Source organism: Cellvibrio sp. (assembly GCF_046347455.1).
Classification (GTDB): Bacteria; Pseudomonadota; Gammaproteobacteria; order Pseudomonadales; family Cellvibrionaceae; genus Cellvibrio.
The window spans coordinates 1-230,686 of the sequence record NZ_JAXMGC010000001.1 but is presented as its reverse complement, the minus strand read 5'-3'; the positions used below and the strand labels follow the sequence as shown (position 1 = coordinate 230,686).

At 45.1% G+C, this 230,686-nt stretch carries 199 protein-coding genes, 3 tRNA genes, 3 pseudogenes and 1 riboswitch (1 of these 206 cut by a window edge); of the genes and pseudogenes, 77 read left to right on the top strand and 128 right to left on the bottom strand.

Annotated features, from left to right (window positions below; translation table 11 throughout):
- From moaB to U1F02_RS00995, 7 genes are all read right to left on the bottom strand, one after another.
- Window positions 1-9 carry the start of a molybdenum cofactor biosynthesis protein B gene (gene moaB / locus U1F02_RS01025; RefSeq protein WP_409988490.1) on the bottom strand. Its footprint begins 537 nt before the window's first position, so 9 of the gene's 546 nt are visible here — the first part of the coding sequence; its start codon is at window positions 7-9; its stop codon lies beyond the left edge, outside the window.
- A 19-nt stretch (window positions 10-28) separates the two neighbouring features.
- Window positions 29-1,042 (bottom strand): GTP 3',8-cyclase MoaA, encoded by a 1,014-nt coding sequence (moaA, locus tag U1F02_RS01020; RefSeq protein WP_409988489.1) that lies wholly within the window; start codon window positions 1,040-1,042, stop codon window positions 29-31.
- Window positions 1,031-1,166: riboswitch (molybdenum cofactor riboswitch) on the bottom strand. (Overlaps the previous gene by 12 nt.)
- Window positions 1,167-1,243: 77 nt before the next feature.
- Entirely contained in the window at window positions 1,244-1,888 is a 645-nt protein-coding gene (locus tag U1F02_RS01015; RefSeq protein WP_409988488.1) for a hemerythrin domain-containing protein, read from the bottom strand.
- Window positions 1,889-1,932: 44 nt separating this feature from the next.
- On the bottom strand, window positions 1,933-2,310 hold the full coding sequence (locus U1F02_RS01010) for a putative zinc-binding protein (RefSeq protein WP_409988487.1): 378 nt from the start codon (window positions 2,308-2,310) through the stop codon (window positions 1,933-1,935).
- A 95-nt stretch (window positions 2,311-2,405) separates the two neighbouring features.
- Window positions 2,406-3,665: an MFS transporter gene (locus U1F02_RS01005; RefSeq protein WP_409988486.1), complete on the bottom strand. Its 1,260-nt coding sequence runs from the start codon at window positions 3,663-3,665 to the stop codon at window positions 2,406-2,408.
- A gap of 231 nt (window positions 3,666-3,896) precedes the next feature.
- Complete coding sequence (locus U1F02_RS01000; protein WP_409988485.1) at window positions 3,897-4,790, bottom strand: U32 family peptidase; 894 nt, start codon at window positions 4,788-4,790, stop codon at window positions 3,897-3,899.
- 33 nt (window positions 4,791-4,823) lie between these two features.
- The gene (locus U1F02_RS00995; protein ID WP_409988484.1) at window positions 4,824-5,819 is read right to left on the bottom strand and encodes a peptidase U32 family protein; all 996 of its coding nucleotides are present in this window, start codon (window positions 5,817-5,819) and stop codon (window positions 4,824-4,826) included.
- 135 nt (window positions 5,820-5,954) lie between these two features.
- On the opposite strand from U1F02_RS00995, the gene U1F02_RS00990 reads away from it, so the two are divergent.
- Window positions 5,955-6,545, top strand: a complete 591-nt coding sequence (locus U1F02_RS00990; protein WP_409988483.1) for an SCP2 domain-containing protein — start codon at window positions 5,955-5,957, stop codon at window positions 6,543-6,545.
- An 87-nt stretch (window positions 6,546-6,632) separates the two neighbouring features.
- Here U1F02_RS00990 and nrdD read toward each other — a convergent pair whose 3' ends face one another.
- The 3 genes from nrdD to U1F02_RS00975 all read right to left on the bottom strand — a co-directional run bounded on the left by nrdD (window position 6,633) and on the right by U1F02_RS00975 (window position 10,465).
- Window positions 6,633-8,459, bottom strand: coding sequence for an anaerobic ribonucleoside-triphosphate reductase (gene nrdD / locus U1F02_RS00985; RefSeq protein WP_409988482.1), 1,827 nt, complete (start codon window positions 8,457-8,459; stop codon window positions 6,633-6,635).
- The gene (gene nrdG, locus U1F02_RS00980; protein ID WP_409988481.1) at window positions 8,446-8,940 is read right to left on the bottom strand and encodes an anaerobic ribonucleoside-triphosphate reductase activating protein; all 495 of its coding nucleotides are present in this window, start codon (window positions 8,938-8,940) and stop codon (window positions 8,446-8,448) included. The genes nrdD and nrdG overlap by 14 nt, the downstream gene beginning before the upstream one ends.
- A 277-nt stretch (window positions 8,941-9,217) precedes the next feature.
- On the bottom strand, window positions 9,218-10,465 hold the full coding sequence (locus U1F02_RS00975; protein WP_409988480.1) for an alginate export family protein: 1,248 nt from the start codon (window positions 10,463-10,465) through the stop codon (window positions 9,218-9,220).
- A gap of 813 nt (window positions 10,466-11,278) precedes the next feature.
- On the opposite strand from U1F02_RS00975, the gene U1F02_RS00970 reads away from it, so the two are divergent.
- Window positions 11,279-12,832 carry a cellulase N-terminal Ig-like domain-containing protein gene (locus U1F02_RS00970; protein WP_409988479.1) on the top strand — a complete coding sequence of 518 codons (1,554 nt, stop codon included), beginning with the start codon at window positions 11,279-11,281 and terminating at the stop codon, window positions 12,830-12,832.
- A gap of 255 nt (window positions 12,833-13,087) precedes the next feature.
- Here the strand turns inward: U1F02_RS00970 and U1F02_RS00965 are convergent, their stop codons facing one another.
- The 5 genes from U1F02_RS00965 to U1F02_RS00945 all read right to left on the bottom strand — a co-directional run bounded on the left by U1F02_RS00965 (window position 13,088) and on the right by U1F02_RS00945 (window position 17,997).
- Window positions 13,088-13,330, bottom strand: coding sequence for a hypothetical protein (locus tag U1F02_RS00965; RefSeq protein WP_409988478.1), 243 nt, complete (start codon window positions 13,328-13,330; stop codon window positions 13,088-13,090).
- A 27-nt stretch (window positions 13,331-13,357) separates the two neighbouring features.
- Window positions 13,358-14,272 carry an abortive infection family protein gene (locus tag U1F02_RS00960; RefSeq protein ID WP_409988477.1) on the bottom strand — a complete coding sequence of 305 codons (915 nt, stop codon included), beginning with the start codon at window positions 14,270-14,272 and terminating at the stop codon, window positions 13,358-13,360.
- Between the two features lie 19 nt (window positions 14,273-14,291).
- Window positions 14,292-15,293, bottom strand: coding sequence for a DNA-binding protein (locus U1F02_RS00955; protein ID WP_409988476.1), 1,002 nt, complete (start codon window positions 15,291-15,293; stop codon window positions 14,292-14,294).
- 75 nt (window positions 15,294-15,368) lie between these two features.
- Window positions 15,369-16,388: a DNA-binding protein gene (locus U1F02_RS00950; RefSeq protein ID WP_409988475.1), complete on the bottom strand. Its 1,020-nt coding sequence runs from the start codon at window positions 16,386-16,388 to the stop codon at window positions 15,369-15,371.
- 169 nt (window positions 16,389-16,557) lie between these two features.
- Window positions 16,558-17,997, bottom strand: a complete 1,440-nt coding sequence (locus U1F02_RS00945) for an SMODS domain-containing nucleotidyltransferase (RefSeq protein ID WP_409988474.1) — start codon at window positions 17,995-17,997, stop codon at window positions 16,558-16,560.
- A 73-nt stretch (window positions 17,998-18,070) separates the two neighbouring features.
- On the opposite strand from U1F02_RS00945, the gene U1F02_RS00940 reads away from it, so the two are divergent.
- The gene (locus U1F02_RS00940) at window positions 18,071-19,006 is read left to right on the top strand and encodes an S-4TM family putative pore-forming effector (protein WP_409988473.1); all 936 of its coding nucleotides are present in this window, start codon (window positions 18,071-18,073) and stop codon (window positions 19,004-19,006) included.
- Between the two features lie 14 nt (window positions 19,007-19,020).
- Here U1F02_RS00940 and U1F02_RS00935 read toward each other — a convergent pair whose 3' ends face one another.
- The 3 genes from U1F02_RS00935 to U1F02_RS00925 all read right to left on the bottom strand — a co-directional run bounded on the left by U1F02_RS00935 (window position 19,021) and on the right by U1F02_RS00925 (window position 21,160).
- Window positions 19,021-19,839, bottom strand: coding sequence for a hypothetical protein (locus U1F02_RS00935; protein WP_409988472.1), 819 nt, complete (start codon window positions 19,837-19,839; stop codon window positions 19,021-19,023).
- Between the two features lie 12 nt (window positions 19,840-19,851).
- On the bottom strand, window positions 19,852-20,745 hold the full coding sequence (locus U1F02_RS00930; protein ID WP_409988471.1) for a DUF488 family protein: 894 nt from the start codon (window positions 20,743-20,745) through the stop codon (window positions 19,852-19,854).
- Window positions 20,746-20,905: 160 nt separating this feature from the next.
- Entirely contained in the window at window positions 20,906-21,160 is a 255-nt protein-coding gene (locus U1F02_RS00925; RefSeq protein WP_409988470.1) for a helix-turn-helix domain-containing protein, read from the bottom strand.
- 49 nt (window positions 21,161-21,209) lie between these two features.
- Between U1F02_RS00925 and U1F02_RS00920 the strand changes: the two genes are divergently transcribed.
- The 4 genes from U1F02_RS00920 to U1F02_RS00905 are packed head-to-tail and all read left to right on the top strand — an operon-like array spanning window position 21,210 to window position 24,098.
- The gene (locus tag U1F02_RS00920) at window positions 21,210-21,749 is read left to right on the top strand and encodes a hypothetical protein (RefSeq protein WP_409988469.1); all 540 of its coding nucleotides are present in this window, start codon (window positions 21,210-21,212) and stop codon (window positions 21,747-21,749) included.
- A 2-nt stretch (window positions 21,750-21,751) separates the two neighbouring features.
- Entirely contained in the window at window positions 21,752-23,161 is a 1,410-nt protein-coding gene (locus tag U1F02_RS00915; protein ID WP_409988468.1) for a DEAD/DEAH box helicase, read from the top strand.
- Between the two features lie 10 nt (window positions 23,162-23,171).
- Entirely contained in the window at window positions 23,172-23,597 is a 426-nt protein-coding gene (locus U1F02_RS00910) for a DUF6957 family protein (protein ID WP_409988467.1), read from the top strand.
- An 18-nt stretch (window positions 23,598-23,615) separates the two neighbouring features.
- Window positions 23,616-24,098 (top strand): hypothetical protein, encoded by a 483-nt coding sequence (locus U1F02_RS00905; protein WP_409988466.1) that lies wholly within the window; start codon window positions 23,616-23,618, stop codon window positions 24,096-24,098.
- Window positions 24,099-25,405: 1,307 nt separating this feature from the next.
- Here U1F02_RS00905 and U1F02_RS00900 read toward each other — a convergent pair.
- A complete protein-coding gene (locus U1F02_RS00900) occupies window positions 25,406-30,628 on the bottom strand; it encodes an RHS repeat-associated core domain-containing protein (protein WP_409988465.1) in 5,223 nt (1,740 codons plus the stop codon).
- Window positions 30,629-30,697: 69 nt separating this feature from the next.
- Window positions 30,698-33,895: an IPT/TIG domain-containing protein gene (locus tag U1F02_RS00895; RefSeq protein WP_409988464.1), complete on the bottom strand. Its 3,198-nt coding sequence runs from the start codon at window positions 33,893-33,895 to the stop codon at window positions 30,698-30,700.
- Between the two features lie 204 nt (window positions 33,896-34,099).
- Here U1F02_RS00895 and U1F02_RS00890 point away from each other — a divergent pair, with 204 nt between their 5' ends.
- The 4 genes from U1F02_RS00890 to U1F02_RS00875 all read left to right on the top strand — a co-directional run bounded on the left by U1F02_RS00890 (window position 34,100) and on the right by U1F02_RS00875 (window position 41,335).
- Window positions 34,100-35,191, top strand: a complete 1,092-nt coding sequence (locus U1F02_RS00890) for a cytochrome-c peroxidase (protein WP_409988463.1) — start codon at window positions 34,100-34,102, stop codon at window positions 35,189-35,191.
- A gap of 1,137 nt (window positions 35,192-36,328) precedes the next feature.
- Window positions 36,329-37,582, top strand: a complete 1,254-nt coding sequence (locus U1F02_RS00885) for a site-specific integrase (RefSeq protein WP_409988462.1) — start codon at window positions 36,329-36,331, stop codon at window positions 37,580-37,582.
- 55 nt (window positions 37,583-37,637) lie between these two features.
- The gene (locus U1F02_RS00880; RefSeq protein ID WP_409988461.1) at window positions 37,638-40,616 is read left to right on the top strand and encodes a Tn3 family transposase; all 2,979 of its coding nucleotides are present in this window, start codon (window positions 37,638-37,640) and stop codon (window positions 40,614-40,616) included.
- An 83-nt stretch (window positions 40,617-40,699) separates the two neighbouring features.
- Window positions 40,700-41,335, top strand: coding sequence for a hypothetical protein (locus U1F02_RS00875; RefSeq protein WP_409988460.1), 636 nt, complete (start codon window positions 40,700-40,702; stop codon window positions 41,333-41,335).
- A 92-nt stretch (window positions 41,336-41,427) separates the two neighbouring features.
- Here the strand turns inward: U1F02_RS00875 and U1F02_RS00870 are convergent, their stop codons facing one another.
- From U1F02_RS00870 to U1F02_RS00860, 3 genes are all read right to left on the bottom strand, one after another.
- Window positions 41,428-42,963 carry an FG-GAP repeat domain-containing protein gene (locus U1F02_RS00870; RefSeq protein ID WP_409988459.1) on the bottom strand — a complete coding sequence of 512 codons (1,536 nt, stop codon included), beginning with the start codon at window positions 42,961-42,963 and terminating at the stop codon, window positions 41,428-41,430.
- A gap of 24 nt (window positions 42,964-42,987) precedes the next feature.
- Window positions 42,988-44,490, bottom strand: a complete 1,503-nt coding sequence (locus U1F02_RS00865; RefSeq protein ID WP_409988458.1) for a tryptophan halogenase family protein — start codon at window positions 44,488-44,490, stop codon at window positions 42,988-42,990.
- A gap of 212 nt (window positions 44,491-44,702) precedes the next feature.
- Window positions 44,703-45,872: an HPP family protein gene (locus U1F02_RS00860; RefSeq protein ID WP_409988457.1), complete on the bottom strand. Its 1,170-nt coding sequence runs from the start codon at window positions 45,870-45,872 to the stop codon at window positions 44,703-44,705.
- A 193-nt stretch (window positions 45,873-46,065) separates the two neighbouring features.
- On the opposite strand from U1F02_RS00860, the gene U1F02_RS00855 reads away from it, so the two are divergent.
- Both U1F02_RS00855 and U1F02_RS00850 read left to right on the top strand, forming a co-directional pair.
- Window positions 46,066-46,482, top strand: coding sequence for a hypothetical protein (locus U1F02_RS00855; RefSeq protein WP_409988456.1), 417 nt, complete (start codon window positions 46,066-46,068; stop codon window positions 46,480-46,482).
- 18 nt (window positions 46,483-46,500) lie between these two features.
- Entirely contained in the window at window positions 46,501-47,673 is a 1,173-nt protein-coding gene (locus tag U1F02_RS00850) for an NnrS family protein (protein WP_409988455.1), read from the top strand.
- 8 nt (window positions 47,674-47,681) lie between these two features.
- Here U1F02_RS00850 and U1F02_RS00845 read toward each other — a convergent pair whose 3' ends face one another.
- From U1F02_RS00845 to ytfE, 3 genes are all read right to left on the bottom strand, one after another.
- Window positions 47,682-48,422, bottom strand: a complete 741-nt coding sequence (locus U1F02_RS00845; protein WP_409988454.1) for an MBL fold metallo-hydrolase — start codon at window positions 48,420-48,422, stop codon at window positions 47,682-47,684.
- Window positions 48,422-49,003 (bottom strand): hypothetical protein, encoded by a 582-nt coding sequence (locus U1F02_RS00840; RefSeq protein WP_409988453.1) that lies wholly within the window; start codon window positions 49,001-49,003, stop codon window positions 48,422-48,424. The genes U1F02_RS00845 and U1F02_RS00840 overlap by 1 nt, the downstream gene beginning before the upstream one ends.
- Before the next feature lie 149 nt (window positions 49,004-49,152).
- Window positions 49,153-49,899 carry an iron-sulfur cluster repair protein YtfE gene (gene ytfE / locus U1F02_RS00835; RefSeq protein WP_409988452.1) on the bottom strand — a complete coding sequence of 249 codons (747 nt, stop codon included), beginning with the start codon at window positions 49,897-49,899 and terminating at the stop codon, window positions 49,153-49,155.
- Between the two features lie 195 nt (window positions 49,900-50,094).
- Here ytfE and mobA point away from each other — a divergent pair, with 195 nt between their 5' ends.
- Window positions 50,095-50,703 carry a molybdenum cofactor guanylyltransferase MobA gene (gene mobA / locus U1F02_RS00830; protein ID WP_409988451.1) on the top strand — a complete coding sequence of 203 codons (609 nt, stop codon included), beginning with the start codon at window positions 50,095-50,097 and terminating at the stop codon, window positions 50,701-50,703.
- Between the two features lie 45 nt (window positions 50,704-50,748).
- Here mobA and U1F02_RS00825 read toward each other — a convergent pair whose 3' ends face one another.
- From U1F02_RS00825 to U1F02_RS00800, 6 genes are all read right to left on the bottom strand, one after another.
- Window positions 50,749-51,516 (bottom strand): peptidylprolyl isomerase, encoded by a 768-nt coding sequence (locus U1F02_RS00825; protein WP_409988450.1) that lies wholly within the window; start codon window positions 51,514-51,516, stop codon window positions 50,749-50,751.
- 116 nt (window positions 51,517-51,632) lie between these two features.
- Entirely contained in the window at window positions 51,633-52,322 is a 690-nt protein-coding gene (narI, locus tag U1F02_RS00820; RefSeq protein WP_409988449.1) for a respiratory nitrate reductase subunit gamma, read from the bottom strand.
- Window positions 52,319-53,059, bottom strand: a complete 741-nt coding sequence (gene narJ, locus U1F02_RS00815; RefSeq protein ID WP_409988448.1) for a nitrate reductase molybdenum cofactor assembly chaperone — start codon at window positions 53,057-53,059, stop codon at window positions 52,319-52,321. The genes narI and narJ overlap by 4 nt, the downstream gene beginning before the upstream one ends.
- A gap of 3 nt (window positions 53,060-53,062) precedes the next feature.
- Window positions 53,063-54,598 (bottom strand): nitrate reductase subunit beta, encoded by a 1,536-nt coding sequence (gene narH, locus U1F02_RS00810; RefSeq protein WP_409988447.1) that lies wholly within the window; start codon window positions 54,596-54,598, stop codon window positions 53,063-53,065.
- 173 nt (window positions 54,599-54,771) lie between these two features.
- The gene (locus U1F02_RS00805; RefSeq protein WP_409988446.1) at window positions 54,772-58,494 is read right to left on the bottom strand and encodes a nitrate reductase subunit alpha; all 3,723 of its coding nucleotides are present in this window, start codon (window positions 58,492-58,494) and stop codon (window positions 54,772-54,774) included.
- Between the two features lie 370 nt (window positions 58,495-58,864).
- Window positions 58,865-59,353: an HPP family protein gene (locus tag U1F02_RS00800; RefSeq protein ID WP_409988445.1), complete on the bottom strand. Its 489-nt coding sequence runs from the start codon at window positions 59,351-59,353 to the stop codon at window positions 58,865-58,867.
- Window positions 59,354-59,483: 130 nt separating this feature from the next.
- Here U1F02_RS00800 and U1F02_RS00795 point away from each other — a divergent pair, with 130 nt between their 5' ends.
- Window positions 59,484-61,367 (top strand): histidine kinase, encoded by a 1,884-nt coding sequence (locus U1F02_RS00795; RefSeq protein ID WP_409988444.1) that lies wholly within the window; start codon window positions 59,484-59,486, stop codon window positions 61,365-61,367.
- Window positions 61,367-61,663, top strand: a pseudogene (locus tag U1F02_RS00790) (hypothetical protein); the annotation flags it as partial. The gene U1F02_RS00795 and the pseudogene U1F02_RS00790, both read left to right, overlap by 1 nt.
- 53 nt (window positions 61,664-61,716) lie before the next feature.
- On the opposite strand, the gene U1F02_RS00785 reads toward U1F02_RS00790, so the two are convergent.
- From U1F02_RS00785 to glgC, 4 genes are read right to left on the bottom strand one after another with little or no spacing between them, the layout of a single operon-like run.
- Window positions 61,717-62,082, bottom strand: coding sequence for a hypothetical protein (locus U1F02_RS00785; RefSeq protein ID WP_409989062.1), 366 nt, complete (start codon window positions 62,080-62,082; stop codon window positions 61,717-61,719).
- Between the two features lie 30 nt (window positions 62,083-62,112).
- Window positions 62,113-63,645 (bottom strand): 4-alpha-glucanotransferase, encoded by a 1,533-nt coding sequence (malQ, locus tag U1F02_RS00780; RefSeq protein WP_409988443.1) that lies wholly within the window; start codon window positions 63,643-63,645, stop codon window positions 62,113-62,115.
- Between the two features lie 35 nt (window positions 63,646-63,680).
- The gene (locus U1F02_RS00775) at window positions 63,681-65,408 is read right to left on the bottom strand and encodes a glycoside hydrolase (RefSeq protein ID WP_409988442.1); all 1,728 of its coding nucleotides are present in this window, start codon (window positions 65,406-65,408) and stop codon (window positions 63,681-63,683) included.
- The gene (gene glgC / locus U1F02_RS00770) at window positions 65,398-66,669 is read right to left on the bottom strand and encodes a glucose-1-phosphate adenylyltransferase (RefSeq protein ID WP_409988441.1); all 1,272 of its coding nucleotides are present in this window, start codon (window positions 66,667-66,669) and stop codon (window positions 65,398-65,400) included. Before glgC ends, U1F02_RS00775 begins: the two co-directional genes overlap by 11 nt.
- 424 nt (window positions 66,670-67,093) lie before the next feature.
- On the opposite strand from glgC, the gene glgB reads away from it, so the two are divergent.
- The gene (gene glgB, locus U1F02_RS00765) at window positions 67,094-69,322 is read left to right on the top strand and encodes a 1,4-alpha-glucan branching protein GlgB (protein ID WP_409988440.1); all 2,229 of its coding nucleotides are present in this window, start codon (window positions 67,094-67,096) and stop codon (window positions 69,320-69,322) included.
- Window positions 69,323-69,350: 28 nt separating this feature from the next.
- Entirely contained in the window at window positions 69,351-70,799 is a 1,449-nt protein-coding gene (glgA, locus tag U1F02_RS00760; RefSeq protein WP_409988439.1) for a glycogen synthase GlgA, read from the top strand.
- Between the two features lie 74 nt (window positions 70,800-70,873).
- Here the strand turns inward: glgA and U1F02_RS00755 are convergent, their stop codons facing one another.
- From U1F02_RS00755 to U1F02_RS00715, 9 genes are all read right to left on the bottom strand, one after another.
- On the bottom strand, window positions 70,874-71,134 hold the full coding sequence (locus U1F02_RS00755; protein ID WP_409988438.1) for a hypothetical protein: 261 nt from the start codon (window positions 71,132-71,134) through the stop codon (window positions 70,874-70,876).
- 98 nt (window positions 71,135-71,232) lie between these two features.
- Window positions 71,233-72,483: an MFS transporter gene (locus tag U1F02_RS00750; RefSeq protein WP_409988437.1), complete on the bottom strand. Its 1,251-nt coding sequence runs from the start codon at window positions 72,481-72,483 to the stop codon at window positions 71,233-71,235.
- Window positions 72,484-72,507: 24 nt separating this feature from the next.
- Entirely contained in the window at window positions 72,508-73,068 is a 561-nt protein-coding gene (locus U1F02_RS00745; protein ID WP_409988436.1) for a TetR/AcrR family transcriptional regulator, read from the bottom strand.
- A 138-nt stretch (window positions 73,069-73,206) separates the two neighbouring features.
- Window positions 73,207-74,385 (bottom strand): acetyl-CoA C-acyltransferase FadA, encoded by a 1,179-nt coding sequence (gene fadA / locus U1F02_RS00740; RefSeq protein WP_409988435.1) that lies wholly within the window; start codon window positions 74,383-74,385, stop codon window positions 73,207-73,209.
- Window positions 74,385-76,562: a fatty acid oxidation complex subunit alpha FadB gene (fadB, locus tag U1F02_RS00735; protein ID WP_409988434.1), complete on the bottom strand. Its 2,178-nt coding sequence runs from the start codon at window positions 76,560-76,562 to the stop codon at window positions 74,385-74,387. Before fadB ends, fadA begins: the two co-directional genes overlap by 1 nt.
- A 108-nt stretch (window positions 76,563-76,670) precedes the next feature.
- Entirely contained in the window at window positions 76,671-77,255 is a 585-nt protein-coding gene (locus U1F02_RS00730) for a helix-turn-helix domain-containing protein (RefSeq protein WP_409988433.1), read from the bottom strand.
- Complete coding sequence (locus tag U1F02_RS00725; protein WP_409988432.1) at window positions 77,248-77,610, bottom strand: MmcQ/YjbR family DNA-binding protein; 363 nt, start codon at window positions 77,608-77,610, stop codon at window positions 77,248-77,250. Before U1F02_RS00725 ends, U1F02_RS00730 begins: the two co-directional genes overlap by 8 nt.
- Window positions 77,611-77,704: 94 nt before the next feature.
- Window positions 77,705-78,367, bottom strand: a complete 663-nt coding sequence (locus U1F02_RS00720) for a UPF0149 family protein (protein ID WP_409988431.1) — start codon at window positions 78,365-78,367, stop codon at window positions 77,705-77,707.
- A 30-nt stretch (window positions 78,368-78,397) separates the two neighbouring features.
- Window positions 78,398-80,095 (bottom strand): NAD-dependent malic enzyme, encoded by a 1,698-nt coding sequence (locus U1F02_RS00715; RefSeq protein ID WP_409989052.1) that lies wholly within the window; start codon window positions 80,093-80,095, stop codon window positions 78,398-78,400.
- Between the two features lie 141 nt (window positions 80,096-80,236).
- Here U1F02_RS00715 and U1F02_RS00710 point away from each other — a divergent pair, with 141 nt between their 5' ends.
- Genes U1F02_RS00710 through U1F02_RS00695 form a run of 4 tightly spaced genes read left to right on the top strand, consistent with a single transcriptional unit; the run spans window position 80,237 to window position 81,947 of the window.
- On the top strand, window positions 80,237-80,584 hold the full coding sequence (locus U1F02_RS00710) for a HopJ type III effector protein (RefSeq protein WP_409988430.1): 348 nt from the start codon (window positions 80,237-80,239) through the stop codon (window positions 80,582-80,584).
- Between the two features lie 34 nt (window positions 80,585-80,618).
- Entirely contained in the window at window positions 80,619-80,918 is a 300-nt protein-coding gene (locus tag U1F02_RS00705) for a hypothetical protein (protein ID WP_409988429.1), read from the top strand.
- Between the two features lie 9 nt (window positions 80,919-80,927).
- Window positions 80,928-81,347: a secondary thiamine-phosphate synthase enzyme YjbQ gene (locus U1F02_RS00700; RefSeq protein ID WP_409988428.1), complete on the top strand. Its 420-nt coding sequence runs from the start codon at window positions 80,928-80,930 to the stop codon at window positions 81,345-81,347.
- Window positions 81,348-81,392: 45 nt separating this feature from the next.
- A complete protein-coding gene (locus tag U1F02_RS00695; RefSeq protein WP_409988427.1) occupies window positions 81,393-81,947 on the top strand; it encodes a TIGR00645 family protein in 555 nt (184 codons plus the stop codon).
- Between the two features lie 65 nt (window positions 81,948-82,012).
- Here U1F02_RS00695 and ffh read toward each other — a convergent pair whose 3' ends face one another.
- Complete coding sequence (gene ffh, locus U1F02_RS00690; protein WP_409988426.1) at window positions 82,013-83,392, bottom strand: signal recognition particle protein; 1,380 nt, start codon at window positions 83,390-83,392, stop codon at window positions 82,013-82,015.
- 225 nt (window positions 83,393-83,617) lie between these two features.
- On the opposite strand from ffh, the gene U1F02_RS00685 reads away from it, so the two are divergent.
- Window positions 83,618-84,418 carry an inner membrane protein YpjD gene (locus tag U1F02_RS00685; RefSeq protein WP_409988425.1) on the top strand — a complete coding sequence of 267 codons (801 nt, stop codon included), beginning with the start codon at window positions 83,618-83,620 and terminating at the stop codon, window positions 84,416-84,418.
- 5 nt (window positions 84,419-84,423) lie between these two features.
- Here the strand turns inward: U1F02_RS00685 and U1F02_RS00680 are convergent, their stop codons facing one another.
- The 12 genes from U1F02_RS00680 to U1F02_RS00625 all read right to left on the bottom strand — a co-directional run bounded on the left by U1F02_RS00680 (window position 84,424) and on the right by U1F02_RS00625 (window position 95,660).
- Window positions 84,424-85,002, bottom strand: a complete 579-nt coding sequence (locus tag U1F02_RS00680) for a hypothetical protein (protein ID WP_409988424.1) — start codon at window positions 85,000-85,002, stop codon at window positions 84,424-84,426.
- 6 nt (window positions 85,003-85,008) lie between these two features.
- Window positions 85,009-86,406: a cysteine--tRNA ligase gene (cysS, locus tag U1F02_RS00675; protein ID WP_409989051.1), complete on the bottom strand. Its 1,398-nt coding sequence runs from the start codon at window positions 86,404-86,406 to the stop codon at window positions 85,009-85,011.
- Between the two features lie 30 nt (window positions 86,407-86,436).
- Window positions 86,437-88,161 carry a glutamine--tRNA ligase/YqeY domain fusion protein gene (locus U1F02_RS00670; protein ID WP_409988423.1) on the bottom strand — a complete coding sequence of 575 codons (1,725 nt, stop codon included), beginning with the start codon at window positions 88,159-88,161 and terminating at the stop codon, window positions 86,437-86,439.
- Window positions 88,162-88,251: 90 nt separating this feature from the next.
- Entirely contained in the window at window positions 88,252-89,298 is a 1,047-nt protein-coding gene (gene mltG / locus U1F02_RS00665) for an endolytic transglycosylase MltG (protein ID WP_409988422.1), read from the bottom strand.
- Between the two features lie 26 nt (window positions 89,299-89,324).
- Entirely contained in the window at window positions 89,325-90,182 is an 858-nt protein-coding gene (gene pabC / locus U1F02_RS00660; protein WP_409988421.1) for an aminodeoxychorismate lyase, read from the bottom strand.
- A 96-nt stretch (window positions 90,183-90,278) separates the two neighbouring features.
- Window positions 90,279-91,517 (bottom strand): beta-ketoacyl-ACP synthase II, encoded by a 1,239-nt coding sequence (gene fabF / locus U1F02_RS00655; RefSeq protein ID WP_409988420.1) that lies wholly within the window; start codon window positions 91,515-91,517, stop codon window positions 90,279-90,281.
- A 159-nt stretch (window positions 91,518-91,676) separates the two neighbouring features.
- Complete coding sequence (acpP, locus tag U1F02_RS00650; protein WP_007640684.1) at window positions 91,677-91,913, bottom strand: acyl carrier protein; 237 nt, start codon at window positions 91,911-91,913, stop codon at window positions 91,677-91,679.
- Window positions 91,914-92,115: 202 nt separating this feature from the next.
- Window positions 92,116-92,859, bottom strand: a complete 744-nt coding sequence (gene fabG, locus U1F02_RS00645) for a 3-oxoacyl-ACP reductase FabG (RefSeq protein ID WP_409988419.1) — start codon at window positions 92,857-92,859, stop codon at window positions 92,116-92,118.
- 26 nt (window positions 92,860-92,885) lie between these two features.
- Window positions 92,886-93,824: an ACP S-malonyltransferase gene (gene fabD, locus U1F02_RS00640; protein WP_409988418.1), complete on the bottom strand. Its 939-nt coding sequence runs from the start codon at window positions 93,822-93,824 to the stop codon at window positions 92,886-92,888.
- A gap of 10 nt (window positions 93,825-93,834) precedes the next feature.
- Window positions 93,835-94,854 (bottom strand): phosphate acyltransferase PlsX, encoded by a 1,020-nt coding sequence (gene plsX / locus U1F02_RS00635; protein ID WP_409988417.1) that lies wholly within the window; start codon window positions 94,852-94,854, stop codon window positions 93,835-93,837.
- Between the two features lie 23 nt (window positions 94,855-94,877).
- Window positions 94,878-95,060 carry a 50S ribosomal protein L32 gene (rpmF, locus tag U1F02_RS00630; RefSeq protein WP_409988416.1) on the bottom strand — a complete coding sequence of 61 codons (183 nt, stop codon included), beginning with the start codon at window positions 95,058-95,060 and terminating at the stop codon, window positions 94,878-94,880.
- Between the two features lie 63 nt (window positions 95,061-95,123).
- Entirely contained in the window at window positions 95,124-95,660 is a 537-nt protein-coding gene (locus U1F02_RS00625; RefSeq protein WP_409988415.1) for a YceD family protein, read from the bottom strand.
- Window positions 95,661-95,784: 124 nt separating this feature from the next.
- On the opposite strand from U1F02_RS00625, the gene U1F02_RS00620 reads away from it, so the two are divergent.
- Window positions 95,785-96,402 (top strand): Maf family protein, encoded by a 618-nt coding sequence (locus U1F02_RS00620; RefSeq protein ID WP_409988414.1) that lies wholly within the window; start codon window positions 95,785-95,787, stop codon window positions 96,400-96,402.
- On the opposite strand, the gene U1F02_RS00615 is transcribed toward U1F02_RS00620, so the two are convergent.
- Together U1F02_RS00615 and rluC are read right to left on the bottom strand one after the other, a co-directional pair.
- A complete protein-coding gene (locus U1F02_RS00615) occupies window positions 96,373-97,023 on the bottom strand; it encodes an HAD-IA family hydrolase (RefSeq protein WP_409988413.1) in 651 nt (216 codons plus the stop codon). The two genes, U1F02_RS00620 and U1F02_RS00615, sit on opposite strands and share 30 nt — an antisense overlap.
- 18 nt (window positions 97,024-97,041) lie before the next feature.
- Complete coding sequence (gene rluC / locus U1F02_RS00610; RefSeq protein WP_409988412.1) at window positions 97,042-98,049, bottom strand: 23S rRNA pseudouridine(955/2504/2580) synthase RluC; 1,008 nt, start codon at window positions 98,047-98,049, stop codon at window positions 97,042-97,044.
- A gap of 859 nt (window positions 98,050-98,908) precedes the next feature.
- On the opposite strand from rluC, the gene rne reads away from it, so the two are divergent.
- The 6 genes from rne to U1F02_RS00580 all read left to right on the top strand — a co-directional run bounded on the left by rne (window position 98,909) and on the right by U1F02_RS00580 (window position 103,480).
- Window positions 98,909-101,734: a ribonuclease E gene (rne, locus tag U1F02_RS00605; protein WP_409988411.1), complete on the top strand. Its 2,826-nt coding sequence runs from the start codon at window positions 98,909-98,911 to the stop codon at window positions 101,732-101,734.
- A 153-nt stretch (window positions 101,735-101,887) separates the two neighbouring features.
- Window positions 101,888-101,978: transfer RNA gene (locus U1F02_RS00600), tRNA-Ser, on the top strand.
- An 89-nt stretch (window positions 101,979-102,067) separates the two neighbouring features.
- Window positions 102,068-102,460: a sulfurtransferase complex subunit TusD gene (gene tusD / locus U1F02_RS00595; RefSeq protein ID WP_409988410.1), complete on the top strand. Its 393-nt coding sequence runs from the start codon at window positions 102,068-102,070 to the stop codon at window positions 102,458-102,460.
- A gap of 13 nt (window positions 102,461-102,473) precedes the next feature.
- Complete coding sequence (gene tusC / locus U1F02_RS00590; RefSeq protein ID WP_409988409.1) at window positions 102,474-102,836, top strand: sulfurtransferase complex subunit TusC; 363 nt, start codon at window positions 102,474-102,476, stop codon at window positions 102,834-102,836.
- Window position 102,837: 1 nt separating this feature from the next.
- Window positions 102,838-103,146, top strand: a complete 309-nt coding sequence (tusB, locus tag U1F02_RS00585) for a sulfurtransferase complex subunit TusB (RefSeq protein WP_409988408.1) — start codon at window positions 102,838-102,840, stop codon at window positions 103,144-103,146.
- A gap of 1 nt (window position 103,147) precedes the next feature.
- Window positions 103,148-103,480, top strand: coding sequence for a TusE/DsrC/DsvC family sulfur relay protein (locus U1F02_RS00580; protein WP_409988407.1), 333 nt, complete (start codon window positions 103,148-103,150; stop codon window positions 103,478-103,480).
- Between the two features lie 14 nt (window positions 103,481-103,494).
- Here U1F02_RS00580 and yajC read toward each other — a convergent pair whose 3' ends face one another.
- From yajC to U1F02_RS00535, 9 genes are all read right to left on the bottom strand, one after another.
- Entirely contained in the window at window positions 103,495-103,839 is a 345-nt protein-coding gene (gene yajC / locus U1F02_RS00575) for a preprotein translocase subunit YajC (protein WP_409988406.1), read from the bottom strand.
- Between the two features lie 89 nt (window positions 103,840-103,928).
- A complete protein-coding gene (locus tag U1F02_RS00570) occupies window positions 103,929-104,372 on the bottom strand; it encodes a helix-turn-helix domain-containing protein (protein ID WP_409988405.1) in 444 nt (147 codons plus the stop codon).
- A 190-nt stretch (window positions 104,373-104,562) separates the two neighbouring features.
- On the bottom strand, window positions 104,563-105,036 hold the full coding sequence (gene bcp / locus U1F02_RS00565) for a thioredoxin-dependent thiol peroxidase (protein ID WP_409988404.1): 474 nt from the start codon (window positions 105,034-105,036) through the stop codon (window positions 104,563-104,565).
- A 22-nt stretch (window positions 105,037-105,058) separates the two neighbouring features.
- On the bottom strand, window positions 105,059-105,757 hold the full coding sequence (locus U1F02_RS00560; RefSeq protein WP_409988403.1) for a GGDEF domain-containing protein: 699 nt from the start codon (window positions 105,755-105,757) through the stop codon (window positions 105,059-105,061).
- 40 nt (window positions 105,758-105,797) lie between these two features.
- Window positions 105,798-106,838 carry an agmatine deiminase family protein gene (locus tag U1F02_RS00555; RefSeq protein WP_409988402.1) on the bottom strand — a complete coding sequence of 347 codons (1,041 nt, stop codon included), beginning with the start codon at window positions 106,836-106,838 and terminating at the stop codon, window positions 105,798-105,800.
- An 87-nt stretch (window positions 106,839-106,925) separates the two neighbouring features.
- Window positions 106,926-107,453: a hypothetical protein gene (locus U1F02_RS00550; protein WP_409988401.1), complete on the bottom strand. Its 528-nt coding sequence runs from the start codon at window positions 107,451-107,453 to the stop codon at window positions 106,926-106,928.
- Between the two features lie 8 nt (window positions 107,454-107,461).
- Complete coding sequence (locus tag U1F02_RS00545) at window positions 107,462-109,207, bottom strand: hypothetical protein (protein ID WP_409988400.1); 1,746 nt, start codon at window positions 109,205-109,207, stop codon at window positions 107,462-107,464.
- 70 nt (window positions 109,208-109,277) lie between these two features.
- Entirely contained in the window at window positions 109,278-110,090 is an 813-nt protein-coding gene (locus tag U1F02_RS00540; RefSeq protein ID WP_409988399.1) for a methyltransferase domain-containing protein, read from the bottom strand.
- A 72-nt stretch (window positions 110,091-110,162) separates the two neighbouring features.
- A complete protein-coding gene (locus U1F02_RS00535) occupies window positions 110,163-110,489 on the bottom strand; it encodes a nucleotide pyrophosphohydrolase (RefSeq protein ID WP_409988398.1) in 327 nt (108 codons plus the stop codon).
- 31 nt (window positions 110,490-110,520) lie between these two features.
- Here U1F02_RS00535 and U1F02_RS00530 point away from each other — a divergent pair, with 31 nt between their 5' ends.
- The 6 genes from U1F02_RS00530 (at window position 110,521) to U1F02_RS00505 (ending at window position 120,238) form a co-directional block, all read left to right on the top strand.
- Complete coding sequence (locus U1F02_RS00530) at window positions 110,521-110,826, top strand: GIY-YIG nuclease family protein (RefSeq protein WP_409988397.1); 306 nt, start codon at window positions 110,521-110,523, stop codon at window positions 110,824-110,826.
- The gene (locus tag U1F02_RS00525) at window positions 110,819-111,439 is read left to right on the top strand and encodes a tRNA-uridine aminocarboxypropyltransferase (protein WP_409988396.1); all 621 of its coding nucleotides are present in this window, start codon (window positions 110,819-110,821) and stop codon (window positions 111,437-111,439) included. The genes U1F02_RS00530 and U1F02_RS00525 overlap by 8 nt, the downstream gene beginning before the upstream one ends.
- A gap of 10 nt (window positions 111,440-111,449) precedes the next feature.
- Entirely contained in the window at window positions 111,450-114,362 is a 2,913-nt protein-coding gene (locus tag U1F02_RS00520) for an insulinase family protein (RefSeq protein WP_409988395.1), read from the top strand.
- A gap of 171 nt (window positions 114,363-114,533) precedes the next feature.
- Window positions 114,534-115,400: a PP2C family protein-serine/threonine phosphatase gene (locus tag U1F02_RS00515; RefSeq protein WP_409988394.1), complete on the top strand. Its 867-nt coding sequence runs from the start codon at window positions 114,534-114,536 to the stop codon at window positions 115,398-115,400.
- 100 nt (window positions 115,401-115,500) lie between these two features.
- The gene (locus U1F02_RS00510; RefSeq protein WP_409988393.1) at window positions 115,501-117,804 is read left to right on the top strand and encodes a bifunctional serine/threonine-protein kinase/formylglycine-generating enzyme family protein; all 2,304 of its coding nucleotides are present in this window, start codon (window positions 115,501-115,503) and stop codon (window positions 117,802-117,804) included.
- Window positions 117,805-118,150: 346 nt separating this feature from the next.
- On the top strand, window positions 118,151-120,238 hold the full coding sequence (locus tag U1F02_RS00505) for a hypothetical protein (protein ID WP_409988392.1): 2,088 nt from the start codon (window positions 118,151-118,153) through the stop codon (window positions 120,236-120,238).
- A 58-nt stretch (window positions 120,239-120,296) separates the two neighbouring features.
- Here the strand turns inward: U1F02_RS00505 and U1F02_RS00500 are convergent, their stop codons facing one another.
- The 5 genes from U1F02_RS00500 to U1F02_RS00480 form a co-directional block, all read right to left on the bottom strand.
- Window positions 120,297-121,622: an RsmB/NOP family class I SAM-dependent RNA methyltransferase gene (locus tag U1F02_RS00500; protein WP_409988391.1), complete on the bottom strand. Its 1,326-nt coding sequence runs from the start codon at window positions 121,620-121,622 to the stop codon at window positions 120,297-120,299.
- 63 nt (window positions 121,623-121,685) lie between these two features.
- Window positions 121,686-122,372, bottom strand: a complete 687-nt coding sequence (locus tag U1F02_RS00495; RefSeq protein ID WP_409988390.1) for an HTTM domain-containing protein — start codon at window positions 122,370-122,372, stop codon at window positions 121,686-121,688.
- Window positions 122,366-122,830, bottom strand: a complete 465-nt coding sequence (locus U1F02_RS00490) for a hypothetical protein (protein ID WP_409988389.1) — start codon at window positions 122,828-122,830, stop codon at window positions 122,366-122,368. Before U1F02_RS00490 ends, U1F02_RS00495 begins: the two co-directional genes overlap by 7 nt.
- A 71-nt stretch (window positions 122,831-122,901) precedes the next feature.
- Window positions 122,902-124,911 carry an excinuclease ABC subunit UvrB gene (gene uvrB, locus U1F02_RS00485; RefSeq protein ID WP_409988388.1) on the bottom strand — a complete coding sequence of 670 codons (2,010 nt, stop codon included), beginning with the start codon at window positions 124,909-124,911 and terminating at the stop codon, window positions 122,902-122,904.
- Between the two features lie 79 nt (window positions 124,912-124,990).
- Complete coding sequence (locus tag U1F02_RS00480) at window positions 124,991-125,926, bottom strand: LysR family transcriptional regulator (protein ID WP_409988387.1); 936 nt, start codon at window positions 125,924-125,926, stop codon at window positions 124,991-124,993.
- A gap of 147 nt (window positions 125,927-126,073) precedes the next feature.
- Here U1F02_RS00480 and U1F02_RS00475 point away from each other — a divergent pair, with 147 nt between their 5' ends.
- Together U1F02_RS00475 and U1F02_RS00470 are read left to right on the top strand one after the other, a co-directional pair.
- The gene (locus U1F02_RS00475; protein ID WP_409988386.1) at window positions 126,074-126,676 is read left to right on the top strand and encodes an FMN-dependent NADH-azoreductase; all 603 of its coding nucleotides are present in this window, start codon (window positions 126,074-126,076) and stop codon (window positions 126,674-126,676) included.
- A gap of 56 nt (window positions 126,677-126,732) precedes the next feature.
- Window positions 126,733-127,587, top strand: coding sequence for a pirin family protein (locus U1F02_RS00470; protein WP_409988385.1), 855 nt, complete (start codon window positions 126,733-126,735; stop codon window positions 127,585-127,587).
- A 51-nt stretch (window positions 127,588-127,638) separates the two neighbouring features.
- Here the strand turns inward: U1F02_RS00470 and U1F02_RS00465 are convergent, their stop codons facing one another.
- Window positions 127,639-128,160 carry a hypothetical protein gene (locus U1F02_RS00465; RefSeq protein ID WP_409988384.1) on the bottom strand — a complete coding sequence of 174 codons (522 nt, stop codon included), beginning with the start codon at window positions 128,158-128,160 and terminating at the stop codon, window positions 127,639-127,641.
- 23 nt (window positions 128,161-128,183) lie between these two features.
- The gene (locus U1F02_RS00460) at window positions 128,184-128,576 is read right to left on the bottom strand and encodes a hypothetical protein (protein WP_409988383.1); all 393 of its coding nucleotides are present in this window, start codon (window positions 128,574-128,576) and stop codon (window positions 128,184-128,186) included.
- A 206-nt stretch (window positions 128,577-128,782) separates the two neighbouring features.
- On the opposite strand from U1F02_RS00460, the gene U1F02_RS00455 reads away from it, so the two are divergent.
- The gene (locus U1F02_RS00455) at window positions 128,783-130,612 is read left to right on the top strand and encodes an ABC transporter ATP-binding protein (RefSeq protein WP_409988382.1); all 1,830 of its coding nucleotides are present in this window, start codon (window positions 128,783-128,785) and stop codon (window positions 130,610-130,612) included.
- 246 nt (window positions 130,613-130,858) lie between these two features.
- On the opposite strand, the gene U1F02_RS00450 is transcribed toward U1F02_RS00455, so the two are convergent.
- Window positions 130,859-132,328 carry an inorganic phosphate transporter gene (locus U1F02_RS00450; protein WP_409988381.1) on the bottom strand — a complete coding sequence of 490 codons (1,470 nt, stop codon included), beginning with the start codon at window positions 132,326-132,328 and terminating at the stop codon, window positions 130,859-130,861.
- Between the two features lie 84 nt (window positions 132,329-132,412).
- On the bottom strand, window positions 132,413-132,958 hold the full coding sequence (locus U1F02_RS00445; RefSeq protein ID WP_409988380.1) for a DUF2058 domain-containing protein: 546 nt from the start codon (window positions 132,956-132,958) through the stop codon (window positions 132,413-132,415).
- A gap of 23 nt (window positions 132,959-132,981) precedes the next feature.
- Between U1F02_RS00445 and earP the strand changes: the two genes are divergently transcribed.
- The 7 genes from earP (at window position 132,982) to U1F02_RS00410 (ending at window position 140,428) form a co-directional block, all read left to right on the top strand.
- Window positions 132,982-134,172, top strand: coding sequence for an elongation factor P maturation arginine rhamnosyltransferase EarP (gene earP / locus U1F02_RS00440; protein ID WP_409988379.1), 1,191 nt, complete (start codon window positions 132,982-132,984; stop codon window positions 134,170-134,172).
- A gap of 67 nt (window positions 134,173-134,239) precedes the next feature.
- Window positions 134,240-134,806, top strand: coding sequence for an elongation factor P (gene efp / locus U1F02_RS00435; RefSeq protein ID WP_409988378.1), 567 nt, complete (start codon window positions 134,240-134,242; stop codon window positions 134,804-134,806).
- 211 nt (window positions 134,807-135,017) lie between these two features.
- A complete protein-coding gene (locus tag U1F02_RS00430) occupies window positions 135,018-136,238 on the top strand; it encodes an acyltransferase family protein (RefSeq protein WP_409988377.1) in 1,221 nt (406 codons plus the stop codon).
- A 151-nt stretch (window positions 136,239-136,389) separates the two neighbouring features.
- Complete coding sequence (locus tag U1F02_RS00425; RefSeq protein WP_409988376.1) at window positions 136,390-136,662, top strand: hypothetical protein; 273 nt, start codon at window positions 136,390-136,392, stop codon at window positions 136,660-136,662.
- Window positions 136,663-136,683: 21 nt separating this feature from the next.
- Complete coding sequence (locus U1F02_RS00420; RefSeq protein ID WP_409988375.1) at window positions 136,684-138,558, top strand: serine hydrolase domain-containing protein; 1,875 nt, start codon at window positions 136,684-136,686, stop codon at window positions 138,556-138,558.
- Window positions 138,559-138,626: 68 nt separating this feature from the next.
- Entirely contained in the window at window positions 138,627-139,718 is a 1,092-nt protein-coding gene (locus U1F02_RS00415) for a sensor histidine kinase (protein WP_409988374.1), read from the top strand.
- Window positions 139,715-140,428, top strand: coding sequence for a LytR/AlgR family response regulator transcription factor (locus tag U1F02_RS00410; protein WP_409988373.1), 714 nt, complete (start codon window positions 139,715-139,717; stop codon window positions 140,426-140,428). Before U1F02_RS00415 ends, U1F02_RS00410 begins: the two co-directional genes overlap by 4 nt.
- On the opposite strand, the gene U1F02_RS00405 is transcribed toward U1F02_RS00410, so the two are convergent.
- The 3 genes from U1F02_RS00405 to rlmKL all read right to left on the bottom strand — a co-directional run bounded on the left by U1F02_RS00405 (window position 140,425) and on the right by rlmKL (window position 144,428).
- Window positions 140,425-141,021, bottom strand: a complete 597-nt coding sequence (locus tag U1F02_RS00405) for a sulfite oxidase heme-binding subunit YedZ (RefSeq protein WP_409988372.1) — start codon at window positions 141,019-141,021, stop codon at window positions 140,425-140,427. The two genes, U1F02_RS00410 and U1F02_RS00405, sit on opposite strands and share 4 nt — an antisense overlap.
- A 15-nt stretch (window positions 141,022-141,036) precedes the next feature.
- The gene (gene msrP, locus U1F02_RS00400) at window positions 141,037-142,047 is read right to left on the bottom strand and encodes a protein-methionine-sulfoxide reductase catalytic subunit MsrP (protein WP_409988371.1); all 1,011 of its coding nucleotides are present in this window, start codon (window positions 142,045-142,047) and stop codon (window positions 141,037-141,039) included.
- 125 nt (window positions 142,048-142,172) lie between these two features.
- Window positions 142,173-144,428, bottom strand: coding sequence for a bifunctional 23S rRNA (guanine(2069)-N(7))-methyltransferase RlmK/23S rRNA (guanine(2445)-N(2))-methyltransferase RlmL (rlmKL, locus tag U1F02_RS00395; RefSeq protein ID WP_409988370.1), 2,256 nt, complete (start codon window positions 144,426-144,428; stop codon window positions 142,173-142,175).
- Between the two features lie 289 nt (window positions 144,429-144,717).
- Between rlmKL and rmf the strand changes: the two genes are divergently transcribed.
- Complete coding sequence (gene rmf / locus U1F02_RS00390) at window positions 144,718-144,951, top strand: ribosome modulation factor (RefSeq protein ID WP_409988369.1); 234 nt, start codon at window positions 144,718-144,720, stop codon at window positions 144,949-144,951.
- A gap of 118 nt (window positions 144,952-145,069) precedes the next feature.
- Here the strand turns inward: rmf and U1F02_RS00385 are convergent, their stop codons facing one another.
- The 4 genes from U1F02_RS00385 to U1F02_RS00370 form a co-directional block, all read right to left on the bottom strand.
- Window positions 145,070-146,092, bottom strand: a complete 1,023-nt coding sequence (locus tag U1F02_RS00385) for a quinone-dependent dihydroorotate dehydrogenase (protein WP_409988368.1) — start codon at window positions 146,090-146,092, stop codon at window positions 145,070-145,072.
- Between the two features lie 87 nt (window positions 146,093-146,179).
- Entirely contained in the window at window positions 146,180-146,386 is a 207-nt protein-coding gene (locus U1F02_RS00380; protein WP_409989050.1) for a DUF2835 domain-containing protein, read from the bottom strand.
- A 29-nt stretch (window positions 146,387-146,415) separates the two neighbouring features.
- Window positions 146,416-148,431, bottom strand: coding sequence for a methyl-accepting chemotaxis protein (locus U1F02_RS00375; RefSeq protein WP_409988367.1), 2,016 nt, complete (start codon window positions 148,429-148,431; stop codon window positions 146,416-146,418).
- Between the two features lie 33 nt (window positions 148,432-148,464).
- Window positions 148,465-153,336 (bottom strand): NAD-glutamate dehydrogenase, encoded by a 4,872-nt coding sequence (locus U1F02_RS00370; protein ID WP_409988366.1) that lies wholly within the window; start codon window positions 153,334-153,336, stop codon window positions 148,465-148,467.
- Window positions 153,337-153,587: 251 nt separating this feature from the next.
- On the opposite strand from U1F02_RS00370, the gene U1F02_RS00365 reads away from it, so the two are divergent.
- Genes U1F02_RS00365 through U1F02_RS00340 form a run of 6 tightly spaced genes read left to right on the top strand, consistent with a single transcriptional unit; the run spans window position 153,588 to window position 160,824 of the window.
- Window positions 153,588-154,547: an AAA family ATPase gene (locus tag U1F02_RS00365; RefSeq protein ID WP_409988365.1), complete on the top strand. Its 960-nt coding sequence runs from the start codon at window positions 153,588-153,590 to the stop codon at window positions 154,545-154,547.
- 29 nt (window positions 154,548-154,576) lie between these two features.
- Window positions 154,577-155,536, top strand: a complete 960-nt coding sequence (locus U1F02_RS00360) for a DUF58 domain-containing protein (RefSeq protein ID WP_409988364.1) — start codon at window positions 154,577-154,579, stop codon at window positions 155,534-155,536.
- A 6-nt stretch (window positions 155,537-155,542) separates the two neighbouring features.
- Window positions 155,543-156,112 (top strand): DUF4381 domain-containing protein, encoded by a 570-nt coding sequence (locus tag U1F02_RS00355; protein WP_409988363.1) that lies wholly within the window; start codon window positions 155,543-155,545, stop codon window positions 156,110-156,112.
- Window positions 156,105-157,124 carry a vWA domain-containing protein gene (locus U1F02_RS00350; protein WP_409988362.1) on the top strand — a complete coding sequence of 340 codons (1,020 nt, stop codon included), beginning with the start codon at window positions 156,105-156,107 and terminating at the stop codon, window positions 157,122-157,124. The genes U1F02_RS00355 and U1F02_RS00350 overlap by 8 nt, the downstream gene beginning before the upstream one ends.
- Window positions 157,121-159,091, top strand: coding sequence for a vWA domain-containing protein (locus U1F02_RS00345; protein ID WP_409988361.1), 1,971 nt, complete (start codon window positions 157,121-157,123; stop codon window positions 159,089-159,091). The genes U1F02_RS00350 and U1F02_RS00345 overlap by 4 nt, the downstream gene beginning before the upstream one ends.
- 2 nt (window positions 159,092-159,093) lie before the next feature.
- The gene (locus U1F02_RS00340) at window positions 159,094-160,824 is read left to right on the top strand and encodes a BatD family protein (protein WP_409988360.1); all 1,731 of its coding nucleotides are present in this window, start codon (window positions 159,094-159,096) and stop codon (window positions 160,822-160,824) included.
- A 30-nt stretch (window positions 160,825-160,854) separates the two neighbouring features.
- On the opposite strand, the gene U1F02_RS00335 is transcribed toward U1F02_RS00340, so the two are convergent.
- Window positions 160,855-161,295 carry a hypothetical protein gene (locus U1F02_RS00335; protein WP_409988359.1) on the bottom strand — a complete coding sequence of 147 codons (441 nt, stop codon included), beginning with the start codon at window positions 161,293-161,295 and terminating at the stop codon, window positions 160,855-160,857.
- Between the two features lie 178 nt (window positions 161,296-161,473).
- Here U1F02_RS00335 and U1F02_RS00330 point away from each other — a divergent pair, with 178 nt between their 5' ends.
- Complete coding sequence (locus U1F02_RS00330; RefSeq protein WP_409988358.1) at window positions 161,474-161,947, top strand: DUF6882 domain-containing protein; 474 nt, start codon at window positions 161,474-161,476, stop codon at window positions 161,945-161,947.
- A 5-nt stretch (window positions 161,948-161,952) separates the two neighbouring features.
- Here U1F02_RS00330 and U1F02_RS00325 read toward each other — a convergent pair whose 3' ends face one another.
- The 3 genes from U1F02_RS00325 to U1F02_RS00315 form a co-directional block, all read right to left on the bottom strand.
- Window positions 161,953-162,759, bottom strand: coding sequence for a nitrate- and nitrite sensing domain-containing protein (locus tag U1F02_RS00325; RefSeq protein WP_409988357.1), 807 nt, complete (start codon window positions 162,757-162,759; stop codon window positions 161,953-161,955).
- Between the two features lie 3 nt (window positions 162,760-162,762).
- Complete coding sequence (locus U1F02_RS00320; protein WP_409988356.1) at window positions 162,763-163,785, bottom strand: methyl-accepting chemotaxis protein; 1,023 nt, start codon at window positions 163,783-163,785, stop codon at window positions 162,763-162,765.
- A gap of 372 nt (window positions 163,786-164,157) precedes the next feature.
- Window positions 164,158-164,853, bottom strand: coding sequence for a TIGR01621 family pseudouridine synthase (locus tag U1F02_RS00315; RefSeq protein ID WP_409988355.1), 696 nt, complete (start codon window positions 164,851-164,853; stop codon window positions 164,158-164,160).
- 287 nt (window positions 164,854-165,140) lie between these two features.
- Between U1F02_RS00315 and U1F02_RS00310 the strand changes: the two genes are divergently transcribed.
- A complete protein-coding gene (locus U1F02_RS00310) occupies window positions 165,141-165,785 on the top strand; it encodes an acyltransferase (RefSeq protein ID WP_409988354.1) in 645 nt (214 codons plus the stop codon).
- Window positions 165,786-165,787: 2 nt separating this feature from the next.
- On the opposite strand, the gene U1F02_RS00305 is transcribed toward U1F02_RS00310, so the two are convergent.
- The 3 genes from U1F02_RS00305 to U1F02_RS00295 are packed head-to-tail and all read right to left on the bottom strand — an operon-like array spanning window position 165,788 to window position 168,594.
- Entirely contained in the window at window positions 165,788-167,791 is a 2,004-nt protein-coding gene (locus tag U1F02_RS00305; RefSeq protein WP_409988353.1) for an AsmA family protein, read from the bottom strand.
- A 44-nt stretch (window positions 167,792-167,835) separates the two neighbouring features.
- Entirely contained in the window at window positions 167,836-168,081 is a 246-nt protein-coding gene (locus U1F02_RS00300) for a hypothetical protein (protein WP_409988352.1), read from the bottom strand.
- A gap of 12 nt (window positions 168,082-168,093) precedes the next feature.
- Window positions 168,094-168,594: a pyridoxamine 5'-phosphate oxidase family protein gene (locus tag U1F02_RS00295; RefSeq protein WP_409988351.1), complete on the bottom strand. Its 501-nt coding sequence runs from the start codon at window positions 168,592-168,594 to the stop codon at window positions 168,094-168,096.
- 315 nt (window positions 168,595-168,909) lie between these two features.
- Here U1F02_RS00295 and U1F02_RS00290 point away from each other — a divergent pair, with 315 nt between their 5' ends.
- Window positions 168,910-169,479 carry a TMEM165/GDT1 family protein gene (locus tag U1F02_RS00290; RefSeq protein ID WP_409988350.1) on the top strand — a complete coding sequence of 190 codons (570 nt, stop codon included), beginning with the start codon at window positions 168,910-168,912 and terminating at the stop codon, window positions 169,477-169,479.
- A gap of 171 nt (window positions 169,480-169,650) precedes the next feature.
- On the top strand, window positions 169,651-171,015 hold the full coding sequence (gene rhlE / locus U1F02_RS00285; protein WP_409988349.1) for an ATP-dependent RNA helicase RhlE: 1,365 nt from the start codon (window positions 169,651-169,653) through the stop codon (window positions 171,013-171,015).
- A gap of 72 nt (window positions 171,016-171,087) precedes the next feature.
- Here the strand turns inward: rhlE and U1F02_RS00280 are convergent, their stop codons facing one another.
- The 4 genes from U1F02_RS00280 to fliS (U1F02_RS00265) form a co-directional block, all read right to left on the bottom strand.
- On the bottom strand, window positions 171,088-172,533 hold the full coding sequence (locus tag U1F02_RS00280; protein ID WP_409988348.1) for a sigma-54-dependent transcriptional regulator: 1,446 nt from the start codon (window positions 172,531-172,533) through the stop codon (window positions 171,088-171,090).
- A gap of 231 nt (window positions 172,534-172,764) precedes the next feature.
- Window positions 172,765-173,169 carry a flagellar export chaperone FliS gene (gene fliS, locus U1F02_RS00275; protein ID WP_409988347.1) on the bottom strand — a complete coding sequence of 135 codons (405 nt, stop codon included), beginning with the start codon at window positions 173,167-173,169 and terminating at the stop codon, window positions 172,765-172,767.
- A 58-nt stretch (window positions 173,170-173,227) separates the two neighbouring features.
- Window positions 173,228-173,503 carry a hypothetical protein gene (locus U1F02_RS00270; protein WP_409988346.1) on the bottom strand — a complete coding sequence of 92 codons (276 nt, stop codon included), beginning with the start codon at window positions 173,501-173,503 and terminating at the stop codon, window positions 173,228-173,230.
- A 1-nt stretch (window position 173,504) separates the two neighbouring features.
- Window positions 173,505-173,894: a flagellar export chaperone FliS gene (fliS, locus tag U1F02_RS00265; RefSeq protein WP_409988345.1), complete on the bottom strand. Its 390-nt coding sequence runs from the start codon at window positions 173,892-173,894 to the stop codon at window positions 173,505-173,507.
- 155 nt (window positions 173,895-174,049) lie between these two features.
- On the opposite strand from fliS (U1F02_RS00265), the gene U1F02_RS00260 reads away from it, so the two are divergent.
- The gene (locus tag U1F02_RS00260) at window positions 174,050-174,382 is read left to right on the top strand and encodes a DUF2845 domain-containing protein (RefSeq protein ID WP_409988344.1); all 333 of its coding nucleotides are present in this window, start codon (window positions 174,050-174,052) and stop codon (window positions 174,380-174,382) included.
- Between the two features lie 43 nt (window positions 174,383-174,425).
- Here U1F02_RS00260 and U1F02_RS00255 read toward each other — a convergent pair whose 3' ends face one another.
- The 5 genes from U1F02_RS00255 to U1F02_RS00235 all read right to left on the bottom strand — a co-directional run bounded on the left by U1F02_RS00255 (window position 174,426) and on the right by U1F02_RS00235 (window position 178,674).
- Complete coding sequence (locus U1F02_RS00255) at window positions 174,426-175,559, bottom strand: cyclic nucleotide-binding domain-containing protein (protein WP_409988343.1); 1,134 nt, start codon at window positions 175,557-175,559, stop codon at window positions 174,426-174,428.
- Window positions 175,560-175,608: 49 nt separating this feature from the next.
- Window positions 175,609-176,580 carry a 1-aminocyclopropane-1-carboxylate deaminase/D-cysteine desulfhydrase gene (locus tag U1F02_RS00250; protein ID WP_409988342.1) on the bottom strand — a complete coding sequence of 324 codons (972 nt, stop codon included), beginning with the start codon at window positions 176,578-176,580 and terminating at the stop codon, window positions 175,609-175,611.
- A 16-nt stretch (window positions 176,581-176,596) separates the two neighbouring features.
- The gene (locus U1F02_RS00245; RefSeq protein WP_409988341.1) at window positions 176,597-177,958 is read right to left on the bottom strand and encodes a hypothetical protein; all 1,362 of its coding nucleotides are present in this window, start codon (window positions 177,956-177,958) and stop codon (window positions 176,597-176,599) included.
- A 535-nt stretch (window positions 177,959-178,493) separates the two neighbouring features.
- Window positions 178,494-178,570, bottom strand: a tRNA-Asp gene (locus U1F02_RS00240).
- Window positions 178,571-178,598: 28 nt separating this feature from the next.
- Window positions 178,599-178,674 (bottom strand) — tRNA-Val (locus tag U1F02_RS00235).
- Window positions 178,675-178,972: 298 nt separating this feature from the next.
- Here U1F02_RS00235 and U1F02_RS00230 point away from each other — a divergent pair.
- Together U1F02_RS00230 and trmA are read left to right on the top strand one after the other, a co-directional pair.
- Entirely contained in the window at window positions 178,973-180,445 is a 1,473-nt protein-coding gene (locus U1F02_RS00230) for a two-component system sensor histidine kinase NtrB (RefSeq protein WP_409988340.1), read from the top strand.
- A 19-nt stretch (window positions 180,446-180,464) separates the two neighbouring features.
- Window positions 180,465-181,556 carry a tRNA (uridine(54)-C5)-methyltransferase TrmA gene (trmA, locus tag U1F02_RS00225; RefSeq protein ID WP_409988339.1) on the top strand — a complete coding sequence of 364 codons (1,092 nt, stop codon included), beginning with the start codon at window positions 180,465-180,467 and terminating at the stop codon, window positions 181,554-181,556.
- Here trmA and U1F02_RS00220 read toward each other — a convergent pair.
- Entirely contained in the window at window positions 181,553-182,062 is a 510-nt protein-coding gene (locus U1F02_RS00220; RefSeq protein WP_409988338.1) for a GNAT family N-acetyltransferase, read from the bottom strand. The genes trmA and U1F02_RS00220 overlap by 4 nt on opposite strands.
- Entirely contained in the window at window positions 182,059-183,597 is a 1,539-nt protein-coding gene (rmuC, locus tag U1F02_RS00215) for a DNA recombination protein RmuC (RefSeq protein WP_409988337.1), read from the bottom strand. The genes U1F02_RS00220 and rmuC overlap by 4 nt, the downstream gene beginning before the upstream one ends.
- A gap of 109 nt (window positions 183,598-183,706) precedes the next feature.
- On the opposite strand from rmuC, the gene murI reads away from it, so the two are divergent.
- The 6 genes from murI (at window position 183,707) to U1F02_RS00185 (ending at window position 193,184) form a co-directional block, all read left to right on the top strand.
- Entirely contained in the window at window positions 183,707-184,525 is an 819-nt protein-coding gene (murI, locus tag U1F02_RS00210) for a glutamate racemase (protein ID WP_409988336.1), read from the top strand.
- A gap of 33 nt (window positions 184,526-184,558) precedes the next feature.
- On the top strand, window positions 184,559-185,761 hold the full coding sequence (locus tag U1F02_RS00205; RefSeq protein ID WP_409988335.1) for a class I SAM-dependent methyltransferase: 1,203 nt from the start codon (window positions 184,559-184,561) through the stop codon (window positions 185,759-185,761).
- A gap of 105 nt (window positions 185,762-185,866) precedes the next feature.
- Window positions 185,867-186,550: a Bax inhibitor-1/YccA family protein gene (locus U1F02_RS00200; RefSeq protein WP_409988334.1), complete on the top strand. Its 684-nt coding sequence runs from the start codon at window positions 185,867-185,869 to the stop codon at window positions 186,548-186,550.
- Window positions 186,551-186,633: 83 nt separating this feature from the next.
- Window positions 186,634-189,342: a PD-(D/E)XK nuclease family protein gene (locus U1F02_RS00195; RefSeq protein ID WP_409988333.1), complete on the top strand. Its 2,709-nt coding sequence runs from the start codon at window positions 186,634-186,636 to the stop codon at window positions 189,340-189,342.
- The gene (locus U1F02_RS00190; protein ID WP_409988332.1) at window positions 189,339-192,869 is read left to right on the top strand and encodes a UvrD-helicase domain-containing protein; all 3,531 of its coding nucleotides are present in this window, start codon (window positions 189,339-189,341) and stop codon (window positions 192,867-192,869) included. The genes U1F02_RS00195 and U1F02_RS00190 overlap by 4 nt, the downstream gene beginning before the upstream one ends.
- 3 nt (window positions 192,870-192,872) lie before the next feature.
- Complete coding sequence (locus U1F02_RS00185; RefSeq protein ID WP_409989049.1) at window positions 192,873-193,184, top strand: DUF2007 domain-containing protein; 312 nt, start codon at window positions 192,873-192,875, stop codon at window positions 193,182-193,184.
- Between the two features lie 45 nt (window positions 193,185-193,229).
- Here U1F02_RS00185 and U1F02_RS00180 read toward each other — a convergent pair whose 3' ends face one another.
- From U1F02_RS00180 to U1F02_RS00160, 5 genes are all read right to left on the bottom strand, one after another.
- Entirely contained in the window at window positions 193,230-193,853 is a 624-nt protein-coding gene (locus U1F02_RS00180) for a YdiY family protein (protein WP_409989048.1), read from the bottom strand.
- Window positions 193,850-194,014: a hypothetical protein gene (locus U1F02_RS00175; protein ID WP_409988331.1), complete on the bottom strand. Its 165-nt coding sequence runs from the start codon at window positions 194,012-194,014 to the stop codon at window positions 193,850-193,852. Before U1F02_RS00175 ends, U1F02_RS00180 begins: the two co-directional genes overlap by 4 nt.
- Before the next feature lie 145 nt (window positions 194,015-194,159).
- On the bottom strand, window positions 194,160-194,936 hold the full coding sequence (locus U1F02_RS00170; RefSeq protein ID WP_409988330.1) for a ferredoxin--NADP reductase: 777 nt from the start codon (window positions 194,934-194,936) through the stop codon (window positions 194,160-194,162).
- Window positions 194,937-195,000: 64 nt separating this feature from the next.
- Complete coding sequence (locus U1F02_RS00165; RefSeq protein ID WP_409988329.1) at window positions 195,001-195,936, bottom strand: electron transfer flavoprotein subunit alpha/FixB family protein; 936 nt, start codon at window positions 195,934-195,936, stop codon at window positions 195,001-195,003.
- A complete protein-coding gene (locus U1F02_RS00160; RefSeq protein ID WP_409988328.1) occupies window positions 195,937-196,686 on the bottom strand; it encodes an electron transfer flavoprotein subunit beta/FixA family protein in 750 nt (249 codons plus the stop codon).
- A gap of 243 nt (window positions 196,687-196,929) precedes the next feature.
- On the opposite strand from U1F02_RS00160, the gene U1F02_RS00155 reads away from it, so the two are divergent.
- The gene (locus tag U1F02_RS00155) at window positions 196,930-197,877 is read left to right on the top strand and encodes a LysR family transcriptional regulator (protein WP_409988327.1); all 948 of its coding nucleotides are present in this window, start codon (window positions 196,930-196,932) and stop codon (window positions 197,875-197,877) included.
- Window positions 197,878-197,916: 39 nt separating this feature from the next.
- Here the strand turns inward: U1F02_RS00155 and U1F02_RS00150 are convergent, their stop codons facing one another.
- The 5 genes from U1F02_RS00150 to U1F02_RS00130 all read right to left on the bottom strand — a co-directional run bounded on the left by U1F02_RS00150 (window position 197,917) and on the right by U1F02_RS00130 (window position 200,280).
- Window positions 197,917-198,420, bottom strand: a complete 504-nt coding sequence (locus U1F02_RS00150; RefSeq protein ID WP_409988326.1) for a DUF3106 domain-containing protein — start codon at window positions 198,418-198,420, stop codon at window positions 197,917-197,919.
- Window positions 198,417-198,761: a hypothetical protein gene (locus U1F02_RS00145; RefSeq protein ID WP_409988325.1), complete on the bottom strand. Its 345-nt coding sequence runs from the start codon at window positions 198,759-198,761 to the stop codon at window positions 198,417-198,419. Before U1F02_RS00145 ends, U1F02_RS00150 begins: the two co-directional genes overlap by 4 nt.
- A complete protein-coding gene (locus tag U1F02_RS00140) occupies window positions 198,754-199,104 on the bottom strand; it encodes a hypothetical protein (RefSeq protein ID WP_409988324.1) in 351 nt (116 codons plus the stop codon). Before U1F02_RS00140 ends, U1F02_RS00145 begins: the two co-directional genes overlap by 8 nt.
- A 10-nt stretch (window positions 199,105-199,114) precedes the next feature.
- A complete protein-coding gene (locus U1F02_RS00135; protein ID WP_409988323.1) occupies window positions 199,115-199,696 on the bottom strand; it encodes an RNA polymerase sigma factor in 582 nt (193 codons plus the stop codon).
- Window positions 199,697-199,785: 89 nt separating this feature from the next.
- Window positions 199,786-200,280, bottom strand: a complete 495-nt coding sequence (locus U1F02_RS00130; RefSeq protein WP_409988322.1) for a hypothetical protein — start codon at window positions 200,278-200,280, stop codon at window positions 199,786-199,788.
- Window positions 200,281-200,634: 354 nt separating this feature from the next.
- Here U1F02_RS00130 and U1F02_RS00125 point away from each other — a divergent pair, with 354 nt between their 5' ends.
- From U1F02_RS00125 to xthA, 4 genes are all read left to right on the top strand, one after another.
- Complete coding sequence (locus tag U1F02_RS00125; protein WP_409988321.1) at window positions 200,635-201,708, top strand: 3-deoxy-7-phosphoheptulonate synthase; 1,074 nt, start codon at window positions 200,635-200,637, stop codon at window positions 201,706-201,708.
- A 322-nt stretch (window positions 201,709-202,030) separates the two neighbouring features.
- The gene (locus U1F02_RS00120; RefSeq protein WP_409988320.1) at window positions 202,031-202,441 is read left to right on the top strand and encodes a hypothetical protein; all 411 of its coding nucleotides are present in this window, start codon (window positions 202,031-202,033) and stop codon (window positions 202,439-202,441) included.
- Window positions 202,442-202,800: 359 nt separating this feature from the next.
- Entirely contained in the window at window positions 202,801-204,906 is a 2,106-nt protein-coding gene (locus U1F02_RS00115) for a carboxy terminal-processing peptidase (RefSeq protein WP_409988319.1), read from the top strand.
- 65 nt (window positions 204,907-204,971) lie between these two features.
- A complete protein-coding gene (gene xthA, locus U1F02_RS00110) occupies window positions 204,972-205,790 on the top strand; it encodes an exodeoxyribonuclease III (protein WP_409988318.1) in 819 nt (272 codons plus the stop codon).
- A gap of 73 nt (window positions 205,791-205,863) precedes the next feature.
- On the opposite strand, the gene U1F02_RS00105 is transcribed toward xthA, so the two are convergent.
- On the bottom strand, window positions 205,864-209,337 hold the full coding sequence (locus tag U1F02_RS00105; RefSeq protein ID WP_409988317.1) for a ThuA domain-containing protein: 3,474 nt from the start codon (window positions 209,335-209,337) through the stop codon (window positions 205,864-205,866).
- 329 nt (window positions 209,338-209,666) lie between these two features.
- Window positions 209,667-209,870 (bottom strand): DUF2788 domain-containing protein, encoded by a 204-nt coding sequence (locus U1F02_RS00100; protein WP_409988316.1) that lies wholly within the window; start codon window positions 209,868-209,870, stop codon window positions 209,667-209,669.
- 217 nt (window positions 209,871-210,087) lie between these two features.
- Here U1F02_RS00100 and U1F02_RS00095 point away from each other — a divergent pair, with 217 nt between their 5' ends.
- Both U1F02_RS00095 and U1F02_RS00090 read left to right on the top strand, forming a co-directional pair.
- A complete protein-coding gene (locus U1F02_RS00095; protein WP_409988315.1) occupies window positions 210,088-210,345 on the top strand; it encodes a hypothetical protein in 258 nt (85 codons plus the stop codon).
- A 175-nt stretch (window positions 210,346-210,520) separates the two neighbouring features.
- Entirely contained in the window at window positions 210,521-212,158 is a 1,638-nt protein-coding gene (locus tag U1F02_RS00090; RefSeq protein WP_409988314.1) for a 4Fe-4S dicluster domain-containing protein, read from the top strand.
- A gap of 649 nt (window positions 212,159-212,807) precedes the next feature.
- Here the strand turns inward: U1F02_RS00090 and U1F02_RS00085 are convergent.
- The 12 genes and pseudogenes from U1F02_RS00085 to U1F02_RS00030 form a co-directional block, all read right to left on the bottom strand.
- Entirely contained in the window at window positions 212,808-214,196 is a 1,389-nt protein-coding gene (locus tag U1F02_RS00085; RefSeq protein ID WP_409988313.1) for an efflux transporter outer membrane subunit, read from the bottom strand.
- A gap of 5 nt (window positions 214,197-214,201) precedes the next feature.
- On the bottom strand, window positions 214,202-215,650 hold the full coding sequence (locus U1F02_RS00080) for an ABC transporter permease (RefSeq protein WP_409988312.1): 1,449 nt from the start codon (window positions 215,648-215,650) through the stop codon (window positions 214,202-214,204).
- A gap of 15 nt (window positions 215,651-215,665) precedes the next feature.
- A pseudogene (locus U1F02_RS00075) lies at window positions 215,666-215,743 on the bottom strand (hypothetical protein); the annotation flags it as partial.
- The gene (locus U1F02_RS00070; protein ID WP_409988311.1) at window positions 215,725-216,135 is read right to left on the bottom strand and encodes an ABC transporter ATP-binding protein; all 411 of its coding nucleotides are present in this window, start codon (window positions 216,133-216,135) and stop codon (window positions 215,725-215,727) included. The gene U1F02_RS00070 and the pseudogene U1F02_RS00075, both read right to left, overlap by 19 nt.
- A 69-nt stretch (window positions 216,136-216,204) precedes the next feature.
- A complete protein-coding gene (locus U1F02_RS00065; RefSeq protein ID WP_409988310.1) occupies window positions 216,205-217,725 on the bottom strand; it encodes an efflux RND transporter periplasmic adaptor subunit in 1,521 nt (506 codons plus the stop codon).
- Window positions 217,726-217,934: 209 nt separating this feature from the next.
- A complete protein-coding gene (locus U1F02_RS00060; RefSeq protein WP_409988309.1) occupies window positions 217,935-218,465 on the bottom strand; it encodes a cytochrome b/b6 domain-containing protein in 531 nt (176 codons plus the stop codon).
- A complete protein-coding gene (locus U1F02_RS00055) occupies window positions 218,462-219,142 on the bottom strand; it encodes a Fe2+-dependent dioxygenase (RefSeq protein WP_409988308.1) in 681 nt (226 codons plus the stop codon). Before U1F02_RS00055 ends, U1F02_RS00060 begins: the two co-directional genes overlap by 4 nt.
- 83 nt (window positions 219,143-219,225) lie before the next feature.
- Window positions 219,226-219,701: pseudogene (locus U1F02_RS00050) on the bottom strand (alpha-hydroxy acid oxidase).
- 85 nt (window positions 219,702-219,786) lie between these two features.
- Entirely contained in the window at window positions 219,787-220,275 is a 489-nt protein-coding gene (locus U1F02_RS00045) for an alpha-hydroxy-acid oxidizing protein (RefSeq protein ID WP_409988307.1), read from the bottom strand.
- A gap of 58 nt (window positions 220,276-220,333) precedes the next feature.
- Window positions 220,334-222,673 carry a TonB-dependent receptor gene (locus U1F02_RS00040; RefSeq protein ID WP_409988306.1) on the bottom strand — a complete coding sequence of 780 codons (2,340 nt, stop codon included), beginning with the start codon at window positions 222,671-222,673 and terminating at the stop codon, window positions 220,334-220,336.
- 53 nt (window positions 222,674-222,726) lie between these two features.
- Window positions 222,727-223,038 carry a PepSY domain-containing protein gene (locus U1F02_RS00035; RefSeq protein ID WP_409988305.1) on the bottom strand — a complete coding sequence of 104 codons (312 nt, stop codon included), beginning with the start codon at window positions 223,036-223,038 and terminating at the stop codon, window positions 222,727-222,729.
- Between the two features lie 308 nt (window positions 223,039-223,346).
- The gene (locus tag U1F02_RS00030) at window positions 223,347-223,811 is read right to left on the bottom strand and encodes a bacterioferritin (RefSeq protein ID WP_409988304.1); all 465 of its coding nucleotides are present in this window, start codon (window positions 223,809-223,811) and stop codon (window positions 223,347-223,349) included.
- A 218-nt stretch (window positions 223,812-224,029) separates the two neighbouring features.
- On the opposite strand from U1F02_RS00030, the gene U1F02_RS00025 reads away from it, so the two are divergent.
- From U1F02_RS00025 to U1F02_RS00015, 3 genes are read left to right on the top strand one after another with little or no spacing between them, the layout of a single operon-like run.
- Window positions 224,030-224,650 carry an energy transducer TonB gene (locus tag U1F02_RS00025; RefSeq protein ID WP_409988303.1) on the top strand — a complete coding sequence of 207 codons (621 nt, stop codon included), beginning with the start codon at window positions 224,030-224,032 and terminating at the stop codon, window positions 224,648-224,650.
- 23 nt (window positions 224,651-224,673) lie between these two features.
- The gene (locus tag U1F02_RS00020; RefSeq protein ID WP_409988302.1) at window positions 224,674-225,402 is read left to right on the top strand and encodes a MotA/TolQ/ExbB proton channel family protein; all 729 of its coding nucleotides are present in this window, start codon (window positions 224,674-224,676) and stop codon (window positions 225,400-225,402) included.
- A gap of 14 nt (window positions 225,403-225,416) precedes the next feature.
- Window positions 225,417-225,827 carry an ExbD/TolR family protein gene (locus U1F02_RS00015; RefSeq protein WP_409988301.1) on the top strand — a complete coding sequence of 137 codons (411 nt, stop codon included), beginning with the start codon at window positions 225,417-225,419 and terminating at the stop codon, window positions 225,825-225,827.
- 128 nt (window positions 225,828-225,955) lie between these two features.
- Here the strand turns inward: U1F02_RS00015 and nfuA are convergent, their stop codons facing one another.
- A complete protein-coding gene (gene nfuA, locus U1F02_RS00010) occupies window positions 225,956-226,543 on the bottom strand; it encodes a Fe-S biogenesis protein NfuA (protein WP_409988300.1) in 588 nt (195 codons plus the stop codon).
- 286 nt (window positions 226,544-226,829) lie between these two features.
- Between nfuA and metH the strand changes: the two genes are divergently transcribed.
- Window positions 226,830-230,552 carry a methionine synthase gene (metH, locus tag U1F02_RS00005; protein ID WP_409988299.1) on the top strand — a complete coding sequence of 1,241 codons (3,723 nt, stop codon included), beginning with the start codon at window positions 226,830-226,832 and terminating at the stop codon, window positions 230,550-230,552.
- Window positions 230,553-230,686: the final 134 nt, after the last annotated feature.

The following is a 230,686-nucleotide window of genomic DNA, read 5'->3' as shown; positions in this document are numbered from 1 at the left end:
GTGCGCCATAAAAACTCCTAACTATGTGTTATCCGCCTATCATCGCCAAGTGGCGAGTAGACCCCGTCATTTGTTCTGCCAAATTGTGCCCTGCTGTTTTTTGAATAATGGATGCCTGCAAAAATTCAATCGCAGCTTGTGGGTTCTCGCTTTGCAAATGCGTTCTAAGGTTTTGATGTTGATCTGCAAACAAACATAGAAATAACTGTCCTTTACTTGAAACGCGCAAGCGATTGCAATCATCACAAAAATGCTTGGCGTAGGGCATAATTAGCCCGATCGACCCGCTGTAATCCGAATGAACAAATTCTTTTGCGGGGCCTGCCTGTGCACTGCGCAAACGCTGCGTCCAACCGTTTGCTAATAAATTTTGTTGTATAGAATTTCCGCTCACATGTTGCTCGGCAAAAAATTTCTGGTTATCGCCGGTACGCATGAGCTCAATAAAACGCAACGTAATTTTTCGTGTTTTAATAAAGGTCAAAAAGTCGTTTAGCTCGCTGGCGTTTTGGTTGCGCAGCAATACAGTATTAATTTTTAAGCTTTTAAAATCGAGCGATTGGGCAATATCCAGCCCGCGCAAAATGCTGCTTAGCCGCTTACTGCCGGTAATTAACTGGAACATGCTCGGGTTCAAGCTATCGAGGCTTAGGTTAAGACTATCGAGCCCCGCAGCCCGCCACTGTTTAACATCTTTTTCCAAACGAAAGCCGTTGGTGGTGAGACCTACGGTGTTAATTCCGGGAGTGGATTTACACAAGGAAATAATGTCGCACAGATCGCGGCGCATGCTCGGCTCGCCGCCCGTGATGCGAATTTTTTGCGTGCCGAGCGCAGCAAAGGCAGCAACCAATGTTTTGATTTCTGCAAGCGAAATCTCACCCTCGCCAGAATTGCATTCACTGCCATCAGGCAAGCAATAGGTGCAGCGAAAATTACAGGCTTCGGTAATGGAAAGTCGCAAATAGGTAAAACGACGATCAAACGAATCTGCCAATGACATCGGCAGTTTTATAGCGGCGTCCTGATTATCCAACTTCATACAACACCTTTCCAATGGGAGGGAGGCTTATTCATTTCTAAATAAACCCAGTGGCGAAATGCCACGGCGTTAAATCCTTATCCAATGTGGACTTAGGTCTTTAAGCTCGGCGTAGTTGAATAATAGCGGTTAGCGGTGGAATAAGTTATTGCCATTAAGGGAAGCAGGCGCTACCTCCAAGGAGGTAGCTTGCACCAAGCCCTATGACTCCAACAAAAAATGGTTCTCGATTGCAATGTGTATGTTGAGTTGAAGATAAAATTCCAACAGCCTTTCGTAGAGCCCATGCCACGCGGCAGAGGCATCATTTGGCGCCTTAAAGTTGTTGGTTTTTTCGCGCAAACTGTTTAAAAAATTTAGATGCCGATCGTGACTGTGATGCGCAATAGCGAGCTGCGAAAACATGGTAAAACTTTCCGCTGCTGCCAATGCAGGAAATAAAAATAATTCCTCTTGATCCATATGACCGATTAAGTCGTCAAAAAAAGCAATAAGCAACGCGGTGAGCCCTTGCGGGCAAGCGGGATGTTGTGCGAAGCGTTTTTCAATGTAGCGGGCATCGTTAATTAGCCCCGGCATTTGTGCTCGGTGAGGCTCGTGGAAGCGTTTAACAATGGCATCCACCAGCTTGCCGACACTTGCTGTTCTGTAGCTTTTACACGCCGAATCCGACAAAGCTTGCCGTAGCTGATCCAAACAATCTGACCGCGACACATCAGAAAAATTTAACGCAGTTGCAAGGCTTGAGGTTTGACCGACCACCACATTAAAGTGTGTAAGCACCGCGCTAGTTTCGGGGTAGGCATTTACAACATCCGCAAGTGGAGCACTAACCAACATCATCATGATATCGTCCTCACCTTTTTATGTATTGCATCACCCTCAATATGTTAAAAGCCCCCATCCGTTGCAATGAGTTGTCGCGCCGCAACCAGAACTTTTTTCATCTCGGAAAAGTGACAGGATTCTCCATTTTTCTTTTTAATGCCGAACTCCGTTAGTTCCATATGCCAACAAGGTTTAACTGCGTGTTTCATTAAGGTTTTTTTTACGCAGGCAATCTTGCAACCATCAATCGCTAAAACTGGACGACCAGACTGCGCAAGCTTGACGAGAGCTTTAACATCTCCGCCCACGCCAGCAATACACGACATTTGCGCGTAGCCCTCGCGATCTAACACCACCGCAAGATCATTTGCTAACTGCGCAACGTTGGAACAGCCGGAGCAGGAATAAACCAAGGGTAAGTCTGCCTTGTTCGGATTCATAGAAGCGCCCTTACATATTTAGTGAAGCACAATAGCCACGAGTATAGAAATTAAAAAGCGGTGGCCATTGATTAGTATCAAATAAACCTGTGTGATCATTTGCTTTGTGTGCTAACACGCTTCATTTCTTGCTCAGCATGCAGCGGTCTTACTTCGGTAAAGTACATCCACATCAGCGATGTCCATACCACACCAAACATCAGCATAAACGCAGAGGAGCGCACGCCAGTTAAATCAACCAATGCACCAAACATAATCGGCATTAAAAATCCACCGAGCCCACCAGCCAAACCTACAACGCCAGAAATCACGCCAATATTTTTTGGATAATCATCGGCAATGTATTTAAAGACCGAAGCCTTTCCAACCGCAAATGCAACACCCATAGTGAACATAATGATGGTAAAACTCACTGGCCCTAACCCGAGGTGGAAATTTGCGGGACCGCGAATGGTGTTAATGGTTAAATCTGTTGGCGGATAAGATAAGAAAAACAAACAGGCGAGCGAAATCCACAAAACCCACCAGGTTACTGTGTGCGCACCAAATCTATCCGAAAAGTAGCCGCCGAGCGCGCGTAAAATACCACCGGGCAAACTAAAGCAAGCAGCCAATAACGCCGCTAGTTTTAAATCGAACCCATATTCAGCGATGTAATATTTTGTCATCCACAACGCAAGCGCTACGTAACCGCCAAACACAATGGAATAATATTGGCTATAGCGCCACACGCGCGGATCTTTCAATACACTCAGCTGTTCTTTCACGCTAACGCTGGAAGAGACCAAATGGCTTTTATCAGAAAAGGTGAAAAACCAAAATAAAATCGCCGTTACCAACATCAAGCCTGCGTATGCCTGTGGCACCGCAGTCCATCCATAGGCCACCACAATTAAAGGCGCAACTAATTTGGTAACAGCAGAGCCAGTGTTACCTGCGCCAAAAATTCCCATAGCTAAACCTTGACGATTTTTGGGAAACCAGCGCGCGCAATAAGCAATACCCACCGTAAAAGAGCCGCCCGCTACGCCCACAAATAAACTCAACACCAAAAAATGCCAATATTCAGTAGCGCGTGAAATTAGCCAAATAGGAATGACGGTTGATAACATTAAAATAAAAAATACAATACGACCGCCAAATTTATCGGTCCACATACCCATGGGTAAACGAATTAATGAACCTGTGAGTACCGGCATTGCAATCAGCAATCCGAATTGAGTTTCATTCAAACCCAGCATTTGTTTTATCGGAATTCCTATTACCGCAAACATCATCCAAATCATAAAACACACGGTGAAAGAAACTGTGCTTGCGGTAACAACCGACCAGGCCTTGAACTCTTGTGTAGCCATACTTATCGCTCTCCAGATATCACTTACACGAGCAATTGCTTTAAGCAATTGCTTTCAATTTGAGTGTATATGGCAGCAGATTTGTGAACCAGATTAAGTTCGGAGGGGTGTCATGGGAACATACCCACTAAGGGGTAGAAAAAAGCAGGCGTATTGCCTGCTATATCAAGAGTTACAGAATTTTTTACGCTTAAAACGCTGAGGCGTAGCTCTTAATGGGTACCACACAAATCACAGCGAATTACTCCGCGCAATGAGAAGGTCTTTACCGGCCAGCTCGTGCCAATAGCCATTGCAGTCCGGCACTTGCAGCGCAACGGGCGCAGCGCCGTGTTGATTATGTTTAAACTTTTTCAACCATTCGCAAGTTCCCTCCCACTGCGGACTCAAGCGCACAATGTCCACTATATCGTGCAGATTCTGAATATCGTTGATCAAATTGTATCTATAACCGGATTGGGTTTGGATGCCATTCAGCACAAATAAGGTTTGACCATCCTGACTCATAACCTCGCGCCCATCCGGATATTTTGCGCAACAAAGTTGGCATTCATCTTTGGCTTTTTGTTCTGAGCGCGCGGTAAAGCAACGCGCCGACCACGCCAGCGGCATATGACCAAACGCAAACAATTCGGTTTCAAAACATTCGCGCACATCGGCAATTTCAGATTGATTCAACAGCGTTCGCATCCAATTTTCTGACAACTCTGTCGGCAGCACCCAGCGTTTTAAACCCAACTGAATTAGACGGCGCAAACTGAATTGGTTGTAACAATTTAAAGCTCCACCCGCAACAAAGGGAAGTCCTTGCTCGCTCAACAAACCCACGGCGCCCATATCGTTTGCTTCAATTAAAAATTCGCCGTTATCGCAATAGCGACGCAGTTCGCGCAAATCCGCGGGAGACTCCAACAGCGTCATGGTGGACAGCACAACCTCTTTTCCCGCTTCACGTAATTGATGTGCTATTGCAAGATAATCAGTTAATCGCAATTCACGCCGCTTGGCGCACACCGTTTCACCTAGATATACGCAGTCAAATTCCGAATTTGCAATTTCGCGGTAAAAATCCATTACCTTTGGCTTATCCCAAAAATATAGAATGGGCCCGAGTGAAAACTTCATGACTAACTCCTGCTGATGTAATCGCTGCGCGGCTTAACGCCACTGCCGATCATAGGCGCCCAAGGTGGTTTGCTGACCTTCGGATAAAATTGCAAGGCAACGCATCCATTCTTCTTCAACACGATACGCGCCTGGCGATTTTTTTAACTGATCGATTGCTGCTCGCCACACACGTGTAACCTGAGCAACATAAGCGGGGCTGCGCTGGCGCCCTTCAATTTTTACCGAGCAAATTCCTTGCGCAAGTAATTCGGGCAATACATCCAAGGTATTCAAACTCGTGGGCTCCTCCAACACATGATAGGGCGTATCGCCAACCGTGAATCTACCTTTGCATAAGGTGGGATAGCCTGCGCGCTCTTGCGAAGAGAAGCGATCGATTAAAACACCGTTTAAGCGCGACTCGAGTACATCATCTTTTTCATCCCAACGCACAAATGCAGCGGGCGAACACGCACCTGCGGTGTTGGGTGATTCACCTGTTAAATAGGAGCTTAAATAACAACGCCCCTCCGCCATAATGCACAAGCTGCCGAAAGCAAATACCTCCAAGGGCGTGGTGCAACTCGATGCCAAATTTTTTACTTGGGCTAAGGATAAAACTCTGGGCAAAACCACACGCGCCACATTAAATTCTCGCGAATAAAAATCAATGGCCGCTGCATTGGTGGCCGATGCTTGCACCGACAAATGCAGTTCTGCTTCGGGGTAGCGTTTGGCGGCGTAATCTAAAATGCTGAGATCAGAAATGATGAGCGCATCCACGCCCGCGAGCAGAGCTTCATCTACAGCTGCAGACCAATGTGACCAAGTATCGGGGTGAGCAAAGGTATTAATGGCCAAATGCAATTTGCAACCGAATGAGTGGGTGTATTCAACTGCCTCTTTGAGTTTAATGGAATCTAAATTGAGACCAGAAAAATGCCGAGCATTAGTTTCATTTTTTAATCCAACATAAACTGCATCCGCGCCGTTTTCTACTGCAGATTTTAGCGACGGAATACTTCCCGCAGGGCATAGTAATTCCATATTAGCTCCTCTTCAATTTATGTCTTCGGCTTAATAAATCACTATATTAGCATTGCATTAAGCCCGAATAGTGCAACATAATTAATTTGCATTTCGATATTTATACTAACGCATTTTTAATCGAGAATTTTTAAAATGTCATACCTACAAAGCATTAACCACAAAGTGATAGCGGCACTAGGTTTAAAGGAAAACGGTTTAAATAAAACGGCAGATTTTAAAGACGGAGCAATAGATTTAAAGACAGGGGCATTAGCGTTTGCATTAATAAAAATATCGCGGCACACGCCAAAACCCATACTCGCCGCCGTACTTCAAATGGTGTTGAATCATATCTTTAGACAACCACTGCAAGCGGGTGATATGAATTTTTTACAGAACAAGGCCGTAAACATTGTGGTGAAAGATATGGATTTACAGTTTTCGGTTAGTTTGGATGAACAGCAACGAAAACCGAAGCTGTGTATTGGTTTTGACATAAGAAAAGTTGACCTGACATTCAGCAGCCATAGCGATTATTTTTTATTGATGGCGCTAAATAAAATAGACCCGGACACTTTATTCTTTCAACGCAAACTAAGCATAAAGGGCGACACAGATCTTGGCCTTTACGTTAAGAACTTACTAGCAAGCCTGGATGTTACCCAGCACTTACCCGCTACCATTTGCCAATGGATTGAGCGATTAGCAACGGAAATATATAACAAGAAAATGGCCAGCTTTTAGAGGCCGCCCTAAGAAACACCGATGCTTAAAATGCCAGTATCCAAAAATGCACTGCCGACAAATGTCGGCAGTGGTCTTACTGAAATATCAACCGGCCTGTTGTAAGCGTACTTGTTGCTCAGCCGCTGCGGCCTGTGCAGTTTCAAGGTGATAGTAACGCAAACTGTGCTCTGCTCTTCTACCCGAGCTAAAGGAAGAAACACGTTTTAAATAGCCGATTACGCGAGTGCCGTAATCAACATCGTGCGAGCCACAAGCTGCACAGGTGCAAGTAGTGCGTTTATCAATATGCTTGCATCTGTTGCAAATGGTAATTTTTACATTTACGCAAAAATAGTTGCAGCCGGTTTTAGCCGCAATATTCAGCAAGCTTAGATAGCCCTCTTTGGTCAAGGCCTCATCCAGATTTAAATGTAAAGCAGAACCGCCATCTAAAAAATCCACTAGCTCACGGCCATGTAAAATAAATTTATCCAACGGATTACTGAATTCATCTTCTACAACGTAAAAATAGGAGTTATAGCAATCGCGGTTGACTTTGTAGCCATCTGCCCTATCCCATTTTGCATTTTTAACACCGAGGTTTTCTGCGGGCACAAATTCGGTATTAAACAAGTAGCCAAATTCTTTTTTGGCCGATTTGTTTTCATTGAAGATAATTTTTAAATTATTTTGTACAAATTGAATATAGGCGGGATTGTTGCTGGCCACCAAACCTTGCGATTCTGCAGCCTCAACCATTCCGTTAATGCCAATAGTTAAAAATTGCTTATCCAAACTAATAAATCCTGCATCGTAAACATTCAACATACCCGCAGCCAAATAATCGTCCATCAGTTTTCGGTAGGCCACTTGATACTGCTGAATTTTGCGTACTTCTGTCGCCAAATCGCGGCCATCTTGCACAAGGCGATTCATATTGATGGTAATAACATTAATGGAGCCCGTGGCCACACCGCCCGCGCCTAAGGTGTAGGAAAAAGTGTTATCACTGATTTCGTTGCGCAAACGGCAACAGGAGGCAAGCGAATCAGCGTTATCGGATAAATACACAAAAAACGAACTGCCTTCGGCCAGATGCGCTGCCATTTTTTCGGCAAATTCCCGATCCTTACACTGGCCATTTTCGGTAAGCATAGCTACGGTTACTACGGGAAAGGTGAGCAAGGTTTTGGAGCGTTCTTCATTGAACCAGCGGGTGAAAAATTGCTGCAGTTTATCTACCGATAGCCAATCTGGCTTGGTGAAATCAGGGAAGACAAACTCACCAAACATAGATTCAAAATAGTGCTTGTCGTAGAGCGAAATATTCCAGAAAACGCTTTGGTAACCGCGCGCCGCGGCTGGTTGATTTAAGGCATAAACCACATGCTGCAAATGATTGGCGATGAGTTTTTCGTGGGTTTGCAAATAATTTTCGCCGAAATCGCGGCGCGCAAAATAATCAAAATAAGTAAGAAATTCTACCGTTGCAATGGCGCCAGCAAATTGTGAGCTTACCGCAAACACGAAATTGACAAAGGTGCCGCAAAAGGACTCCAGATGTTTTGGCGCTTTTGATTCGCCGCCCAACTTGGTTAAACCATCTAACAAAAATGGATACATAGTGAGCGATGCACAATAGGGCTTAAGGCTGGTTTCGTCGTGCACGTAAATTTCGTGATTTTCGATTTGACGCAAATATTCGCGCGACAAATCCGCACCAAATAAATTTTCAATTTTTTTGCTAACCTGAGTGCGATTCAACTGCACAAAGAAATCCTTCATGATCTCAGATTCCATAGTTGCAATATTTTTTTGCGTAACATTGGCGTTAGCATCCATCTTGGATCCGTCGGCTGCGTTTTCAGCTTTAAGGTAATCCTGAATGAATTGCATTTTTTCGTTTAGCTGTTCTGGACTAAGGCGCAACATGGGTAACTCCTTGGTGGCGGTGAGGTTTGTGAAATTTATAATTAAGGTTTTCTTGCGTGCTCAGGTCAATGAAACGTTGGTTGGTGATCGCGCTATCTAAACCACCCAACTCAGCGATCCAAGGCCCTGTTTTTAAAAATGTGAGGTGCGGCATAAGCTCCGGCGCCACTTGCTCGTAACCGGTGTAGAGGCAGGTTTTTAAGTTGTGCGCACGCGCAAGCGAGAGCAATTTTTTTAAAGGTTCTGGCTGCCACTCGCCTCCCAGAAATAAAACGCAGCTAATCAGTCCCCTATATTGATTTAAACGCGCCTCCAAATACTCAAGGGTTAGGGGTACACCCGCCGACGGATTGCGCGCCGCGCTGCTGTGACAGCCCTTACAGCGCAAAGGACAGCCGCTGATGGTAAAGGCCAAAGACACCTCTCCCGGCACCTCTTGCCACACCACCTGTTCGACAGTAAACCTGAGCTGACCCGCCATAAATCACCACATATTGTGCTTTTTTGTTTGTTTGATCCCATATGTTGTGTGCGAGCTTATTGGCTTTGTATCTTTTGAATTTGATGTAGATCAAACAACATCGCCCAATAGGCGGGTTTACCCCTTAGTGGGTAAATGCGGCGCAAAAAAAATGCCGCTAGGATTTAGCGGCATTGTGGACGTGATTGTTGATGCGAACCGTGAACATTTTTTTCACGCAGCTCGAATAAATTTTACTTTTTAATCGCTCACATAATATTTAACCACGTGCATTTTTTTACAACGAATAATTAACGCCTAACCATAATTTATTGGTATCTTTCGCAAAATCATCTGCTGAGTAGCGCGCAATTTTAGCCAACAATTGAAGTTTGTTGCTCAGCGTGTGTGTTGCGATTAGATTAAGTTCACTGCCATAGTGAATTGATGCATGGTCGCTATGGTAATCGTGATATTGCGCGCTTAGCTGACATTTTCCATGCAGCAGGTACCCAGCTCCCAGCCATTTATCGTGCAATCCGTTGACAGGAGTATTCAAAAACATGTCCGCAAAGCCATTGAATTGATGCAAGGTTGCAAGCGGTGTTTGCACGGCAGTTTTGCCATCGCCACTCAAGGTTTCTATACCGAGCTCCGCATTAAATGCATTAATTTTCCAATTAGCATCGAGCCGCGAGTAAGCGTTAGAAAAGTCAGCCGGTGAATTGTCGCCTTCAGCTTGATTGGCGTAAGCCAAATGAACTTGCAGTTTTTGCGATTTGGTATTGATAAACGAACCAAGATAATCCGCACCGGTAGTTACACTGGAGCGCACTGCCCAATTATCAAATTCGTAATTGTGATAAAACACTGAAAGTTGTTGCGTGCTTTGCGGTGCCCATTGCACCACAAGATTATTGAAATTGCCGTGCTCGTCGGCTTTGGTGCCCTCAGGCCCGAAAACCCGATTCACGTTGTAAAAATGTGAAATATCTACCGACACATTTTTGGGGAATTTATATTGCACACGATAGCCGTCCAGCGTTTGCTCATTCTGCCGCCAACCCACACTACCTAAAAAGCGTTGATTGAGCTCGTTAATTCGCTGACGCCCTAGATCAACCTGCGCATTATTGTTCTGCGATTTGTAGCGAAGCAGAACTTGATTAATATCGGTGCCAGCCGGATCGGCAACCGTAGGATATGACGTTTTTCCATTGAGCGTATTGTTGTAAAGCTCGCCGCCAATTACGCTTACATTATCCACTTCGAGCAAACCGGAAACGCCATAAACCGCACCGGTTTGAAGACTAACACGCGAACGAAGTGTGGACGCCAGAGCATCTTCACTTAGCCCATCTTGATCGACATTTTCAATTCGGTAGCGAAAGTCAACATCCACTTTGCTGGCATCCAACGCGCCGCGCACATCTGTTGCATCGGCATAGGCCACGCTTGCCGCCGAGCACACCGCGAGCGTTGCTGCAGCCTTTACTGCAATATCCACAGCACCAGAAAAATCACAACCGATTCCAAATGATTTCATATATCAACCTCGAGTAGTTAGTACAACCCGATAATGCGCTTTTGCATTGGCGTTGAAAAACGAACATTTGGAGTAGACCAGTTTAGATAAACCATTTAACCTTTTAGGAGTATCTATTTTGTTTTTGGTATTTGGTTTTTTAAGCAAAATGATTCGACAGTAACCCTGAGCTGCCCCAGCATAATTCACCACATATTGTGCTGCTCTGATTAAGTTTTACTTTTAATTACTCACATCACATTAAATCACATGCGTTTTTACAAAAATTAATTAACGCCTAACCATAATTTATTGGTATCGTTTACGAAATAATCTGCTGCAACCTTTGCAGCAGCACCTACAGCACCAGAAAAATCACAACCGATTCCAAATGATTTCATATATCAACTCGAGTAGTTAGTGCAACTCGACAATGCGCTTTTGCATTGGAGTTGAAAACACATATTTAGAGTAAACCAATGGCATGTTAGACACCTTGTTAGTCAAAGAATCGCTAACAAGGCCAATTGCGCTTTGGCAGGGACCTTAATTTTTTTGATAGTTGCCAAAATTACTATTCGTACAGTGAGGATCCATAAATTGAAACAGCAAGTGCAAGACTGCAAGCCATTATTGCAGCATGTCTCATCCCGGTTAACGGCCATTGGTTCATTGTTTGCTTTCGTGTTGATGTCTGGTGCGAGTGCATTTGCCGCTGACATTAATATGAAGATGACTGACAAGGACTATCTCAATACGCAGGGATTCAGCGTGTTCCTTTACGATAGCAAGTACCATCCTGTATTTGTTGATCAGAAAAATACAGCGATGGAAATGATTCTGCACGGACAACGTATCGCTACCAATGGTGATGTACGCTTGATACCCACACCTGAACAATGGGACTTGGTAGCAACCTTGAAAGGCAAGCATGCAGACAAGGCGAACAACAAACTTGTTGCAGACCTCGCCTTCCCCACCTTTAATCTCAGCTATAAGATGGAGGTGGCTGCCGAACCCGGTGGTGTGAGAGTCAGCATCAATCTCGATCAACCACTTCCGGACAATCTCGTCGGTCGCGCCGGCTTTAATTTGGAATTCCTGCCTTCCGTTTATATGGGCAAAACTTATCTCCTCGATGGCAGCAAAGCCGGAATTTTTCCACGCACGCCTGAAGATAACATGGTCAACATGCCACCGCTTGCTGGCGAACCCAAGAAGGCCTACTACCTGGAAGAGTGGGATAAGGTGAAGGGCTATGCTCAACCGACACCTCTTGCAACTGGCAAGTCCATCAGTCTTGGGGTTGATGATGCGCAAGCCAGCGTGAATATTGTTTCGGACACTACAGACTTGATGCTGATTGATGGGCGCAGTCGTGCACAAAACGGCTGGTTTGTTTTGCGTTCATTGATTCCTTCGGGCAAGACCACGGGTGCCATCGTGTGGCATATCCGCCCGAATGTGATTCCAAACTGGACGCGACCACCGATGATTGCTCACAGCCAGGTGGGTTACGCTCCAGATTTTTCCAAAGTGGCTGTGCTGGAACTTGATCCAAAGTACCACGGCCCGAAAACCGCCAAGTTACTTCGACTTAATGCTGATGGATCTTATAAACAAGTGTTTGAAGGACCTATCACGACTGCAACGCCTTGGTTGCGATATGTGTATTCAAAATTTGATTTCACCACTGTCAAAGAACCGGGTCTGTATGTCATCGAATACGACAAGCAACGCACGGCGACATTCCCGATTGCCAAAGACGTTTATTCGCGTACGTGGCAGCCAAGTCTCGATCATCATATCGCTGCGCAAATGGATCACGTAGCAGTACGTGAAGCATATAGAGTATGGCACGGCGCTTCGCATCTGGATGATGCACGCCTCGCTCCGGTTGTTGGTGAACAATTCGATGGCTGGAACCAAGCGACCGCAACCGATGGCAAATACAAAGGTGGCGATCGTATTCCCGGTATGAATGTTGGCGGATGGTATGACGCGGGCGATTTCGATCTGGAAGAACCTGCGCAACTCAGTGTGATTGATAGTCTGGCGCTGGGTTATCGCGAATTTGATTTGAAGTATGACCAACTTTCAGTGAATGAAACGTCGCGCGAAGTAGAAATGCATCGACCCGATGGCATTCCCGATGCTGTGCAACAAGTTAAACATGGTGCAATGTATATCCTGGCACAGTTCCATAACATTGGTCATGCCATACGCGGCACACATGAACCCGATCTGCGTCAATACACACATCTCGGTGATGGCGCCTCAACAACCGATGGGCGCATTTACGATCCATCATTAGGGCTTAATGAAGTTAAAGGGGTGCCAGAGTATTTCCGCCAAATGTTACATAGATTGCCTGTAAGCCAGGCGTAGCAAGGGTTTTGCTCCAAAAGTCTACCCTGTTTTAACCCATATTTGGGTCCGTAACCCCCCATCTTTTGGCTAAGAATTTCGGCGCCTTTTGAGCAATCATTTGTTATCAAAGTGGCTACGTAAACGAATAGCCAGCTTTTCTGATTGAACATCATATTCTTGCTGGTAAGTTGTTATATGCATGGAGCCAATAGACTTTACTCCACGAGATTTAAGATGATCTGCCAAAAGATCAATAACCTGTTTTCCGAATCCCTACCCTCGAAAGTCAGAATCAATCCACCATCCGGGCCGAACAACTTCATGACCAGATGCTTCTACGAGTGCAACCAAATTCTCTGTTTCGGTATCGAAAAATGCGAGCAGGCCCGCTTCATATAAATGCCAAATTTTAGAAACCCCAATATCGTTGGCATGTATTGGTAACTGTCTGCGCTGATCAATAAGTGCTAATTGCTTTTCTGTCTGATCTTCCCTTCGTGTCAATAAGATTGTCATTTCATACCTATTTAAACTTTGAATTCTCTATTGTTTTATCTGTTCACTATGAGTTTCAACAAGAAAAATTGCTAGCGTAGATGCAGCTCCGACCGCTAGCTTTGCATGCCGTGAACTCAATCCTCGGGATTTAGCGCTTTTACCATGTCCAGTGCCGTAACTATTACGTAATTCAGCAACACCGTAAGTTATATCTGCAAGATTTTTCAATAGCCGCTTGATGCTTTCACTCGCTTTTGCCTCGTCAGGAATATCTGAAGGTGTCAGTTTTAATTCTGTAGCCGTTTGTTTTACAAGCTTTGGTAGTTCGAGGTTGCTTTCTATAGTTTTACCTCGTTCTTCCAATATGGTTTTGCAAACAGTTTCGACAAGTTCTTTGGCAGTGCCTATCGCTAATCCTGGATCATTTTCAACGGCACTTTCCATACGTGTAATTTGGGTATTAACATAACTTGCATCGGCGGCGATAAATTCCTTTTTCAGTGATGCGATATATAGCTCTGCGGACAGCGCAATTTGGCGTGCTGCGTAAAGCTCTCTATTGCCTATTTTGGTTTTAGGGACAATTTCATAACCGTCATTTGCCAATAATAAATTGTAGGCTTGCTTAAGCTTCTCGATTTCTTCTTGGGAAGTTCTAACAACAGGATGAAGGGTTTCACATAAAAAACGTAGAAACACGTCATCAGGAGCGTGCATAAGATCGAATCTAAAATCGGTAAATACCCAGTCAGCATCCCAGTCGTAATTATTGACTTGATGTTGCCAGATATCGCCGTATGCATCGTCGAAGCGAGAATCAGTTGATGGCATTTCCTTTAAATTATAAAGACGAGAAAGGAATTCAGGTTCATCCAGCCGTCCGCTCCAGGCGATGTTTTCAATAAGAATTAAATCGGATATATCTCGGCGCGTTGCCTCAGTAATTTTTATGCTAGTCATGAGTTCCTTGTTCCTTCAATTAAGAATTTCGAACGGCGTGTGCTAATTGGCTTCCAAAAGATTCTAATAATTGGTTCTTTACACTAAGCTCGGTTGTGGTCGATGCCAACTGGATTTCTAGTAATTTTATGGCGTGCTTCTGCTCTGATAGCTCAGCGGCGATACGCTGATTTTCAGATAGTAATTCATCCAAGTTTGCCACTTTATGATTGGCAACAATGAGTTTTTCTTCGCTGTCTCTCAATCGCAACTCTAGCTGCTCTGCTTTATTAACATTTTCTGAAAGCTGTTTACGAAGCTCGCGTACTTCTGTAGCAAGCCTGGAGTTGTCGGTATTAAGTTGGGTGATATCGGCTTGCTTGATAGTAATGGTTTGGTTCAATTGGCGAATTTCGGCTTGCAGTTGTTGCACCTGGGTTTCCTGCCTGCGCTGATCTTGTTTGCGCTGTTCTTTCACTGACTCGCGGTAGTGCTCAAGTGCTTGGCGAGAATGCTGGTGCTTTTCTTCCAGCGATTGGATATGGTCATTTTTCGCGGCTATTTGGGTATCCTTATCACGCAGTTCCTGCGTTAGTCGCTCAATGGTCAACAGATGGTTTTGGCATTCGTCGAGCGCTATTGCACGAGTTTCATTGGCTGATCTCAGTTGCGATTCAGTGGTTTCAAGCTTGCGTTGAGCTTCAGATAAATTCTTCTCGGTAATGCTGACCTTGGCGTGGAGTGTGTCAATGATGGATTGGCTAGAGGCCTTGGCACCTTCTACTACGCTGGCAGCCTCTGCATGTAACTGAGCCGCCAATCCTGCCACCAGCTCGCTGAGGGTGTCGCTAAGTGCAACTTTTCCACCGGTAAGGGTATTTGATTCGTCGTTTAGCTCTTTTAGATAGCGATGTATGGTGTTTTTTGAGCCGGTATTCCCCAGTTCTACTCGCACGGAATCAATCGAAGGATGTATGCCTCTGGCAATCAGCGCATCGCGAGCCTTCTTAACTTGAGCCTTGTTTATTCCAGCATTTGACATATCGAGGGTCGGCCGTTAACTGAACGAAATCCGCCAGAACTGCTCTAACACGTTGAAAATTATAAAGAAATCGATTTATTTGGTTTCTTCTCGAACGCCTAGTTTTTCTGGTCTAGCAAACGATTTGTACAGCTCTTCCTTCACTCTTAATTCGGTTTTTAAGGCCTGGTTTTCCAACTCAAGCTCTCTGTATTTATTCTCACTCTTATCCGCACTGCTTTTCATTCTGCGCAGTTCAGCTTCCAGTTCATCATTCTTATTTTTAAATAAGTCACGCTGATGCTCTACATGAGCTTTTTGCGCTTCAGCGTGTTTTACCTGCCCCACTGCCGCCTGGTAACTGTCGGAGACGTGATTCAGCTGTTTTTGCAGCTCTCGGTGTTCAGCCAATAATCGAGCATTTTCTTTATTGAGTTGTGTAATTTCGGTTTGTTTAATAGAAACCGTTTGAGTCAGTTGACGTTGCTCGGCTTGCAGCTGTTGCACTTGATGTTCATGGCGACGTTGATCCTGACCCCTCTGCTCCTGTACCGATGATCGATAATGTTCCAGAGCTTCACGTGCGTGCTGGTGCTTGGATTCCAATGACTGAATGCGGCTGTCCCGTTCCGATAGCAACTGTTCTTTCGCTGCTAGTTCCTGAGTTAATTGCGCAACCTGTATGCGCAACTCCTGGTTAGCAGATGCTAGTTCCACTTGTTGGGCGTCCAACAATTCCAAGCGTTTGGCCTGCTCGGCTATGGTTGAGTTGGCGCCCTGGTATTGCTTCCTCACAGTTTCATATTGCAGACGCAAGGTTTCCAACACTTTCGAGTGGCTATCAGCCTGCTCATCAATAACTGCCTGGCTTTCCTGCTGTAATTGTTCCGCAAGGCTGGCAACCATTTGCGTTAAGGCCTCGCTCAAGGAGTTTTTAGCGCTGGAAGCTGTGGGATTCTCTTCCATCAATTCCGACAAATATCGATGTATGGTGGATTTTGAGCCGGTATTTCCAAGCTCCGCCCTAATCGCATCAATACTGGGGTTTATGCCCTTGGCCTGAAGACTTTGTAGCGCAGATTTGACGTTTGCTTTATTAATCCCGCCCCTTGCCATGAAATACCTCTTTGATTATTTCGTACTGTATTACGTAATATGTAATTACATACTAAAATAGCACGATTCCTATACAAAAACCATAAAAATATAAGGCATGATAATACTGGATTATCATGCCTTATGATGGTTTATTCACTTTTCTATCAAGAATTCTGTACAGATCACGTTAAACGATAGTTACGTAAAACGGCGGACTTTGTCCAATCAGCTGGTCATTTTTTATCAGAAACGCCTCGACAATATGCACACCACGGAACTCCAACTTCTCCCACCGTGTGCCATGTTCATGTGAGCCATAAAACTCACCGCGTAGTTGCCCTTTCGCCGCCGCCGTCACATCGGTATTAGTTACTCGCCACTTCACCCGATACGTGTTTGGCATCGGCATACCAACACCATTAATCGTTTGAAAACGTAGCCAGGTATCTGGGCTTGCGATGTCCAAACTGTTAAACCGCTGTATGTGCATTCCTTCTCTGCTCGCATAAAGATCCGCCTTTACCAGGACGTTCACCGGTGTTTCCCTTGCGACTCTCCAGGTGGGTCTATGCATGTGGGGTAACTTATTGAACCCCGCAGGCAACGCCTGCAGCCCGATTTGTTGGACCAACGCTACCAGATCTTTTGCTCCCCGGGCGGCTGGCACATGACTAACTAAAGCCAAGGCTTCTGTGCTGACACTCGCGGCCTTGGTGACAACAGCTTTTGCAGCAAATTCATCACCGAAAACACGTTGCCATTTGCCAATACTTTCTTCTCTGTCAGCTTCGTTGTAGGCGTCATCAATCCACGTTCTATAGGTATTAATTTTGGAGCGGAAGTTTTGGTATTTTGCTTCATCCCAGGCATTACTTTGGATTTCGCTATTGAGGACTGGATTGCGCACCTCAGGCAACACGGGGCGCAACGTAAGCCAATCGTCGAGCCGCCCCATCAGCACCTTCAAGGCAGTTGGCACATCGGTAAATGTGGTTGTTCCGCGATCTGCTTCCGTGACTTGCATCCCCAATAACGTTGTTAGCAAAAATGAGGGGCAAGTAAACGTTGTTTTGATGTCCCGGAGGTATTTCACTAAACGCGTGGTCTTTCGAAAGGTGTTGTTGCCGGCGATCGTGTTACGTTCAGCCAGCCAATCGGTGTACTTCTGTGGGGCCGAGTCTTCAAACTGGTTCGTGTTTCGATTACACACCTGGTAATAAGCAAAAAACGCGATGCCGCGCTCCAGGCACGGAGCTACATCGATGTTTCGTTCATTGGCGTAGTCGATCGTTATGCAATGCGAACAGCGTCGAACCTTATCTTTGTAAGTCGCATGGCTATTGAAGACATCGTACAGCGTGTTGATGTAATCTTTGGCCTCCCATCCGGTTACGGGTGATACGAACACCAGAAGATCGGCATCGAAGGGTTTGTCAGGTAAGGGTTTGATAATGGTTTGGTGAGCCCAGGAACCTTGGGCCGCAAATCCCAGCACACTCGGCTCCCAATCTAAATCAGTAATAACGCTTTTAACGGCCTCAATACTGGACTCAAGTAAATCAAAGCGCGTCTTGTTAAGGTTAACGGTGTTGGTTAGGAAGTCGGTAAATTCAGAAACAAGCTTCATGGTGCAAGGTCCCTCTGTACTCATGCAATCAGCTTACGCTGCTTGATAAGATATTTTTAAAATGGATTTCGATATGAACAATACGATCACGTCGTTACAAGAATCGGTACTTAATATAAAACGCCTTAAAGCACAGCGCTACCTCTATTCACGCGCAAAATGGCTGTTTGGTTGGCAAGTGTTTTTCAATGTGGCGGTCGTTATCGTAGTGGCATTGGTCGCACTCGCATATGACAAATCTTTTTGGTCGCTACCTCACAAGGATTTGGCGTGGGTAGTCGGTGCTTGTGGGATGACATTTTTTCTGGCGGACACTTTCTTATGGACTCCGGGAATTAATTGCTATCGACAACTCGCGGCTGGAATCCAGCAGTCCTTTGACAGCGAGGTGTTACAACTTTCCTGGGATAAAATCCTCTTCGGTAACCAACCAAGCCATGAGAATGTCGAAAGATATTCACGTCACTATGACAAGGCTAATCACCCGGCAAATGATTTGTTAGGCTGGTATCACCAGGATATATCTTCCGTTCCTTTAGAAGTGGCTCGCTTTATCTGTCAGCAAACAAATTGTTGGTGGGATATGGATTTACGTCGCCGTTACAATGGAATAATCATTGGTTTTGGCATCACGTTATGCGGCATCATGTCAATCATCGCCTTTTATTTCGGCCTTACTGCGCAATTATTTTTTGCCTTAGTGGTGGCTCCTTGCCTTCCTTTTTTCGCTACGGCTGCAACCTTATTTCAGAATAATCGTGATGCAGTGGCTCGATTGTGTGACATGAAAATGGAGATGGAGAGCCAGTGGAATGCAGTGTTGAATCGACAGCTACCCCTCGACCAATTAACGGATTTTTCCTGTCATATTCAACGCGGTATTTATTTGAATCGGGTAAACAACCCTCTGATTTTTGATTGGCTCTATCGGCTATCGAAAGATGATCATGAGCAGACGACCAGTCAATCTGTCAGCCATTATGTACAACAATACCATCAACGCCCTTAACGTTTTGTACAGTCCTAAAATAAAGCGCTTTGCAGAATAAGCGGCGGGCTAAACACACCAATGATCATAAACGGATTGGGGGCATTTTGGCTGTCCCACACTTGAGTCGTACCCACAAAAAAATGAATATTCCGTTGATTAACCAACTCAACAAGGTACTTGTGTCGGACACTTTCTACCGCTTTGGATTCATCACCACCAAAGCGTTGTAACTCCTTCCAAAAAAGCGCTCCAAGCTCCCAGTCGCTGATACTCATTGTTCGCTCGCGGCCAGTGCTGTCGGTGAACACATATTTAAACTTATAAGGCAATTTCCGTACGACTGAAAATACTTTGTCATTATCAGCAAACAGTTGGTTTTGTTGTCCCCTAAGACGGACCATTTCCAACTTCCCGGCATCCCACTCGCGAATATCCTCTTCTACCAACAGTCCTTTAATACTGGCAGGTTTAAACGTGGCTAAAGAGACATTTTCTTCAGATTTGTTAGCCTCAATGAGTTTTCCAAAATCATCGTACACCTGGAGTGCAAACAATACCCGTTGGCATCGCTCAAACCACTGCTGCTGCGTATCGATATGGCCTACGATTTTGATCCCGGTTTTGATGCGGTAACTTTCAGGGCGAGGATCGCTTTTGTTTTTTTCAAGATCCACTTCAACAATATCAAATTTTTTATATTGTTCAATTTCGTCCAATTTTCGGAAAGGAATTGGATAAAGGCGCACCCAGGTGCCATCCTCTCTGAGGCCTGCGGTGCATACAACTTCATCGTATTTACTGGATAAGGTGGGATAAGTTTTAACAGTTATTAATATTCTTTCCTTAGGCATACTTCCCTCTTGTTATAGGTGTTGAATCTCTATGTTGTTATTTGCTAATTCTTGGATGGCATTGGCTACGCGACTACGGTGGCATTGACAATGCGATTTTTCAAAACAGGTTATCGCTATGCGTTTTTTATCTTGAAATAACTGATACAAAGAACGTAATGATTGTGTTTCCCGCGTTAACACATCTTTTTCATAACGTTTAAAGAGTATGTCGTAATCGTCCTGTGAATGCAGCTCCTGTCGCTCGGCTGATTCTATGCCCAATGATGGCATGTGTATGTATTCTATGCCCAAGCGTTCCAGCAACGACGATAATGTGTTTTTGGAGAATCCATATTTCCGGCTGATTGGATTTTTCCGCACATCAACTAATGTTCGAATATCATGTTGAATCAATTTATTAATATAGGTTTCGACTGATGAGCCTTCGTAGCCTATGGTGGCAAATACCAATGCACGGCGTTTGACTGGCTTCACCTCATGGACTTTCGCTAATTCTTCATCCGTTAAATGTTCTGATGCAATTTCGCTGTTGATTGCATAATACGGATAGGATTTATAAACGTGCTGAATCAGTTTTTTACCCTTGATAGGTTTAAATTTGGCAGAAAACTTTTCAAGTTTTTCAACCGCACTCCTATCTAATCGCGATAGTTCAAGATCGCTATTGTCAGCCAGCTCCCACTCATTACTCTCTTTTAAAAATCCTTTTTCCGTTAGCTTGTGCTTGTCGGCCATGGCCTGAAAGGAGAAACAGCCAAACTTATAAGGCACGAAGTCAAAACTTTTTTCTTTTTCGCACAGCTGTGTGAATAAAAAGAGATATTTTTGAAAATCAGTAGCCGCCAATTTGCCGCCGAAGCTGGAAATCATTGCGAGAATCAATTTTTGTCGGGACAGCAACATACACACACCGAAGACAACCTGGTAAAGGCCGCCATCTTATCACAGCGTTAGCGATACCGGGCGCCGAGGCCAGCCTTGATAAAGGTGCTTGAGGGATTGGTTAAGAAAGGATACTTCCGTAAGAGCGCTCACTAGCAGGCAAAAGCCAACCAGAGTTAATTTATGACTGATCATCTTGAAGGGAATCGATCAACACTCTCAGGCCTTCGTGGGGATCTGCACCCAGTACCTGACAGTATTTAACAAACTCCAACAACTCAATTTTCTTTCGGCGCTGCTCTATCTTGCCCACAATGGAATGATGGCGATTCATGATGTCAGATACTTCACGCTGCGAATAGCCGCTCTTTCCCCGCTGCTCTTTCAGCCAGGCTTGTAATTTTTCATAGTGAGGTGAATAAGGAGAGGATTTCATTGCCGTGATGATAGAGAGCGGCTAGAATGGCGCGAAATTCGCGGCACAAATGATAATAGTTCCCATGAAAGAGATTGCGTTAAAGCCAGAACTCCTGGAAGTACTGAAAACTATCGACACCCTGACATTTACCGTAGATGCCCTGACGGAAACTTACCTACAGCAACCATCCAGTTTGCATACGTCCAAAAAAGCAGCCCGTCAATTTGTCTACCGCAACATGCAACGACTAATGACAGCGGGGTTAATGGAACGTGTCAAAGTCGACGGGCAGTGGCCCCAGTACTGTCTGACCGAACAATTTACCCGCTTGCACATATGCCAACCCGTAGAGACTCCATCCCAGGTCGAGGCCCAGATGTCTATCGCGCTTGATCCGCTGGCCGGTCTCAAAGAGCGATTAAAAGTGCACCAGGCTGACATCCTGACGGCGATGGGTGAAATGGAAGAATACGAGGCGATCTGCAAAGAGCTGCCGGATTTGCGCGCAATCGCGCAGCCACGCTACAACGACTCGCGTGAACGGTGTTCACGCTTATTGGGACGAGTAAAAGCATTGGAAAGCTTGCTGGCCGCTGACGCAGGTTAACCATGGGCTTACGTCAATGGCAGTCAAACTGTATTCGTAGCGCGCTGGTGAAATACCACGGCGGACAGCGCCATTTCCTGTGTCTTGCCACACCGGCCGCTGGAAAAACGCGCATGGCCTCTACCTTGGCAGCACTGCTACTTCAAAAAAACAAAATTGATTTAGTGCTGTGTTTCTCGCCCTCCGTCATCGTGGCCACCGATTTTCAAAGCGCTTTGGAGCAGCAGCTCAAATTACCCGTGGATGGACGTTTAGGTTCCAAAGGCCAGTCATTGACCTACCAATCCATGCTGGGCCAACAGGACAGTTTTTGGGCACTGTTTGATCGTTACCGCATCTTCGTTATTTTTGATGAAATCCACCATTGTGCAGGGGATTCACCGTTCAATGCCAACGCGTGGGGACATCAGATTATTGCCCGCATTCAAGGGCGTGCGGCGTTTACCTTAGCCTTGACGGGTACACCCTGGCGCTCAGATCGCATTCCTATTTCCCTCGCCAGTTATGCGCACGACGATAAAGTTCACTGTGATTTCATGTATGGTTTGCAGGAGGCCGTCAGGGATAATGTCTGCCGCGCTCCCGCCATTACGCTGGTTGACAATAATCGCATCCGCGCCACCCAGGGTGGTGAAGAAAAAATCTTCAGTAGCTTTGGCGACCTGCTAAAAGAGTCTGATTGCTCTTATCAGGACGTCATTGAAAACGAGGCTCTGATGACCTATTTGCTGGAGCAATCGGCCAAAAAATTGCGCAGCCTACGTAAGCATCACGCCGATGCGGCTGGCCTGATTGTCGCAGCCTCGGTCGAACATGCCTATAAAATTGCGGACAGCTTACAGCGCTGTACCGGTGACACCGCAGTGGTGGTGACATACATGGGCGATGCCCCGCAAGCGGCGATTGCCGCGTTCAGGACGAGTAGCGAACCCTGGATTATCTCGGTTGGCATGGTGAGTGAAGGCACTAACATTCCCCGACTGCGGGTGTGTTGCCACTTGACTCGGGTGAAAACCGAGCTGCATTTTCGCCAGGTACTGGGTCGTATTTTGCGAACCGATGGCATCCATCATGGCGACAGCTATCTCTATGTCCCGGCTGAACCTAGCCTTGCCGAATATGCTGGGCGCGTGATAGAGGAAATTCCCCACACAGGTACACTGCGCCGTAATCTGATGCCGTCAGTGTTGGTTGCTGACGATTCCAATCCTGCTCTACCGGGTGAGCTTGCAAGCATCACCATTAACCCGTTGCAAATGGATTTTACAGGCACGCCAGTCCCATCCGGCGCATTGCCTATGGCCCCACCGATAACGCAAGGCTCGTTGTTAGCGCATTACTACGAAGCCAACATCAATATGTTCGGGCGGTTTAAACAACAATTGTTAACCCTGCAACGGCTTTGCGCCTAAGGTTTTATAGATGATAGCACCGATGGACGCCCTCCAGGGTGTGGCGGACGCGCTTTACCGCAAGGGAACGCCATGTGATTTCGGGATAGATGACTCTTGTCTACCCGCCATGATCGAGCTCGCGTTTGCGCGTTACCCGAACAAGGCCGTCCGAGCGGTGAAGGATTGGGCGTGGTGGGATTTAGCGATATCCAATGAGTCTCGTCCTCAATACGCCGCCGCAGGTGTGCAGCCTGCCATAGTGTTTTCCACCTACTTGATTTGGGATAGTCGGGAGCAGTGGTCGGAAGGATGGAATGTCAAAACAACGGTACTGGTAAGCTTCGAAGAAAACTGCATGTTCATCACTCGCAACACGGTATATATCCTTGTCGGTCATGGGTATCGCAAGACCGTTGATCCACAGATCGTGGCCAGCCTATATTTCTTACGATAGTGTCCGTCCGGAGGTAGAGTGACCCCGATAAGCATGCAATTGATCATTTTGGATTTTGAAGCAAGCAGCTTATCCGACGGTAGTTACCCCATAAGCGTAGGCGTGATTGTCAATGGCGAGGCACGCTATTGGCTGATCAAACCTCGCACGGGGTGGATTGATTGGTCTCTGGAAAGCCAAGCCATTCACGGTATTAAACGCTCCTCTCTGCTCGAGCACGGAATTGATGTCTCCGTCGTCTACTATGAGCTCAAGACGCTACTGGGTGGCGCTCCTGTCATATATTCTGATAATCCCTATTGGGAATCACGCTGGTTGCGTTGTTTAGGTAAATTTGACTGCGAGGTTAGACATATTCATGAATTACTGCCCGCGTCTGCTCAACTGAGCTGGGCTGTTTGCCTGGATCACCAATTTAAGCTCCAACGACTTACTCGCCATCGAGCCGACCACGATGCCTATGCAATACATTTGGCCCTTGCAGCTATGCTAGGCAACTGATGTTGCGCAGCCGGCACGCCTGCCTAATTCGGGTTTTTGTTACTTGATTTATCTGTTGTAACAAACTCATGAATGAGGTGGTCAACCCAGATTATTGCTGGCCCGACTAATTTTTGTCCACTATAAAGTGCACCCGCGATCAATATGACCTGGATAATCATTCGCCATCGTAGCGTTTTTTGCGTTATATGCCTCGATTCCCAACTTTTGCCTCTCCGTCTTAGCTTTATACATTTCACGCATGGTCGAGTCTGAGTTTTAGATACGCCAATTTGGAATTGTTGGGCGCATTGGTGCTCATGGTCTGGCAGCCTCGTGATGCAATAGAAAAGTCCAGCATATACCGAGCAAAATTTAGTTTGGGCTGGGTTTCCAAAAACGGATTTGCACAACCGAAAGTGTTTGGTCACGACGCGTGTCGCGGTAGATTTACTACATCAAAGTCGGAATGGAATGTATTTTTGCGCGCGCCAAAAAACTTGTATCCTTTCGGTGGAGATAGCGGTTGTTCATGCTGGTAGCAAGATAAGTGAAGCGCGACATTGCGGTGAAACGACTTTCAGCAGGGGCATACCCATAGGGTGTATTAGTCCTGTCTCATAGCTGATAAGCCGTCGTTAACTTTTTTAGGTTGGCCGATGACACTAACTTGCCGTTTTTATCAGGGCATTTTGCCAAATCGCGACATCATATGTATTTGAAAATAACTTCCGACTGCAAACCCGTTCGTTCTTCTGGACCCGCAGCATATCGAGTTGCCAATCCACTAACGATCTTATTTTCTTGATCAAAGGTTGTAGGGCTCATTCCCAAGGGCTGAAAAACTCTTCTTTTAAAAAAAGTATCGTCACTTTTTCCACTAACTTGAGCAAAATGTGCTGTGGCCCAACACCACTGAATACATTACTTGAGGGTGATGAAATTTGGGCTTGATAAGAATTTACCTCAAATCTAATCTGAGAGATCTTTATAAAATCGGAAACTGTCAGATCAAGCCAGAGCTAGTACGTTTAATATTATATTTCTTCATCTTCTCTACGCTGCCGTTCTATTTTGGACGACCGATGCAATAAAAATATTGACACTATTAACGATAATACTGCCATTGAAAGTCTAACTCCAAATCTAACGCTGTACTCATGAGCCATAACGGTATCAGCAAAGCTTGTTAGCCAAGCCGCTTGCATAGCCCACATACCAAAAAAAATGGAGCTTAGAAAAGCTGCGAATGACAAAGTCCATAATAAAAATCGCATATCTAACCCTTATTTTTTTGTATGTACGATCAAAATCAAGATATTTGACATTTATTGCTTCCTCGGAGTTATGCTGCACGCCCTGATGACATCTATCACAAATATATGGCAATCATTTGCGAATGGGATAAAGGGGCCAGTTGGGGTTCCTATTTTGAGGTGATCATTTACGCATTTTTCGTCAAGTGGAGGGCCATTGTACGGAACAACATGTGCTCCCGGCATTTGAAATTCACCCGTATGGTCAACCACCTGTGTTGGCATGAATGGTAGATCCCCGCCACCTTCTTGTCCTGGCACTTTGCCGTTGTCTGGCCCCATGCCTGCCTCTCGAGTATCAGTCTTCATCCACCAGTGGTCTATCCCTGACTTATTCACAAAGCTAAATACACCTTGTAAATTAGTTGGTCGACCATATATTGTTACGTCCAGTCCATTCGGATCAATATATTTGACCGGATTTCCATCGACATATGCATAAGTATTAATACCTCCATTCAATCCTATGGGATCGCTGCTGATAAATCGATTCAAATCAGGACTGTAATATCTAGCACGATAGTAATTCAGGTTAGAAGCACCGTCATTTTCACGCCCCGTATACTGAAATGATGTATCGTCAGAGCCAGACTTACCTGAATTGCCATAAGCGCCATATGTGTATGTAGTAGATATGCTCCCAGCATTATCAGTCAACGCCAGCGTGCTACCCAAACCATCAGTGACATAGCTGGTAATAACTCCAGACTCTATCTTTGCGTAAATATCGTCAAGCTCTAGCCCTTCAAGTAAGAAAGTGCTGTTCTGCGTCACTGGGTTCTGCCCATCATGCAGATATGTTGTTCCTGCTCCCGCAACTAAGCGATTTTTTCGGCGACCTAAGGCGTCGTAGGAGAAGCTACTTGCTCCATCGCTAGTAGTGATTAATTGATCTCGACTATTCCACGAATACGTTTTTGTTCCATAACTAATCAAATTACCATTGTTATCATAAGATAATGCTGTGCCACCCCAATTCGTCAAACGATTTGCAGCATCATAAGTGGCAGATGTTATTGAAACAGGAATTTTCAATTTAGATAAACTACCCGTCTGAGATATCCGGCGGCCACCCAAATCGTATTTATAAGCAAGATCTCCAATGCGGGTGGTTCCCTTGTCGTAAGCGATGCCGGATAACTGACTTGCGCTGTCATAGGAAAACTTTTTAGCAATCCCATTAGGTAATGTCACAACAGTCTGACGATCTGCTACATCATACTGGAACCCTACCGTGACACTGCCTTGTGCGATTTTTACGAGTCTGTTCGCATTATCGTATTGGTACGTAACGGGATTAGCTTGACCGCCAACTGTTAAACTTGTTCGACGTCCCGCCAGATCGTACAAATAATCTAGTTGACCTTGAGGCGAAACCTCTTGAGTAATTTGATCAATACCATTGTAAGTGCGTGTTATTGTTCCATTTACTGAATCAACAAATTGTGTAGCTCGATTTCCAGAATCCCAAGTAATTTTAATTGTAGATCCATCATGATAGGTAATCTGGCTGAGTCTGTTGAGCGAATCATAAGTATATGAAGTTGTCTGCCCCTTACGATCAATTACACTGGTGAGATTACCGCCAAGATCGTAATTATAGGTTTCTATTTTACCTAGCGGATCGGTGTAGGTTTTAGGTCTGTTCCTTGAGTCGTAGGAGTATTTGTGTGAAATCGAATTGAGGGGATCCTTGACGGTAAGCACATTACCATTTTCATCGTATGTATATAAGGTAATGCCAGATTGGGCGTCTATTTTTTGTAAAACTCGATCTGAGTTATCTAATTTATATTGAGTATTATTGCCTAATGGGTCAGTTGTACCAACCAATCTTCCGACGCCATCTGTGAACAATGATATCGTCCTCCCAAGTGGGTCGGTAAACGAAGATAAGTCGCCAAGGTCATAGGTGAAACTATAAGAATTCCCAATAGCGTTTAATTGGGATGTTATTTTCCCCTCAGTATCGAGAGATACACTTTTAACATGACCTAGCGGATCAGTCTTACTAATGAGATTGCCTTTCCCGTCATATCCGTATTTGAAAACCTTCGCTATGGGATTAGTGTACTGAGTCAATTGGCCGAACACTTGATCATATCCGAAGCTGTGCTTAATTGGCGTTGCTGTGCCATAAAGGAAAGTTTCACTGGTTACATTTCCTAAGTAATCGTATTGAAATTTCGTTACCCGCCCTAGAGCGTCGGTAATGGTGAGGCGGTTATTTGATACAGGTTCAAGTTCGTATGAATAAATTTGTTGTTCTGGTTTTCCGTAAGCGAATATATCCTTAGTTAAATAGCCGTTTGAATTGAAGAAAGCCCGCCTTACGTTCGTACGTGGATCCGTTACATCAGTTTGTGTCACCTTTCCATTTCCATCGAGTGTGTATGCGAACTGCCAAACGGCACCATCCGCCAGAGTCTGTTGCTGCACGCGACCATTAATGTCGTAAACATTCACGACCATAATCTTTCCTCGCCTATCGGTAACTTTGGTCATCCTATTCGACGAATCATATTCATATGCCTCAACCTTTCCATTGGCATCGGTTGCTTTCCAAAGTCGACCACTGGCATCGTATTCATATGTGGTGAATCGACCAGTATTGTCCGTGATTTTCGTAATGCGGTTAGACGAGTCGCGGTTAAAGCTTAAAAAACGTCCGTGCGGGGACAGAATCTGCGTTATTCCGTTGGTGCCTGCCTCGCGTGTTATGGTCAGGGAGTTGCCATTCCGATCACGAACTCCAATTAAAGCGTTAGGTGCGTGAGGTTGAAAAATCAATACAGTACCGTCTTTGAGCGCAAGCTCCCAAGCGTGTGTAGCTACGCTTATTTGAAGTTTAGCGCCTTGAAACATTGTCGGTGATGATGTGTGCTTGTAAATTATGTCCGATGTAGTGGTGCCAGATACTTGATTAAAACGAACAGCTCCGCCATCTGGCAGTATCAAATCAATTTTTGGAGGCGCAGTCACTGTAGTGGTAGGGTTACTGAGAAATAAACCATATAAATGGTTGGTCCCGATTCCGAAATCCCTAGAAACCGGATCTTTTTGCCGATAGGTACGATGGATCAACAACGGAATTGTGTCTGCTATCTGAAAATCAGTTGAGCTGTGTAAAAAGAGACCCGTCGCACAATCTACAGGGTCACCTCCCTGAACGCATCCGCCGGGCGGCGGGCCTTCAAGAGGCGCATTATTGGTATTGTCCAAACCCCAACCAAATGCCATAAGATTTTTTTGACTGACCCCGGTGTCGGGCAAAACTTTTTTACCGTCGTTGCTGACAGTGCCCCCACCATATACTTGCCAACCTGCTCCAGTGGGATCGTAATTCCAGAAATTAACGCGAGTACCTGGAGCTGCATTAAGGTAGTTTGGGTAGACAACTTGAATTCCCTTTATACCGCCGCTTGCGCTGTTATCAACGAACATACCAGCTGGTTGTATGGTGAAATACACTGGGAAGCCACTCGGTACTGCGAACGGAACCCGATCTAAAGGTAATGGCGTTATATTAATTCTGGTGACTATTTTTCCGTCTCGAGTCCGAAGGATGGCTCCCTTAGGGATATGAATTTCCAGCCCCGGAATGTTCGGATTTTTTATAGTTAAATTGGTAGCGGCAGGAGAGGATATTTCGACATCATCGGCTGGGTTTAATCGAGCAAGATAAATGGATTCCGACAACAATGTTGTTTTATTAGGGGTCAATTCAACACGTATGTAATGTTTCGCATATTTTCTGGATCCACTGCTTACACTGCTTCCATCCACAGTTAGCTCAGTGACACTAGGATCAATCTTTGTCAACAAAAATCGACCATGTTGATCAGTTATGGTTTTGTGATTACCGATGCTAATCGCAACGTTAGGCAGTGGTTTACCGTTCAGCTTCAATACTCGCCCCGAAACAGCAGTTTCCCCAGCCCCCCCCTCTAAAGGTTCATTCAAATCGGTATTATTAATTGACAAACAAAACTCATCTGGTCCACCTAAAACACGCCAAGCCCCGTGGCGATGGGTTTCGACAGGAGTCCAGTCTTCAAAAGCATCTGAATTATTTGCAGTTTTAAAACTTTCACACCTTGCACGTTTAGACTCTGATACTTGTGCAAGGTTAACATTGCTTTTTGCAGGGTAGGCCTTCGTGCGAAAACTAAATTTAGAGTAGCTGAGGGAGTGTCCCGAATTATCGAATAGCCCCTTCAAAAATACTGTGTAGGTTGCATCCGGTAACAATTGCGCAGAAGGAGTGAAGAACGCCAAGAGCCCAGACTCAGCCGAAATAGCTTTTCCTTCCACCATACCTGACGGCCCTACGATTACAAATGAGTTTTCAGTCACCGACCACATTGCTATCGGTTTGCTAAAGCGAACGGAAACTCGTGAATCTACCGCTACCTCTGTCGTGTTATCCGTTGGGATTGTTGCTTCGACCTGAGGTGGCGTCGTGTCAGATAGTAGAAGAGAGTTAAAAACCGTGTCAGATGGATCCACATGTCGAAAGGTGTTAAGAGTTGGCTCATATAAATCACCGTTTTCCTTTGAGCTATGACCCAGCCCCCCCCACAGCAAACCCTGGCCTGTTGGCAAAAGAGCAGCTTGATGATTAGACCAAGACGCAACTGTACTAATAACCTGCCCCTTGTCCAACAGGCTGTCCGTGTTAAGTAGCTGTGCCGTTTTTAAAATTTCATGGCCACTTGATTCTCCACCAGATATCAATAAATAACCGTTAGTCAATAAAGTGGCGGTGTGGAAAGCTCTCGGAGTGAGACCACTACTATTAATGACGGATACTTCTCCCGTCGATGGCGATAAAATCTCAATAGGTTCAACCACATTTCCATTGGAGTCTGTCCCCCCATGAATCAGGACCTTACCGTCAGGCAACACTGTAGTGGTATGTCCGCATCGGGCGTACACAAGATGTCCTGACAATGGAGCTAAATTCGCTCGGTCAGAAAGCTCGCGAAAATCAATGGTGAAGAAGTCACCTTTGATCTGCCTATCTTGCTTTCCACCAACAAATATCCAACGCCCGTCAGGCAATTGGGTCGCGGTTTGGCATTCATCTTTCGGTGGAGATGGGATGGCGAATGTTGCAAACCCTCGAAGACTCTCTGTATCCGAATATACGAACGAACACTGCATAACAAGGAGGATTGTGCCAGCAAAACCTAAAATCCTTTTTAATCCCTCAGCTATATTCTTTAAAATCATTTTAGAAATATCTCCCCGATTTCCCTTAACTGCACAGAACTAACTTAGGTGTAGGACTTAAATTCAGCACTACAAGTTTTTAATATAAAAGCCCAATGTTCCCGAAACTTGTGAGCTGCTACTCCAAACTGGATCCATCTGCACGAGAATAGTGTAGGTACCGGAAACAGGCATTGGCCCGAGATTCATCAACTTTTGGATCCGGGAGTAAGCTGTTGTTGTAATGTTGCCGGAAATATAAGTACAGGAAAATGTTTCAGAGTCTGTCACAGAGCTGCTAGTCAGTATCGCCCCATCAGGTTTAAAAATGGTGATTTGGGGCCTATATATCTTGTTAGCTTCGTTCCCCGCAGGACAAGAAACACCGGTTACTGGATCGTAATTCTGGTTGATATTCAATGCCAAATACTGGCCTGAAGTCGCGTTAAATTTTTCAATTATTGCTTGTCCAGGTTTCGTTGTTGTCGTGTAATAAGTGCCCCCATTTACGGTGGCCACGCCTGTAACTGGTGTAAATAGTGAAAAGTTTAGGGTTCCCGAAACTTGGGCGCTGCTGCCATAAGCAGGATCCATTTGTACGAGAACGGTGTATGTACCGGAAACAGGCATTGGCCCGAGATTCATCAACTTTTGGATCCGGGAGTAAGCTGTTGTTGTAATGTTGCCGGAAACATAAGTGCAGGAAGATGTTTCAGCCGCTGTCACAGAGCTGCTACTCAGTATCGTGCCATCAGGTTTAAAAACAGTAATTAGGGGCCTATATATCTTGTTAGCTTCGTTCCCCGCAGGACAAGACACACCGGATACCGGATCGGAATTCTGGTTGATATTCAACGCTAAATACTGGCCTGAAGTTGCGCTAAATTTTTCAATTATTGCTTGTCCAGGTTTTGTTGTTGTCGTGGAATAAGTGCCCCCATTTACGGTGGCCACGCCTGCAACTGGTGTAAATAGTGAAAAGTTTAGGGTTCCCGAAACTTGGGCGCTACTGCCATAAGCAGGATCCATTTGTACGAGAACAGTGTATGTACCGGAAACAGGCATAGGCCCGAGATTCATTAACTTTTGAATTCGTGAGGGAGCTGTCGTTGTAATGTTACCGGAAACATAGGTACAGGAAGATGTTTCAGACTCTGTCACGGAGCTGCTAGTCAATATAGTGCCATCAGGTTTAAAAACAGTAATTAGGGGTCTATATATCTTGTTAGCTTCGTTCCCTGCAGGACAAGAAACACCGGTTACCGGATCGGAATTCTGGTTGATATTCAATGCTAAATATTGGCCTGAAGTTGCGCTAAACTTTTCAATTATTGCTTGTCCAGGCTTCGTCGTCGTTGTGGCATAAGTGCCTCCGTTTACGGTTGCTACGCCAGCTATAGGTGTAAATAGCGAAAAGTTTAATGTTCCGGAGGCGGTGGCAGTAGATGGAGTCTGTTGAACGAGGATCTTGTAGCCGCCAGAAAGAGGCAGCGGACCTAGATTCAACATCTTGGAAATTTTCCATCCGCCAGTGGAGCTGCCAAATTGGTCTCTACAATCAACAAGCTCATTAGCTGTAGATGCGCTAGTAGTTAGTACTGAACCATCTGGACTTAAGACAGAGACGCTAAAGTATCGCAATGAATTTGATTGATTACCCGCTGGACAGGATATCTGGGTTAATGGGTCATAATTTTCATTAATATTTAATGTTAGATACTGCCCCTTGATGCCGCTAAAATTTAATGCACTTATATTCTGTCCAACCACAGCTAGTCCATATGCAGAGGAATCTGCGACAAGATTTGTCACGAGAGACCCCACCGAAATGTTTAACGAGCCCCCGATATCTCCGGTAGGTACTATAACCACCGTATAAACGCCCGACTGAGGGAGCTGCGGGCGCACTTCTACAGCACCTGGTGAGATATTCTTCGTTAATAAAGTTGTGCCATCCGGGTTCAAAACAGATAATGTCCCAGAACTCAATGAAATATCACTCAATCCAATATTAATGAATCCGTTTTGGGTGCCTGAAAAGCTGAGGAGAGCACGTCTTCCTGGCGGGGTAAAGGAGACCGTCATCGCTGGGTCATTTATTTTCAGAGTCGCCTTTATCGGTTTGAAAATCGCAAGGTTAAAGCTTCCGGAGCTTGACCCTGAATCAACAACAACAACGTACACACCTGTAACTGGTAGTTGCGGAAGTTGCACTCCTTGGCCATTTGCTGTGATCGTTTTAGAGATCAATGAAGTTCCATCTGGCTTGAAGATTTTGATGGAGGTAGTTGGAATGGATGACCCGCTTACGCCAAGCGCCAAGAAATCTCCGGCACTGCCATCAAATAGCACAACTTGTGCCTTGCCAGCAGACGGACTAACAGGGAGCGAGCTTCCATCTGTCACGATACGTCCACCAAAGGAGATATTGCTCGCAATATAACCATTAGGTGGAACAATAAAATCGGCTGCGCTGACTGCTGCTCCTTTTGCGGTGGTTACATATATTCGCCCTGACGTAGCATTAGACGGAACATTCGTAGAAATAGCATTCGTAGATGCAGAGGACACCACAGCTGTAGATATGTTAAATCGCACTTTGTTGCCCAAAGCGGTTGGCTCAAAATTGGTTCCAGTGATATTTACTAGAGTCCCGCCAGCTGCAATAAGCGGTGAAAAAGATACGATCCTTGGCCCACTGCCAATCGTAAAAACCCGAGCGCTAGTTGCGGTTACACCGGATGTGACCACTTTAATTGGGCCAGTAGTAGCCGACAACGGTACCTCCACCGTTAATTCGGTTAGGGTGGCAGATAGCACAGTTGCAGTTACACCATTAAAAGTTACCACGTTTGCGCTCGGTGTAGTGCTGAAACCAGTCCCGATTAACTTGACCTTATCACCCGCAAAGCCCTGAATTGGTGAGAACCCGGTAATCCTTAGCGCGTCCGTAGCAACAGTAGTTTGCGCGGTAATGTTCCCAGCAGCATCATATTGATAAATGATTGCTGTATTAGAAGCACTATTAGAAACTTGGATAACCCGATTTAAAGAATCGTAGGAATAGGACAGATCATCCGCAAAAGCTTTGGGAAAAGAAAAAGTGATATCAAACGAATCAAACTTTGCCGCGGGGCAACAAAAAGCGAACAACAAAACGCAAAATGATAAAAAAATACGTTTAAATACGGATACGTAAGAAGAAAAAATAAAATGGGGCTCATGTCGATTTACTTTAACAGGCAGCACCCGACGCCAAGCAGAATTTGCGAACAAGTTCACATCCATTTCACTATCCCATCATCTACAAATATTCCATAAGGCACAAATTTTTCAATGCCCGCTTTCAATCAGAGTAACATTCCTGTGTAAATGTTCCAATTACAATCTAGGTGAACTCCATCACTATTGTGAGTTAAACTCCATGCAGGTATCTCAGGATAAAGCCGTTTACGAATTAGAATACAAAAAGACTGTACAAGGAGCTTGGCAATGATGCTTTACTACGCCTGCTGGGCAGCCGTTGTTATTTGCACCTCATTAACACAGCAGTGTGTAGCCGTAAACTCGGTTCATGACAAGATGCCCGATAGTTCCCCCACTCAGCTTGGTCTTCCAGTTTTACAACCGAATGACTCGGTGAGTAACAAAAAACTTATCGAGCTTGGTAGGCAGTTGTTTTTTGACAAACGACTTAGTGCACAAAAAAGCGTTAGTTGCGCAACCTGCCATTCGCCAAATATTAAGTTCACGGATGGATTAACCACATCCGTTGGAAATGGCAAGGTAAAACTTACTCGCAATGCACCATCGCTAATAAATGTTGCCTACTCGACAACATTATTTTGGGATGGACGGGTCAACGATCTTGAATCTCAAGCTGTACTACCTATTACGAACGAGATTGAACATGGCATGACTAGCAAGCGAGAAGTTGAGTCAGTGTTGGGGAGTATATCAAGATACAGGGAACAATTTCGTGATCTGAAACTAGCACCAAACATTGAGAGCATCGGAAAAGCACTTGCGAGTTATCAGCGCACGTTGATTTATGGAAATTCGCCCTTTGATAAATTTATGTACGGCAATGAGCGGCAAGCTATATCAGAGTCGGCAAAGCGTGGGCTAATAATTTTCAAAGAGCAGGCAAAATGTAGCTCTTGCCACTCTATTGGTGAGTCATTCGCCCTGTTCACCGACCAAAAATTTCATACATCTCCCCTCGGGCTTTCAAAAAATATCACCGAAAATCTTCAATCATTAACCCAAGAAATCGTAAATACGACGGATAGAAACCACATTAATTTTTTGATATCAACAAGAGAGGAAATATCTTCTCTGGGGAGGTTCGCTGTAACTTTAGATCCGAAAGATATTGGGAAATTTAAAACTCCGTCACTGCGAAATGTGGCTGAAACGGCACCCTATATGCACGATGGCAGTATTGAGTCATTGGAAGAAGCAATTGAGCTCGAGCTTTATAACCGAAAGAATGGGGTCAGTGAACCAGTGATCCTTACATCAAATGAACGCTTAGACTTGCTAGAATTCTTAAAATCATTATCAAGCTTTGAAACCGACTAAAACTTATGTCGGTAAAAGGTACTCCGGACGTGGTATAACGGGCTCTTACCTAAAGAATTCTAACCGAAAAACGAGGCGATCACTTTGCGATTGATAAGCAGTAGATACATAGCTACCATCGGTTTCAACAAAAGCTCTGTAGTATGCAAGAAATACTTTGGGTATAAACGCTAGGAAATATATCGTGGAGAATTTCGAGGTTAAGTCCGAGTGTCTTCCTAAACAATTAACATGTTTCGATAATTTATTGGATAATAAAAATCCTAGGCCTTTTATAACTCCAATTAGCTAATAAAAGGATTTACGATATCTATGGAAGGTGGTCTCCACGATTATTCTGGGGTCACGAAAAAGTACTGGGTACTTCCCTGCGCCAATGATTCCTCTCCCTGTTTGGTCTCTATCAAAAAAGATTACAGGCGTTGCCCGGTGCCGTAGCGGCAATAAAATCTTTGTATGCCCCCCAAACTATACTCTTTACATGCTGTCCTTGGGAGTGCCACCTTATCATCGAGACAGAAACTACCATTCTATTTCTTGAAGTTAAGAAAAAAACGCTGACGCCGGAAGCCCCCAGTGGAAATATCATTAAAGCTACTCAAGATGTATCGAAGTCGCTTCTGCATGGATTGGCCCAGTCGGGATTGCATGAACTCTTATTGCGAACCAAGGGCGAGATTAACTTTCGGGATGGTACACGCCTTTACCTGAAGAACTGACAAATCGAGCGAGCGACCATTTCCATATTTGATTTTTACAGCATTGACGATAGTCATTTCGTCCACGAACTGTTGGCTAACCTTCTAGGAAGTAAACTAACGAGCACGACTCACAAGCTACCTGCGGATTTACACGAATTCCTGGATCAGTTAAGCGCACAATACGCGCACCCTCTATTTCAAACTCTGTACGCATCTTCGCACAATCCGTTTTGGAACTGTGCTTTCTTCAGCATTCCTCAGTTGATGGTGCTGTTAAAGCACTGTTCTGATAACAGCAGCTTTCTTCGGGACTCTTCACCGTGCACACCTTTACTTTGATTGGTATCGAGACTATTACCACAAAAAGCTTATTAGGTTATATTCTTCGACACATTAGCGTGTCGACCAAAGCGGTGGCAGAAGCAACGAAACCCCCATGAAAAACACAGTTGACGATTATCTCAATGCCGCTACACGGCCAAGCACACGACGTAGCTACCAGTCTGCCGTTGAGCATTTTGAAGTATCCTGGGGCGGCTATTTGCCTGCTACGGCTGACAGCATTGTGCGTTACGTGACTGACTATGCCAAAGAACTCTCGGTAAATACATTGCGACAACGGCTAGCGGCGCTTGCACAATGGCATCACGGCCAAGGCTTCCCTGACCCCACAAAAAGCCCCAGTGTGCGTAAGGTCATACGCGGCATTCGCAGGTTGCACCCTTCTAAACCTAAACAAGTAAAACCCCTGGCGATCCAAGCGCTAGAGGAAGTTGATGGCTGGCTGGCACATCAAATCGAAGAAGCAAAATCGGCCAATGATCACGCCGCAGAACTTAAAGCTAAACGAGATCGCGCTATTGTTCTCATCGGATTTTGGCGAGGATTTCGAAGTGATGAACTCAGTCGACTTGCCATTGAACATATCCAGATTTCGCAAGAAGGTATGAGTCTGTATTTGCCCAGCACCAAAACCAACGAAGAAGGGGTGAACTTTCGTGCCCCGTTGCTAAGCCGACTTTGCCCAACCAAGGCGTATGAGGACTGGTTGGGTGTTTCAGGACTTGTTGATGGCCCGGCATTTCGCTCCATTAACCGCTGGGGGCAGCTCAGCGTCACCGCAATAAAGCCATTGAGTTACGTCAAATTATTACGCACCCTATTTGAACGGGCAGGACTACAGGATGCGGAAGAATTTGGCAGTCACTCCCTACGACGTGGGTTTGCCACTTGGGCATCAGCCAGTGGCTGGAGTCTGAAGGATTTAATGGAGTACGTAGGTTGGAAGGATATTGGGTCGGCCATGCGCTACATTGATGTTCCTGATCCCTTTGGCCAATTACGGATTGAGCAACGGCTGCAACAAACATTAGCAGCACCTGTTGCCGTACTTGAAAAGTCGCAACCCTATATCGAACTTTCCTTCACACTGGAAAGTTATCACCTCAAAAAACAAGGCGTGGCGCAAGCTCGGGAAGCCATTGAGACCTGCTGCCTTAAAGCGTTTGACGCTAAACCGGTTCGTGGCAATAAAGACCGTTATCGATTAAACATTCAATACAACTCCGACGACCAACTCACCGAAATCATCGACAGTCTACTGGATGAAATGCATGAGGTTGCCACGAGTAGACAGTGCTTTCTGATTGCACAATTTACCGATCCAGTTACGGGTCGTTGCTGGGAATAATAGTTTTCGTAATTCAGATGAAGGCTGATAATAATACGGAGAAGGAAAACGCTTTATGGATCCGTTGTTTGAAACCGCATACCCACAGCTAAAAGATAATCTCACCAACACCGACATTGAAGACATCTTCACACCCACATCCGAAGAACTCGCATTGGCCAACGGCGTATCAGGAAAAGTACCTGCCGCTCGTTTGGGCTTTTTACTGCACTTGAAATTGTTCCAACGTCTTGGACGGTTTCTTAAATTAGCGGATATTCCGCCAGCGGCATATCAGTACATGGCGCAGACCGCGAATATCCGCCGCACTATTAATAAAAAGCAACTTGCCGACTATGAAAAGTCAGGTACGCAGCAACGTCATTTCGAAAAAATCCGGGGTGTTTTAAGGGTTCGTGTCGTTGACGAAAGTGCACGCGATTGGCTGGAAACAGTGGCCGCAGAAGCAGCGGCCACAAAAAATGCCGAGAACGACATCGTCAATATCATGCTGGAAAATTTGATTAAGGAAAGGTATGAATTACCTGGACTTACCACCATTCAACGTATAGCGAGGAGTGCACGGGATAGAGTTAACAATGATTACTATCAAAAAATAATATCACCGCTTACCGCTGAAGGCCGAAAATTACTTGATAGTTTGTTCGTGGTGCCAAAAGGCTCCTCACAAAGTACGTGGCAGGCACTCAAACGCGAACCGGCAAAACCAACCAATAAACAAGTCAGGCAATATCTCCAACATGTTCAACGGTTAATCGATTTGGTCGAACAATTACCACCAGTGAATTTACCGGTAGCGAAGTTACGTTATTTTCGGCAGGTGGCCCGCTCGCAGGATGCGGCACAGATGGCAAAATTGACCGCCACACGTCGCTATGCCTTGGCGATTATTTTCATACGATCACAATTCAGCAAAACCTTGGATGACACGGGGACACTATTTACCCGTTTGTTCCGAAATATTGAAAACAACGCGCAAGAAGCATTAAAGCAATATCAACTACTTCATGTAAAAAGAACCGATGAATTGATCGTTCATTTGAAATCGATCCTCACGACCTATCAGGCTCATGACGAACTTACAAGCCGACAACAAGCCCTCGAAAAAGTGCTTCCTTGCGATATTGACGCAACGATAGCGGAGTGCGAAGAACACCTCGCTTATGCCGGTAATAATTTTCTACCCTTCATGTTGAAACCTTACCACTCTGTGCGCTCGTTACTGTTTAACTGTCTGGATATTCTTTCACCACGTTCAACTACATCGGACAAGCTGACTGAGCGCTTGTTGATGAGTTTACAAACGCTGCGAAAGTGTCGCTTGGAAGTCATTGATCCAGCGATGATTCAGCTTAACCCTGAAAAGGATTTTACCTGGCTTTCAGAAAAATGGCGGAAGTTAGTGATCATTAAGGCGGACGATAAAAAAATATACCTTCACCGAAAATATTACGAACTGGCCTCCTTGCAGCGTATCAAAAATGAGCTAGGCAATCTGGACCTCTACGTTCAATACAGCGAAGAATTTAACGATTATAGAGAGCAGCTTGTCGATGATGAGACTTACGCTCTGGAGTTGCCTCTATACGGTGAAGTGGCTGGCATTTCGACCGATTCAAAAGAGTTTTGTCAACATTTAAAGGGCTTATTAACATGCATTGCGCAGACCGTCGACAATGCATTTCCTGAAAATAGCAGCGCTGAAATCATAAAAGGCAAACTGGTATTACGAAAACCTGAAAAGTCTCCTATGTCTAAAGCGCTAAAAGAACTGGATGAAAAGATTACGGCATCGTTGCCTGAGAACAGCATCGTTGATGTTCTTACGGACACGGAGAAATGGCTACAGCTACATAAACACTTTGGTCCATTGTCCGAGAGTAAGGGCAGGCTCGATGATCCTGAAATGCGCTTTATCACCACGTTATTCTGTTACGGGTGCAATCTTGGTCCAAGTCAGACCGCAAAGTCAGTAAAGGGACTTACACGTAAGCAGGTTGCCTGGCTCAATCTAAAAAATGCTACGGAAGATCGTATTGACAAAGCGATTTTCAAAGTCACGAATGCCTACAATAAATTCAAATTGCCGTGTTATTGGGGGACAGGAAAGCACGCATCGGTTGACGGTACCCTAAGGAATTTGTATGAGCAAAACTTAACGTCCGAGTACCATATTCGATACGGTGCTTACGGGGGGATCGGTTACTATTTGGTTTCGGATAAATATATTGCGTTGTTCAGTCACTTTATACCTTGCGGGGTTTATGAGGGTAATTACATTATTGATCTGCTTGTCAAAAATGAATCAGACATTCAACCCGATGTCGTTCATGGTGACACGCATGCTCAAAATTACCCATTATTTGCGTTGACCTATTTACTGGGAATTCAGTTGATGCCTCGCATCAGGGGGATCAATAATCTCTCGTTTGCCAAGCCAGATAAAAAGCAAACCTATAAACATATTAATTCTCTATTTAGTGAGTCCATTGATTGGCAAATGATCGAAAAATTTCTTCCTGACATGCTGCGAGTCGCCATTTCAATCAAACTCGGAACCATCACCGCATCAACTATTTTGAAACGTCTTGGAACAGCCAGCAGAAATAACAAGCTTTATTATGCCTTTCGTGAACTAGGTAAAGCGGTAAGGACCATCTTTTTGCTGCGGTATATCAACGATGTAGAACTGCGTAGAAGTATTACAGCAGCCACGAATAAAAGTGAAGAATACAATGGGTTTGTCAAATGGGTATTCTTTGGAGGAGAGGGCATCATTGCCGAAAATCTACAGCACGAACAACGAAAGATCATTAAGTACAACCATTTGGTGTCTAGCATGCTGATGCTGCACAACGTTGTAAAAATGACTGATTTGATAAAAAACTTTCAACACGAAGGAATGGACATTACGCCTGAACTGCTTGCCGGTCTTTCTCCGTTCCGAACGTCCAACATTAACCGTTTCGGCGACTATATTGTGAACCTAGAGAGGGAAGTGCAGCCACTGGACTACAATGTGTCATTTTTTTAGCAAAATCATGAGGTTATAAGCGTTCTGGCGGATTTCGTTCAGTTAACGGCCAACCCTCCTTTTGGGCGGCGATGAACACCGCGATGGATTGGAATGCAGCCTTGGAATTAACCATTGCCACCAAAGGTGCGGAGCCATATAAGTCTCGCTTGAGAGAGCTGTTTCCTTTGGTGATCACACCGGAGCAAATGGAGCTTCGTGGTTGGACTGCTGTGCGCGCGTTGCCTTATTTGGATGCGAATGCAAAAGAACAATTGCACGAAGCAGTTAAGAAATACATGAAGGATTCGGAGATCAAATTAGCTGAAACACCTTTCGGTGTACCACCTAGCTTAGGCACTTGGGGTGGATCAGATGCTGTAGTGCAGATGGCTATCAGAATGTACTTCCTGCACAAAGCGTTTCCCGATTTGGTGGGTCCTGAACACACACTGCGTGCCGTTAATTACATTCTCGGTACGCATCCGGTATCCAGCACATCCTATGTTGCAGGAGTAGGCACAGTGTCGAAAATGAAAACTTACAGCAACAATCGTGGTGATAACGCCTACATTCCCGGCGCTGTCGTTCCAGGATACATTATCATCAAGCCCGATTTCCCAGAGAGCCTCGATGACTTCGGCTTTCTATGGTTTGAGCATGAAGCGGTGGTCGCTGGATCAGCAAACTGGGTTGTCGCCGGCAATGCAGCGGAAGCGATTGTTCGCGAGAAGAAGTAACGCTAACGATTAGTTGTCTTTATTTATCTTTGTAGGGTGGGTTAGCAGTTCCTCTGCTTAACCCACCCTTGCTTGTAACTACCCACCCCATTTCAATTATTTTGCTTTGGCATTTCGTTTTTTAGCAAGATAAATCTTGTGTTGCTTGGTGCGCCCTTTTGAATAGATTCAATTTTCTTTGCATCATGCGACATTAACAACTCAAGCAAATCCATCCTGAATGTTGCTGCGAGAATGTCAGGCCTGCCATCTCCGGTGAAGTCTTTAATTTCAAAGGAGACAACCCCAGGCGGTGTGCTCACAAAATTGTGCTGGGTGAAGTGTTGGTGACCGTCGTTCTCAAACCACACCAAACTTTTTCGTTTTTCATCTTCCCAGTAATTGATAAAGCTGGCAGCAATTACATCCCTATCGCCGTCCCCATCTATGTCGTAGGCCGCTGCATTCGCGATCCCGTAGGATCGGCCAATCTCATGGTATTCAAAACTGAGATTACCTTTGTTTTCCAACCACTGCACACCGTGGTATGGCTTGGGGTCAAATTGCGTATCGAAGGCATCGCCATTGGTGAATAAAATATCTTCATCGCCATCCTTATCCATATCCACCAGCGTCATGCCGGTTGATCCGTACATTGGATGCGGCGCTCGTGCAAGAACACGCGTTTCAAACTCACCCTTACCCTTCGCCAGAAACGCAACGAGCATTTCGTGTTCTTGCGAAACCAAACTGACAAAATCCATTTTTCCATCGGCATTTAAATCGGTAGGCGTGACATTAAGTGCTCCACTTAATTCCAGCATGCTGTGCTTAAGCTGCTTACCGCCACCCGCATTTTCCAACCAAAATATTTCGCCAACGTTATTGCCACCAAACGCGGCAACTACCAAATCAAGATCGCCGTCCCCATCCACATCCAGCGCTCTAGCTTGGGTGGCGCGAGGAATGCCCTCGACTAGCGTTTCTTTTTCAAACACACCGGCTTTTGTTTGTTTAAGCAAAAAGACTCGACCAACCAATTTTTTAGACGGCGGAAAATCGCCCAAATCAGTTACTATGATGTCCAGATCACCATCGCCGTCGTAATCAACAACATCGGTAAAAATAGGCACTTCTATATCAGCAAGTTTTGTTTCAACCCATTTTTTATCGGAACCACTGAGCAAGCTTAATTTTTTGTTTTCCGCATCGCACACCAACAATTGTTGCTCGCGCTTATTATTTAAATTTACCGACTTGATATTTACAATGAGCGGAATATTGGATTTCTCGCCAAATTCGCGCGCGCTGAATTTAAGCTTTTCACTGGCATCATCATTGTACGGTAGCCGCGGAAGCTCGGCGGGACTGCTGCCGTAGTAAAGCGCAGCTATATCGGTAGCATCATCATCTGAAATAAAATCTTTGCCCATTTTCTCTCGGGCAAAGCCAACCATTATTTTTATAACACTTGGCCAATCGTTTTTAGGAAGCAAGCTAGGTGATGGCACACTGTGGCACATACCGCAGTGTTTATTTGTCAAAGCTACAACCGTTTGCACGTCCTTGGGCTGATTGGCTGCCGATACCGACGCAACCAATAAACCCAGTAGCACTAAACATTGTTTATTTTTGTAGACTGAGTGCAAACTGCCATCTCCTATTTAAATAATTTACGAGCGACAATAGTGTTGAATAAAATCGGCATGAGTGGGCATGCTTTTTACTTTTTCCTGAATTGGAGCTTTAATGCTTTCTAAGAATCCTGCGAGGTTGGCATCACTCATGAGTTTTACGCTGTGGTGATAATGTTCAGGAACAATACCTTGCCCCAACATAACTTGCACCCATGAATCCACTCTAAACAGCTCACCGGCGGCTTGATAAGCGTGCGCATTATTTTTGAAAAGATTAATACGATGCGCCAGAGTATTGGGCAGTTCTTTAATTCGGCAATCGCGCCAGAATTGCGTATCATCGCGCTTGGTAAGATGATAATGCAACATAATAAAATCGCGAATGCCGGTGAGTTCTGCCACGGCCAAACCATTGTACTGGTCTTGTAGCGACTGATTGATACCACTGAAAGGAAAAAATTGAATAAGCCTTACAACACCCATCATAAACAAGTGAATACCGGTTGATTCCAAAGGTTCTAAAAATCCACCAGATAAACCAATTGCAACACAGTTTTTATTCCACACTTTGCGACGCACACCAGGACGATGCTTAATAACTCGCGGCTCATTGAGCGGCTTGCCATCCACCGCCTTAAGTAAATCAGCAATAGCTTGGTCATCGGAAATGTGGCGACGCGAATAGACGTAACCATTGCCCATTCTGTTTTGTAGCGGAATACACCAACGCCAACCAGAGCCCATTGCAATTGAACGAGTCAGTGGCAATATGTCGGTACTGGTGGTTTCAGTTTGCACCGCAACCGCTGCATCACAGGGTAACAGATGCGACCAGTCTTCAAAGCCGGTTTGTAAGGTTTTTTCAATTAACAGAGCTTCAAAACCTGTGCAATCAATAAACAAATCGCCTTGAATTGTTTGACCCGACTCAAGTACCAGCGAATCTATGTAGCCGTTGTTGTGATTTTTATTTACAGTGCAAATTTTTCCTTCAAAATATTTTACGCCATGCTCGATAGCGATATTTTTCAAAAATTTTGCGTAGAGCAGCGCGTCCAAATGATAGGCATAATTAATATCCATACCCGGCGCACAAGCGAATTTTTTCTGGCTTGAAGCTTGATGCTCAAGGCAATATTCACCGAAGTTTCCGCCCATGCCCTGCTCTTTAGCTCGCAACCAAAAATGCTGGAACTCGGCAATCCAACTTTCTTTTCCGGTCGCGCCAAACGAGTGAATGTAATTCACTCCCTCTTGCAGCCAGTTTTCAAAATGAATGCCGAGCTTAAAGGTGGCATTAGTAGCGCGCATTAATTCTTGTTCATCTATACCAATGAGCTGATGAAAAGTTCTCGATGTTGGAATAGTTGCTTCGCCTACACCAATGGTGCCAATGGCATTTGATTCAATCAACGTGATGTCGAGAATATGACCCAGCTTTTTCGCCAGGGCCACCGCGGTAATCCAACCTGCTGTGCCGCCACCGGCAATCACAACCTTTTTCACTTCATTACTATTTTTTATTTCATTATTATCCATCTTGCTCTCCGAAAATTATCGTTTGGTTTGCTGGAATAAATCGCACGGGATGGTAAGCCGCTTCGAACATTGAAAGATAATAATATTCAGGGGTACGCCGCTGTTGGTAGTGCAAGACCTATAAATCCCTACAATTTGTTGCGGGGCTATATTCCAGCAAAGCCTCTGCGGCGTATTTGATCCACATCGACCAAGTTGAAAATTCTAGTTAATTATTCAGCCAGCTTTACAGAATACAGCGCCGCAATGAGATCCGATTGCGTAACCATACCGACAACTTTCTTCTGGTTATCTAGGATAGGAATGTGATGCAAACCCGCATCTGACAGCAGGGGTACAAGATCGAACACATGGGTGTCTACGTTAGCGGTTAACACTTGAGTTGTCATAATTTGGCCAACCACTTCGGGTTTGTTGGAATAATCTCCGTCTGTTAGACGAATAAGTTTGCGCAGTTTTTCTTCAAATCCTGCGTACACATCGAGATTGGCGTGCTTCATAAAATCTACTAGAGTCACCACACCGATGAGATGCTGCGCAGAATTTACAACCGGCAACACTTTTATTTTGTGTGTGCGCAATGTCATCCATGCTTGCTCCAAAGATGTACCAAACTCAACGCTCACGAGATCGCTAGACATTATGTCGCCACAAGTTATTTTGGCAAAACGACGCCGATTAGATTGCATTTCGGTTTGCTTAATTAGGAACTCAAGATCTTCCCTACTAATATCCAGTGTTTCATTGTACTGACTTAGCACCTCGTCCAAATCCAGAGAATTAAATCCGGATCTACTGGTGGGAACCAAATCGCGTGTGTGATGTTTGTTGCGGTGCTTTTTTTGACGATGCGGATAAGGATGGCGCGTTGAATGATTATAGATGATTGCAACTATCACCAATATTAGTGAGTTAAGCCCCACCGGAAATAACAGATAATAGAAGCCCAGTTTATGAATTTCTGCCCCCGCTAACACGACATACAAAGCAATAGCTCCACTGGGAGGATGCAATGAGCGCGTCATAAACATGAAAAAAATGGCGAGTGATACTGCAACAGCTGCTGCAACAAATGGATTAGCTATCCACAAGGAACAAGCTACGCCGACCAAGGCCGCAATGGTGTTACCCACAAATACGGACCAAGGTTGTGCCAAAGGGCTCGCCGGCAACGCAAACAAGAGCACTGCGGAAGCCCCCATGGGCGCAATCAAATAGAATGAATCCTTCCCACCATCAAAAAAGTAACTCACAACACCGGTAACTAATATACCTACGAACGCTCCAAGAGCAGCCCTGTAACGTTCAATAGAATTTATTTCAAGATTGCCGGGACCAAAATCATTTATTAATTCCGCTAGGTAAGCACGAATTTTTATCATGATATTCTGCATAAGTAGCAACTCATCTTTATGCGTTTACCGTCAGTGAACAACGAGCGTTCCATAATACCCAACCCTTTTTAAAAAAAGCCTAGCCCTCAAGGGATAAGCACCTATCCCTTATTGGGTATTTTCTGTGTGCACCAACCCCGGAGCATTTATGATGAGTGCTTTCAATCAGTGGGATTAGATCATGAGCCAACAGCTTACGAGTTACGACGATTTGCTCCAGCTTGCGCGCGCCCAACCAAACCCGCAGCGCTTGCTTTTTGTATTCACGCAAGCAGAAATTGAACCAGACGCAAACGAAATGCAGAAAGCAGATTTTGACGCAGGCAACGGCGGATTATTAAAACCGATTATGTGCGTTGATAAACCACTGGATGAACTTTCTACCTTTAACGATTTGGTAGAAGAATCGGTAAAGACTGGCCAAGCTTGGACTGTAGTATTTGTCGCCTGTTTATCTGGCTATGGCAATAGAATGCCCAGCAGTGAAGATGCGAATAAACCACTCGATTCAATGATTAACTCTATTAACCAGGGAATGGTTAGCCAATATCTGGCATTTAACCGTGAGGGTGAGCTACTCTCGCTGGAGTTAAGTTAAACCTGCGATTAACTTTTTATGCTGAAAGCCATCAATACAAGCGCCACCCTAGCCTATCCATTTCGCATTTTATTTTTATGCTGCGCTGTTTATGCCATAGTAATAGTGACGACGTGGTTTGGAATTTTGCAGGGATGGTTTCATCTGCCCATTGCGTGGTCGCCCCTTTATTGGCACAGCCACGAAATGATATTTGGTTTTGTAGCGGCGGCGATTTGTGGCTTTTTACTTACCGCCATGTGCAACTGGACGGGCGCAAAACCGCTTACTGGATTTAAACTCTTGAGCCTGGTCGCATTATGGTCCGCAGGGCGGTTTGCTATGTGGATGGGTGACGCTCTACCTCCAGAATTAGTTGCCGTGGTGGACGTAGCTTTTTTAGCGGTTGTAGCGATTTACGTGGCGCGTGTGTTATTGCACTACGGCAATAAACGCAATTTAATCCTTGCAGTGGCACTCGCGTTGCTCACTACCTGCAATCTCGCGATGCATGCGGGTGCTTACACACAAAATAATCAGTGGATGTGGGCGGGCGAAACTACTGCGCTTGGGTTAATCACCTTAATTATGGTGATTATCGGCGGGAGAATTATTCCGCTATTTACAACCAATGCGCTGCGCAGCCAAGGCATTAACGTTGACTCTATAAAAAATTCTACCTTAGTAAACCAACTCAGTATTTTTGGCACCGCATTATTAATTCCGCTTAATTTTTTTACGCAATATTCATTGGCAGTGGGTCTGTTCACACTGTTTGTTGCTGGTATGCATGGGGTGCGACTTGCGCAGTGGCGCGGATGGTCCACGCGTCACGAACCGCTGCTTTGGATTTTGCATATAGGTTACGGTTGGATTGTGTTGGCGCTTCTATTTAAAGGATTACATTTGCTGGGAGCGCCTATAGCGATCAGCGTTTGGCAACATTCGCTGGGAGTGGGCGCCATGAGCGGATTAATTTTGGGCATGATGACGCGCGTGTCACTCGGCCACACCGGCCGCCCCTTAAAATTGCCGCGCTTGGGAGTGGCCATTTATCTGGCGATTATGCTTGCAGCAATGGTGCGCGTACTGGTGGCCTTGGGCGTGATAAATTTTCAGTGGGGATTAGCACTGGCCACACTTTTGTGGATTTGTGCGTTCGGCGTTTTTATTTATCGCTATAGCTTTATTTTAACCACACCACGTTTATGAGGTGGCTACTATCGCTGCAATACACCCACCTCTAGCTCTGCAAACCAATTAATAAAGCGCTCCACATCCGCGCCTTGAAAAATTGCACCGTGTTGCGGGCACAGCATATCAATATCCAACTTACTCACGCGCTCACACCAATTCTGTTTGGCGTAATTAGAGCCCATCCAGCGGCGATGAAAGCCCTCAGCCGATTTTATGGTTTTATCAAAATCGTAAACGAAAATATTGGTTTCATCGGCAGGCAAAAGCGCAGCACCTATATCGCCGGAAAATAAAATTCTCGCAACAGGATCATAGAGGTTTGAATTGCCGGAAGAATGCAAATAATGCGCGGGGATTGTTTTTAGCTCCAAACCGTTTAATTGAATGCTCATGCCTGGATCGGGAATTGGAATAAAGGTATCTTTATTTCCGCCAAAATGCGGAATAAACCCCGTCCACAACCACGGAATGTAACAGGGAAGCTCGGGATTAAATTCCAACCAAAGCGACAAGGACGAAATAATGTCGGGGTCTTGGTGAGACGCAAACAGCGCGACAATATCCTCAGGATTGGTGGCAGCACAGATCGCAGCAAAAACCGAAGGAAATATTTCCATACCGCCAGGGTCGGTTAATAGGGATTTTCCGTTATAGCTTATCAAATATTCGTTAGTATCAATCAAATAATTTGGACGTTCAGGATCGCGCGCGACAACCCGCCAAATATGATTTCCTTGCTGAAAGATTGTCTGTGCCTTTTTCATTATTTCCTACGCAATGTGTTTTTTAGTCGATCTATAACCTCTGGGATAGCATCAATAAATAAGCTGAAATCTGCTGCTATTTGCGAGAGCATTTGGGAAAAATCTCCTCCATAAGTAGCTTCAATTTTTAATGACCGCGAAATCACACTTCCAAATCGACTGGTATCATCAGCATCTTGCAATAAAATCTGAAGTCGTTCGTATACTTGTAATGTGTTGGTACTCAAAGACAGGGCTTGCTTTTTCGCGGCAAGAAGAAAGTCTATATACGAGCTGTCATTTAATTGTTCAGTGGCGCGCGTCATTAGTGCGTTCATTCGAAGGTGACGCTGATGTAAGCTGATCGTTTGTATGGATTCGTAGGATAAATACATAAGTGCCTCCATGTTCATAGTGAGCGTTTTACTAAATATCCTCAACTCATCTGAAATGACACCAAAACCTGAAGCAACATTGCCCGCTTTACGAGCCAATAAAATTGCATTAAGCGCCAGTAAATTAATATTACGAGCGAGTAGAACAACGGATTTAATATCTTCATTTATTCGAGCAATTAATACGAGGTCATTTGAACACTTCATCACTAAAAAACCTGGAGACTAAACATAGGTTATAGCAAACAAATGCCAATTGTGAGGAGTTTTTGTCAAATTATTGATTAGCCTAAAATTTTTCATCCCCTGCGAATCAAGGGAATTGAGATGCCAAGCTTGCGATCTGAAAATTGCATTTATGAACAATGCCCACAGCAATCCTCACGGGTAACTGCTGCTTCGGATAAAGAATCAACTATACCCATACCCTGTCTCCTAGCGACATGTCCATCCACGCGATCAAACAGGATATTATTTTCCAGGTGGATATGATCCATGAGATCCTCCTTAAAAGTTCGTAGACCCAAGTAAAGCGCTCGCCAGGTGTTACAGGCACCTTTAGGAGGTTGGATTCCATATGTTAGGCGTTCCAGCATAGCGAGATGCTCTCCATGATCATCATGCTCACGACGCATCACAGAAACTGGTCCAGTTGCCATATGCTCAGCCCCCTGAGAAAGCATTGGAAACAATATATTTTCCTCTTTGCACATATGATGTTCTAGCTCTGACTGCATTTTTTCTAAATAATTTGCCAAGCCTAAGGGGCATTCAGGGTGATCAGAATGTACCGTCTCCACGCGATTTGCTAGCCGGATAAGCTCAGGTAGTTGTTGGCGATGAACGTCGTGGTAGCGAGTGAGGATATGTTCAATTAGTTCCAAATTCGGAACATCGTTCCAGCACTTCTGACCACTATCAAATGTCAACAATGCGTTCAACTCGTCACTAATAGTTTGCGGATCAATACCGCTATTTGCAGCGGCTTCACCCAAGGTTTTATTTCCGCCGCAACAGAAATCCAGCTGATACTTATGAAAAACTCCAGTGGCACCAGGTATTGTTTTTGCAAGAAAACCCAACCGTTTATCAAGATAACTCACACTACTCTCCTACCAAAACATAGTTGTTACAAACACTAATCGTCTTCCTAAAGCATAACTAGAATTCGAGAAATTCATAGCTGACAAATGGAATACGCCTGTTGCATTTTGTAGGCAGCAGGCTATTACCTAATGGGTAGAGATATTTGAAGCAATTAAACACACACTAGATATAAATGATCTGAGGATTTCATAATGTGCATCGGTGTAATCGTGGCAGGAGGGCGATCTCGCAGAATGGGAGGTGGCGATAAATTTTTGTTACCGCTTGGCGAAAAAACTATTATTGAGCGGACCGTAGATCGTGCTGTAACTCAAGTGACTAGCTTATTATTTAATTGCAATAGTGAAAGAGAAGGTATTAGCTCTATTGGCATACCTGTTGTTAAGGATATCTTTGAGGGATGGCGAGGCCCACTCGCAGGCATACACGCCGGCTTAAACTGGATGACCCAAAATCAACCAGAGTCAGAGTGGCTGGCCAGCTTTGCAGCGGATACACCCTTTTTTCCAGAGGATTTAGTTGGGCGATTATTGGAGCAAGCGGAAATCAATAGTTGTGACTTAGTAGTAGCAACTCACAATAGTGAAATACAGCCCTTATTCGCGCTATGGAATATTTCTTTACTTTATCGGTTGGAGGAACATTTGCTGAACGGTGGAAATCCTAAAATGCAAACATGGATGGCTTCGCAGAACACTAGTTATGTAGAGTTTGGGAACGCTGAGCAAAACCCGTTCTTTAACATTAACACTCCAAGTGATCTCTCTGAAGCTGAATCCATGGTTAAGTCGAAAAAATAAACCGCACGTGCCATCCATAGCGATGCGCATGATCAATGGATGATATCACTGAATCAATGGCTGGCTATTTACATTAAAGTCATACCCCTCAATGTCAGCAGCAGCGATTAAATTCTGAATATATTGGGCAACGGCTTTACGTTTAACTTTTTCATTTAAATAGCTGGCGATATTGACGTGCACAATATCAAAGGTTAATTGGTGTCCCGGTGTAATGCGGTTAATTTTTACCACATGAAAACCGTAGCGGGTTTCAATGGGCTTAGCCATTAGGCCAACAGTCCCCAACAACAATTGCCGTTCAAATTCGGGCACGGTTTGGCCGCGACTAATTTGCCCTAAGTCGCCACCCACCGTTTTGGAAGGACAGGCAGAGAGGGTGCGCGCAAGCTCGGCAAAATCTGCACCAGACAGCACATCAATAATCGCCTTTTCTGCATCCAGCTTGGCGAGAACACGCGCCTCATCGTCTTCGGGTTCGGCGGCAAATAAAATATGCTGCACTTCAAGAATCGGTGAGCTGGTAAACCGCTTTTGATTTTGTGAAAAATAATGTTCGCATTCATCGCGTGTGGCACTGGGCACGACAACCTCATGGGCGAGTAACATTTCTAAAAAATCATCATCCGATGTATTTTCATCATCACCCGACACCACCAATCCGAGGGCTTGCGCGCGCTGACGCAAAAGTTCGGAAATAATCAGCGACTCCGCAGCCTTAATCATAGCTTCACGCTGCGAGCCCGCGGGGTGATACTGCATTTCTGACAAGATAACTTGCTCTGAAATAGTGGCTTCGTTTACTTGAATCATATAAATAAACCGCAAGAGTTAGTAAGTAGTGGGCAGAACCTGTGGAGAGAAAGGCTTTAGCGATAAATTCAGGTACGCTTACCGCTAAAGCAACACTGGCCGAGCCTGGCAAAAAATTACTTCCACGCTTTTTTTCTAACGACCTGATAATTTCTGCCAAAGTATTTAACCGGAACACTGGCAATATGCACCAAGCGACTAAATGGAAAGGCAATAAACAAGGTCATTCCAAAAAATACATGTAGCTTATAAATCCAATGCACAGGTGCAATGGATTGCGCGGCCGCCACAGCATCGAAGGTTACAAAGTTCTGCGCCCAGCTCATTAACATCAGCATTTCAGAGCCATCCAAATGGTGCGCAGACACAAAAATAGAGGACAAGCCAAGCAGTAATTGCACACACAACATAAGCAGCACCACTATATCCATAGTGCTGCTAGATGCTCTTACCCGCGCATTGGCTAAGCGCCGCACAATTAAAATCACCATGCCGTACAAACAAATCAGGCCAAAAAACCCACCCATACCCATGGCAATTAATTGTTTAAACTCGGCGTGAATACCTAAAAAGTGCCACGCCTCAACCGGTGTTAACAAACCCACAAAGTGCCCCATCAACACCATAATAATGCCAATGTGAAATGGCTTACTGCCGCGCTGCAACATTTTACTTTCAAGCAATTGACTTGAACTCGCCTTCCACGTGTATTGCTCGCGGTCGTAGCGAACCCACGTTGCAACAAAAAATACAATTACTGCAATGTACGGAAAAATTCCGAATGCCACCATATTCAAATAATTCATACTGACTCCTGAGTGCGCGCACCGGCATGGAAATTTAGTAGTGACTCAACATTAATAAATTCCTGATGATCTTTGCTTTGTGATTGAGTAGGACGCTTAATCGCAATACCGCAGGCATCTGCATCAGATTCTGCCGTAAAACTAACCGCTTCCTCCTCCCACACTTTATCTAAGGCTTCCGGCGTATCATCGCGCTCTTCGCTTTTTATTTGCTGTTGAATATCGGTCAAATCAACTTGCACTTGCGATAAGAACAGCAAGCCATGAAACAGCACAGCGTAGTTGGTAGCACGCTCATCTAACCGGCAGGCGAGCACCGCTAAAATGTGTGCAATTTCTTCCAAACCTATTTGCGCGTTGGTATCACCTTGGGTGGATAAAAACTCCAGATAGAGCGGAATGTAATCAGGCAGTTCCAGCGCCGCTATATCCAAACCCGCCGCTTGATATTGCTTTTGCAAATTCACCATCGCCTGCCCGCGATCACGAGATTCGCCGTGAATATGTTCAAACAATAACAGCGATACCGCGCGGCCACGCTCAAACAAACCATCGTATTCCGATTGCCAATCCAATAAGGGCCTAGCACAACGGTCGTTGATAAAATCGCTCAGGGATTTTTTTAATTCGCCCGTGAGTGACGACTGTGCAACCACATCAAGTAGCTCAACGCGCGATGCCGCAATACTCTCTGTTGGATAATCCATTAACAGTGAAATAACTTGTAATAATTTCATGGCTTACTCCTGCAAGGTCACGGGTATAACTTGACGGACACCCTTCGCTTTGGCGCCAAACACGTTAACAGAATTATTTCCGTCACCACATCCGTTACCAAAACTAAAGCCGCAACTGCTCTTCATGTCGTAAGCATTTTCGGCATAGGCGCGGTGACTTGTGGGTACCACAAAACGATCTTCGTAGTTGGCAATAGCCATGTATCTATACATTTCTTCTACTTGGGCCACACTCAATCCCGCTTGTTGCAATACCGCTAAATCCTGTTCTCCATCCACGTGTTTGCTACGCATATAGGCGCGCATGGCAATCATTCGCTCCAGCGCATTTTCTACGGGTTTTTCGTCGCCAGCTGTTAATAGGTTGGCGAGGTAACGCAACGGAATACGCAGCGATCTCAAATCGGGAATTTCACCGTTTTTGCCAACGTGGCCAGCGGTAACAGCATTTTGAATAGGCGACAAAGGTGGGATATACCAAACCATCGGCAAGGTTCTGTATTCGGGGTGAAGCGGCAGCGCCACTTTCCAATCCATTGCCATTTTATAAACAGGTGAATTGCGCGCAGCATCTAACCAAGCCTGTGGGATACCTTCGGCTTGGGCGGCAGCAATCACTGCGGGGTCATTTGGATTGAGGAAAATATCGCACTGTGCTTTGTATAGATCGGCCTCATTTGGTGTGCTGGCGGCTTCGGCAATGCGGTCTGCATCGTAAAGCAATACACCCAAATAACGAATTCTGCCCACACAGGTTTCAGAGCACACGGTGGGTTGCCCGGCTTCAATACGTGGATAACAGAAAGTACATTTTTCTGATTTTCCGCTTTTCCAGTTGTAATAGATTTTTTTGTAGGGGCAGCCCGATACGCACATGCGCCAACCGCGACATTTATCTTGGTCGATCAATACAATGCCGTCTTCATCGCGCTTGTAAATGGCACCAGAAGGACAAGACGCAACGCACGCAGGATTTAAACAATGCTCACACAAACGTGGCAAATACATCATGAAGGTTTTTTCAAACTGACCGTAGATTTCTTTTTGCACTACGTCGTCAAAGTTTTTATCTTTTTTGCGTTTTTCAAACTCGGTGCCGAGAATTTCTTCCCAGTTTGGCCCCCAATTAATTTTTTCCATACGCTGGCCGCTAATCAGCGAACGTGGGCGAGCCGTGGGCTGGTGCTGCACATTGCCGGCGCTGTGTAAATGCTCGTAATCAAAATCAAACGGCTCGTAGTAATCGTCAATTTCGGGTAAATCCGGGTTCGCAAAAATATTGGCGAGCACGCGCAACTTGCCACCAATTTTTGGGGTTAACTTACCGTTTTTATCGCGCTGCCATCCGCCTTTCCATTTCGCCTGGTTTTCCCACTCTTTAGGAAAACCAACGCCGGGTTTGGTTTCAACATTATTGAACCACGCATATTCAACACCTTCGCGCGAAGTCCACACATTTTTACAAGTGATAGAGCAAGTGTGACAACCAATGCACTTATCTAAATTTAATACCATGCCTATTTGTGCACGTACTTTCATTTTATCTCTCCAATCGAGATCGAATCATTAAAGAAGTTAAGATGATTTTGACCCCCTCCCAGCCTCCCCCTCCACGAGGGGGAGGAGCTGACTCTCGCGAGTATCAACCCCTCGAGCCATGGATTCCCTCCCCTTTTGAAGGGGAGGGTTAGGGTGGGTTTATGCACTCCAAATCAAGGCGTGCCCAGCCAATCCACTTCTTTCATTTTTCTTACAACAACAAACTCATCGCGGTTACAACCTACAGTGCCGTAATAATTAAAACCGTAAGATTGCTGCGCATAACTACCAATCATATGCGTGGGCTTCATAATTGCGCGCGTTACTGAGTTATGCATACCACCGCGTGTTTTGGTCAGCGATGAACCGGGCATATTAATAATGCGTTCCTGCGCGTGATACATAAGACTCATCCCTTGCGGTACACGCTGAGAGACAACCGCGCGCGCAGAAATAGCACCGTTCACGTTAAACACGTCGATCCAATCGTTGTCTTCAATACCCGCTTCTTTTGCATCTACTTCACTTATCCACACAATAGGACCACCGCGCGACAATGTGAGCATTAACAGGTTATCGGAGTAAGTACTGTGAATACCCCATTTTTGGTGCGGCGTAATCCAGTTCAAAATAATTTCTTTGTTGCCGTTTGGCGTTTTATCTTTTACGGGATCAATGGTTTTTAAATTGACTGGCGGCTTGTACAAACATTGTTGCTCGCCGAAATCGCGCATCCATTCGTGATCTTGATAAAACTGTTGACGGCCGGTAAGGGTGCGCCACGGAATTAATTCATGCACATTGGTGTAACCGGCGTTGTAAGAAACGTGTTCGTCTTCCAAGCCAGACCACGTGGGCGATGAAATAATTTTGCGCGGTTGCGCCACAATATCGGCAAAGCGAATTTTTTCATCTTCTTTGGGTAAGGCTAAATGCGCGTGTTCGCGGCCGGTAATAACACTCAAGGCCTCCCACGCTTTTACCGCAACATGGCCGTTGGTTTCAGGTGCGAGCGATAAAATAACTTCGCAGGCATCAATCGCACTTTCAATTTTTGGACGTCCTTGATTAGCGCCCTCTTCGTGATGAATGCGATTTAGTTTTCCTAAAAATTCAACCTCCTCTTTGGTATCCCATTTAATGCCTTTACCACCGTTGCCCAGTTTTTCCAGCAAAGGCCCTACCGATGTAAAGCGTGCAAAAGTATTCGGATAATCGCGTTCAACTACCGCAATATTCGGCATGGTGACACCGGGAATAGCCTCGCATTCGCCTTTCCACCAAGCCTTAACACCAAATGGCTGACCCAATTCATCTGGCGTATCGTGCATTGTGGGTTGAGTCACAACATCTTTTTCAACACCGAGATGACCAACGCACACTTCAGAGAATTTTTTCGCAATGCCTTTGAAAATATCCCAATCGCTGCGTGATTCCCAAACCGGATCAATCGCTTTACTAAGTGGATGAATAAACGGATGCATATCCGATGTATTCATATCGTCTTTTTCATAGAAAGTTGCAGTAGGCAATACGATATCGGAATACAAACAGGTAGTAGACATTCTGAAATCAAGCGTCACCAACAAATCCACCTTGCCTTCGGCCGCTTCATCATGCCATTTCACGTCTTGTGGCTTTTTGCCGTGATCGCCCAAATCTTTACCGAGCAAACCGTGCTTGGTGCCGAGCAAATGGCGCAACATATATTCGTGGCCTTTGCCGCTGGAACCCAACAAATTTGAACGCCAGATAAACATATTGCGTGGGAAATTTTGCGGCGAATCCGGATCTTGACAGGCAAATTGCAAATTGCCGGATTTCAATTCATCCACAACATATTGCTTGGGTTCTTTACCGGCTGCCGCAGCGGCCGTGGCAATTCGCAATGGATTGGTAGCGAGTTGCGGTGCAGATGGCAACCAACCCATGCGCTCTGCGCGCGAGTTAAAATCAATAATGCTGCCCGACCATTTCTCTTTATTGGCGAGCGGGGAAATGACTTCGCTCATATCCAATTTTTCATAACGCCATTGGTTTGCGTGATTGTAGAAAAATGAAGTGCCGTTCATTTGACGTGGTGGACGTTGCCAATCCAAACCAAATGCCAAAGGCAACCAACCTAATTGCGGACGCAATTTTTCCTGACCTACATAGTGCGCCCAACCGCCGCCGCTTTGACCGATACAGCCGCACATCATCAGCATGTTAATCAGGCCGCGATAATTCATATCCATGTTGTACCAGTGATTGAGTGCAGCACCCACAATCACCATGGAACGACCGTGAGTTTTATCAGCGGTACGCGCAAATTCGCGCGCAACACGAATAACATCTGAACGCTTAACACCGGTTACTTTTTCTTGCCATGCGGGAGTGTAAGGCTTGTCATCATCAAAACTGCTCGCGCAGTTTGCATCACCCAAACCATTGTCTACACCGTAGTTTGCAATTGTTAAATCAAATACAGTGGCAACCAATACTTCGCTGCCGTCTGCTAATTGCAGCTTGCGCGCAGGCACTTTGCGCAGCTGAATATCTTTGTGATCGGTGTGTTTGAAGTAATCGTACTCATGCTCGTGGCCACCAAAATAGGGGAAAGCCACATCGGCAATTAAATCGCAATTATTTTTAAGTGAAAGGTGCGAATTAATTTCTGCGCCCGCACCACCTTCGCGATTTTCCAAATTCCATTTTCCACTTTGCCCCCAGCGATAGCCGATTGAGCCGAGCGGGCTTTTAAGTTGATTGTCGTTGGAATCCAGCACAATGGTTTTCCATTCCGGATTATTTTCCTGCCCCAAATTGTCAACCAAATCTGATGCACGCAAGAAGCGGCCTTGAGTGAGCACCTCGCCATTTTTTTCTAAAATGACCAACATGGGCATGTCGGTATATTGTTTTACGTAAGAGGTGAAATAACTACTGGGGTTATCGATATGGAATTCTTTTAAAATCACATGGCCAAACGCCATCGCCAAAGCAGAATCTGTACCTTGTTTTGGTGCGAGCCAGGTATCGCCAAATTTTGAAGCTTCAGAATAATCCGAGGTAATAATGCAAGTTTTGGTGCCCTTGTAACGCACTTCCGATAAAAAGTGTGCGTCGGGTGTACGCGTTTGTGGAACGTTGGAACCCCAAGCAATGATGTAAGCGGAGTTATACCAATCTGCAGATTCAGGCACGTCGGTTTGCTCGCCCCACACTTGCGGAGATGATGGCGGTAAATCGCAATACCAGTCGTAAAAGCTTAAACAGTTTCCGCCAATCAAGGATAAATAGCGTGAGCCTGCGGCGTAAGACACCATCGACATTGCGGGAATGGGCGAGAATCCGGAAATACGATCGGGACCAAATTTTTTTGCGGTGTAGACGTTCGCAGCAGCAATAATTTCATTCACTTCTTCCCAATGGGCACGCACAAATCCACCCAAACCACGGCGCTCTTTGTATTTTTTTGCACGTTTTGGATTTTGCACAATGGATTCCCATGCGCGCACCGGGTCGCTAAATTCTTCACGGGCCTCGCGCCACAATTCCATTAATGCCTGACGAATTTTTGGATATTTCAAACGATTGGCACTGTAGATATACCACGAATAACTTGCACCACGAGGGCAGCCGCGCGGCTCGTGGTTTGGAAGATCAGGACGTGTGCGCGGATAATCGGTCTGCTGGGTTTCCCAAGTAATCAAACCGTCTTTCACGTAAATTTTCCAGCTGCATGAGCCGGTACAATTTACGCCGTGGGTAGATCGTACAATTTTGTCATGCTGCCAACGCTGGCGGTAACCCTGCTCCCAGGTGCGATCCTCATTTGTTGTAACGCCATGCCCATCGGCAAAGGGTTCTTGACGCTTTTTAAAGAAACGTAATTTATCGAGAACATGACTCATCGTGGGACGACTCCTTAACTAAAATATCGCGCGCCATCTCTGCCAGTAATACGGATGAGAAAACGCATAAGAATTAAATTGCCTTCGCTAACAACACAATTTGCAACCTAATAGTACGATATTAGTTAGCGCTTAACCAGTACCGAGTTTTTACATGAATTCTTAAGGCTACCCACAAAGTGGTACGCTGGATCATGTTCTAACTTATTGTTTTTGTTAAAAACTAGGCTATCAGAATAGGCATGGAGCAATGTATTTATTACTCCAAAAATTAAAGAGGTACTACTACGGTATCCGTTAAAATTTTTGGCAAAAAAAATCGCCACTGAAAGGGGAATCCAGTAGCGAAAAAGGGTAGTCCAATTTAAATCTAGATTTGGTGTCGGAGGGATCGAAGTAGATCCATCGCGGTTATAACGCCAACGATTTTGTTCTGTTCAGTGACAAAAATTCGATGTAAGCGCCTGTCTAATAATATGTCGATAACTTGATCGATCGCGGCTTGCTTATCAACTGCTATAACTTCTGGAGTCATTATTTGATGAACCGTACAATTTTTATCTGCGTCCTTCACCCAAGCTCGTAGATCCTCAGAGTTAATATCTTGTCCGCAACTATCGCGGTAATGATTGCGCATCACATTGCCTTTTTCTCCATCATCTAAACTGTGGAATCTGAACACATCCCCCACACTCACGATACCTACAAGCTCATGATCAGATGCGATAACGGGAGCTGCTGAAATCTGATGTTTAATAAAAAACTCCGCCAAACGATAGATCGTCCAGCCCTCGTAGACTGTCAATAGATCACAGGACATGATGTCGTTCGCCACGGGTACTACAGATTTCATTGCCATACTGTCTCCTTCGTCAGGCTTGACGAGTTGTGAAGTAGATTTATTACGCAATCCATCATCATTAGCAACAACTTATTATAAGTACTCTTTTAGTGGTAGTTGGCATGCTAGTACCAAAGGCATGTATTATATGTTTCGAATACCACACTTATATAAATCTTCAAATATGATTCCGCAAAAAAAGACCTCAATTGTAGTGCGAATTAGTGTTGCGCTGGCCTGTATCGTTATGCTTGGCATGACGACCATGCTTATTTCTTACTGGATATCTGAAAAAGCGGAAAATGATTCACTCGCTATAAATGTAGCCGGTTCGCTTCGAATGCAAAGTTATAAGATTGGACTTATGTCCATTGAAGGAAACAGTCAGGAATTGAGATTCGCCAGAAATAAAATAGATAGCATCTGGAAACATCCAGTTTTTGACAGAATCCGTCGTGAGAAACCACACATCAGTGAACTCTATGACGAAGCATTTTTAAACTGGTCTAATAAAGTTGTCCCAGCAATGCAGAATGTAAAATCAAATGGAGAGCTGCAAAGCATTCTAGACCAACAGATCGAACTATTAGATCAACTCGTTACTGCGATTCAGGTAGATGCGGAATATAAGGTACGCAGCTTTAGATTGGTTCAGATTATTGCTCTTTTTACTACCCTATTTGTATCTGTGTTAGTTATGTATGCATTGAAGGTTAAAGTCGAGCAGCCACTAACAACGCTCACAAATGCAGCTAAGCGTATTTCACAGGGGGATTTTGGTTACCGTATCCGACCAATGGAAGCCAATGAGTTAGGGGTGCTTGCTGAAACATTGAATTCTATGAACGCAGCAATTGGTTACATGTACGAAAACCTTGAAAAGCAAGTCGATGAGAAAACAGACGAGTTAAAAAAATCAAACATCACTTTACAATTTCTGTACGATACTGCGCGCTTTATTATTGAACACAATCCTGAAGGCATTAATTTCGATGAGATTATATCGCGCCTATCTTCAGTGACAGGTGTAAACGACATCGAACTGTGTCTTATGACAAACGCTGGAAATAGTCCATATTTGCAGATCAAACCAGCAAGCGAAATAACTCAGGAACTATGCGCAGCTAAGAACTGTGAAAAATGCATTGCAAGCCGTGGCATTGTGGAAAAATCATCCAGCGCTACAACCTATCGGTTTCAATTAAACCGAGAGCAGCGTCATTTTGGTCTGATTGTTTGCAATCTCCCTCCGGCAGATACATTGTCCACATGGCAGGAGCAATTAATCCAATCTGTTACGGATCAATTAGCCGTTGGTCTAAGCCTCAAGTCGGAGGAAGACCAGTCAAGACGCGTTGCGGTTTTGCAAGAGCGCAATGCAATCGCCAGAGAACTGCATGATTCACTGGCACAGGCCCTCTCCTATTTGAAAATTCAGGTTACGCGTCTCAACCTTGCAATTAACAAAGAAGACAAAAATACAATGGAAGATGTAGCCGACGAGTTGAAACAAGGGCTGAATAATGCTTATCGTCAGTTGCGCGAGCTTTTAACAACCTTCCGCTTAAAGGTAGACGGTGGAGGGTTAAAAAATGCGCTGGATGCAACTGTTCAACAACTGAGTGAACAATCCTCCATAGAGATCAGCTTGGACTTCAATTTATTTAACGTACCGTTAACTCCAAATGAGGAGATTCACTTACTACAAATTATTAGGGAAGCGAGCCAGAACGCTATACACCATAGCAAGGGGACTAAGTTAAATATCCATTTGAAACAATTAGTTGACAAAAAAATATCGCTGACTATCGATGATGATGGCATTGGCATGCCTGACTCACCGGAAAAATTAAACCACTACGGCCTTGCCATTATGAAGGAACGAGGAAAACACTTGGGCGGTATTCTAGACATACACAACAATCATGGGGGCGGTACGCGGATAGATTTTACTTTTCTTCCAGAATTTATTATTCAGCGCAATAAAAACAATATAGCCGTCACGGATATTACCGAAACGAAGGAGTTGTGATGGAGTACGCCACTTTATTGATTTCTGTCTTATTTTTTTTTATCGCATTTCTCTACGCGTGTGTTGGTCATGCTGGTGCGTCAGGTTATATTGCCGTAATGGCTTTTATGAGCATTGCTCCAAGCACAATCAAGCCTGCGGCACTACTTTTAAATATACTTGTTGCCAGCATTGCGTCGGTTAAATTTTATAGAGCTGGTGCTTTCTCCAAGCATATATTTTTTCCGCTAATTGCAACCTCCATTCCTCTTGCGTATCTGGGAGGATTGGTCAATTTGCCTGGCTCCACCTATAAAATCTTAATCGGATTTGTACTGATTTACGCCTCCATGCAATCGTTCTACTTGTATCAGCCGTTGGCGACTACCGCAAAGGATGTCTCATCCACTGAAGCAGATGTAGAAAAATCACCACGCAACATCTTCATAAAAAGATCGTTCTGCTCAAACGAATCAAGATCCAATTCAGCTCCAAAACCTTTCTCGGTTTTATGAATCACCAAGGCGTTCATTGTTATAAGCGGCTGACGGTACTGTCGGTTAGCGACAATTTCCAGTCTTAGTTGCTGCTCACATCCTATGTCAGCAAATTCCGTTTCAACAAAAACACCAAGACGGCTTCCGTTTTTAATTCTCCCTATCGCAATAGGCTGATTGTATCGATGAATAAGCACTTTCAAATCACCAGTAATTCTCTCCGTACATCTGTGTTCCATAGAATGTCCCTCGCGCCAGTGAATATTGTGTCAAGCTAAACGATCGTAACGGTAAATCCGCGAATGTATTTGTGTTTCCAAATCTTCCGGGAACTGGCTCCAAGTAAATTGCCATTGCCAGTTGGTTCCGGTTGTCCCGGGCATGTTCATTCTATGCTCTCCATCCAGAGCCAAAAAATCCTGTAGAGGAATCATAGTCAATGGTGAGACAGATGACAGTGCGGATTCAATTAAAAGCCAGTTGATCGGTTGATCGCTCTGATAAAGATAATTTCTCACCAGCAACCGTTGATCCTCGTTTAAGGATTGATACCAACCAACCGTTGTGTCGTTGTCATGAGTGCCGGTATAAATGACGTCACTCAGGGAGTGGCAATGCGGTAAGTGTGGGTTTTTGTTATTGCCATCGAACGCAAATTGCAAAACCAACATGCCCGGCAGATTAAATTTATGCCTCAAGGCTTCAACTTCGGGTGTGATTAACCCAAGGTTTTCTGCTACCAGCGGTAAATCTGGAAATGCGTTGAAACATGCCGTTAAAAATTCATCGCCCGGCGCTTTTACCCACTGCCCGCCCCGCGCATCTTTGCTGTCACCGGGAATTTCCCAAAAGGCTTCAAAGCCACGAAAATGGTCGATACGAATCAAATCAAATTGATTTAATTGGGTGCGAAGCCGATCAATCCACCAACTAAAGCCATCTGCTTCCATTGCAGCCCAGTTGTAATGCGGATTACCCCAATGCTGGCCTGTTTCAGAAAAATAGTCAGGTGGAACACCGGCAACAGTTAATGCATTACCTTGTTCATCTAAATTAAAAAAGTGCTGAGCTGCCCATACATCTGCGCTGTCATGGGCAACAAAGATAGGCATATCACCAAATAGAAAAATATTTTTGCTTTTTGCGTAATGCTGAAGCTGATTCCACTGCTCAGCGAAAGCAAATTGCTCGAACACATACACAGAAATATCTTTTTCTAGCAGCTTTTTGTATTCAGCAACCGCTTGAGGTTCTCGTTTAATAAGTTCAGCTGGCCATTGAGTCCAAGGCAACTGATTGAAATGCTTACGCAGCGCCATAAACAGTACAAAGTCATCTAACCAATATTGATTATTGGCAATGAATTCCTGCAATCTTGTTTGGAGATGATGCGAGTCAGCCAATCTTTCATAAAACTGAACTGCACATTCTGAACGAATTTTTTTTAAGTTTTCGAGCGAAGCCGATGCTTCTTGCCAATCATTATTACCATCAACCCAACCGTGATGCACAAGCCAATCAATACTGATTAATTCAGGGTTGCCTGCATGTGCAGACACGGATTGATACGGAGAGAGATCAGCATGCGTTGGCGTTGTCGGCAACATTTGCCAAACGCTTAAACCTGCCTTTGCAAGAAAATCCACAAATAAGTAAGCATCTTTTCCCAGCGCGCCATGCATCTGTGGATAGGGTTTGGATTGAAAAAAAGAATGTGCATTAGGAAGTGATGTGGGGTGCAATAACACCCCCGCCCTGCGGGCTTGGAAGAGCGGTGAGACCTTAACAACTTTATCTGGCATCTAAGCCCTATCCTTTCGTTATGAGCCCTGGCTCGTTAGTTTTCGTGACCTTGCCGCATTACGCCACCAGTCGCCGGATCGCCGCCGCCAACACTGATTACCGTATTTAAATATTCAGGTTCAGGTACGCGAATCAAGTGATATAAATTTTTCAAATGTTGACGATACAAATATTCAAAGTCGCTTACGCTCTGCGCGGGATTGTATCCGCCAAACCACCAAAACCAATCCGAGCCCTCGCATAAGGCCAACTGTTTTTCAATTTGTTGTAGTTCAGATTTGGTATATTTTTTTGTAGCAAGCGCGTGGTCAACAGCAAGCTTGGCTTCGCACAACATATCCCAACCGCGGTTTTTATCTTTGTCACCAATCCAAGTTGAAAAGTTTCCGTAAACCCAACTACCGGCGACTACGTGAGGCATAGTGAGTGGTTCCGGTTTTTGCTGATCGAGTAACTCGCTATAAGTCGTGAGTTCAAGCATCGGGTGCTCATCGATTCGCTTATAAAGTTGCGCTAAGAAGTAATAGGCATTCTCAGGAAAATATTCCCACGCGTTTTCACCGTCCATAATCACGGAGATCACAGAATTTTTAGGATTGTCACACGCATTGGCAATGTTAACCATGTGATTAATTAAATCACCTACTGCGTCGTCCGAATGCCATGTTGCGTATTTAAAACCAATTAAATCAGAAAGACCGTCATCGCGGAAAAAGCAATTCACCTTATGATCTGCAAAATTGTAGGGACGATGCAAGCAAGCCTTGCGCTCGCTCAAATCATCTGCAATCACTTTGTTGTCTGGATGACGCAGGGTGTTGTGTAAAACTGAATCTCCTGTTGCAACCCAATCAAACCCGGCCTCTTGCATTAACTTAAGTGTGTCATCACTCACACTGCCCTCTGACGGCCAGCAGCCGCGAGGTTTGTGACCAAAATAATGTTCAAAGGTTTTTATACCCTGTGCCAAATGCCATTTAGCGCGCTCTTCGCCGCCAGCATAATTGGTTGCAATGGGAAGGGTTACTTCTGGCCATGCTTGTCGCGCAGAATTTATATCCAATAGCAATGGCACTATGGGATGTGCATAAGGACTCATACACAATTCGATTTGGCCTTTTTGGTATAGCGCTTTATAACGAGGGCCGATGGAGGCTATTTCCTCGCCAATTAATTTGACCAAATCCATGCGGTCTTGCCAGCTAAAACCACGACCTTTGTTTTGCCAGGCCTGCACACGGTAATCGCTGCGGCGAAGCGTTTCTGACAACCAACTCAGGTGATACCAGAACCCTAAGTCAATTAAAAATTGCTCGTTCAAATATTTTGCGATGGGTGAATGCTCATCAAGTTTTTCTGCGATGTCTGCTAACTCGCGATAAATTGGAAAGCGCTCAATCATGCGTTGGCGATTAGCACGCAAATATTTTTTGGATAAGGCAATAAATTCCGGTGTACCGGCCAGCGGTAGATGGGAATCTACCAGTGACCATAGAACCGCATCTTTAATTTTTTCTTGCCGTTTAAAAAAGTTTTCGATTTGTTGCGCGTAGTCATCAAGCTGCTCCAACAAAATCGGCGCAAAATTAAATACGGCGCGCGCTTTAGGTTGCGCCTCCAAATGCGCAACCATGTCCACGTAATCTTTTAATGCATGAAGATAAGTCCAGGGGAAGTAATATTCCCCTGTCATTATGTTGCGATAATCTGGCTGATGCATGTGCCAGAGAAATACAACCTTCATTTTGCCATTAAAGGGCATGCGGATGATCCTCACTCAACATTTCCGGTGTTACTAATACAACACCTTTGGGTGAAACAAAGAAACGCTTGCGATCTGCTTCTTCATCGTAGCCAATCACAGTTCCTTCGGGGATTTTGCAGCGACGGTCAATTAGCGCTTTGCGAATTTTGCAATTGCGCCCTACTTCCACACTGGGGAAAAGCACTGAGTCTTCAATATCACAATAAGAGTGAATTCTAACGCGCGGGAACAGTAATGAATGCTTCACAACAGAACCGGAAACAATGCAGCCACCGGCAATTAATGAGTCCACTGCATAACCGCGGCGACCTTCGTCATCGAAAACGAATTTTGCTGGTGCAACTTGTTCTTGATGAGTCCAAATTGGCCACTCCGCATCATACAAATCCAATTCTGGAATAACCGAGGTTAATTCGAGGTTCGCTTCCCACAGTGCATCAACAGTTCCTACATCGCGCCAGTAACCTTCTCCACCGCTAATTGGATCACGGAATGGGAATGCATTTACGCGATGGGTATTGATCATGGATGGAATAATATTTTTACCAAAATCATGTTCTGAATCAGGATTTTTTTGATCCTTCAATAATTCACTGAACAAGACTTTGGTACTAAATACATAGATACCCATTGATGCCAAGGCTTTATCGGTTTTGCCGGGCATGGGTTCAGGGTTGGCTGGTTTTTCAGTAAAACGAACGATGCGGTTGTCTTTATCAATGTCCATCACACCAAATGAGCTGGCAATATCAAGCGGAACTTCAATGCATCCCACAGTGATATCAGCACCACGCTCTACGTGTGCCGCAATCATGGTACCGTAGTCCATCTTGTAGATATGGTCGCCCGCAAGAATCAAAACGTATTCGGGGTTGTGACGACGAATAATATCGAGGTTCTGCAATACCGCATCGGCAGTCCCCACATACCAAGATTCATCAAGGCGTTGTTGAGCGGGTAATAATTCAACGAACTCACCTAACTCACCACCGAGAAAACCCCAACCGCGTTGGATGTGTCGATCAAGGGAATGAGACTTGTATTGCGTTAATACGCTAATGCGACGAATGCCGGAGTTAACACAGTTAGATAAAGGGAAATCGATGATGCGAAATTTTCCGCCAAAGTGTACGGCGGGTTTTGCTCGCCAGTTTGTTAATTGATGAAGGCGCGAACCGCGGCCACCTGCAAGAATAACCGCTAAAGTTTTTTGTGTAAGGCGGCTTACAAAACGACCAGAGGTCTGGTTAGTACTCATTAAAACTCCTTTCTTTCTTATTTCAAAGTGATGATCTGAGATTAAACTAATGATCTGACAATAAAATGATTTCTCTTTTGTGACTTTGAGCAATATCAATGCCAAGAGAAACGATCCATTTCAAATTTCGCATTTCGACCTAAGATTAATTAATGCCTCGGGCGAGTCATATAAGTGTAGACTCAATACTGGCATCGAATCTGCAAATGTTTATGTCAAGCTAAACATTTTTTGCATAACAAGCGCGTAGCTTTAAGGGCACTTTATACTTAACCTATTACGCTTTCATGTAATTGTTCAGTAAGTTAATCTAAATTAGCTGCTCGCGTCTATAAAGTTAAACGCCAATCCTGTAGGTATAGATAAAAACCCCGGATTAGTCATTTTTTGGTCAAAAATATCACTTTGAAACAGGACTCTTTTCATGCTTAGTGCACAACCGGCACAAACCTTAACCAGTGAATTACACCGTATCATTAACGCGACTCATCATGACCCCTTTGAGGTTCTGGGGCGCCATCCCTTAGCGGCAGCTACGTCCGATGCCGATACGCTGGTCAGGCTATTTATTCCGGGCGCACGCGACGTCAATGTACTTCTTCAAAACGGAACGAGCCCTTTAGAACGTATTGAGGGTACTGATTTTTTCGAATGGTATGGCTTGGCAAAAAACCTACCGGCTCATTATCAAATCCGCTGGACCGACCGCCACAATCAAGTTCGCGTTGAATATGACCCCTACAGCTTTGCACCACAATTGGGCGAACTCGATATGCACCTCTTTGGTGAGGGGCAGCATTGGGGCATCTATAACGTTCTTGGTGCTCACCCAAAAACAATCGATGGAGTTGCGGGGGTTCTCTTCGCAACATGGGCGCCCAGTGCTGAAAGAGTAAGCATTGTGGGAGATTTTAACGATTGGGACGGTCGCCACCATCCAATGCGAGTGCGCGGTGCAAGCGGTCTTTGGGAAGTATTTATTCCCGGTGTGAAGCCAGGCACCAACTACAAGTACGAAATTCGTAACCGCGACACACATCAAACCTTTTTAAAATCTGACCCCTACGGGCAGGCGTTTGAACAACGCCCCAAAACCTCGTCCATTGTTGCAGCACCATCCCAATTCGCGTGGGACGATCATGGGTGGATGGACAAGCGCGCAAGCTGGGATTGGCAAAAATCGCCTATCTCCATTTATGAAGTGCATTTGGGATCTTGGCGTCGTGGCGAAGGCAACAGCTTTTTGAGCTACCGCGATCTAGCTCATCAGCTGGCGGATTACGTGAAATACATGGGCTTTACCCATGTCGAAGTTCTGCCCATTACTGAGCACCCTTTGGATGACTCCTGGGGATACCAAACTACAGGCTACTACGCGCCCACGAGCCGTTTTGGCTCGCCGGATGATTTCCGTTATTTCGTTAATCATCTTCACCAGCAAGGCATAGGTATTTTGTTGGATTGGGTCCCTGCCCACTTCCCTAAAGATGCACACGCCCTCGCCCGCTTTGATGGCAGCGCGCTTTATGAACATGAAGACCCACGCTTAGGCGAACACCGCGACTGGGGCACATTGATTTATAACTATAGCCGCAACGAAGTGCGTAACTTTCTATTAGCCAACGCGCTCTACTGGTTAAAAGAATTCCATGTCGATGGTTTGCGTGTTGATGCTGTTGCCTCCATGTTGCACCTGGATTACTCACGCAACCATGGCGAATGGATTCCTAATATCTACGGCGGTAATGAAAACCTTGAAGCCATGGCCTTCTTAAGTCAGCTAAATGTCTTATGTCATGGCCAATGTCCGGGCGCAATTGTCGTCGCAGAAGAATCTACCGCGTGGCCGCAAGTTACCCGCCCAACCTATGTTGGCGGCTTGGGTTTCTCTATGAAGTGGAATATGGGGTGGATGCACGACACGCTCGATTACATGAGCAAAGATCCGATCTATCGCCAATACCATCACAACCAACTCACCTTTGGGATGATGTACGCCTTCACCGAAAATTTCCAACTTCCCTTTTCGCACGACGAGGTGGTTCACGGTAAGGGCAGCATGATCGGAAAAATGCCGGGCGACGATTGGCAAAAATTCGCAAACCTCAGGTTGCTCTACACCTACCTCTACACCTACCCCGGCTCAAAACTGCTGTTCATGGGTAGCGAATTTGGTCAATGGAGCGAATGGGCCCATGCGCGTTCGCTCGATTGGCACTTGTTAGATGAAGGAAGTTCCGGCGGCGAACAAAATAGACACGTCGGTTTACAAACCTTAGTGAAAGATTTGAACAAGTTATACACCAGCTTGCCGTCGCTTTATGAACGCAGTTTTCAATATGACGGATTCGAATGGGTTGATTGCCATGATTCAACACAATCTGTCATCAGCTATTTACGCAAAAGCAGCTCTGGTTTCACTTTAGTAGTTTTGAATTTCACACCAGCCTTGCGAGAAAATTATCGACTCGGTGTTCCTGTTGCAGGCACCTATCACGAAATTTTCAATTCGGATTCCGCCTATTACGCTGGCACTAACAAAGGCAATGCCTCAGAAATTCCAACGGAACAAATTAGCTGGATGGGACATGCGCAATCCATTCAACTTACTTTGCCGCCGCTAGGTGCTATTTTGTTGAAATGTGATTACTAAAAGCCAAAATGTATTTATGGAAAGTCCGATGCAAAAAATTCTCTTCGCAACCAGTGAAGCTCACCCATTAATTAAGACAGGCGGCTTGGCAGATGTGGCGTCCAGTTTGCCGCGTGCGTTACTAAAGCGCGGGCATGATATAAAAATTTTGCTGCCTGCTTACGCGAGTGTTTTGAACAAAGCAAAAGAAGCTGGCGTTAAAAAAGTGACCGAAATTTCAATTCCGGGTCAAACTATCAGTTTGCTACAAACGCGGTTACCCGGCTCTCGCGTTACCGTGATTTTAGTTGATATTCCGCAGTTTTCGGAGCGGGATGGAAACCCCTACTGCGGCCCAGATGGAAGTGATTGGGGTGATAATCATTGGCGCTTTTATGTTTTTGCACGTGCAGCGGAAGCGATTGCACTAAATGAAGCCAATTTGGATTGGCAACCCGATATTGTTCACTGCAACGATTGGCAAACCGGTTTAATTCCTGCACTACTCGCGCAGCACACCAACAAACCTGCATCAGTATTTACCATTCACAACCTCGCCTACCGTGGACTTTTTTCTTATCAAATTTTTGCGGAATTAGGTTTGCCGAGCGATTACTGGCATCACGATAAATTGGAATTTTACGGGCAAATGTCTTTTATGAAAGGCGGGCTCGCGTTTGCCGATGCGATTACGACAGTAAGCCAAAGCTATGCACAAGAAATTCAAACACCGGAGTTTGGTTGTGGGTTGGATGGAGTATTACGCGCTCGCGCAAAAGATTTAACGGGCGTGCTGAATGGCATCGACATGGACGAATGGAATCCCGGGGCTGATAAGCTGATCACGCACAATTACAATCGTCGCACCGTCGGTCAAAAAGTTGCCAACAAAATTGCGCTTCAAGAACAACTTGGTTTGCCCGTAAACGAATCAATTCCCATGATGGGGTTTATTGGTCGATTGGTGGAGCAAAAAGGCATCGATTTAATTTTGAATCAAATGAACCAACTACTCGCGCAAGATTGCCAACTGGTTATTTTGGGCAGTGGGTTTCACAGCTACGAAGAAGCCTTAAAAAATATTGCCAAGCAACACCCACACAAAGTATCTGTGACCATTGGCTATAACGAAACCTTTGCACACCAAATTGAAGCTAGTGCAGATATCTTTTTAATGCCTTCTATTTTTGAGCCCTGCGGCTTAAACCAAATGTACAGCCTGCGCTATGGCACATTACCCGTAGTAAATGCAGTGGGAGGCTTGCGTGACACGGTCAACGAGCGTCCCTTTGATGATATAGGGGCTGACGGAAATGGATTTGTTTTCCACACGGCAACACCGCAGGAATTGCATTTAGCCATTAAGCGTGCGCTTGACTGTTACAAGCAACCAGACCTATGGAAAAAAATGCAGAAAAATGCAATGAGCCAAGATTTTTCGTGGGAAAAAAGTGCAGAGCAATATGAGGAAATTTATCAGAAAATTCTCAGTAGATAAGAATGATGATCCCAAGCTTTTGTTTGGGATCATCAACTGCGCCGAGAAATAGGACGAACTAAAAAGCTTAAGTTTTAATGTAAAACGTGTTGCTTGATTTCACTGATGTCGGCGGATATTTCATCAACATGTTGCTCCGCCAACTCACTCGCTGCTTCCATTCCCGCCTCAATCATTGCTTTGGCAACTTCAAAACGTCCAGCGCCCAAAAATGCAATGGATTCTGGCGAAAATTTAAGCGTTACCAGCGGTTCATTGGACCCTTCATCACCGCTGCGCTTTAATACAATTTCACCGGATGAAAGCTCAAGAATTTCGTAAAAAGAGGATGACATAACCACTCCAGACTTTATGGAGCCTGCATTCTACCAGAAGATTCCCAAGCGTTTCTGAAAAGCACAAAGATCACTCAAAAACAGTTCCCCACTTAAACTTAGTGTGCTCTACCGAGTATGGGTGTTGGGCGCGCCTTCAAGCTCAAATCAACTTGACGAACCAAGTAAATGCACATGATAAATACTGCGACAGTCACGTAACCTAAAATATCAAAATGCTCCAAGGGGCTGGTTTCCGAAGCTTGATAAACAATTAGCCCCGCCACTATCGAACCCAATCCGCCAGCAGTTTGCTGCAGCGATGACGAAATACTCATATAAGCACCGCGATCTTCTGGTTTTGGCACCATCGAGTTCAAAGCCATGGCTGGCGACATACGGCTCATGATGGTAGCGAAGAACACCATATTGAAAATAACCATTATCCAAAGTGGTGTGACTGTTAAGTGGGTGTAAATAATCGTCATGAATGACGCGACAATACCTGCAAACATAAAGATTCGGAAGCGATCGTATTTATCACTCAGCTTTCCAACAACAGGCATAACAACCAACGAAGATAAGCCTGTCGTTAAAAAGATAATCGGTAGATGTTCGTTCGCAATATGCACATTGTTAACCAAGAAAATGGTGCTAAATGGCATCAATATAAATCCACCAATGGTGAGAAAGGTCGTCGCCATAAAACCGATTTGGTAATCTTTATTCTTCAATGTATGCCACAAATGAGCAAATGCATTTTTGTCGGATTGATACTGTAGGTGTTCGGTAATTGGCTTAAAGACAAATGCAATGGCGAACCAAATAAAAACCGTTACGACAACAATAGATATAAAAGTACTGTGCCAATCAAAGCGAGTGGCAATAAAAAGTCCGAGCGGAATACCAATAACTTGGCTAAACCCAAAACCCATTTGCACTACGCCCATTACACGACCACGCATATTGGCAGGAAAAATATCGGCAATGATGGTTAAGATTGTTGAGCCAGTAACACCCGCGAAAATACCGGTAATAATTCGAGCGCTTAGTATTTCCATGTAACTTGTGGCCAAGCTACATAACAAAGTGCCTACAATAAAGCCCGAAAAGAATACCAGCAGCATTTTTTTGCGATCAAACTTATCCGCAAAACCTGCAATTGCGATTCCCGATATGGCTGCACTAAATGCGTAAGAAGAAACAACAAAACCAAATTGTTTTGTGCTGATGTCCAGCGTCTTTATGAGCAAATCCCCGATGGGGGCAATAATCATAAAATCCAAGACAATGACAAATTGCAGTAATGCGAGAACAAGCATCACCATTTTTTGGTAGGAAGTGAATTCCGTTTTAACTTGTTGGTTCATAACTAATCTCTAAAAAATTGAAAGTCAAACAGCAAGCGGAGTAGCTTGTTGTTTTAAATAATTGCAGGCATTTTTGATAACACCCCGAGCAACACTGGCAGAGGTTTCTGAATTTTGTTGCAGATGTATAAGCGCAGCACCAACCAAGGTTGCGCGCATAAAATGCAATGCATCTTCATCCACCTGATAGCCTATTCGCTCAATAAGATTGCGAAGATTTTGCCGCATCTCCAGATCAGAATTCGCAAACCATTCAGCGAGTGTCGGGTCTTCATCTCTGGCAACGGTTAATGCCAGCATGAGTTGGGGCATATTTTTGGATAAGGGTAAGCTCACCAAAATATCTTCTAAAACGGACCAATCCAGTATCTTCTCTTCGAACTGAGCTTTTCTAATTGCTGTCATGCGACGCTTAATTTCTTCCACAACAGACTTCAACAAATCTGTCCGCGTTGGAAAGTGATAGGTCAAGTTGCCTTGACTCACATTGGCTGCTTCCGCAATACGCGTTTGGGTGAGCGCTTGAAACCCGTTTTCCATTAAAACGGAAAGTGCGGCGTCTAAAATTTTGTCTTTTGTTTTCATCGCATAAGGGCTTCCATTGGATATCTAGGTAACAATACCTATTTTAGGTAAAAATACAAGTTTTATGTATTGCACCGCCCAAAAATAAAAAACTCGACCGAAGCCGAGTTTTTGAAGAAGTACATTAATGACCTTGAATTAGTTCAACCGCTCCAAGATGGTGGTAATCCCCTGCCCTAAGCCTATACACATGGTTGATGCTCCCAAGGTCGCGTTCTTTTGCTGCATGACCGTGAGCAGCGAGCCCGTAATGCGCGTCCCGGAACAGCCGAAAGGATGACCCAGCGCAATAGCGCCGCCGTTGAGGTTGACCTTGTCGTTCATCTTATCCAACAACTTCAAATCTTTTAGGACTGGTAAGGCCTGCGCGGCAAAGGCTTCATTGAGTTCTACAATCTCGATGTCGTCCATCGTTAAGCCAGCAACTTTGAGCGCTTTTTCGGTAGACGGTACAGGCCCGTAACCCATAATTGATGGGTCAACACCAGCCAATCCAGTAGAAACAACCTTGGCAATAGGCTTTAAACCTAAGGACTGAGCACGTTCGGCAGACATCACCAACATCACCGAAGCACCATCACTCAATTGTGATGATGTCCCCGCTGTTACTTGCCCATTTTTCGGGTCAAATACCGGTGGTAATTTTGAGAGGGCTTCAACCGTGGTTTCAGGGCGAATAGTTTCGTCCTCTTCGACTTGAATCAAAAAGCCGTCAGCATTGTGGCCCTCAACAGGAATAATTTCGCGCGCAAAGCGACCTTCTGATCGAGCTGCCGCCGCAAGTTGATGCGAGCGAGCGCCAAACTCATCCATTTGCTGACGATTAATTCCATGCAGTAATGCAAGATATTCTGCGGTCATGCCCATATTGCCTGCCGCTTTCGCTACAGATAAACCAAGCAGCGGATTGATAGAAACAGATTCGTACATAGGCAAATGACCCATGTGCTCAACGCCGCCAATCAAATAAACATCGCCAATATTTGCGCGAATGTTTGCAGTCGCCGTGTGCAACGCAGCCATGGAGGAACCGCACAAACGGTTAATCGTTTGCGCAGGAATTGTATGAGGCAAACCTGCTAACAATAAAATGTTGCGTGCGATATTGAACGCCTGTTCTTCACGCTGCATAACACAGCCCCACAACATATCGTCGATGGTAGCGGGATCAAGATTTGGATTGCGCGCGAGTAAGCCTTGAATAATTGCGGCAGAAATATCATCGGCGCGCATATTGCGAAAGCATCCATTTTTTGATTTGCCCATGGCGCTGCGCGCGTAGTCAACAATGACGGCATCACGTGGTTGTAAGCTCATTATTTTTCTCCCTCTTTTTTTACAGCTGGGCCGTAGAATTTTTGATTGTTGGCAGCTTTTTCTTTTAGGCTGACAGGCGGTTCATAGAGAGCGCTTAAACCATTGAATTTTGCAGCCATATCGCAGAAGGCCTGAGCACCGATTGAATCAATCCAACGGAAAACACCGCCCCTGAACGGAGGGAAACCGGTTCCGTAAACCAAGGCCATATCTGCTTCTGCGGCCGTCTCAACAATACCTTCTTCCAAGCAGCGCGCAAGTTCGGTGGCCATGGGAGCCATCATGCGCGCAATGATATCTTCATCACTGATTTCTACTGGAGCAGCGACGACGGGTTTTAATATTTCAATCGCTTCCGGGCTCGCTACTTTTGCAGGTTTGCCCTTTTTATCCAATTCGTAATTGTAAAAACCTTTCGAGTTTTTCTGACCTAAACGGCCCGCTTCAAACATCACATCGGTGCATGATTTGAAATCGCGCTTCATGCGATCGGGGAAACCATCGGCCATGACTTTTTCTGCATGGACTGCAGTGTCGATACCAACAACATCCAATAAATAAGCTGGACCCATTGGCCAACCCCAGGTTTCCATGAGTTTGTCGATGCGTTGGTAGTCGACACCATCGCGCACCAACATGGCAAAACCCGCGAGATAAGGAAACAAAACGCGGTTCACTAAAAAGCCGGGGCAATCTTTTACAACGATTGGTTTTTTGCCCATGGCATTCGCGTAGGCAACGGTGCGAGCAACTGCATTATCTGAAGTCTTTGTGCCGCGAATAACTTCAACAAGCGGCATCATATGAACGGGGTTAAAGAAATGCATTCCACAGAAATTTTCTGGGCGCTGCAAAGCTTCAGCGAGATATGAAATAGAAATAGTTGATGTGTTAGATGCTAAAACCGTATCAGCGCTAACTTTAGATTCAACTTCTGCCAAGACACTCTGTTTTACTTTTGGATTTTCTACAACCGCCTCGACAACAATATCCACTTTGTCGAAGCCATCGTAAACCAACGTCGGCTCAATTCGGTTGAGCACATCGCCCATTTCGGACGCGGTCATTTTTTTACGTTCAACACGCTTGCTCAATAATTTATTGGCTTCAGAAAGCCCCAGATCAATACCGGCTTGGGCAATATCTTTCATCTTAATAGCCGTGCCTTTAAGCGCGCTTTGGTAAGCAATACCGCCACCCATAATGCCTGCACCTAAAACAGCAGCGCGGCCAATTTTCTTATCCGCTTTTTTCTCCCAGCCTTTGGCTTTTTTGCTGAGCAATTGTTCATTCACAAAAATACCAACCAAAGATTGTGCAACGGGTGTTTGCGCCATTTTGGCAAAATGTTCTGCTTCAATTTGCAAGGCTTCTTCGCGGCCTTTATCAGCCGCTTTCTGCATGGCTTTGATTGCAGAAACTGGCGCGGGATAATTACGGCCAGCTTGCCCACCCACAAACGCTTTCGATGTTTCAAAAGCCATCATGGATTCAATGAAATTCAATTTGAGTGAAGATTTTTTTTGTTCGCGGCGCGCTTTGTAATCAAACTTACCAGCCATCGCTTGTTTCAGCGTATGGACAGCGGCTGCGCGCAATTTTGCGGGTTCGACAACCGCATCTACGACACGCGCAGTCAGCGCTTCTTCGGCGGTATTTTCTTTGCCAGCAGCTATCCATTCAACTGCGGTATCCAAACCAGCAATACGTGGTAAACGAACTGTGCCACCCCAACCCGGGATAATTCCCAACTTGGTTTCAGGTAAACCAATTTTACTCGCCGCTGTACTTGCAACGCGATAATCACACGACAAACAAAATTCTAAGCCACCGCCCAAGGCGATACCGTTAATTGCAACAACCGTTGGAAAAGGCAAATCTTCCAAGCGGCAATTATTGCGGTTGTTATTCGCCAAATGGCCAATGATTTGTTCCGGACCCGCGGCAAACACGGCACCGAACTCCATGATATCGGCACCAACGATGAAGACATCTTTTGCGCTGGTGACTAACAAGCCCTTAACGTCTTTAGATTGCTCGAGCAACGTGAGCACCTGGTCTAGTTCCGACACCGCGAGCAAATTAAATTTGTTGACCGATTCGCCTTGTAAATCAAAGACCAATTCGGCAATGCCGTCTGATTGTTGGGTGAGGGATAGCGCTTTTCCTTGGAACATAAGCATCTTCTCTTAGAGGTTGATATAAAAATGCTGAAGCTGGATTGAGTGTAGCAGGCTATTAGCTATGAGTGAAAAGAGCGAGCCAGAAGATGACGTGTTTAACGCTTAGAGTGTACAGGTCAGAATGACGCATTCTTCGCTTTGCGATAGATTGCGAAGGCGGAAGGGTTGCATGGCACCAAGCGAAAAGGCATCTCCAGTCGTAAGAGTAACAACCTCAGCATTCAGTGTTAGCTCTATAGAGCCGCTGAGAACGTAGCCGCTGACTGGCCGCGCGGAGTATCGCGGTACTTCGCCTGTATCTGCATTAAAAGTATAGGTAAATCGCTCAAAACGAGTTTGGGTCGAGGAATCTTGCAAGGGAATATGTTGCGCGTTGATGCCAGCTGAAACGCTGCGCTGACTATCTCGCAAATCACTTGCGCGAAAAACCTGCTGACTCAACAGCGATAAATCACAGCTAAAAAACTGTGCGATACTCATTGGAATGCCGCCAAGAATTTTGGCGAGAGAGTTGATCGACGGACTATTTGTGCCCTGCTCAATCATTGAAATGCTGCTGTGCGGAACTCCTGCCCGCTTTGCCAATTCCCTTTGGGATAACCCATTGTATTCGCGGATATATTTTAGACGGGTGCCAAAATCCACCGATTGTTGAGGTGAAACACTTTCTTGCGGTTGATCAGTCATTTTTCAATAAACGTTCACGCTCATGATCAAGCAAATTACTCACAATTAAATTGTAAGAATGATCGATCATCTCGTAAATTTCTTCATCTGGAATGCTGCCGTCAAAAATAACGGTGTTCCAGTGTTTTTTGTTCATTTGATAACCGGGCTGAACGGCGTCATATTGGGCGCGCAACTCTAACGCCAAATCTGGATCGCACTTCAAATTAATACGGGCAAAAGCGACACCAGAGGTCAAGGTCGCAAACATTTTGTGGCAAACCTTGTAAACACCCACATTAGGATCTTGCGGAAACGTCTGTACCGCCTGTTTTTTACTTAATAGATATTTTTGCGCAGAAGAAAAATCCATCATGCAGTCCTTTTTAAACATCTCGATAAGATAACGGTTGAAAGTACTTGTCTTGCATTTAACACTCTAGACCAACAGCAGATGGAAGTGGACAAAACTAGCTCTGGCTCTTGATACGAATAATATGGGCGATTCGACCATATTCAACAATCTTTTGCGGTAAGCAATTAAACATATGTATCAGGTCAGCGGTAGTGACACCTGTCAGTAACGCATAGTCCGCATCTGCGACTGCACTTATTGTAGCAAGAATGTCGTCTAGTTCATCATTTGTTGACGGTGGCAGTATAACAGCTAGATTCGAACCCGTCTGGTTTTCATCTAAATATTGGCTCCAAATATCCTGCCAATAAATGTAGCCCTGCATGAATCCTCTGGCCCACTGCTCAGCTCGGATCCTGTCGTTTCGGTGTTCGGAATACTCACACGAAAAAGGTAAGACACATTGATGGCTTAAGACTGCAACTCTATGGGAATTATAGATATATATTAGCGCCTTGGTAATAGCGTCTATTGAGTAATCCCCCACGCTGCTGGGCAGTTTGCCGCCAAATTCATCGCCAAATATTAAAGGCAGCCAATCTGTTGGCTCGGTGGGTTTAGGCTCAACGGCAACTGCACGCAAATAACCGTCTAACTGATCAAGGTTCATGCTGTAAGCAGGACATTGCGGTGAAGCCAATACCTCTGCAATAAATACACGTACTTTAGCCTCTGCATCCGCATCTTTAGGAGCGGTAGGAACTTCTATTACTGACATTTCAAATCCTAAAACCTTAACCCCAGCCACCTAGAAGGAGGTGCGCCTGTACTCCCGATACTCAGGTTGCCAAAACTCCGCGGCAATTTTTTCGCGCATGATATTTTCCGGAATCGGCATGGCCACCCCATCCGCCACCGCCTGTTTGAACACTTCAAAAGCGATGGTTTGGCTGAGAGTTCGGATATCACCCAATGGAGGTAATAAAGCCGCAGTCGGATCTTTTAATGCAGGTGAAGAGTCGGCCAAAGCACGGCTTGCAGCCGTCATCATATTATTGGTAATCCGCTTGGCTCTAGCCGCGATTACGCCCAAACCTAAGCCCGGGAAAATATAGCTGTTGTTACACTGCGCAATTTCAAAATGGCGATTACCCATATCAACCGCCGCAAAAGGGCTGCCCGTTGCAATCAAGGCCTTACCAGACGTCCAACGCAAAAGATCTACCGGCTGAGCCTCCGCTTGGGATGTAGGGTTCGACAGGGGAAAAATAATCGGGCGCTCGCAGTAAGACTGCATGTTCTCAACGATAGTTTTAGTGAACAAATTGGGCTGGCCGGACACACCTATAAGAATGGTTGGCTTCGCATTCACCACCACATCGAGCAAATTCACGACACCCTCGTGTCTTTCATGGGTGAGCTTCCAGCGATTGACCACAGCATCAGGAACGCAAAGATGTTTTTGGAAATCGAACAATCCCTGAGAACTCGTTTGCAGCAAGCCATCTTTGCTGACAAGGAAAATACGATCGTGCGCTTCTTGTTCGGTTAAACCTTCAATCATCATCTGGCGAACCAGTTGCTCAGCAATTCCGCAACCTGCTGAACCCGCACCGGCAAACGCAACGCGCTGATCGCGTAAACGTTCACCTTTAGCGGCACAGGCAGCCAATAAAGTGCCTATGGCAACCGCTGCGGTACCTTGAATATCGTCGTTGAAGCAGCAAAGTTCATTGCGGTAGCGATTCAAGAGCGGTGTAGCATGGTCACCGGCAAAATCTTCAAACTGAAGTAAAGCTTTTGGCCAACGCAGTTTTACCGCTTGGATAAATTCATCGACAAACGCGTAGTAGTCCTCGCCTGTTATACGCGGATGCTTCCAGCCCATGTACATGGGGTCATCAATCACCGATGGATTGTTGCATCCCACATCAAGCGTAACGGGTAAAACATAGGCAGGGCTTATGCCGCCACAGGCGGTGTAAAGCGCTAGTTTTCCGATGGGAATTCCCATACCGCCTATGCCCTGATCACCTAATCCGAGAATGCGCTCACCATCTGTGACGACTATAACCTTCACATTTTGCTTGGTTGCGTTTTGCAACATGTCGTCCATACGATCGCGATCTGGATAAGAAATAAACAGTCCGCGCTTGCGTCGATAAATTTTCGAAAATTGCTGGCACGCTAAACCTACGGTTGGGGTGTAAATAAGTGGCATAACCTCTTCGAGGTGCTCGGCGACTAAACGGAAATAAAGGGTTTCGTTGGTATCTTGAATGTTGCGAAGGTAAATATGTTTATCTATATCTGACTGGAACGCATTGAGCTGATGGTAGGCGCGCGTTTTTTGTTCATCGATGGATTCAATTCGATATGGAAGCAGACCTTCCAAATTGAACTGCTGTCGCTCGCGCTCGCTAAATGCACTACCTTTGTTCAGTAATGGAGCCTCAAGTAATGCGGGGCCAGCAAAAGGAATATAAATGGGGCGCTTTTTGGTCATCACTTTATGAACCTAAGTCCGTGGGTTGTGTGAATAACATAATCCACATAAAAATTAATAGCTACTGATAATGACAAAAACACATTGGATCGAACAAATATTCAGTCGTAAAATAGCCCACATTTCTTACAGGATAAATTTATGCGCATCGACACTTTTTTAGCTCAACTTACGACCATGCCCGAAAGCATTAGTTTTACCGATACCATTTCGACCGTAGAACAACACTATGAGTTCACGCCCACTGCATTTCGTAACGGCGATTTACACAACGCTGCGGGGCAAAATTCCGGCTCATGCAAACTCTTGTCCTTTGCTAAATTACACAATCTTTCTGTTGCTCAAACCTTGCAATGTTTTGGCGATTATTATCGTGTAGACGTTTTGCAACACGCCGATGCGACAGATCACCAGAACATCCGTAACTTTATTCTCACAGGCTGGGAAGGTGTGGTTTTTGAAGGAACCGCTTTAACACCTAAGACTTAATCCTGCCTTAAGCATTTCCGCAAAGGTAATGGGTATGCTGAAAAAATTCATAGCGCTGATTCTCATATTCGCGGTGACTGCCTGCGCGTCTTCGCCCAAAAATCAGCGGCAAGCTAAATTAGATGCGGTAGCATGTCCAGAAAACCGACCGCAATTGTGTACGCGTGAATATTTACCTGTTTGCGCTACGCGCGATACAGGAGTTCGCTGCATAACAGCGCCCTGCCCTTCATCCGAACAACTCACCTACGGTAATGCATGTACGGCTTGCGCAGATTCGAAAGTATTGGAATATCGCTCTGGCTCATGTGATAAACCCGAGACAAAACACTAAGGTTTTTTTATGTGGTATCAAAAAGAGTTTCAATTAAAACCACGTAGTCGCGGCTTTCATTTGGTGACGACGGAAATTCTTAATCAGGTTCCTGAGTTAAAAAATGTGGATATAGGTTTGCTGCATGTTTTTATCAAACATACCTCAGCCTCGTTAAGCATTAATGAAAACGCCGACCCAACAGTGCGACAAGATTTTGAAGCCTATTTCAACCATGCGGTTCCCGAAAATGAGCCTTACTACAAGCACATGGACGAAGGTAGCGATGACTTACCTGCACATATAAAGGCCAGCATTTTAGGCAACAGTTTAAGCATTCCCGTTAGCGGCGGCCGCTTAAACATGGGGATTTGGCAAGGTATTTATTTGTGCGAGCACCGTAATCATGGAGGTAGCCGCACAATTGTTGTAACACTCACAGGTGAATAATACTTAGCCAACAAACGGTAAATATATTTCTTAGGAAGAGTCATCATGCAAGACAGTCACAAGAACAAATCAGGCTTCAGTCCAGAGGCTTTAATTGAACTTTTTATTTTTAGCAGCCGTTGGATATTAGCGGTGTTTTATATAGGTTTAATATTTGCGTTGTTTGGGTTAGGTATAAAATTTATCCAACACTTTTACCACTTCAGTACAGAATTATTTGAGCTTGATGACACAGGTACCCTGCTCGGTATTTTGGGTTTAGTTGATATGACCCTTCTGGGCAACCTGATGATTATTGTTATCTTCAGCGGCTATGAAAATTTCGTGTCTGTCATTGGCGTCGCCCAGGAAAGCCCAGATCGCCCCAAATGGATGGGCGATGTAGATTTCGCCGGACTAAAACTAAAACTGATTGGATCTATTGTTGCGCTTTCCGGTATAAATTTGCTGGGTGTATTTTTAAATATGGAGCACAACAAGTGGACTAATGAGCAACTCGCGTGGATGGTGGGAATACACATTACCTTTATGGTGACCGGCGTGATGTTTGCCATGTCTGAAAAAATTGCCGAGAAACATATCGTCGAACATAAAAAATAATTTAAAAACTGTTGAAATAAAAAAGCCGTTCTTTTGAACGGCTTTTTTATTTGCTGCAAAAATTATTAGCGCTTCGGCGGCAAGCCAGGCAATCCGCTCAAGCCCCCCATTGCTCCACCGATGCCACGCATCATTTTAGCCATGCCACCGCCTTTCATTTTGCCCATCATTTTTGCCATTTGCTTGTGTTGCTTTAACAAACGGTTGAGGTCCTGAATTTGCGTGCCAGAACCCATAGTAATGCGGCGCTTACGTGAACCACTCAGATCATCTGGGTTGCGGCGTTCTTCGGGCGTCATGGAATTAATAATGGCTTCCATACTTTTAAATTGCTTGGTCATGTTGGCGCTTTGCGCGAGCTGTGCAACATTGCCCATGCCCGGTAACTTATCCAACATGGACGTTAAGCCACCCATGTTGTGCATTTGCTGTAGTTGATCGCGCAAATCTTCCAAATCAAATTTTTGGCCTTTAGTGACTTTCTTGATCAGCTTGTCTGCTTTTTCTTTATCAATTGAGCGTTCAGCTTGTTCAATTAACGACATTACGTCGCCCATACCCAAAATACGAGAAGATACGCGCTCAGGATGGAAAGGCTCGAGCGCATCTACCTTCTCACCCATACCCAAAAATTTAATAGGTTTGCCGGTAATATGACGAACAGAAAGCGCAGCACCACCACGCGCGTCACCATCGGCTTTGGTGAGAATAACACCGGTTAAAGGTAATGCATCGTTGAAAGCCTTGGCTGTATTTACAGCATCTTGACCGATCATGGCGTCGATCACGAATAAAGTCTCAATAGGATTGATAGCCGCATGGAGATCTTTAATTTCGGTCATCAACTCTTCGTCTACGTGCAAGCGACCTGCGGTGTCGACTAAGAGCACATCGAAGAATTGGCGCTTAGCGTGGTCGATTGCTGCGCGAGCAATATCGACAGGCTTTTGTTCCGCGCTAGACGGGAAGAAATCAACGTCCACTTCGCCAGCCAGCGTTTCAAGCTGTTTAATAGCAGCTGGACGATAAACGTCAGCGCTCACTACCAATACTTTTTTCTTCTCACGCTCTTTTAAATACTTAGCCAATTTTGCAACAGATGTGGTTTTACCCGCACCTTGTAGACCGGCCATCAATACGATCGCCGGCGGTTGCTGCGCTAGGTTCAAACGCTCGTTAGCTTGCCCCATGGTGGCAATGAGTTCGTTTTCCACGATTTTGAGGAACTGTTGACCCGGGTTAAGAGCTTTACTGATTTGCGCACCCAATGCACGGCTGCGAACTGTATCGATAAATGATTTAACGACGGGTAAGGCAACGTCAGCTTCGAGAAGCGCTTTACGAACATCACGCAATGCATCTTTAATATTGTCTTCGCTCAGACGCGCTTTGCCGGTAATGCTGCGGAAGGTATGGGATAAGCGATCCGTTAGGTTTTCAAACATAACTATTCTCAATCTCGAATGTTGGTAAATCTTAGGCGGTCGGGTGCCGAAAAATGACCGCGATTATAACCTTAAACCTTTGTTTGTAGACCAGTTTAAGCGGGAATTCTTCCGGAATTACCTGACCCCATGGCAATTAAGTCGACCTTATGACACACTCGCTATTGAGATTGTTTATCATTGCGCCAAACCGCGTTCATCGCTAAATCTTGTCGAGCCGTTTATATGTTGTTTGTCTCAGCCAATATCATTGCTGCCATTCTGTATTTAGGCTTGGGCGTCTATTTGGCGCGCCAGTTGATCCAGCAACAAGAGATACCTCTACCCAAACTTTTTTCAGGCATTGCCGTTGCACTATTGATTCACGCCGTTGGAATTTATGGAATCAGCGTAAAGCCTGAGGGAGTGCAACTCAGCTTCTTTACGGTTTCGTCTCAAATTTTCTGGGTAATTAACGCCATTGTGCTTTTAAGCAGTTTAAAAAAAGCTTTGCATAACCTGTTTATTTTTTTACTGCCCTGTTCTGCTCTCGCGATAGGTACGACCTTAGCCTCGCACTCGAACAGCTCGATTTTGCAGTTAAACCACACCTTGGCCAGCCACGTAATTTTATCGATTATCGCGTATAGTCTTCTGACTATAGCAACACTTCAGGCTGTTTTACTTTCATACCAAAACCGTCATTTAAAAAGCCGAACCGGGCTCAAGTACTTGCGTTACTTACCGCCCCTCCAAACCATGGAAGCATTATTGTTTGAGTTTTTATTGGTTGGAGAGATTCTGCTAACGCTATCGATCCTTAGTGGTTTTATTTTCCTTGATAACATTTTTGCGCAGCATTTGGTTCACAAAACCGTATTCTCAATAGCGGCTTGGTTTGTCTATGGCTTTTTGCTGTGGGGGAAATACAAACTGGGGTGGAGAGGAAACACCGCCATACGCTGGACTTTAGCTGGATTTTTATTTCTGATGCTGGCTTATTTTGGTAGCAAACTTGTATTAGAAATTATTTTACATAGAGTATAAATGAGTTATTGCGTCCACTTTGATGCCTTGATTAACTGTAACATGCGACCAATATCCGATGACGCTGTTGTGGTGGTCACTTGAGTGTATATTTCCGATAACATTTCTCTCAATGTAACTATTTTTATAGGATTTTTTATATTTTCTAAAAAGGGAATGTGGTTCTCCCATATAGATGCATCCCCCTTCAATACAGTCACAGCCGTAATGTAGGTGAACTCCTTCTGGCCGGTAATTTTATATACGGCATCTATATAAGCATGTGACCATTTCGGTTGCACCAACTCTCTAAACCCCTTCCAAACCTCTCGTCCACTTCGTATTTTACTATGTTCAATTTCTTTAATTTTTACCGCTGGATTAAAACCGCTTTGCCAACTCTTACAGCTGACACATAGGACTCGCTCAGCACCGTGCAATAAAGGGTTTATACCTATGACATCTATATCACTATGATTAGAGTCCTTGTTTTTAATAAACTCTAAATGATCTGCATCTGGCCTGAACTTTATGTTGTGCCGAGTAAAGTAGCCTTTCGACTGGAGGAAATCATCTACCAATTGCTCAAGAATATCCTCCTTCATACAATCTTATTCCCTACGCCAAAGCGTTTCACCCGTTTTTGAATCTTCAAGCACGACTTTTCTATCGATAAGAAATTTACGAATTTCATCCGCACGTGCGTAATTTTTATCCGCTTTAGCTTGAATGCGCTCTGCGATTAGTTTTTCAACTTCTTCTGCTGAAATTTCATCGCTTCCACCGGCTTGTAAAAACACCTCAGGATTTTCTTGTAGTACACCCAAAATCAAACCTAAGGCCTTCAATTGGCCAGCAAGATTTTTAGCAAGTTCTGGCTCGCCTTTGGCATTATTCAAGTCGCGCACAAGGTCATACATTCCAGCCAAAGCTACACGTGTATTGAAGTCGTCATTCATTGCGTTAACAAAGGCTTTGTAGTAAACACTTTCATCCATGTCGCTTAGCGGCATAGGAGCAACATCTGCATAATGACGAAGTGCACCGTAAAAGCGCTCTAATCCCGCTCGAGCTTCCACTAAGTTATCTTCAGCGTAATTAATGGGGCTGCGGTAGTGGCTGCTTACCAATAAAAAGCGTACAACTTCTGGGTGATATTTTTCCAACACATCACGGATGGTAAAAAAGTTACCGAGTGATTTCGACATTTTTTCGCCATCAACGCGGACAGCCCCCGCGTGCATCCAATAATTAACATACTTGCAACCGTTGGCAGCCTCGCTTTGTGCTATTTCGTTTTCATGATGGGGGAATGGCAAATCCGGGCCACCCCCGTGAATATCAAATGTTTCACCGCAGCACTTTTTACTCATGGCAGAGCATTCAATATGCCAACCGGGACGTCCATTACCCCAAGGGGATTTCCATGCGGGTTCGCCGGCTTTGGCAGCCTTCCACAACACGAAATCACGCGGATCTTCTTTAATTTCGTCTACTTCAATACGCGCACCAGCAAGCAACTCATCCACATTTTTATTGGTGAGTTTTCCATAATCTTTAAAGCTGGTTACACGGTAATAAACATCGCCATTGCTTGCAGCGTAGGCATGACCTTTTTCGATGAGCGTTTTGCTCATATCGATTATTTCGTCGATAAAACCAGTAGCGCGAGGCTCAATATCGGGACGAGCAATTCCTAAACGTGATTCGTCCTCATGCATGTAATCAATAAAACGCTTCGTTAGATTGGTATATTCTTCACCATTATCTTTCGCGCGATTAATAATTTTGTCGTCAATATCAGTGATGTTACGAACGTAATTCACATCCCAATGTTGGCTGCGCAAAAAGCGGGTAATAACATCAAATGCAACCAGCACGCGCGCGTGCCCGATATGGCAATAGTCATACACGGTAATGCCGCAGACATACATAGAAATTTTCCCCGGTTGCATGGGTTTAAAAACTTCTTTTTGACGAGTAAGTGTGTTGTATATCTGAAGCATTATTTAATCCGTAACAAATAGCGAAATATCAAATTATTCTTGATCATCAATTTTGGCAAAGCTGTCCTTCAACCCAATGGTGCGGTTGAAAACAATTTTATCGGCGCTTGAATATTTACTGTCTAAACAGAAATAGCCTTGACGCTCGAACTGGAATCGGTCACCCAACTGTGCTTTGGCTAAACTCAATTCCGATTTACAGCCACTTAAAATTTCCAGATTGTTTGGATTTATGGAATCCAGGAAATTTTTACCACCAGCATCTGGAGCCTCATCAGTAAACAAGCGATCATACAAGCGGACTTCGCAATCAATACTTTGCGTAGCAGAGACCCAATGAATCACTCCTTTGGGTTTCACTCCGTCAGCAGGGTCTTTGCCCAAGGTACCTTCAATAATACGTGCACGAATTTCTATGATATTTCCTGCGCTGTCTTTAATTGCTTCATCGGCCTCAATCACATAGGCACCACGAAGACGAACTCGCTTACCTAATACTAAACGCTTGTACTTTTTGTTGGCTTCTTCACGGAAGTCTTCTTGTTCAATAAATACTGTCTGGGTGAACGGCATTGTACGATCGCCCAAGTCGTCGCGATTTGGATGATTATGCAAAGTGAGTGTCTCAACTTTATCGCTCGGGTAATTGGTTAAGGTAACTTGTAATGGACGCAATACGCACATTGCACGAGGTGCATTCTTGTCCAAATCATCGCGAACGCAAAATTCCAAAACGCCTACATCAACAATGCCATCAGAACGAGTAACACCTATACGATCACAAAAGTCGCACAATGCCGCAGGTGTATAACCACGACGGCGCATACCTGAGATGGTCGGCATACGTGGATCATTCCAGCCATCGACATAATTTTCATCAACAAGCTGTTTCAATTTGCGTTTGCTCGTTACCGAATAATTGATATTCAAACGCGCAAATTCGTACTGTCTTGGTACAGCGGGTACGGGCAAATTCTGAATGAACCAATCGTACAGCGGTTTATGGTCTTCAAATTCCAAGGTACAAATTGAGTGAGTGATACCTTCGATTGCATCACTTTGGCCGTGAGCAAAATCATAGGAAGGATAAATGCACCACTTGTCGCCGGTTTGATGATGATGTGCTTTTTTGATTCTATACAAAATTGGATCACGCAAATTGATGTTAGGCGAAGCCATATCAATTTTGGCGCGCAATGAACACGCACCTTCATCAAACTCGCCTGCACGCATCTTTTCAAAAAGCCCTAAATTCTCAGCGACAGAGCGATCTCTAAATGGACTATTTTTCCCAGGCTCAGTTAATGTTCCGCGATACTCGCGCATTTGTTCTGCATTCAAATCACAGACAAAAGCCAAGCCTTTTTCAATGAGGTGAATTGCCCATGCATACAATTGATCGAAGTAATCTGATGTGTAACGCACATTACCGTTCCACTTGAAGCCCAACCACTCCACATCTTGTTTAATGGAATTAACGAACTCCTCGTTTTCTTTTTCTGGGTTGGTATCGTCAAAGCGAAGATTGCAGGTGCCGCCAAATTCCTCGGCCAAACCAAAGTTCAAGCAAATAGATTTCGCATGACCTATATGCAGATAGCCGTTAGGTTCAGGGGGGAAACGGGTCGCAATTGATTGGTGGGTGCCCAGCTCTAAATCTTTACGAATAATTTGTTGCAAAAAATGCAGCGGTTTTTTGTTTTCTGTGGATGCGCTTTCGGCGGCGTTTGCGTCGGGAGAAACACTGTGATCAGTCATGCTGCTATAAATTCCAAAGTAAAGACAAATGACGAAAGATGCCGCTATTGTAGTGTAACCGCACCTCGATTGTCATTGATGTAGGGGGCGCTATTTGGGGGTCGAACGATAGTCTGAGCTGCGTTGTAGCTGGTAACGGGCTACAGCTCGTTGATGCTCCGTTAAAGTTTCAGAAAACACGCTCGTACCATCACCTTTTGCAACAAAATAGAGCGCTTTGCTTGAGTCAGGATGAAGGGCGGCCTGGAGCGATGCTTTACCGGGAATCGCTATAGGGGTTGGTGGTAAACCGCTAATAACATAGGTGTTGTAAAGCGTTGGGGTTATTAAATGATCTTTGCCAATCTTGCCTGTGTAAGAGTCACCCATCCCATAGATAACGGTTGGGTCCGTTTGTAATTTCATACCGAGTTGCAAACGGCGTACAAATACACCTGCAATCTTGTCGCGCTCACTAGCGCTCCCCGTTTCTTTTTCAACGATGGAGGCCATAATGAGAGCTTGATACTCAGAGCTATAAGGTAAATTATCTGCCTTGCTAGACCAGAGCTCACTCAGCGTCTTTTTCATCGCGTTATAAGCTTGAGTCAAAATTTCAACATCGCTGGTTCCGCGTGAGAAACGGTAGGTATCTGGAAAAAACCACCCTTCTGGATGCGTTATGGGTAAATTCAAAATTTGCAGGCGTTCACCGTCAGACTTATCTGCAAGCAAATGCCTAACGTTAGGCTCTTGGTTGAGCGCTGACATTACTTGCTTGAAAGTCCATCCCTCCAGAAAAGTAACTTGATGCAACACAATATCGCCGCGATTAAGCTTGTCTAACAAACCCAAAGGAGTTATTCCCGCTTCGAGCAAATACTCACCGGGATGTATTTTTTCTTTTTGATAATAACGCGCATACCAGTTGAGCCAGCGCGGATGCGTTAATACTTTTGAGCTCGCAAGATCTTGTGATAGGTGACTTAAGGATTTGCCAGAATCCAACTCATAGTGAAAGCCATCCGCAGGAACATCTAAAGGGCTACTTAACCAATTTTGAAAAGTAAACCAAAGGACGGTGCCCGCGGCGGCTGACAGTAGAAAAAGTATAAGCAGCACACTTACTACACGGCTTTTTAATGATGCCAATTTCACTCACTCGTTTAGTTAAATTAATTTAGCTAGTTAAACAGTGTTTCGTTAATTAGATTTTGTAATTTTGAAATGCAAGGATGCATCGCAAAAGATCGGGGATCGTCGCCAAGGATATTCGCAACTGGCCATATTCCGTAAAGGCTATTGCACAGAAATACTGCATCTGAACTGAATAAATCATCGCGTTGTAAACGCTTTACCTTAAGTTTTAAACTCAATTGAGAAGCAGCAGATTCAATAATGAAACGTCGCATAACACCTGCAACGCCTGCCTCAGACAAATCGGGTGTATAAAGCTCATTATCTTTTATCAAGAAAAGGTTACTAAAGACGCCTTCAATCAAGTTGCCGCTCGTATCAAAAACAAGCCCTTCGGCGATTGAATCGTCTGCCCATTCGGCTCGAGCAAGAATTTGCTCTAAACGGTTTAAATGCTTGAGACCGGCTAAATGTGAATTCCTGCTTAAGCGATGCTCACAAAGTCTGACATTTATACCGGTGGAAAAATAATGCTCAGGATAATTCGCGGCCGGAAAAATACCTATCACTATTGTTGGTTTCGTATTTATCGGTGGACGATAGCCTCTGCCCCCTTCGCCTCGCGTGACAGTTATTTTAACTACGGCGTTTTCTGCACTTTGTTCGGAAAGTGAAACGACTAAGTTTTCGAGTTGACGCTCTAATAGATCTAGATCAACCGATATTGAAAGCTGCTGACAGCTTTTGATTAAGCGATCTTTATGTAAATTCCACAGTGGAATTTTGGCTTTGTGTAATTTACAGGTTTCAAATACACCGTCGCCGTAAGCGAATCCGCGATCAAGCGGCGATACTTGAGCATCTATAACGCCGTTCACCGCAATAATAGGAAGGCTTGTATGCATAAATAGCTCTTAGGTTTTTCCGACACAAAAACGCCGAACTAGGTTCGGCGTTTTTCGTTTCTATTCAGCGCAATCGCCTAGATCAGCCCTAACACTTTAGACTTTTCTAAAAATAATTGAGCCGTTCGTTCCACCAAAACCAAACGAGTTGGACAGAACCGCTTCAATTTTACGCTCTTGGGCCGTATGAGGGACAAGATTAATATCGCAACCGTCTTCAGGATTATCCAAGTTAATGGTTGGAGGAGCAACTTGATCACGAATTGCGAGAACACTGAAAATTGCTTCAACTGCGCCAGCAGCACCCAACAGGTGGCCAATCATAGATTTGGTTGAACTAACTGCAACATTGTTAACTGATGAACCCCAAACAGATTTAACAGCTTGGCACTCAGCTTTATCGCCCGCGGGTGTGGAGGTTCCGTGAGCATTTACGTAGTGAATATCGGCTACGTTAATTTGTGCATCACGAATTGCATTTAACATAGATGCGGCAGCGCCTGAGCCATTTTCCGGCGGAGAAGTCATATGATAAGCATCACCGCTCATACCAAAACCGACCAGTTCGGCGTAAATACGTGCACCGCGTGCTTTGGCGTGTTCATACTCCTCCAATACCAATACACCAGCGCCATCGCCTAATACAAAACCGTCGCGGTCTTTGTCCCAAGGACGACTAGCTGCTTGCGGATTATCGTTTCGGGTGGAAAGTGCGCGGGCCGCAGCGAAACCGCCCAAACCCAGTGGTGTTGTTGCCATTTCAGCACCGCCCACGACCATTACATCCGCGTCACCGTACTGAATCATACGAGCGCCAAAACCTATGCTATGAGTGCCCGTGGTACATGCGGTAGTAATTGCAATATTAGGACCGCGCAAGTTGTACATAATCGATAAGTTGCCCGAAATCATGTTGATGATTGCGCTTGGAACAAAGAAGGGTGATATACGACGCGGGCCTTTTTCGTTAAGCGTAATAGCGCCATCGGTAATGGTTCCTATACCGCCAATACCAGAGCCGATTGAAACACCAATACGCTCGGCGTTAGCTTCAGTAATTTCTAATCCAGAGTCACGAATAGCCTGAATGCCAGCGACCATTCCGTATTGGATAAATGCATCCATTTTCCGAGCTTCTTTACTCGGAAAATAATCATCAACCACAAGGTCTTTAACCGAAGCACTGAATTGAGTGGTAAATGCAGAGGCATCGAAACTGGAAATGGTAGCGACTCCACTCTTTCCATTCACAATGCCATGCCAGGTATCAGCAACTGTATTTCCCAGTGAACTGATCATGCCCAGACCAGTGACGACAACTCTTCTGCGTGACACGTTTGAAAACTCCTCAGTTTGACGCTCAGGTCAGGATAATCCCAATTCGGGGAAAAATTCTTGGTCGCTTTGGTATAAACACAAATTGCGACAAAAGAAAAAGCCGTACTATTTCGCAATAATACGGCTTTTCGAGAAGATAAGTAATCAGCTTAAAAATTACGCCAAGTTAGCGTTGATGTAATCGATGGCCAATTGAACAGTAGTAATCTTTTCTGCTTCTTCATCAGGAATTTCAGTTTCGAATTCTTCTTCGAGAGCCATTACCAACTCTACGGTATCCAAAGAATCTGCGCCCAGATCTTCTACGAAAGAAGCTTCGTTTTTCACTTCGTCTTCTTTAACGCCTAATTGCTCAGCAACGATCTTTTTTACGCGTTCTTCAATGCTACTCATGATGTTATGTAACTCCTAAATGTTTATGACAAAACCGTCAGTTAGTAGAGCCGACAGTCGCCGGAAGCTGATTGCCCGACATATGATTCGGCCAAAATCGACGCGCATTTTACATCTATTTAAATGACTTGTAACGCGTCGAACCAAAAAAACTTGCTAAAACCACTCTTTTTCTTTTAAAAACAGTCAGTTGCAAGAAAAATCAAGACATATACATGCCGCCATTTACGTGGATAGTTTCGCCGCTAATATAACCGCCTGCGTCGCTGGCTAAAAATACGACAACTGCTGCAATCTCTTCAGGCGAACCTAATCGGCCTAGCGGAATACGCGACAATAGTTGTTGCTTTTGCTCCTCCGGCAGAACTTTTGTCATGTCTGTATCGATAAAGCCGGGAGCAACTGTGTTTACAGTAATGTTGCGTGAGCCAACTTCTGCCGCCAAAGAACGAGCGAAACCCGAAACACCCGCTTTGGTCGCAGCATAGTTAGATTGGCCAGGGTTGCCCATAGAACCCACCACCGAACTGATATTGATAATGCGACCCCAACGCGCCTTCATCATGCCGCGTAGCACGCCTTTGCTCAAACGATAAATTGAACTCAAATTGGTATTGATTACATCAAACCACTCTTCATCACTCATGCGCATTAATAAATTGTCTTTGGTGATGCCTGCATTGTTAACCAGAATAGAGGGCGCACCAAATTCGTCAGTAACGCTTTTTAATAATTCAGCAACGGAATCTGCATCAGTAACATTTAATACTTTGCCTACGCCGCGAACGCCCTGCTCTGCGAATCGCGCCGTAATTTTTTCTGCGCCCGATTCGCTTGTTGCTGTACCAATTACGGTTGCACCAGCCTTACCAAGTTGTTCAGCGATTGCAGCGCCGATACCACGACTCGCACCTGTAACCAAAGCAACCTTATCATTCATGCTCATAGTTGATTTCTCTTATTAATAAATTATTAAAGTTGAGCCAAAACGCCATCAACTTCTTCTGGTTTTTCGATCGAAAGCGTAGTTAGTTCTGCATTAATGCGCTTATTTAAACCCGACAACACTTTGCCTGGACCACATTCAACAGTAGTCGTAATACCCTTTTGAACCATAGTATTTACACACTCAACCCAGCGAACTGCGCTGTAGATTTGCTCAATCATAAGCGCCTTAATTTTTGCTGGATCAGTTTCTGTTTGGGCGCTTACGTTATGCACTACTGGAATTTGCGGGGCTTTAAATTCTGTAGCATTAATTTGTTCTGCTAAGCGATCTGCTGCTGGTTTCATAAGTGATGTATGGAATGGAGCGCTAACTGGTAAAGGTAGCGCGCGCTTAGCACCCGCTTCTTTACATAATGCACCCGCGCGCTCAACTGCAGCTGCAGTGCCTGCAATCACAACCTGACCGGGAGAGTTAAAATTAACCGCAGAAACAACTTCGCCCTGCTCCGCTTTTTTACAAGCCTCAATAATTAACGCATCATCCAAACCAATAATGGCTGCCATGGCGCCTTGACCAGCAGGAACAGCTTCTTGCATAAACTTGCCGCGTTGCTGAACCAGTTTTACCGCATCTTTAAATTCAACTACACCAGCACAAACCAGTGCTGACCATTCACCCAAACTATGGCCAGAAACCAGAGCAGGCGTTGCACCATTTTTTTCTTGCCAAACACGCCACACAGCAACACTTGCGGTTAGCAGCAACGGCTGAGTACACTCAGTTAAATTAATATCTTCTTGCGCACCGTTTTGCACGAGATCCCATAAATCGTATCCCAATACTTCAGACGCTTCGGTAAATGTTTGGGTAACAATTGGATAGGTAGCTGCCAAATCTGCCAACATTCCAATTTTTTGTGAACCCTGACCGGGAAACACGAACGCAAGATTTTGTTGAGTCATAGATAGTTACTTATTGCTGAAAAGAAATTGTTTGATTAGATAACTCCCGCTGAATGCGAGCAGGAATATTTTGGATAACTTGTTCGCGCGCGACGATTAACGCCTGCATAAACGCTTTTTTATTGGCATTGCCGTGACTTTTTACTAACACTTTTTGCAAACCCAAAAAACTTGCGCCATTATACATGGATGGATCCAGCTCTGAACGCAGCTGCTTTAATAGTGGCCACACAATTGCGCCACCAACGCGGGTAAACCAATTACGTTTAAATGCTGCCTGAATTTTTTTTGCGATAAAACGTGCTGTACCTTCGCAGGTTTTCAATGCGATATTGCCATGAAAGCCATCACATACGATTACATCTACTTCGCCGGTAAAAATTTTGTTGGCTTCAACATAGCCTACATAATTTATTCGCGAGTCTTGCTGTAACAAATCCTGCGTCGATTTAATAACATCCGTCCCCTTGGTGGCTTCGGTGCCGATATTTAACAAACCAACACGTGGTTCAGCTGATACCGAAGCCGCTAATATTTTTCCCATCAAACTAAATTGATGGAGATGCTCGGGTGCGCAGTTGGTATTCGCTCCTAGATCTAACAAATAGGTTTGCCCTTGCTCTACAGGCATTGCCTTGCAAATGGCAGGGCGCTCAACGCCGGGAAATGTTTTTAATAAATATTTTCCCATTGCCAGCAATGCGCCGGTATTACCTGCACTTACACAGGCATCGGCAAGATCCTTATTCAGACTGTCAATTGCCAACCACATAGAGGAGTTTTTTTTGTGGCGTAAGGCGTGCAACGGATCTTCATCCATAGCGACAACATCTGTTGCATTTGAAATGCTAATTCTTTGGCGGGATAATTTTTTTAACGAAGAATATGTTATGAGTTGTTGCTCATTGCCAAACAGCACAATCTCAACATCGGGGAATTTGGCTGTGAACTTTTGCGCAGCCGAGATAGCAACGCGGGGACCTAAGTCCCCGCTCATAGCGTCTACCGCTATTCGAATTCTTTCAGACAAGATGAAATCGTCTTGTGCAGAACTTACTCGTTGCTAGCCTTGTCGATCACTTTAGTGCCGCGGTAGAAACCGTCAGCAGTAACGTGGTGACGACGGTGCTTTTCACCGCTGGTTGCATCTACTGACAAGGTTGGGCCAGTCAATGCATCATGAGAGCGACGCATATCGCGCTTAGAACGAGATTTTTTGTTTTGTTGTACAGCCATGGGATCTACTCCTATTTACTTACTCGCTGGAACCGAGGCGCCTCTGGGGATTTAGCACAATGCTTAATCCTTTTTCGGCGAGCTCTTAAGTTGCTCCAACACCTGAAATGGGTTTTTCGTTTTCTTTACTTCGACTGGTTTACCGCTAGAGAACAATTGACGATCAACGCATTGTTCTTCGTGGTAAGCAACCTTCGGTAAACTCAACAGCATTTCTTCTTCGATCATATCGTAGAGATCTGCTACACCTTCGCCGGTAATCCATGGATCGAGATAATCTGGCAGCTTTTCTGCCTCTTCTTCATCCCACACAATACCTAACGAGATATCACTTTCAACAGGTACACTTACGTTATCAAGGCATCGCTGACAAACTAACACAAGCTCAGCAGATGCATGTCCAGTAACGACCTTTTTCTTTTCCTCACTAATACCAAAAGCCAAACTAACCTGAACATCTCCAGTTGGCTCCTGAACCGAACTAACCAATCTCGGTAGCGCGGAAACCGGTACAAATCCGTCGATCGAGATGCCCTGTTGGGCAAATTTTCGAGGATCGCCCTGCTTTGGCAAAGGCTTTAATGAGGGGGTCTTAAACATAAGCGCGACATCATAGGGATCAACCCTACGTCTGTCAAAGAAAAACTCTCGAAATAGCGCTATTTAGTGGCTTGGGAGTAGAATTGACCCTCTATTTATGGTTTTTGAGCCTTGATCAAACCTTATGCAGCCAATTCTCCTTGCTTCCAGCTCTATTTATAGGCGTTCTCTTTTTGCACGATTGGGACTGAACTTTGATTTTGCCAGCCCGGATATTGATGAAAACCCGCTACCCAACGAAACTCCCGATGAGCTGGTTTCAAGGTTATCCGAGACTAAAGCTCGCGCCTTAGCTAATACCCATCCTTCCCATCTTATTATCGGCTCCGATCAAGTGGCGGTTCTGGAAGGACAAATACTTGGCAAACCTCACAATCACGAGCGCGCCTTTCAGCAGCTCAAAGCCGCCAGTGGAAAGGAGGTTAGTTTCAAAACCGGACTTTGTTTATTGAACGCAGCAACGGACGAGCAGCAGCTTTGTGTGGAGGAGTATCGCGTTCAATTCCGCGAACTGAGCGACGAACAAATCAATCATTACTTGAGCTACGAACAGCCTTTTGATTGTGCAGGAAGCTTCAAATGCGAAGGCTTGGGTATAGCCTTATTTGAAAAGCTGTCCGGAGATGACCCAAACACGCTTATCGGATTACCGCTTATTCGATTGGTCGACATGCTCAGGTTTTTCGGAATCAACCCATTGATTCAAGCTCAGCTAAACCGACTTAATTCGATGCCATTCTAATAGTTGATCGAATTGGTCAAGGCACAACTCAGGGTCATATGGGTGCAACCGATCAATATGATGCGCCCCATAGCTCACCGCAATTCTCGGCATATTGATGCAACGGGCCATCTCCATATCGTATTCAGTGTCACCAATCATCACCGCATCCTTAGGCGCAACATCGAAGTGCGCAAGAAGCTGTTCCAGCATGAGCGGATGCGGCTTTGACGCCGTTTCGTCTGCACAGCGAGTCGCATCAAAATAGGTCTCCATACTTAAATCACCCAAGATCCGATCCAAACCCTTGCGACTTTTGCCGGTAGCGATACTTAATAGATGCCCTTGAGAGCGCAGCGAAGCAAGCGTCTCAGGCACCAAAGGAAAGAAATCAGACGATTTTTCTTGATCAAGACGAATGAAATTTGCAGCGTAAAAATCGCGTAAACGAGCGCGCTCGGTATCGCTAATATGCGGATACAAGCGGAAAATCGCTTCAGGTAAACCCAAGCCGATAATATTGTGGATAAGATGATCTTCGAGCGGCTCCCAACCCATATTTTGCGCAGCAAGCTGCATGGATAGGGTAATTTTGGCTTTTGAATCAATTAGGGTGCCATCCCAGTCAAAAATAAACAGCAAAATCAGGGCTCCGGTAAGCTATTGGCTAGTGGTCTTTGGGTCCGACAGTTTTTCGATAACCGCGGCTAAATCAGCGGCTAGTGGAGCTTTTACTATCGTTTTTTCCTTTGCGTCAGGAAGGTAAAACCCGAGCTCCGCTGCATGTAGAAACAAACGCTTCAAACCGATCGATCGCATCTGCGCATTAAATTCATCGCTGCCATATTTTTCATCACCTACGAGGGCGTGCCCCATATATTGCGCGTGGACACGAATTTGATGCGTACGACCCGTTATCGGGCGAGCCTCAACCAACGAACATTTGTCGAATGAGTTCAGCAATTTAAACTCAGTCAAACTAGGCTTGCCATCTGCATGAACACGAACGATACGCTCGTCATCAGCAACTTCCGTTTTGAGCAAGGGCGCATCCACTCGACGACAGCTTTTGGGCCACTCTCCAATCACCAGCGCTTGATACACCTTGGTTATACCGCTCGTGTTCTTTTCGCGCAAAGCGGCCTGTAAATGCCGGAGCATGCTGCGCTTTTTGGCCACCATGATGCAGCCAGATGTATCACGATCAAGACGGTGGATAAGCTCCAAATAACGTGCATCGGGTCGCATTTGGCGCAAGGTTTCAATCAAACCCAAGCTCACCCCGCTTCCACCGTGGACTGCCAACCCAGGTGGCTTGTTAATGACCAGCAAACCTTCATTCTCAAACAGAATGGACGAATCGAGCAGCTTGGTCATGGTGTTACTGGCTTTAGCGACAGGCTCGCGCTCAGAAATTCGGATAGGAGGGATTCGAATCTCGTCACCCTTACAGATTTTGTAATCTGGCTTGGTGCGACCTTTATTAACCCTGACCTCTCCCTTGCGGATCACGTTATAGACTTTGGATTTGGGAACACCTTTTAGGCGAGCCATTAAAAAGTTATCCAGGCGCTGCCCGGCTTGCTCCTCATCGATAGAAACGAAAGCGACTTGCGTGGGGAGTCCTTGATCAGGTGTGGATTTTTGGGGAGGTTTTGATGTCTTCATGGCGCGCATAATACCTTAAGCAAGCGCGCTAAGCACTTGAGATTGCTGGAAATGCCGATAGCTGCTATAGTCAAGCGGCTGATCCAGGCTGGTTTCCGGGTCGCGCAGCTGCTTAAAGTTCGATGCTCAAAATGCATCCAACTCACCGAGCTAAGGCGCACCGCGAGGAAATACCGCTGACAGTAGAGTGATCCGGCATTGTCATGCCCTAGAGCAAAAGGCACGTTGGATTACGAGCGAAACCGACTTGGTGACCAAGCTATGAGTAGTTTAGGCACCTTAACAATCGCGCTGTTTAATCGAGTCGTTATTGTTAGTTTGAATGTTTTGTTGAACTCTGCTTTCTATTTGTTAATTCGTAATTGTTAAATGGATTCGAAGCGCGCACCTTGTGAGGCGCTCAATTAATCCGAGACATTTTGATTCTTTAAACGTGAGTCGTGCATCTAGCCACTATAAAGACGATAAAAAAGTCACTATAGCGCACCACTCCTAACCCGCTTACCCTTACGCAGAGCGCGCAAATTGCGCAGCTATGAAAGATAGGTCGAGTAGGTTCAGCTGTTTAAGCTGTGTCGCAAATGGATGAACGCCATTTGCTAACTGGCCAAAGCGCCAGCCAATACAACGCGATTACGCCAACAACAAGTAGATGTAAGGTAATTTACCTCCGCGAGTTAAATGGGGCTAAAGCAACCCAAGTTGCTTTAAAACGCAGGCGCTGAAGAGCGATTATCCTGCCCTCACCAACCGCTATTGCGAGCAAATTTGTAGCGCAATAGTCCATACGGTTGCACAAAGCATTTTCATTAACCTAACCCTTGGTTCTGCTGCGCATTACCACATGATTAGGTACAACATGAAAAGAATGCTCATCAACGCAACCCAACCTGAAGAGTTGCGCGTTGCTCTGGTCGATGGCCAATGGCTTTACGATCTGGATATTGAGAATCGCAATCGCGAACAAAAAAAATCAAACATCTACAAAGGTCGAATCACCCGCGTAGAACCCAGCCTTGAAGCTGCATTTGTCGACTACGGTGCGGAGCGTCACGGCTTCCTTCCCCTCAAAGAAATTTCCCGCGAATACTTCACCAAAAATCCTGGCGACTCTGAAGGCCGCATTAAAATCAAAGACGTGCTGAAAGAAGGCACCGAAGTGATTGTTCAAGTGGATAAAGAAGAGCGCGGGAATAAAGGCGCTGCGTTAACCACATTTATCAGTTTGGCCGGCCGCTACTTGGTGCTTATGCCCAACAACCCTCGCGCTGGTGGTATTTCTCGCCGCATTGAGGGTGAAGAGCGTGCGGACCTTAAAGATGCGCTTGGCGCAATTGAAGTTCCTTCTGGGATGGGCGTTATTATCCGCACCGCTGGTGTTGGTCGTAGTGCTGAAGAATTGCAGTGGGACTTAAACTATTTGTTACAACTCTGGGATTCGATTGACGCTGCAGCGAAAAAGGACCCTGCTCCTAACTTCCTGTTTCAAGAAAGTAACGTCATCATCCGAGCAATCCGCGATTACTTGCGTCAGGACATCGGCGAAATTTTTGTGGATAACAAAGAAGCATTCGACTTAGCTTCCGGCTTTATCCAACAAGTCATGCCAAACTACCGCAGCAAAGTGAAGCTCTACCAAGACGACATTCCGCTGTTTAACCGCTATCAAATCGAAAGCCAAATTGAGACCGCTTTCCAACGCGAAGTTAAGCTTCCGTCAGGCGGCTCTATTGTGATCGATGTTACCGAAGCTATGGTGGCGATCGACATCAACTCATCGCGCGCAACCAAAGGCGGCGATATTGAAGAAACAGCCCTTCAAACCAACCTGGAAGCGGCAGACGAAATCGCTCGTCAGTTGCGCTTACGTGATATGGGCGGTTTGGTTGTTATCGACTTTATCGATATGCAAGCTGTACGCAATCAACGCGAAGTTGAAAACCGTATGCGCGATGCACTGTTGATGGACCGCGCTCGCGTGCAAATTGGTCGAATTTCTCGCTTCGGCTTATTGGAAATGTCACGCCAACGTCTGCGTCCATCTTTGGGTGAAACCCACTCCAAAGTTTGCCCACGCTGCGAAGGCCAAGGCACTATTCGTGGCACTCGCTCTCTCGCACTTTCTATCCTTCGTTTGGTAGAAGATGAGGCGCAAAAAGAGCGCAGCGTTGAGATTCGCGCAATCTGCCCAATTTCGGTTGCCACTTATTTGCTAAACGAAAAACGCAAAACCATTTCCAGCATCGAAATGCGCAACAATACCCGCGTGGTGATTGTACCCAACGCAGATATGATGACGCCGCACTTTGAAGTACAACGCCTGCGTGATGATGATGAAGGCACATTGGAAACCAGCTATAAAATCGTGTCGCACATCGACGAATCCAAAGAAGATGAGCAGGAAATTAATGCCAAACCTTTGGTGGTCAACAAGCCTGCCGTGCAACCCACCGCACCAACTCAACCTGCTCCAGAGCAACCTGTTGTGAAGGAAAAAGGCTGGTTCTCCCGCTTGCTTAGCTCTATTTTTGGTGGCGAAAGCGAAGAAAAAGAAAAGAGCACAAAACGCGATAGTAACCGCGGTCATAGCCGTAGCCGCAATGGCCAAAGCCGTAACCGTCGCGACACACGCGGTCGCCGTGAACGCAAAGACAGCAATGAAATTAGCGATAATCTGGAACATCGCAATAACGTGAGCGCTCGTACTGAACGTGATCAAAGCGAAGCACGTGAACAGCGCCCACAACGCAATCAGCGTGATTCTCAGCGCGATGGACAACGTGATAACAACGAGGCCAACGGTGAACAGCGCGAAAACCGTAACAACCGTAATCGCCAAAACCGGGAGTCACGCGATCCGCGTCGCCAAGCGCAGGCTCCGGTGGAGGATATCGTTGAAAACAATTCAGTTGTTGCTGATGCGGACGTTGAGCAATTTGAAGGTGATGACGATCGTCCAGCCAAACGCCCTGCTGGCCGTCGCACACGCTCGCAACAGCGTCGCCGCTCACGTCGTGATGAGGTTGTAACTGCCGATCCATCAACCGAGCAACAAGCGGAAATTGAGTTCATCACACCAGAAACCGCTGAACTGAATAAACAAGTAAACATTGCAATTGATGCACAAGAAGCTGCTCAGGCCAGCCCAGTACTAGCAGCTCAAACGTCTGTCGCTGAAGCATCGAAAGCTGTAACACCGGTTGAATCAGCACCAGCAGCCAAAGAAGATTTCTCTTCGTTAGAATCTAACCTAGCTGCTGCTATTGCTGAAACCAAAGCCGTTAAATCTGATGCAACACCTGCCGAAGTCCTACGCCCCACAACTGACCTCGTCGTTGAATCATCAGTAGTGGCTGCCACTGCGGACGCTTTCGCTACACAACAAGTAGCTGCTTCAGCTTCAAAAGAAGAATCAACACCGAAGGTTGAAGCTTCAGCAGCACCTGTTTCAGCTGCAGTAGAAGTTGAAGGTGTTGTTGAGCGTGCGAGCAATGATCCTCGTCGTGCACCAAAACCAGTAGCCAACATCCAAATCGTGACTGAAGCTCCAGTGCGTCAACAAGCGCGTGCATTGGATACTAGTTTGCCACCAAGCGTAGAGCACAACCCGCGCCCTATTGCTCGCCCTGCAAATGATCCACGCCTTGCAAAGCAAGAGCGCTCAACGACAGAGAGCAATGAATAAATTTTAATTATTCGTTTTTGTACAAAAGCCGAGCAGTTTGCTCGGCTTTTGTTTTTCTGGATAAGTAATTAAAAAAATCTTTGTTTTATAGGGAATTTTTTATATAGATTCTATTGCTGATCTGAAAAACCTATGTATAATTTGCGCCTCAACGGAAGGGTGGCAGAGTGGTTTAATGCACCGGTCTTGAAAACCGGCGTGGGTTTATAGCCCACCCAGGGTTCAAATCCCTGCCCTTCCGCCATATTTAAAAGGCACCATTTATGGTGCCTTTTTTATTTGCACGGCTTAACTTACACTGCTGCTCTCATCCATCATCAGCATTGAGTTACGATGATTTTTTCTCTCGCGATCTATTCAGCGCCTTATTCTTCTCAAGCTAACAATAGCGCATACCGTTTTGCCTTAGCATTGCTGCAAAATGGCCACAAACTTTACCGTGTCTTTTTTTACCATGATGCAATTCATGCTGCATCTTCGCTTAGCACACCACAACAAGATGAGTTTCATTTCACAGAAGCGTGGCAATCGCTCGCCAACAAATATGATGTTGACTTAGTTGTGTGCATCGCTGCGGCACTGAAGCGTGGCCTTCTGAATGAACAAGAAGCTTCGCGTTACGACAAACCAGCAGCCAATCTGGCAGAGGGATTTGAGATTAGCGGGCTTGGTCAATTGGTAGATGCAGCTGTTGTATCCGATCGTCTTGTCACATTTGGAAGCTAGGGTGATAAGAACTATGCAAAAGAAAATTCTTTTTATTAGCCGCCACGCACCTTACGGTTCATCACTCGCCAAAGATGCATTAGATGCAGTGCTCGCTGCCTCGGCCTATGATCAAAAATTAAGCTTACTCTTTATGGACGATGGAGTTTTCCAGCTGCTCGCAAATCAAGAGCCCCAAGAGATTGCACAGAAAAGTTTCTCGGCAATTTTACCCGTACTACCGCTCTATGAAATTAATTCGATTTATGTACACTATGAATCGCTAATAAAACGACAAATAACAATAAATGAACTTGTTTTAGATAGTGTCCAGATTATTGATAGCGCCGCTATCAGCAGTTTACTGGCACAGCAAGATCAGCTGCTGAGCTTTTAATATGAGCACCTTACACACCATAAATAAATCGCCTTTTTCACACACAACCCTCGCCTCATGCTTGCAAGTATGCGGAAGCAAAGACGGTATATTGTTGCTGGAAGATGGCGTATTCGGAGCCCTAGGCTCTGCGCCTTGTGCAGAAGAGCTGACCGTGCTCATTAACGCAGGTATAAAAGTTTATGTGCTTGCGGGCGATGTAAATGCGCGTGGCTTACAACTCAAATTGCGCGGCGACGTGCAGCAAATTGATTACAACGGATTTGTCCAACTGAGTATTGAGCACAACTGCGTGCAAAGTTGGTATTAACATGCAATTGGTTGTGGATGGAAAAGCTATCGAATTAGATAAAGAGGGTTTCTTGGTCAATCTGCTCGATTGGAATGAAGCTGTGGCAAGATCTCTCGCACAAAATGAATCTATAAGCTTGAGCGATGCTCACTGGGAGATTATTTATTTGGTGAGAGATTTCTATAAAACTTTTCAAATCTCTCCATCTATGCGCGCGCTGGTAAAGCGAACCGAACAAACTCTTGGTTCAGAGAAAGGAAAAAGTGTTTATTTGCTTCAACTGTTTCCAGTTAGCCCTGCGAAGCTTGTGAGCAAAATTGCAGGGCTACCTAAACCGGCGAATTGCCTTTGAGGTGAAACAGCTAATTAAGCTGCTTCGATCGACTTGATGGTGCCTTTTGGCAAAACTGCATGTACAGCAACTTTTTGAAACTTGAGTTCGATGTTGTTGCCTGTTTCGATTACAACATAGTTCTCGTCTACTTTTACAACTTTCCCAAGCATGCCGCTTGTCATTACCACTTCATCACCTTTCGCCAGAGCACTCACTAAATCCTGATGCTCTTTTTGACGCTTGCGTTGTGGGCGAATAATAAAGAAATACATAAACGCAAACATACCAACCATCATGATTAACATGACGGGATCAAAGCCCGCAGGTTTAGCTTGGGCAGCAGTTTGTGCAACAGCGGAAGAAACAAAGAAACTCATGGAAAACCCCTAACAATTAAAAGCGCTAACTCTACCCGTTTTACCTAGGGCAAGCAATTAGCGCTCTCAGTTAGCGGCGTGAGAAGATATTAAGCGTAATCGCGGAAAAGTTTACGGAATACGCTAGGAGAAAGCCCTGTCCAACGTTTAAAAGCGTTGGTAAAGCTGGTGCGATCAGAAAAATCCAAAGCTTTGGAAACGAGATCAACGCTCATGTGATCGTCAATCAAATATTTGATTGAATAATGGAATCTTACGTCGTCACGCAATTGAGCAAAATTTGCGTTTTGTTGTTGTAAGCGTCTTTGCAGCGTGCGTTTTGACAATCCAATATCTTCGGCGATTTTATCAATAGATAAATCGGAGTGCCCCACCCTAGCGTGCAATGCGTTTACAACACGGGCAGATACGCCTTCGCAGTGAGGAATTCTTGCCAAGGACAAGTACTCTTCATAAGAACGTATATCTGATTGGCTGAATTCACCTTCAGATGAACTTATATCGTTACGGTAATTACGTTGTAGCTGAATCATTCAGGCCTCTCCTTACGCCACCAGGCATGGTGTTTAATAAACTTGGTTAAAAACTAAGTTACTGCATGTATCATCAAGGCACGCCTTTGCACTTGTTGAGATTATAGCCAATACAAACCGATCCCCACTAAAGGGGGTGTACAGAATGCCTAGCATTATTTAATTTTGTGACAAATATATCAAACCGGAATTATAAGAGACTTTTGATATATTCAATCACCTTATCACCGTGGGTCTTGGTATTCACCTTTTCAAGGATGTTCACCAACCGGCCACTTTGGTCAATGACGAAGCTGGTTCGAATAATTCCCATAAACTCTCGCCCCATAAACTTCTTCAACCCCCAAACACCGTAAAGCTCCGCGACCGCATGATCCTCGTCTGACAACAAATCAAAATCCAGATTGTATTTGGTGTCGAACTTCTGAAGCTTGGCCGGGCTATCGGGACTAATAGCCAAAACCCTTGTGTTAAGCCGTTTGAGCTCCTCGTGATAATCCCTCATCCCGCAAGCCTGAGCCGTGCAACCGGGGGTATCCGCTTTGGGGTAAAAGTATACAAGGACATTACTTTTACCCTTCAAATCCTTAAGCTGAATAACCTCGTTGGACTGATTCTTCAGCGAAAAATTCGGTGCTATGTTTCCGATCTTTGGGAATGCCATGAAATTCTAACCTCGTTGCGCCTTAATCTTCGTTACCTACCGCACCGAAGAGGGCATTTTTTTCTTCTTGGGTAACCGAATCCAGCTTGCGCAACCCTCTGAGGTCTGGATAGGAAACCAGATTGCGTCCGCTGTCTTTGGATCTATAAAGCCATGCATCCACCCGGCGGATGAATGATTCACAACTCTCAGTGTGTGCAGAGGTAAACTGATCCACACCTATACTAGCGGTAATTGAAATGGGCGCTTGACCATCTACCGAGAGCGGGCTCGTCTCAATTAATTCTCGCACCCGCTCCGCAACACTCAGTGCTTGCCGTAAATCTGTATTGGGAAGCAATACGACAAATTCCTCTCCACCGAACCTACAAGGAAAATCCAGTTTTCGTATGGCGACTTTTATGAGCCGAGCTATATGAATCAAGGCGTGATTACCCAGCTCGTGCCCCCATTTATCGTTAAATTTTTTGAAATGGTCTATATCAAGCAGAATCATCGAAAGCGGTTGAGTCCCACGACGGGTGCGCTCCATTTCCAAAGCTAGAGTTTCGTTAAAAAAACGAAAATTGTACAAACCGGTGAGAGCGTCCGTACGTACGAGCTCCGTGAGGGAGCTAACTTCTTTGCGCAACTCAACAATTTCATTTAGAAACTGGCAAGTATCGTTACTGCGCTTACATAATAAACTTTTTTTATCGCTCGTTGAGGCTGGTTCCGTCATACCCATAACTCATTTAAATAGGAGTTTGAAACACTCACTTTTAGGCTTGCAAGAGCACACCTTCAGGCAACTGCATGGTTATGCAGTGTAAACTGCCGCCACGTTCAATGAGCGACAAACAGGGAATTCCAAAGATCTCGTAACCAGGAAAAGCTTGTGAAATAACATCAAGCGCATCTTCATCGCTCAAAGCATCGTAAATAGGCACCAGAACGGCTTCGTTGACTATGAGAAAATTAGCATAACTCGCAGGTAAGCGTTGATCGCTGTCACCAAACTTAGCACCTGGCCAAGGCAATGGAAGTAAGCGATAAGCTTCATTATCCGCATTGGTCATAGCCTTAAGCTCATTTTCCATTTGTTTCAATGACGCATAATGCTCGTCTTGCTCATCATCGCAAGCTGTGTAAACAATGGTATTGTTTGGGCATAATCTTGCTAAAACGTCGACATGCCCATCAGTATCGTCACCGGCCAGGTAGCCAGATTGCAGCCAATTAATTTTTTTTACGCCGAGAGAATTTTTTAGCTGTTGTTCTATCTGCTCTTTGGAAAAATTCGGATTACGGTTTTTATTCAGTAAACATGACTGCGTTGTTAACAAGGTTCCATTGCCATCGGATTCGATAGATCCACCCTCGAGCACAAAATCAACGGCCTCATAATGAGCAGACGGAAACGCATTTTGCTCGAATAGAGATTGTGTAAGGCGGTTATCTAAATCGAAAACGTGCTTTTGCCCCCAGCCGTTGAAACTAAAATCGAGTAGCTTCATTCCCTCTTCAGTTTGAACGGTGATCGGGCCAAAATCGCGAGCCCAAGTGTCGTTGGATATTGCGGGATAAAAATAGACATACTCCAAGGGTATATCCATGGCGGAGAGCCTTTTACGAACGCCTTCAATTTCGGATTCCGGAATTGCAATAACGAGATCTGCAAAATCACAAATCACGGATACTAGCGCTTCGTAAAGCTGTTCTAGTTCGTCCAAGCGACCTTTCCAACCCGTACTCTTGTGAGGCCACGCGAGAAAAATTGCATCCTGTGGCTCCCATTCAGCGGGAAGACGTGGACTTGTCATAACTGGAAAACCTCAATAAACAGAAAAATTTCACCAATTATAACGGAGCCGCTATAACGGAGCTACGCACTATTCTACAGGCGTAAATTAAGGAGTTGAGCGAGTTTCCTGCGCAGGCATTGATATAATGTTTTCACCCGCGGGTTTTTGAAATTGGGTAGCTTTTTGAACCTCCGGCCCTGATTGAACTATCAATGCCAGACTCCGCGAAGACAACGAACCGCCTGTCTCCGCAGTGACCTGCATATGCAAATAGAACCGACCATTGCGCAAGGCTCTTAGCTTGACGGGGATTTTCACCAGCTTGCTATCATTGAGTTGGACGTTAAGCTGCCGTTTCCCATCTAATAACTCCAATCCCTCCGTTGTTGAAAGTGCAATATACAATTCACCCGTGCTATCGCCGGTTGCAAGCAAAAGCTCCGAGTCTATGATCTCGTTTGGGCTCACGCGAATAATCGAATCAGAAATTAATTTAACTGCAGCGCCGGATTTTGCATGCTTCTTATACGCGGGTTCGATTACGGAGGATTGAGCCGGCTTTTCTGTACAACCAGAAAGAAGCGGTAGCAGCAATACCAAGACAACCAAAAAACGGGAGCTGAATATATTCATAATTTTACCTACAGATTGGCTGTTGCACGAACGTCAAAACAAGTTGTATTGGAGTCAGTATTTTTTGCATCCCGATTGTTTGCATCATAAACCTCAAGTAGGTAATTACCTTGGGCGAGGTTGAGGTTTCCAGCGATTAAATCCGGTTGGGTATTTGCGAGATAAAACTGGGGGATTCCTTTGAAGTACAGAATAAACTCGGGCTTGGTAGCAACATCTACCCCGCCTGATTTATTGAGCCGAATATTGTAAACACCCGCTTGGGAAATACTTAATTTTAAATACTGAGCATTGCCGAGTTTATTGTTTTTACCAAATTCAGTAGAGCTGCAAACATTAACTGACGTATTATTTGGCGCAAGCTCTTTATATATAGGTAAGACATATACTGACCCACCGCTATTGGATTCGTTGCGCGCATACTCATCAGTGCCAAAAATCTCCTGCCCGTTAAGCAAACCCATAAATGAATTTTTTTGTGTAGAAAATAATTCACCCAGCCGCTGGGCGAACAAGTAGATGCTTGCAAAGGACTCCCCTTTTATATAGGCGTCACTGCTTAAAATTGTATGGATTGGCGTGTAATCATTAGCGATTTTATTATCGGCGCTGGCGTAGTAATTAAATAACACAGAACCTACAGAACGTTCATTAAAAGCGCCTTTATTTAGCAAGCTTTTTCGTTCAATATTAAAAAAGAAGCCTTGCTTTTGCGCCTCGCCAAAAGCATCCGCATAATTCACGTCATTGAGCATCATTCCCGAGAAAGAGTTGGCAAAACCTTCTGACATGGCTACGCGTATATCCAAAGAATCGCCGTCGGAATGCGAACCGCCGATACTATCTGAGCGATAAAGTTGGCGTTCTATGTAGTGTCCCCACTCGTGCAATAATACGTGTGCATCGTATTCATCTGTATCGTGATCTGTGTCACCTAATATGTAAATTGAAAATCCATCGTAAAAACTTGTGCCTATCTCGCCAAGTGTAAGATCGCCATCTGCCGCCGAGTTTTTCGTGCTCCAACGCAGCTCCAAAGGACGTAAAGCCTTGGTGTTACCGGCAGCTAAGAGACGATTTGCCGCGTCGTAAATATTGTCCAGCATTGCAAAAGGTGCGGCAGCACGCACCGCAGAATATGTTGTACCATCCCACCCCGAGCCAGCGTTTAAATTACGCTTTGAATTTTGAAAGCCTACAGAACCCAGATTTCCATCCAACACATACAAAGCATTATTCGATGTATTGTCAGTCACTTTAAAGTCCCACGCTGTGCCCCCCGTTTTTAGGAGCTGTGCTTTAACTCTGATTTTTACCACGGTATTTTGCGGTAATGTGAAGCTGTAACCACCGTCTTCTCCGGTAGAAGAAGCTGCTAGCGTTTTTCCAGTATCGTCGAGAGCTTCAATAGCGGCGCCGCGAACAGGACGCTGTTCAATCGCGGAGTAATTCAACCCCACGTGATTGGAATTGTGTGGAACGAAATCGTAAGTAATATTGCCGCTCAAATTAACAAAAATTTGGGATGAGCTTGAACTTATAGATGATGAACTAGTGGTTGAACTGGCGATAGAAGATACAGATAAAACGGATGACGAGCTCGAACCAAGAGATGAGACAGAGTTTTGTGAGACTGAATTAAATTGATTGTTATTTCCTCCTCCCCCACCGCCACACGCAGAAAGCGCAAACAAAAACACAAGTAGAACTGCATATGGCAACCCAAAAACAAATGACCGGACAATCGGCTGCATATTTAGCTCCCAATTAAACTGAAAAGCTCTCAATCGTAGTTTTACAGCCTTCAATGCGCCAGCTGCTCGATTAAGAATTTTTTTGCGCAAGGACGTGAATATAACGTCCGAGCATTTGATAAGGTTGCTTACGCGAAAACTCCAACTCAAGCGCGATGAGATTTTCGGGGTCTCGCTCGCGGTCGTTTTCGTTAAAAATATAATCGTGAAACACACGTATTCCGCTGGTTGCCAGAATCTTAACAGGCAGCTCATGTAACCAACCAAAAACCAGCTCCGGGTCTAAGGGATTGATAGGCGTAAGGCTGCCCTTTTTCCCGCCGAAATCTCTTTGTTGAATTTTCTTAAAATTTGTACGCAACAAGTTTTTGTAAATCAGCGAATGTAAATTATAGAAAGTGAGCGACAAGTACCCCTGAGGCTTCAATTGTTCAAGCAAGCAGCTTAGCAATTCAGCAGGCTTAGTCACCCACTCCATGACAGCATGGCAAACCACCAAATCAAATTTATCTGCCGGGTCGGGAAAGTAACTCGCAACATCCTGAATTGGGCAGTGAAGCAATTTTACATAAGAGTCTAGACCATTCTCAGTCACTTCCTGCGCTGCAAGCTTCAGCATTTCGGACGATATATCACAAATAACGACCGAGTGGCGTGCCCTGGCAAACTGCAAGGAAAATTGCCCCTGTCCGCCACCTGCATCCAACACACGAAGCCCGGTTTTCGAGCTTTCTGCGCCAAAAGGCAAAAACGGAAAACATTCGCGAAAATCACGTTCAAGCACCGACAAACGAATATTGCCCTTGAGCCCACCATAAATGTTTTTTTTAAATCGCTTGGCGAGATCATCAAAATTTCGATCCTGATTATTAGCTTGTTTCACTGCTTATCTCTTCGGCTTCTAATATTAGGTATATTTTTAATTGCACGTATCTTTATTTAATCGCATGAATTTTTATTTTAATTGCATGAATCTACGCTTATTCTTTTCGATTTTGCTGGCCACTGCGTCCGCTAAATTGATATCCAGCCGCCGGCTCAGCTCTGTCAAATACATGAGTATATCGGCAATTTCATCCCCGACTTTTTCACGCTTTTCGTTATCCATATTGACTGACTCGCTCGGTGTTAACCATTGAAACTCCGCTAACAACTCACCTGCTTCTACAGCTACAGCCACGGCCAGATTTTTAGGATTATGGTATTCTTGCCAGGATTTCACGGCCGCAATTGCGCGAAATTCACGATTGATCTCCGCAAGGTTTAACAGCTCCGCTTCCATTATCTTTCCCCACAGGAATTGGCATCCTCAGATGAACGCGAAAAATTGGTTGGTTTATATGATTCGCACCCTTGATGGCCAATTGTACACTGGCATTACAACCGATATCCAAAGACGGTGGCGGCAACATAAGAGTGGCAAGGGAGGTGCACGTTATTTTAGAACACAAACACCCGATTCATTGGTGTTTTTAGAGGAACACGCCAATCGCAGTGGAGCCAGCAAAAAGGAAGCGCTCATTAAGACGCTACCCAAGTCAAAAAAAGAGGAACTGGTTCTTGTTCATAGCGAATTTACTGCGCATCTACTAAGCATCTATGGATTCAATCATGAATAAACGCCACAGATGTACCCAGTGTTTGCGCCCTGTTAAAACCTGTGTTTGCAAACATATTCAAGTCGTTGAAAACCTTGTGCCTCTGATTATCTTGCAGCACCCACTGGAAGTATATGAAGCGAAAAACACGGGAAGACTTTTACATTTGTGCACAAAAAACAGCCAAATTATGGAGGGAGAGCAGTTTGGCGATAGATTAACTGAGTTGTCCGAATCGGGGAGCTTTCGCGAGATTTTACTTTACCCAAGCGAACCAGAGGATGCTTTATCAAGAAACTCTCTTTTGGACACTTCGGCCTACGCACTCGCTCATAAGCCAGATGATTCACGCCCGTTTCGACTCTGGATTTTGGACGCCACTTGGCGGAAAAGCCGGAAGATGCTCTTTCTAAATCCTTTTTTGGAAACCATGCCACGGTTGAGTTTGGACGACTGTCCCGCGTCACAATACACCATCCGCAAAGCACATAAAAAAAATCAACTTTCCAGCTTGGAGGCAAGTTGTTACGCTTTGCAAAATCTCGAGGCCAACAGGGTGGATTATTCTCCCGTGTTAAGTGCCTTTGCTGCATTTGTCGCAGAACAACACACATTCTTACCATCATCCCAATGACGGAAAAATTATGACCCATCCCGCTTTTGAATTTATTCGCAGCCAAACAATCGACGCGTTAAAAATCAGCGTTGAAGAGTATCGCCACAAAGTGACGGGGGCGCAGCACATACATTTGGTAGCGGATAACCAAGAGAACGTTTTTTTGGTCGCTTTACGTACAGTTCCGCATGACTCAACGGGTGTAGCTCACATACTAGAACACACCGCACTGTGCGGTAGCGAAAGATATCCAGTACGCGATCCGTTTTTTATGATGGTACGTCGTTCGTTAAATACCTTTATGAATGCGTTTACCAGTTCTGATTGGACTGCCTACCCTTTTGCGAGCCAAAATCAAAAAGATTTTAATAACTTGTTGGACGTATATCTGGATGCGGTTTTTTTCTCGCGTCTAGATGAGCTCGATTTCGCACAAGAAGGTCATCGCATTGAATTCGCTGAAGCAGACAACCCAAACTCTGACTTGGTTTATAAAGGTGTTGTGTTCAATGAAATGAAAGGTGCCATGAGTTCTGTTCCTTCACAGCTTTGGCACACGCTTTGTAAATATCTTTATCCCACGACCACTTATCATTTCAACAGCGGCGGCGAGCCCGAAGATATTCCAAAATTGACCTATCAGGAATTGAAGAATTTTTATCGCACACACTATCATCCCAGTAATGCGATTTTTATGACCTACGGCAATATTCCTGCGCAAGTACATCAGGAAAAATTTGAAACCCAAGCTTTATCCCGTTTTGAAAAACTGGACTCTATTATCAGCGTACCCGATGAAAAGCGCTATCACTCACCAATTGCAGTGGAAGAATTTTATCCCGCAGAAGACGATGACGACCTCGCCAACAAAAACCACATTGTGCTGGCGTGGCTATTAGGTAAAACCACAGATCTAGAGGAGAGCCTTGAAGCGCAGTTGCTTTCCAATATTTTGTTGGATAACTCTGCCTCTCCCCTACAACAGGTATTGGAAACGACAGACTTGGGTCAAGCGCCCTCCCCCTTGTGCGGAATGGATGATTCCTCGCGCGAAATGGCGTTTGTTTGCGGTCTCGAAGGTTGCTTACTGGAAAATGCGAACAAGGTAGAAGAGTTAATTCTTTCAACGTTGAAAACTGTAGCCGAAGACGGAATTCCCTTGAGCCAAATCGAAGCATCGTTGCATCAACTTGAACTGCAGCAGCGCGAGGTTGGTGGTGATGGCTATCCTTATGGTTTGCAGTTAATTTTAACAAGTTTAACGTCTGCAACTCATCGCGGTGATCCAATTGCGCTTCTTGATATGGATGCTGCTCTTAAAAAGCTTCATGAGAAAATCAAACAACCGGATTTCATTTCGAATTTGATTAAGAAATGGCTCTTGGATAATAACCATCGCGTTCGTTTGATCATGAAGCCGGATACGCAACTGAATTCTCGTATTCAACTGGCGGAATCAACACAGCTCGCAAAGATTAAATCCCAATTATCTGCGGCAGATAAACAAAATATCATCGCTCGTTCGCATGCATTGCAAGCGCGCCAACTTCAAGAAGATGACGAAACGATTCTTCCGAAAGTTGGGTTGGAGGATATTCCTAAACATTTACATTACACACCCGGCACTCACGAATCCTTCAATGATTATCCATTGCGCTGCTACAGCGCAGGAACCAATGGACTGGTGTATCAGCAAATCACCTTCCGGATGCCCGAGCTCACAAGAGAACAAATTAAACTCCTACCTTTTTATTGTTCTTTTATAACAGAGTTGGCGTTAGGCGAGAAAAATTATCTTGATGTTCAGCGCTGGCAAGCTGAAGTCGTTGGCGGCATTCGCGCTTTCAGTAGTATTCGTGGAACTGGCGATGATGTACAAAAAATTGATGCTTACATCACCCTGTCTGCAAAAGCCTTAAACCGAAATCAAGTCGCCATGAGCGAACTCATGAAGGCGACCTTGAAAGAAGTTCGTTTTGACGAACATGAGCGCTTGCGCGAATTAATCACGCAGAAGCGTGCGCGTTCAGAGCAAGGTGTAACAGGACACGGGCACAGCCTGGCAATGACATTAGCCAGCGCAGGTATGAGCCCAGCTGCAAAGCTCGCGCACGAGTTAGGCGGATTAACGGGCATCGCCGAACTTAAATCTATAGATAACCAGCTCGATGACAAGGCTAAACTGCGTGAGTTCGCGCAAAACCTTATGCAAATCCATCAGCTTATGCTGAACGCACCTTTGCAATTTCTTATTGTGGGCGAAGAAGAGCATTTGGATACATATCGCGCAACCTTGGCCGTACTATGGCCAGCACAAACCAACACAAGCCCCTTTGAACGTTTTAAATTTCCCCTAGTGGCTGAGCAAATAAAGCAAGCCTGGTTAACCAATACGCAAGTGAATTTTTGTGCAAAAGCATACCCAACCGTTCCGGCCGATCATCCTGATGCAGCACCTTTAACCGTTTTGGGTGGATTTTTACGAAATGGTTATTTACATCGCGCCATTCGCGAGCAAGGTGGTGCTTATGGCGGTGGAGCAAGTCAGGACAATACCATCGCTGCATTCCGCTTCTATTCGTACCGCGACCCGCGTCTCACCGAAACTCTCGGCGATTTCGATGAGTGTTTGAAGTGGCTGCAGGAAACAAAACATAGCCATCAAGCGCTCGAGGAGGCCATTCTCGGTGTTATCGGCAGCATCGATAAACCCGGATCACCCGCTGGTGAGGCGAAAACAACCTATCAGGCCGAACTTTTTGGTCGTACCCGTGAGAAGCGTGAAGCATTCAGAAGTCGCATTGTGCAAGTCACCATTGACGATCTTTTGCGTGTTGCGAAGCACTATTTGATTCCCGAGCGAGCCAGCATAGGTGTTTTGAGCCACGCCGGACAGCAAGAGAAGTTGCAATCGCTGGGGCTTGAAATTCACCAATTGTAAGACTTCGGCAAGACCTGCCTGATTAAACTTTTGCCGACCGTCTTTAAAGAAAAATTAGCCCTCAGCTATTCTAAAGCTTTGAAGGCGTTCGCAAAAAGCACGGATGAACCATGGCAAAAAAATCCACAATCGGCGATTATGGCGTAATAATCTTAATAACTGAGCCTTAGCATGATGCTTGTCCACCCACTCGAATACAGTGCAGCGACTCACCCGGGTCTTAAGCGCGAAAACAATGAGGATTGTTTTCTAAGCGCTCCTGACGTGGATCTATGGGTTGTTGCAGACGGTATGGGTGGCCATGATGCCGGTGAAGTTGCCAGCGCTATAGTCCGTGAAACTTTCGAAAAGCTGGCTGAAGCAGGCAGAGCATTCAGCTTGCAAGATGCCATCCAAAAATCCCACGAAGAAATCCTCAGCTCTGCCGACAAAGGAATCGGCGCCATCGGCATGGGCTCTACGGTAGTTGCCCTACTTAGCCAGAAAAAAAATTACCAGATCGCTTGGGTTGGCGATAGTCGCGCATATCTTTGGTCGCCGGATGATAACGGAGGGAAGCTTACCCGTCTAACCACAGATCATTCCTATGTACAGATGCTCTATACCTCCGGCGCGATTACAGCAGAAGAAGTCGAAACACACCCCGATAAAAATATCATTACCCAATGCTTAGGTATGCAAGAACTCTCGCAGGTTAAGGTGGATATTACACAGGGGCAATGGCAAAAGGATCAGTGGATTTTACTCTGCAGCGATGGCTTAACCGATGAGCTTAGTGATGAATCCATTGCACAAATTCTGGAGCACAGCCCGAATAGCCTAACGGCTGTGGACCAGCTATTGCATGAAGCACTTACCAACGGCGGGCGCGACAACATTACCTTACAAATAATTGAATCTCCTCTCGTGGCGGACTCACTTAGCAGCCGGTTTTGGAATTGGATTCCGTCAATTACAAACAATCGAACCTGGGACGCAATTATTTTTTTTAGCGCAATCACCATTTTGTTGGGATTGCTAATAAATACGCTTAGATAATTTGATTATTTCGTTGCAATAAACGTAAAAAGAAACCAAGCACAATATGGCACTACAAATACCGGGTTATCGCATAATCCGAAAAATAAATCAGGGCGGAATGTCCACCGTCTACCTCGCAATTCAAATTAGCGTGGGGCGTATTGTCGCACTTAAGGTCATGAATCCCAGCCTCACCAGCGACCCCGCGTTTAGTGAGCGTTTTCAGCGTGAGGCGACCATTGTCGGCCAGTTATCGCATCCCAACATTGTCGCAATTTACGATATTGGTCGTGCCGACGATTTAAATTACATTGCCATGGATTATTTACCCAATGGTTCTGTACACGACAAAATGATTAAAGGAATGACCGCAGAAGAAGCACTGCGAGTCACCAAAGAAATTGCTAACGCACTCGACCATGCTCATGAAAAAGGCTATATCCATCGCGATATAAAACCTGAAAATATTTTATTCCGTGCTGACAACTCCGCCGTTCTTTCTGACTTTGGTGTTGCAAAGGGCATTGTGGGTGTTTCGCGCATGACGCACGTTGGTACAGTCGTCGGAACACCGCATTACATGAGCCCGGAACAAACGCGCGGACAAACAGTAGATGCGCGCTCAGATCTATACAGTTTGGGTGTTTTGTTTTTTGAAATGCTAACCGGTTTTTTGCCGTACCAAGGTGAAGATACAGTTACCATCGCGTTAAAGCACATAAGCGCACCAATTCCAAAATTACCGCCGCAGTATCAAGCCTATCAAAAAATGCTTGAGAAATTTTTGGCGAAAGATCCTACTGACCGTTTTCAGTCGGGCCAAGAGGTAAGCGAAGCAATCGATCAATTGGATGCAGCCGCGCGTACACCTTATGTGCCGTCTGCCACACCGGAAGATTTATCGGTAATGGCATTAATTCGTGCATTGCTTGCGGCAACAGCTCACGCAATAAGATGGCGCTGGAATCGATTAATCAATTTGCGTTGGAATAAAGAGGAAGGCTTCCACACACGTAAATCCTTTAACGACTCCGTGTTCGGCAGTGAAATAGCACCGACGATTTTTGCAACACGCATACAACAAGCAACTCACATAAACCCGCTGCTTTTCAAAACGGGTAAACGCGCCTCACGAATCTTATTGATTGCCTTAATTACAATTGCGCTTTGGTGTCTACTCAGCGTTTTACTCGTCTCTAGCTTCAAGCGACAAGTTAACCAATTTCCCGCATTTCTCAAAACACCTTTGCAGACAACGGCGAGTATTTTTATTTCATCGCCAAAAGTTGCTCCGCCTCAAACCCTTAAAAAAATGGCGGTGTCTTCCGTGTCATCGAGCGTAAGTTCATCGCTGGCAATGAGCGCGGCAGTTTCGTCTGAAGCGATTTCTTCTGATGCATCAAGTCAATCATCTTTGGTTCAATCCTCATCAAGCCAATCCTCATCGAGCTCCGTCGCAACCTATACACTTTCAGTAAAGGTAATACCGGAAGATGCACGCATACGTTTATTAAATATTCCCGCAAAATATAAAGAAGGCATTACCCTCCCCTCAGGCCGATACAATATCGAAGTATCCAAATCGGGTTACAAAACCAAGACCGAGTGGTTGGAAATAAAAAACGACGCATTGAAAGCTACTTTCACACTCGAAGCTGAACCTGATGTTAGCAATCCGGCAAAAGCAACTATCCCGAATATTGTTTACGGTGGAAAAAATGCACCTGCAATGATTAGAATCCCTGCAGGAAGTTTCACCATGGGTAATGATCGCAATCTTCATTCATCACCGGCTCACAAGGTAACTCTCAAAGCCTTTGCAATCGGCAAATACGAGGTCACCTTCGAGGAATATGACTTTTTTGCGAAGTCCACCAACAAGCCATTGCCAGGAGACAACGGTTGGGGACGCGAAGATCGCCCTGTAATACATGTGAGCTGGAACGATGCATTGGCTTATACACAATGGCTAAGCAAAACCACCGGTAAGAAATTCAGGCTGCCTACGGAAGCCGAATGGGAATACGCAGCTCGCGCGGGAACAAGCACCACCTATTGGTGGGGTGAAGATGAAGCAGAAGCAAAAGGCAAAGCAAATTGCCGTCGCGGTTGCTTGAGCAATTTCTCTGGACTCTTTGGAAGCAAAACAGCTCCGGTAGGAAATTACACACCCAATCTATTTGGCTTATACGACATGGCGGGCAACGTATCTGAATGGGTACAAGACTGTTATCAGGATAATTACAATAATGCCAGTAGCACTGGCGCGGCTGCGGAAGAGAAACAATGTACGGGGCGCGTTGTTCGTGGTGGTTCCACCAAAGATAATGTGCAGCACTTGAGCACTAGCGCACGCGATAATATTCCGTCTGGATATCTCAATGAAACCTTGGGATTCCGCGTTGTCATGGAATTGAATTAACTCGATAAGCCGACGGGTCGATGACATAGAGTTTTCAACCCGTCTACCCCTCGCAAAAGCTTCCATATTTTTTGAATAATTCGTCTGCAAATCTTTACGCGACTTTTTATTTTCAATCAATTTGTCTTATAGAATTACTATAGTAATGTATAAGCATTGCTGTTAGCATTTAAACACAAGTGGGCAATAACCAACATCAATTTGCCCTATAAATAAAGCGTCAAATACAGCTTTAAACAGCCCCTGTGTATCTCCGCCCAAGCTTTAAAAAATTAGTTTTTTGATTCAAAAAAAACGAGCCCGAAACCTGTCATATTTTTATAAAATAACTTTTAGGAAGAACAACGTGGATAAATTATCAGCAATCACCAGACGAAATATGCTTTTGGGAACTGCAGGCCTTGCAGGTGCTTTGAGTATTCCATCCTATGCTGTAGCTTCAACATCAGCACCACTAAAAGGCGTAATTAATACCAACAAAAAATTTCCACCCATTAATCCCTATATTTACGGTGGGTTCCTTGAGCACGGCGCCAATATTATTAACCACACCATGTGGGCTGAAGTCTTGCATGACCGCAAATTTTATTACGGCGTTTTAGCTGCTGAAGAACCAAAACCGGATCCAGCGGACTTCCGTGCTTCTATGGCTTACATTCATAAATGGACAGCTGTTGGTTCCGTTTCCGATATTTCAATGGATGAAGCTCATCCTTACGTAGGTAAACACAGTCCGAAAATTAAATTGTCCTCTTCACCAACAGGTATTGCTCAGTCGCACATTGGACTCGTTGGTGGCAAAGCTTACAGCGGTAGAATTGTCATTAGCGCCGAGCAAGATACGGATATTTCGGTAACGCTGGTTGAAGGCAAAAATAAACAAACCGTGAAAGTAAATGCATCCAAAGAATGGAACACTGCACCCTTAAAATTCACAGCCAAAACCGACACAACTGAAGCGCGCTTAGAAATTACTGCAACAGGTTCAGGTAGTTTCCGCGTAGGTGCCGTTTCTTTGATGCCTGCGGATAACATCAATGGTTTCCGTGCGGACACAATCGCATTGATGAAAGAGATGGACTGCAAAATTTTACGTATGCCCGGCGGCAACTTTATTTCTGCTTACGACTGGAAAAATACGATTGGTGATCAAGACAAACGTCCACCGATTTTTGATCCCGTTTGGAAAGCATTACAACCTAACGACGCAGGTTTGGATGAGCTGCTGCATATGTGTGAGCTTATTAACTGCGAGCCTTACTGGTGTGTAAACACTGGCTACGGTGAACCGCGCTCCGGCGCGGAAATTGTAGAGTACGTAAACGGTGCGGCAGATACTTTCTGGGGCGCCAAGCGTGCAGCCAACGGTCGCAAAGAACCCTACAAAGTTAAATACTGGAATATTGGTAACGAGATGTACGGCCACTGGCAATTCGGCCACATGTCACGCGATCAATATGTAATTAAACACAACCTGTTTGCAGATGCGATGCGCGAAGTTGATCCATCAATTTACATCATCGCGCCCGGTGGTTTTGTAGACGAAATGACAACAGGTCAAGGCATCTTTATTGAAGGTCAGCCTGAAGTAAAAGTGGGTTCCGAGCGCGACTGGGCCTACGGTATGTTTAAATATTGCAAAGGCAAATTTGATGCTCTCGCAACTCACGCCTATCCTCCAGAAAATAAACGTTTTGATTTAAAAACCGGAAAGCTTTTTGATGTTAAGCAATCATTAACGGAATGGGCAAGACAACCCGCTCAACGTGTTGCAACCATGGCAGACGCGTGGGAAGAATACAAAAAAGCATTCCCCGAATTAAATGACGGAAAAGTTAAAGTATTTTTTGACGAATGGGCATTTAGTTTCCGCGACAGCATGAAAGGTACTTTGGCGGTTGCGATTGCATTCCATGAGTTCTTCAAGCACACAGACTTCATCGATATGGCCGGCTACACCATGGCAACAGCGTGGATGAACGTTAACCCTACCGGCTCAACAATCAGTGCTAAAGGTCGTGTATTCCAGTTGTACAACAAACATTTCGGAAGCATTCCCGTGGATGTGAGCGGTAATTCTCCGCAACCGGCACCGCAATATCCTGCCGGCGGTGATCAACCTAAAGTGAATACCGGAAGTGCAACCTACCCACTCGATGTGATGGCAGCGCTTACCAAAGACGAACAAGTACTGACTGTTGCCGTGGTTAACCCCACCGAAACATCGCAAAGTTTGGATTTATTCTTTGAAGGCTTCAGCGCAAGTGCGAAAGGAAAGACTTGGACATTAGTTGGAAAAAGCCTCGATGCAACCAATGCAGTAGGCAAAAAACCAGAAGTTGTGATTCAAGAGGGAAGTTTCGATGCGCGCTCAACGCGCTTTGAGATTGCCCCAGCAACGATTAAGATTTTTCACTTTGCGAAAAATGCTTAATTAAGAAATTAAAATTAGGTAGTAAAAAAGCGGAGGCTAAATACCTCCGCTTTTTTATTTAGTCTTTCTTTAACACCGCAACAAACATGGCATCTGAATTTTGCTCGGGCGAACCCAACATTTTTTGGTAGACCAGCTTAAACTCAGGGTAAGTATTTAATAACCAATCAACCTGCCCTTCATTTTCCGCGCACTGCCAGCTACAGGTTGCATACACCAAATGACCTTGGGCGCGCACGGCTTTAACAGCATTGCCCAAAATTTTTTGCTGCAGGCTGACGAGTTCTTGTGAATCCGTTGCGCTAAAACGCCAACGCGCATCAGGGTTACGTCGCCAAGTGCCCGAGGAACTACAGGGGGCATCCACCAACACCCAATCGAAACCTTGTTGTTGGGCAATCTCTTTAGGTAGGCTTAAGGGCTCGTCACCAGACCATTCAAAACTGCGAATGTTGTGAAACTCAGCGCGCTTACTTCTGCGCTTTAACTCGTCCAACTTATAGCCGTGTAGATCCGTTGCTATAACGACACCTTTGTTGTTCATCCGCGCGGCAATCGCTAAAGATTTTCCGCCTGCACCGGCACAAGCATCCCATACTTTTTGTCCTGGCTTTACATCGACCGCGAGTGCAATTTGCTGGCTAGCCAAGTCCTGAATTTCAACCCAACCTTCTTTATGAGCTTGCGCGCCGGACAAATGTTTTCCGCCCGCTGCAAACAAACGGCCCTCATTATCTAATTCAACATGAACAGAATCTTGCTGAAGTTTTTTAACAACATCTTCTAGGGGAATACTTTTTTGAATTCGCAACCACAGTGGCGGTGTTGTGTTTTGCTGTTCAATGAATGCTGTTAATTGTTCATGAGTCCAATTGGAAGCTAGTCTCCGTTCTTCTAATAACCCCAACCACTGAGGGCGTAACCCAGCCCACAAGAGCAAATCTTCTGGTTGTTCACTTACACTAAAATACTTCTCTAATTTTTCGAACCACTCTTTGCGCGCGGCCGAATCGCGCAAGGCTTTGGGCGCTGCATTTTCATTTTTTTCGCGCAGCGCAATCCAAAACCAAAAACCCGCAACAGGAATTTTTTTAGCGCTAGATTTATCCCATGTCTTATCCCACGCAGACCAGTCGGGAATTTCATTTTGCTGGTAGCTATGCTCCATTGCACAAGCAAGTTGGAAGTAACGCATGGCGGAAAACATGCACAAGCTAAGTTCACGATTTTGGTTTTTTGATGTGGCGAATTCAGAATAAGGATTAGTATTTTTGCGGAGTTGGTTTTTTAACCATTTATCCAGTGCAGCCCATTCGTTCTGCGCCAACCAATTGCGCCATAAATCAAATAGGGTGTCGTAAGGAATTTTGTTAGGGATTGCCATTGCGGTGCTCACAGACTGAAATAGCCGCCTAGTATACGCGGGATACGCTCCCGCCTCACCCTATTAAGTGGCCATTATGCGGGCCTGGAACCAAAGGATGACGGGATAAGCCGCAGGCCATATCCAAAAAAAGCGGTTTAGACCAAACAAACACGCGTTTGCCAAGTGAAAAGTCGCAGCAATTACAAGGGCGACAATAAGTGCGTAGTGATTCAAGAGCGCGAGAGGAAACAACAGCTCAAAAATCATCACCGCCCAACTCATGCTAAACATAAGCTTGGGGTAGGTAGACCAACGGCGAACACTTTGGCTAACGGGGTAAGCCGTTATTGCAAAAACATCAGTCAAGGCTTTGCCATTTCGCCATTCAGGGTTAATGACCTTGATGTAACCCGCTTGAAAATACGAAAAGCTTAGCTGGAACGCTAAGTAACCTAATGCAATTTCACGCCAGAATTGCGTGGGTGCGATGTGAGATAAAAACAAACACAAGAGCACCAGAACACTCATGCAATCACTTCCACCACAATAGGGGCCTTGGAAGCGGTACAACAAAACACACGCAATAATTAATAAACCTGCTTCAACCGCAACTGGGTAAATACCAAACAGCAATAATACAGAAAGCCAAAATCGAATGTAGCCCCAAGCTTTCTCCGGTTGTAATCCACGAATAAATTCCAAGCTCTGCTGCGCATAAGCAAATGCAAGAATAATTTCTGAACAGCGAACGGCTTGCTCGATTAGCATTTATCGGCCTCCGTTTGCTCCTTCTTCAGTAAGTCTTCCAAAATAAGAACGGGCGTCGCCGTAAAAGTCACAGGTTGCACTATGCCATGCTCTTCACGCATAAGCGCAACGAGTCTGTAGGTAAAAAATGCACAATGTGGTTTTACCGCAATCTCTCCAGCTCGAACAGCGGCGAGCAGCCGCTTCATAATTTCATGCTCGCGCATATTGGAATAACCTTCAAACAAACGCTCGGCGCAGGTATTGATATAAAGCGTTTCATTCCACTCAGGATTGTGAAATAAACGAAACAACCCGCGCTTGAAGCCAACTTCTTTAATCGGCGGACGAAGCTCAAACCACTCTTCTGCCTCCGCTGACTCACTTTCTAAAAAGGCATACTGAATTCGTGGCGATGGACCAATACCACTGAAAAACCGCCAAGAGGGAAAAATTACGGGAAGGATAAGATTTAACATAGAAAATTATTGTTCTAGTCCATTTGGATTTAGTGTAGCTCACTTCCTTGTGATTTGTGCAGGCAGGACTTTTACAGCGCTTGCTTCTTCAGCTTTTCAATTTGATCCCGCAGTTTAGCAGCGGCTTCGAATTCCAAATCTTTTGCGGCTTGGAACATTTGCTTTTCCAACAACTCAATGGATTTCCAAATATTTTTAGGATCAACCGCAACGGAGTATTTGCCTTGCTTTTCCGCCACTGCTGCGCGATTGCGAGCTGCACGACCACCAGCTCCAGGCACAACAGACGTCTCCATAATATCCTGAACATTTTTGCGTATTCCTTTCGGCGTAATATTGTGGAGCGTGTTAAACGCAATTTGTTTTTCACGGCGACGTTCGGTTTCATCGATTGCGCGCTTCATGGAATCGGTAATTTTATCCGCATAAAGAATGGCTTTTCCGTTCAGGTTACGCGCCGCACGGCCAATGGTTTGAATTAAGGAGCGATCTGAACGTAAGAAACCTTCTTTATCCGCATCGAAAATACACACCAGCGAAACCTCTGGCATATCCAAACCTTCACGCAAAAGGTTAATACCAACCAATACGTCGAACTCGCCCATACGGAAATCGCGAATAATTTCCATACGCTCAACCGTATCTATATCCGAGTGCAAATAACGCACACGCGTGCCGTGCTCTGTTAAATATTCTGTGAGGTCTTCCGCCATACGCTTGGTGAGAACCGTAATTAGCACGCGCTCGTCTTTCTCTACACGCATGCGAATTTCGGAGAGCGAATCATCTACCTGCGTACCTGCGGGGCGAACTTCAATTTCCGGGTCAACCAAACCTGTGGGGCGCACGATTTGTTCAACCACCTGCCCTGCATGTTCACCTTCGTATTTACCCGGCGTTGCAGAAACGAAAATCATCTGTGGCGCAAGCCGTTCCCACTCGTCGAAACGCATGGGGCGGTTATCTAAGGCCGATGGCAAACGGAAGCCATACTGAACGAGGGTTTCTTTACGCGAGCGGTCACCTTTATACATGGCGCCGATTTGCGGAACTGTTACGTGGGATTCATCCAACACCAAGAGTGCATTCGACGGCAAATAATCAAATAGCGTTGGCGGCGGCTCGCCGGGTTGACGACCCGATAAATAGCGGGAATAGTTTTCAATACCGTTGCAATAGCCCAGCTCTTGCATCATTTCCAAATCGTAACGCGTACGCTCTTCCAAGCGCTGCACTTCAATTAATTTATTGTTTTCCCGCAACTGCTCTAAACGCTCGCGTAGCTCTTCTTTGATTTGATCGATAGCTTCCAGAATTGTCTCGCGCGGTGTTACGTAGTGTGATTTGGGGTAAATGCTGATGCGAGCAATTTTGCGCAATACTTCGCCTGTTAAAGGATCAAAGATGGAAATATTTTCAATTTCATCGTCGAAGAGTTCAACGCGTACCGCATCGCAATCTGAATCAGCGGGATAAATATCAATAACATCGCCACGTACACGATAGTTCGCGCGATAAAAATCCACATCATTGCGCGTGTACTGCAATTCAGCCAAACGACGCAAAATAGAACGCTGATCAATTTTATCGCCGCGCACCAAATGCAGCAGCATTTTCATATAGGCTTCGGGATCGCCTAGACCGTAAATTGCCGATACTGTTGCAACAACGATTGCATCTTTGCGCTCCATTAAGGCTTTGGTTGCGGACAAACGCATTTGCTCAATATGCTCATTCACCGACGAATCTTTTTCGATAAAGGTATTAGATGAAGGAACGTAAGCTTCCGGTTGATAGTAATCGTAATAGGAAACGAAATACTCAACCGCGTTCTTAGGAAAAAACTCTTTGAATTCACCGTAAAGTTGTGCGGCTAACGTTTTGTTATGAACCATTACCAAGGTCGGTCGTTGAATTTCGGCAATCACATTCGCAATGGTAAATGTCTTGCCTGAGCCGGTTACCCCTAAAAGCGTTTGGTGCGCTAGGCCGGCGTTAATTCCTTCCACCAATTTCGCAATGGCGACGGGTTGATCGCCGGCGGGAGGAAATTCACTTTGTACTTGAAAGAGTTTGCTCATTAGCAGATTGGTTTCCCATTAATTGGTTAAGAACTCACATGATGGCAGCTATCGTAATGGCTCAGACCGACAAGTTATGTCAGGAGTCGTGCTTGCCTTTGCACGCGATAGGCAAGCACTCTTTAAATATCTCGGCGAGGCGTTTTGCGCCGGGTCCCGCAAATTCTTTATCCGCAAAGGTTAGGTACACCGGCCCTTCCCGCTCAGAGCCTACCTCCACTGGTAGATACTTTAAGGTTCCGGCCTCTATATCGTCTTTCGTGTAGGCATCTGGCAACCAGGCGTAGCCTAACCCCATACGAATCGCATCAAGTGAGGTTTTGATGTGGCTCACTGTCCAGCGCTGATCAGCCTCTTGCCATCCTACGGTGTGACGACGGTATTGGCCTGAATCACGCACGACGATTTGGCGATGCTGGCGCATATCCTCGTAAGTCACTTCGCGTCCCAACATCTGTAGCGGGTGATCTGCACTCGACACTCCGTGAAACTTGGCCGTCATCACCTTATCGCCAATAAATCCGGCAGGTACGAAACCGCCAATCGCCAAATCAACCTGCCGCTTGAGCAACATGTCTTCGGTACCGCTAAGTACGGTTTCGTAATATTCAACCCGAGTATCAGGAAAGTCTTTGGCAAACAAGGATAAGCAATAAAGTACTTTGGCAGGCGGAACAATAATGTCGACTGCGATTTTTACAAGCGGCTCGACATGAATGGACAAGCACTCTGCCGATTTCTCCAGTCGCTCGGCTTGTTCCAGAAGCTGCTTTGCTCGTCGATAAAGCAATTCACCCGAAGGCGTAGCCACCGCTTTTCGCCCCTGCAGGTTGAATACCTTAACGCCGAGCGCTGTTTCGAGCTGTGCTATGGCGTACGAAACGGCGGATTGACTCTTATTGAGCTGCTCAGCGGCTTTGGCGTAACCACCCGCGTCTATCACCGCTAGCAGTGCGCGCCACTGCTCAAGCGTGACCTTGTTTTCTGTAACGGCAGAGCTTGTTGGTGTGTTCATAGGTTTCTTATTTCCACCTTTGATTCAATTTTTCGATCAAATATCGCCAAATATCGCTATTTATCATTCGCTCGTCAAATCATTTAATGGCTTCAAGGCGACAAGCCTACTTACAAACCCAATGAACAGACTGGTGAGGATTTTAAGATGAGCACTTTATTACAGATTAACAGCAGCCTTTTTAGCGACCACGGCAACTCAAGCGCATTGGCTAACGAGTTCGTTCAAAACTGGGTAGCCAAACACCCAGACGGCAAAGTAATTGTTCGCGACTTGGCCAAGAACCCAATTCCACACTTGGACTCTGCAACCGTACAGGCTTTCTTCACACCTGCAGAAAGCCGTACTGCCGAGCAGCAAGAAGCCGTGCAGCTCTCTGACACCTTGGTGGCTGAATTAGCTAGCGCAGATGCAGTTGTGATTGGTGTGCCTTTATACAACTTTGGTGTACCTTCAACATTGAAAGCCTACTTTGACCAATTGGCGCGTGCTGGTGTGACTTTCAAATACACCGAAACGGGCCCAGTAGGATTGTTGGCAGACAAACCTGTGTATTTCATTGCAGCGCGTGGTGGTTTCCATGTAGGTAAAGATTCAGACTCACAAACAGCATTTTTGAATTCGTTCTTTAACTTCCTGGGCATTAAATCCATCAATTACATTTACGCGGAAGGTTTAAGCATTAGTGATGCAAAAGAGAAGTCTTTAACCGAAGCGCGTCGTGAAATTGAGCAGGCGACCGCCGCCTGATAAATAAATCAGGCTATGATAGCGAACCAACATCACTCAACATCGAGGTGAACAAGATGCAAAAGCAACTCCAGCAAATTATTCCAGCCCGAGCCACCAGCGATGGTGCGGGAGTGCGCATTAAGCGCAGCTTGGGGCAAACGCAAAACGCACGCTTTGATCCTTTTTTGATGTTGGATGAATTTGGTTCAGAGAGCGCCAGTGATTATATTGCTGGCTTTCCATCGCATCCGCATCGCGGTTTTGAAACTGTTACTTATATGCTTGAAGGTCACATGCTGCATGAAGACCACATGGGCAATAAAGGACATTTAAAAAATGGCGATGTGCAATGGATGACCGCAGGCCGCGGCATTATTCACTCCGAAATGCCGCAGCAAGAGCACGGTTTAATGCGCGGTTTTCAGTTGTGGCTAAATTTACCTGCAGCGGAAAAAATGAAACCTGCACACTACAAAGATATTCCGTCTAGCGAAATTCCGGTCGCGCAGCTTTCTAACGGTGGTTGTATAAAGGTTATCGCAAACACAGCGGTAATTGATGGCAAGGTCGTTAGCGGCCCTATTCAAGGTCTTACTACCCAAGCGATTTACTGGGATGTGCATTTGTCCCTGAGCGGAAAATTTGATCACGCAATTCCAGCAACGCACAATACCTTTATTTATGTTTATGAAGGTGCTATTGCGATTGGTGAAGATGCGCGCAAATTGGAAGCAGGCAACGCTGGGCTCTTAGGTGCGGGTGATGAAATAGCGGTAATTGCTTTGAGCGAAGACACGCGCTTTATTTTGCTGGCAGGTATTCCACTCAAAGAACCTATCGCACAGTACGGTCCCTTTGTGATGAATACGCCTGATGAAATTGAACAAGCCATTCAAGATTATCGCAGTGGCGCATTGATCAACTACTAAAAAAACAGGCTTTGGTTGAATTCAACATCAACCAAAGCCTTTTTAATGCGCTTACCTTCCTTGAGCGTAAGCCTGCATATAAGACTTCAACAAGGTTTCATTTGCTTTTACAAAAGCAATATCTCCCGCCGGCGCATTTAACACTGCCGAATCTGTTTTAGCGCGCAATGCTTTTTTTTGATCCTCGGATAAATGCGCCATTTTCTCTTCAAAAAAATAAGCAGCAATTGCGTTACCCAAGCGCGTGCTTAAACGCATGTATTCGCCCACCGACTTCCAACCGTGGCGGCTAACAATGGGCTGAACTGTGTTAAGTAAATTATTCTTTTGTAGAAAGGCGGTAATTTTTGCATCTTGTTCAGCTGCAGGCAGCGCTTCAAATTTTTTTAAATCTTCCTCAGTTTTGTTCATAGGCTCCAATACCTGAACGACATTTGCAAAATCACGATTGGAGTTCATCCACCGTTTTACCGATTCCACATTCAGGCTGGTATTATCAGGAAGGAATTGTGCATGCGCAGCGCAGCTTACGAACAAAAACATTGCGATCACATAATGCTTTAAATATTTCATTGTTATCCAGCTCTAATTAATTCTTACTTCGACAATTTTAAGATCACAAGGGTGGCAAACGACCATACCCACCAATAAAACAACACCAGAAATGGCGTTAATAAACCGAGCGACAATCCCGCAAAACCCTTGCCTTCGTAAAAAGGATAAATCACGAACAACTGAACACCGGCGGGAATAAGCGCGAGCACAAGGCTACGCGCAAACACACTACTGGTTAAAACGGGCAACAAAAATAGAAAGCCCCACAATCCTCCCCACACAATATGTGGGTACAACCAAGCGGGCGACAAAGATCCCGCTATATGCACGTTTAAATTGTGCGTGATGCCGTAACGGCTAAATAGCCACATAACAAGGCACTGCAACACTGTGCCCAAACTAGCTGCGGCATAAACAACCAAAGCGTTTTTCATTGTGCCTCTCTTTCATGAAAACTCGAATTATTAGTGCTAGGTCAATGCAGTAGAATTCGTGGTAGTTACAATTGTCAGTAAGCTGCCAATCTTAACATTTTGAAGCAAGCTTATAGGCTTGATAAATGATAATATTTTCGGCACTTCCTATGTAGATCGCACATTCATTACTCTGCTCTGTTGAACCTAATTTTAGCGAACCCTTTATGTATCAATTTTTTGAGAATCTGATCAAGCCCTTCCCACCAGAACATCCAAAGGCCCCGCCTAAAACCCTATTTGCATTCTGTCGTCATTACGCACGCGGCACAGAGTTTTATCTGGTCACTATGGCTCTGTTGACTGGTGCAATCGCCGTCATGGAGGTTTCACTGTTTGGCTTCCTTGGCAAATTGGTTGATTGGTTAAACACTCACAGCCCTGCAAACTTTTGGGATCAATCCCAACATGAATTGTTAATGATGGGCGCAATAGTGTTGATCGGTTTGCCGGTCACCGTTTTGCTGCATGGTCTTATCATGCATCAAACCTTACTCGGCAACTTTCCTATGCGGATTCGCTGGCAAGCTCACCGCTATCTTCTCGGCCAAAGTTATCAGTTTTATCAAAATGAATTTGCTGGCCGCGTAGCAACTAAAGTTATGCAAACTGCGTTAGCGGTGCGCGAAACTATTATGAAGTTGCTGGATGTACTGCTTTATGTGTTTGTTTATTTTTCCAGCATTTTGGTTTTGTTGGGCAGTTTGGATTTACGCCTCGCCCTGCCCCTTGTGATTTGGGTATTGAGCTACGCAGGTCTGCTCTATTACTTTTTACCGCGGCTTGCTAAAACAGCAATGCGCCAGGCAGACGCACGCTCCGATATGACTGGCCGATTGGTTGACACCTACACCAACATCTCTACCGTTAAATTATTTTCCCATTCCAACCGCGAGGCCGAATATGCCAAGCAAGGCATGGAGTATTTTTTAACAACAGTTCATCCACAAATGCGTTTAGCGACTGCATTGAGTTCAAGCGTATGGGCGATTAACGCAGCACTCATTTTCGCCGTTGCTTTCGTGTCTATTTGGCTTTGGAGCAATTTAGCTATTACCACCGGTGCAATTGCGGCGGCGATCGGTTTGGTGTTGCGCCTGAACGGAATGGCGCAATGGATTATGTGGGAGGTATCTGCACTCTTTGAAAATATCGGAACCGCAAAAGACGGTTTGAATACCTTGTCTATACAGCGTGAAGTGCAAGACATAGAAGACGCAAAACCGCTTGCGCTCCCAGCCAGCAATATTGAATTCAAAAACGTTAATTTCAATTACGGCAAACCCGAAGGTCTAATTCGCAATTTTAATCTCGACATTAAATCCGGTGAAAAAATCGGATTGGTTGGTCGCTCAGGCGCAGGGAAATCAACACTCGTGAATTTGCTGTTACGTTTTTACGATGTGGAAAGCGGAAACATTTTGATTAACGGCAACGACATCGCATTGGTACAACAAGAAAGCTTGCGCGCACAAATTGGTATGGTTACGCAGGATACTTCTCTGCTGCATCGCTCCATCCGAGATAACTTGCTTTACGGAAAACCCGATGCAACCGATTCCGATATGATTGAAGCAGCCAAGCAAGCCGAAGCGCACGACTTTATTTTGCAGCTTTCCGACAGCCAAGGCCGTACAGGTTACGATGCTCATGTCGGCGAGCGCGGCGTCAAACTCTCCGGTGGTCAGCGTCAGCGAATTGCCATTGCTCGCGTACTACTTAAGCAAGCACCTATTTTGATTTTGGACGAAGCAACTTCTGCGTTGGACTCTGAAGTTGAAGCCGCGATTCAAACCAACTTGAACAAACTTATGCAAGGCAAAACAGTCATCGCTATCGCCCATCGTTTATCGACAATCGCCGCGTTGGATCGACTTATTGTGTTAGATAAGGGCTGTATTGTTGAACAAGGTACACACCATGAACTGATTGCTCAGGGCGGTATTTACGCGCAGTTATGGGAAAGACAATCGGGTGGATTCTTGGGGGAAATTTAGACTTAGCTAGAGTTTGTTAGTATCCGGCCCCAAAAAAGCTATCTACCCGCTGCTCAGTGATAATTAAATTTAAAACGCCATCATCATCTTCGCATAGCGGAGATCCACCTGTTGATGTTGAGTTAAAGGACTGGATCCCCGCTGCGCGAGGATGACGACTCCCAGTTAAATAATCCCCAAATAACACTTATAAAAAAACCGAGCAATTGCTCGGTTTTTTTATGTTCCATATTTACCTTAAGCAAATCAGAGGAACACTTTAACGCCTACATAAAACAATCCACCCGCCAACAAAATAGTCGCAGGCAACGTTAGCACCCACGCCATAAGAATGGTTTTGATAGTTGAGAATTGCAGGCCTGACTTATTAGCCACCATGGTTCCTGCAACTGCAGAAGAAAGAACGTGCGTTGTAGATACAGGCATACCAGTAACACTTGCGATTCCAATTGCAGTAGCTGCAGTTACTTGCGCAGACATACCCTGCGCATAGGTCATTCCTGTTTTACCAATTTTCTCGCCAACGGTTTTTACAACGCGACGCCAGCCAGTCATAGTTCCCAAGCCTAAGGCCAAAGCAACTGCGATAATCGCCCAGTAAGGTGCGAATTCTGTTGTCGCGGTAATTTCTTTACGGAGTTTGTTTAATTCGTCTTTGTCCTTGCCTGCAACGCCGTCGACTTTGGACATTTTCTTTGCAGTGTCATCAATGCATAAAAGAATGCGGCGAACTTCGCGGCGATTTTCAATGCTGAGCTTGCTGTAATCGGTCACGTCTTTAATTTGTGCGCCCAAGCTGCTGATGGCAACTAACGCATTTTGAGTGGTGCACTTTTCTTCAGTGGTTGCAGTCGCCTCTGTTTTGGTGAAGTCGATTTTTTTAGACAAAGCTTCCTGATTATTTTTATAAATGCTTTCAATATAGGTAGCGGCGTGGTGAGTCTTATCGATATCAATTGCAGAAGTATTCAAATCCAATACGAATTGCGCCGGCGCCATACAAATCAGCACCAACATCAGCATACCTATACCTTTCTGCCCGTCGTTCGAGCCATGAACAAAACTTAGACCCATCGCAGAAGCAACCAGCGTCGCGCGAGTCCAAAATGGCGGATGTTTTTTGCCATCGATTTTTTCCCGCTCTTCTGGCGTCTTGTGAATTTTTTGACCTGGCCAGATTTTTTTCAAAAGTAAGAGAACTAACGCCGCAATAATAAAGCCAACAAGGGGAGAAATAAGCAGTGACAGCATAATATCTGTTGCCTTTTTGGTGTTAACACCTTCCGCAAGAGGCAAGTGCGAGAGCAACGCATGAGCACCACCAACACCCAAGATAGAACCAATTAAGGTGTGAGAACTCGAACAGGGGATTCCAAAATACCAAGTCCCTAAATTCCAAAAAATTGCAGATAGCAGCAATGAAAACACTAAAATCATGCCGTACGACGAACTAATATTGAGCAACAGGTCAACGGGTAGCAGGTGAACAATCGCGTAAGCTACACCAAGCCCACCTATCATTACGCCCAAAAAATTGAAAATACCTGATGCAACTACTGCCATATGGGGCGGCATCGCTTTGGTGTAAATAACAGTCGCAACAGCGTTGGCGGTATCATGAAAACCATTAATGAATTCATACGCTAGTACAAACGCGATAGACAAAAAAAGCGCTAGTCCAAATGTAAAACTAAGCCCTGTGAACATATCTAACATAGGAAGGTCACCTGTAATGATTGTTGCCGTATTATGACATAAGCGTTCGTGGATTCTAAGAATAGCCAAAGCCGAGCATTTGTGTTACCACATCAAGTCGTCAGGTATTACGTAGTCTTTGTAGGGATCATCTTCGTCTGTTTGTTGCTGGCTTTTGATGTTGGCAACCAGAACTGATTTAGCATCGCGCAAGGCAATTTTGTCGGCAACGATTCGGGGTACAAGTTCATAGCCTTCGCCCAGTTTTACCACTGCCAATACTCCACGCGCGATCTGCTCAAGCACCACGGGTGAGACACGCATTTTCTTGATTAGCTTACCGTCGGTGAAATTATATTCAACGTCATTTTGACCAGCACCTTTTGGTTGGCGATGATTTTCAATCAGTTGTTTTATCTGTGCGGCAATCGCTTTCTGTTCTTGTTCCGCATTGCGCTGACGGTTAAGTTCACGGTCCCGCTCGGCTTTTTGCTGCCGGGCCAGCTCAGCAGATTGTTTCACCTCATCCACTACCGGCTCGGCGGAACGGCGAGCGACATTAGTTTCTTTGCGCTTCTCTTTATTGACTTGCTTGGCTTTTTTACCATCAATCAAGCCGGCTTTAAGGAGTTGGTCTTGGAGCGAGGCCATAAAAATTCGTCCGAATGCGGGAAATGTCGCGCATAATAGCGCCCTATTTTTCCCCACAGCAAGAAGATTACATGAGCCAGCGCCCCTTTAAGACATGGGATATTTTTTGTCGCGTCGTCGATAACTTCGGGGATATTGGCGTGTGCTGGCGCTTGGCAAGACAGCTCGCCGTTGAATACCCTTTTCAGGTGCGATTGTGGGTGGATGAAATCTCTGCCTTGACCAAAATTTGGCCGAATGCAGTCCACCAAGAACAACAGGAGCTTGAGCACGTTGATGTTCGTATCTGGCACGAGAATTTCGACGCAGAAGACGCGGCAGATGTTGTAATAGAGGCCTTCGCCTGCGAACTCCCAGCCACTTATCTAGCGGCCATGAAACGCCGGGCAACTGCGCCCCACTGGTTCAACTTGGAGTATTTAAGTGCGGAAGATTGGGTTGAAGGCTGTCATGGCTTGCTATCGCCACACCCAAGCCTCGGCTTGAAAAAGGTTTTCTTCTTTCCCGGTTTTACGCTCAAAACGGGCGGGTTATTAAAAGAGGCGAGCCTGATCAAGGATCGTGATACTTTCTTAAGTGATATAGCTAAGCACACAAACCTGCTCAGTTCCTTGGGCGTTAGCCGCCCAGAGAACGCCTTGGTGATTTCACTCTTTGGTTACGAAAACGGCACCGTTTCCTCTCTTTTGGATTCGTGGGTAGACTCGTCTCAAGCAGTTTTATGCCTCGTTCCTGAAGGAAAAATCCTTGGCGACATCAATCGATATTTCGGAAAGCAGCTGTGCTCCGGCGACGAAATCATCAAGGGCGCACTGACTATAAAGGTCATTCCATTCCTATCCCAAAGCACGTACGACCAACTTTTGTGGGCTTGCGACCTTAACTTTGTACGCGGAGAAGATTCTTTCGCACGCGCACAATGGGCGCAAAGGCCTTTTGTTTGGCACATTTACCCGCAAGAAGATGACATTCATCTCGCCAAACTTGATGCTTTTCTGAACTTGTATCTTGACCAAGCGCCTGCAGAGCTTGCGCCAGCTATTGCTGAGCTTTGGCGAGATTGGAATCAAGCTAAGGACGTTAGAAAAAGCTGGGAAGCCTGTGTTTCCCAGCTTAAAAACTGGCAAACACACAGCCAAAACTGGTGCCAGCACCTAAATTCTTTGGGGGATTTAGCTTCAAATATGGTGCAATTTTGCCAAAAAACGCTATAGTAGCCGCCGAATTTATCCCAGCAATCGGTATGGTTCGCCAATACCATTTACATTATTGAGAGTCATCATGAAAACAGGTCAAGAATTACGCGCCGGTCATGTAATTAACATCGACGGTTCACCTTGGTTAATCCAAAAAGTAGAAATCAGCCGTTCAGGTCGTAACACTGCGGTTGTAAAAACCAAGTTGAAAAACCTGCTCAACGGTTATTTGACTGAAACCCCATACAAAGCAGACGACAAATTCGAAGACATCGTTCTGGATCGTAAAGACGTCACCTATTCTTACTACGCAGACCCAATGTACGTTTTCGTAGACAGCGATTACAACCAATACGAATTGACTGCTGACGAACTTGGCGATATGGGTCCATACATTGAAGACGGTATTGACGACGTATGTGAAGCCGTATTCTACGAAGGCAAAGTAATTTCTATTACCCCACCAAACTCAGTAACCCGTGAAGTTGTTTACACCGAGCCATCAGTGCGCGGCGATACCTCAGGTAAAGTAATGAAGCCGGCTCGTTTGGCTAACGGTACTGAAATTCAAGTATCTGCATTCGTGGAAATCGGCGATAAAATTATCATCGACACTCGTACTCACGAATACAAGTCTCGCGCTAAAGACTAATTAGCGATCCCAATCAGCGGCTTACAATAGCCGCTGATTTGTTTTACCCCTCTCATATTTTTCCCCCTGCTGTCCTTCTCCAAAACTGAACTCCCATTTAACACCACTCAAATTCAAATTTTACCGCTCGGCATTTTTCTGATTGTTGTTGCCTTGCGTTGGCTTAGGCTTTTGCTTCCACAATTCTAATAATGTTGGACGGAGAAGCCAGATGCACCAAACGCCAGAAAAACGTTTTCATGCATTAGACACTGTAAGAGCCTGCGCTTTACTCGCCGGTATTGTTTTGCACGCAATCATGCCTTTCTTGCCGGGATTTCGCGAAATAGGTTGGCCGATAAGCGATACCTCCACCAGTGCGGGCATAGGAATTTTGTATTTTGTTATTCATATATTCCGCATGACCTTGTTTTTTATCATTGCGGGATTTTTTGCACGCGTGCTCCATCAACGCTTGGGAACCAAAGGCCTTTTTGTAAATCGACTGAAGCGAATTGGATTGCCGATGATAGCTGCATTTATGTTTGTCATGCCGCTTTCCATCATTCCCTTTATATGGGCAGCCAGACAACTGGGCATACAAGGCCCGCCCAAAATGGAATTTCCCGTTCCGGTGATTGGACCAATGATTCCGCTTGGACACTTGTGGTTTCTTTACATGTTGTTGTTTATTTATGTAGTGGTTCTGTCGATTCGCTCACTACTGGCTGTGGCTGATACGAACCACAAAATTCGAACCGAAATAATAGGCTTCGTTAGATTCTGCTTTAAAAATCGCCTAATAGTTTTAGTGCTCGCGCTTCCACTTGCTTCGGTTTTATTTTCCACCAGCTGGTGGGTGCAGTGGCAAGGAATCCCTTTGCCAATTGTCGGATTGATTCCAAATTTTCCCGCAATAATAGCCTTTTCATCGGCATTCATTGTGGGTTGGTGTATGCATAAAGAACAAGATTTTTTAAAAATACTTGCGTCAGATTGGTCGCTTTACCTTATCGGGGCCGCTGTTGGCGCTAGCGTTTCACTTTTTGTTGCCGGTATTAAACCTAGCTTTTATGTAATGTCACTGGAGACAACCGAACGCGCAATTTACGCTACAGCTTATACGTTCGCAGAATGGTGCGGAGCTTTTGCGATTATAGGTATTGCAGTAGGTTTTATAAAAACACCCAATGCAAAATGGCGTTACCTTGCTGATGCGTCATACTGGATGTATATCATCCATCTACCTATTTTATGGTGGCTACAAGCATGGATGATGCAATGGCCACTCAATTGGTCAGTAAAACTTTTGCTCTCACTATTTTTCACTAGTGCGCTTTTACTACTCAGTTATCACTACCTTGTGCGATCCACTTTCTTAGGAAAATTTCTCAACGGACGAAAATATCCTAAGGCTACTTCCATAACAAATTCAGCCACTCATCAGACTTAAAGGTTTTCTCGACACAGAGGCATTCGATTTGAATGCCTATTATCCAGAGTAAAAACTTTTAAATGCTTTCCATCACCGCTAGGTATTATTTTTCACAGCTGACAACCCAAATAAGCTAAACGCCGGATTCAATAGGGATAAAAACACTGAAATGAAAACTGTATTTTTCCTTTGGGTGCTTATTGCTGCTTTACTCTTACCGATGGAAAGGGCTGCATCCACGCAAGCTGTACAAAAAGCAAAAGCAAGTAGCTCTCTATTCGTATTCAGTTATATTCATACCGCATTTATTAAACCCGTATTGAAAAGCATAAAGCTTTTTCAGCATCTACTAAGAAATAAAATACTTATTGAGTTAATTTTTTACCAGATTATGTCGCTAGCGCTCACCATTGCCTTATTCCAATCAATAACAAATCAATAAACACCCACAAGGGAAATTTCTATGACACTATTGATAAAAATATTGTGCGCAATCAGTTTAAGCATGCTCACCTGTTTAACAATTGCAGAAGTGCACACACAAGCCAGCAAACCGCAAACGCTTGAACACCTTAAAATGGCAATTGAAGAAATTCGGAGAAATACCAATACGCCTGCGGTGGGCATTGCACTTGTCAATAAAGACGGCCCTTATTGGATTGCAGGGCTTGGCGAAGCAAACATCGAGAAGCATATAAAAGCCGATGAAAATACCTTATTCGCATTGGATTCAATATCAAAAATGTTTGCGTCTTTGTCTGTATTAAAATTAGTTGAGGAAAAAAAATTACACCTCAACGACAGACTGCAAGACTTAGCACCTGAAATTAAGCATGAAAACAAATGGGAAAAAACAAACCCGGTTTTGTTGGTGCACCTATTGGAACATACAACCGGTTGGGATGAAGTACATCTGGCTGAAATTAATTTTAAAGCGTCGGATTCCAGCAGTCTTAAAAGCGCACTGGAGTTCCATCCTGATTCCCGCACATCACGCTGGGCACCTGGCACGCGATATGCTTACAACTCAACCGGCCCCGCAGTAGCGGCTTATATAGTTGAAAAGTTCAGCGGTAAAAAATACGAAGATTATGTAAAAGAGAATTTCCTTACACCTTTAGCAATGAACAGCACCAGTTTTTATAAAACAAGTGAGTACGACAAATATGGTGCTGTGCTTTATAACGCAATTGGAAATTCTGAACAATACAAATTTTCAAAATATAGACCATCAGGCTCGCTTCATTCCTCCACAAAAGAAATGGCAAACCTGCTCCAGTTTTTTATTAAGCGAGGAGAATTTTCCGGTCAACAAATTTTACCTAGTGCATCCATAGATCGGATGGAAAAACCAACATCTACCCTAGGCAACGTACTAGGAATTACAGCAGGCTATGGTTTAAATAATTTTACCAAGGGCTACGAAGATTTTGGCTACGCATTCCATGGCCATGACGGCGGCAGCTTGGGAAGCTTTTCAGAAATGATGTACTCTCCAGATTTGGGTGAAGGCTACGTTATTTTGACCAACACCAATAATGGATCGGCGTGGCAAATTTCTCAGCTAGTAATGGGTTATTTTCTAAGAAATAGCCCTAAAAAGACTCTTTATGAAGTTTCGCTTTCCAATAAATTAAGCTCCTTGGAAGGAGTATATGTTCCCCTAAACCCTCAAATTGAAATAAAAAGATTCACTAACAATATAGAAAGCGCCATAAAAATTTCAGTCAGCGCTAATAGAGTTCATCGCAGTCCAGTCTTTGGTGGATGGCAAAGTAATGATTATGCAATTAGCGAGAATCTTCTGGTTAACCCATGGAGCGGCCTACCAAGTATCGCCGTGGTGAATGACCCACTCGCAGGTGAAACACTTCAGGTTGAAGGAGATCTTTATAAACGTATTCCAGGGCTAATTTTTTACGGCGGAATTGTTCTTTTCTATGTGTTAGTACTACTTCTTATTGCTAACCTTATTTGGGCAATCATTTGGGTACCTCGAGTGATATTCGGCAAACTCACAAATACTACTAACATTAAAGTTCGTACATGGCCCTTATTGGCAAGCTTGGCTCTTTTAGTATTTTTTGTAATGGTTACTGCTTACGGTGGCCATACTTTAATGGGGACCTTAAGCTGGGTATCAATTACAATCTTTATAAGCTCAGTTCTTTTCCCAATATTTACTGGTATTAGTTTATTATCAGTTTACAAATGCAGACACGAACCAATCCAAAAGTTAGCCTATGCAAATGCCATAATATTGACCTTATTACTTGCAGTTTTGGCAACCTATTTCACCTATTACGGTATCACTGGGTTTATGGGGTGGGTCGCATAATAAAGTTTTGCGCGAGCATTCTATTGAATGCTCGCAATCAAACGATTAATCATTACTAGTATATGCCCATGAAAGTATTGTTCTTCCCCCATGATCAAAGATTCTGGCTCGATCATGGGTTGTTTATGCTTTTTCTTGCTGCGACTCAAATGGTCATTATTGTTCCGTTGCATGAGTACGCGCGCTTTTTATTTTTCGGGGATCTACTCTGGTTTCCACTGTTTACAATATCCGTTTTACTGTTCCGCTATATGTACAAAATATTTGGATGGGAGTCCTTTTCAAGCAAGCAATTTTTAGAGTACAGCCTGGTTTTTTCACTGAGTTCAGGGCTGACCATAGCACTTTTAATGTCCGCGATTTTCTCATCATTTTTCTGGGCAGAAATTACCGCAACTATATACCCCAATACTAAGCACGCCTTGGCGAAACTCGTTATGGGTTCAATTTTGGGAAACTGGATTCAATCGACTATTTTTATTTCGGCGTGGATTTTCCTCTACCACAGCATTACATCCAGCAAGAGAGCGCGCGAAACAGAATTGCGGTACTTAAGAGCACAACATAGTCTTAAGGATGCAACCCTAAACAGTCTATCCAACCAACTTAACCCACACTTCCTCTTTAATGCGCTCAATAATATCCGCTTTATGGTTCACGAGAGCCCCAAGAAAGCTGACCATATGATTACTTCGCTCTCTGAAATATTGCGTTACTCACTAGAGAGCAGCAAATATGAAAAAGTTCTGCTAGCAGACGAAGTTACAATTATTAATCGGTATATCGAAATCGTTAAATCACAATTGGAAGATCGGTTGGATTTTACGCTCGCGATTGAGTCAAACATCAAAGACTACTTGGTTCCGCCAATGGTTTTGCAAATGCTCATTGAAAACGGCATAAAACACGGCATTGAAAACATTAAAACAGGTGGCCAGCTAAGCGTGACCTGTGAAGAGCTAGACTCAAAACTTATGTTTACAGTGTGTAACCATATAGCTCTTAAAAACAAAAAAAGTTTACCTTCAACTGGAATTGGATTGAAAAATATCAAGCAAAGACTCGAATTGCTCTACGGAGACTCAGCGGATTTGCAAACAACAAAAACGGAACATCAATTTATTGTAAGGCTAAGCATTCCCAAGGAATTATCGCAATGAAAGCTATAGTAGTGGAAGATTCACGTCTCGCTCGTGAAGGTTTGGTGAGGATGCTGCAAGACTATTCCGAAATCGACATAGTCGGCGCAGCAGATCATCCATCAACAGCGCTGGACATTATTACGGAACATCAGCCAGACATTATCTTCTTGGACGTACATATGCCTGGTGAAAGCGGCTTTGATTTGCTGGAGAAACTAACCTACTCGCCCAAGGTTGTTTTCACCACCGCCTACTCCGAATATGCGATACGCTCATTCGATTACAATACGATTGATTACTTACTCAAACCTATTAGCCATGAACGTTTAAAAATAGCGATTGATAAACTCAGTCTTCACACGGAAGGCAACCAAAATCAATCCAAAGCGCCGCTCGACATCCAAAGCCGCATGTTTATTAAAGACGGCGATAAGTGCCACCTTGTGCGCTTAGACACGATTCGCTACTTTGAAAGCTGCAAAAACCATGTACGTATATTTTTTGGAAAAGAAAATGCTTTTGTCAGGAAATCTCTCAATAGCATTGAAGAGCGATTACCCAAAAAATATTTTTTCCGCGCTAATAGACAATACGTGGTGAATTTAAATGAAGTGGTTAATATTGAAGAAGCCATTAATGACGGATATGAAATCACCATGAGCGACGGAAAAGTGCTGGAAATTTCCCGTCGCAACGCGGTTGAATTGAAAGATTTACTGAGCTTTTAGGTAGGGATTCGAGAAAGCTTTTTCTTCAAAGACCAGTAGACTCGAATGCCGAGCAATATTGCTGTTAAAACGCCAAACAAAACTGCATCTGCATAACTAGACCTTACCTGTAGCAACACATGCAACCAAGCCAAAATCGCGACCAGGTATATGGTCTTGTGTAGCTTTACCCAATTTTTCCCTAGTTTACGCATCATGCTTTTCGTTGATGTTGCGCCTAAAACACACAACAAGACTATGGCGGGAATGGTCAACAAAATATAAGGACGCTTTACAAGCTCGCTGCCAAATATTGCAAAGTTCAACCCAAGAATAAATATCAAGTAAGCAAGCAAATGTAAGATCGCATAAAACAAAGTGAACAAACCAAGCATGCGGCGATGAACCATTAACCAGCTTTGATTTGCAATGCGCTTTAACGGAGAAACGGCCAACGTAATCAGAAGAAAGTAAAACGCCCAAGTCCCCGTGAATAAGACTATGGCTTTGGCGGGGTCAGCTCCCAAGCGATTAGTAACCGCACCGTAAACAATAAAAGCTAAAGGAATTAATCCTAATAAAAATATCGACACTCTTCGCCATAGCACCGGCATCTAGCTATCCCTCAATTAATAAAATTTACGCAAGTCCATTCCGGTGTATAAGCTCGCCACTTGATCTGCGTAGCCGTTAAACATTTGCGTTGGTATAACATTTGGACTGAATAAACTGCTCGGCAAACGACGCTCGTGCGCTTGACTCCACCGAGGATGATCGACAGTCGGGTTAACATTCGCATAGAAACCATATTCAGAGGGAGCAATCATGCTCCAAGTGGTTTTAGGTTGCTTCTCAGTCAGCTCGATTTTCACAATTGATTTGATACTTTTAAATCCATATTTCCACGGCACCACGAGTCGCAAGGGCGCGCCATTTTGGTTGGGCAAGGTCTTCCCATATAAACCCACAGCGAGAATTGTTAGTGGATGCATAGCTTCATCTAAACGTAAGGCTTCGCGGTACGGCCAATTAATTGTGCTTAGCGAACTTGCTTGCGCGGGAAATTGCTTAGGATCGTTTAAGGTGTAAAACGAAACGTATTTAGCGTTGCTGGTCGGTTCAAATCGCTTAATTAAACTCGCAAGTGAAAAGCCAACCCAGGGAATCACCATTGACCAGGCTTCAACACATCGCAAACGATAGACACGCTCTTCCAATTCAATGCCTTTTAATAGGTCTTCAAGATTGTATTTTCCGGGTTTGGCAACTTCACCCGAGATTTCTACTTTCCATGGATCTGTTTTAAATCGCTTGGCATATTTGGCAGGATCGGTTTTATCGTAACCGAACTCGTAAAAATTATTGTGGCCGGTCACGCTATCAAAAGGCGTGAGAGATTCTGTTAACTTTTGGGTGTCCGCTTTGGCATGTGCAATTTGCGCATTCAACCATTCCGGCCCCTTATTGGCCGCCTCTGCTGCCGTATAGCTTGGATCAGCCATAAGGTTCTGTGAGTTTAAGCTCGCAGCCCCCAAAAGACCTGTCGCTATAGTGCCGCGCATAAAATCGCGACGAGCGAGATAAATGGACTCGGGAGTAATTTCTGAGCTAGGTATATCACTTGGCTTCTTAATTAGCATGGCGGCCTCTTGGCAAAAGAACTAAACACAAGCTTGGTACTTGGATTCACCGATATTGGATTTGTTACAGTACTTCATAAAATTTATTCTTCAATCGTCCCTGATCTGTATCGCCAGCCTATTAACTAGTGCGCAATTGTCCAACACTGATGAATTTTGGGGTTCCGTTTAAAATCTTCATCAATGGTTTTCGCGCTTATATCAGTGACCGTGTAGGCAGACAAGGCTTCTGAGTCCAACTTGAAGCTACGTAGATTGTTTGAAAAAATAAGCGTTCCACCTTCCGCTAAAGCGCGCATTGCATGGTGAATCATGCTCACATGATCGCGCTGGACGTCCAGCACATCTTCCATGCGTTTCGAATTCGAGAAACTGGGCGGATCAAGCAAAATCAAATCAAACTGCTGATCGTTTTCTTCTAACCATTTCAAACAATCAGCTTGCTCTAAACGATTTTTGGATTCGCTCAAGCCATTCAAAGCAAAGTTTTTGCGCGCCCAATTTAAATAGGTGTTAGACATATCCACGCTTAATGTAAAACGTGCACCACCCATTGCGGCGTGTACACTCGCGGTTGCGGTGTAGCAAAACAAATTTAGAAAACGCTTGTCTTTCGCCATGCTCGCAATCATTTTTCGTACTGGGCGATGATCTAAAAACAAACCTGTATCTAAATATTGCCACATATTGATGTGCAATTTAGCCGCGCCTTCTTGTACGCTAAATACATCACCCGTTGGCAATTCGGTTAATTTCTCGTACTGCTGCGTACCTTTGTTGCGGCGACGATGCTTGTAACTAATACGTTCTGCCGGAATATCCAACGCAAAGGGCACAGCGAGTTCTATGTCGGCGAACCGTTGCGCTGCGCGATCTTCATCAACAGATTTGGGGGCAGCATATTCTTGTACGTTGGCGTACCATTGCTCTGGCTTGCCCGGCTGAGTTTGACCGCAGTACACATCAATAGCGGCGGAATATTCCGGCATGTCTGCATCATATAAACGGTAGGCGAACACATCATTTTTACGCGCCCATTTTTCCAATTGCTTTAAATTTTTTTGTAAACGATTCACCAACATGTGCGCGCCGTTTGATAAAGCCGCCGCTTGCTCTTGTCGATTGGTTTCGCGAACGCGCTCCTCCGCTGCCAAACGCTTTTCTTCATCGCGACTGAAACGATCATCCTGCTCAACGCGGCTTTGCACAAAAGCATCGCTCGCAATGGTGAACATAATTAATTCGCTAGGAATGGTGCCGTTGAATAATTTGTATTTTTTGTCGGCACGCAAACCCATTTGTTTTCCCAACTCTGGATTACCGGTGAATACACCCGCACGCCAGCCTTGAAATTCATTGCGCAAACGCTCGCCCAAATGGGCATAGAGCATTTTAAGTGATTCAACTTCACCCAAACGCTCACCGTAAGGCGGATTGCTTAATACCAAACCTTTTTTTAATTCAGTGTGCGTGGGCTTTTTAAATTCCGCGAGCTCTTTACGACTGACACGCAACCAATGGTCTAATTCGGCGGTGACAATATTTTCTTCTGCAGCGCGAATGACGCGTATGTCTGCATCGTACCCACGAATTTCAGGAAGATCTTTTTCCAAACCTTTGCGACGACGCTCATGAGCCTCATCTCGTAGTTTTTGCCAAATACTTGCGTCATGCTTTAACCAGCGCTCAAAACCAAAACTGACTCGATTTAATCTCGGCGCAATATCCGCCGCTATGAGCGCCGCTTCAATCAAAATAGTTCCGGAGCCACACATGGGGTCCAGCAAGGCGCCGCCCGCAGCAGCGATCTCTGGCCAACCCGAGCGAATCAAAATCCCGGCCGCCAGATTTTCCTTCATAGGCGCACTACCCTGCTTAAGGCGATATCCGCGACGGTGCAAGCTGTCGCCAGACAAGTCCACGCTAATGACTACTTTATCTCGGCTCAGCCGTGCATTAATACGGAGATCCGGGTCTTGTTTGGCAACGGAGGGACGCTCACCCGTGGCATCCCTCAAGCAATCGACAATTGCATCTTTCACCTTGACCGCACCAAATTGTGTGTTGCGGATGGCATCGCTGGTTCCAACAAAATCAACCAATAGCGTACCTTGGGGCGCCAAATGTTCCTCCCAACGAATATCGCGCACGCCGTCATATAAATCTTCCTGACTCTTGACCTCAAAGCTGGTCAACGGCAAAAGAACCTTGTTGGCTAAGCGAGACCAGAGGCAAACGCGGTAAGCCGTTTCAATGCTGCCACTAAAATACACACCTGCTACGGTTTCACGCAGCTCGGTAGCACCCAGCTGAGCAAGTTCAGAAAATAAAAGCCCTTCCAAGCTTTTTGGACATGTCGCGAAAAACTGATATTGAGTCATTGAAAAAGCCAGATTAATAACCGGATAAAAGGTAATTGGGGCCGAATTGGCCAAAGATTGTGCGTCGGTTCAAAAATGCCTACTTGTCAAACATTAGGGCTAGAGTTTTACGTACTATAGAAGAAACTATCTAGAAGAATAAAATCGTTCACAAGTGGAACCTTTATTGGTGTACTGGTCAAACCCCATACGTAAATAACCGAAGGAGGTATTGTAGCAAGTCGTTCGTGATGTCTATATAACTTTAACTGAAATCTAATAGCGCTAATAAAAAGAGGTGCCTTATAGGATGAAAAGTCAGAAACGAGATCAAACAGAACGCGCTTTTGCAAAAGGCTACCAAGCCGGGATTGACGGTCGATCGCGTAGCTTATGTCCCCATGAAACAGGCCTTGCCCGACAGCAGTGGCTCAACGGGTGGCGAGAGTCCAGAGTAGATCAATGGGATGGACTGAACCGCTTGGCTCAGGTCCAAAAACTTAACAATTTACAACCTATGTCAACCATGACGTCGGCAGGCTGATCAACAGATTGAATCAGCAACTACATTGCAGATTATTTAAACCCAACTTATTAATTCGCTGATTGGCGAAATCGAGCTAAGAAAAAAGGCCTCATTGCGAGGCCTTTTTATTTTTCAATTAGTTTTTAAGATTCGCGATCCCTTTCGCCGCCTCACGTATTAACTGAGGCCCGTGGTAAATAAATCCGCTGTATAGCTGTACCAATTTTGCTCCGGCCTTAATTTTTTCAGCCGCACTTTCTCCGTCGCTAATTCCACCCACACCGATAATGGGTAACTTGTCTCCGAGTTCTTCGTGCAAAATTCTAATGACGCGGGTACTTTTATCTCGCACAGGCAAACCACTCAAACCGCCCGTTTCTTTACTTATGTCAAATGCTTCCACACCTTCACGACCAATCGTCGTGTTGGTAGCGATAACCCCATCGATGCCTTGTGAAACCAAACTTTGTGCAACTTGAGTTACCGCGTCGTAATCCATATCCGGTGCAATTTTGACGGCCACTGGAACATAACGACTATGCTCCAACTGTAATTTCCGCTGCTCAATTTTGATCGTTTCGAGCAAACGATTTAGTGAATCACCAAATTGCAAATCGCGTAAACCTTGTGTGTTGGGTGATGAAACATTAACCGTAATGTAGTCCGCATGCGCATAGACTTTTTGCATACATTTCACGTAATCGTCCGCTGCATTCTCTACCGGCGTAACGGCATTCTTGCCGATATTGATACCGAGAACGCCGGTGTAGCGACGGCGTTTAACTTGCGCAACGAGGTGATCCACACCTTTATTATTGAAGCCCATACGATTGATAATGGCTTCCGCTTCTGGAATGCGAAACAAACGCGGTTTTGGGTTTCCGGGTTGCGGTTTTGGTGTAATGGTTCCGATCTCTACGAAGCCAAAACCCATTGCACCCAAGGCATTAAAATAATCACCATTTTTGTCCAAGCCGGCCGCCAAACCTACAGGATTTGGAAAGCGAATACCCATGACCTCAACGGGGTTTTGCGGAACATCTGTTAGAAAAAGCCCTGCTAATTTAAGGCGCTCGGCAGCGCCGATTAAATCAAGGCTAAATTCGTGGGAAGTTTCTGCGTCTAATTTGAATAAAAGATCGCGAATGTGGGTATACATAGGTGTGACTCCGGTGCCCAACCGCTATGGGGGTATGCCTGACAAAGGGTGAAAAATATGGCGTGCAGGATACTGGAATCACCGACCCTAGTCGATTTTTTCGATGCTCAAAAAGCGATTTTCCTCCGAAAAATGAATAGCGAATGTACCTACCACCCCAGCGTGAGAAACAAACGGGCGAAGAATGTTTGCGGGAAAATTTATCCTGCGCCCGTCCAGGCTACGCGCATTAACCGATTTCGCTACGCCTTGATACAGCAACTGAAATTCATCGGCCGGAATATTAAGCTGCACATACACTGATCGCACCCTATCAAACCTCGTCAGGTTCTAAATTTCATTGCATTTTCGAGCAGCGTCATTGCACTCTTGCGCAAGTGATGGCTGAAACTCACTGCTTTTTCAATTTGCCCTAAAATGTTTTCAGAAGAACCACTCAGATGCACAGTATTGCGAGACATTTGTTCAGCAACTGCAGCCTGTTGTTCTGCAGCGGCTGCAATTTGCGTATTCAAATCGCGCAGCAACTCCACACCCACTACGATTTTGTCGAGCGACTCGCCAGCACTTGCCGCGCTCGCAACCGAATCCTGCGCACCCACTGAACTTTGATGAATAATATTCACCGCTTTAGCTGCCCCAATTTGCAGTTTCTCGATAACACCGCGAATTTCGGCCGTAGAATCTTGTGTTCGCTTGGCCAATGAGCGCACTTCATCTGCAACCACCGCAAAGCCTCTGCCCTGCTCGCCGGCGCGCGCAGCCTCAATAGCCGCATTCAATGCGAGTAAATTGGTTTGCTCGGCGATACTGCGAATAACTTCAAGTACAGCACCTATGTCTGTTACATCGTTTTGCACTTGGCTAATTATATTTTTGGCCTGCTCAACATCAGTACCCAGGGTATTTATTTTGGTAATTGCGCCTTTTACTTTAACCTGCCCTTCAAGTGCGGAACCATGCGCACTGTCTGTCGCGTTGCTCACTTCAACGCAGCTTCTCGCCACTTCGCGAATAGTAGCGGCCATTTCGGTAGACGCTGACGCAGCTTGCTGGGTTTGGGAGTTTTGCTGATCCAATTCATACTTACAGGCATCTGATGCCGTTTGCAAATTTACGGAGAGCTCATTCACTTCACGTGCGGATTTCTGGATAGTATTTAACAATTGCGCAACGCTACCCACCATGCCTCGCAGACTCTGAGCCGCATCACCCAAAGTATCCTCCGAATCTACTGTGATATGGGGTGAAAAATCGCCTTCTTGCAATCTACGGGAAGCATCACTGAGCTTTCCCGCATTCTGATTTAAGGATGTAAGAATACCGAATGAAAAATAAACTCCGAAACTGGTTACTAAAGCGGCGATAATCAACAACAACAGGTTTTCGTGATATTGCTTGTCATGGAGCACTTGAATACGCTTTTGAAATTCATCGGTGATTTGTTTATCAAAAACGCTGAGCGCGTCAATCGCTTTTGTACCATATTCAAAATAGGATGCCCCAGAAATACTTATATCATCCGCCATGACGATTTGGTTGTTAGTAACATCCACAAATTGCTGAACCACATTGCGATAGTTTTGCGCATTAGTGTTAAGACGTTCGCGAATTTCCGTGTCTTTAAACAAAAGCTCAAGATCACCGTTCAAACCCGTGTTTAGGTTTTGAACCGTGGATAACAGGCTCCCTATAACCACGCGCTCATTAGGCGTAACCACTTTGTCGGCCAAAGAGCCTGAACCCTTACCGCGCAACTGACCAAAGACCTCCGCAAGCTTGGGAATCCCATAAGCGGAAATACTTTCCAAATAGTGATCTGTGTGCGAACTTTGCATAATTAATTCAAAATCATCCGTAATATTGGAAATCATGCGGTGTAGGTTTTCCACAACATTGGAATGATCTTGAAAGTTTTTACCACCCGTTGCAGATCGACTGCTATTCAGTTTTAGTTGTTGCCAATCTGAAACAAACTCGCCGAAATTGGTAATTTCATAATCATGTTCAGCAGCTATTTTTTTAACCTGCGCAATTTCATCATCCAAGGTTTTTTCTAGCACAATTATGGCGCTTTCTTTATCGGTAGCACCGGAAAGGTATTGAGCCATGTTGCCGCGATGCTTGGCCATATCTAAAGCAATAGGTTTCAATCGTACAACAAATTTTAAGCCTGTTTGCTGCCGTTCAATTTTTTGAATGTCCTCCCAAGATGCAACGACCTTAAAAAATAGCAGCAACAAAAAAGGAAAAAGGAATATCAGCACCGAAATAAATAACTTAACGGTAAATGACATTCTGTTCGCCACCGAAATCGCTGGCTGTAAAAAACCACTCATTGAAACCCCCTAAAGCTTAATTGATACTTGTTATTACTTTGACTTAAGTACATCGCAATGCTGAGTTGCCTGAGCTAAATCCAAAAGCTCCCTCAAGGCCACAGAAAATACTGCGAAATCTGTGCCGCTGGCTGCTTGTAATTCATTAACCATAAGTTTCCAGCGATTGATAAGTGATACTTGTTGTTTGTGCCACGCACCTACCAATTGCGCCACACTTTCTTTGCCCGTTGAAAATTTCACCAATGATAAAGTGAGAGATCGCAACTGCGATTCGAGATCGTCCATATAGGTTTCGCGAGCCATTGCCTGCCAAAAGGTTTCCACTTTCAATTGGGACAGTTGATTAGCAAACCAGGTAAGGCTTAATTCGTCACTGAGTTTAAAGTAGAGCTCTGTTACTTCTTCAATAGGATGGTCACTGCGTTTTGCAACCTCGGCAATACTCAAACCGGAAAACAAATATGTTGTTGACGTAGCACGAGTGATTAAATCTTGCGGGACACCACTTTCTTGCAAACGCTGATATTGTCCTTGCAGTTCCTCCAGCTGGCCACCCGGCAACAAAGCGGGAAGCTGTTGCGAGATAAGACTGACTGCTGGTGCAAAAAATTCAACCTCTTGAGCCGGGTTTATGGTGCTGCGTCTATTCCGCAGAAACCAGCGCGTTGCCCTTCGCACACGGCGCATCATATTAATCATCAGCTCATACTGAATACCGCATGGGATTTGATGATCGAGCGCTTGTAAATCAACAATGAATTTCTCCATTTGGTAAACGTCGCGCGCGGTAATGTAAGCCTTAGCTACTTCCCCCAGAGAGGCACCCGTTGACTCCACCAAACGCTGGGCGAAACTAATGCCCATGTTATTAACCATGTCATTCGCAACTTGTGTTGCCACTATCTCGCGTTTTAACCGGTGAGAGTACATCCGGTCCGGATATTCCTGAGAAATTTTCGCCGGAAAGGCTCCTTCAACCGCTTTGGCAACATAGGTATCCATCGCAATATTATCCATGGCCAAATCTTCTTTAAGCGCAGCCTTCGCGTAAGAAATTAAAACGGCGAGCTCAGGCCGGGTTAGGCCCAGATTGTGGGATTGACGCTCCAGTAGTAAATCGTCCGCCGGCAAAAACTCCAGTTTTCGGTTCAAACGCTTTTGACTTTCGAGCGCAGACATAAAACGACGATACTCGGCACCGCGTGATGACGCTTCAAGCTCAGCGATACTGATTGCTTGCGTTTGCCGGTAGTTATTTTTTAACACTAAATTCGCAACGTCATCAGTCATGTTGGCGAGCAACAGGTTCCGTTGCTTGGGTGTTAAATCGCCATTCGCAACAACTTCGTTAAGTAAAATTTTTACGTTGACTTCATGATCGCTACAATCCACACCGCCCGCATTGTCAATAAAATCTGTATTGCAGGCTCCACCATTCAAGCAATATTCGATACGTCCACGTTGGGTCATCCCCAAATTTCCACCTTCCCCAAAAACTTTGCACCGTAATTGGTTACCATCAACGCGCAAGCTGTCATTGGCTTTGTCACCAACGTCGGCGTGACTTTCGTCTGATGATTTTACGTAGGTCCCGATTCCGCCATTCCAAATTAAATCCACTGGGGCCTTAAGCAAATGGCTAATGAGTTCAGCTGGCGTCAACTTATCTTCGTAAATTCCAAACACGCGTTTCATTTCCGGTGAAATCGCAATAGCTTTTTGATCGCGGCTAAATACACCGCCACCTTGGCTGATAATAGTTTGTTCGTAATCAGCCCAGGTTGTTTTAGGTGTTGTGAAAAGACGCTTGCGTTCAACAAAGCTGGTTGCTGGGTTGGGTGTTGGGTCTATGAAAATATGGGCGTGGTTAAATGCAGCGACGAGACAAATATGTTCAGACAACAACATTCCGTTGCCAAATACATCGCCAGACATATCGCCAATTCCAACCACTGTAAAATCTTGCTGTTGAATATTAATATTTTTTTCGCGGAAGTGACGCATAACAGAAATCCACGCACCACGAGCGGTAATTCCCATGGCTTTGTGGTCGTACCCTTGGCTTCCGCCAGACGCAAAGGCATCGCCTAACCAGTGGCCGTATTCCGCTGAAATAGCGTTGGCAATATCGGAAAAGGTGGCGGTACCTTTATCGGCGGCGACAACGAGATAAGGGTCATCTTCATCGTATGTTTGCACATCTTTTGGCGAAACTATTTTTCCCTCTACGAGGTTATCAGTTAGATCCAACAATCCGCGAATAAAGATTTTGTAACAGGCGATAGCTTCTTGTTGTACTGCATCGCGCCCGCCAACAATGGGTGGTTGTTTGCAAACAAACCCGCCTTTGGCACCGTTGGGAACTATAACGGCGTTTTTAACTTGTTGCGCTTTTACCAAGCCCAATACTTCAGTTCGATAATCTTGCAAGCGGTCTGACCAGCGCAATCCGCCCCTCGCTACTTTGCCGCCTCGTAAATGCACACCTTCTACGCGCAATGAGTACACGTAGATTTCGTACAGCGGGCGCGGTTCAGGGATATCGGGAATCGAACGCGGACTAAGTTTTATTGATAAGTAATCTTTGTATTTTCCGTCTGAGGATATTTGATAAAAGTTTGTCCGCAAACTTCCATCAATCAACATAAGAAATCGCCGTAAAATCCGATCTTCGTTCAAGTTTTCAACCGCATTAAGGCGAGCTTTAATTTTCTCACGACAATCATGCTTCTCTACCGCGCGTGCTTCTGGTCTGTAAGCAGGATTGAATTTTATATCGAACAACTTAATCAGCAACCGCGCCACATCGCTATGACTTACCAATGCATTTGCAATATATTGTTGCGTAAAATTGAACAGGGTTTGATGCATATACCCAGCATAAGCGCGCAAGATATTTACTTCACGCCACCCAATTTCCGCACTTAGCACAAGTCGGTTAAACGAATCGTTGTTGGTTTCCTTGTGCCAAACCGCCGAAAATGCTTGCTGAAAAATTTCTTTTACTTGAAGCGCGTCTATGATTCCGGGTAAATCGTAACCCAGTTGAAAGTCGTGTAACCACACAACCCCGTCACTTTTACGATCAAATTTATAAGGGTTTTCTGAAAGCACGCGTAAGCCAAGATTTTCAAGCAGTGGGATGGCGTCTGACAATTCTATTGTTTTGGTCTTTCTGAAAATTTTAAAACGCACAAGATTATGCTGGGCACCAATGGGCTGGTAAAAGCTCATTGCAATATCGTCTGGTGTTTTAAGCTCTGCCATTGAGGCAATGTCGTGCACTGCGGAGCGTGAGTCAAAATGTTCTTTGTAAGAAGACGAAAAAGCGCCTCTATATTCCTGCAGCAACACGCTTGCCTTTTCCTCTCCCACGGATTCAACCAATGAGGTTTGCAGATGATCGTCCCATGAACGAGATATATCGCGAATCTTTCGCTCAAGTTTCTCTTGGTCATATTCAAGTGGAAAAGTAGGGTCTACTTTAAACACAAGGTGAACTCTTGCCAGAATTGACTGGGAAAAATAGGTATTGAATTCACTTTCAGTCGAGTGAATAGCTCCGCCAATTAATTCTTGTATGCGCAACCGCATCTGGGTGGAAAAAACATCTCTGGGAACATATACAAGGCAACTCACGAACTTCCCGAAAGGGTCGCGCCGCATAAACAACCTGACCATGTAGCGCTCGTTGATTTGCGCAATCGCCATTACGGTTTCAAACAACTCTGAGCTGTTGCTCAAAAATAATTCGTCGCGCGGGAACGTCGTCAAGATCTGATTTAAGGATTTTCCATCGTGGCTGGAGGCACTTAATCCGGAGCGATCAAAAACCTTGTTGACCTTGTTACGGATCACCGGAATTTTGGTGGGTAACATCGTATAAACACTAGAGGTATAAAGACCTAAAAACCGCACTTCACCGACAACTTCACCCTTGTCATTAAATTGTTTAACAACCACGTAATCAGAATAGGCTTGGCGGTGTATGCGAGATTTTACGGCAGACTTTGAAAAGGTTAGTACTTGGGGCGCCAGGTGAAAACGCAACATCCCCGCGTTTAAACTGGCCGATTCCGAATAATTAGCTTCGCCACCTTTATATGCAAAAAAACCTAAACGTTTTTCAACTTTCTCTCGCAAAAATCGCTTACCGTCGCTCTCGCCAAACTCATATTCGCTGTAGCCCAAAAAGGTGAAATTGTTATCGCGCAACCAACTCAAAAATTCCTGGCTTTCTGCAACATTGGCCACAGTGAGCGATGAGGTTGCATGCTTGAGGTTTTCTTCGGCTGCGCGTACCGCTGCCAACATCGGTTGGAAATCATTTACGACCACACTGAGTTCAGCCAGAACAGACATGAGGCTTTGCTCTATTGACTGCAACTCTTCTTTTTGCGTGAGTAAATTTATTTCCAAATAAACGAATGCTTCTTTTTTTGCAGGTGCAGGTGTATCCGAAGACACCACGACATCTACCAATTTATTATCGCTATCGCGTATTAAGTGAAGTACCGTGCTTTTAATAGCGTGGATTGCAATGTTGCGCCGATTCAATTCGATACGAATGGAATCCACCAAAAATGGCATGTCGGTTTGATGAACAATCAAAACCGTATGGGGGCAAACCCACCCTTCCACATCTAGCTTGGGGTTGATTAAGCCGACTTTCGGCTGCCTGCCATCGAACTCTTGTATGTAGGTCCACCATTGGTAAACGCTGCCGAATACGTCTGCCAAGTAGCGCCCGGCCAATTCCTCCAAGGGAAAGCGGGAGAAGTAGCACTCCACAAATTTCATAAAGCCGGTCAAATCCGTTGAGGGCAATTTTTCGCTGGCAAAATTGTGTATATCTTGCACAAACGTAGAGAAATCCTGGCTGGCGGATAGTGGGTTGGACACGGGGAACTCCTTTGTAACAAAACCTGACCCGAGGTTGTTTTTTTACAGCTGTGCATTAAGCCTAGTCTATAAATCCAGCTGTGAGCTGTTAGGCGCCGCACATGCATGTATAAAAGCTAATTAACCCTGTTTAACCTATTGAAAAAACGAGGAACTGACACCAAATGGTGCGGTCTATGCGCCGCGCATGAGTGTTATGATTCCGCGCCTATTAGCGACCCTTTTCGATTTAACTGAAGGCAATCTTGTTTATGAGTCATTTCCAACAGATCCAAACCTTACAACTCTGGATGAACGACCAAATCATTGGTCAGGAACATTTAGTTGAACGCCTGCTCATCGCGCTTCTCGCAGATGGTCATTTGTTAGTCGAGGGGGCGCCCGGTTTAGCCAAGACCAAAGCCATCAAAACACTCGCACAAGCGATTGAAGGCAACTTTCACCGAATTCAATTTACTCCAGACCTGCTACCGTCTGATGTCACAGGTACGGACATATACCGGCCACAGCAAGGCACCTTTGAATTTCAACCCGGCCCGATTTTTCACAACCTGGTGTTGGCAGATGAAATCAACCGCGCGCCGGCTAAAGTGCAATCTGCACTTTTAGAGGCCATGGCTGAGCGGCAGGTGTCTGTGGGCAGTAAAACCTACCCCCTGCCCTCATTATTCATGGTGATGGCAACGCAGAACCCTATCGAACAAGAAGGAACCTACCCTTTGCCGGAAGCGCAACTGGATCGTTTTCTTTTGCATGTAAACGTGGACTACCCAGACGCAGCGGCTGAGCGACGCATTTTGCAGTTAGTACGTAACGAAGCCGCATCCGTACCCAGCGCATTGCCAGCCACAATTTCTCAGGCAACATTGATGGCAGCGCGTAAGGAGATTCTGGAAATTCACATGGCCGCTAGCGTTGAGGAATACATTGTTCAATTGATTAATGCGACCAGACGCCCCGGCCACTACAGCCTTGAGCTCGACGAAATGCTGGAATACGGCGCAAGCCCGCGCGGCACCATTGCACTGGATCGCTGTGCTCGCGCTTACGCCTGGTTGCAAGGCAAAGATTTTGTTAGCCCCGACGATGTACAAGCCGTAATTCACGATTGCTTGCGTCACCGCCTGATTTTAAGTTTTGAAGCTGAAGCCGGTGGCGTGAATAGCGATAAGGTAATCGACACTTTATTGAGCGCAGTTCCTGTAGCTTGATTGCAGTTCAACACCAAGGCTTGATGAATATGCAACAAACCGATTTGAAAACGCGCAATCAGTTGGAGCACCTGAATCCAAAAGGTGCTTATGCAGAACTCGGCAATTTATTACGCCTGCGTTTTGCCGCCAAAGACTTGCGTTTGTTCGCACCGCGTGCCGTAAAAAGCCAATTGAACGGTGCCGAACGTACACGGTTTCGTGGAAGAGGAATGGACTTTGAAGAAGTTCGCCTTTACCAAGCGGGTGATGATGTTCGCAGCATAGATTGGCGCGTTACAGCGCGCACGCAGGTGCCTCACACAAAACTTTATAGAGAAGAACGCGAACGCCCTGTCTATATTTTTGTTGATCAACGCGCTTCCTTGTTTTTTGGTAGCCAGCATTGTTTTAAATCTGTACTGGCTACCCATATTGGTTCAAACATCGCGTGGGCCGCGTTGAACAATGGTGATCGCATAGGCGGGCTTGTATTTGGCGATACCAATCAGCGTGATATAAAACCACGTCGCAGCAAACACGCCGTTTTAGAATTGTTACACCAATTACACGAATTTAATCATCAATTAAACTCGCCAATCGCATCACCAGATGCAAAGAAGTTGGTATCCGTTTTAAGCGATGCAAGACGAATAGCAAAACCTGGCTGCGCCTTATTTATTGTTAGCGATTTTCACGATTACGACCAGTCATGCGAGCAACAGTTGTTTGAATTAGCTCGCCATACCGATGTTACCTTGATTCATGTTTTCGACCCGCTTGAACAAGCCTTAAAAAGCAACGCACGGCTCAGCGTAAGTGATGGAGTTAACCGCTTACAACTGCCTACCGATAACGCTGAGTTTCAGCAAGCTTATGAAAACGCATTCAACGATCACCTCGGTTTTTTAAGCAACAGCGCAAAGCGGTTAGGAATCACACTATTATCTTATGCAACAGCCGACAATTTGCAGCTTATGCTGCGTGAACGATTTGCAGCAAAAAAATAATCATCTATGAACGCTCAAGATCCAAAGTTATCAACACCACAAGCAAGTCAGGCGGCTGATCCACTTGCACAATTACAGGATATTCATTTACCGCCTGAAATTGGTCTTTGGCCTCCGGCGTGGGGCTGGTGGCTACTCGCAACTTTGCTAATTGTCTGCATCGGCACTCTCATTTTTTTGGTTCGCCGCCATCAAACCAGAAACGCTTATCGCACATTAGCGCTTAAAGAATTGAATCGGATACATAAACACTATTCGCTTGAGCAGAACGCCGAATATTTGCAAGAGGTAAGTATTCTTTTGCGCCGCACGGCATTGAGTGGTTTCACAAGTCAATTTAACGCCAGTTTGAAAGGTGGTGCGTGGCTGGAATGGTTAGATCAGCAGTGCCCAAAAGCTCAACAGCAATTTAGTAAGGGCGTGGGTGAGGCACTCTTAACAGGCCCTTATCAAAAGAATCCGGAGTTTGATCGCGCAAAATTACACAAGCTGTGCGAAATTTGGATTAAAGAACATCGCAATCAATCGCAACAAACAAAAAAAATTAAAACAAAACAGGAGGCCAAAGGTGTTTGAATTGCAATGGCCCTGGTTATTAGCGTTACTTCCTTTACCTATAGTTGTGTATTTAATTCCCGCGCAAAAAAAAGCGGACGCAGCCTTGCGCGTACCCTTCTTTGCGCAGGTGAAGCACATTGAAACTCACACCCAATCCTTGCGTACACGGGCAACAGCTAACCTAATAGCCTTGTGGGCTATTTGGTGTGCATTGATTGTTGCCGCTGCTAATCCGCAATGGATCGGTGAACCCGTGAGCATGCCAAACAGCGGCCGCGATTTACTAATTGCCGTAGATATATCCGGCAGTATGAAAATTCCAGATATGAAATATCAAGGGCAAGAAATTCGCAGATTGGATGCGGTAAAAATGGTTGTGGGTGACTTTGTGAAAAATCGAAAAAGTGACCGCTTGGGGTTGGTGCTCTTTGGCACTCAAGCCTATCTGCAGGCGCCACTGACCTATGATCGCCAAACGGTAAATACTTTATTACAAGAAACCGAAATTGGTTTTGCAGGTGATCAAACATCGATTGGCGATGCTATTGGATTATCCATAAAACGTTTGCGCGCTCGGCCCGATGCACAAAGGGTGCTTGTTGTTTTAACGGACGGTGCCAACACAGCCGGCGAATTGGAACCGATTAAGGCAGCAGAATTAGCGGAAAAAGAACACGTAAAAATTTACACCATCGGCTTCGGTGCAGATGAAATGACAATTGATAATGGTTTCTTTGGCAAACGCACCGTTAATCCTTCCGCCGATTTGGACGAACCCACTATGCGAGCCATTGCGGACAAAACCGGTGGACAATATTTTCGCGCACGTAATCTTGAAGAACTTGCAGAGATCCATCAAACGCTCAACAAACTGGAACCTATTGATTCGGAAGACGAAAAATTCCGCCCCATTAAAAGCCTGTTTTTCTATCCTTTAGCTTTAGCATTTTTGACGAGCCTTGCGTGGGCATTAATTTATTTACTACCCACTGCTCGTACATCTTCTTCACGCGAAGGAGTTGCGCAATGAGCCTATTACAAGAGCAACTTTTTTTAATTCAAAGTCAGTTTCATTGGCTGCGCCCCTATTGGTTATTTGCGCTCGTTCCAGCAATTTTGCTGATGATTTTTCTCTGGCGACAAAAGCACCATGCCTACCAATGGCAACAACTTGTTGCGCCTGAGCTGCTTCCTTACCTTCTTGATGGAAAAACGGTACAAACAAAGAAAAGTCTACTCTGGTTTTTGTTATTGGCGTGGGTATTGGGGGCAATTGCGCTCGCCGGACCATCTTGGATCAAACGCCCTTCGCCTGTTGAAAAAAATCAAAATGCTCTGGTCATACTGCTGGATCTGTCTTACTCAATGATTAGCGAAGACATAAAACCATCGCGGATCGCACGGGCTCGGTTAAAAATTGCAGATATTCTGCGTGAACGAAAAGATGGCCAAACAGCATTGGTAGCCTACGCGGGCGAGGCTCATACAGTCACACCCTTAAGTGATGACAAGTCTACTATCGTAAGTTTGTTGTCATCTATGCACCCAAACATCATGCCTTTGCAAGGGAGCAACACAGAAGCTGCAGTAGAAAGAGGAATTCAGTTATTACATGATGCAGGCGCAACTCAAGGTGACTTGCTGCTCGTAACTGACGGCGTTGTGCCGGAAGCTTTTAATAAAATTCGCAGTCTCCTGGCGAATAAAAAAATTCACTTGGATATACTCGGTGTGGGCACAACACAAGCAGCCCCTATACCCAACTCAAACGGCGGATTCTTGCAAGACAATTCGGGCAAGATCATTACAACACAACTCAATAGCGCAGAATTAACCCAACTTGCCCAAAGCTTGAATAGCCGTTATCACGAACTGGTTAATTCAAATGCCGATATTGAATACCTCAAGCCACGAGAATATAAAGATTCTGACAATGCTCCCAAAGTTCAACGCGACTTTGACCAATGGGTAGATAACGGCTACTGGTTAGTCTTTTTATTGCTCCCTATTGCGCTCTTCTGTTTTAGACGAGGCGTTCTTTTATCGTTTCTATTAATTCCCTTATTGGGCTTTTCTCCATCAAAAAGCTACGCCTTGGCCTGGGATGACTTATGGTTAACAAAAAATCAGCAGGCTCAACGCGAATTGAAAAATGGAGATGCCAAAACAGCAGCAGAGAAATTCGAATCACCGGAATGGAAAGCCAGTGCACTGTATCGCGCCGGTGATTATGCCGCCGCAGCCAATTCATTTGCTTCAATCGATACCGCCAACGGGCATTACAACCGTGGTAATGCTTTAGCAAAAGCAGGAAAGCTACAGGATGCGCTCAAAGCATATGACGAAGCCTTAAAGCGCGACAGCAACATGGCAGATGCCAAGAAGAACCGCGAACTAGTGGAAAAGCTGCTCAAACACCAGCAAAGCAAAAACGAACAGTACGAAAAAAATCAAGAAAATAATGATCAAAAGAATGATGATAAAGAAAACAATTCAGATCAAAAAGACAAGAAGGATGGACAACAGGAAAGTCAAAATAAAGACAATCAACACAGCGAGAATCAACAAAACAAAAATCAGGCAGAGCAAAATTCAAGTAGCGGAAGTAATGGCGACTCTCAGCAAAATAGCCAAAGTTCGTCCAGCGCTGCAGCTCAACCAAAAAACGCTGATCAGCAAAAATCGCAAAATGCGTCCAGCAGCGCAGCAGCACAATCAGGGCAATCAGGGCAATCAGGGCAATCATCTAGTGCTGCAGCTCAACAACACGCTGCTAGTCAAGCGTCGTCAGGTAATTCATCTTCCCAAACGGGGCAAATGCTAAACAATTTAACAGACGAACAAAAACAAGCTCTGGAACAATGGTTACGCCGGGTACCCGATGATCCGGGCGGGCTATTACGAAATAAATTTAAATATCAATATGACCAAAATCGCTTGAGAGAACGCAATGGCGAATCAAATTCCCCAAGCAATAACGCAGACCAACGTTTGTAAATATGGCAGTTACGAATATGCGCACATTTAAGTATTTTTCTATTTGGCAATATCTGGCAATTCTCTGTTTAAGCTGGATAACAAGCCTCGCTAACGCTGCACAGCTTGTTGCCAGTGTAGACCGCGACACCATTGGCATTCAGGAAACGTTTACCTTAACCATTTCCGCCGACTCTAACTCCAAAGGCTCACCTGACATTGCAACCTTGAAATCAGATTTTGAGATTCTGTCGAATAACGTCAGCCAATTTACTTCCATATCAAACGCAGGCTCGGAATTTAAAAAGGTTTGGCAGCTTACGCTTGCCCCTAAACGCATTGGCACACTTCTAATACCCTCATTTAATGTTGATGGAGCCGTCAGCGACGCCATTGAAATTAAAGTCACCAAACAAACACAGAATCAAGCTACCGGTGATGAAGATGTTCGCGTTTCAATAGAAGTTGATAAAAATTCGATTTATGTTCAAGAACAACTTTTGGTGAAAATTAAACTTATTTCCAGAGTAAACTTGAGCCAAGCAGAGATGCAGCCACTGGATATAAAAGATGCGGTGGTTGTTCCGCTCTCAGAAAAACCTAAACAATACCTGACCAACATCAATGGCGCGCAGCATTTGATATTGGAGAGCAATTACGCAGTATTTCCACAAACCAGCGGCCATTTAAAAATTCCTAGCCTTATTTATTCTGTAGTTCCCAATGTTGAGCGTGATTTATGGAACGATCCTTTCGGGAGAAACCGCGCAAATATTTTGCGCTTACCTACCGAAGAAAAAGACATTACCGTTCACCCTGTACCGGCTTCCGTAAACGGTAAACCCTGGCAACCTGCGAATAATGTTGAACTCCACGAAACTTGGAGCGCAAGCCTTGATCATTTAAAAATGGGCGAACCCGTTACCCGTACGATTACAATTGCGGCTAATGGTTTAACTGGTGGACAAATAGCGCCACTCGTTACACCTACTATAGATGGACTCACCTTCTACCCTGATCAACCGCAAAATAGCGATTCAAAAACCGACAAAGGCATTGAGGGTATTCGTACCGAGACCATGGCAATTGTTCCGAACCGTGGCGGTGAATTTACGCTTCCTGAAGTGCGTGTGGAATGGTGGGATAGCAAAACTCAATCCATGCAGGTTGCCACCTTACCCGCAAAAAACCTGAGCGTTATTGGTAGTAGCGTAACCAACTCTGCGCCTGAACCTGCCAACAATCAAGCCAATGAAAATACAGCGGCTGAATCCAAACCCGACCAGAAAATCACCTATCAAACACCAGCGTGGTTTTTTGCTGCGGTAGCTTTGTTCGCAATTGTTTCCTTGGTGCTGTTCATCTACATCCTTAAATTACGCGCCAAAATAAAATATATGATTGCTGATAGCGAGGAAATTACAAAGCAAAAATCTGAAAATGAAAAGCATATTTGGGATTTGTTAAAACACGCTGCCGCCAATAGAAATGCCGCAGAACTGCGCAAGGCTTTATTGGGCTGGGCGAAATTTCAATGGCCAGATGAATCCATTCATTCGTTAGACGATATTGCAAAATTTGGCAAGAAACCAGAACTCGCAAGCGCGCTAAAAAAATTGGATAGTATGCTTTACAGCAACCACCCAGATGAAACCTGGGATCCCAATGATTTACTGCGTGCGTTAAATGAATGTAGGAAGGAAAAAAACGTAAAGAATAAGCCGGAAGGATTAAAACCACTTTATAACGATTAAAAAAATGGCGCCTCGAGGGCGCCATTTTTCTTATAAACTTGCCAAGGTTAATCCATTATTATTTAGATAGCTCATTAATGACTCCGTTGAGTTTAAGGCTTTAACCTGAAGATCGGCCGGATTTATATTCACAGCCAAATTCGCCTTTTTACTCACCAATGCGCTCAGTGCTTGTTTATCAATTTTTCCGTTGACTGACACGGACTTCAGCTCTTCCGGTGTCAAGCTTGCATGCTTTCCGTGCGGCAAGTAAATAGTACCATTCGTAAAATCAACCGCAAATGCAATTACACCTGGAATAAAAAAGAACAACAAACCTATGGCATCGGCAACAGCTACTATAGGGTCAATAGAGCCTGATTTGGTGCCTTTACGCTCTGGATAGAACACAGTTCCGCAGGCTGTAAGTTCGAGCAACATCACTGAGCTCAAGCCTAAAACCATTAATCTATTTGCTAATTTTACCGCCATAAAAAAACCTCCACCTTATTATTAAATTCAGCTAAACCCCAAATGGTTAAATTAACTCGACCCGTGAAGTCTGCCCTATTATAGGACGAAAAAATGGCAATATTTGGCAAATTGAGTAGGAAAATGAGACTCGGATCTATATAGTCGCGCCTATTAGCACTTGTTTACAGAGCGATTTATGAACGACCAAGATTTTGAACTCTTTTTAACCACTGCGACCAACGAATTAAAAGAAAAACAAGCCAATCTCACCTCAGCTTACGGGTTCGGCAGCCATAAACGCTGGATGTTTGAAAGCGATAAAGCCAAGTTACAATTTTTTAACCAAGACGATCAGTTGGTGTTAGAAGCAGAAATTGTTGACATTGGCAGTTACTCGCCCGCCAACAAAACGTGGAAATGGGCTTGGGCTTATGAATCAATTAATCCTGTATTGAAAGCTGAATCGCTGCGCATAAAGGAACTGGAAGATATTACTGACGCAACTATTTTCGGTGAAAAAGATCCGGTCGAGGCCGATGAATATCTCGCTTGGGAATTAGCGGCCATGGCCGTAAAACATTTGAATGCTTTGGGTTGTTATCGCGCTTTTTCATCGGCACGAAACGTCAATATGTTTTTTGCCATTACCGAAGTACGAGTGATCAGCTAGAAATTTCAGGCTCGTTGAAACTGAATTTTTTCTATTTGCTGGTCAAAATCCCTCAGCACATGCTCAATACAAGTTGTCGCTAATTGAAAATATTCGTTTGGACTTATATTGGGCTGATCCAATATCACATTGGATTCAATTACCTGCAATAAATGGCGAAAGTCTTTTTGCACAGACTCCGGCCAAGATGGACTGATGTTAGATGCGATTTTCACCACCAAATGGTTCAACTGAATACGCAATACACTCGAGCAAGTGCCTTTGCTAACCGCGCCCATTCCCAAGGCTCTCGCCTGCCCCACATACTCCGCAATAAACAGCAAATTCCGCCAGTGAGTTTCTGTTGTTTCAATTAGGCCGAGTTTACCGAGATGATGCGCGTAGGCCAAATCATCAATGAGATAAAGTAAGTTAGCAATCATAGAATTGTGTTGTTTTAAGTTTACGTCGACCGCCATTGAATGGTAGTTCGATTGAGTCCTGCTCCAATGATCTAGAATGCTTTCCCACTTGGCGTTTTGTTTTAGCCAACCATCAACAGCAGCTAGCTCAGCTATATCGCGCGCAATTGAAATTTCAATTTTGCGAATGTCATCCGTCACTGAAATATTGCCACTCAGCAAACCATTCGTTAATCCTCTGTGCTGCTGAATGTAAGTTAATAGCGATCTCAAGCGCCTTAGATAGCGAATCCCCGTATCAAATAGCTCCTCTTCTTGCCGCTTACGTTTTACAACACCATAAATTACTGTGATCAAGGCTATTGCAGGTACAACGAGAAAAATAAAAACAAACGAGAAAGGTAAACTCATTTTTTACAGCTCCGCCTGACGAGTTAAACGATGCAAATGCTCTGCAATTTCTGCCGCTTGCCCTGCCCGCTGGCTATTATCTTTAGCGTGATTAGCCACGGTTTCGACATGGCCTGAAATTTCTCGTACCGCTGTGCTTTGCTGGGACGCAGCAACAGCAATGGCATCCACCAACACAAAGACTTCGTGTGTTTGCGCAGATATTTCTTGCAACGACGTGTCAGCATTTTTCACGCTGCTCTGACAATAAGTGGTTTTGTCGAGCACAGAAGCCATACTGACCAAAACCTGCTGCATATTGGTTTGAACTTTTGCGATAGAGGTAGAAATTTCCGTCGCTGAACCTTGGCTACGCATTGCTAGGCCCCGCACTTCGTCAGCAACTACTGCAAAGCCACGGCCATGCTCACCCGCGCGCGCTGCTTCGATTGCCGCATTAAGCGCAAGTAGATTTGTCTGCTCCGCAATCTCACTGATAATGCGTGACATGCTGGTGACGGAGCGCATAAGTTCATCCAGAGTTGTAATGCGGTGTTCAGTATCTTTTGCAAGTTCAGCAACTTGCGTCACCTGACTGTTTGCTTCGCGCAATGCCGCACTTCCTTTATCCGTCAGCTTCAAGGCATCGGTTGCACGATCACGCGTAGATGTGATTCGCTCCGAGATATCCTGAAGACAGTAGCTCATCTCAGTAATAGCTGCGGCACTGGAGGTGGTAGCTGCACTTTGGTCTGCAGCACTTTGGGAATACTGACGCGCATTTGACGCTAATTCCGCCGATGAAAATGCCATTTCTTTGAGAGCATCACGGTTTGCATCGAGGATGCGGCTGTAGGGTTTTAAAATGTCATGCAAGGGCTCGCGAAGCGGCGACAAGAAGCCGTTGACATAAGCTTTCCATTCAAGGTTTTTATTAGCCGCCATCTGAATCAAATAGGCATTTAACCCACGCACATCATCAAACAATGAAAACAATGCGCAGCCCGCTAAAATGACGATTGAGAAATAATTAGCCCAGAGTAACATGTGTGAATACTCTGTTAGTTCAAGCACAATGAGACTTACACACAAAAGAAAAAATAGTAAAAGCGTCCGCCCCAATCCAAATACTAATAGGGCATGCTTAATCGCTATCCACATAAAACCTCTCAAAAATTTCCGACTAGACGCCAAAGATTGGCAATAGCCAACTTGGGATAAGTTTTCAAGCATGATACAAACAGCATCTGCACCTGTTTGATTCGTACCCAGAACTCGAAGGTATATTTTGGTGCAATAAATTTTGAAATAACCACAGATTCAACTCTGTACTGGTCACTTCAACATTCATGCCACAGGAAAAGTAATTTGCGAAAGGATAAAAAATATATTTTTTGCTTTTTTGAAATTTTATGCTTGTTAAAGGTGCGGCCATTTTAAGAGCCAGGGTGAGACGAGGTTTTCTATCGCAATGGAAAATTCAGACGTTGAAAAGAATTCACCCTCGTGCGGGAGTTCAGTGTAACGATACCAAGTCCCTGAAACAGAAAAGCCTATGCTAAACGCGTGCAAATAGACTCGATCTATCTCTTCACAACCGCTGGCGTCAGCGTACAGGGAGTCGCCCATAATCGGTGAGCCAATACTTTTGAGTGCAACTCTTATTTGGTGTGTTTTACCTGTGTGCGGTTTGATGACGAATAATCGTTTACCCGCCCCAACGGATGAGCTGAAAAATTGAGTTATAGCGGGATTCTCCTGACTGTTTAGCAGCTTCCATGCACCACGTCTTGCAGCAACCATATCTCCTTTTATGAGACCTTGTTTTTTCTTTGGCTTTTTTGCACTTATCGCTAAATAAAATTTCTCAATTTTCCGGCTTTCGAACTGATCTACGAGTTCTCGATTGACAGCAGCAGTTTTTGCCATAACCAACAATCCTGACGTCACCTTATCAAGACGATGAACGGGATATAGTTCGGATAGACCTAGCCCTTGCTTTACTCTTTCAAACAGGCCGGGTTGACCATCATCACTGTGAAAACTAACACCCGGCTTTTTATAAATAACCAAAAAGTGTTCGTTGTTCGCTATTAATTCGTAATAATTATTCATAAAAAAATCGTCTATCAATTGCGCTTCATGCGGCATAAAAAACTAAACGGCCGGTTTTTACCTTACTATAATGGAAATAAGCATCCGTAGTGTTACACAGTAAAAGGGTATGCCTCGCGAGTGTCCATTTAGACGCTCCTTAAATCCTGACTGTGAAGCTCAAGGATTTACCTAACCACGGTAACCTGCGGATGCTCTTTTACTTCCTCTTTTGTTGCCCTAAGTATATCCCGAAGCAATCGAAATCGATTTATAATTCGGTACCCTTCTCTTCCACTACAACACATATGAATAACCTAGAGCCTGATTTAGTCAAACCTTCTCTGGAATTTTACCGCACGCAACATAAATTGCGCTTGAGTTATATGCCTTGGCTCTACTTCGAATTAAAGCCCGTACATAAACGTTGGGCGACAGAATGGCAGGAAGAATTTCAAACCTATTTGCAAAAAGTAGAAACCATCCAAATTGGAAAAGATTGCTTTATTGCCCCTGAAGCAAAACTTTTTGCCGAACCCGGTCGCCCAATTATTTTGGGCGATGGCACCTTCATAGCAGCAGAAGCAGTTATACATGGCCCTGTGACTATAGGAAAAAATGTTTCCATAAACCATCACGTCACTATGGACGGAGGCACCAAAGGAATCACTATTGATGACAATGTTCGAGTAGCCGCCTACTGTACTCTCTACGCATTCAATCACGGTATGCAAGCAGACAGGTTGATATGCGAGCAACCCACTCAATCACGTGGCATTCATATTAAAGAAGACGTATGGCTAGGAGCGCACGTAGGGGTTGTAGATGGAATTACTATTAACGAACATGCGGTGGTTGGCATGAGCAGTCAAGTGACGAGGGATGTTGAAGCTTACAATATAGTCGCAGGCAATCCGGCAAAAGTGATTGGCGATAGACGTGAGAAAAAATAAATCTATTTCTGAGCCTGATTAATTAATGCTCTGCAATCCACATTTTCCGCATCACCGACTTCGATAAACGGCAATATAGCAGCAAAGGGAGCGAGAATGCTGCTCAATATTACAGCAGCCGTACCTTTAGAACCTGCTTTCTTTTTATCCAAACCAACCGATGGCGATTTAAGCTGACCACTTAGCGTAAGAGGGATTTGCGCTGAAAAAATACTCGAATCTTTGGGTTTTGCATCCAGCTTTGCGCTTATTAATTCCTGCTTAAGGTTGATATTTACGTTCCCGGTTATCAACGAATCATGCGTATCAAGCACAAGGACTTTAGATTTTAAAATTCCGTCTTTGACATCAAAATCGGTTACGCCACAACGAATTTTTGTTGACTTATCTTTGCCTAAAAATAGCGGTAAGGCTTGAGCTATATCCAAATCAGATGCTTCAATCAAAAGTTGACTAATCTTACCGCCAGACATAATGATCGTGAACTCACCATTACTGGAAGCCAAAACATCAGCAAGTGATGCGCCGGTTCCCGCCAAGTTTAATTTTCCGCCGAAAATACCTTCCGTTGTTTTTGCGAAGCGCGTATTTGCAAAGAACTGACCCAAGCTCAGGTTGTGCAGACCTAAATTCATTTTCATTGGCGGAACGTCTTTATTCGCATCGATTTCAATTTTTCCGTCCACTTTCCCATCGGCTAAAACAACCATAAAGGGATCAAGATCGAGTAAACCATTTTTCAGATAGAAACGAACTTCCATACCCTTAAATGGAAGCGCAGGTGCAACAATTTTCTGAGCCTTCAAGGTTACATCTAAATCTGTACCGCGAAGCCTTTGCAAGTTCAGAGGAACATCGGGAATTAATTTTGAGCTTGCCTTCTTCTCTGCTGCGGCTTTGCGTTGCTCGGGCGCGGCGTTTTCTCCTGAAGGACTCAAACCGATAAACCCGCCAAGATCTTTACTATCCAACAAATTGGAAACCAGGTTGGCTTTTAAAAAGCCGCGCTTGCTTCCCACGTCATACGATAGATTACCCGCCAAATCACTACCACCGACTTTACCCTTGAAGTTTTCATAAGCCCAGACATTGCCGGTTTTGGTTAACCTTCCATTCAAGGTGTAGGGAGGTGTGATTGGCAGAGGAATCGCCGTCAAATAAAACAAATCAGCCAAACTATGACCGCTGATGTTAAGCGATGCATTAATACCAGTGAGTTTGATCGGATCTTTAAATGCGCCGTCAAAATTCACTTTGGTGGGTCCCATAGTGATATCAAGCTTCAAGGGATAATCCTTTGATGAATCACGCATGCTGTCTAAATCTCCTCCAACAGCCTGCACAAGAAATTTCTGCTTTTGCATGGAAACCGAGCCAGAAATTCTAAATCCGTTATTCGACTGTTCAGATGACTTTCCTTTTTTTACATCTCTACCACTTGCAGAATCCAAATTTAAATTAAGATCCATTCCTTTAACTGCATCCCGATAAATGAACTGCCCTTCACGAAGCTCTAAGCGTTTAAAGACAGGAAATTCGTAGCGGTCATCAGGTAGTACTGTTTCATCCAGCAACTTCGCATCAGAAAACACAGGGAAGTTCCAGTTATAATCATTCTCGGATTTTTTATCTAAAATAAGATAAGGCTTAGTCAAAATAACATCGCCAAATTCAACCGAGCCAACAAATATTTTCAAAGTTCTAAAGCTAAAATACAGATGCTCAATAGACATCATCTTAGCTTCCGGGTAACCCTGAGCATTTGCTAACCAAATTTTTTCGGCATTTACATTCGTATAATTCCAATGCCAATCAATATGCACTGGCCCTTCAATCACCAATGCGCGACCAAGTTTTTCACTGCCTTTCGATTCTGCGAGCGATTTAATAATCTGTTCAGAAAAAATTACAAGCATAGCTATTACAAACACAATAACTAACATAACAGCTAGAACAGCATTTATTAGTTTGCGAAGGAAACTGCGATGATTAAAAGTTAAACGCATAAAATCCTGTGCGCGCTTTTGCGCCTACTCAATTGTAAAATTTATTAGGGCCAAGGCGCAGGATTGTCATTGATGTATTGCGCACCGCCCTGCTCTGGTTCGGGTTCCAGCAACTGAAGATTTGTGTCGCCCGCAACTATGCCGCACAAATTTTGCTTGGCATCATGGAAATCCTCTCGCGATAACACTCGGTTCTTGTCGGGGGAGTTTTCGATAATCCATGTAATCAAATCCTCAACGCGACGCTGTACCTCGCGCGCAAAAATGGCTTCTTGTGTTTTGTCAGACATAATTTAACTCCGCTAGTTAAATTCAATCTTTTGGTGCTCACCAATTCCGGTTGGCGGTTCGCCAACGATCGCGGCTTTGGCAATGGAAAATATTTTCAACATCTTATTGGTATGCGAATCCCAATATTCGGCGTTGTAAATAGAGAGCTTGATTAGTGAGAGGTGTGGATCGTCTAATCCTTCTGGAAACCAAGCAGCTACCGCTGGATTCCAAAGTTCCGCTGCTTTTTCTTTAAATTTGATCACCTCAGCATGACCTGAAACGGCCACATAAACGCTGTCAGAGGGATTTGAAAAAGTAACGTTAATTTTGGGATGGCGATTAATATCGGCCGCTAACTGCGACCTATCCGAAATAAAAAACCAAAGAATACCGCTGTCTTCCAACGCTTGTTGCGTCATGGGTCGGCTCGACAAACTTTGATCGTCGTTCAAGGTGGTAAACATTCCAAAACGAATGGACGATATTTTTGCGCGCAAATCTTTGATCGCAACTTCGGTTACTTGAGACATCACGGTTCTCCCAGTAAGAATTTGAAATTCCACCATAGAGAAAGCGGCAACTGGCCTCTGTACGTTAACTCACTGTTACGCCTGCAAAAATAGCCTTGAGTAAACACATGGCGGGCGCTAGAATGCGCGCACGTCTCTCGGGGGAGTAATCTGCTGAGGCTTTACGCGCAGCGCCTTTGTCAACAAACTTGCTCACATAGCATGGCAAAGGCGTCCAACAGAAACTGTTGGATTGATGAGACCTGAGACATGGCTACCGCCAATGGCGGGACGGTTGCTATGTCTCTGGTTTAGAATTCCCGCCCGGACTACACAATGGAAGCCTTCCTTAGCTCTACCCTCGCCGTTGCAGTTGCCGAAATTGGCGACAAAACCCAACTCCTCGCACTTTTCCTCGTAAGCAAATACGGCCGCCCCTATGTTATTAGCCTTGGTGTTTTGCTCTCTACTGTATTGAACCACGCCTTATCTGCATGGGTTGGCGCTTGGTTAGGCGATAAAATTCCACCGCAATACATACCTTGGATCATCAGCCTGAGCTTTCTCGCTGTCGCTATATGGCTTCTTGTCCCCGATAAAGAAGACGACGACATGGGGAAATTTAGCCAATACGGGCCTTTAGTCGCCACCTGCGTACTTTTCTTCTTGGCAGAAATTGGCGACAAAACCCAAATCGCCACTGTGATATTGGCGGCACAATATCAAGATGCAGTTACTTGGGTTGTTGCTGGTACCACCTTGGGCATGCTGATTGCGAATGTACCCGTGATTTTTGCAGGCCAGTGGTTGATGCAACGTATACCGCTCAAGTTGGCTCACAGATGTGCATTCGTTCTTTTTCTCTCGCTGGCGGTAATTACCTTAGCAAAAGCTTATATGGGGTAGACCTGCACGAATTGGCCGCTAGCTATACGCGGCCAATATCTGTACCATGCGCGTCCCGGCGCTCCTAGGTCAGCGTCGCCTCTCTCGTCCAGCCTTCGGCCCAGCCAAACTGGAATCTCTCGCTCGCCAGACCTATCCCCTATGCGGGAGGCCGAGCAACAGGAAAACACTATGTCATTTGCTTCTCTCGGCTTAAATGCCGACATTCTTCGTGCTATTGCCGAAGAAGGCTACACCACGCCAACTCCTATTCAAACTCAGGCAATTCCTGCCGTGTTAAAAGGCGGCGACATTCTCGCGGGCGCCCAAACAGGTACTGGTAAAACCGCGGGCTTCACCCTACCCTTGCTACAAAAACTGAGCGCAACCGCGAAAGCGGTTAATGGCCGTAAACCAGTACGCGCGTTAATTCTCACACCGACACGCGAGCTGGCAGCGCAAGTATTTGAAAGCGTACGTACTTACGGCAAATATTTGAACCTTCGCTCTACCGTGGTATTCGGTGGAGTAAGTGCGAATCCGCAAATGATGAAATTGCGCGGCGGCGTGGATATTTTGGTAGCAACACCCGGCCGTCTGTTGGATTTGGTTCAGCAAAACGCAGTGGTGTTGAAGGAAGTGGAAGTGCTCGTCCTGGATGAAGCAGACCGCATGTTGGACATGGGCTTTATCCACGATATTAAACGCGTGTTAGCGCTGCTGCCTAAGCAACGCCAAAATTTGTTATTTTCCGCAACTTTCTCGAATGAAATTAAAGATCTCGCGGATAAATTATTAAACAAACCCACGCTCATTGAAGTTGCGCGCCGCAACACCGCAAGCGAACGAGTTGAGCAAACCGTACATCCTGTTGATCGCAACCGTAAACGCGAATTGCTCACGCATTTAATCAAGCAAGGCGATTGGCAACAGGTGTTAATTTTTACGCGCACTAAACATGGCGCCAATAAGTTAACCGAACAATTAGCTAACGATGGCATTACCGCCGCCGCAATTCACGGCAACAAAAGCCAAGGTGCTCGTACCAAAGCCTTGGATGACTTTAAGAAAGGCGCGATTCGCGCATTAGTCGCAACGGATATTGCAGCTCGCGGTATTGATATCGACCAGTTACCGCACGTTGTGAATTACGAATTACCTAATGTACCTGAAGACTATGTGCATCGCATTGGTCGTACTGGTCGTGCAGAAAGTGAAGGCGTTGCGGTGTCCTTGGTATGTGTAGATGAAGATAAGTTTTTGCGTGATATCGAAAAGCTAATTAAACGCGACATTCCGAAAGAAATTATTGCAGGCTTCGAACCAGACCCGACCATCAAAGCGGAACCGATTGTGTTAGGCCGCAGCATGACTATTGGCCGTAACAATGGTAGCGGTAATAAGGCTGGGGGTAATAATGGTGGTGATCGCAGACCTAAGCTCGGTGCGAAACCAAAACCGAAATCTGCAAACGCATCGGCAAATGCAGCCGGTAAAAAACCGCAAGGCGCTACCCGCAGAAGCAAACCCAAAAAGCCAACTGTTAAAATTGGCTAAGTTTGTTTAGTCCGCTGAAATAAAAAAGCCGCTTTCAACAGCGGCTTTTTTATTTTCAACTTTGCATATCGTTTAACGCTGCAACTCATATTTACGCATTTTCTCAACCAAGGTTGTACGACGTATGCACAACTTATCAGCAGCACGCGCAACAACACCGCCGCAATCGTTCAAGGCTTGCTGAATTAAACTCATCTCTAAATTGGTAATGTATTCGCGCAGATCAATTCCTTGCTCCGGCAACAGTGGGTTATCGTTCATATTTACGTAGCCAGTGTTTGCATGATTTGATGCTTGCGGTGTCGGCGCAAACTCTTCTGCACTCACATCTATATGGCGATACTTCGCAGGCAAATCTTGCACGCCAATAACGCCGTACGGATGAATAATTGCCATGCGCTCAACCAAGTTGGCAAGCTCGCGCACGTTACCGCTCCACTCATGCTGACACAAAGACATGATCGCAGCCGAATTAAAACGAATTGAGCCGCGCTGTTCATTTTCCATACGCGCAACCAATTCATTAATAAGCAACGGAATATCTTCTGAGCGTTCTTTTAGTGATGGTAATTCAATGGGAAATACGTTGAGCCGATAAAACAAATCTTCACGGAAGGTATTGTTAGTAATCATGCCATCTAAATTGCGATGCGTCGCCGCGATGATGCGAACATCCACACTTTGTGTTTTATTACTACCCACACGCTCGTAACACCGCTCTTGTAAAACACGCAAAATTTTTACTTGCATGTTGAGCGGCATATCGCCTATTTCATCCAGAAAAAGTGTGCCGCCTTCCGCCATTTCGAAACGGCCAGCACGAGAATTAATCGCGCCGGTAAAAGCGCCCTTCTCGTGTCCAAATAATTCGCTTTCCAATAATTCCGCTGGAATTGCACCGCAATTTACTGGAACAAAAGGTTTATCCCTACGCGGTGAGTTGTAATGCAAGTTACGCGCAACGACTTCTTTACCAGTACCCGACTCACCCGTAATCAACACAGACACATCTTTATCCGCAACCTGCGCCATCATCTCGCGCACGTTTTGAATTTCACGGCTGGTGCCTACTAAGCTACGGAATAAATGCACGGGGCGACGCGTTGGCTGGCGCTTGCTGCTTGATTGAGCCTCGCGATAAAGCTGGGCCCTATGCAAGGTGTCAACTAGGGTGTTGTAGGTAGGAGGAAGCGTAAGGCTGGCGATAATCATGTGGCGCAAGGAATCGTCCAACCCCTCGTCGCTAGGTACATTTTCGCCGGTTAGAACTATGGCAAGTTCATCATTCCAGTCGCGAATACTTTTTAAAAGTTGCTCAAAGCTTTGCTTGGAATGGGAAAAATCTCCAACAAACACAGCTATGTAATCTTCACCCTTGTTTTCATTTTGGGCTAACTCGTACCAATTCTTTGAGCTAGCCGCCAAGGTAGTTTCACTCAGAAATTCCAGTAACACTTTTAAGTCGTGTCGGCGCGATTCACTGTCATCAATAACTAAGACTTTGTTGTTACGCCACATGTCTTATGACCCTTGCAAATTGGCTGATTGACTAGATTTTGTCCGCTCGCCGTCGGAGCTATGACTATTAATGCTTAGGTTTAGACGAGGATGTTAAGCGAGTCAAATTAATGGCAGGAATAAATAAATGTTTTTTTGATCGAGATAAAAATGCGCTGAATTTTTGACAGGATTGTGCATTAAAGAAACTAAGCACCTGAACTACAGGTGCTACACAGAGGATATGTAAGATTAGGTCGCAACTTTTGGTTCTATACCATCCCAACCAGATTTTACGGTCTTCAGAAGGTCAATTACCTCACCAACCATTTCGCTTTTGTTGGAAGCAGAAGCTTCAAGTAAGCGGCGCCCCATATAGTCGTAAAGGTTGTCTAAACGCTCAGGTAAATCCGTACCTTCGACATTCATGTCGAGAGAGCTACGCAAGCCAGAGATGATGCCCATGGCTTTACCGATTAGAGCACCTTTAGTTGCCGTATCGCCACGTTCCATAGCTGCTTTGGCACCGTTCAAACGCTCGAGCGCACCTTCCATTAGAAGTTGAATGAGACGATGGGGGCTGGCGTTGTTGATTTGGGTTTCTAGCCCTAACTGACGGTATTGCTTAAGGGCTTCTTGCGAATTGTAATTAGACAATCTTGGCGCTCCTTTACTGGCTCTGGCTATTAGTTATACCGCTAAGCCTAGCATTAAATCAATGCGCCAATGAAGCAACTTCTCTTTTACATTGCACAATGAGACTTGCGTACACACCTTTTAGCTCGTTGAGCGCGTCCGCAATCGCCTTGGTGTCGCCACGGTTCTGAGCTATAACTTTGTCGATTACCAAGGCACAGCTTTGATCGAGACGACGAGCTCTATCCCAATCTTGGGCTTCAAGAGCGGCATTTAGTTCGCTTTGCAAGCCTCGCAGGTGTAACAAACCGGCGCGTCCGGCGTAACTTACGGGTTCAACGAGATGCAATTGCATTTCACGATACCTCCGGCGCTATTGCATCCCAACCGGATTTCAGCTCACCTAAAAGACGACCACATTCATCAAGAATTTCTGGGTCGTTACTGATATTCGCCTTGATCAATCGACGAATAATGTAGTCGTAGAGCTCTTCCAAATTGGCGGCCAACTGACCGCCCTCCTTGTCATTCAAGCTGCCTTGTAAACCGCCGACAATATTAATCGCCTTACCAATCAGTTCGCCTTTACGTGCGATTTGGTTTTGCAGCATTGCGCCTTTTGCTTGGGCGATACGCTCCAAAGCACCTTCGAATAACATTTGAATCAGCCTATGAGGAGACGCGTCCAGTACGCCAGCTTGGTTTTTAACAGATGAATAATGCTGTGCCGCCTGATATGCGTTCATAAGACATCTCTCTTCAGTAATCATTAAGGTTTTTTGAGTAAAGCTACACGCTTACCAAGTTAGCGGCAGGGCAAAAAATTTCTTTAGCGGTAAACTTGGATGGAAGGCGACTTAAAACCGACGATCTGGATTAACCCCATGTAAAAGGATGCAATATGAAACTTCTAACTGGCCTAACACTTCTTCTCAGCGCTCTAGTCGCCTGCTCTGCCCATGCAGAATCACTACGCTGCAATGGCGATATTGTCGAGGTGGGGGATGCCAAGGTTGACGTCTACCGAAAATGTGGCGAGCCCGTTCTCAAAGATAGTTACTGCGAAAAAACGCCTATGCGAGTTAGACGGGCCAATGGCGAGTACGATTTGATAGACCATTGTGAAGATGTAGACGTATGGACTTACAACCCCGGCAAAGGCCAGTTTTGGACAAACCTCTATTTCTCTCAGGGTCGATTGCGCGAAATGCGCTACGGAGATCGAGTTCAATAAAAAAAGGCCGCATTAGCGGCCTTCTCTTTCATTATTAATTTTCTTAGGTACCCTTTTGAGCAACACCATCTCGCAACAAAAAATTAGACGATGAATCTAGCAAGGGCTGCCAGCGAGTCTGTGAAAATAAATTAACGCAGTCATCCAAAGCAAATGCCTGATATCCTTGTTGCGTTAACAAATGTGCGGCCGCCCTGCTTCTGCGACCGGTATTGCAATAGAAAATGTAGGTGCGGTTTTTATCGAGCATTCGAGATTTAATACCTAGCAAATTTAATGGGATATTTACAGCCGAATTCAAATGCAGTTCGGAATATTCTTCTTCGCTACGTACATCAACCGCAACCGCTCCGGTGGCAATTTTTTCCGCGTAAGATTCTAAACTGACAGAGGCTACTTGCGGTTCTTTCAACAGACGGAAGAAATCTTGTTTATTAAGCGTCATTAATACGCCATCCGTCTTCATGACTACTGAGGCGTTTCTGGGCGCCTCATTAACTAACGCATCCTCACCAAAACAGCGCCCAACACCAACACCCGCCAAGAGCTGACGCCCAGATTCGTTATGACGCCAAACCTCCGCCTGACCTTCCTTAATGAAATAGCACCTGTCACCCAGTTCACCCTGCCGAATTACAACATCCCCCGCGTAAACCACTTGTGGTGTAAGCAGCGAAAAAATTTCTTCGACATTAATGGGAGGAACCTTAAAAAATAAATTGGATTTCAGAACAGTCATCATCCAATCGATATCTTCATCTAAATCTCTTTGCCGGGAAATATTGAGCTGTAAATAATCAGCCACTTGGCTCCAAGCCAACAATTTATCTAAACGCTCACTATCAACCCGCAACACGCTACAGTCAGACTCTGCAATTGCGGTTACCAAGCGCGGCTGATGATGTGCAATAGGCAGTAAACTAGAGCGACCTTTAACGAGAGTTGCCCCGTTATTTTCATCGACCAACCGAACATTGCCGTGCAGAAGATAAATGTGGTGCGCATCATAGCTACCGCGCGCAAAAATAGTTTGCCCTGCGCAAATAATCTCGGAATCAGAATTACTCAATAATTCCAACAAATGCGCTTCGCTCATATCTTTAAGTGGAACCAGAGTTCGCGTTAAAGATAAATCGAATTCGACACGCGCTGGCATCATACTTTTTTGCGGTTGCATATAATATTCCTTCGCTTTACGGCAATAACGAGTACTCGTAAGTTAACAATTAAAGGCTAAAACCTCGTCTACCTTGAAGCCCGCCAGTATGGATCAATATCAATCGGCTGCCTCTTGGCCAGTAATCTTTCTTTAGTAACTGCGCAACACCCCAGCACATCTTGAGCGTATAAACAGGGTCAAGCTGCAGTTGGTTCTCGTGCTCAAACTCAATCATGAATCGCCGCATCTCTGCGGTTAATTTTTTTCCGTAGCCACCACCGTGAAATCCGGATATGAGTCGCCAGTTACTTGCTGATTCACCAACTTGCTGCTGATGCGAAATAACTTGCTTACCCAAACTCTGACAACTCGATTTCGTTGGCTCCTTCAATACCGAAAAGCCTATAACACTCGACGGCTGCAGCACCATCTCGCTTTCCTGTTGCAACCCTGTCGCGACGCCAGCCAGCGTATTAGCGGTTCCTGCGGCCAAACAAATGGAAGTATAGTTAGATTTAATTTGTCGGTATATGGACGCACCTATGACTTTAGCGCCTTCAAACCCGTACGTATTTGCACCACCTTCAGGTATGTAGAAAAAGTCACCATAAACCCGCTTTAACTCCGCCAGAAACTCATTTGAATCTCCAACACGATAATCTGCTCGAGGGACAAAATGTAATTTCATTCCCCAAGCTTCAGCATCTTGAAGCGTTGGACTCAAACGCTGCGGTCGCTCGCCGCGAATAACACCAATGGATTTAAAATTTGCTTTTTTTGCCGCCGCAGCCAAAGCATAAATGTGGTTCGAATAGGCACCACCGAAACTCAGTAGCTGGTCATGCCCGAACGCTTTGGCGGCACGTAAGTTGTAATACAGCTTGTAGAATTTGTTGCCACTTAAATACGGGTCGATTAGATCATCGCGCCGCATAAATACTTCAACGCCTTTCGTTTTGGCCAAAGCACAGTCGAGGCGTTCTAGTGGAATCTCATTTGCCCTACTTAAAAACTCATCTTCGGAAATCAATTCATCCAACCATTTCTACCAGAGGTCACCGCTTTTCTGAAACCATCTTATAGGAAATGACTTGATGATGCTCGCAACGGTCACTTTCACCTTCATGGAACTCAACGGGAGAGCCGATTCTTACCAAAGGCTTGCCGCAAGGATGCCCATTCGCATCCGATCCTTTGCAACTTGGGTTTTGATAATGTTCGTACCAGTTGGAGTAAAGGCGCTCACCTACGCCGGAATTTTTAGCGACATAAGCCGTTGGGTTTTCGAGATACAAGCTTAAATCTGTTACGGGAATGGTGAATTGACCAGCACCTGGATGATAGACCACAAAATTGACACCAGCCTTATCAAGCCGAGCTAAAACTTGTTCTCCGCTGTTGTTTAGAAGCTCCTGATAGTCCTGCTTGAGTTTTACGATCTCTTCTTTTAACGCTGTTTCGTTTTGGTGGCGATAAAATAATTCAACTTCCCGCATATCAAGCATTTCGCGAAGCTCAGCTGTCGCTGTTTGTAGCTTTAAAGACAATTCAACAGCAAAGTTTTCTTGCAACGCCTGAATTTGACTATTCTCGTCATTCTGCGCCGCTTTCAATTTATGCGAGAAATATTCTCGCATGCCTTCCACTTTGCTGGCTTGTACGTCGAAACTCTCTTTTAACGAGCGATTGCGCGATTCCAAATCGACATTAAGTGCTTTTAGTTCCTTTAATTTTTCCTGATACGCCTGCAATCGTGCTTGGTGTTCATGTTGCAGTTTTTGAATAGTTTCTTGTTGCTTTGAATGTAATGTTGCAATACGTAAACGCTGCTCTTTCAGCAGACTTTCTGTTTGATTACGCAATTCAGCCGCATAAAATTCGTGCATTTTTTGTTGCAGCTCCAAGCTGTTTTGCTCAACCAAGGGTTGAGTTAAAACAGGAGGGATCGCCGTTAATTGTTCCTGAGCTGGTTTTTTAAAAATCACACCCATGCGATTGTTTTCGACTGATTTTTTAAGCTGCGCAAAGCTCGACTTCGCAGGATCCATTTGCGGATCCCAAAGCTTTTTCTGGTGCCACGCGATTGCGCATTGGCTATAACAAGCCAATCTGATGGGGCCAGCACCCAAATCTGGACCACGACCAGACACTTCAGCAAGTTGCTGGAGCGGGACATTCCACCGGCGATCAACCATGCCGCGCTCATCGAAATCCAGAAGGAAGAAAACCGCTGCTGTTACTTTGAGATTAGAATTTATAATGAGATAGACCGCTTTGGCAGACGCCCCTTTGAAATCGGGAACCGGCACAAAACCATCTAAAATTGCTTCGAACTCCGGGTAAAGAAGCTCGCGAGTAATAACATCCCCTGTAAACAGGACTACCGCCTCTACAGAGTCTGCATTTTCTATCGCCATAACCTCGTTCCAATCTAGCCGACCATCAGGCCGTTGTTATTAATAATAGAATGAGTATATGTCAGCTGCTTTTGCATCTAATTGACTACCACCACAAAAAAGCTCCTTTAAGCAATATTTGCGGCTTGTTCGACGCTGATATCGGTATTATTCAAACCAGAAAGCGTGAACGAATTGGCATTTCGGAGGGGCACGCGCAGACGGCGCACGTGTACTTGAAAAAAGGACTGGATAGAATCAAAAAAGATTGGGATTACATATCGAAATAGTCGTCCGAAATTTCATCATCAAAGTCTTCTACGTCATCCAGCAGATCTTCTAGATAGTCTTGCATATAAACACCTATACATTTGGGTTGCTAAAGAGGATTCCTTTCCAAAATTTATCCTTGGAGCAAACATTAGCAACCACAAATGACAAATAAGCGACTAAAAAATAAACATTTAATGACAGAGTAGGATCTTATGGGTTGGGCAGAAATTCGATACCCCAGAAAGCAAAAAAGCCGCCTTTAAGGCAGCTTTTTAGGAATTAGTGGCGGACCGGACGGGGCTCGAACCCGCGACCTCCGGCGTGACAGGCCGGCATTCTAACCGGCTGAACTACCGGTCCGCAAAGATCTCAACGAGGCACTTTTAAGTGGTGGGCGGTACAAGACTCGAACTTGTGACCCATGCCTTGTAAGGGCATTGCTCTACCAACTGAGCTAACCGCCCTTGCTGAGAGGTGCGCATTCTACCTAATTTTGAATGAGTGTCAAACTTTTTGTCACAATTTCTGCGACTTTAGATTCTTAAGGGGAGCCGAACAGCCTTCGGCTAAGCAGTTGATTAAAAAGAGAACATTTGATCTCTTCGCTTAAGCCAAAGCCTTAACCGGGACTAGGGTTTATAGCGCTTTAGCTAACCCGCTATAGATGAGACAATATCCGCTTGTTTAACTCTTCACAAAGCCCAAATGACTCACGACCGACGCGCCTTCACCTCCCCTTTGAGATTATGCAAAGCAGCAGCGATGGTTATTTTTGTCTCCGCTCTCAGCTCTTGCGAAGCCTCAAATGCTGATGGAGAAACGAGCCTAAGCCTACTGGTTATTATTGCGGGCCTATTAATTGTACAAACTATCCTGATTGCAGGGTTACAGCGCAGCCGATTAAAGAACAAAGCAGCCAGAAGCCTACTCAAGCTTCATCAAAAAGAGCTGGAACAGAAAATCCAGGACCGCACCCAAAGTCTGAATCAAAAAAATACCGAGCTGGAAAACGCTGTGCAAAGCCACAAGCTCATAGCTACGCAGTTGCAGGACACCAAGCGTCACCTGCAAACCATGATTAACTCAGTTCCCGACATTTTGGTGGGCGTCTCAGCAGAGGGCAAGGTCACTTACTGGAACATCGCCGCCTTTGAAAAAACCGGGATATCCTTTGATAAAGCCTTGGGAACACATATCACCTCCGCACTTCCGCACCTCCCCATATCCGCGGAACAGTTGGAAGACATCATCAAACGCCAGCAATCATTTGTTAATCGACAACTACAACAAATCGAAAATGAGGAGCCTCATTTTTATGATTTGAGGATATACCCTCTAATTAGCGGCCTAACCAATAGCCATAATTCGGGCGCCGTTATTCAGTTGAAAGACGTAACCAAACGCGTTCAGCTCGAAAACATGATGATTCAAAATGAAAAAATGTCCTCTCTGGGAGAGCTGGCCGCTGGCATCGCACATGAAATCAATAACCCGCTAGGTATTATTCTCCACAACGTTCAAAACATTATTCGCAGGACATCTTCTGAACTGAGCTCTAATAAGGAAATTGCTCAGAAACACCAGCTCGATTTCGATGCTTTTTCGCAATACCTTCGCGAAAGGGATATTCCACAGTTTTTGGATAACATCAAAGAAGCCGGAGAGCGTGCGGGAAATATAGTCAACAACATGCTTGAGTTCTCGCACAGCAATCACAGCGAAAAAAATTGGGTGAATATTCCAAAGCTTGTTGACCAGGCGATAGAGTTTAATCGCAACGCGGGCTTTGCAGAGCATTCCAAAATGTATGACATTAAAGTTGTGACTCACTTTAGCGCTGACTTCCCGAGTATTTTTGCCTCCGCCGCCGAACTGCAACAAGTTTTCCTGAACCTACTGCGCAACGCTTACCAAGCTTTGGTTTCAGATGACTATAAACAACCCGACGAAATGCGGGTAGAAATTTCTGGTTACACCAAAAAATCCGATGTAATTATTGAAATCAGTGACAATGGGCCCGGTATAAAAGACACAAATAAAGACCACATCTTTGAACCATTTTTTACCACTAAGGATATTGGTAAAGGCACGGGACTTGGTCTTTCTGTTTCCTATTTCATCATCACAGAACATCACAAAGGTAAAATTAGCCTCAGCTCACAATACGGTAAAGGCGCCACCTTCAAAATTCGTTTACCTATGGCAGGTGAACGACAAATTGCTCTCGACATTTAAACAAGACCTATAATCCCCTATGAATTCTCGAACATATTCCCAAGCTGATTATCAAATGCAGCTGACAGAAAAAATTGCTGCCTTCAAACAAAACTTCTCTGACTTTTCATTCCCTGAACCAGAGATTTTTGAATCAGACATTAAGCATTTTCGCATGCGCGCGGAATTCCGCATTTGGCATAAAGGCCCCTATTCTACTTACTGTATGTTCAGTGATGACCAACTAAAACGACCTTACGACATTGTAGACTTTCCGATTGGTTCTGAGCTTATGAACAAGCTCATGCCAGCATTGATGAATGAAATTAATGCTGACGAGACATTGCGGACAAAACTTTACCAAATCGATTTTCTCACTACATTGAGCGGACAAGCACTCATATCTCTCATTTATCACCGTAAATTGGACGAAGAATGGACTTTAGCCGCGCGCAACTTACAAACCACGCTGGGCATTTTTGTTATTGGTCGTAGCAAAGGGCAAAAGCTGGTGCTTGACCAGGACTTCGTCATTGAGCAGTTGAATGTCGCCGGCAAACAATTTCGTTACCAACAAATTGAATCTGGCTTTACCCAACCCAATGCTCGTGTGTGTGAAAAAATGCTGGCATGGGCGGTAGAGAAAAGCCAATCGTGGGGTGGAGATTTAATTGAGCTCTATTGCGGCAATGGAAACTTCACTATTCCGATGTCACAAAATTTTAATCGTGTGTTAGCCACAGAGTTAGCCAAGCCTTCCGTGAAGTCAGCACTTTTTAATCTCGAATTAAATCAAATTACGAATGTCGCGATTGGTCGGCTATCTAGCGAAGAATTTTCACAGGCGATGGATAAGGTGCGGACGTTCAACCGATTAGAGGGTATTGATCTCGATACTTACAACTTCACCAGCATATTCGTAGATCCACCTCGTTCCGGTATGGACCCACACACCACATCCATTACACAGCGCTACGACAACATTATGTATATCTCATGCAATCCGGCGACTTTACACGAAAACCTGAAAACCATTGTACAAACACATGACATCACCAATGTTGCTTTATTTGACCAATTTCCTTACACGCACCACTTAGAGGTAGGCGTTACACTTAGAAAACGTATTTAGAAATATTTCACCATGTAAATAGCCGGGGCATCGTCGGCTACATAGGTTCGCAGATTTTTATACTGTTCGTCGTCAAGCAAAGTGTATTCTGAGAATCCCGCCTTACGCCAAAAATCTACGGAGTTTTGTACCGACATAAGCGCAATAGCAATTGCATCTTCTTCACGGGAATAATCAATTGCAGCCTTAATCAACAATTTCGCCAGCCCATGCCCTTGAACCTCGTTGAACAGCGCAAGGTCGTGCAAATAAAGGCAATCCGCATTAGCAATTAATGTAAAAGGTGCATTGAGCGGGCTGATCTTCCCAACTTTTGACCAATAGCCCACGAGATAAGCGCACACCTTACCCTCTCGCTCTGCAACCCAGGATGTTGAAGGGCTTAACGAAAAACGCTGGGCAATAACATCTGCTGATTCTAAAAAGTGCCCAGCATAAGCATCGCTTTGAATCTTAACGACGGAAGATAAATCATCCAGTTGCATCAAGCGAATGGTAAAACTCATTGTTCAGCTTCCGTTGAATCATCGTCACTGGATTCAATTAACGCATTGATTTCGACTTCATCTTCCACAAGACTTCCGTCGATACGTTTTTTAGTCTTGGCGCCCAAACGACGCAAATCATCTACACGTTTTACCAAGTTGCCGCGCCCGGTTTGCAACCGACTGCGTGCCGTGTTGTATGCTTCCTGAGATTTGCTTAAGTAATTTTGAATATTGTCCATTGCATCAAGCAACAAAACGAATTGATCATGTAAAGCACCAGCCTCCTTAGCAATGCGTTCGGCATTTTTATTCTGCTTTTCATAACGCCAAATATTTTCAACCGTACGCAAGGTTGCGAGCAGTGTCGTAGGGCTTACCAAAATTATATGCTTGTCGTAGGCTTCTCGGTAAAGGTTAGGCTCGTGCTGAAGCGCGAGCATAAAAGCGGCTTCGATAGGAATGAAAATAAAGACGAAATCCAGAGACTTCACCCCTTCCAACTTTTCATAGTCTTTGATATTTAAACCTTTTATATGGCCTCGCAACGAATTTACGTGGGCATTCAAATGATATTTCCGCTCTTGATCATCGTCAGAAGTGCAAAACTTTTCATAATCGATCAGAGATACTTTTGAATCGATAATAATGTCCTTTTGTTCCGGCAGATGAATAATCACATCTGGCATACGGCGCGCGCCTTCGTCGCTCGTAAAACTCATTTGAGTATCGTATTCGCGGCCTTTCTGCAAGCCGGACTCTTCCAACAAACGCTCCAGAATCACCTCGCCCCAATTTCCTTGAGCCTTGCTATTTCCTTTTAGCGCTTGCGCAAGATTGACCGCGTCTTCACCGATCTTTTGAGCTTGCTTTTGTAGCTCTAATACCTGACCCGACAAACGATTGCGCTCAGCGTTTTCCTTTTCATAAACATCTTCAACCTTTCGGCGAAAATCGTTGAGCTGCAACTTAAAGGGATCAAGCGTAGTCTCGAGTAGACTTTTGCTAGACTGCGAAAATTGCTGCTGTTTGTGGTCAAAAATTTTGTTGGCGATATTTTCAAATTCTTTGGATAACTCAATTTTTGCGTTTTGCAGGATGGATAGCTGCTCAGCAAAATTTTTACGTTCCTGCTCAAGACGAGTAGCCAACTCTGTGGATTCTGCTGTCGCTTTCAGCAAGGCGCCTTCTTTCTGCTGCAGAGCCAATTGAAGATCAGCTAAATGTTGTAATTGTTGCTTGGCAGCAGCCAATGACTGCAAATTGGTATTTGCATGAGCTTGTAATTCTTGATGAGCAGTTTTCAATTCTGCCAACTCTTGTTTCGCACCAAGTAGCTGGGCTTTTACTTGGGCGAGCTCCTGTTGCAAATTCGCCTCACGCAAGGCGGCTTGGTGCTGTTCATGCACGTGGAGACTTTTCAGCTCATTCTCACGCAATAATAAGGCGGCTTCTGTGGCTTTACGGTTATTTCGACCGAGCAATAGGCTGGCGAAAAAGAAACCAACCAAAAGCGCAACGAGCACAACGGCGAGTAGAATAAATGCACTATTCACGAAGAATCCTTAGTTAGATGGATTTGAGAGCATAAATGAGTTGAGGCTATTAAGCCGCTACCCTAAAATTCCGGCGGACATTTTAACGCAATTCACCAACAGAGCCTCCATGTCTTTATCAGCAATTAGCACACAGCCGCGTATCCTGATTTTTGACTCAGGCGTCGGCGGCTTGAGCATAATGGGCGAAATACAGCAAAAGCTTCCATACGCACCGCTGATTTATGCCTCAGACAACGTTTTTTTTCCTTACGGAACCAAGGGCGAGGCCGAATTGACCGAACGGGTAGACAAGGTTTTTCGCAAAATAACGGCGCACTACCTGGTAGATATTATTGTTGTAGCTTGTAATACGGCGAGCACACTCACATTGCCTCACATTCGCAGCCACTTTTCTCAGCCAATCGTTGGTGTGGTCCCGGCAATTAAACCAGCCGCCGCTCGCAGCCAGTCGCAAGTCATAGGCCTATTGGCGACACCTGCTACCGTAGCTCGACCCTACACCCACAACCTGATATGCGAATATGCTTCGAATGCGGAAGTTATTTCCGTGGGTTCTAGCGAATTGGTCGCACTTGCTGAGCAAAAACTCCGTGGCAAGCAGGTTCTACCAGAGCAATTAAAACCCATTCTGAAACCCTTTTTTGATCACCCTCGCGGCAAAGACATGGACACGCTCGTTTTAGCGTGTACACATTTCCCCTTGCTGCGTGGAGAGTTAAAAGCGGAATTTCCGAATCACCTCGAACTGATCGATTCGGGCGAAGCTATTGCGCGTCGCGTGGCTTCTCTATTGGGCGATAAAGTATTTCCTGAATCTGTACCCGAACACCTAGCGGTGTTCACTCAATCGTCACCTTCGGTAGAGTCGCTTCGTCCATCACTTCATCAATTTGGAATTCATCGTCTGGATATTCTCGAGATCTAACTCAAGATATTTAAATAGACCTTAAGGTGCCACATGTCATCACCCGATTTTGAACAGTTTTTAACGACTATTCGCACAGCATTTGATGCCAAAACCTTGCAGCGATTGGTATTGTCAAAATATCAGGGCGATGAGGTGAGTCTCGAGCGTATCAGTATTCGGCCAGTGCAAATAAAGGACGAATATTTGCTGTCTTTTTTATACGAATACAAAACCAATCACATCACCAAAAATGTAAACCTTACCGAAGCAATCGCCTTTATTCAGTCAAACTTGGGGGGAGACTTTAAAAACGCGCATCTGATAACAGATGATTGGGAAATTCAGTTAAGTTTCAGTAAAAAGGGAAAGGTACTCGTCAATAAACATCGCAATAAAAGCACACCCAACACACAGAAAGCCAAGCCTGAAAAAGACCTACAGCATAACCAAGAAAGGAACAGGTTTGTCGAACAAGGCCGCCCTTATCTTAAGGAACTCGGTATTACAGATGCACAAGGCAATGTAATTCCGTCTATGTCCCGCAAATGGAAACAAATCAACAAATTTATTGAAGTCTTGTCTGCCGCGATTAAAAACACCGGCATAGCGCAACGCGATAAGGTTCATATTGCCGACTTTGGTTCCGGAAAAGCCTATTTGACATTTGCGGTACATGATTACCTTAACGATCAGCTCGGCGTAACCACACAAGTTACCGGCGTTGAACTTCGTCAAAACTTGGTCGACTTGTGCAATCAAACCGCAAGCAAGCTTTGTTTAAGCGATATTCATTTTGAGCAAGGTGACGTAAAACATTTTGCGGCACAAAATATTAACGTCATGATTGCACTTCATGCATGCGATACCGCAACCGATTACGCCATCCACATGGGTATTCGTACGGGTGCAGAAATCATCATGTGCTCGCCATGCTGCCATAAGCAAATTCGACCGCAACTAAAAAGCCCAAGCCTACTTGCGCCTGTTTTGCAACATGGCATTCATTTAGGACAAGAAGCCGAAATGATTACAGACGGATTACGCGCACTTTTATTGGAAGCTCACGGATACGACACCCAGGTTTTTGAATTCATTTCGCTGGAACACACCAGTAAAAATAAAATGATCCTTGCGCAAAAGCGCAAACAACCCAAAGACAGCGCCGAGATCTTGCAACAAATTTCGGCTATTAAAAGTTTTTATGGAATCCAAGAGCATTGTTTAGAAAAATTATTACAAGAAAGTGCTGCGTAAGGTTAATCCAAGCGAACTAAAACGTAGTAAAAATGTCTGTTATTTTGTAGTATCCATTACTCGTTTTTACAGGTCAGTAAGCCGCTAAACCCATTGGAGAACACTATGCAAAATATATCTACTATTCAGTCGGCTCAAACCCTGAGCCAAACAGATGTAAGCAAGGTGTTGCGCAACACCTATATGTTGCTGGGCCTTACTCTGGCATTCAGCGCGCTCACAGCTGGAATTTCTATGGCCGCCGGATTAAGCCATACAGTTGGACTGGTAATGAGTTTAGTTGCCTTAGGCCTAGTGTGGTTTGTTCTACCTAAAACCGCTAACTCCGCAACAGGTTTAGTGGTTGTCTTTGCCTTCACCGGTTTAATTGGTGGCAGCCTAGGCCCTATGCTGAACTTTTATTTAAAGATGGCAAATGGCGGCACCATTATCATGCAAGCTTTAGGTGGCACGGCCGCAGTGTTTATCGGCCTTTCGGCTTATGTGCTAACCACTCGTAAAAACTTTCAATTTTTAGGTGGTTTTGTTGCAGCTGGGCTAATGCTCATGATCGTAGCTTCATTGTTCGTGGTTATCGCCTCTTTGTTCGGTTACCAATTTTCAGCCGTTAGCTTGGCCATTTCAGCGGGTGTAGTGTTGTTGATGTCCGCCTTGATTCTTTATCAAACCAGCGAAATTATTCACGGCGGAGAAACTAACTACATTTTGGCAACCACGACCTTGTTTATGTCCATCATTAATTTATTTACCAGCTTGCTCCACTTACTAGGCGCAGCAAACGACGATTAATGGTTAAACTGGCTTATCAAGAGGCTCCTCACCTTTTAGGTCAGGAGCCTTTTTTCTTAACATACATTAACTTCGGGTAAAGCATGGCCGCTACCTATCTCTCCTTGGAATTCCTGGCGCCCGCTCTTGATTCGGGCGCTCTCATCCTTGTACCCAATAACCGTTTGCGGAATCACCTCCTGCGCGCCTACGCAACGCGCCAAACAGCAAAAGCCTGGCTGAAACCCAACATCCAAAGCCTAAGTCAATGGCTGGAGGGCTTGTGGGACAATCTACAAAACAATGGCGTAAGTTACTCCTGCGCCAAAGTCGCAACAAATTTGCAGCGACAAATTATTTGGGAAGCAGCCATTAAAAACTCTTCAATCGGTGACACTCTTCTCCAACCTAAACCTTTAGCCCAACAAGCAGATAGTGCTTTCAAAAACTTGGAGCTTTGGCGCCTGACTCAAAACCTATCAAATGACTATTTCATCGATCCTAAAAGCAATACCGCTCAATTCATCGAGTGGATAAAGGAATTTAAACGAGCCCTGAAAATTCAGAACTCTGTAACGCGAGAACATTCTTACGAACTTATCGCGCAAGCATTTGAGCTAGGGCACCTACCAAAGCTGGATAATATTTATCTAGAAGGGTTTGATGACATTCCGCCCTTAATGCAACATGTGCTGGAAATTGCAGCGCACAATTTAGTTCGGCTACCCGCTCAAAACACCGCTCAACCAATACTGCATAGAACGCAACTGGACACGTTTGAAGATGAAATAACCGCAGCGGCGTTGTGGAGTTTTTCTGAAATACAAGCCAACCCCGATAAAGCGTTAATTGGCATTGTTGTACCCAACCTTGGACAAAGCCGTGATCAAGTTGAACGTATATTTACCGAAGTTTTTGAAGCATACTCGATCTTGCCAAGCGTAGCTCGCTACACCCTGCCCTTTAACTTTTCAGCCGGAACACCTTTAGGTAATACACCGCTAATATCAAGCGTTTTCGATATATTGGATCTACAACAAGACAATTGGCCACTGGAAAAAATGTGCAATTTTTTGACGTCGCCTTTTTGGGGTGATGAATCGAAGGAAACGATTGTTCGCACCCACCTTACTACAGAGCTACGCAAACTTGGGCGTTTAACGCTCAGCACTAGTGACCTTCGTTTTTGCCTAAGCAAGCTGGAAACGCGCATTCCCGAATTTGCCAAACTCGAATTGGGAAAACAATTTGAAGAAATGGGAAACTTATTGCGCCGAAGATTTGACAACAAGTCAGCAAGTGACTGGTTAATCGTTTTCGACCAATTGCTCAGCCTAATGAATTGGCCGGGATCCCGTCGTTTGGATTCACAGGAATACCAGCAGCTAAACCAATGGTTTGAAGTGCGCGATCAATTTGCCAGCATGGATAATTATTCCGCTCACATCAGCTACGCTCAAGCCTGTCGCTATCTGCGTGAGATTGCTGATAAAACACCTTTTCAAGCACAAACTCCTGATTCACCTATTCAAATTCTGGGTGCACTTGAAGCCGCCGGTTTGCAATTCAGTCACCTGTGGGTAATGGGCTTGAACGACAGCCAATGGCCACCCGTTCCTGCGCCCAACCCCTTACTACCACTGCAGTTGCAACGTGAACACAATATGCCTCACGCCAGCGCAACGCGCGAACTTGAAATTGCCCAAGGCCTTACTCAGCGCTATAAACAATCCGCGGCAAATATTATTTTTAGTAGTGCACATCGCGATGGCGACAATGAGCTGCGTCCCAGCGCTTTAATACGCGATATTCCATTAATCCCTGTTTCACAAATACTCGAGCAAAAAAAATCTAGCCTTCAAACCTATTACGAACAATTGCAACAGGCATCACAACTAGATCTTATCCACGATTCAAACGGACCAGAATTACAACCTGAAGAACCTGTTCGTGGTGGGAGTCAATTATTTAAGTTGCAAGCTTCCTGCCCCTTTGAAGCCTTTGTACGTTTACGTTTAGGTGCCAATAATCCTGATGAACCCGTCTTAGGTTTTAGCCCCGCAGAGCGAGGCAATTTACTGCATGAGTCACTCGCCATTATTTGGCAAGAACTGGAAACGTCCGATGGCTTGGCGAACTTAGATGACCAAGCTTTGCAAGCCATGATCAGCAATATCGTTAAAGAAATTGTGAGCAAAACTCAAGCGCGCAACCCTCGCAAGTTGGGCAAAGTTTATTGCGATATTGAACACAACCGCCTTACGCAATTATTGACTGAGTGGTTGATCAGCGAACGGGATCGCCCAAGCTTTAAAGTTATTGCGATTGAACAGGAGAGTGATATTGAATTTGCCGGTTTGCGGTTAAAACTGCGCGTTGACCGAATCGATGAATTTTTTAACGGTGACCGCCTGATCATTGATTACAAAACGGGTAACGCACACTCAAAGAGCTGGCAAGGTGATCGCATCACCGAACCACAACTTCCGCTCTACGCTGTGACACAAGGAAATATTTCTGCGATTAGCTTTGCCCAAATTAATCGCAAGCAACAAAAATGGGATGGCCTTGGCGAACTGCACGATGCAAACCTGAATCAACCGGGAGTAAAACCGAGCGACGACTGGCGGCATCAACTTCAGGAATGGCATAATCAATTGCAAAAGCTCGCCGACGATTTTATATCTGGCGATGCACGTGTCGACTTTAAAGATAAAACCGTCGAGTCTTATGCTACAGATTTAATTCCACTCACTCGGTTACCCGATGCTGATGCACTACAGCTGATTGCAGCAAAAGGTGACCAAGTATGAATCAACCTATCGATTTTCTCGCGCGCCAAGCTGCTCTAGATCCAAATCGTTCTTTCGCCGTGAGCGCTCCAGCAGGGTCTGGAAAAACCGGTTTGCTTACACAACGACTTTTAAAATTACTAAGCCTTTGTGACACCCCGGAAGAAGTGCTTGCCATTACCTTCACACGCAAAGCAGCTGGCGAAATGCAGGACCGCGTTTTGCAAGCATTATGGAGAGCAAAAGAAGAACCACAACCCGCCAGCGCCCATGATTTACTTACCTGGCAACTCGCAACCAATTTATTAGCGCACGACGCCGAAAAACAATGGAATCTTTTGCAGTGCCCGCAACGTTTACGCATTCAAACAATCGATAGTTTATGCAGCGCTATAGCGCGTCAACTTCCTATTGCCAGCGGTTTTGGAAGTCAACCAAAACCGGGAGATGATACTGATGCGGCTTATCGACAAGCCGTCCATCAACTATTAAATGAGTTGGAATCAGAAAGTGATGTGCGAAATGACCTACAACGCTTGCTCGAACATTTAGACAACAATTTGCCTGCGCTGGAAGCATTATTGGTCGCACTCTTAGCGAAACGCGATCAATGGTTAGGTTTAGTTTTTCAAGCCCAACATAAAAATGCACGCCCTTATCTGGAAAATGTTTTACAGGAAATCGTTCTGGACAGCTTAACGGCTGCTCGTAATGTTTTGTTGTTACACGGAAGCGAGCTGGCGTCTATCGCCGATTGGGCAGCCGGAAATTTGCTTGCCGCTTCAACATCAAGTCTTATCGCAAAACTACATGGTATTGCAGGTTTGCCGAATGTTGCTTTAACCGATTTGGAACAATGGATTGCCATTGCCGAACTTTTACTGACCGGTGATGGCACATTTAGAAAGGCATTGAATAAAAATCAAGGCTTCCCCACTGCGAAAGAAAATAAAGAAAGTGCCACTTACAAAAACCGTTTTGCCGAAATGGTAAACGCTATAGAGGATTTAGATCCGAAAGCAGCTGATATTATTCATGAGCTACGCAGCTTACCTCCCCTTCACTACGAGGAAAGCCAATGGGAATTATTGGATAGCCTCACACGCTTGTTGCCGCGCTTGGCAGCAATACTGGATCTCGTTTTCGCGCAAAGTGGTGAAACTGATTTTACTGCCGTAAGCCAAGCAGCATTAACAGCTTTGGGGTTTGATGACTCACCGAGTGATATAGCGCTTCAGCTCGATTATCGCATACGCCATATTTTGGTGGATGAGTTTCAAGACACCGCCAGTACGCAACTCGAATTGTTGCAAAAACTAACCGCAGGTTGGCAAGCTGGCGATGGACGCAGTTTGTTTATCGTCGGCGACGGCATGCAAAGTTGTTACAGCTTTCGCAATGCAAATGTGGGGATTTTTCTTGAAGCGCGCGCACAAGGCATCGGGCATTTGCCCTTGGAAAAATTAGACCTGACCGTAAACTTCCGGTCGCAAAGTGGCATTGTTAATTGGGTTAATCTGCAGTTTATGTCTGCGTTTCCAGCACAGGATGACATTAGCCGTGGCGCCGTGAAGTATTCACCGTCTAATGCATTTAAACCCGAACTTGAAGGCAATGCTGTTGAGCTTTATATAAGTCCTTATACAAAAACTAGCGACTCTACATCATACGATAACAAAGACGAGGACGACGAAACCGCTGGTGAAGAACGCTACTTTGCAGAATTGCGCGAAGCGGAATCAGTGGCAACTTTAATCAAGGATATTCGCCGTAAACTCCCCAGCGACACAGTTGCTTTACTCGCCCGCGGAAGAAATCATCTCCAACATATTTTTCCGGCTATGAGTCATCTTGGACTAAGCTGGCAAGCAACTGACATTGATAGCCTTGCGCAGCGCATGGCTATTATTGATCTCACCAGTCTTACTCGTGCACTTTTAAATTCCGCTGACCGCATTGCCTGGTTATCTGTTTTACGCGCGCCTTGGTGTGGTTTGGATTTAAAAGACTTACATGCACTGGCAAATACACAGCTTGGTGAAACAAATCCTATTGGCAAACCAACCGATTTCCCCTTCATTTGGCAACAAGTGCTGTGCTATGAAAGGATTGATGCGCTAAGTGCCGTTGGACGTCAAAGCCTAAAGCGATTTATAGATGTCGTTAAACCTGCTCTCGCAACGCGCCAACGCAAGCCTCTGCGCCAATGGCTCGAGGGAACTTGGCTGGCTTTGGGTGGCCCAGCTACCTTATTAGACCCGCAAGATCTCAACGACACACCGACTTTCTTCGCTTTAGTTGAGCAACACCAACAAAGTGGCAACATCAAAGACTGGAATAAATTTCATCGGGCGATAGAAAAACTTTATGCAGCACCGCGTCAAGATGCGGATGCAAAACTGCAAGTTATGACCATGCATAAATCCAAAGGTCTTGAATTTGATCATGTGATTATCCCCAGATTACACAAGCTATCACCGAGCGATGGTCAGCAACTGCTGCTATGGCGTGAGCGATTGAATCACCATGGCGAGCGCCAGCTATTGCTTGGCCCGCTCGCGCCTGTAGGGGGCGATAAAGACAAGCTTTATAAATACATTCAAAAAGAATCTTCCCTACAATTGGATTACGAAGCGACTCGACTTTTTTATGTGGGCTGCACACGTGCCATAAAGAAATTGTATTTGTTTGCTACTCTGGCTAAAACTGAAGAGGATGTTTGGAAAAATCCTCCCAAGAAATCTTTATTGAACACGATTTGGCCCAAGGTTAAGGACGATGTGAAATTAGCATCTCCCGAATCTTTTTCTCAAAGCAACTCAACGCTTTCAACAGCAACGAGGGTAAAGCAAACATTTGCAAGACCTGGCTTACAACAATTGCTGAGATTAAAGCCCGATTGGATTGCGCCCACGCTGGATGACAATCAGCTCCTAAAGAAATATCGCGGCAAAGAATTTGGCGATGATGAAAATATTCCAGAGCTTGAAACGCGAAGCGCGAAACTAGCGCGCCACACCGGTACACTTATTCATCGTGCTTTGCAAAATCTGATCGGCATGCGACAGGATTTTATGTATGAAAGCTGGATCGCAACTCAGGAGCCATTCTGGAATATTCAGCTAGCGCAATTAGGCTGGAAAGCTGAGGAAATTTCTCTAGCCAAACAAAAAATCATTCGTGCTATTAAAAACACCTTGGAAGATAGCCATGGGCGCTGGCTTTTAGATGCGAGCCATGCGGAGAGCGCGAGTGAATTAGCGATTACCTACGCACAAGGAAACCAACCGGATGTAAAACTCAGGGAAAACATCGTTGACCGAACCTTTGTTGAAGAAGGAATTCGTTGGATCATTGACTACAAAAGCAGTGAGCCCAGTGCAGGCCAAACTATTTCTGATTTCATCGTTCAGGAAACCAATGCCTACCGCAATCAGCTAATACGTTATAAAAACTGCTTTGCTGCTTTGGGTGATCAAACCATAAAGCTCGGCCTTTATTTCCCGCTGCTTGAGCATACCCAAAGATTTATTGAAGTGGAGGTTTAATTGATGAAGCTCGTTTACACCAACGAAAACACCTTACTGATTGGTAATGTTCAAAATATTTTGAATAACGCTGGAATTCTTACTTGCCTAAAAAATGAATACGCCGGTGGCGCTTCCGGAGACCTTTCATTCTTAAATACTTGGCAGGAATTATGGATTGTGAATGATGAAGACTATGAGCGAGCGACCGATCTCATCAACCAAAGCTCACATAAAGATACAAACGACTGGCTGTGCACAAAATGCGGTGAGAACAACTCATCCGCATTTGATTTCTGCTGGAACTGCGAAAGCGAAAACACTTACACAGCCTAAATTAAAAATCTCGCTTTCCCGAATAATTGGAAAGCGAGCATTCATTTAAAATTTATACACAATGGTCGCAGAGGTAGTCGTATCTGTTTTTTCTTTACCCGGTGAAACCTTTGAATCACTTGCCACTGCAAAACCAATCTTCATTTGCATGGCGTTAGTGATTGAAGCCGCTACAGAAGTCTCGCTTAAGGTACGTGTGTTATCAGATCCACTTTCGATACTTAAGATCTGTTTAAAAACCGCCGTCTGACTAAACTTCCATTCAATCTCGCTAGCCAAACGCAACAGGGCACCCTGCTCTTTTTCGGCCACGTAAGGATCTGCTGCTGTACCAAGACCTGTTATTTTTTCACCGCGAAAATAGCCTGGGCCCGCTTCCGCGAACCAATTAAATGTTTCCGTCGAATAAAGCCAATCACCATAACCTAATGCGACTGTTTCGTAAGTTTTATAAGCGCCAAATTTGTCGTGAGTGTAAGACGCGAAACCAAATAAGTAAGACTTCTTTTCAGCGTCCTTCGTCGTTCCGCCTTCGAGCAAATAAGCAGACTTTGCAGACACCAAATATTTGTCAGCCGTTTTCTCTTTGGATTTGGTGTTGTCGTCTTGTAGAACCTGATCTTCTTTGTAAAGCGAACTCAGAATATATTCGTTCATAAACTTAGTCAGGCTTTGTTTTGCATCCAGTTTGCTATGCAGGCTTGTGGTTTCTGTGTTACCGAAGTCGCTATAGCACCAACCTCTACCTCAACTTGCCAAGGACGCACTTCATCCGCGACTGATGCAACGGACCATGAAACAGCTAAAGCAACTATAGATTTTTTCAACATACTAATATCCTTAATTCCATCAACATACCATCTAAAGACTAAGTCAGATCGAACTATCCTACGGTTCGCTAACATACCTTAATAACTTGAAATAAAAAAAGCGGATGGCTTTCGCACATCCGCTTTTTAGCAACACTACAAATCATTATTTCTCAACAAATGCACGCTCAATTACGTAATCGCCTTGTTCACCAATACGCGGTGAAATTTTAAACCCACGTGCATCAAGAAGCTCACAAGTGCTCGCTAACATCTCAGGGCTACCACACAACATAGCGCGATCTGTTTCGGGATTGAATGGTGGCAAACCTATATCTTCAAACAACTTACCGCTCTCAACCAAATCAGTCAGGCGACCTTGGTTACGGAAAGGCTCACGAGTTACTGATGGATAGTAAATTAATTTTTCACGCACCAAATCGCCAAAGAATTCGTTGTTGGGCAATTCATTGGTGATGTAATCCATATAAGCCAATTCGCTAACAGTGCGCACACCGTGGAATAGCACGACTTTTTCAAACTTTTCGTATACAGATGGATCACGAATCAAACTCAAGAATGGAGCTAAACCTGTACCCGTGCTCAAGTAATACAAATGCTTACCTGGTTTCAAGTCGTCAACCAACAAAGAACCAGTCGGCTTCTTACCCACGAGAATCTCATCACCTACTTTCAAATTTTGCAAGTGAGAGGTTAAGGGGCCGTTTGGAACCTTAATACTAAAAAACTCCAACTCTTCTTCATAGTTGGCGCTGGCGATACTGTAAGCACGCAACAAAGGGCGACCGTTAATTTCCAAACCGATCATAACGAATTGACCATTTTCAAAACGCAGCGCGTCGGAACGTGTCGTTGTAAAGCTAAACAGGGATTCATTCCAGTGACGAACGCTTAATACTTTTTCGGGAGCTACAGCAGCCATGTGTGTTTTACCTTGAGGAAGTTCTTTAAATAAAAATTACAGACAATATTCTTAGTAACCGCAATTAATTTTTAATTGCGGCCGTAATCTTTGGAATTACATCAAACAAATCCGCCACTAAACCGTAATCAGCCCATTGGAAAATTTGCGCATCAGGGTCTTGGTTAATCGCAATAATCGTGCGGCTTTCTTTCATGCCCGCAATATGTTGCGCTGCGCCAGACACACCTATTGCAATGTAAACATCAGGTGCCACCACAGTACCGGTTTGGCCTACTTGCCATTCATTAGGCGCAAAGCCCGCATCAACTGCAGCGCGTGTAGCACCAATAGCGGCATTTAATTTACCGGCAAGTGGAGACATAAGCTCTTCAAACTTCTCTGCACTACCAAGCGAGCGACCGCCGGTAACAATAACGCGCGCTGTACCTAACTCTGGGCGCTCACTGACTTGAATATTTTCGCTGATATAACGCGATAAACCTGCGTCAGCACCCGTTGCGATTGTTTCTATAGGTGCAGATTGATCGCCATCTTTCGCCGCCGTAAATGCAGTTGGGCGAACGGTTAATAGTTTAACGGCCTCGGCAGTTTGCACAGTCGCATTTAAATTACCTGCGTAGAGCGGGCGCAAATAAGTTGATGGATCGATGATTTTAGTCACTTCTGAAACCATATCCACATCAAGCAAAGCTGCTACACGTGGCAACAGGTTTTTACCAAAGCTGGACGCTGGTGCAACAACGTGGGAATAGTTTGCTGCAATGCCCACAACAACCGGTGCAAAATTTTCCGCAAGTGGTTTAGCGTAAGCTGCATTATCAGCAACCAATACACGCGCAACACCTTGCACACGCGCAGCTTGCTGAGCAATAGAATCCAGATTGTGCCCAATCACCAGCACATCAACATTCCCGCCTAATTGAGAGGCCGCGGTGATGGCAGAGCGAGTAGCAGCTTTTAATGACTGATCAAATTCCGCAATTAATAAAACAGACATTTAGTTCACCTTCACTTGCGCTTGCAAGACATCGATCAATTCTTCAAGACTGTTAAGTATTTTTCCGGGCGCACGCGCAGGTGGTTCGGCAACATTCACGGTGCCTACTTTGCTCGCGGTGTTGAGATTCAGATCGGCAATGGCGATAGTTTCGAGTGGCTTTTTCTTCGCCATCATCATGTTAGGCAACTTGATATAACGCGGATCGTTCAAACGCAAATCTGCAGTAATCACCGCAGGCAGATTCAATTCAATCGTTTCCTGACCACCGTCAATCTCACGAGTCACTTCAACTTGTCCATCGGCGACTTTAACCTTGGATGCAAAAGTCGCTTGGCCAACATTCAACAAAGCGGCAAGCATTTGGCCCACTTCGGCCGCGTCATCATCAATAGCTTGTTTGCCAATTAACACCAACTCGGGCGATTCACGTTTGGCGATCTCGCGCAGCACTTTTGCGGTAGCAAGCGAATTCAAATGATCCGCTGTTTCAACCAGAATGGCGCGATCAGCACCAAGCGCCAAGGCGTGGCGCAACACATCTTGCGCATTAGCAGCGCCAGCGGTAACCACGACAATCTCGGTCGCTACGCCAGCCTCTTTGAGGCGAACCGCTTCTTCAACAGCGTGCTCGTCGAAAGGGTTAATACTCATTTTGGCGCTGGCGATATCCGCCCCGCTGCCATCCGCTTTCGCACGCACACGCACGTTGTGATCCACCACGCGCTTGATTCCAACCAACACTTTCATGCAACTAGCTCCATTAAACTTTGGAAACTTTGGGTCATTTTGTAAATGCTTGAATTATAAGCACTTGAAGGATATATGTAAAATTGATTACTCTTATATTGTTAATCAGAAAAACTGATATAAAGCCTTCAATTCTATGGCGCGCATTATAGAGGGTTGAAGCTTCCGAGGGTGATGTCTTTAGCCGCTGAAAGTCCAATTTAATCAAGTTTTTGAACGTTTCTTATAAGTCGTGAGCCAGCTATGAAATTTAGCCTTCGCCAACTCGAAGTTTTGGTCGCCATCGGGCGCGAGAGCAGCGTGTCGCGCGCAGCGGAAGCGCTATCTATGACGCAATCCGCAACCAGCATGGCACTGGCAGAGCTGGAAAAGCAGTTCAACACCCGGCTGTTTGATCGCCAAGGTAAACGCTTGCAGTTAAATACCGAAGGCCGCGAACTCTTACCCCGAGCTATGGAGTTACTAGATCGCGCTCAGGAACTGGAGGATTTGCTGGAGGGTAAAAGCGGAACCGGCTCCCTTCGTATTGGCGCAACACTCACGATTGGTAACTACCTCGCTACCCTGCTCATTGGCGACTACATGCAACAGAACCCGGGTAGCCGAGTTGAATTAGCAGTACAAAACACATCCACCATTATCGACCAAGTGGCTCACTTCAAGCTCGATTTAGGTTTGGTTGAAGGCGACAGCCATCACCCCGACCTCGAAATCACGCCTTGGGTAGCCGACGAACTGGTTATTTTTGCAGCGCCCGATCATCGGCTCGCAGGGAACAAGAATTTATGTGTGGATGACCTGATTAATGAAAACTGGATTTTGCGCGAGCGCGGATCGGGAACCCGACAGGTATTCGACGCTGCGTTGCGCCATCAACTAACCCATTTAAAAGTGCTGCTGGAGTTAGAGCATACAGAGGCGATTAAACGTGCCGTCGAATCCGGTTTAGGTATTGGCTGTATTTCCCGCCTTGCGTTAAAAGACGCATTCAGACGCGGAAGCCTTGTGCCATTAGAAGTTGAAGGTTTAGATTTAAAAAGGCAGTTTAATTTTGTGTTGCATAAACAGAAATTTTTAACCGCCGGCATCACGAGCTTCTTAAGCTTGTGCCGCGAAGCAACCGAAAACGTGAGCCGTAGCGATTTGATTATTTTGCGTAAACCTGACGGCAAACCAGTGGAGTATCGCTAACACGTCAATAGCGATACTCCGCAGATCCACTCATTAGATTCACTCATTAGAATCTCTCAACCGCATGAGCCTCTCTCGCGCCGCCTTGCGCTCTTCTGGCGTCATATTTTTAAAGCGTTCGCGCATTTTTTGCTTTCTCTCCGGCGACATAGATTGCCACTTCTCGCGAATTATTTTTTTATCGCTTTCGGGGAGCGACTGAAACCACTCCAGACGCTTGCGAACCTCTGCTTTTTGGTCGCTCGGTAAACTATTGAAATCCTGATAACGCTTGCGCAAATGTTGCTTTTGATCTTCGGGCAAACTTTTCCATTTTTCAAAGCGGTCCAACATTTTTTGTTGTTGCTCTGGCTTAAGACTGGAGAACTTATCCGCTTTTTTCAGCATTTGCTGGCGGCGCTCTGCAGGCATTTGATCCCATTTAGGCTGTACAGGTGCAAGCAACTCCTGTTGAGCGGGCGTTAATTGATTCCATTGCGGCGCTGATTCCGCAAAAAGCATTGGCGCAAAGAATAGGCACACGAGAAAAATAATCGGTTTCATAGCGGTGCTCCTTTTGCGCTCACGCTGGATGAACGTGAGGATGAGGACGTATCTTTTAAGGATGTAGTTTTAGTCATAGAAGTTGCATTAGTTTGCGCTGGGTGCTGGCCATTTAAACGTGGCGACTGGGAATCATCTGTTTGGGTTGCGTCCTTCTCATCTTTGAGGCTATAAATTTGATCGTACTCAAGTGGGTCCAAAATTTCGCCTTGCTCGTCGCTGTATTCCATCATGTAATCCCAAAACTCTTGTGTCGGTTTTACGCCACCCGCCATTACCCATGCACTGGCTAAAAGTACTGTAAATAATGCAGATTTACCGACTTTCGCATACTTAGGCATCGGTATCCTCCAATGCCATTAACATATCAATGTCATCCATTTCTTCCGCAGACAAGGGAATATCTTGCGCTGCAATTTCAAGCTCTGAATCAATTGTTGCTTTATTTGAGAAATGTTGAGTAGCCACGGGAATCAGTAAAAGCGCAGCGATGCTCGCAGCCGCGCTCAGTGCAATCCATTTAGACCTTGACGACGTGCTCAACGCCTTTACGCGCGCATTTTTTAAACGCTGCAAACTCAACTCATCAATATCATCCAAACTTTTATCAAGCGCTTGATTCACTGTTTGAATAAAGACTTGGTTGGCGTCGTCCCGATTTTCAGGTTCATTTTCTTTCTGCATTTCAATCTCCTTAAGCATTTCTGCCCAAGTACTCTCTTATGGTTTGCAAAGCTCTGAAGTAATGTGTTTTAACACTTCCCTCACTACATTCCATTGCAGATGCAGTCTCCGCAACATCAAAACCCTCCCAAGCTCGCAACATAAATGCTTGGCGTTGGCGCAATGGAAGTTGCTCAAGCGCGCTGATAACACGTTGAACATCGCTCGCACGAGCCAACAATTCAGCGGGATCTTGTTCGCGCTCATCAACAACGGAATTAATAATATCTTCACCTTCGTCTTCAAATTCCGGCGTCGATTGCCAAAACCATTTTTTTTGACGCGTTTGCTGGCGATGCCAATCCATGATGCGATGCTGCAAAATCCGCTGAAATAACAAAGGCCATTCCGCTGAAGAACGATCGCGATAGTGTTGAACGAGCTTTGTCATTGCATCCTGAACAATATCCAAAGCATCCGCCGACCTACGCGTGCTCAACATAGCGGTGCGATAGGCTCGTCGCTCAACTTGACGCAAAAAATCATCGAGCGAAAGCGCAAGCGTTTTCACGTCCGATAAATTTTCTGCATCAGGCGAACTATTCGCTAACATCAATACGTCCAAAGGCCACTTATCCTGTCAGTATAAACTGATTTACCACCTAAGCTGCGCCACTTAAGTGGCGCGCTATTTGGTCGATCTTATTGGCCACTTCTTTTTAAGGGACGCACACGCGTAGTCGTTTGCGTCTCTCCACCCTCTGGCGTTACGGAAATTTGCTTGGTCACTGTGTTGGCTTCTTTGTCGATAGTGGCATCAACAGAACGATCCACCACTTTTCCGTCCGAGTTAGTGAAATGGCCTTGGGAGGCATAACCGTTTTCGGTTTTGTGACTCACATTTTCACCATTGTAGGTTTTGCCTTCAAAGGTGGTGCCGGACGTTGTTCTCGTTCTGGTGCCAGCATCTCTATCGCGCGCCACTTCGGTTCTGCGCGAAGCAGTTGCGCCCTCGTCATCCGTTTTATTCAGAGTGTGAACAAAGCCATTACCTGTTTTCGTTTTGGTGGATTCGCGGTTTACCACATTGTGCTTGTGGTGCTTGGCAGCAGGTTCAGCAGCAAAAGTCGGAAGGCTGATAAGAGTTGAAATCAGGGCAACGGATAAAAGGCTTTTTGAGAATCTAGCGTTAAACATGGTTTACTCCAGTGGGTTGTTAAGGTGCTATTGGCACCTTCATGAGTATTAACGAGGTTGCTCAGCTTTGGTTGACATAGAAATCAGATTTTTTGCAAATACCAGCGCTTGGAACAAATGAGCAAAGCTGTCACACAAGTAGCTTTATAAAGGCCAGTATTTGGGATTGGTTTAGATTCAATTAGGATGGATATTTCTCATTACCCTAAATTTGCTTAGATCAGCGCACTAAAAAGTATCTTCTACCTATACATATTGCTTACTTTTATGGCGATAATTAAAAAAAATATCTACAAAACAGATTTCTTTTAAGTAGAATAGCCTCCAAATTGACCAATTTAACGGAAATCCATAATGACTGACATTCAAGTAGATGACCTCAATGTGGTATCGCAAGAGTTGCTGATATCACCTGCCGCGCTCAAGGCAGAAATTCCTTTGTCCGATAAGGCCCGCGACGTAGTTACTCAAGGTCGCGCCGTTGTCCGTGACATTCTTGATCGCAAAGACCACCGCATATTTCTGGTGATTGGCCCCTGCTCTATTCACGATGTGGAAGCAGCCAAAGATTACGCCCAGCGCCTCAAGAAACTAGCCGATGAAGTAAGCGACACCATTTATATCGTTATGCGCGTCTACTTTGAAAAGCCACGCACTACCGTTGGCTGGAAAGGCTTGATCAACGACCCTTACTTAAATGACTCCTTCAAGATACAAGAAGGTTTACATATCGGCCGTAAGTTATTGTTAGATATAGCAGAATTAGGTTTGCCCGCGGCGACTGAAGCGCTCGATCCTATTTCTCCACAGTACCTACATGACTTGATTAGCTGGTCTGCGATTGGTGCGCGTACCACCGAATCGCAAACCCATCGCGAGATGGCAAGCGGTTTGTCCTCGGCAGTTGGCTTTAAGAACGGTACTGATGGCGGCTTAACCGTGGCAATTAATGCTCTGCAATCTGTGTCTAAACCGCACAGATTTCTAGGCATCAATACCGAAGGTCAAGTCGCCATTATTCATACACGCGGCAATGCTTACGGGCATGTGGTTTTGCGCGGTGGAAACGGCAAACCTAACTACGACTCTGTGAGTGTGGCCCTGTGCGAGCAGGAACTAGCTAAAGCCAAGGTTACGCCAAATATCATGGTGGACTGCAGCCACGCCAACTCCAATAAAAACCACGAGCTTCAAACGCTAGTGATGGAAAACGTGGCAAATCAGATTCTGGAGGGCAACAAATCGATCATCGGATTGATGGTTGAAAGTAACATTGGCGCCGGCAATCAGAGCATTCCAGAGGACTTGTGTAACCTCAAATATGGCGTTTCGGTAACAGATGCGTGTATTGACTGGGTAACAACTGAAAATGCTGTGCGCAAAATGCGTGACACCGTCAAAGAAAGCCTTCTTAAGAGAAAGCTTTAGTTATAAGAAATATCCTTTTGATTTTTAAATAAAAAAGCGGCAAATGCCGCTTTTTTATTATTCAAAATACGCCTTTTAATTACCTTTTTTGGACATTTTTAAAAAACTTCGTACTAAGAATTCTTAGCAATTAATAAATCAGCCTGATAAATTCTTTCTCAACGGACTGCCAATAGCTCGACTACATAAAAATATAACGAAGTCATTATGCGTTAGGTCGGTTCAGATTGAGTTTGCAAGTCATCTGCTCCTCCGATTATGTACGCAAGACTTCCGCCGGTTTAACCCTTTAAATGCGTTTAAAGTTTCAGCGGAGTACAGCATGGCAACAAGTCAACATGCCTTTCAGTCGCAAAGCGATTTATCCCAACACTTTGCACAAATTCATGCCCATCCAAGGGCGATCGATCTGGAGCACGTCAGCGTAAGCCAATTGCTCGGTCGGGATTACCTTTTCATCAACAGCAACGAGGTCGAGTTACCACTCAGCAACAAATCATTTGCGCAGGTGCTTTTAGACGACCTTATTCAACGCTTGGGGCTAACTGAAGCCCACACGGTGGCAATTAGCGTTGAAGAACTTGTGGGCGGAAAGCTGAGCTTTGTTCGTCATGATCTAAGCTGGCATAAACACAAGATCTGTAAGATTGAGAGCACAGCAATAACGAACGCTGAGCAACATGAATTTATGGAAATGATCTGGCGTTGCAGTACAGCCGCTCAGGAATACTGATTCATCCCGCCACACCAACACAAAAAACGCCGTGCTAAAAACATGGCGTTTTTTATTGCCGCTCCTCTAGACTCCCAACTACGCGAAATAAAGCCAAACCAAACACGCGTCCTATTATATTAACGATGAGAACTTTCGTCGGACGACCAAGGTAATGTCAAAACCAGTCCCCGCCCAAACAACGAGAGAAACACATATCCGGCGCAGCGTTTGCATTGAGCAATTCATCACAACGGCTACAGTTTTTTACAGCAGCTGCACCCCCTAAATGATGGCTTGGCCTGTGACAAGTAGGCTATAGTAAGCCCTCGCTCGCCACAGCCAATTTTGGGCTGTCGTTTAACACTTGAGATTTGTTTATGTATCCTTTGTTTTCACGTCTGTTACGCACGTCAGTTTTATCTCTTGGCCTTGCCCTTAGTCTAACCAGTTTTGCACTTAACGACACGGCAAAGACCGCCGAACTAAAACCACTCGATATCCAGTCCAAAACTAGTGTGGAGATCGTGAATCAGCTGAGCGAACATCACTACCGTAAGCAGGAATTGAATGACAGCTTGAGCTCGCGCTTTTTGGACGAGTATTTAAAAACGCTCGATAACTCTAAAAACATTTTTCTTGCGTCGGATATCGCAGAGTTTGATAAATATCGCAAATCATTTGATGATGATTTCAAAGCAGGAAAATTGAACAACGGCTTCGCAATTTACAATCGCTTTGGTGAGCGTTATGTCGCACGCCTCAATCGTGTTATTGCGTTACTGGATGACAAAAAAGTTCAATTTACGTTTGATACCGATGAAACCTACAACCCAGATCGCAAAACCGCCGCTTGGCCAGCGAACGCAGAAGAAGCCGATAAGCTGTGGATGCAAAATATCAAGGCCAGCTTATTGAGTTCAATGCTTGGCGGAAAAACACTTGAGGAAAGCCGTAGCAACTTGCGTAAAAGATTTGTCACGCAATTGCGTTACTTCAACCAACAAACATCTGAGGAAGTCTTCAGCATCATCATGAATTCGCTGACGATGTTGTTCGACCCGCACACCAACTATCTTTCACCCGACAACTCACAAAACTTCACCACCAGCATGACCAACAAATTTGAAGGCATTGGTGCAGAATTGAAGACTGATGAAGATTACACCAAGGTTGCACGCTTAATTCCTGCAAGCCCAGCCGAGAAGCAAGGCCAACTAAAACCTAACGATAAAATCGTCGGTGTAGCGCAAGGAGAGAAAGGCGAGTTTGAAGATATTATCGGCTGGCGACTCACGGACGTAGTTAAAAAAATCAAAGGCCCAAAAGGAACGATTGTTCGTTTGGAGGTGATTGCCGCTGACCCAACAGTTACGCAGCACAAAATTATTTCGATTAAGCGCGACACCATCGAGCTGGAAGAACAAAAAGCCAAAAAAGCTATTTTGAATGTTAAAAATGGAACGCAAAACTTAAAGCTTGGCGTTATCGACATCCCCGTGTTCTATGGCAACTTTGACCCCAACTCTAGCGTCGGCCGTGATGTTTATCGCTTACTACAAGAACTGAGACAAGAAAATATTGATGGACTTATTTTAGACTTACGTGAAAACGGCGGTGGCTCATTACCGGAAGCGGCAACGCTTACCAACTTGTTCGTTGATCCGGGCCCAGTTGTACAAATTCGCCAAGCAGATGACGTTATCTCGCGCGATGTACGTGCTGTTGTGCCAGCAGTTTATCGCGGCCCACTAATTGTATTGATCAACCGTTTTAGCGCATCTGCATCTGAAATTTTCGCTGGCGCCATTCAAGATTACGGCCGTGGATTAGTTGTAGGCTCTACCACTTGGGGCAAAGGCTCAGTGCAAAGCTATATGCCTATCGATAAAGGTGAAGGCAACATTAAAATCACTCAAGCGAAATTCTATCGTATATCGGGTGATAGCACTCAACATCGCGGTGTGATTCCAGATATTGAATTGCCAAGCTTGGTTGATACTAAAGAATTGGGTGAGAGCGCTTACGATAACGCATTACCTTGGGATCAAATCCGTGCCGCGCCGCACGATGTGTATTTCAACATGAAAGATATTCTGCCCGCGCTCAAACCTGCACATGAAGAACGCATGAAAGCAGACCCGGAGTTTGTTTACTTGAAACAACAAGCAGCGCTCTATGAAGAGCTGAACAGCAAGAAGGCAGTTTCTTTGAAACTTTCCGTTCGCCAACAAGAGCAGCAAAAAACCGAGCAGCGCACATTGGAAATTGAAAACCAAAAACGCAAAGCCAAGGGCGAGCCAACATATGCCAATTATGCAGACTACAAAGCGAAAGAATTGAAAAAGGATGAAGACGAATCTGCCGCACCTAAGAAAAAGGAATTCGAGCCGGAAAAAGATCCTTACCTTGTAGAAACGGGTAAAATTTTGGGCGACTTCATTTTACAAACTAAAAAGCAGGTTGCGCAAAAAGCAGTACCGTAATTTTTAAAAGAACAACCAGAACCCGAGTTGTCTAACTCGGGTTTTTTTATAGCAGGAATTTAATAATGAAAGTTGTATCCTTTAACGTAAATAGCATTCGCCAACGCATGGGGCATCTACAGGCTGTTGTAGATCACCACGCTCCGGATTTTATCGGATTACAAGAAACTAAAGTCAACGACCCGGACTTCCCTATCGCCGAGGTTGAAAAATTGGGTTACCACTTTGCGTTCCACGGGCAAAAAACCCACTACGGCGTTGCCCTTCTTTCGAAATATCCATTCAAGCATACCTTGAAAGGTTTCCCGGGGGACGACGAAACTTCGCAGAAGCGTTTTATCGGCGGCACCTTTGATACTCCATTAGGTGAAGTGGTTGTTTTAAACGGTTACTTTCCGCAAGGCGAAAGCCGCGACCACGCCGTTAAATTCCCAGCCAAGCAAAAATTCTACGCCGACCTCTATGCTTATTTGGGCGCGACTCATATTAAAGACCAAAACATTATCTTGATGGGCGACATGAATATTTCTCACCAGGATTGTGACATTGGAATTGGTGAAGAGAATCGAAAACGCTGGTTGCGCACAGGCAAATGCAGCTTCCTACCGGAGGAGCGTGTTTGGTTAAATCAATTATTGGATTGGGGATTCAAAGATACCTTCCGCGAAATGAATCCAGAAGTCGCAAATCTTTTTAGCTGGTTTGATTACCGCAGTGGTGGTTTTGAAGATAACCCAAAACGCGGATTGCGGATTGATTTGATTTTGGCAACGCACAAATTGCATGATTACTGTGTTGAAACCGGCATTGATTACAACATTCGTGGACTGGAAAAAGCGTCCGATCACTGTCCTATTTGGGCAACCTTTAAAAAGCCGGCGTAACAAAAAGCTGTTTTGACTTACAAATAAAAAAGCCCGGTCGAAATCAACCAGGCTTTTTTATTGTTCGCGCTACTTATTTGTTAAAAGAAACATCCAACAAGTGTAGCTCGCCGTCCGATTTACCATTGCTACGAATTACCAGATATAGATCTTGGAAACCCGTTTGCGATTGGAATTTCAACTCAGTACGAGCGTAGGAGTCGGCTTCTGTTGATGAGCGTTCTGCTTTGCCCAAAAGTGTACCCGCTGCAGAACCTGCATGTAATTCATATTGCCACACTGTGTCCTGCAATACAGACCACGCACCTACTTTCACAGCATTCACATTAGTCAAGTCGTAACGGCCCAAAGATACAACAACATCTTTTCCAACCGCCGACAACTTAACAGTATCCAAACGTTTGTGTCTTGCTTTATCTAACAATTTGTCAGCCGTTGCGAAATCAATTACAGGGTAAATGAAGAAACGCGCTGGTTTAAGGTCAATGTTTTTCTTAACGGTGATAGGCCCAATACCTGCGTTACCTTTGTCAGTGTATGAGGCTACTAACTCAAACTCTTGCGTCGGTAATTTTTCAGGTAAAGCAGCAGAGTCAAACGCCGCCTGGTTTTGCGCATTCGGTGCAAAGGCCAAGCTACCTTGCAACGGCAGCGATTTTTTAACATCAGCGAGTGACAACACATAAGTCACAACCGCCGTTCTGTCCTCATCGCTCAAGGTTGCAAACGCAGGCATATTTAATTCGCCCCAAACACCGCTACCGCCTTTTTTGATTTTGTTTACCAGATGATTCATACCATTTTTGTCATTTTTATATTTGGCGGCAACGTCTTTAAACGCAGGGCCAACAACTTTGGTATCAATGGCATGGCAAGCTTTACAACCATTGGCTTCCATAATTCCTTTAGCGACAGTTGCTACATCAGCTTGTTGATGACCTTCCGCAGCCGGAGCATTTGGGTCTTCTTTAGGTGCAAACGCAATCATCAAGTTAGCGGCGTCATTTCCAATTACACCGTCTTCTTTATCCGCAATATTAATCGCGTATTTAACAGCGCTGGTATTTGGCCAATAGAAAGATTGGTTGCCATCCAGTTTGACATCAATCGTTGCAGGTTCATTACCGATCTGTATTTTCGATTCGGTACTAGCAGTCGCACCTGAAGGATCTTTGAGATCCAACTTAACAATGTGCTCACCCGCTTCCGAAACGGAAATCTCTTGCTGCTCACCCGTTCCTAGTAAAGTAACTTTGCCGCCGGGCGATTTGATCGACCATGCATAAGTCAGCTTGTCACCGTCCAAATCAATGGAGGGCTTAGCATCTGCCATGGCTTTATAAGGCAATGCTCCCTGAGGTTTTTCCAGATGAATTTTTGCTACCGGTGGACGATTGCCTGGACCTGAATATTCGATACGACTCAAGCTCGCCTCAGGGTTACCTTTAAACCAAGCCTTACCGTATTCAAGCACGTAGAGCGTACCATCGGGCGCAAAACGCGCGTCAATCGGTGACGTATATTCAACTTGCGGTGCGAAAGGTTCGATTTTGATAATACGTCCCGCTTCGTCAAAGCTCACCGCTTTCACCCAGTTCCGCATAAATTCCAAAATAAATAATTTATTGTTGTAGTACGCGGGTAAGCGATGCTCGCTCGCAGGATAGTCATTCATGTGATAAACATCCGCTACCAACGCCATACGGCCACCCTTACCCAACTCTGGGAATTGATCGGATGGGCCATAGGGATACCACAGCAATGGGGGCTGTGCGGGTGGTAGCACTTTTGCGCCCGTGTTACGCGGGGAATTATTGACCGGGGCTAGCGGATTGAAATACTTTTCAGATTTACCCGTTCTGTAGTCGTAATCTTTGTAAGCAAAATTATTTCCTACAAACAAAGGCCAACCAAAATTGCCCGCCTTGGTCACGCGATTAATTTCATCGTAACCACGAGTTCCTTTGATAGGAGAATCTTCGCCTGCGTCTGGACCTATGTCACCGTAGAACAATGTAGACGTAGGTTTATCATAAGTAATTTTGTAGGCATTACGCGTACCCATCACGTAAATCTCCGGGCGCCCGTCTTTGGAATCAGCAAAAAGATTTCCCTTGGGGATATCGTATCCGCCAGTTTCTTTTGGAATGATACGCAATACTTTTCCACGGAAATCTTGCGTGTTACCTGCGCCACGCAATGCATCGCTCTTAGCCATATCGTCGCGGAAATCAATCGGAGCAAAACCTTCCTCGGTGAACGGATTTGAATTGTCGCCAGTAGATACAAACAATTCGCCGTTGTTGCCGAATTGCAAATCACCACCGGTGTGGCAGCAGTTTTGATCTACTTTATATTCCCAAAAAATTTCTTCTGATTTGTTATCAAGCTTTCCGTCAACCCATTTAAAGCGAGACAAGCGCTCTACCGTACTACCATCTTCTTTCGCTGCATTGTAGGTTGCATATATGTGGTGATTTTTATCGAAGTTTGGATCAACAGCGAAGCCAAGCAAACCAAATTCAATTTGGCCGTGGGGATCAACTTCAATTTTTCCGGCATCGCGCGCTTCGCCGGTCTTGTAATCGACGACCAAAATACCGCCACCGCGCAGTGCGATTAAGGCATCACCATTTGCAAAGAAGCTTAGGTTAACAGGCTCGTTCAAATTGCTAACAATCGTTTTCTTAACGAAGCGATTTGGCTCTGGCGCTGCTTTGGTGTAATCGAGTTTTGGTTTGCCACCGACGGCGTATTTCAATCCGCCTAATAAAATTTTGATAAATTCTGGATGAGAAAAAGTTTCAGCACTATGACCTAAACCCGTGTAGAAGGAGCGGCCACCATCAAAATCGTGATACCAGGTAATGGGGTGATAGTCACCATGCTTACCGCCACGGTAAGTTTTCTCGTCAACGGTCAACAACACTTTGTTAAAATCGTAGAAATCTTTGTAGTCGTACCACTCGTCGGCAATTTCAAAAGTCGCTGGTGTGGATTCGGTGGCTGGATGATGTGCATCTCGCAAAACGACTCGCGCGGTTTGTACATTGCTTGGCTCATTGGGGTGACTTTTGAATACGCCGCCCAACAAACGACGATACCAATACCAATCACCTTCCCATTCGGTATCGGCAGCAGCGTGTATACCTACAAATCCACCACCCGCTTGAATAAAGCGCTCCATTGCCACTTGCTGGGAATCATCCAATACATCGAGCGTGGTATTTAAAAATACAATCGCGTTAAAAGTGCTTAACTGAGCATCTGTAAACAAAGACGCATCTTCAGTGGCGACGATAGTGAAACTATTTTCTGTCGCCATTTTTTGCAACGCGGCAATACCAGCTGGAATGGAATCGTGTCGCCAACCCTTGGTTTTGGAGAAGACCAAGACTTTTGCATCTTTAATGTCTGAATTAAAAAGCGCTTGGGCTTTTGCATCAGCCGCCGGTTTTGCTGTGGACTGGCTCGGCTCTCCACACCCGAACAAGCTGATGACCAGACTTGCAAGGATTAACTTTGGCCACAGTAAAGAAATACGCATGTTGATTCCTTCTATTTGAATGTAGATATTATTGAGTTGATATCCGGTTGGAGTTGCTCGTCGTTATAGGTGTAATGAAGATCGGCTAGTCAACATTTTTGTTGGATGGGTACGGTTAGGATGACCTTATTAAAAAGGGCATCACCATAATTGCGGGCTGAGTCTAACAGCGTACTTTTTACTAGACATCCTGCTTTACATTCTTAAACTTTTCTTTGGTAAGTTTCAGTTTGCTCAGATTAACCTTAGAAGAATTGGCTCAAGAGTCAACCGATTGGGCATTCCAGAGCAGGATATAGGATGGCGCGCTTGTCGTCGTTATTGATTGGTTATTGGGTGTCGAGAGTGGCTACCAGAATCGTTTTGATAATAAAGCCCAACATACAAAGCCCTAGCACCAAAAAAAGGATGAAAGTGCCGAACTTACCCGCTTTTGATTTACGCGCTAAATCCCAAACAATAAACACCATAAATGCAATTAAACCGCCTACGCAGATATACATAGACCAGGTTTCAAACTGTTCAACCGTCATAAACACCTCAAAAACAAATAAAAACGAATCTTTCTTAACCAAATAAGCCCTAAATTGGGGCTATTCTAGCGAAAATACTCAACTACTTATACCAAACCCCTGTTCATATGGTTTGCAAAAATATACACTCTTTTTCCACGGGCCTAGTTGATATCCTAGAAGTCGAAAAATTAGTCCGTTAATTTCAAACATTGTCCCCATACTGACGGAGCACACCATGAAAACTATTCAAATCGTTGCATCATTTATCCTTGCTGCTGGTCTTTTGGCTGGTTGCGCTAAGAAAGAAGCTGCACCTGCTGAAGCTCCAGCTCCAGCTCCAGCTGCTGAAGCTCCTGCTGCTGCACCAGCTGCTGAAGCTCCAGCTCCAGCTGCCGAAGCTCCTGCTGCTGACGCTGCTGCATCTTCTGCTGCTTCTACCGAAGCTGCTCCAGCTGCTGACGCTGCTGCATCTTCATCTGCCGCTGCTCAGTAATTGCAGTAATAACCCAACAGGGTTAGAAAAAGGTCGCTTCGGCGGCCTTTTTCATTTTTAGGCTTTTGCTTCGCTAATTTACATTCCGATTCAATCGCCCCGCTCCGCCTGAATGCGCTCTTTTCCTTTATAATCCCGCCCAATCAATTCTTGGCTATTCGAAGTAGGAAGACCTATGGCTCGCGAACAGATGCATTATGACGTTGTGATTATTGGTGCCGGACCGTCAGGTTTAGCTGCTGCTTGCCGCTTACGCCAACTCGATTCCAATATAAACGTCTGCCTTTTGGAAAAAGGTGCCGAAGTTGGCGCCCATATTTTGTCAGGCGCTGTCTTTGAACCTAGAGCCTTAACAGAGTTGTTTCCAGATTGGGAAGACCAAGGCGCTCCGCTTGAAACACCGGTTTCCGCAGAAGCTTGGGAGTTCATGACATCTTCTTCGAGTGCGATGAGCATACCTAACAGCCTATTGCCTGCGCCGTTGCACAACGAAGGTAACTACATCATTAGTCTTGGTCGCTTATGCCAATGGTTAGCGGAGAAAGCGACCGAGCTTGGCGTGGATATATTCCCCGGTTTCGCTGCTTCACAAGTCCTTTATCGCGATGACAGCAGCGTTGGCGGCGTTATTACCGGCGACATGGGGCGCGCAGCCGATGGCTCGGAAAAGCCAGAGTTTGTAGAGGGCATTGAGCTACACGGAAAATACACGCTCTTTTGCGAAGGCGCGCGCGGCCATTTGGGTAAAGAATTAATTAGCCACTTTAAACTTGACCAAGGCAAAGATCCTCAACATTACGCCATTGGGATTAAGGAGATTTGGCAAGTACCCGCGGAACAACACAAGCAAGGTTTGGTTATGCACTCCTTGGGTTGGCCCCTCAGCGAAACCAATACCAGTGGCGGCGGTTTCCTATATCACCTAAACGAGCGCCAGGTTGCGGTCGGTTTAATTACAGATCTTTGCTACGACAACCCGCACCTTAGTCCCTTCGACGAATTCCAACGCTACAAGCATCACCCCAAGGTTGCGCAGTATCTGCAGGGCGGCGAACGAATCAGTTATGGGGCGCGAGCCATCGTAAAAGGTGGAATTCAATCGCAACCACAAATGTACTTTGCCGGTGGACTACTTCTCGGCGATGACGCAGGCACTTTGAACTTTGCAAAAATAAAAGGCAGCCACACAGCAATGAAAAGCGGCATGATCGCCGCGGAAGTGATTGCCCCTGCCCTCGCCGCAGGACGCTCAAACGACGCACTCCGAGAATTTGAAGCAGCTTATCGAGACTCATGGGCTTACAAAGAAATCTATGAGCAACGCAACATAGGTCCGGCGCAGCAAAAATTCGGAACCTTAGTTGGCGGCGCTTACGCTTTCTTTGATATGACGTTGCGAGGGAAATTGCCCTGGACTTTGCATAACGCGACCACAGATCATTCACAACTCAAATTAGCCAGCGAATCTAAAAAAATTGATTACCCGAAACCGGATAACAAATTGAGTTTTGACAAATTATCGTCAGTGTATTTGTCAAATACGAATCATGCTGAAAACCAGCCCTGCCATCTTCTGCTTAAAGATGCGAGCGTTCCGGTCAAGATTAACCTTGTTCAGTTCGATGAACCTGCTCAACGCTATTGCCCTGCTGGAGTTTATGAAATTGTGAGTAATGAGACGGGCGAAAAAAAGCTGCAGATCAACTCACAAAATTGTGTTCACTGCAAAACATGTGACATCAAAGATCCAACGCAAAATATTCAATGGGTTACACCGGAGGGCGGTGGCGGCCCGAATTATTCTGCAATGTAGTTCGCCAAACATAAAAAAGCCTGCTTCGTGCAGGCTTTTTTATTTCCTTCCGCATCCTGACAGCACTTCCATTTTCGTCTTCGTCCGTTTAACGACAGCGACAATAAGTAAAAATAATACACACGCCACTATAGCTACACTAACTTCGTAAACACTTGGTGAAAAAATAACAAAGTATCCCTTATCCTTAATCAATGCCGAAAAGCTTGATACTGCAAACGGCATCCAATACAACCTAAAGGTTTGCCAAGGTGCGGACGCACTCCCAGATACACTCAACATCAAGGCAGAACCTATAACGACACTTATCCCTAAGGAGTTGATCCATATTTTTGGTGATGGATCAAAATGAAAATACAGAGTCACCAAATACCAAATTAGATAACACCAAAGAACGAGCCTGCCCGTTTTTATATGGGCGAAATAGTGGTAAATGGAAAACATAAATCCTCTCTTGCATATGCAAGAAGCTGCATAAAAAATGCCAGCACGAAAAACCTACAAACCAGGGCTATTTGAAAGCCTAAGCGAGTAAATTAGTTTGATTGAGGTGCAAAATAGCTTGGAATTGCACCAATTAAACCCACTAAAAAAGAAAAGCCCGAGCGCTTTTAACGCTCGGGCTTTCGTTCAAACCAATTGTAGATTCTTATTTTTCCCAGCCACCACCAAGCGCTCGGTACAAATCAACCGTAGCCCTCAAGCGCGCCAATCGCTGTTGAACTAAAGCATCTTGCGCTTGGAAATAACTGCGCTGGGAATCAAGCAGTGTTTGCAGATCCACACTGCCTTCACGGTAACGATCCTCATTCAACTTTAAACTGCGCGACGCTTGCTGAAGTATGGCCTGCTGATTCGCTTCTTGACGCTGGGTAATATTAACGCGATTCAAGGCATCATCCGTTTCCTGTAACGCGGTTAAAACAACCTTGCGATATTGCTCTAACAATTCTACTTGCCGAGACTTGCTAATCCGAACCTGATTGGCAACGCGCCCTCCCGCAAAAATTGTTTGAGCTAATGACAAGCTCCAGCCAGTCGTGTTTAGCGCGGGGTTAAGTGAAAAAAGTTCTGACGCTGATTTTCCAGCATTACCACTTAACTGTAGCCCGGGAAGCAAAGCCGTACGCGCCGCGTAAACATTGGCTGAAGAAGCTTGGAGTTGCGCTTCAGCGGCAGCCACGTCAGGACGACGAGTAACAACGTCCGCGGGCGTTCCGGCACTCAAGGCTGGAATCTTTACATCACTAAACTTTTCATTCGCCAATTGAAACGCTTGCGGAACTTCCCCTTCTAAAACCGCGATAGCAGCGCGTGTTTGATCCAACTGCAATTGAAGTGGCAATAATGCATTTTGCTGCGAAAGAAGATTAGTTTTTTGCACAGCGACATCAGCAGCCGTGGCGGCACCGTTGCGATACAGAGAATCGACAATACGTTGGATTCGCTCCGCAATTTCCACATTTTTTTGTGCGGTTAGTGTGCGCTCTTGCAGAGCGAGATAATTAAACCAGGAAGTAGCTACACTTGCAGAAATACTTAAACGAACAGCCTCATTGGTGAAAACCGTTGATTTATAATTTGATTTGGCGGCATGACGATTTGCCATTACACCGCCCCACAAATCCAGCTCGTAACTTGCGCTCACACCGGCAGCTGTTGAATCTGTTGCTATCCAATCACTTCCTTCCGTCTTCGAACGCCGCTCTCCGCTAGATGCACTCAAACTTAATGAGGGAAATAGACTTGCGTTGGCGATTTTCATTTGCAATTCGGCTTGTCTTACTCGTTCCCTAGCAATAACAACATCCGAATTTTTTTGCTGAGCAGCTTCAACTAACTGAGTAAGCTGCGGTGATTCGAAGGTTTTCCACCACTCTTTCTCAATATTAATTGCGCCTTCTCGTTGCGGCAGATATTCCCAAACCGGTGAAAATTGAATATTGGCATTTGGTACCTCATCCATTGACGAACAAGCTGATAGTGCCAAGCCAACAAAAACAAGAACAGGTAATTTCATTTTGTTAAATTGTTTCACCCTAATTACTCCGACGCCAAAGCGACTACAGGATTTAAGCGCGCCGCTTTTCGCGCTGGTAAGAAGCCAAATATTAAGCCCGTTAAAAAGGCACAACTAAACGCCAAAATGACTGGACCTAGAGAGTAATCAATCGGCATTCCAAAATGCCCTACTATAGCGGCGGCCAGCAACCCGAGAATGACGCCGATAATTCCGCCCAACGCAGAAACACTCAAAGCTTCAATTAAAAACTGTTGCATAATATTTCTCTGCCGCGCTCCCGTGGCCATACGCACGCCGATCTCCCTAGTTCGCTCGGTCACGCTTACCAGCATAATATTCATTACACCTATACCACCCACCAACAATGAAATTGCTGCAATTGAACCGAGCAAAATCGTCATAGTGTTTTGTGTTGCAGACAAGGTATCAATAAGGGAGGCCATATTGCGAATAGTAAAATCTTCTGTCCCATGTCGCTCCATTAACAAAGAGCTTACCGAATCCTGCACATCCATCATGTGCTCTTCTGAATCTACCGAGACGGTTACGTTGCGCAAAAACTTTCTTCCCATGATGCGCAAGCTACCTGTTGTATAAGGCACTAGAATTTTATCGTCTTGGTCTGCACCGCCTGGGTCAGCACCACGTTCGGCCATAATGCCTACCACTTGGAATAGCACGTTGTTAACGATGATGTATTTACCAAGCGGATCCTCGTCGGCAAATAATTTACGCACAACAGTTTTTCCCAATACCGCGACCGTCGCAAAAGTTTTTTCATCTTCTTCTGTAAAAAATGTTCCCGATGCAATATCCCATTTTCGAGCCATGGGGTATTGATAGCCGGTGGCATTCACATCCGTGCTCACATCCACATTGCCATAACGAATAGTGTAACTGCCCGTAAGCTCCGGCAAGGCAGCTGCAACGTGTGGCAATTTATTAATTTCTGCTACATCGGCAGGAACAAGTGTTTGAATTTCCCAAGCTCTACGCTGCTCAGGTCCGCCCGGTCTAATAACCAATAAATTAGAACCCATAGCACTAATACTATCTACCACCGCTTTTTTAGCACCATCACCAATGGCCAACATGGTTATTACAGAGCCAACACCAATGACGATCCCTAAGAGAGTAAGAACGGTTCGAAAAACATTGCTTCGCAGCGAACGAAATGCGGTTTTAGAGCCTTCCAAAATTTCAGTTGAGAAACTCGGTTCCCCGTGGAGAGTTGCCTCGGTGATTGGAGGATGAATTACTTCACTCGGGCCCGGATCTGAAACAATAAGACCGTCACGAATTTCTATTTGACGCTGCGCATGGTTGGCTACATGTGAATCATGGGTAATGAGTATAATCGTGTGCCCTTGCTCAGAAAGATTCTTGAGCAATTTCATCACTTCTTTACCACTGTTACTATCCAGTGCGCCTGTCGGCTCGTCGGCTAAAATAATTTGGCCGCCGTTCATTAGCGCACGTGCAATGGAAACACGTTGTTGCTGCCCACCGGAAAGTTGATTGGGTCGGTGATCTAATCGCGCGCTTAGCCTAGAGAACTTAATAACTCGCTGGCGCGTTCGCGGCGCTCGTCCGGCGGCATTCCTGAATAGGTTGCGGGCATCTCAACGTTTTCACAGGCCGTTGCACCTGCCAACAAATTGTAACTTTGAAAAACAAATCCAAAGGCTTCACGCCGCAGTTGGGCTAATTCATCGGCATCAAAAGCAGAAACATTTTTTCCGGAAAAATAGTATTCACCAGTCGTCGGCTTATCCAGACAACCTAAAATATTCATCAAGGTAGATTTACCCGAGCCCGATTGACCGATAATGGCCACGAACTCGCCGGGGTAAATTTCTAAATCAATGCCATGTAAAACGCGCGTTTCCAAATCTCCATTCTGAAAACTTTTGGTAACGCCTGTCAGCTTGATCAGTGGTTGTTTATCAGTCATAAATTCGCCAGCAGAGACCTAAATGGTTAACAGCAATTGCATCGTAAAAAGCTATTTTTACTTGCGTGCTTATCGCATTTGACGCGCACCACCACCCGGAGCGCCGCCACCTGGAACACCACCGCCCGCCCCCATGGGTGATGCCGGAGCGCCTTTAGGTTTATCGAGTTGACGCATAGCAACTACGACCGTTTCACCTTCATTTAAGCCTTCGAGAACTTGAGTCTGCACGCGGTTACTAATACCAACCATGACTTTTCGCTCTTCAAGCTCACCCTTGGCATTCATAACCTGAACCGTTGCTGGCTGCGGCGCACCATCTGATCCGGGCGTATGGCGCGGGCCACGTCTATGCCGTGGTTTCTCGTCACCTGAACTAGCGGATTGTTCCCACTTGTTTTCATTTACCCGAGACGATTGGTTTGCCTCTTTTTTATCGTCTGTTTTGTCGGCAGAATTTTTAGCATCAGGTTTGCTTTCGTCTTTTGCATCACCTTTCGAATTGCTCTTCGGATCATCTCTCTCTGGTTTATTATCCGAATTGCGTTTTTGCCAGTTAGATTGGTCACCCCATTTATTCTCGCCAGATTCACCGGTCTTGCGCGGTTTAAAATTCACGGCAGCCGCTGGGATTACCAATGTATCTTTAGCTTGGGAAGCAATAAAAAACACCTGCGTGCTCATTTGGGTCATCAGCATTTTGCTGTCGTTAGGTACGTCGAAAAGTGCGTTGTACAAAACAACATTGTTAGTAACCACGGGAGTTGGTTCTATGCGATCCAGCTTGCTATACCAGCGATAATCTTGCCCGCCTAAAGTTGTGAAATACACGGGCATTCCTACTTGCAACTTCCCTATGTCCGCCTCAGACACTTGAGTTTGAACAGTCATGATACTCAAGTCCGCAATACGCATAACCGTTGGCGCTTGTTGATTTGCATTAAGCGTTTGGCCTTGGCGCGAGGTAATAGTCACCACTGTTCCGCTCATGGGAGCGTAAATTTTTGCGTAGGCCAAATTCGCCTCTTCAGCACGCAGGCTGGATTCAGTTTGCTCAATTTGCGCTTGCAAGGCTTTCAATAAAGAATCGGAAGATTTATAACTTGCTTCTGCTGTCTGCAAGGACTCTTTGGTTGTAGCATCATCCTTAAACAAATTTTGTTGACGCTCTACCCGAATTTTGGCAAGCATCAACTGAGCTTCACGATCACCTAGTTGCGCTTTCTGATTTTGTAGCTGCGCGCGAATACCGTCCACTTTGGCTCGATAAACCGTCGCATCAATTTCTGCGAGCAGGTCCCCTGCATTAACTTGTTGCCCAACTACGACATGCAATTTTTTTAACTGTCCGGAAACCTGCGCACCTACATCAACGTATTCACGCGGCTGAAGTATTCCCGTTGCTGTAACCAGGTTTTGGATATTTCCTCGTTCAACATTTGCGGTTACATAATTTGCCGCTTCGTTACTCCGAGCAAAAAAATATTTCCAGATGCCTATAGCCACCAAAATCGTGGCTATAAGAAAAATTATTCTTTTAAAACGCCAAAACGAAACAAACTCAGCAATTGATGTCAGAAATCTGGACATATCCACGTCTCAAGTAAATATCAGGAGGTTTGGTCTGAATGAACCATAAAATTCCACCGCATAACTCTACCATCCTTTATTCCGCATTTTGTGCAAAAAATGTGGCGTTTGAATGAACTTTGCATTTACAAAAATAAGCACAGGTGGAGCTTAATACGGCTGACAAAGCGTGGGAGGCAGATTAGGTAAAGCTTGGTGAAAAAGAAACACTAATCAACGCGGTTGCGCTTACCGGTAATCATAGAAAGCGGGAGATTTTCTTTAAGACGATAACTTTCAAACAGCGCAGCCAGTATATGTACGCCGACTAACATCAATAGTGCATCGGCACTCCACGAGTGAAGATCTTGCACCCAATCTTCTCCCCAGAAATAGTCGATTTCTTCCATCATAATACCGCTCACGCCTATAACGAGTATTAGCAGCATCATCAAGATCATCACAAGCGCACCAATAGGTGAATGACCTAAACGGTGATAAGGTTTGCGGTGGATTAATGCAGAACCATGTTGTTTAAGCCGGGTATAGGTGGGGAAAAAGTCCGACCAGCGCGCAGCACCCTGCCCAACAAATCCCCAGACGAATCTCACAATTAAAAACGCAACAGCCAAATAGCCGAGCCATTCATGCCACTTCTCACCAGCTTCATTAAACCAATAATTGGCAACAAAGACGCCCGCAATTGACCAGTGGAAAATCCGAACCAGCGGATCCCAAAGCAAGACTTTTTCTTGACTCATGTTGTTGCCCATGAACGCAACAAGTTGTGATAAATACCTGTGAGCTTTAATACATCCTTATCGCCGGCATCTAATTTTTGCGTAAGTTGCTGAATGGTTTGATCAAGCTCAAACAGGGTGCTGCGATTTTTTTCGTCGCGCACATAACTTTCAATCCAAAAAAATGAAGCGTAACGAGCGCCTTTTACGACTGGGTTAACGCGATGTTCAAAGCCAGACGAATAAAGCACCATATCACCTGCAGCGAGTTTAATTCCCTCCCCGCCCTGCACACCGTCGATCTCTAGTTCTCCACCCACATACTCGTCAGGCTCTGACAAAAACAGCGTGGCCGATAGATCACCGCGCACACTCATGTTGGTTCCCGGAACCGGCATAATTGCGCTATCTATGTGAGTACCGTAGGTGCCGCCGTCTTTGTAACAATTAAATTTAGGTGGATAAATTTTGCCCGGCAACGCTGCGGAAATAAACAATGGATGGCTCCCCAACTTACGCAAAATGTGATTGCATAAACCTGTAGCCACCTCTGAGGCATCGTCCATGTAAATTCTGTTTAGCAGAACGAGCCAAAGTTCCGCTGTTTTTGTACCGGGCTCCCAAACTGCTTGCGCCATGTATGCACGAAATTGTTTAACTTCATCTTTAGTTAAAAGATTTTCAATAATCAGTAGCATTACTGCTCCCTATTACGCAGTGCGTAAATTAAATTTGCGAATATCGGCAATAGTTGCACAACCGGCTTGCGCCATGGTGAGTTCTAACTCTTTAAGAGTTTTAACATATGCGCAACACCTAATGCTCCGGCGACAGCTAAAGCGTAAACTTGAAGACGACCTATTAGCACCGCATCCGCACCCAGAGCAATGGCTTTAAAAATATCTAAACCCGAACGAATGCGCTATCAAATAATATTTGATAATCATTTCCCGCAACTGTTCTTATTTCTTGCAAACAATCAATGCTCGCCGGAGCGCCGTCTAAGCTGCGACCGCCATGATTGGAAACAATAATGCCGGCGCAGCCTATGCTTTTTATTTTTTCTGCGTCTTCAGGATGCAAAACACCTTTCACAAAAATCGGTAATTTTGTTTGTGTTAACAACCATTCCAGATCAGCCCATGTGGGCGCCTCTTGCATGACACCTTGAAAAATTCTGCTCTGCCCATGCTGAATATGTTTCGCAGTTACTTGCTCATAAGTTTGAATATTTACCGCAACGCAATCCGTCGGCATTTGAAACTGAGCGCGCAACGCGCCTAAACTAGGGGGCAAATTGTTGTATCGACAGTAACAACAATCGCTTTGCCATCAGGACGATTCAGCGCGTTTCAATAAATCCTAAAGTTGCTTCACGCGAGGGCTGAAAGTAAAGCTGAAACCATTTATCTGCTGTGCCCACTCTTGCGATTTCTTCCAGACTATAGCTAGACAGCGTACTAGGAATCATGCACGTATCAGTTGCATCTGCCGCGCGAGCTGTATCCAGCTCGCCTTGTGGATGCGCAAGCTTCTGATACGCAACTGGCGCTAGAAAAATAGGATGGCTGTAGTTTTTTCCAAGCAAACTGATTTGCGCATTTCCTTGTATTAAGTCACGCAATATACGCGGAACCACTGGGTATTTTGAAAACGCAGCCTGATTAGCCGCTAGCGTTTGGTCACGCCCACTACCACCGGCGATGGTAAAAGCGTACGCATAACTGAGCGCGGGGATAAAACCTTGTGCTAAAAGTTCGTAATCCTGCGCGCAATAAATATCGGCTGGAATGTAATTTAACGGCTGTAGTAATTGCTGACTCTCAATCATAAAAATAAAAAACCGGGCAAGGCCCGGCTCTCATGAGTAATAAGACAAAAAGCTGGGATTAGAAGTTGTAGTTTAGCGTAAGGCGAGTTGTGCGTGCATCGCCTTTGTAAACAAACGAACCCGAGCGATAGGCTGCAAGGTAATAGTCCTTGTCTGTCACGTTACCTACATTCAAACGTAAATCCAAATTTTTACTAAAGTCGTATGTCGCAAAAAAATCGAGCACTGCGTAAGCAGGAATTGGTTGCGAATAATAGTAAGCTCCCGATGCGGGAATAGTGGTATAAACAGCCGCCGTATCAGGCTGACCGGCGTATTTTTTACCTTCGTATTTCCAAGCACCGCCAAAACCGAATTTCTCGGTGAACTGATACTTCAATTGCAGATTCAAAGATTTGTCAGCAAAGTTACTAATTGTTTTACCAATATTGGCTGCTGTAGCAGACTCAAGCACTTCTGCTTCCATATAGGTTACACCCGCTTGGGTAGTCAGCTTTTCAGTAATTTGACCCGTCGCGCCAAACTCGATACCGCGAACGCGAATTTTTCCCGTGTTGAAGGTTCCCACCGAATCATAGTTAGCGCCTTCCATAACATCAGATTTAGTAACCTGGAAAATCGCACCCGTTAGCAACAAGGTTTCATCGAAGAGATTCCATTTGGTACCTAACTCATAATAGTTAAATTTTAGACGCTCTGGTTTTGCTCCGGCAACGCTACCGTTATAAATTACGGTACCACCATAACCGCTGCTTGTACCCACATCGGATTCACCACCGTTGATGTCTGCTGCAGTTGACCATGTTAAATAAATGTTGCCAACTTCATTGATGTCATAGACAACACCGATATGGCTATTGGTTAAGGTATCTGAATATTGATAATCTGCTTGTACAAGTGCTGCGGTTTGTGTGCCTAAATCAAAAATCAAACGATCTGCACGCAAACCTGCGAACACGCTCCACTTATCGTTCAGGTCAACAGTATCCATAACGGACAAGGATTTGGTTTTTACAGACCAATCAATATCCCAAACACTTTTACTAATTTGACGATTCATCAGATGATTGATGTTGGAAACTTCCTGACCATTTTTATCAAAAATGCACCAGGATGCAGTTGTTGAACCGGGGGTTCTTCCGTTAGTCACGCAGTTAGATCCGGAGTTGGTTACTGTGTAATTTCCATTCAATACAGCGTGGTCCGTGTACTCAGCACTGAAAATAAATTCATGCTTCATACCGGCGATGTCTTTTTCCAAAAACAAATTGGTCTGGTTGGCAAAGTAATCCACTTCTTGCCAACCTTGGTGGGTACTCAAGGTAGACGTTGTGTAAACCCCGTTCGGATCTTTGGCACTGGTTTGAACATTTCCGCGTGCACCTGTAGCTACGTAGCCGTTTTCAGATGTACCTTTACGTGTAATGTTAGTAACGCGAACATCTGAATTGAAACGATACTTCAAGCGCGCCGTGAATGTGTCTACATCTGACTCAAGGAAATCTTGTTTTTGAGCGTAAACTGGCGCATCGTCAGCTGGTTTTCGGTGCGGCACAGTGCCTACCAAATAACTACCTAAATCTGGATTATCTTTCGCATTCAAACCGTAATAATCCAACGTCATTTCAAATTCTTCGGTTGGATTATAGAAACCAGAAATCGCAACCCCTTTGCGCTCACGGTAAGCGGGATCGCGATCAGGTACATCTTCTTTTGCGGTTAAAAAGTTAGCGCGAACCGCTAATTCATCGGTCAATGCTTGGTTGGTATCTAAGGTTAAGCGGTGATAGTTATCGCTACCTACACCAGCAGTTAGGCTCGTGTAATCATAATCGGTAGTTGCTTGCTTGGTGATGGCATTGACGGCACCACCTGAGCTACCGCGCCCCGCAAAACTTGAATTGGGGCCTTTGGTAATTTCAATTTGTTCAACGGCGAAACTCTCGCGTGTTGTCATGCCCGGATCACGCAAACCGTCCACAAAAATATCGCTGCGAACTTCCTGACCACGAATAATGTAGCGATCACCGAATGCATTTCCGTTTTCGCCGGTTCCTAAAGTGATACCGGGTTGTGCATCCAAAATTGCGCGCAAATCGGTGTAACCTGATTCTTCAATTTCTGCTTTGGTGAGAACGGTAATGTTTTGTGGCGTTTCAGCAATAGGACGTGTATGACGTTCATCACCAGAGAGTTGCGCTTTGTATGGAACACCCGGTTGGGCATTGGGATTTGCTTCTAACGCGGTCGCCTGAACCTTTACAGTGCTTAATACTTTTTTATTTTCTTCATCTTTTTTGGTGGTGTCTTTTGCTTGCTCAGCGGCGCTCGCACCTAAGGGCAACAACATGGCTGCAGCAATACTTAACGCGAGTGTGTTCTTACTTTGATACTTCATTTTATTAATCCTAAGGTCTAAAAAATCTATATGCCCCGTGCTTGCGCACGCCATTAATCTCTAAATTTCTTTTTAACGATCTCGCCAGTGACTGGGTTGAAATAAACTTCGATCTCTTCAAATTTTTTTCCGTCTTTACTTAAACCCCAGCCGTAGATTTCGTAGCAGGTACCAGACTCCTGAAATTTTTTAATGGCAAAGCCGTACTCGTTAACGACCTTTTTTTGCATATCCAATACATGCAGCCACTGAGATTTAGGTTTATCGGTACATTCCATGTCCGCATGCGCGTAGGTCTGAGCGCAGGCGAACATAGACATACCAACGGTCAAGTGGATGAAGCTTCTATAAAGCGGTTTTTTCATGTCATGACTCCCAAGTGAGGTAAGGACTTAACGAATCCAGTTGCTTAGCGCCATCAAATGCACAATTTTAACCAAAAGCAATTTAATGCAAATAAGAATAATTCTTATTATTGTTTTGTGAAAACGAAATGTCAACAACATTGACGAAGGAAAATAGGTTTGTTGATTGAGAAAGCGCTTTTGAAGGCAGTGCGCACCAATAGATGCGTAACGCCCAGCTAACAAATCGATGGAAAAAGGGGATTACCGGGATATGGAGGCAATGGCACCCGGCGAGCCGAGCCCGCCAGATAGTACGGATTGAAAAATTAAACGGGATTAGATTCGTATGCTGCAATTTCGCCGGGACGACGAAGCATCTTATCTACTTCGTCCAAATGCAATTCTTCCTGTACGATCATCTCACGGGCATATTCCTCAAGCAAAACTGACTTGCCTTCGGCAATCTTTAGAAGCGCGTAGTAGGCTTTGATGGCATTCTTTTCATGCTCCAAACTTTCACGCAAGATATCGCCAATATCATGCTTTTCAGTTTCCAATAAAGAACCGATTTTTAGAGAGGGGTGCCCACCCAGCAAGGTTAACAACTCCCCCGCTCTATGAGCATGCGTAAGACTTTCGGTCGCATTGCCCTTCAGCCAAGAAACGATAGGGATACGGTTATAGCCGAACACCATGAGTGAGTAGTGGGTGTAGCGCACTACACCCGCCAGTTCCAGCTCCATGATGCGATTCAAGGATTCAATCGCAAGCTGCTTGTCTTGATCATTCATACAAATACCCTCTTAGTTATGAGTTTTGTTTATCCACCTGTTACGAGCCTTCAACTCATTATTTGCCATGTTTTTGAAGAAGTCATCACATCATCTCTTAGTGACCCAAATCAAAAGACTCCGTCAATCTTTATGCGACAGCTGAAAACTGATTGCAGCAATTAATGATAAACATTATCATTTGACACATTAAATTCTGATTAGCTTGTCTTCGATTGATGAAACAGCAGTACGCACCCTATTACGCCGTCATTCTTGTTGTGTTTGCGCACGCCATAGCTTTGGCCGCCGTACTCTACTCACGCCAATCAAATCATGAAGTTGTGATCGAACCGCCAACCATACAAGGCATGATTGTTTCAGCGGAGCCTGTTACCAAACCTGCTGAACCAACCCCTACTCCACCACCGCCCGAACAAAAGCTTATAGAAGCGCCTAAACCTCCTTTACCTAAGGCGCCCGCGTCTGAACGCGCAATTCATCAGGAGGCTCAACCGGAGCCAAGTCCTCCAACGGATACTCCGGTGAAAACTGCGGAGCCGGCGCAAGCAGCTGTGGTTCCACCCCAAGCGGAGGCTAGTTATCTCAACAACCCTGCTCCGGCTTATCCGCCACAGTCGCGTCGAAACCGTGAGGAAGGAACTGTCGTTCTGGAAGTGCTGGTAAAAGCCGACGGCAGCTTGGGGGAGCTTCGTTTAAAGACCTCCAGCGGCTACAACCGGCTGGATGATGCGGCGTTGAAAGCGGTTAAGAATTGGCATTTTGTTCCCGCGAAACGCGGAAATGATGCAATCGATTTTTGGTACGAACTACCCATTGAATTTTCACTTAACAAGTAACTGTTTAAATGAACGAGGCAAGTATGAATTCTCCCTACGGAATAACGTCCATTTGGTTGCAAGGCGATGGCGTCATCAAGAGCGTTGCGATTATCTTGATGCTTATGTCCATCGTAAGCTGGTCGGTTATTGTATTGCGAACCTGGGGACTTTGGCGTTTACGCAAACCTAACCTCGCGTTGGCAGACTTTTGGCACGCCCAGAGTTTTGCGCAGGGATTGAACGTACTGGGTACAGATCGCAATGACAACCCCTATCGTCATCTGGCAGAAGAAGGCCAAGCCGCGCTCGACCATCACCAAAACCACAAAACTGATCTGCACGGCAATTTACCACTTACAGATTGGTTAACCGCGTGCTTGAAAGATTCCATTGATCAGAGCACGGACAAACTGCAACGTGGCTTGGCCGTGTTGGCATCTGTAGGTTCCACTGCTCCTTTCGTGGGTCTTTTTGGAACTGTATGGGGTATTTATCACGCGCTCGTCAGTATCGGAGTAAATGGTTCGGCGAGTATCGACAAAGTTGCCGGCCCTGTGGGTGAAGCGCTGATCATGACCGCGTTCGGTCTTGTTGTCGCCATTCCTGCGGTACTGGGTTACAACGCCATCAACCGCAGCAACCGAACCGTTAGCGCCAAGTTGAATCGCTTCGCACACCAACTTCACGCCTACTTCCTGACCGGCGCACCGCCAGCCAGCAGCAAAACCAAAGGCGCGCTCGTGAAAGCCATTCGTTCAAACGCTGAATAGTCGGGGACACAATCATGGCCTTTGGTAGCGATTTTGATGACGATAAAGACATGAGCGATATCAACATGACGCCGCTAGTGGACGTTATGTTGGTGCTGCTGATTATTTTTATTATCGCGGTTCCGGTTATCACCCACTCCGTAAAAGTGGACTTGCCGCGCGCAGATAACACGATAAACAACATCAAACCCGAAACGATTAATTTAACCGTAACAGCAGATGGCAAAATTCACTGGAACGAAACTGACGTTACGGAAGAAGACCTGCAAGCAAAACTCACCGCAGAAGCCACTAAGCAACCGCAACCCGAAATCCACATTCGCGGTGATCGTAAGGTTGAATACGAGCATGTGATGAAAGTGATGGCGAGCGTGCAGCGAGCGGGGATTTTGAAGCTGGGATTTGTGAGCGAGCCGGGACAATAAACTTTGAACAAGCGTTACGAGCGAAGATTAGACGAGGCAAAAATTGCTAAAAAAGCGGAGTTTACATACAGTAAATGAGCATTTTTTAGCAATTTCTAACGAAGTAAAATCAAGCGCAGTAGATTGTTTTACATGTACGCGTTAGAGCGATCAGAGTGGTCGGTCACATCGCGGATGCCCTTAAGCTCGGGAAGTTTGTCCATCAGCTGAACCTCAATCCCCTGCTTCAAAGTAATCGCCACAGAACCACAACCCTGGCAACCACCGCCAAACTTGAGTACGGCATACATATCTTCAGTCACTTCCACCAAACTTACGTTACCACCGTGTGAAGCCAAGCTTGGATTAACATCGTTATAAAGAACGTAATTGATGCGGTCTTCGATGGGACTATCCGCATTAACCTGTGGCATTTTGCTGTTTGGAGCGCGGATGGTGAGTTGGCCACCCATACGGTCTGCGGAGTAATCGACCTTGGCGTCCACCAAAAACGGAAGACTGCGACCTTCAAAGTAGGCTTTAAAGCCTTTTAACTGGATAACTTCGTCATCAGGCTTTTCGTCGCCAGGACGGCAATAGGCAATACAGGTTTCGGCTTGGGCTGTGCCGGGGTTGGCTACGAACATGCGTATCCCAATGTTTTCATTGTCTTTTTGCTTGTCCAACAAGCCTTTCAAGTAATCCTGCGCTGATTCAGTAATATCAACATTAACCATGTTTACGCTGCTCTCTCTGCCAGTTTGCGGTTCATTATACGCTCGCAAACTTATACCCGATTAAATTACTCGGGTATTCTACTGTAATCGGCTCTATAGATAAACGCTGAATCCGTAGAAGATGACAAGTCAAACATCCGACTTCGGACGGAAATCTAGGCATTTGTCGCCGCGCAGGTGCTTGTCTGGTAGAATTCGCGCCATTTTTCTCTATGTCGGCGACTACTTTTCAAACCAAAATTAGGCTCGATATAGACCATCCAGTTGATCGCTAAAAAGGTTTTCCATGAGCAATAACCACGCACGCCAAGCCCGCATCCACGCCTTACATCAGGCCATCAAAGAGCGCATCCTGATTTTGGACGGCGCCATGGGCACCATGATCCAAACCTACAAGCTTAAGGAAGCGGATTACCGTGGCGAGCGCTTTGCGAATTACCACATGGATATCGCCGGCAATAACGATTTGTTGTCTATCACTAAGCCAGAAGTGATTCGCGAAATCCAACGCGCTTATTTGGAAGCCGGCGCAGATATTCTGGAAACCAACACCTTCAACTCCACGCGCATTTCCATGGCCGATTATGAAATGGAAGATTTAACGCACGAGTTAAATTTTGCATCCGCGCGCCTGGCGAGAGAGTTGTGCGATGAAATGACCGCAAAAAATCCAGCCAAGCCACGCTTTGTTGCCGGCGTACTTGGCCCGACCAGCCGCACATGTTCCATTTCACCCGACGTAAACGACCCCAGCGCGCGCAACGTAACCTTCGATGAGTTGGTAGAAAATTATCTGGAATCCATCGATGGTTTGGTTGAGGGTGGCGCAGATATTTTATTGATCGAAACTATTTTCGATACACTCAACGCAAAAGCGGCGGTGTTCGCTGTTAAAAAATATTTTGACGATCACGGTTTTGAATTGCCGATTATGATTTCAGGCACCATAACCGATGCATCTGGCCGTACGCTTTCCGGTCAAACCACCGAAGCCTTTTACAATTCGCTCGCCCACGCAAAACCGCTAAGCATGGGTTTGAACTGCGCACTCGGCGCGAAAGAACTTCGTCAATATGTGCAAGAGATGTCACGCGTTGCAAATTGTTTTGTAAGCGCACACCCTAACGCAGGTTTGCCCAACGAATTTGGTGAATACGATCAAACCGCGCAAGAAATGGTGGAGATTGTTGAAGAGTTTGCTGCAAGCGGATTCTTAAATATCATCGGTGGTTGCTGCGGAACATCACCCGCTCACATCAAAGCCATTGCAGATGCAGTAGCAAAATATCCTCCACGCAAAATCCCTGAGATTGAACCTGCGTGTCGTTTGTCTGGATTAGAGCCTTTTAACATTCTCGCAGACTCCCTATTCGTAAACGTAGGCGAACGCTGTAACGTTACCGGTTCCGCGCGTTTCAAAAAATTAATTGTGGAAGAAGATTATTCCACAGCGCTTGAAGTTGCTTTAGAGCAAGTCGAAAACGGTGCGCAGATTATCGACATCAACATGGATGAAGGCATGTTGGATGCCGAAAAAGCCATGGTGAAATTCCTCAATTTAATCGCAGGTGAGCCAGATATTTCCCGCGTGCCCATCATGGTAGATTCATCCAAATGGGAAGTGATCGAAGCGGGCTTAAAATGCATTCAAGGCAAGCCTATTGTTAACTCCATCAGCTTGAAAGAAGGCGAAGAGGAGTTTTTACACAAAGCCAAATTGTGTATGCGTTACGGCGCCGCCGTTGTGGTCATGGCGTTTGATGAAAAAGGTCAAGCCGACACTCAAGAACGCAAAAAGGAAATCTGCGAACGTTCTTATCGCACGCTCGTAGATAAATTAAATTTCCCACCGGAAGATATTATTTTCGACCCCAACATTTTTGCGGTCGCTACCGGTATTGAAGAACACAACAACTACGCTGTTGATTTTATTGAAGCCACACGTTGGATTCGCCAAAACTTACCGCACGCTGGCGTCAGCGGTGGCGTGTCTAACGTTTCATTTTCGTTTCGCGGTAATAACCCTGTGCGCGAGGCCATTCACTCCGTATTTTTGTATCACGCCATTAAAGCAGGCATGAACATGGGTATCGTTAACGCAAGCCAGTTGGCCGTGTATGACGATTTACCTGTTGAATTGCGAGATAAGGTTGAAGACGTTATTTTGAATCGCCATGCAGGCGGCACAGAAGCCTTGCTCGATATTGCAGAAAAATATCGTGGCGATGGCTCAACCGGCGAAACAAAAGAAGATGCCGAATGGCGCTCATGGCCAATCGCAAAACGTATCGAGCATGCATTGGTAAAAGGGATTTCTGCTCACATTGAAGCCGACACTGAAGAAGCACGCCAACACTACCCTCGCCCGCTCGATGTCATCGAAGGCCCACTCATGGATGGCATGAATGTGGTTGGTGATTTGTTCGGTGCAGGAAAAATGTTTTTGCCGCAGGTGGTTAAATCGGCGCGCGTAATGAAGCAATCTGTCGCTTATTTACAGCCGTTCATTGAAGCAGAAAAAACCGAAGCCTCGAAACCCAACGGCAAAATTCTAATGGCAACCGTTAAAGGCGATGTACACGATATTGGTAAAAATATTGTGGGTGTTGTATTGCAATGTAATAACTTTGAAGTAGTTGACTTGGGCGTAATGGTGCCTTGCGACAAAATTCTGGATACCGCTATTGAACAAAACTGCGACATCATTGGCCTATCGGGTTTAATTACGCCATCGCTCGATGAAATGGTTTTCGTTGGCCGGGAAATGGAGCGCCGTGGCATTAACAAACCATTGATGATTGGCGGCGCAACAACATCTAAAGCACACACCGCTGTAAAAATCGACCCCGTATTTAAACTTAATCAGGTTGTTTACGTACCCGATGCGTCGCGTGCAGTAGGTGTCGCAAGTACACTTTTATCAGATGAGCTGCGTCCAAACTTCGTAGAAAATTTAAAAGTGGAATACGCAGAGGTTCGCGAACGCAACGCCAACCGCAAACCACGCGGCACTGTGCGTACCTATCCAGAAGCAATCGCCAAAGGCCTAAAACTGGATTGGGATAATTACACACCGCCAAAACCAGCATTTACCGGCATCAAAGTCTTTGAAGATTACGATTTAAATACACTGGTCGATTTTATTGACTGGACTCCTTTCTTCATTAGCTGGGATCTCGCCGGAAAATATCCAAAGATTTTAGAGGATGAAATTGTAGGCGCAGCAGCACGCGATTTATTTGCGGACGCACAAAAAATGTTGCGCAAAATGATTGACGAGAAATCAATCAGAGCCAACGGCGTTATCGGCTTCTGGCCAGCCAATACCGTAAATCACGACGACATAGCAGTATACGATGCGGACGGCAAACAAATTTCTACGCTGCACCACATTCGCCAACAACATTTAAAACAAGGCATGGAAACCAAGCCACATTTCTCGCTCGCTGATTTTGTCGCGCCAAAAGAAACAGGCAAACAAGATTACATCGGCGGCTTTGCAGTAACCGCAGGCATAGGCGCTGAGGAACTTGCCAAGGCATACCAAAATGTTGGGGACGATTACAACAGCATTATGGTTAAAGCCCTGGCTGACCGTTTAGCGGAAGCTTTTGCAGAACACATGCACGTTCGCGTGCGCAAAGAATTCTGGGGCTACGACCGCGACGAAAATCTTTCCAACGAAGATTTAATCCGCGAGCAATATAAGGGCATACGCCCTGCCCCTGGTTATCCCGCGTGCCCAGATCACACAGAAAAAACGCAATTGTTTGAGTTGTTGAGTGCTACGAAAAATACCGGCATTACCTTAACTGAACATTTCGCAATGCTGCCGACGGCAGCTGTGTCTGGCTGGTACTTCTCGCACCCTGAATCGGTTTATTTCCCAACGGGGAAAATTGAGAAAGATCAGGTGGAGAGTTTAGCAGAACGTAAAGGGGTTAGTTTGCAGGAAGTTGAGAGATGGTTGAGTCCGGTATTAGCTTATGAACCGGGCGCTGTTGAGTGAGTTGTTAGACCAAATCGAATCGAGCCCCGCGAGGGGCTCTCTGAAAGAGCCAGATTAAACTCGGCTTTTTAATGCGAGCCTATGCGACGTAGCGTTTGAAGATTAGTGACGTATTGATGCCGCCAAAGGCAAAG

Excerpts from the sequence above, each read along its gene's own strand:
- moaA (WP_409988489.1), bottom strand. The coding sequence starts at position 1,042 with ATGAAGTTGGATAATCAGGACGCCGCTATAAAACTGCCGATGTCATTG.
- U1F02_RS01015 (WP_409988488.1), bottom strand. The coding sequence starts at position 1,888 with ATGATGATGTTGGTTAGTGCTCCACTTGCGGATGTTGTAAATGCCTAC.
- U1F02_RS01010 (WP_409988487.1), bottom strand. The coding sequence starts at position 2,310 with ATGAATCCGAACAAGGCAGACTTACCCTTGGTTTATTCCTGCTCCGGC.
- U1F02_RS01005 (WP_409988486.1), bottom strand. The coding sequence starts at position 3,665 with ATGGCTACACAAGAGTTCAAGGCCTGGTCGGTTGTTACCGCAAGCACA.
- U1F02_RS01000 (WP_409988485.1), bottom strand. The coding sequence starts at position 4,790 with ATGAAGTTTTCACTCGGGCCCATTCTATATTTTTGGGATAAGCCAAAG.
- U1F02_RS00995 (WP_409988484.1), bottom strand. The coding sequence starts at position 5,819 with ATGGAATTACTATGCCCTGCGGGAAGTATTCCGTCGCTAAAATCTGCA.
- U1F02_RS00990 (WP_409988483.1), top strand. The coding sequence starts at position 5,955 with ATGTCATACCTACAAAGCATTAACCACAAAGTGATAGCGGCACTAGGT.
- nrdD (WP_409988482.1), bottom strand. The coding sequence starts at position 8,459 with ATGTTGCGCCTTAGTCCAGAACAGCTAAACGAAAAAATGCAATTCATT.
- nrdG (WP_409988481.1), bottom strand. The coding sequence starts at position 8,940 with ATGGCGGGTCAGCTCAGGTTTACTGTCGAACAGGTGGTGTGGCAAGAG.
- U1F02_RS00975 (WP_409988480.1), bottom strand. The coding sequence starts at position 10,465 with ATGAAATCATTTGGAATCGGTTGTGATTTTTCTGGTGCTGTGGATATT.
- U1F02_RS00970 (WP_409988479.1), top strand. The coding sequence starts at position 11,279 with ATGATTCTGCACGGACAACGTATCGCTACCAATGGTGATGTACGCTTG.
- U1F02_RS00965 (WP_409988478.1), bottom strand. The coding sequence starts at position 13,330 with ATGACAATCTTATTGACACGAAGGGAAGATCAGACAGAAAAGCAATTA.
- U1F02_RS00960 (WP_409988477.1), bottom strand. The coding sequence starts at position 14,272 with ATGACTAGCATAAAAATTACTGAGGCAACGCGCCGAGATATATCCGAT.
- U1F02_RS00955 (WP_409988476.1), bottom strand. The coding sequence starts at position 15,293 with ATGTCAAATGCTGGAATAAACAAGGCTCAAGTTAAGAAGGCTCGCGAT.
- U1F02_RS00950 (WP_409988475.1), bottom strand. The coding sequence starts at position 16,388 with ATGGCAAGGGGCGGGATTAATAAAGCAAACGTCAAATCTGCGCTACAA.
- U1F02_RS00945 (WP_409988474.1), bottom strand. The coding sequence starts at position 17,997 with ATGAAGCTTGTTTCTGAATTTACCGACTTCCTAACCAACACCGTTAAC.
- U1F02_RS00940 (WP_409988473.1), top strand. The coding sequence starts at position 18,071 with ATGAACAATACGATCACGTCGTTACAAGAATCGGTACTTAATATAAAA.
- U1F02_RS00935 (WP_409988472.1), bottom strand. The coding sequence starts at position 19,839 with ATGCCTAAGGAAAGAATATTAATAACTGTTAAAACTTATCCCACCTTA.
- U1F02_RS00930 (WP_409988471.1), bottom strand. The coding sequence starts at position 20,745 with ATGTTGCTGTCCCGACAAAAATTGATTCTCGCAATGATTTCCAGCTTC.
- U1F02_RS00925 (WP_409988470.1), bottom strand. The coding sequence starts at position 21,160 with ATGAAATCCTCTCCTTATTCACCTCACTATGAAAAATTACAAGCCTGG.
- U1F02_RS00920 (WP_409988469.1), top strand. The coding sequence starts at position 21,210 with ATGATAATAGTTCCCATGAAAGAGATTGCGTTAAAGCCAGAACTCCTG.
- U1F02_RS00915 (WP_409988468.1), top strand. The coding sequence starts at position 21,752 with ATGGGCTTACGTCAATGGCAGTCAAACTGTATTCGTAGCGCGCTGGTG.
- U1F02_RS00910 (WP_409988467.1), top strand. The coding sequence starts at position 23,172 with ATGATAGCACCGATGGACGCCCTCCAGGGTGTGGCGGACGCGCTTTAC.
- U1F02_RS00900 (WP_409988465.1), bottom strand. The coding sequence starts at position 30,628 with ATGATTTTAAAGAATATAGCTGAGGGATTAAAAAGGATTTTAGGTTTT.
- U1F02_RS00895 (WP_409988464.1), bottom strand. The coding sequence starts at position 33,895 with ATGGATGTGAACTTGTTCGCAAATTCTGCTTGGCGTCGGGTGCTGCCT.
- U1F02_RS00890 (WP_409988463.1), top strand. The coding sequence starts at position 34,100 with ATGATGCTTTACTACGCCTGCTGGGCAGCCGTTGTTATTTGCACCTCA.
- U1F02_RS00885 (WP_409988462.1), top strand. The coding sequence starts at position 36,329 with ATGAAAAACACAGTTGACGATTATCTCAATGCCGCTACACGGCCAAGC.
- U1F02_RS00880 (WP_409988461.1), top strand. The coding sequence starts at position 37,638 with ATGGATCCGTTGTTTGAAACCGCATACCCACAGCTAAAAGATAATCTC.
- U1F02_RS00875 (WP_409988460.1), top strand. The coding sequence starts at position 40,700 with ATGGATTGGAATGCAGCCTTGGAATTAACCATTGCCACCAAAGGTGCG.
- U1F02_RS00865 (WP_409988458.1), bottom strand. The coding sequence starts at position 44,490 with ATGGATAATAATGAAATAAAAAATAGTAATGAAGTGAAAAAGGTTGTG.
- U1F02_RS00860 (WP_409988457.1), bottom strand. The coding sequence starts at position 45,872 with ATGATAAAAATTCGTGCTTACCTAGCGGAATTAATAAATGATTTTGGT.
- U1F02_RS00855 (WP_409988456.1), top strand. The coding sequence starts at position 46,066 with ATGAGCCAACAGCTTACGAGTTACGACGATTTGCTCCAGCTTGCGCGC.
- U1F02_RS00850 (WP_409988455.1), top strand. The coding sequence starts at position 46,501 with ATGCTGAAAGCCATCAATACAAGCGCCACCCTAGCCTATCCATTTCGC.
- U1F02_RS00845 (WP_409988454.1), bottom strand. The coding sequence starts at position 48,422 with ATGAAAAAGGCACAGACAATCTTTCAGCAAGGAAATCATATTTGGCGG.
- U1F02_RS00840 (WP_409988453.1), bottom strand. The coding sequence starts at position 49,003 with ATGAAGTGTTCAAATGACCTCGTATTAATTGCTCGAATAAATGAAGAT.
- mobA (WP_409988451.1), top strand. The coding sequence starts at position 50,095 with ATGTGCATCGGTGTAATCGTGGCAGGAGGGCGATCTCGCAGAATGGGA.
- U1F02_RS00825 (WP_409988450.1), bottom strand. The coding sequence starts at position 51,516 with ATGATTCAAGTAAACGAAGCCACTATTTCAGAGCAAGTTATCTTGTCA.
- narI (WP_409988449.1), bottom strand. The coding sequence starts at position 52,322 with ATGAATTATTTGAATATGGTGGCATTCGGAATTTTTCCGTACATTGCA.
- narJ (WP_409988448.1), bottom strand. The coding sequence starts at position 53,059 with ATGAAATTATTACAAGTTATTTCACTGTTAATGGATTATCCAACAGAG.
- narH (WP_409988447.1), bottom strand. The coding sequence starts at position 54,598 with ATGAAAGTACGTGCACAAATAGGCATGGTATTAAATTTAGATAAGTGC.
- U1F02_RS00805 (WP_409988446.1), bottom strand. The coding sequence starts at position 58,494 with ATGAGTCATGTTCTCGATAAATTACGTTTCTTTAAAAAGCGTCAAGAA.
- U1F02_RS00800 (WP_409988445.1), bottom strand. The coding sequence starts at position 59,353 with ATGGCAATGAAATCTGTAGTACCCGTGGCGAACGACATCATGTCCTGT.
- U1F02_RS00795 (WP_409988444.1), top strand. The coding sequence starts at position 59,484 with ATGTTTCGAATACCACACTTATATAAATCTTCAAATATGATTCCGCAA.
- U1F02_RS00785 (WP_409989062.1), bottom strand. The coding sequence starts at position 62,082 with ATGGAACACAGATGTACGGAGAGAATTACTGGTGATTTGAAAGTGCTT.
- malQ (WP_409988443.1), bottom strand. The coding sequence starts at position 63,645 with ATGCCAGATAAAGTTGTTAAGGTCTCACCGCTCTTCCAAGCCCGCAGG.
- U1F02_RS00775 (WP_409988442.1), bottom strand. The coding sequence starts at position 65,408 with ATGCCCTTTAATGGCAAAATGAAGGTTGTATTTCTCTGGCACATGCAT.
- glgC (WP_409988441.1), bottom strand. The coding sequence starts at position 66,669 with ATGAGTACTAACCAGACCTCTGGTCGTTTTGTAAGCCGCCTTACACAA.
- glgB (WP_409988440.1), top strand. The coding sequence starts at position 67,094 with ATGCTTAGTGCACAACCGGCACAAACCTTAACCAGTGAATTACACCGT.
- glgA (WP_409988439.1), top strand. The coding sequence starts at position 69,351 with ATGCAAAAAATTCTCTTCGCAACCAGTGAAGCTCACCCATTAATTAAG.
- U1F02_RS00755 (WP_409988438.1), bottom strand. The coding sequence starts at position 71,134 with ATGTCATCCTCTTTTTACGAAATTCTTGAGCTTTCATCCGGTGAAATT.
- U1F02_RS00750 (WP_409988437.1), bottom strand. The coding sequence starts at position 72,483 with ATGAACCAACAAGTTAAAACGGAATTCACTTCCTACCAAAAAATGGTG.
- U1F02_RS00745 (WP_409988436.1), bottom strand. The coding sequence starts at position 73,068 with ATGAAAACAAAAGACAAAATTTTAGACGCCGCACTTTCCGTTTTAATG.
- fadA (WP_409988435.1), bottom strand. The coding sequence starts at position 74,385 with ATGAGCTTACAACCACGTGATGCCGTCATTGTTGACTACGCGCGCAGC.
- fadB (WP_409988434.1), bottom strand. The coding sequence starts at position 76,562 with ATGTTCCAAGGAAAAGCGCTATCCCTCACCCAACAATCAGACGGCATT.
- U1F02_RS00730 (WP_409988433.1), bottom strand. The coding sequence starts at position 77,255 with ATGACTGATCAACCGCAAGAAAGTGTTTCACCTCAACAATCGGTGGAT.
- U1F02_RS00725 (WP_409988432.1), bottom strand. The coding sequence starts at position 77,610 with ATGATGGATTTTTCTTCTGCGCAAAAATATCTATTAAGTAAAAAACAG.
- U1F02_RS00720 (WP_409988431.1), bottom strand. The coding sequence starts at position 78,367 with ATGTCAGTAATAGAAGTTCCTACCGCTCCTAAAGATGCGGATGCAGAG.
- U1F02_RS00715 (WP_409989052.1), bottom strand. The coding sequence starts at position 80,095 with ATGACCAAAAAGCGCCCCATTTATATTCCTTTTGCTGGCCCCGCATTA.
- U1F02_RS00710 (WP_409988430.1), top strand. The coding sequence starts at position 80,237 with ATGCGCATCGACACTTTTTTAGCTCAACTTACGACCATGCCCGAAAGC.
- U1F02_RS00705 (WP_409988429.1), top strand. The coding sequence starts at position 80,619 with ATGCTGAAAAAATTCATAGCGCTGATTCTCATATTCGCGGTGACTGCC.
- U1F02_RS00700 (WP_409988428.1), top strand. The coding sequence starts at position 80,928 with ATGTGGTATCAAAAAGAGTTTCAATTAAAACCACGTAGTCGCGGCTTT.
- U1F02_RS00695 (WP_409988427.1), top strand. The coding sequence starts at position 81,393 with ATGCAAGACAGTCACAAGAACAAATCAGGCTTCAGTCCAGAGGCTTTA.
- ffh (WP_409988426.1), bottom strand. The coding sequence starts at position 83,392 with ATGTTTGAAAACCTAACGGATCGCTTATCCCATACCTTCCGCAGCATT.
- U1F02_RS00685 (WP_409988425.1), top strand. The coding sequence starts at position 83,618 with ATGTTGTTTGTCTCAGCCAATATCATTGCTGCCATTCTGTATTTAGGC.
- U1F02_RS00680 (WP_409988424.1), bottom strand. The coding sequence starts at position 85,002 with ATGAAGGAGGATATTCTTGAGCAATTGGTAGATGATTTCCTCCAGTCG.
- U1F02_RS00670 (WP_409988423.1), bottom strand. The coding sequence starts at position 88,161 with ATGACTGATCACAGTGTTTCTCCCGACGCAAACGCCGCCGAAAGCGCA.
- pabC (WP_409988421.1), bottom strand. The coding sequence starts at position 90,182 with ATGCATACAAGCCTTCCTATTATTGCGGTGAACGGCGTTATAGATGCT.
- acpP (WP_007640684.1), bottom strand. The coding sequence starts at position 91,913 with ATGAGTAGCATTGAAGAACGCGTAAAAAAGATCGTTGCTGAGCAATTA.
- fabG (WP_409988419.1), bottom strand. The coding sequence starts at position 92,859 with ATGAGCATGAATGATAAGGTTGCTTTGGTTACAGGTGCGAGTCGTGGT.
- fabD (WP_409988418.1), bottom strand. The coding sequence starts at position 93,824 with ATGACTCAACAAAATCTTGCGTTCGTGTTTCCCGGTCAGGGTTCACAA.
- rpmF (WP_409988416.1), bottom strand. The coding sequence starts at position 95,060 with ATGGCTGTACAACAAAACAAAAAATCTCGTTCTAAGCGCGATATGCGT.
- U1F02_RS00625 (WP_409988415.1), bottom strand. The coding sequence starts at position 95,660 with ATGTTTAAGACCCCCTCATTAAAGCCTTTGCCAAAGCAGGGCGATCCT.
- U1F02_RS00620 (WP_409988414.1), top strand. The coding sequence starts at position 95,785 with ATGCAGCCAATTCTCCTTGCTTCCAGCTCTATTTATAGGCGTTCTCTT.
- rluC (WP_409988412.1), bottom strand. The coding sequence starts at position 98,049 with ATGAAGACATCAAAACCTCCCCAAAAATCCACACCTGATCAAGGACTC.
- rne (WP_409988411.1), top strand. The coding sequence starts at position 98,909 with ATGAAAAGAATGCTCATCAACGCAACCCAACCTGAAGAGTTGCGCGTT.
- tusD (WP_409988410.1), top strand. The coding sequence starts at position 102,068 with ATGATTTTTTCTCTCGCGATCTATTCAGCGCCTTATTCTTCTCAAGCT.
- tusC (WP_409988409.1), top strand. The coding sequence starts at position 102,474 with ATGCAAAAGAAAATTCTTTTTATTAGCCGCCACGCACCTTACGGTTCA.
- tusB (WP_409988408.1), top strand. The coding sequence starts at position 102,838 with ATGAGCACCTTACACACCATAAATAAATCGCCTTTTTCACACACAACC.
- U1F02_RS00580 (WP_409988407.1), top strand. The coding sequence starts at position 103,148 with ATGCAATTGGTTGTGGATGGAAAAGCTATCGAATTAGATAAAGAGGGT.
- yajC (WP_409988406.1), bottom strand. The coding sequence starts at position 103,839 with ATGAGTTTCTTTGTTTCTTCCGCTGTTGCACAAACTGCTGCCCAAGCT.
- U1F02_RS00570 (WP_409988405.1), bottom strand. The coding sequence starts at position 104,372 with ATGATTCAGCTACAACGTAATTACCGTAACGATATAAGTTCATCTGAA.
- bcp (WP_409988404.1), bottom strand. The coding sequence starts at position 105,036 with ATGGCATTCCCAAAGATCGGAAACATAGCACCGAATTTTTCGCTGAAG.
- U1F02_RS00560 (WP_409988403.1), bottom strand. The coding sequence starts at position 105,757 with ATGACGGAACCAGCCTCAACGAGCGATAAAAAAAGTTTATTATGTAAG.
- U1F02_RS00555 (WP_409988402.1), bottom strand. The coding sequence starts at position 106,838 with ATGACAAGTCCACGTCTTCCCGCTGAATGGGAGCCACAGGATGCAATT.
- U1F02_RS00550 (WP_409988401.1), bottom strand. The coding sequence starts at position 107,453 with ATGAATATATTCAGCTCCCGTTTTTTGGTTGTCTTGGTATTGCTGCTA.
- U1F02_RS00545 (WP_409988400.1), bottom strand. The coding sequence starts at position 109,207 with ATGCAGCCGATTGTCCGGTCATTTGTTTTTGGGTTGCCATATGCAGTT.
- U1F02_RS00535 (WP_409988398.1), bottom strand. The coding sequence starts at position 110,489 with ATGGAAGCGGAGCTGTTAAACCTTGCGGAGATCAATCGTGAATTTCGC.
- U1F02_RS00530 (WP_409988397.1), top strand. The coding sequence starts at position 110,521 with ATGAACGCGAAAAATTGGTTGGTTTATATGATTCGCACCCTTGATGGC.
- U1F02_RS00525 (WP_409988396.1), top strand. The coding sequence starts at position 110,819 with ATGAATAAACGCCACAGATGTACCCAGTGTTTGCGCCCTGTTAAAACC.
- U1F02_RS00520 (WP_409988395.1), top strand. The coding sequence starts at position 111,450 with ATGACCCATCCCGCTTTTGAATTTATTCGCAGCCAAACAATCGACGCG.
- U1F02_RS00515 (WP_409988394.1), top strand. The coding sequence starts at position 114,534 with ATGATGCTTGTCCACCCACTCGAATACAGTGCAGCGACTCACCCGGGT.
- U1F02_RS00510 (WP_409988393.1), top strand. The coding sequence starts at position 115,501 with ATGTCCACCGTCTACCTCGCAATTCAAATTAGCGTGGGGCGTATTGTC.
- U1F02_RS00500 (WP_409988391.1), bottom strand. The coding sequence starts at position 121,622 with ATGGCAATCCCTAACAAAATTCCTTACGACACCCTATTTGATTTATGG.
- U1F02_RS00495 (WP_409988390.1), bottom strand. The coding sequence starts at position 122,372 with ATGCTAATCGAGCAAGCCGTTCGCTGTTCAGAAATTATTCTTGCATTT.
- U1F02_RS00490 (WP_409988389.1), bottom strand. The coding sequence starts at position 122,830 with ATGTTAAATCTTATCCTTCCCGTAATTTTTCCCTCTTGGCGGTTTTTC.
- uvrB (WP_409988388.1), bottom strand. The coding sequence starts at position 124,911 with ATGAGCAAACTCTTTCAAGTACAAAGTGAATTTCCTCCCGCCGGCGAT.
- U1F02_RS00480 (WP_409988387.1), bottom strand. The coding sequence starts at position 125,926 with ATGAACACACCAACAAGCTCTGCCGTTACAGAAAACAAGGTCACGCTT.
- U1F02_RS00475 (WP_409988386.1), top strand. The coding sequence starts at position 126,074 with ATGAGCACTTTATTACAGATTAACAGCAGCCTTTTTAGCGACCACGGC.
- U1F02_RS00470 (WP_409988385.1), top strand. The coding sequence starts at position 126,733 with ATGCAAAAGCAACTCCAGCAAATTATTCCAGCCCGAGCCACCAGCGAT.
- U1F02_RS00465 (WP_409988384.1), bottom strand. The coding sequence starts at position 128,160 with ATGAAATATTTAAAGCATTATGTGATCGCAATGTTTTTGTTCGTAAGC.
- U1F02_RS00460 (WP_409988383.1), bottom strand. The coding sequence starts at position 128,576 with ATGAAAAACGCTTTGGTTGTTTATGCCGCAGCTAGTTTGGGCACAGTG.
- U1F02_RS00455 (WP_409988382.1), top strand. The coding sequence starts at position 128,783 with ATGTATCAATTTTTTGAGAATCTGATCAAGCCCTTCCCACCAGAACAT.
- U1F02_RS00450 (WP_409988381.1), bottom strand. The coding sequence starts at position 132,328 with ATGTTAGATATGTTCACAGGGCTTAGTTTTACATTTGGACTAGCGCTT.
- U1F02_RS00445 (WP_409988380.1), bottom strand. The coding sequence starts at position 132,958 with ATGGCCTCGCTCCAAGACCAACTCCTTAAAGCCGGCTTGATTGATGGT.
- earP (WP_409988379.1), top strand. The coding sequence starts at position 132,982 with ATGTCGCGCATAATAGCGCCCTATTTTTCCCCACAGCAAGAAGATTAC.
- efp (WP_409988378.1), top strand. The coding sequence starts at position 134,240 with ATGAAAACAGGTCAAGAATTACGCGCCGGTCATGTAATTAACATCGAC.
- U1F02_RS00430 (WP_409988377.1), top strand. The coding sequence starts at position 135,018 with ATGCACCAAACGCCAGAAAAACGTTTTCATGCATTAGACACTGTAAGA.
- U1F02_RS00425 (WP_409988376.1), top strand. The coding sequence starts at position 136,390 with ATGAAAACTGTATTTTTCCTTTGGGTGCTTATTGCTGCTTTACTCTTA.
- U1F02_RS00420 (WP_409988375.1), top strand. The coding sequence starts at position 136,684 with ATGACACTATTGATAAAAATATTGTGCGCAATCAGTTTAAGCATGCTC.
- U1F02_RS00415 (WP_409988374.1), top strand. The coding sequence starts at position 138,627 with ATGAAAGTATTGTTCTTCCCCCATGATCAAAGATTCTGGCTCGATCAT.
- U1F02_RS00410 (WP_409988373.1), top strand. The coding sequence starts at position 139,715 with ATGAAAGCTATAGTAGTGGAAGATTCACGTCTCGCTCGTGAAGGTTTG.
- U1F02_RS00405 (WP_409988372.1), bottom strand. The coding sequence starts at position 141,021 with ATGCCGGTGCTATGGCGAAGAGTGTCGATATTTTTATTAGGATTAATT.
- msrP (WP_409988371.1), bottom strand. The coding sequence starts at position 142,047 with ATGCTAATTAAGAAGCCAAGTGATATACCTAGCTCAGAAATTACTCCC.
- rlmKL (WP_409988370.1), bottom strand. The coding sequence starts at position 144,428 with ATGACTCAATATCAGTTTTTCGCGACATGTCCAAAAAGCTTGGAAGGG.
- rmf (WP_409988369.1), top strand. The coding sequence starts at position 144,718 with ATGAAAAGTCAGAAACGAGATCAAACAGAACGCGCTTTTGCAAAAGGC.
- U1F02_RS00385 (WP_409988368.1), bottom strand. The coding sequence starts at position 146,092 with ATGTATACCCACATTCGCGATCTTTTATTCAAATTAGACGCAGAAACT.
- U1F02_RS00375 (WP_409988367.1), bottom strand. The coding sequence starts at position 148,431 with ATGAGTGGTTTTTTACAGCCAGCGATTTCGGTGGCGAACAGAATGTCA.
- U1F02_RS00365 (WP_409988365.1), top strand. The coding sequence starts at position 153,588 with ATGAGTCATTTCCAACAGATCCAAACCTTACAACTCTGGATGAACGAC.
- U1F02_RS00360 (WP_409988364.1), top strand. The coding sequence starts at position 154,577 with ATGCAACAAACCGATTTGAAAACGCGCAATCAGTTGGAGCACCTGAAT.
- U1F02_RS00355 (WP_409988363.1), top strand. The coding sequence starts at position 155,543 with ATGAACGCTCAAGATCCAAAGTTATCAACACCACAAGCAAGTCAGGCG.
- U1F02_RS00345 (WP_409988361.1), top strand. The coding sequence starts at position 157,121 with ATGAGCCTATTACAAGAGCAACTTTTTTTAATTCAAAGTCAGTTTCAT.
- U1F02_RS00340 (WP_409988360.1), top strand. The coding sequence starts at position 159,094 with ATGGCAGTTACGAATATGCGCACATTTAAGTATTTTTCTATTTGGCAA.
- U1F02_RS00335 (WP_409988359.1), bottom strand. The coding sequence starts at position 161,295 with ATGGCGGTAAAATTAGCAAATAGATTAATGGTTTTAGGCTTGAGCTCA.
- U1F02_RS00330 (WP_409988358.1), top strand. The coding sequence starts at position 161,474 with ATGAACGACCAAGATTTTGAACTCTTTTTAACCACTGCGACCAACGAA.
- U1F02_RS00325 (WP_409988357.1), bottom strand. The coding sequence starts at position 162,759 with ATGAGTTTACCTTTCTCGTTTGTTTTTATTTTTCTCGTTGTACCTGCA.
- U1F02_RS00320 (WP_409988356.1), bottom strand. The coding sequence starts at position 163,785 with ATGTTACTCTGGGCTAATTATTTCTCAATCGTCATTTTAGCGGGCTGC.
- U1F02_RS00315 (WP_409988355.1), bottom strand. The coding sequence starts at position 164,853 with ATGAATAATTATTACGAATTAATAGCGAACAACGAACACTTTTTGGTT.
- U1F02_RS00310 (WP_409988354.1), top strand. The coding sequence starts at position 165,141 with ATGAATAACCTAGAGCCTGATTTAGTCAAACCTTCTCTGGAATTTTAC.
- U1F02_RS00305 (WP_409988353.1), bottom strand. The coding sequence starts at position 167,791 with ATGCGTTTAACTTTTAATCATCGCAGTTTCCTTCGCAAACTAATAAAT.
- U1F02_RS00300 (WP_409988352.1), bottom strand. The coding sequence starts at position 168,081 with ATGTCTGACAAAACACAAGAAGCCATTTTTGCGCGCGAGGTACAGCGT.
- U1F02_RS00295 (WP_409988351.1), bottom strand. The coding sequence starts at position 168,594 with ATGTCTCAAGTAACCGAAGTTGCGATCAAAGATTTGCGCGCAAAAATA.
- U1F02_RS00290 (WP_409988350.1), top strand. The coding sequence starts at position 168,910 with ATGGAAGCCTTCCTTAGCTCTACCCTCGCCGTTGCAGTTGCCGAAATT.
- rhlE (WP_409988349.1), top strand. The coding sequence starts at position 169,651 with ATGTCATTTGCTTCTCTCGGCTTAAATGCCGACATTCTTCGTGCTATT.
- U1F02_RS00280 (WP_409988348.1), bottom strand. The coding sequence starts at position 172,533 with ATGTGGCGTAACAACAAAGTCTTAGTTATTGATGACAGTGAATCGCGC.
- U1F02_RS00270 (WP_409988346.1), bottom strand. The coding sequence starts at position 173,503 with ATGCAATTGCATCTCGTTGAACCCGTAAGTTACGCCGGACGCGCCGGT.
- fliS (WP_409988345.1), bottom strand. The coding sequence starts at position 173,894 with ATGAACGCATATCAGGCGGCACAGCATTATTCATCTGTTAAAAACCAA.
- U1F02_RS00260 (WP_409988344.1), top strand. The coding sequence starts at position 174,050 with ATGAAACTTCTAACTGGCCTAACACTTCTTCTCAGCGCTCTAGTCGCC.
- U1F02_RS00255 (WP_409988343.1), bottom strand. The coding sequence starts at position 175,559 with ATGCAACCGCAAAAAAGTATGATGCCAGCGCGTGTCGAATTCGATTTA.
- U1F02_RS00245 (WP_409988341.1), bottom strand. The coding sequence starts at position 177,958 with ATGGCGATAGAAAATGCAGACTCTGTAGAGGCGGTAGTCCTGTTTACA.
- U1F02_RS00230 (WP_409988340.1), top strand. The coding sequence starts at position 178,973 with ATGGTTATTTTTGTCTCCGCTCTCAGCTCTTGCGAAGCCTCAAATGCT.
- trmA (WP_409988339.1), top strand. The coding sequence starts at position 180,465 with ATGAATTCTCGAACATATTCCCAAGCTGATTATCAAATGCAGCTGACA.
- U1F02_RS00220 (WP_409988338.1), bottom strand. The coding sequence starts at position 182,062 with ATGAGTTTTACCATTCGCTTGATGCAACTGGATGATTTATCTTCCGTC.
- murI (WP_409988336.1), top strand. The coding sequence starts at position 183,707 with ATGTCTTTATCAGCAATTAGCACACAGCCGCGTATCCTGATTTTTGAC.
- U1F02_RS00205 (WP_409988335.1), top strand. The coding sequence starts at position 184,559 with ATGTCATCACCCGATTTTGAACAGTTTTTAACGACTATTCGCACAGCA.
- U1F02_RS00200 (WP_409988334.1), top strand. The coding sequence starts at position 185,867 with ATGCAAAATATATCTACTATTCAGTCGGCTCAAACCCTGAGCCAAACA.
- U1F02_RS00195 (WP_409988333.1), top strand. The coding sequence starts at position 186,634 with ATGGCCGCTACCTATCTCTCCTTGGAATTCCTGGCGCCCGCTCTTGAT.
- U1F02_RS00190 (WP_409988332.1), top strand. The coding sequence starts at position 189,339 with ATGAATCAACCTATCGATTTTCTCGCGCGCCAAGCTGCTCTAGATCCA.
- U1F02_RS00185 (WP_409989049.1), top strand. The coding sequence starts at position 192,873 with ATGAAGCTCGTTTACACCAACGAAAACACCTTACTGATTGGTAATGTT.
- U1F02_RS00175 (WP_409988331.1), bottom strand. The coding sequence starts at position 194,014 with ATGTTGAAAAAATCTATAGTTGCTTTAGCTGTTTCATGGTCCGTTGCA.
- U1F02_RS00170 (WP_409988330.1), bottom strand. The coding sequence starts at position 194,936 with ATGGCTGCTGTAGCTCCCGAAAAAGTATTAAGCGTTCGTCACTGGAAT.
- U1F02_RS00165 (WP_409988329.1), bottom strand. The coding sequence starts at position 195,936 with ATGTCTGTTTTATTAATTGCGGAATTTGATCAGTCATTAAAAGCTGCT.
- U1F02_RS00160 (WP_409988328.1), bottom strand. The coding sequence starts at position 196,686 with ATGAAAGTGTTGGTTGGAATCAAGCGCGTGGTGGATCACAACGTGCGT.
- U1F02_RS00155 (WP_409988327.1), top strand. The coding sequence starts at position 196,930 with ATGAAATTTAGCCTTCGCCAACTCGAAGTTTTGGTCGCCATCGGGCGC.
- U1F02_RS00150 (WP_409988326.1), bottom strand. The coding sequence starts at position 198,420 with ATGAAACCGATTATTTTTCTCGTGTGCCTATTCTTTGCGCCAATGCTT.
- U1F02_RS00145 (WP_409988325.1), bottom strand. The coding sequence starts at position 198,761 with ATGCCTAAGTATGCGAAAGTCGGTAAATCTGCATTATTTACAGTACTT.
- U1F02_RS00140 (WP_409988324.1), bottom strand. The coding sequence starts at position 199,104 with ATGCAGAAAGAAAATGAACCTGAAAATCGGGACGACGCCAACCAAGTC.
- U1F02_RS00135 (WP_409988323.1), bottom strand. The coding sequence starts at position 199,696 with ATGTTAGCGAATAGTTCGCCTGATGCAGAAAATTTATCGGACGTGAAA.
- U1F02_RS00130 (WP_409988322.1), bottom strand. The coding sequence starts at position 200,280 with ATGTTTAACGCTAGATTCTCAAAAAGCCTTTTATCCGTTGCCCTGATT.
- U1F02_RS00125 (WP_409988321.1), top strand. The coding sequence starts at position 200,635 with ATGACTGACATTCAAGTAGATGACCTCAATGTGGTATCGCAAGAGTTG.
- U1F02_RS00120 (WP_409988320.1), top strand. The coding sequence starts at position 202,031 with ATGGCAACAAGTCAACATGCCTTTCAGTCGCAAAGCGATTTATCCCAA.
- U1F02_RS00115 (WP_409988319.1), top strand. The coding sequence starts at position 202,801 with ATGTATCCTTTGTTTTCACGTCTGTTACGCACGTCAGTTTTATCTCTT.
- xthA (WP_409988318.1), top strand. The coding sequence starts at position 204,972 with ATGAAAGTTGTATCCTTTAACGTAAATAGCATTCGCCAACGCATGGGG.
- U1F02_RS00105 (WP_409988317.1), bottom strand. The coding sequence starts at position 209,337 with ATGCGTATTTCTTTACTGTGGCCAAAGTTAATCCTTGCAAGTCTGGTC.
- U1F02_RS00100 (WP_409988316.1), bottom strand. The coding sequence starts at position 209,870 with ATGACGGTTGAACAGTTTGAAACCTGGTCTATGTATATCTGCGTAGGC.
- U1F02_RS00095 (WP_409988315.1), top strand. The coding sequence starts at position 210,088 with ATGAAAACTATTCAAATCGTTGCATCATTTATCCTTGCTGCTGGTCTT.
- U1F02_RS00090 (WP_409988314.1), top strand. The coding sequence starts at position 210,521 with ATGGCTCGCGAACAGATGCATTATGACGTTGTGATTATTGGTGCCGGA.
- U1F02_RS00080 (WP_409988312.1), bottom strand. The coding sequence starts at position 215,650 with ATGAACGGCGGCCAAATTATTTTAGCCGACGAGCCGACAGGCGCACTG.
- U1F02_RS00070 (WP_409988311.1), bottom strand. The coding sequence starts at position 216,135 with ATGACTGATAAACAACCACTGATCAAGCTGACAGGCGTTACCAAAAGT.
- U1F02_RS00065 (WP_409988310.1), bottom strand. The coding sequence starts at position 217,725 with ATGTCCAGATTTCTGACATCAATTGCTGAGTTTGTTTCGTTTTGGCGT.
- U1F02_RS00060 (WP_409988309.1), bottom strand. The coding sequence starts at position 218,465 with ATGAGTCAAGAAAAAGTCTTGCTTTGGGATCCGCTGGTTCGGATTTTC.
- U1F02_RS00055 (WP_409988308.1), bottom strand. The coding sequence starts at position 219,142 with ATGCTACTGATTATTGAAAATCTTTTAACTAAAGATGAAGTTAAACAA.
- U1F02_RS00045 (WP_409988307.1), bottom strand. The coding sequence starts at position 220,275 with ATGATTGAGAGTCAGCAATTACTACAGCCGTTAAATTACATTCCAGCC.
- U1F02_RS00040 (WP_409988306.1), bottom strand. The coding sequence starts at position 222,673 with ATGAAGTATCAAAGTAAGAACACACTCGCGTTAAGTATTGCTGCAGCC.
- U1F02_RS00035 (WP_409988305.1), bottom strand. The coding sequence starts at position 223,038 with ATGAAAAAACCGCTTTATAGAAGCTTCATCCACTTGACCGTTGGTATG.
- U1F02_RS00030 (WP_409988304.1), bottom strand. The coding sequence starts at position 223,811 with ATGAATGATCAAGACAAGCAGCTTGCGATTGAATCCTTGAATCGCATC.
- U1F02_RS00025 (WP_409988303.1), top strand. The coding sequence starts at position 224,030 with ATGAAACAGCAGTACGCACCCTATTACGCCGTCATTCTTGTTGTGTTT.
- U1F02_RS00020 (WP_409988302.1), top strand. The coding sequence starts at position 224,674 with ATGAATTCTCCCTACGGAATAACGTCCATTTGGTTGCAAGGCGATGGC.
- U1F02_RS00015 (WP_409988301.1), top strand. The coding sequence starts at position 225,417 with ATGGCCTTTGGTAGCGATTTTGATGACGATAAAGACATGAGCGATATC.
- nfuA (WP_409988300.1), bottom strand. The coding sequence starts at position 226,543 with ATGGTTAATGTTGATATTACTGAATCAGCGCAGGATTACTTGAAAGGC.
- metH (WP_409988299.1), top strand. The coding sequence starts at position 226,830 with ATGAGCAATAACCACGCACGCCAAGCCCGCATCCACGCCTTACATCAG.